Annotated in this window: 219 protein-coding genes, 1 tRNA gene and 2 pseudogenes (2 of these 222 only partly in view); 86 read left to right on the top strand and 136 right to left on the bottom strand. The window is 62.8% G+C overall.

Annotation, left to right across the window (positions count from 1 at the left end; genetic code table 11):
* A protein-coding gene (locus AB4Y81_RS03930; protein ID WP_055971265.1) for a S9 family peptidase crosses the window boundary here: on the bottom strand, positions 1-342 show its beginning. 1,878 nt of this gene lie to the left of the window's left edge; only the first 342 of its 2,220 coding nucleotides appear in the window; its start codon is at positions 340-342; the stop codon falls past the left edge of the window.
* Between the two features lie 268 nt (positions 343-610).
* On the opposite strand from AB4Y81_RS03930, the gene AB4Y81_RS03925 reads away from it, so the two are divergent.
* The 6 genes from AB4Y81_RS03925 (at position 611) to AB4Y81_RS03900 (ending at position 9,155) form a co-directional block, all read left to right on the top strand.
* Positions 611-1,333 carry a glycosyltransferase gene (locus AB4Y81_RS03925; protein WP_018776935.1) on the top strand — a complete coding sequence of 241 codons (723 nt, stop codon included), beginning with the start codon at positions 611-613 and terminating at the stop codon, positions 1,331-1,333.
* Positions 1,330-2,772 carry a glycosyltransferase family 4 protein gene (locus AB4Y81_RS03920; RefSeq protein ID WP_441995367.1) on the top strand — a complete coding sequence of 481 codons (1,443 nt, stop codon included), beginning with the start codon at positions 1,330-1,332 and terminating at the stop codon, positions 2,770-2,772. Before AB4Y81_RS03925 ends, AB4Y81_RS03920 begins: the two co-directional genes overlap by 4 nt.
* 4 nt (positions 2,773-2,776) lie before the next feature.
* Positions 2,777-5,839, top strand: a complete 3,063-nt coding sequence (locus tag AB4Y81_RS03915; RefSeq protein ID WP_441995365.1) for a hypothetical protein — start codon at positions 2,777-2,779, stop codon at positions 5,837-5,839.
* Entirely contained in the window at positions 5,840-6,964 is a 1,125-nt protein-coding gene (locus tag AB4Y81_RS03910) for a glycosyltransferase family 4 protein (protein WP_079580918.1), read from the top strand.
* Between the two features lies 1 nt (position 6,965).
* Positions 6,966-7,772 (top strand): PIG-L deacetylase family protein, encoded by an 807-nt coding sequence (locus AB4Y81_RS03905; RefSeq protein WP_441995363.1) that lies wholly within the window; start codon positions 6,966-6,968, stop codon positions 7,770-7,772.
* Positions 7,773-7,886: 114 nt separating this feature from the next.
* The gene (locus tag AB4Y81_RS03900) at positions 7,887-9,155 is read left to right on the top strand and encodes a glycosyl hydrolase family 28-related protein (protein WP_064721456.1); all 1,269 of its coding nucleotides are present in this window, start codon (positions 7,887-7,889) and stop codon (positions 9,153-9,155) included.
* Between the two features lie 61 nt (positions 9,156-9,216).
* Here the strand turns inward: AB4Y81_RS03900 and AB4Y81_RS03895 are convergent, their stop codons facing one another.
* Together AB4Y81_RS03895 and AB4Y81_RS03890 are read right to left on the bottom strand one after the other, a co-directional pair.
* Positions 9,217-10,128: a GGDEF domain-containing protein gene (locus tag AB4Y81_RS03895; RefSeq protein WP_441995361.1), complete on the bottom strand. Its 912-nt coding sequence runs from the start codon at positions 10,126-10,128 to the stop codon at positions 9,217-9,219.
* Entirely contained in the window at positions 10,125-13,637 is a 3,513-nt protein-coding gene (locus AB4Y81_RS03890; RefSeq protein WP_441995360.1) for a response regulator, read from the bottom strand. The genes AB4Y81_RS03895 and AB4Y81_RS03890 overlap by 4 nt, the downstream gene beginning before the upstream one ends.
* 361 nt (positions 13,638-13,998) lie before the next feature.
* Between AB4Y81_RS03890 and AB4Y81_RS03885 the strand changes: the two genes are divergently transcribed.
* Entirely contained in the window at positions 13,999-15,030 is a 1,032-nt protein-coding gene (locus AB4Y81_RS03885) for a LysM peptidoglycan-binding domain-containing protein (protein ID WP_441995358.1), read from the top strand.
* 10 nt (positions 15,031-15,040) lie between these two features.
* Here the strand turns inward: AB4Y81_RS03885 and AB4Y81_RS03880 are convergent, their stop codons facing one another.
* Entirely contained in the window at positions 15,041-15,637 is a 597-nt protein-coding gene (locus AB4Y81_RS03880) for an arsenate reductase/protein-tyrosine-phosphatase family protein (protein WP_018776926.1), read from the bottom strand.
* A gap of 201 nt (positions 15,638-15,838) precedes the next feature.
* On the opposite strand from AB4Y81_RS03880, the gene paaA reads away from it, so the two are divergent.
* Genes paaA through AB4Y81_RS03850 form a run of 6 tightly spaced genes read left to right on the top strand, consistent with a single transcriptional unit; the run spans position 15,839 to position 20,773 of the window.
* The gene (paaA, locus tag AB4Y81_RS03875) at positions 15,839-16,834 is read left to right on the top strand and encodes a 1,2-phenylacetyl-CoA epoxidase subunit PaaA (RefSeq protein WP_018776925.1); all 996 of its coding nucleotides are present in this window, start codon (positions 15,839-15,841) and stop codon (positions 16,832-16,834) included.
* The gene (gene paaB / locus AB4Y81_RS03870) at positions 16,834-17,262 is read left to right on the top strand and encodes a 1,2-phenylacetyl-CoA epoxidase subunit PaaB (RefSeq protein WP_441995356.1); all 429 of its coding nucleotides are present in this window, start codon (positions 16,834-16,836) and stop codon (positions 17,260-17,262) included. Before paaA ends, paaB begins: the two co-directional genes overlap by 1 nt.
* Positions 17,259-18,176: a 1,2-phenylacetyl-CoA epoxidase subunit PaaC gene (paaC, locus tag AB4Y81_RS03865; protein WP_018776923.1), complete on the top strand. Its 918-nt coding sequence runs from the start codon at positions 17,259-17,261 to the stop codon at positions 18,174-18,176. The genes paaB and paaC overlap by 4 nt, the downstream gene beginning before the upstream one ends.
* On the top strand, positions 18,173-18,769 hold the full coding sequence (gene paaD / locus AB4Y81_RS03860; protein ID WP_441995353.1) for a 1,2-phenylacetyl-CoA epoxidase subunit PaaD: 597 nt from the start codon (positions 18,173-18,175) through the stop codon (positions 18,767-18,769). Before paaC ends, paaD begins: the two co-directional genes overlap by 4 nt.
* 10 nt (positions 18,770-18,779) lie before the next feature.
* Positions 18,780-19,985, top strand: coding sequence for a 1,2-phenylacetyl-CoA epoxidase subunit PaaE (gene paaE / locus AB4Y81_RS03855; protein ID WP_018776921.1), 1,206 nt, complete (start codon positions 18,780-18,782; stop codon positions 19,983-19,985).
* A gap of 8 nt (positions 19,986-19,993) precedes the next feature.
* Complete coding sequence (locus AB4Y81_RS03850) at positions 19,994-20,773, top strand: enoyl-CoA hydratase/isomerase family protein (RefSeq protein ID WP_422757357.1); 780 nt, start codon at positions 19,994-19,996, stop codon at positions 20,771-20,773.
* Here the strand turns inward: AB4Y81_RS03850 and AB4Y81_RS03845 are convergent.
* The 4 genes from AB4Y81_RS03845 to AB4Y81_RS03830 form a co-directional block, all read right to left on the bottom strand.
* Positions 20,770-22,329 (bottom strand): hypothetical protein, encoded by a 1,560-nt coding sequence (locus tag AB4Y81_RS03845; protein ID WP_441995351.1) that lies wholly within the window; start codon positions 22,327-22,329, stop codon positions 20,770-20,772. The two genes, AB4Y81_RS03850 and AB4Y81_RS03845, sit on opposite strands and share 4 nt — an antisense overlap.
* 270 nt (positions 22,330-22,599) lie before the next feature.
* Positions 22,600-22,911: a hypothetical protein gene (locus AB4Y81_RS03840; protein ID WP_039242699.1), complete on the bottom strand. Its 312-nt coding sequence runs from the start codon at positions 22,909-22,911 to the stop codon at positions 22,600-22,602.
* A 137-nt stretch (positions 22,912-23,048) separates the two neighbouring features.
* Positions 23,049-26,612, bottom strand: a complete 3,564-nt coding sequence (locus AB4Y81_RS03835) for a DUF7507 domain-containing protein (protein ID WP_441995349.1) — start codon at positions 26,610-26,612, stop codon at positions 23,049-23,051.
* A 422-nt stretch (positions 26,613-27,034) separates the two neighbouring features.
* The gene (locus AB4Y81_RS03830; RefSeq protein ID WP_441995347.1) at positions 27,035-28,546 is read right to left on the bottom strand and encodes a sigma-70 family RNA polymerase sigma factor; all 1,512 of its coding nucleotides are present in this window, start codon (positions 28,544-28,546) and stop codon (positions 27,035-27,037) included.
* A 443-nt stretch (positions 28,547-28,989) separates the two neighbouring features.
* Between AB4Y81_RS03830 and AB4Y81_RS03825 the strand changes: the two genes are divergently transcribed.
* On the top strand, positions 28,990-30,294 hold the full coding sequence (locus tag AB4Y81_RS03825) for a GAF domain-containing protein (protein WP_441995345.1): 1,305 nt from the start codon (positions 28,990-28,992) through the stop codon (positions 30,292-30,294).
* Between the two features lie 72 nt (positions 30,295-30,366).
* Here AB4Y81_RS03825 and AB4Y81_RS03820 read toward each other — a convergent pair whose 3' ends face one another.
* Complete coding sequence (locus tag AB4Y81_RS03820) at positions 30,367-31,389, bottom strand: aldo/keto reductase (protein WP_413303600.1); 1,023 nt, start codon at positions 31,387-31,389, stop codon at positions 30,367-30,369.
* A gap of 20 nt (positions 31,390-31,409) precedes the next feature.
* A complete protein-coding gene (locus AB4Y81_RS03815; RefSeq protein WP_055971308.1) occupies positions 31,410-32,306 on the bottom strand; it encodes an aldo/keto reductase in 897 nt (298 codons plus the stop codon).
* Positions 32,307-32,398: 92 nt separating this feature from the next.
* Here AB4Y81_RS03815 and AB4Y81_RS03810 point away from each other — a divergent pair, with 92 nt between their 5' ends.
* Positions 32,399-33,280 (top strand): helix-turn-helix transcriptional regulator, encoded by an 882-nt coding sequence (locus AB4Y81_RS03810; RefSeq protein ID WP_018776912.1) that lies wholly within the window; start codon positions 32,399-32,401, stop codon positions 33,278-33,280.
* Between the two features lie 80 nt (positions 33,281-33,360).
* Here AB4Y81_RS03810 and AB4Y81_RS03805 read toward each other — a convergent pair whose 3' ends face one another.
* Both AB4Y81_RS03805 and AB4Y81_RS03800 read right to left on the bottom strand, forming a co-directional pair.
* Complete coding sequence (locus AB4Y81_RS03805) at positions 33,361-34,416, bottom strand: 2,3-butanediol dehydrogenase (RefSeq protein WP_441995343.1); 1,056 nt, start codon at positions 34,414-34,416, stop codon at positions 33,361-33,363.
* 11 nt (positions 34,417-34,427) lie between these two features.
* Positions 34,428-36,218 carry an NAD(P)-binding domain-containing protein gene (locus AB4Y81_RS03800; protein WP_441995341.1) on the bottom strand — a complete coding sequence of 597 codons (1,791 nt, stop codon included), beginning with the start codon at positions 36,216-36,218 and terminating at the stop codon, positions 34,428-34,430.
* 298 nt (positions 36,219-36,516) lie between these two features.
* Here AB4Y81_RS03800 and AB4Y81_RS03795 point away from each other — a divergent pair, with 298 nt between their 5' ends.
* The gene (locus AB4Y81_RS03795) at positions 36,517-36,939 is read left to right on the top strand and encodes a hypothetical protein (RefSeq protein WP_275775960.1); all 423 of its coding nucleotides are present in this window, start codon (positions 36,517-36,519) and stop codon (positions 36,937-36,939) included.
* A gap of 79 nt (positions 36,940-37,018) precedes the next feature.
* Here the strand turns inward: AB4Y81_RS03795 and AB4Y81_RS03790 are convergent, their stop codons facing one another.
* Positions 37,019-37,270 (bottom strand): hypothetical protein, encoded by a 252-nt coding sequence (locus AB4Y81_RS03790; RefSeq protein WP_055971322.1) that lies wholly within the window; start codon positions 37,268-37,270, stop codon positions 37,019-37,021.
* 94 nt (positions 37,271-37,364) lie between these two features.
* Here AB4Y81_RS03790 and AB4Y81_RS03785 point away from each other — a divergent pair, with 94 nt between their 5' ends.
* Positions 37,365-38,828, top strand: coding sequence for a protein adenylyltransferase SelO (locus AB4Y81_RS03785; protein WP_416428562.1), 1,464 nt, complete (start codon positions 37,365-37,367; stop codon positions 38,826-38,828).
* A gap of 61 nt (positions 38,829-38,889) precedes the next feature.
* Here the strand turns inward: AB4Y81_RS03785 and AB4Y81_RS03780 are convergent, their stop codons facing one another.
* From AB4Y81_RS03780 to AB4Y81_RS03760, 5 genes are all read right to left on the bottom strand, one after another.
* A complete protein-coding gene (locus AB4Y81_RS03780; RefSeq protein WP_306876618.1) occupies positions 38,890-39,183 on the bottom strand; it encodes a hypothetical protein in 294 nt (97 codons plus the stop codon).
* Positions 39,184-39,214: 31 nt separating this feature from the next.
* Complete coding sequence (locus tag AB4Y81_RS03775) at positions 39,215-39,631, bottom strand: MarR family winged helix-turn-helix transcriptional regulator (RefSeq protein ID WP_026267045.1); 417 nt, start codon at positions 39,629-39,631, stop codon at positions 39,215-39,217.
* A 76-nt stretch (positions 39,632-39,707) separates the two neighbouring features.
* Positions 39,708-40,115, bottom strand: a complete 408-nt coding sequence (locus AB4Y81_RS03770; RefSeq protein WP_416428560.1) for an ASCH domain-containing protein — start codon at positions 40,113-40,115, stop codon at positions 39,708-39,710.
* A 20-nt stretch (positions 40,116-40,135) separates the two neighbouring features.
* A complete protein-coding gene (locus tag AB4Y81_RS03765) occupies positions 40,136-40,597 on the bottom strand; it encodes a hypothetical protein (protein WP_018776905.1) in 462 nt (153 codons plus the stop codon).
* Positions 40,598-40,778: 181 nt separating this feature from the next.
* Positions 40,779-41,306, bottom strand: coding sequence for a DUF1349 domain-containing protein (locus AB4Y81_RS03760; RefSeq protein WP_416428559.1), 528 nt, complete (start codon positions 41,304-41,306; stop codon positions 40,779-40,781).
* Positions 41,307-41,511: 205 nt separating this feature from the next.
* Here AB4Y81_RS03760 and AB4Y81_RS03755 point away from each other — a divergent pair, with 205 nt between their 5' ends.
* Complete coding sequence (locus tag AB4Y81_RS03755; RefSeq protein WP_039242673.1) at positions 41,512-41,925, top strand: DUF7793 family protein; 414 nt, start codon at positions 41,512-41,514, stop codon at positions 41,923-41,925.
* Here AB4Y81_RS03755 and AB4Y81_RS03750 read toward each other — a convergent pair.
* The 4 genes from AB4Y81_RS03750 to AB4Y81_RS03735 all read right to left on the bottom strand — a co-directional run bounded on the left by AB4Y81_RS03750 (position 41,909) and on the right by AB4Y81_RS03735 (position 45,103).
* Positions 41,909-42,667, bottom strand: coding sequence for a cation diffusion facilitator family transporter (locus AB4Y81_RS03750; protein ID WP_281444981.1), 759 nt, complete (start codon positions 42,665-42,667; stop codon positions 41,909-41,911). The two genes, AB4Y81_RS03755 and AB4Y81_RS03750, sit on opposite strands and share 17 nt — an antisense overlap.
* A complete protein-coding gene (locus AB4Y81_RS03745) occupies positions 42,664-42,990 on the bottom strand; it encodes an ArsR/SmtB family transcription factor (RefSeq protein ID WP_110503748.1) in 327 nt (108 codons plus the stop codon). Before AB4Y81_RS03745 ends, AB4Y81_RS03750 begins: the two co-directional genes overlap by 4 nt.
* 79 nt (positions 42,991-43,069) lie before the next feature.
* Entirely contained in the window at positions 43,070-43,807 is a 738-nt protein-coding gene (locus tag AB4Y81_RS03740; RefSeq protein ID WP_018776902.1) for a GAF and ANTAR domain-containing protein, read from the bottom strand.
* A gap of 96 nt (positions 43,808-43,903) precedes the next feature.
* On the bottom strand, positions 43,904-45,103 hold the full coding sequence (locus AB4Y81_RS03735; protein WP_441995336.1) for a glycoside hydrolase family 26 protein: 1,200 nt from the start codon (positions 45,101-45,103) through the stop codon (positions 43,904-43,906).
* A gap of 72 nt (positions 45,104-45,175) precedes the next feature.
* Here AB4Y81_RS03735 and AB4Y81_RS03730 point away from each other — a divergent pair, with 72 nt between their 5' ends.
* Complete coding sequence (locus AB4Y81_RS03730) at positions 45,176-45,628, top strand: SRPBCC domain-containing protein (protein ID WP_110503749.1); 453 nt, start codon at positions 45,176-45,178, stop codon at positions 45,626-45,628.
* Positions 45,629-45,661: 33 nt separating this feature from the next.
* Here AB4Y81_RS03730 and AB4Y81_RS03725 read toward each other — a convergent pair whose 3' ends face one another.
* Genes AB4Y81_RS03725 through AB4Y81_RS03700 form a run of 6 tightly spaced genes read right to left on the bottom strand, consistent with a single transcriptional unit; the run spans position 45,662 to position 53,504 of the window.
* Positions 45,662-46,336, bottom strand: coding sequence for a response regulator (locus AB4Y81_RS03725; RefSeq protein ID WP_079580903.1), 675 nt, complete (start codon positions 46,334-46,336; stop codon positions 45,662-45,664).
* On the bottom strand, positions 46,336-48,945 hold the full coding sequence (locus AB4Y81_RS03720; protein WP_064721483.1) for an ATP-binding protein: 2,610 nt from the start codon (positions 48,943-48,945) through the stop codon (positions 46,336-46,338). The genes AB4Y81_RS03725 and AB4Y81_RS03720 overlap by 1 nt, the downstream gene beginning before the upstream one ends.
* A gap of 33 nt (positions 48,946-48,978) precedes the next feature.
* Positions 48,979-49,590, bottom strand: a complete 612-nt coding sequence (locus tag AB4Y81_RS03715; protein ID WP_441995333.1) for a potassium-transporting ATPase subunit C — start codon at positions 49,588-49,590, stop codon at positions 48,979-48,981.
* Positions 49,591-49,599: 9 nt separating this feature from the next.
* The gene (kdpB, locus tag AB4Y81_RS03710; protein WP_441995331.1) at positions 49,600-51,735 is read right to left on the bottom strand and encodes a potassium-transporting ATPase subunit KdpB; all 2,136 of its coding nucleotides are present in this window, start codon (positions 51,733-51,735) and stop codon (positions 49,600-49,602) included.
* On the bottom strand, positions 51,732-53,399 hold the full coding sequence (kdpA, locus tag AB4Y81_RS03705) for a potassium-transporting ATPase subunit KdpA (RefSeq protein ID WP_434327197.1): 1,668 nt from the start codon (positions 53,397-53,399) through the stop codon (positions 51,732-51,734). Before kdpA ends, kdpB begins: the two co-directional genes overlap by 4 nt.
* A 6-nt stretch (positions 53,400-53,405) precedes the next feature.
* On the bottom strand, positions 53,406-53,504 hold the full coding sequence (locus tag AB4Y81_RS03700) for a potassium-transporting ATPase subunit F (protein WP_441995328.1): 99 nt from the start codon (positions 53,502-53,504) through the stop codon (positions 53,406-53,408).
* A 338-nt stretch (positions 53,505-53,842) separates the two neighbouring features.
* Between AB4Y81_RS03700 and AB4Y81_RS03695 the strand changes: the two genes are divergently transcribed.
* The 3 genes from AB4Y81_RS03695 (at position 53,843) to AB4Y81_RS03685 (ending at position 57,229) form a co-directional block, all read left to right on the top strand.
* Positions 53,843-55,240, top strand: a complete 1,398-nt coding sequence (locus AB4Y81_RS03695; RefSeq protein ID WP_441995327.1) for a TrkH family potassium uptake protein — start codon at positions 53,843-53,845, stop codon at positions 55,238-55,240.
* 214 nt (positions 55,241-55,454) lie between these two features.
* Positions 55,455-56,363 (top strand): alpha/beta hydrolase, encoded by a 909-nt coding sequence (locus AB4Y81_RS03690; RefSeq protein WP_144401320.1) that lies wholly within the window; start codon positions 55,455-55,457, stop codon positions 56,361-56,363.
* Positions 56,364-56,407: 44 nt separating this feature from the next.
* Positions 56,408-57,229: an alpha/beta fold hydrolase gene (locus AB4Y81_RS03685; protein ID WP_441995324.1), complete on the top strand. Its 822-nt coding sequence runs from the start codon at positions 56,408-56,410 to the stop codon at positions 57,227-57,229.
* Between the two features lie 482 nt (positions 57,230-57,711).
* Here the strand turns inward: AB4Y81_RS03685 and AB4Y81_RS03680 are convergent, their stop codons facing one another.
* The 6 genes from AB4Y81_RS03680 to AB4Y81_RS03655 all read right to left on the bottom strand — a co-directional run bounded on the left by AB4Y81_RS03680 (position 57,712) and on the right by AB4Y81_RS03655 (position 65,071).
* The gene (locus tag AB4Y81_RS03680) at positions 57,712-58,470 is read right to left on the bottom strand and encodes an SGNH/GDSL hydrolase family protein (protein ID WP_441995322.1); all 759 of its coding nucleotides are present in this window, start codon (positions 58,468-58,470) and stop codon (positions 57,712-57,714) included.
* Positions 58,471-58,683: 213 nt separating this feature from the next.
* The gene (locus AB4Y81_RS03675; RefSeq protein WP_441995420.1) at positions 58,684-59,403 is read right to left on the bottom strand and encodes a sialate O-acetylesterase; all 720 of its coding nucleotides are present in this window, start codon (positions 59,401-59,403) and stop codon (positions 58,684-58,686) included.
* 832 nt (positions 59,404-60,235) lie between these two features.
* On the bottom strand, positions 60,236-60,814 hold the full coding sequence (locus AB4Y81_RS03670; RefSeq protein WP_441995321.1) for a VanZ family protein: 579 nt from the start codon (positions 60,812-60,814) through the stop codon (positions 60,236-60,238).
* A 136-nt stretch (positions 60,815-60,950) separates the two neighbouring features.
* A complete protein-coding gene (locus AB4Y81_RS03665) occupies positions 60,951-61,577 on the bottom strand; it encodes an LPXTG cell wall anchor domain-containing protein (RefSeq protein WP_441995320.1) in 627 nt (208 codons plus the stop codon).
* Positions 61,578-61,751: 174 nt separating this feature from the next.
* The gene (locus AB4Y81_RS03660; protein ID WP_441995419.1) at positions 61,752-62,933 is read right to left on the bottom strand and encodes a DUF4012 domain-containing protein; all 1,182 of its coding nucleotides are present in this window, start codon (positions 62,931-62,933) and stop codon (positions 61,752-61,754) included.
* Positions 62,934-63,634: 701 nt separating this feature from the next.
* Positions 63,635-65,071: a sugar transferase gene (locus AB4Y81_RS03655; protein ID WP_441995319.1), complete on the bottom strand. Its 1,437-nt coding sequence runs from the start codon at positions 65,069-65,071 to the stop codon at positions 63,635-63,637.
* Positions 65,072-65,526: 455 nt separating this feature from the next.
* On the opposite strand from AB4Y81_RS03655, the gene AB4Y81_RS03650 reads away from it, so the two are divergent.
* The 7 genes from AB4Y81_RS03650 (at position 65,527) to AB4Y81_RS03620 (ending at position 73,570) form a co-directional block, all read left to right on the top strand.
* Positions 65,527-66,636: a glycosyltransferase gene (locus tag AB4Y81_RS03650; protein WP_441995317.1), complete on the top strand. Its 1,110-nt coding sequence runs from the start codon at positions 65,527-65,529 to the stop codon at positions 66,634-66,636.
* Positions 66,637-67,200: 564 nt separating this feature from the next.
* Positions 67,201-68,334: a glycosyltransferase gene (locus tag AB4Y81_RS03645; protein WP_441995315.1), complete on the top strand. Its 1,134-nt coding sequence runs from the start codon at positions 67,201-67,203 to the stop codon at positions 68,332-68,334.
* A gap of 1 nt (position 68,335) precedes the next feature.
* On the top strand, positions 68,336-69,388 hold the full coding sequence (locus AB4Y81_RS03640; protein ID WP_441995313.1) for a glycosyltransferase family 4 protein: 1,053 nt from the start codon (positions 68,336-68,338) through the stop codon (positions 69,386-69,388).
* Positions 69,389-69,408: 20 nt separating this feature from the next.
* Positions 69,409-69,939, top strand: a complete 531-nt coding sequence (locus AB4Y81_RS03635) for an acyltransferase (RefSeq protein ID WP_441995311.1) — start codon at positions 69,409-69,411, stop codon at positions 69,937-69,939.
* A 38-nt stretch (positions 69,940-69,977) separates the two neighbouring features.
* Positions 69,978-71,072, top strand: a complete 1,095-nt coding sequence (locus tag AB4Y81_RS03630; protein ID WP_441995309.1) for a polysaccharide pyruvyl transferase family protein — start codon at positions 69,978-69,980, stop codon at positions 71,070-71,072.
* A gap of 2 nt (positions 71,073-71,074) precedes the next feature.
* Positions 71,075-72,319: a Coenzyme F420 hydrogenase/dehydrogenase, beta subunit C-terminal domain gene (locus AB4Y81_RS03625; protein WP_441995307.1), complete on the top strand. Its 1,245-nt coding sequence runs from the start codon at positions 71,075-71,077 to the stop codon at positions 72,317-72,319.
* A 198-nt stretch (positions 72,320-72,517) separates the two neighbouring features.
* On the top strand, positions 72,518-73,570 hold the full coding sequence (locus AB4Y81_RS03620) for a hypothetical protein (RefSeq protein WP_441995305.1): 1,053 nt from the start codon (positions 72,518-72,520) through the stop codon (positions 73,568-73,570).
* 421 nt (positions 73,571-73,991) lie between these two features.
* Here the strand turns inward: AB4Y81_RS03620 and AB4Y81_RS03615 are convergent, their stop codons facing one another.
* The 5 genes from AB4Y81_RS03615 to rfbB all read right to left on the bottom strand — a co-directional run bounded on the left by AB4Y81_RS03615 (position 73,992) and on the right by rfbB (position 80,628).
* Positions 73,992-75,272, bottom strand: a complete 1,281-nt coding sequence (locus AB4Y81_RS03615) for an O-antigen ligase family protein (protein WP_441995303.1) — start codon at positions 75,270-75,272, stop codon at positions 73,992-73,994.
* Between the two features lie 126 nt (positions 75,273-75,398).
* Complete coding sequence (locus AB4Y81_RS03610; RefSeq protein ID WP_441995301.1) at positions 75,399-76,292, bottom strand: glycosyltransferase family 2 protein; 894 nt, start codon at positions 76,290-76,292, stop codon at positions 75,399-75,401.
* A 192-nt stretch (positions 76,293-76,484) separates the two neighbouring features.
* Complete coding sequence (locus AB4Y81_RS03605) at positions 76,485-77,987, bottom strand: polysaccharide biosynthesis tyrosine autokinase (RefSeq protein WP_441995299.1); 1,503 nt, start codon at positions 77,985-77,987, stop codon at positions 76,485-76,487.
* 225 nt (positions 77,988-78,212) lie between these two features.
* Positions 78,213-79,628: a sugar nucleotide-binding protein gene (locus AB4Y81_RS03600; protein WP_441995297.1), complete on the bottom strand. Its 1,416-nt coding sequence runs from the start codon at positions 79,626-79,628 to the stop codon at positions 78,213-78,215.
* Position 79,629: 1 nt separating this feature from the next.
* Positions 79,630-80,628: a dTDP-glucose 4,6-dehydratase gene (gene rfbB, locus AB4Y81_RS03595; RefSeq protein ID WP_039242636.1), complete on the bottom strand. Its 999-nt coding sequence runs from the start codon at positions 80,626-80,628 to the stop codon at positions 79,630-79,632.
* 55 nt (positions 80,629-80,683) lie between these two features.
* Here rfbB and rfbA point away from each other — a divergent pair, with 55 nt between their 5' ends.
* Positions 80,684-81,580: a glucose-1-phosphate thymidylyltransferase RfbA gene (gene rfbA / locus AB4Y81_RS03590; RefSeq protein WP_441995295.1), complete on the top strand. Its 897-nt coding sequence runs from the start codon at positions 80,684-80,686 to the stop codon at positions 81,578-81,580.
* Between the two features lie 406 nt (positions 81,581-81,986).
* On the opposite strand, the gene wecB is transcribed toward rfbA, so the two are convergent.
* The 3 genes from wecB to AB4Y81_RS03575 form a co-directional block, all read right to left on the bottom strand.
* Positions 81,987-83,129: a non-hydrolyzing UDP-N-acetylglucosamine 2-epimerase gene (wecB, locus tag AB4Y81_RS03585; protein WP_064721791.1), complete on the bottom strand. Its 1,143-nt coding sequence runs from the start codon at positions 83,127-83,129 to the stop codon at positions 81,987-81,989.
* Between the two features lie 98 nt (positions 83,130-83,227).
* A complete protein-coding gene (locus tag AB4Y81_RS03580; protein WP_441995293.1) occupies positions 83,228-83,776 on the bottom strand; it encodes a YdcF family protein in 549 nt (182 codons plus the stop codon).
* Positions 83,773-84,237, bottom strand: coding sequence for an Lrp/AsnC family transcriptional regulator (locus tag AB4Y81_RS03575; RefSeq protein ID WP_441995291.1), 465 nt, complete (start codon positions 84,235-84,237; stop codon positions 83,773-83,775). The genes AB4Y81_RS03580 and AB4Y81_RS03575 overlap by 4 nt, the downstream gene beginning before the upstream one ends.
* Positions 84,238-84,408: 171 nt before the next feature.
* Between AB4Y81_RS03575 and pdhA the strand changes: the two genes are divergently transcribed.
* The 3 genes from pdhA to AB4Y81_RS03560 are packed head-to-tail and all read left to right on the top strand — an operon-like array spanning position 84,409 to position 88,126.
* Complete coding sequence (gene pdhA, locus AB4Y81_RS03570) at positions 84,409-85,602, top strand: pyruvate dehydrogenase (acetyl-transferring) E1 component subunit alpha (RefSeq protein WP_441995290.1); 1,194 nt, start codon at positions 84,409-84,411, stop codon at positions 85,600-85,602.
* Positions 85,599-86,684 (top strand): alpha-ketoacid dehydrogenase subunit beta, encoded by a 1,086-nt coding sequence (locus AB4Y81_RS03565; RefSeq protein WP_441995288.1) that lies wholly within the window; start codon positions 85,599-85,601, stop codon positions 86,682-86,684. The genes pdhA and AB4Y81_RS03565 overlap by 4 nt, the downstream gene beginning before the upstream one ends.
* 2 nt (positions 86,685-86,686) lie before the next feature.
* Entirely contained in the window at positions 86,687-88,126 is a 1,440-nt protein-coding gene (locus tag AB4Y81_RS03560) for a dihydrolipoamide acetyltransferase family protein (RefSeq protein WP_441995286.1), read from the top strand.
* Between the two features lie 384 nt (positions 88,127-88,510).
* Here the strand turns inward: AB4Y81_RS03560 and AB4Y81_RS03555 are convergent, their stop codons facing one another.
* From AB4Y81_RS03555 to AB4Y81_RS03545, 3 genes are all read right to left on the bottom strand, one after another.
* Positions 88,511-89,194, bottom strand: a complete 684-nt coding sequence (locus tag AB4Y81_RS03555; protein ID WP_416428503.1) for a hypothetical protein — start codon at positions 89,192-89,194, stop codon at positions 88,511-88,513.
* A 93-nt stretch (positions 89,195-89,287) separates the two neighbouring features.
* Positions 89,288-89,773 carry a hypothetical protein gene (locus AB4Y81_RS03550; protein WP_441995285.1) on the bottom strand — a complete coding sequence of 162 codons (486 nt, stop codon included), beginning with the start codon at positions 89,771-89,773 and terminating at the stop codon, positions 89,288-89,290.
* Positions 89,760-90,227 (bottom strand): MarR family winged helix-turn-helix transcriptional regulator, encoded by a 468-nt coding sequence (locus tag AB4Y81_RS03545; RefSeq protein ID WP_110503767.1) that lies wholly within the window; start codon positions 90,225-90,227, stop codon positions 89,760-89,762. The genes AB4Y81_RS03550 and AB4Y81_RS03545 overlap by 14 nt, the downstream gene beginning before the upstream one ends.
* A gap of 63 nt (positions 90,228-90,290) precedes the next feature.
* Between AB4Y81_RS03545 and AB4Y81_RS03540 the strand changes: the two genes are divergently transcribed.
* The 7 genes from AB4Y81_RS03540 (at position 90,291) to AB4Y81_RS03510 (ending at position 100,115) form a co-directional block, all read left to right on the top strand.
* Entirely contained in the window at positions 90,291-90,659 is a 369-nt protein-coding gene (locus AB4Y81_RS03540; RefSeq protein WP_110503768.1) for a VOC family protein, read from the top strand.
* A gap of 339 nt (positions 90,660-90,998) precedes the next feature.
* Positions 90,999-92,453 (top strand): hypothetical protein, encoded by a 1,455-nt coding sequence (locus AB4Y81_RS03535; protein WP_441995284.1) that lies wholly within the window; start codon positions 90,999-91,001, stop codon positions 92,451-92,453.
* A 258-nt stretch (positions 92,454-92,711) separates the two neighbouring features.
* A complete protein-coding gene (locus tag AB4Y81_RS03530) occupies positions 92,712-94,883 on the top strand; it encodes a S8 family serine peptidase (RefSeq protein WP_441995283.1) in 2,172 nt (723 codons plus the stop codon).
* Between the two features lie 101 nt (positions 94,884-94,984).
* Positions 94,985-95,857, top strand: coding sequence for an MBL fold metallo-hydrolase (locus AB4Y81_RS03525; RefSeq protein ID WP_227453550.1), 873 nt, complete (start codon positions 94,985-94,987; stop codon positions 95,855-95,857).
* A gap of 112 nt (positions 95,858-95,969) precedes the next feature.
* Complete coding sequence (locus AB4Y81_RS03520; RefSeq protein ID WP_441995282.1) at positions 95,970-97,034, top strand: hypothetical protein; 1,065 nt, start codon at positions 95,970-95,972, stop codon at positions 97,032-97,034.
* A gap of 98 nt (positions 97,035-97,132) precedes the next feature.
* Positions 97,133-98,767: a beta strand repeat-containing protein gene (locus AB4Y81_RS03515; RefSeq protein ID WP_441995280.1), complete on the top strand. Its 1,635-nt coding sequence runs from the start codon at positions 97,133-97,135 to the stop codon at positions 98,765-98,767.
* A 130-nt stretch (positions 98,768-98,897) separates the two neighbouring features.
* Positions 98,898-100,115, top strand: coding sequence for an MFS transporter (locus tag AB4Y81_RS03510; RefSeq protein WP_018776857.1), 1,218 nt, complete (start codon positions 98,898-98,900; stop codon positions 100,113-100,115).
* A 91-nt stretch (positions 100,116-100,206) separates the two neighbouring features.
* Here AB4Y81_RS03510 and AB4Y81_RS03505 read toward each other — a convergent pair whose 3' ends face one another.
* A complete protein-coding gene (locus tag AB4Y81_RS03505; RefSeq protein WP_441995278.1) occupies positions 100,207-101,544 on the bottom strand; it encodes an acyltransferase family protein in 1,338 nt (445 codons plus the stop codon).
* A gap of 208 nt (positions 101,545-101,752) precedes the next feature.
* Between AB4Y81_RS03505 and AB4Y81_RS03500 the strand changes: the two genes are divergently transcribed.
* Positions 101,753-101,998, top strand: coding sequence for a hypothetical protein (locus tag AB4Y81_RS03500; protein ID WP_082924569.1), 246 nt, complete (start codon positions 101,753-101,755; stop codon positions 101,996-101,998).
* A 67-nt stretch (positions 101,999-102,065) separates the two neighbouring features.
* Here AB4Y81_RS03500 and AB4Y81_RS03495 read toward each other — a convergent pair whose 3' ends face one another.
* Complete coding sequence (locus tag AB4Y81_RS03495) at positions 102,066-102,977, bottom strand: phosphatase PAP2 family protein (protein ID WP_064721517.1); 912 nt, start codon at positions 102,975-102,977, stop codon at positions 102,066-102,068.
* Between the two features lie 154 nt (positions 102,978-103,131).
* On the opposite strand from AB4Y81_RS03495, the gene AB4Y81_RS03490 reads away from it, so the two are divergent.
* Genes AB4Y81_RS03490 through AB4Y81_RS03475 form a run of 4 tightly spaced genes read left to right on the top strand, consistent with a single transcriptional unit; the run spans position 103,132 to position 107,834 of the window.
* Entirely contained in the window at positions 103,132-104,550 is a 1,419-nt protein-coding gene (locus tag AB4Y81_RS03490; protein WP_441995276.1) for an ABC transporter substrate-binding protein, read from the top strand.
* Positions 104,547-105,512, top strand: coding sequence for a carbohydrate ABC transporter permease (locus tag AB4Y81_RS03485; RefSeq protein WP_082010223.1), 966 nt, complete (start codon positions 104,547-104,549; stop codon positions 105,510-105,512). The genes AB4Y81_RS03490 and AB4Y81_RS03485 overlap by 4 nt, the downstream gene beginning before the upstream one ends.
* 8 nt (positions 105,513-105,520) lie before the next feature.
* On the top strand, positions 105,521-106,393 hold the full coding sequence (locus AB4Y81_RS03480; RefSeq protein ID WP_441995275.1) for a carbohydrate ABC transporter permease: 873 nt from the start codon (positions 105,521-105,523) through the stop codon (positions 106,391-106,393).
* A gap of 28 nt (positions 106,394-106,421) precedes the next feature.
* Positions 106,422-107,834, top strand: coding sequence for a glycoside hydrolase family 32 protein (locus tag AB4Y81_RS03475; protein ID WP_441995273.1), 1,413 nt, complete (start codon positions 106,422-106,424; stop codon positions 107,832-107,834).
* Positions 107,835-107,939: 105 nt separating this feature from the next.
* Here AB4Y81_RS03475 and AB4Y81_RS03470 read toward each other — a convergent pair whose 3' ends face one another.
* Genes AB4Y81_RS03470 through AB4Y81_RS03460 form a run of 3 tightly spaced genes read right to left on the bottom strand, consistent with a single transcriptional unit; the run spans position 107,940 to position 110,269 of the window.
* Entirely contained in the window at positions 107,940-108,989 is a 1,050-nt protein-coding gene (locus AB4Y81_RS03470) for a LacI family DNA-binding transcriptional regulator (RefSeq protein ID WP_055971451.1), read from the bottom strand.
* Positions 108,990-109,049: 60 nt separating this feature from the next.
* The gene (locus AB4Y81_RS03465; protein WP_441995272.1) at positions 109,050-109,643 is read right to left on the bottom strand and encodes a DUF2510 domain-containing protein; all 594 of its coding nucleotides are present in this window, start codon (positions 109,641-109,643) and stop codon (positions 109,050-109,052) included.
* Positions 109,640-110,269, bottom strand: coding sequence for a DUF2510 domain-containing protein (locus AB4Y81_RS03460; RefSeq protein ID WP_441995271.1), 630 nt, complete (start codon positions 110,267-110,269; stop codon positions 109,640-109,642). Before AB4Y81_RS03460 ends, AB4Y81_RS03465 begins: the two co-directional genes overlap by 4 nt.
* A 104-nt stretch (positions 110,270-110,373) precedes the next feature.
* On the opposite strand from AB4Y81_RS03460, the gene AB4Y81_RS03455 reads away from it, so the two are divergent.
* The 5 genes from AB4Y81_RS03455 to AB4Y81_RS03435 all read left to right on the top strand — a co-directional run bounded on the left by AB4Y81_RS03455 (position 110,374) and on the right by AB4Y81_RS03435 (position 117,829).
* Positions 110,374-110,967 (top strand): hypothetical protein, encoded by a 594-nt coding sequence (locus AB4Y81_RS03455; protein WP_055971462.1) that lies wholly within the window; start codon positions 110,374-110,376, stop codon positions 110,965-110,967.
* Positions 110,968-111,027: 60 nt separating this feature from the next.
* Complete coding sequence (locus AB4Y81_RS03450) at positions 111,028-112,047, top strand: o-succinylbenzoate synthase (RefSeq protein WP_441995269.1); 1,020 nt, start codon at positions 111,028-111,030, stop codon at positions 112,045-112,047.
* Between the two features lie 75 nt (positions 112,048-112,122).
* Positions 112,123-114,213, top strand: a complete 2,091-nt coding sequence (locus tag AB4Y81_RS03445; RefSeq protein WP_441995267.1) for a PhoX family protein — start codon at positions 112,123-112,125, stop codon at positions 114,211-114,213.
* Positions 114,214-115,022: 809 nt separating this feature from the next.
* Positions 115,023-116,723, top strand: a complete 1,701-nt coding sequence (gene menD / locus AB4Y81_RS03440) for a 2-succinyl-5-enolpyruvyl-6-hydroxy-3-cyclohexene-1-carboxylic-acid synthase (protein WP_441995265.1) — start codon at positions 115,023-115,025, stop codon at positions 116,721-116,723.
* A 152-nt stretch (positions 116,724-116,875) separates the two neighbouring features.
* Positions 116,876-117,829 carry a hypothetical protein gene (locus AB4Y81_RS03435; protein WP_018776843.1) on the top strand — a complete coding sequence of 318 codons (954 nt, stop codon included), beginning with the start codon at positions 116,876-116,878 and terminating at the stop codon, positions 117,827-117,829.
* Positions 117,830-117,929: 100 nt separating this feature from the next.
* Here the strand turns inward: AB4Y81_RS03435 and AB4Y81_RS03430 are convergent, their stop codons facing one another.
* The 4 genes from AB4Y81_RS03430 to AB4Y81_RS03415 all read right to left on the bottom strand — a co-directional run bounded on the left by AB4Y81_RS03430 (position 117,930) and on the right by AB4Y81_RS03415 (position 121,927).
* Positions 117,930-118,724, bottom strand: a complete 795-nt coding sequence (locus AB4Y81_RS03430) for an amino acid ABC transporter ATP-binding protein (protein ID WP_018776842.1) — start codon at positions 118,722-118,724, stop codon at positions 117,930-117,932.
* A gap of 11 nt (positions 118,725-118,735) precedes the next feature.
* The gene (locus AB4Y81_RS03425) at positions 118,736-119,527 is read right to left on the bottom strand and encodes an amino acid ABC transporter permease (protein ID WP_018776841.1); all 792 of its coding nucleotides are present in this window, start codon (positions 119,525-119,527) and stop codon (positions 118,736-118,738) included.
* Positions 119,528-119,621: 94 nt separating this feature from the next.
* On the bottom strand, positions 119,622-120,419 hold the full coding sequence (locus AB4Y81_RS03420; protein WP_018776840.1) for an ABC transporter substrate-binding protein: 798 nt from the start codon (positions 120,417-120,419) through the stop codon (positions 119,622-119,624).
* 158 nt (positions 120,420-120,577) lie between these two features.
* Positions 120,578-121,927: an isochorismate synthase gene (locus AB4Y81_RS03415; protein WP_039242602.1), complete on the bottom strand. Its 1,350-nt coding sequence runs from the start codon at positions 121,925-121,927 to the stop codon at positions 120,578-120,580.
* A gap of 91 nt (positions 121,928-122,018) precedes the next feature.
* On the opposite strand from AB4Y81_RS03415, the gene AB4Y81_RS03410 reads away from it, so the two are divergent.
* From AB4Y81_RS03410 to AB4Y81_RS03400, 3 genes are read left to right on the top strand one after another with little or no spacing between them, the layout of a single operon-like run.
* Complete coding sequence (locus AB4Y81_RS03410) at positions 122,019-122,780, top strand: demethylmenaquinone methyltransferase (RefSeq protein ID WP_026267031.1); 762 nt, start codon at positions 122,019-122,021, stop codon at positions 122,778-122,780.
* Positions 122,781-122,809: 29 nt separating this feature from the next.
* Positions 122,810-124,153 carry a geranylgeranyl reductase family protein gene (locus tag AB4Y81_RS03405; protein ID WP_441995260.1) on the top strand — a complete coding sequence of 448 codons (1,344 nt, stop codon included), beginning with the start codon at positions 122,810-122,812 and terminating at the stop codon, positions 124,151-124,153.
* A gap of 9 nt (positions 124,154-124,162) precedes the next feature.
* On the top strand, positions 124,163-125,266 hold the full coding sequence (locus AB4Y81_RS03400) for a polyprenyl synthetase family protein (protein ID WP_018776836.1): 1,104 nt from the start codon (positions 124,163-124,165) through the stop codon (positions 125,264-125,266).
* 124 nt (positions 125,267-125,390) lie between these two features.
* On the opposite strand, the gene AB4Y81_RS03395 is transcribed toward AB4Y81_RS03400, so the two are convergent.
* From AB4Y81_RS03395 to AB4Y81_RS03385, 3 genes are all read right to left on the bottom strand, one after another.
* Positions 125,391-126,260 (bottom strand): type IV toxin-antitoxin system AbiEi family antitoxin domain-containing protein, encoded by an 870-nt coding sequence (locus AB4Y81_RS03395; RefSeq protein WP_441995258.1) that lies wholly within the window; start codon positions 126,258-126,260, stop codon positions 125,391-125,393.
* Between the two features lie 391 nt (positions 126,261-126,651).
* Complete coding sequence (locus tag AB4Y81_RS03390) at positions 126,652-127,077, bottom strand: hypothetical protein (RefSeq protein WP_018776834.1); 426 nt, start codon at positions 127,075-127,077, stop codon at positions 126,652-126,654.
* A 13-nt stretch (positions 127,078-127,090) separates the two neighbouring features.
* Positions 127,091-127,762 carry a trimeric intracellular cation channel family protein gene (locus tag AB4Y81_RS03385; protein ID WP_189075310.1) on the bottom strand — a complete coding sequence of 224 codons (672 nt, stop codon included), beginning with the start codon at positions 127,760-127,762 and terminating at the stop codon, positions 127,091-127,093.
* Between AB4Y81_RS03385 and AB4Y81_RS03380 the strand changes: the two genes are divergently transcribed.
* From AB4Y81_RS03380 to AB4Y81_RS03335, 10 genes are all read left to right on the top strand, one after another.
* Positions 127,763-128,536, top strand: a complete 774-nt coding sequence (locus AB4Y81_RS03380; protein WP_018776832.1) for a sirohydrochlorin chelatase — start codon at positions 127,763-127,765, stop codon at positions 128,534-128,536.
* 153 nt (positions 128,537-128,689) lie between these two features.
* Positions 128,690-130,432, top strand: coding sequence for a nitrite/sulfite reductase (locus tag AB4Y81_RS03375; RefSeq protein WP_441995255.1), 1,743 nt, complete (start codon positions 128,690-128,692; stop codon positions 130,430-130,432).
* The gene (locus AB4Y81_RS03370) at positions 130,429-131,163 is read left to right on the top strand and encodes a phosphoadenylyl-sulfate reductase (protein ID WP_052247260.1); all 735 of its coding nucleotides are present in this window, start codon (positions 130,429-130,431) and stop codon (positions 131,161-131,163) included. Before AB4Y81_RS03375 ends, AB4Y81_RS03370 begins: the two co-directional genes overlap by 4 nt.
* The gene (gene cysD / locus AB4Y81_RS03365) at positions 131,160-132,167 is read left to right on the top strand and encodes a sulfate adenylyltransferase subunit CysD (RefSeq protein WP_189075308.1); all 1,008 of its coding nucleotides are present in this window, start codon (positions 131,160-131,162) and stop codon (positions 132,165-132,167) included. The genes AB4Y81_RS03370 and cysD overlap by 4 nt, the downstream gene beginning before the upstream one ends.
* Complete coding sequence (locus AB4Y81_RS03360; protein WP_018776828.1) at positions 132,168-133,586, top strand: sulfate adenylyltransferase subunit 1; 1,419 nt, start codon at positions 132,168-132,170, stop codon at positions 133,584-133,586. It begins immediately after the preceding gene.
* Between the two features lie 99 nt (positions 133,587-133,685).
* Positions 133,686-134,639 carry a homocysteine S-methyltransferase gene (gene mmuM, locus AB4Y81_RS03355; RefSeq protein ID WP_441995252.1) on the top strand — a complete coding sequence of 318 codons (954 nt, stop codon included), beginning with the start codon at positions 133,686-133,688 and terminating at the stop codon, positions 134,637-134,639.
* A 152-nt stretch (positions 134,640-134,791) separates the two neighbouring features.
* Positions 134,792-135,943, top strand: a complete 1,152-nt coding sequence (locus AB4Y81_RS03350) for an ABC transporter substrate-binding protein (protein ID WP_018776826.1) — start codon at positions 134,792-134,794, stop codon at positions 135,941-135,943.
* Positions 135,944-136,042: 99 nt separating this feature from the next.
* Positions 136,043-136,774, top strand: a complete 732-nt coding sequence (locus AB4Y81_RS03345; protein ID WP_018776825.1) for an ABC transporter ATP-binding protein — start codon at positions 136,043-136,045, stop codon at positions 136,772-136,774.
* Positions 136,764-137,708 carry an ABC transporter permease gene (locus AB4Y81_RS03340; RefSeq protein ID WP_422757296.1) on the top strand — a complete coding sequence of 315 codons (945 nt, stop codon included), beginning with the start codon at positions 136,764-136,766 and terminating at the stop codon, positions 137,706-137,708. The genes AB4Y81_RS03345 and AB4Y81_RS03340 overlap by 11 nt, the downstream gene beginning before the upstream one ends.
* Positions 137,709-137,862: 154 nt before the next feature.
* On the top strand, positions 137,863-138,393 hold the full coding sequence (locus AB4Y81_RS03335; RefSeq protein ID WP_155845892.1) for a hypothetical protein: 531 nt from the start codon (positions 137,863-137,865) through the stop codon (positions 138,391-138,393).
* A 67-nt stretch (positions 138,394-138,460) separates the two neighbouring features.
* Here the strand turns inward: AB4Y81_RS03335 and AB4Y81_RS03330 are convergent, their stop codons facing one another.
* Together AB4Y81_RS03330 and AB4Y81_RS03325 are read right to left on the bottom strand one after the other, a co-directional pair.
* On the bottom strand, positions 138,461-139,093 hold the full coding sequence (locus AB4Y81_RS03330) for a DUF305 domain-containing protein (protein ID WP_441995248.1): 633 nt from the start codon (positions 139,091-139,093) through the stop codon (positions 138,461-138,463).
* 132 nt (positions 139,094-139,225) lie between these two features.
* Positions 139,226-139,657 (bottom strand): hypothetical protein, encoded by a 432-nt coding sequence (locus AB4Y81_RS03325; protein WP_144401314.1) that lies wholly within the window; start codon positions 139,655-139,657, stop codon positions 139,226-139,228.
* A 147-nt stretch (positions 139,658-139,804) separates the two neighbouring features.
* Here AB4Y81_RS03325 and AB4Y81_RS03320 point away from each other — a divergent pair, with 147 nt between their 5' ends.
* Both AB4Y81_RS03320 and AB4Y81_RS03315 read left to right on the top strand, forming a co-directional pair.
* Positions 139,805-140,362, top strand: coding sequence for a dihydrofolate reductase family protein (locus AB4Y81_RS03320; protein WP_018776821.1), 558 nt, complete (start codon positions 139,805-139,807; stop codon positions 140,360-140,362).
* 35 nt (positions 140,363-140,397) lie between these two features.
* A pseudogene (locus tag AB4Y81_RS03315) lies at positions 140,398-140,664 on the top strand (LLM class flavin-dependent oxidoreductase); the annotation flags it as partial.
* A 59-nt stretch (positions 140,665-140,723) separates the two neighbouring features.
* Here the strand turns inward: AB4Y81_RS03315 and AB4Y81_RS03310 are convergent.
* The 31 genes from AB4Y81_RS03310 to AB4Y81_RS03160 form a co-directional block, all read right to left on the bottom strand.
* The gene (locus AB4Y81_RS03310) at positions 140,724-141,068 is read right to left on the bottom strand and encodes a hypothetical protein (protein ID WP_441995246.1); all 345 of its coding nucleotides are present in this window, start codon (positions 141,066-141,068) and stop codon (positions 140,724-140,726) included.
* A gap of 58 nt (positions 141,069-141,126) precedes the next feature.
* Positions 141,127-141,285 carry a hypothetical protein gene (locus tag AB4Y81_RS03305; RefSeq protein ID WP_441995244.1) on the bottom strand — a complete coding sequence of 53 codons (159 nt, stop codon included), beginning with the start codon at positions 141,283-141,285 and terminating at the stop codon, positions 141,127-141,129.
* Positions 141,286-141,411: 126 nt separating this feature from the next.
* Positions 141,412-141,963: a hypothetical protein gene (locus AB4Y81_RS03300; RefSeq protein ID WP_441995242.1), complete on the bottom strand. Its 552-nt coding sequence runs from the start codon at positions 141,961-141,963 to the stop codon at positions 141,412-141,414.
* Between the two features lie 142 nt (positions 141,964-142,105).
* On the bottom strand, positions 142,106-142,699 hold the full coding sequence (locus AB4Y81_RS03295) for a hypothetical protein (protein WP_441995240.1): 594 nt from the start codon (positions 142,697-142,699) through the stop codon (positions 142,106-142,108).
* A gap of 119 nt (positions 142,700-142,818) precedes the next feature.
* A complete protein-coding gene (locus AB4Y81_RS03290; protein WP_441995239.1) occupies positions 142,819-143,100 on the bottom strand; it encodes a hypothetical protein in 282 nt (93 codons plus the stop codon).
* Positions 143,101-143,277: 177 nt separating this feature from the next.
* Complete coding sequence (locus AB4Y81_RS03285; RefSeq protein ID WP_441995238.1) at positions 143,278-144,087, bottom strand: hypothetical protein; 810 nt, start codon at positions 144,085-144,087, stop codon at positions 143,278-143,280.
* A 139-nt stretch (positions 144,088-144,226) separates the two neighbouring features.
* Positions 144,227-144,538: a DUF7169 domain-containing protein gene (locus AB4Y81_RS03280; RefSeq protein WP_441995237.1), complete on the bottom strand. Its 312-nt coding sequence runs from the start codon at positions 144,536-144,538 to the stop codon at positions 144,227-144,229.
* Entirely contained in the window at positions 144,535-144,846 is a 312-nt protein-coding gene (locus AB4Y81_RS03275; protein ID WP_441995235.1) for a DNA ligase LigA-related protein, read from the bottom strand. Before AB4Y81_RS03275 ends, AB4Y81_RS03280 begins: the two co-directional genes overlap by 4 nt.
* Entirely contained in the window at positions 144,843-146,705 is a 1,863-nt protein-coding gene (locus tag AB4Y81_RS03270) for a DNA polymerase (protein ID WP_441995233.1), read from the bottom strand. Before AB4Y81_RS03270 ends, AB4Y81_RS03275 begins: the two co-directional genes overlap by 4 nt.
* Positions 146,706-147,044: 339 nt before the next feature.
* On the bottom strand, positions 147,045-149,567 hold the full coding sequence (locus AB4Y81_RS03265) for a phage/plasmid primase, P4 family (RefSeq protein WP_441995232.1): 2,523 nt from the start codon (positions 149,565-149,567) through the stop codon (positions 147,045-147,047).
* Positions 149,568-149,941: 374 nt separating this feature from the next.
* A complete protein-coding gene (locus tag AB4Y81_RS03260) occupies positions 149,942-150,385 on the bottom strand; it encodes a hypothetical protein (RefSeq protein ID WP_441995231.1) in 444 nt (147 codons plus the stop codon).
* On the bottom strand, positions 150,382-151,014 hold the full coding sequence (locus AB4Y81_RS03255) for a metallophosphoesterase family protein (protein ID WP_441995229.1): 633 nt from the start codon (positions 151,012-151,014) through the stop codon (positions 150,382-150,384). Before AB4Y81_RS03255 ends, AB4Y81_RS03260 begins: the two co-directional genes overlap by 4 nt.
* Positions 151,011-151,178 (bottom strand): hypothetical protein, encoded by a 168-nt coding sequence (locus tag AB4Y81_RS03250; protein ID WP_441995227.1) that lies wholly within the window; start codon positions 151,176-151,178, stop codon positions 151,011-151,013. Before AB4Y81_RS03250 ends, AB4Y81_RS03255 begins: the two co-directional genes overlap by 4 nt.
* On the bottom strand, positions 151,175-151,387 hold the full coding sequence (locus AB4Y81_RS03245) for a hypothetical protein (protein ID WP_441995225.1): 213 nt from the start codon (positions 151,385-151,387) through the stop codon (positions 151,175-151,177). Before AB4Y81_RS03245 ends, AB4Y81_RS03250 begins: the two co-directional genes overlap by 4 nt.
* Positions 151,384-151,629 (bottom strand): glutaredoxin domain-containing protein, encoded by a 246-nt coding sequence (locus tag AB4Y81_RS03240; RefSeq protein WP_441995223.1) that lies wholly within the window; start codon positions 151,627-151,629, stop codon positions 151,384-151,386. The genes AB4Y81_RS03245 and AB4Y81_RS03240 overlap by 4 nt, the downstream gene beginning before the upstream one ends.
* A 66-nt stretch (positions 151,630-151,695) precedes the next feature.
* Entirely contained in the window at positions 151,696-151,860 is a 165-nt protein-coding gene (locus AB4Y81_RS03235; RefSeq protein WP_441995221.1) for a hypothetical protein, read from the bottom strand.
* 17 nt (positions 151,861-151,877) lie between these two features.
* Positions 151,878-152,024 carry a hypothetical protein gene (locus tag AB4Y81_RS03230; protein WP_441995219.1) on the bottom strand — a complete coding sequence of 49 codons (147 nt, stop codon included), beginning with the start codon at positions 152,022-152,024 and terminating at the stop codon, positions 151,878-151,880.
* Positions 152,025-152,741 carry a recombination directionality factor gene (locus AB4Y81_RS03225; RefSeq protein ID WP_441995218.1) on the bottom strand — a complete coding sequence of 239 codons (717 nt, stop codon included), beginning with the start codon at positions 152,739-152,741 and terminating at the stop codon, positions 152,025-152,027. It abuts the gene before it with no gap.
* 143 nt (positions 152,742-152,884) lie between these two features.
* On the bottom strand, positions 152,885-153,289 hold the full coding sequence (locus AB4Y81_RS03220; RefSeq protein WP_441995216.1) for a hypothetical protein: 405 nt from the start codon (positions 153,287-153,289) through the stop codon (positions 152,885-152,887).
* Positions 153,286-153,654, bottom strand: a complete 369-nt coding sequence (locus AB4Y81_RS03215; protein ID WP_441995214.1) for a DUF4406 domain-containing protein — start codon at positions 153,652-153,654, stop codon at positions 153,286-153,288. The genes AB4Y81_RS03220 and AB4Y81_RS03215 overlap by 4 nt, the downstream gene beginning before the upstream one ends.
* Positions 153,651-153,998 (bottom strand): hypothetical protein, encoded by a 348-nt coding sequence (locus tag AB4Y81_RS03210; protein ID WP_441995212.1) that lies wholly within the window; start codon positions 153,996-153,998, stop codon positions 153,651-153,653. Before AB4Y81_RS03210 ends, AB4Y81_RS03215 begins: the two co-directional genes overlap by 4 nt.
* Positions 153,995-154,834: a hypothetical protein gene (locus AB4Y81_RS03205; protein ID WP_441995210.1), complete on the bottom strand. Its 840-nt coding sequence runs from the start codon at positions 154,832-154,834 to the stop codon at positions 153,995-153,997. The genes AB4Y81_RS03210 and AB4Y81_RS03205 overlap by 4 nt, the downstream gene beginning before the upstream one ends.
* Positions 154,835-155,055: 221 nt before the next feature.
* Complete coding sequence (locus tag AB4Y81_RS03200; RefSeq protein WP_441995208.1) at positions 155,056-155,640, bottom strand: hypothetical protein; 585 nt, start codon at positions 155,638-155,640, stop codon at positions 155,056-155,058.
* Positions 155,641-155,744: 104 nt separating this feature from the next.
* A complete protein-coding gene (locus AB4Y81_RS03195; RefSeq protein WP_441995206.1) occupies positions 155,745-156,365 on the bottom strand; it encodes a hypothetical protein in 621 nt (206 codons plus the stop codon).
* A gap of 116 nt (positions 156,366-156,481) precedes the next feature.
* Positions 156,482-156,748 (bottom strand): hypothetical protein, encoded by a 267-nt coding sequence (locus AB4Y81_RS03190; protein WP_441995204.1) that lies wholly within the window; start codon positions 156,746-156,748, stop codon positions 156,482-156,484.
* A gap of 10 nt (positions 156,749-156,758) precedes the next feature.
* Positions 156,759-157,046: a hypothetical protein gene (locus tag AB4Y81_RS03185; protein WP_441995202.1), complete on the bottom strand. Its 288-nt coding sequence runs from the start codon at positions 157,044-157,046 to the stop codon at positions 156,759-156,761.
* A gap of 15 nt (positions 157,047-157,061) precedes the next feature.
* Positions 157,062-160,955, bottom strand: coding sequence for a hypothetical protein (locus tag AB4Y81_RS03180; RefSeq protein ID WP_441995200.1), 3,894 nt, complete (start codon positions 160,953-160,955; stop codon positions 157,062-157,064).
* Between the two features lie 3 nt (positions 160,956-160,958).
* Complete coding sequence (locus tag AB4Y81_RS03175; protein WP_441995198.1) at positions 160,959-162,080, bottom strand: hypothetical protein; 1,122 nt, start codon at positions 162,078-162,080, stop codon at positions 160,959-160,961.
* Entirely contained in the window at positions 162,077-163,057 is a 981-nt protein-coding gene (locus AB4Y81_RS03170) for a hypothetical protein (protein ID WP_441995196.1), read from the bottom strand. The genes AB4Y81_RS03175 and AB4Y81_RS03170 overlap by 4 nt, the downstream gene beginning before the upstream one ends.
* A gap of 13 nt (positions 163,058-163,070) precedes the next feature.
* A complete protein-coding gene (locus AB4Y81_RS03165) occupies positions 163,071-163,937 on the bottom strand; it encodes a hypothetical protein (RefSeq protein WP_441995194.1) in 867 nt (288 codons plus the stop codon).
* The gene (locus AB4Y81_RS03160; RefSeq protein WP_441995193.1) at positions 163,930-166,392 is read right to left on the bottom strand and encodes a phage tail protein; all 2,463 of its coding nucleotides are present in this window, start codon (positions 166,390-166,392) and stop codon (positions 163,930-163,932) included. The genes AB4Y81_RS03165 and AB4Y81_RS03160 overlap by 8 nt, the downstream gene beginning before the upstream one ends.
* Positions 166,393-166,543: 151 nt before the next feature.
* On the opposite strand from AB4Y81_RS03160, the gene AB4Y81_RS03155 reads away from it, so the two are divergent.
* A complete protein-coding gene (locus AB4Y81_RS03155; protein ID WP_441995191.1) occupies positions 166,544-166,744 on the top strand; it encodes a hypothetical protein in 201 nt (66 codons plus the stop codon).
* Here the strand turns inward: AB4Y81_RS03155 and AB4Y81_RS03150 are convergent.
* The 34 genes from AB4Y81_RS03150 to AB4Y81_RS02985 form a co-directional block, all read right to left on the bottom strand.
* Positions 166,741-167,004 (bottom strand): hypothetical protein, encoded by a 264-nt coding sequence (locus AB4Y81_RS03150; RefSeq protein WP_441995189.1) that lies wholly within the window; start codon positions 167,002-167,004, stop codon positions 166,741-166,743. The two genes, AB4Y81_RS03155 and AB4Y81_RS03150, sit on opposite strands and share 4 nt — an antisense overlap.
* A 103-nt stretch (positions 167,005-167,107) precedes the next feature.
* Positions 167,108-167,662, bottom strand: coding sequence for a phage tail tube protein (locus tag AB4Y81_RS03145; RefSeq protein ID WP_441995187.1), 555 nt, complete (start codon positions 167,660-167,662; stop codon positions 167,108-167,110).
* Positions 167,663-167,682: 20 nt separating this feature from the next.
* A complete protein-coding gene (locus AB4Y81_RS03140; protein ID WP_441995185.1) occupies positions 167,683-168,099 on the bottom strand; it encodes a hypothetical protein in 417 nt (138 codons plus the stop codon).
* On the bottom strand, positions 168,096-168,401 hold the full coding sequence (locus AB4Y81_RS03135; RefSeq protein ID WP_441995183.1) for a hypothetical protein: 306 nt from the start codon (positions 168,399-168,401) through the stop codon (positions 168,096-168,098). The genes AB4Y81_RS03140 and AB4Y81_RS03135 overlap by 4 nt, the downstream gene beginning before the upstream one ends.
* A gap of 10 nt (positions 168,402-168,411) precedes the next feature.
* On the bottom strand, positions 168,412-168,705 hold the full coding sequence (locus AB4Y81_RS03130) for a hypothetical protein (protein WP_441995181.1): 294 nt from the start codon (positions 168,703-168,705) through the stop codon (positions 168,412-168,414).
* Positions 168,706-168,844: 139 nt separating this feature from the next.
* Positions 168,845-169,246: a hypothetical protein gene (locus tag AB4Y81_RS03125; protein WP_441995179.1), complete on the bottom strand. Its 402-nt coding sequence runs from the start codon at positions 169,244-169,246 to the stop codon at positions 168,845-168,847.
* 73 nt (positions 169,247-169,319) lie between these two features.
* Complete coding sequence (locus AB4Y81_RS03120) at positions 169,320-170,297, bottom strand: P22 phage major capsid protein family protein (RefSeq protein WP_441995178.1); 978 nt, start codon at positions 170,295-170,297, stop codon at positions 169,320-169,322.
* A 51-nt stretch (positions 170,298-170,348) separates the two neighbouring features.
* Entirely contained in the window at positions 170,349-170,906 is a 558-nt protein-coding gene (locus tag AB4Y81_RS03115; RefSeq protein WP_441995176.1) for a hypothetical protein, read from the bottom strand.
* Positions 170,907-171,021: 115 nt separating this feature from the next.
* Positions 171,022-171,381: a hypothetical protein gene (locus AB4Y81_RS03110; protein WP_441995174.1), complete on the bottom strand. Its 360-nt coding sequence runs from the start codon at positions 171,379-171,381 to the stop codon at positions 171,022-171,024.
* A gap of 52 nt (positions 171,382-171,433) precedes the next feature.
* Positions 171,434-173,455 (bottom strand): VG15 protein, encoded by a 2,022-nt coding sequence (locus AB4Y81_RS03105; protein ID WP_441995172.1) that lies wholly within the window; start codon positions 173,453-173,455, stop codon positions 171,434-171,436.
* 55 nt (positions 173,456-173,510) lie between these two features.
* Positions 173,511-174,878 (bottom strand): phage portal protein, encoded by a 1,368-nt coding sequence (locus tag AB4Y81_RS03100; RefSeq protein WP_441995171.1) that lies wholly within the window; start codon positions 174,876-174,878, stop codon positions 173,511-173,513.
* A gap of 27 nt (positions 174,879-174,905) precedes the next feature.
* Entirely contained in the window at positions 174,906-176,615 is a 1,710-nt protein-coding gene (locus AB4Y81_RS03095; RefSeq protein ID WP_441995170.1) for a hypothetical protein, read from the bottom strand.
* Entirely contained in the window at positions 176,612-177,064 is a 453-nt protein-coding gene (locus AB4Y81_RS03090) for a phage terminase small subunit (protein WP_441995169.1), read from the bottom strand. The genes AB4Y81_RS03095 and AB4Y81_RS03090 overlap by 4 nt, the downstream gene beginning before the upstream one ends.
* Positions 177,065-177,731: 667 nt before the next feature.
* Positions 177,732-177,806: transfer RNA gene (locus AB4Y81_RS03085), tRNA-Trp, on the bottom strand.
* 416 nt (positions 177,807-178,222) lie between these two features.
* Complete coding sequence (locus AB4Y81_RS03080; protein ID WP_441995168.1) at positions 178,223-178,561, bottom strand: DUF7239 family protein; 339 nt, start codon at positions 178,559-178,561, stop codon at positions 178,223-178,225.
* Between the two features lie 3 nt (positions 178,562-178,564).
* The gene (locus AB4Y81_RS03075) at positions 178,565-178,741 is read right to left on the bottom strand and encodes a hypothetical protein (RefSeq protein ID WP_441995167.1); all 177 of its coding nucleotides are present in this window, start codon (positions 178,739-178,741) and stop codon (positions 178,565-178,567) included.
* 3 nt (positions 178,742-178,744) lie between these two features.
* On the bottom strand, positions 178,745-178,870 hold the full coding sequence (locus AB4Y81_RS03070; protein WP_441995165.1) for a hypothetical protein: 126 nt from the start codon (positions 178,868-178,870) through the stop codon (positions 178,745-178,747).
* Positions 178,860-179,177: a DUF7246 family protein gene (locus AB4Y81_RS03065; protein ID WP_441995163.1), complete on the bottom strand. Its 318-nt coding sequence runs from the start codon at positions 179,175-179,177 to the stop codon at positions 178,860-178,862. Before AB4Y81_RS03065 ends, AB4Y81_RS03070 begins: the two co-directional genes overlap by 11 nt.
* A 68-nt stretch (positions 179,178-179,245) precedes the next feature.
* A complete protein-coding gene (locus AB4Y81_RS03060; protein WP_441995161.1) occupies positions 179,246-179,584 on the bottom strand; it encodes a hypothetical protein in 339 nt (112 codons plus the stop codon).
* Positions 179,585-179,718: 134 nt separating this feature from the next.
* Positions 179,719-179,919 (bottom strand): hypothetical protein, encoded by a 201-nt coding sequence (locus AB4Y81_RS03055; RefSeq protein WP_441995159.1) that lies wholly within the window; start codon positions 179,917-179,919, stop codon positions 179,719-179,721.
* Positions 179,920-180,010: 91 nt separating this feature from the next.
* A complete protein-coding gene (locus AB4Y81_RS03050; RefSeq protein ID WP_441995158.1) occupies positions 180,011-180,202 on the bottom strand; it encodes a hypothetical protein in 192 nt (63 codons plus the stop codon).
* A gap of 14 nt (positions 180,203-180,216) precedes the next feature.
* The gene (locus AB4Y81_RS03045; protein WP_441995156.1) at positions 180,217-180,423 is read right to left on the bottom strand and encodes a hypothetical protein; all 207 of its coding nucleotides are present in this window, start codon (positions 180,421-180,423) and stop codon (positions 180,217-180,219) included.
* Positions 180,424-180,533: 110 nt separating this feature from the next.
* Positions 180,534-180,923 carry a hypothetical protein gene (locus tag AB4Y81_RS03040; protein ID WP_441995155.1) on the bottom strand — a complete coding sequence of 130 codons (390 nt, stop codon included), beginning with the start codon at positions 180,921-180,923 and terminating at the stop codon, positions 180,534-180,536.
* A gap of 10 nt (positions 180,924-180,933) precedes the next feature.
* Positions 180,934-181,482 carry a M23 family metallopeptidase gene (locus tag AB4Y81_RS03035; protein WP_441995154.1) on the bottom strand — a complete coding sequence of 183 codons (549 nt, stop codon included), beginning with the start codon at positions 181,480-181,482 and terminating at the stop codon, positions 180,934-180,936.
* A 158-nt stretch (positions 181,483-181,640) separates the two neighbouring features.
* Positions 181,641-181,847 (bottom strand): hypothetical protein, encoded by a 207-nt coding sequence (locus tag AB4Y81_RS03030; RefSeq protein WP_441995153.1) that lies wholly within the window; start codon positions 181,845-181,847, stop codon positions 181,641-181,643.
* Positions 181,844-182,032 carry a hypothetical protein gene (locus AB4Y81_RS03025; protein ID WP_441995152.1) on the bottom strand — a complete coding sequence of 63 codons (189 nt, stop codon included), beginning with the start codon at positions 182,030-182,032 and terminating at the stop codon, positions 181,844-181,846. Before AB4Y81_RS03025 ends, AB4Y81_RS03030 begins: the two co-directional genes overlap by 4 nt.
* Positions 182,033-182,215, bottom strand: coding sequence for a hypothetical protein (locus AB4Y81_RS03020; RefSeq protein WP_441995151.1), 183 nt, complete (start codon positions 182,213-182,215; stop codon positions 182,033-182,035).
* A gap of 27 nt (positions 182,216-182,242) precedes the next feature.
* Complete coding sequence (locus tag AB4Y81_RS03015; protein ID WP_441995149.1) at positions 182,243-182,884, bottom strand: hypothetical protein; 642 nt, start codon at positions 182,882-182,884, stop codon at positions 182,243-182,245.
* Positions 182,881-183,057 (bottom strand): hypothetical protein, encoded by a 177-nt coding sequence (locus AB4Y81_RS03010; protein WP_441995148.1) that lies wholly within the window; start codon positions 183,055-183,057, stop codon positions 182,881-182,883. The genes AB4Y81_RS03015 and AB4Y81_RS03010 overlap by 4 nt, the downstream gene beginning before the upstream one ends.
* 69 nt (positions 183,058-183,126) lie before the next feature.
* On the bottom strand, positions 183,127-183,342 hold the full coding sequence (locus tag AB4Y81_RS03005; protein ID WP_441995146.1) for a hypothetical protein: 216 nt from the start codon (positions 183,340-183,342) through the stop codon (positions 183,127-183,129).
* Positions 183,343-183,421: 79 nt separating this feature from the next.
* Positions 183,422-183,667, bottom strand: coding sequence for a hypothetical protein (locus AB4Y81_RS03000; RefSeq protein ID WP_441995144.1), 246 nt, complete (start codon positions 183,665-183,667; stop codon positions 183,422-183,424).
* Positions 183,664-183,867 carry a hypothetical protein gene (locus AB4Y81_RS02995; RefSeq protein WP_441995142.1) on the bottom strand — a complete coding sequence of 68 codons (204 nt, stop codon included), beginning with the start codon at positions 183,865-183,867 and terminating at the stop codon, positions 183,664-183,666. The genes AB4Y81_RS03000 and AB4Y81_RS02995 overlap by 4 nt, the downstream gene beginning before the upstream one ends.
* The gene (locus tag AB4Y81_RS02990) at positions 183,864-184,247 is read right to left on the bottom strand and encodes a hypothetical protein (RefSeq protein ID WP_441995140.1); all 384 of its coding nucleotides are present in this window, start codon (positions 184,245-184,247) and stop codon (positions 183,864-183,866) included. Before AB4Y81_RS02990 ends, AB4Y81_RS02995 begins: the two co-directional genes overlap by 4 nt.
* Before the next feature lie 284 nt (positions 184,248-184,531).
* Positions 184,532-186,031, bottom strand: a complete 1,500-nt coding sequence (locus tag AB4Y81_RS02985) for a recombinase family protein (protein ID WP_441995138.1) — start codon at positions 186,029-186,031, stop codon at positions 184,532-184,534.
* Between the two features lie 32 nt (positions 186,032-186,063).
* On the opposite strand from AB4Y81_RS02985, the pseudogene AB4Y81_RS02980 reads away from it, so the two are divergent.
* From AB4Y81_RS02980 to AB4Y81_RS02960, 5 genes and pseudogenes are all read left to right on the top strand, one after another.
* Positions 186,064-186,846, top strand: a pseudogene (locus AB4Y81_RS02980) (LLM class flavin-dependent oxidoreductase); the annotation flags it as partial.
* 119 nt (positions 186,847-186,965) lie between these two features.
* Positions 186,966-187,877 (top strand): glutaminase, encoded by a 912-nt coding sequence (locus AB4Y81_RS02975; RefSeq protein ID WP_055971492.1) that lies wholly within the window; start codon positions 186,966-186,968, stop codon positions 187,875-187,877.
* Between the two features lie 112 nt (positions 187,878-187,989).
* Positions 187,990-189,252 carry a uroporphyrinogen-III C-methyltransferase gene (gene cobA / locus AB4Y81_RS02970; RefSeq protein ID WP_039242585.1) on the top strand — a complete coding sequence of 421 codons (1,263 nt, stop codon included), beginning with the start codon at positions 187,990-187,992 and terminating at the stop codon, positions 189,250-189,252.
* 20 nt (positions 189,253-189,272) lie between these two features.
* The gene (locus tag AB4Y81_RS02965) at positions 189,273-190,739 is read left to right on the top strand and encodes an FAD-dependent oxidoreductase (protein WP_413307141.1); all 1,467 of its coding nucleotides are present in this window, start codon (positions 189,273-189,275) and stop codon (positions 190,737-190,739) included.
* 81 nt (positions 190,740-190,820) lie between these two features.
* On the top strand, positions 190,821-192,200 hold the full coding sequence (locus AB4Y81_RS02960) for an MBL fold metallo-hydrolase (RefSeq protein ID WP_441995136.1): 1,380 nt from the start codon (positions 190,821-190,823) through the stop codon (positions 192,198-192,200).
* Between the two features lie 8 nt (positions 192,201-192,208).
* On the opposite strand, the gene AB4Y81_RS02955 is transcribed toward AB4Y81_RS02960, so the two are convergent.
* The 3 genes from AB4Y81_RS02955 to AB4Y81_RS02945 form a co-directional block, all read right to left on the bottom strand.
* Positions 192,209-192,889: a FadR/GntR family transcriptional regulator gene (locus AB4Y81_RS02955; RefSeq protein ID WP_079580847.1), complete on the bottom strand. Its 681-nt coding sequence runs from the start codon at positions 192,887-192,889 to the stop codon at positions 192,209-192,211.
* A complete protein-coding gene (locus tag AB4Y81_RS02950; RefSeq protein ID WP_018776811.1) occupies positions 192,886-194,166 on the bottom strand; it encodes an MFS transporter in 1,281 nt (426 codons plus the stop codon). Before AB4Y81_RS02950 ends, AB4Y81_RS02955 begins: the two co-directional genes overlap by 4 nt.
* 64 nt (positions 194,167-194,230) lie before the next feature.
* Positions 194,231-195,673: a PucR family transcriptional regulator gene (locus AB4Y81_RS02945; RefSeq protein WP_441995133.1), complete on the bottom strand. Its 1,443-nt coding sequence runs from the start codon at positions 195,671-195,673 to the stop codon at positions 194,231-194,233.
* 143 nt (positions 195,674-195,816) lie between these two features.
* Here AB4Y81_RS02945 and AB4Y81_RS02940 point away from each other — a divergent pair, with 143 nt between their 5' ends.
* On the top strand, positions 195,817-197,247 hold the full coding sequence (locus AB4Y81_RS02940; RefSeq protein ID WP_018776809.1) for a gamma-aminobutyraldehyde dehydrogenase: 1,431 nt from the start codon (positions 195,817-195,819) through the stop codon (positions 197,245-197,247).
* 72 nt (positions 197,248-197,319) lie between these two features.
* Entirely contained in the window at positions 197,320-198,675 is a 1,356-nt protein-coding gene (gene gabT / locus AB4Y81_RS02935; RefSeq protein WP_441995131.1) for a 4-aminobutyrate--2-oxoglutarate transaminase, read from the top strand.
* Positions 198,676-199,946: 1,271 nt separating this feature from the next.
* Here the strand turns inward: gabT and AB4Y81_RS02930 are convergent.
* The 3 genes from AB4Y81_RS02930 to AB4Y81_RS02920 all read right to left on the bottom strand — a co-directional run bounded on the left by AB4Y81_RS02930 (position 199,947) and on the right by AB4Y81_RS02920 (position 204,618).
* The gene (locus AB4Y81_RS02930) at positions 199,947-202,367 is read right to left on the bottom strand and encodes a polysaccharide lyase 8 family protein (protein WP_441995129.1); all 2,421 of its coding nucleotides are present in this window, start codon (positions 202,365-202,367) and stop codon (positions 199,947-199,949) included.
* 131 nt (positions 202,368-202,498) lie between these two features.
* Positions 202,499-203,593 (bottom strand): LacI family DNA-binding transcriptional regulator, encoded by a 1,095-nt coding sequence (locus AB4Y81_RS02925; protein WP_189075298.1) that lies wholly within the window; start codon positions 203,591-203,593, stop codon positions 202,499-202,501.
* Positions 203,593-204,618: a hydroxyacid dehydrogenase gene (locus tag AB4Y81_RS02920; protein WP_275775816.1), complete on the bottom strand. Its 1,026-nt coding sequence runs from the start codon at positions 204,616-204,618 to the stop codon at positions 203,593-203,595. Before AB4Y81_RS02920 ends, AB4Y81_RS02925 begins: the two co-directional genes overlap by 1 nt.
* A 256-nt stretch (positions 204,619-204,874) precedes the next feature.
* Between AB4Y81_RS02920 and AB4Y81_RS02915 the strand changes: the two genes are divergently transcribed.
* The 5 genes from AB4Y81_RS02915 (at position 204,875) to AB4Y81_RS02895 (ending at position 211,904) form a co-directional block, all read left to right on the top strand.
* Entirely contained in the window at positions 204,875-205,918 is a 1,044-nt protein-coding gene (locus AB4Y81_RS02915; protein WP_018776804.1) for an ABC transporter permease, read from the top strand.
* Positions 205,902-206,831 (top strand): carbohydrate ABC transporter permease, encoded by a 930-nt coding sequence (locus AB4Y81_RS02910; RefSeq protein WP_441995126.1) that lies wholly within the window; start codon positions 205,902-205,904, stop codon positions 206,829-206,831. The genes AB4Y81_RS02915 and AB4Y81_RS02910 overlap by 17 nt, the downstream gene beginning before the upstream one ends.
* 31 nt (positions 206,832-206,862) lie before the next feature.
* Positions 206,863-208,512: an extracellular solute-binding protein gene (locus tag AB4Y81_RS02905; protein WP_441995124.1), complete on the top strand. Its 1,650-nt coding sequence runs from the start codon at positions 206,863-206,865 to the stop codon at positions 208,510-208,512.
* A gap of 81 nt (positions 208,513-208,593) precedes the next feature.
* Entirely contained in the window at positions 208,594-210,543 is a 1,950-nt protein-coding gene (locus AB4Y81_RS02900; protein ID WP_441995122.1) for a DUF2264 domain-containing protein, read from the top strand.
* The gene (locus AB4Y81_RS02895) at positions 210,543-211,904 is read left to right on the top strand and encodes an alpha-L-fucosidase (protein ID WP_441995120.1); all 1,362 of its coding nucleotides are present in this window, start codon (positions 210,543-210,545) and stop codon (positions 211,902-211,904) included. The genes AB4Y81_RS02900 and AB4Y81_RS02895 overlap by 1 nt, the downstream gene beginning before the upstream one ends.
* Here the strand turns inward: AB4Y81_RS02895 and rarD are convergent, their stop codons facing one another.
* Positions 211,905-212,975, bottom strand: coding sequence for an EamA family transporter RarD (gene rarD, locus AB4Y81_RS02890; RefSeq protein WP_441995118.1), 1,071 nt, complete (start codon positions 212,973-212,975; stop codon positions 211,905-211,907).
* A gap of 118 nt (positions 212,976-213,093) precedes the next feature.
* On the opposite strand from rarD, the gene AB4Y81_RS02885 reads away from it, so the two are divergent.
* The 6 genes from AB4Y81_RS02885 to AB4Y81_RS02860 all read left to right on the top strand — a co-directional run bounded on the left by AB4Y81_RS02885 (position 213,094) and on the right by AB4Y81_RS02860 (position 220,902).
* A complete protein-coding gene (locus AB4Y81_RS02885) occupies positions 213,094-214,533 on the top strand; it encodes an FAD-dependent oxidoreductase (RefSeq protein ID WP_064721539.1) in 1,440 nt (479 codons plus the stop codon).
* Positions 214,534-214,678: 145 nt separating this feature from the next.
* Positions 214,679-216,022, top strand: coding sequence for a GAF domain-containing protein (locus tag AB4Y81_RS02880; RefSeq protein WP_018776797.1), 1,344 nt, complete (start codon positions 214,679-214,681; stop codon positions 216,020-216,022).
* Between the two features lie 96 nt (positions 216,023-216,118).
* The gene (gene exaC / locus AB4Y81_RS02875; protein WP_441995115.1) at positions 216,119-217,642 is read left to right on the top strand and encodes an acetaldehyde dehydrogenase ExaC; all 1,524 of its coding nucleotides are present in this window, start codon (positions 216,119-216,121) and stop codon (positions 217,640-217,642) included.
* 95 nt (positions 217,643-217,737) lie between these two features.
* Positions 217,738-218,760 (top strand): alcohol dehydrogenase AdhP, encoded by a 1,023-nt coding sequence (gene adhP, locus AB4Y81_RS02870; RefSeq protein WP_179128300.1) that lies wholly within the window; start codon positions 217,738-217,740, stop codon positions 218,758-218,760.
* A gap of 11 nt (positions 218,761-218,771) precedes the next feature.
* Complete coding sequence (locus AB4Y81_RS02865; RefSeq protein ID WP_026267023.1) at positions 218,772-219,188, top strand: DUF779 domain-containing protein; 417 nt, start codon at positions 218,772-218,774, stop codon at positions 219,186-219,188.
* A gap of 166 nt (positions 219,189-219,354) precedes the next feature.
* The gene (locus AB4Y81_RS02860) at positions 219,355-220,902 is read left to right on the top strand and encodes an amino acid permease (protein WP_441995113.1); all 1,548 of its coding nucleotides are present in this window, start codon (positions 219,355-219,357) and stop codon (positions 220,900-220,902) included.
* Between the two features lie 146 nt (positions 220,903-221,048).
* Here the strand turns inward: AB4Y81_RS02860 and AB4Y81_RS02855 are convergent, their stop codons facing one another.
* The 4 genes from AB4Y81_RS02855 to AB4Y81_RS02840 all read right to left on the bottom strand — a co-directional run bounded on the left by AB4Y81_RS02855 (position 221,049) and on the right by AB4Y81_RS02840 (position 224,609).
* Positions 221,049-221,684, bottom strand: a complete 636-nt coding sequence (locus AB4Y81_RS02855; RefSeq protein ID WP_441995111.1) for a DUF2461 domain-containing protein — start codon at positions 221,682-221,684, stop codon at positions 221,049-221,051.
* 148 nt (positions 221,685-221,832) lie between these two features.
* Positions 221,833-223,314: a catalase gene (locus AB4Y81_RS02850; protein ID WP_018776791.1), complete on the bottom strand. Its 1,482-nt coding sequence runs from the start codon at positions 223,312-223,314 to the stop codon at positions 221,833-221,835.
* 14 nt (positions 223,315-223,328) lie between these two features.
* Positions 223,329-223,808 (bottom strand): Fur family transcriptional regulator, encoded by a 480-nt coding sequence (locus AB4Y81_RS02845; protein WP_018776790.1) that lies wholly within the window; start codon positions 223,806-223,808, stop codon positions 223,329-223,331.
* A gap of 30 nt (positions 223,809-223,838) precedes the next feature.
* Positions 223,839-224,609 (bottom strand): hypothetical protein, encoded by a 771-nt coding sequence (locus AB4Y81_RS02840; RefSeq protein WP_231949039.1) that lies wholly within the window; start codon positions 224,607-224,609, stop codon positions 223,839-223,841.
* A 63-nt stretch (positions 224,610-224,672) separates the two neighbouring features.
* On the opposite strand from AB4Y81_RS02840, the gene AB4Y81_RS02835 reads away from it, so the two are divergent.
* Positions 224,673-225,944, top strand: a complete 1,272-nt coding sequence (locus AB4Y81_RS02835) for an MFS transporter (RefSeq protein ID WP_275775797.1) — start codon at positions 224,673-224,675, stop codon at positions 225,942-225,944.
* A 113-nt stretch (positions 225,945-226,057) separates the two neighbouring features.
* Positions 226,058-226,927 carry a zinc metalloprotease HtpX gene (htpX, locus tag AB4Y81_RS02830; RefSeq protein ID WP_039242510.1) on the top strand — a complete coding sequence of 290 codons (870 nt, stop codon included), beginning with the start codon at positions 226,058-226,060 and terminating at the stop codon, positions 226,925-226,927.
* 17 nt (positions 226,928-226,944) lie between these two features.
* Here htpX and efeB read toward each other — a convergent pair whose 3' ends face one another.
* Positions 226,945-228,057 carry the 3' portion of an iron uptake transporter deferrochelatase/peroxidase subunit gene (gene efeB / locus AB4Y81_RS02825; protein ID WP_441995108.1) on the bottom strand. The gene runs 297 nt beyond the window's last position, so only the last 1,113 of its 1,410 coding nucleotides appear in the window; the start codon falls outside the window, past its right edge; its stop codon occupies positions 226,945-226,947.

Raw genomic sequence — 228,057 nt, 5'->3', positions numbered from 1 at the left:
GCGGCACTGGATGCTGTACTCCTTGCCCTCCACCGAGCGGCTGTAGTACCACCAGCCATCCTTGCGGCTGGGGACCGAAAGATCCGTTTCCTGGGTGCGGCCCTTGATCTCCTGGAACATCGCTTCGCGCAATGGCTCCTGGTGCGCAGTCACGGCCTCCTGGTAGGCGTTCTCCGCTTTCAGGTGCTCCACGACTTCCGGTGATTCCTTGTCCCGGAGCCACTCGTACTGGTCCACGAAAACATCGCCGTGATGTTCCCGCCGGGTGGGAACCCGCTTGGCAACGGGCGGCTCCGGAACAGTTTCGCGGGTTACCGGGGATGCAGAAGAAATGTGGCTCATGGGGCCACTCTATAGACGCGCTCCGACACTGAACCAGCAATTTCGCTCAGAGCGCCGGGCACGTCCCGGGGAAGCCGGGAGCGACCCCATCTCCCGGGAGATCCTCGCGGATCTGCGTCATGACTCGCGCAGCACCCCCACTGCTTATAGGCGAGCACGATTTCGTACGGTGCCCGGAAAGTTGGAGGTTCGGATGTTCACGCTTTACCCGCAAAGTTTTCACCCCGGCAAGAGAGGGAATCCTCATCCCCGGTGGCCCTCCGAATCCATGCGCCGGTCCGTCGTGGACCTTGAGGTCATCATTCCTGCCTACAACGAGGCCGCCAGGATTCCCCACACCCTGCACCAAACCATCGACTTCCTGGCCGGCCAGGCATGGTCGTCGCGCATCGTGGTGGTGGACAACGGAAGTGTGGATGAGACAGCAGCCGTGGTGCGCCGGATCTCCCGTGAACAGCGCGGCATCGTGCCGGTGTCCGTGGTGGGCTGCGCCCGCCGGGGCAAGGGGGCGGCAGTCCGCCGTGGCCTGCTGAGCGGAACATCGAAATTCACCGGCTTCTTCGATGCCGATCTCGCCACTCCGCTGGAAACACTCAGCAAGACCATGGCCCATCTCTCGCGCGGCGCAGCCGCCGTCATTGCCTCGCGCCATTCGCCCGGTTCCACCTTTGTGCGGCCCCAGCATTTGGGACGCCGGATGGGAGGCACAGCCTTCCGGGTATTGACGCGCTCCAAGGTCAAGGGGATCCAGGACACCCAGTGCGGTTTCAAGTTCTTCGAACGCGACGCGCTCACCGCGGCCATGGTGCAGTGCCGGAGCACGGGCTTCGCCTTCGATGTCGAACTCCTCCTGCGGTTACAGAACAACGGCGCGAGGATCATCGAACTCCCCGTGGCCTGGACGGATGGTGCTGAGTCCACTTTCCGTCCCTTCCACGATGGCGTTGCCAGCTTCGCATCAGTGATCCAACTTCAGAAAGCAACATCATGACCTTTGCCCTGCCCGACATGAACTCTCCCGCGAGGCTTGCTGGACAGCGGGTGCTGGTGCTCAACTGGCGCGATATCCGGCACTCCCTTGCCGGCGGTGCCGAGCAATACATGCACCAGATATCCAAGAGGTGGGTGGACAGCGGCGTAAAGGTCACCTGGTTCACAGCGCGCGACGCCGGCCAGTTGCCGGAGGATGCAATCGACGGCATCCGGATACTCCGTGCCGGCGGACCGCTGTCCATCTACGGAAAGACCGCAGCCAGACTCCTGCGCAGCGCCGGACAGTTCGACGCCGTGGTGGATTGCCAGAACGGGATTCCGTTCTTTTCCCCGCTGTTCCTGCCCAAGGATGTTCCGATCATCCAGCTGGTGCACCACGTCCATCAGGAGCAGTTCCGCAGCAGGTTCTCTCCACCGTTGGCTGCCGTGGGCAGGTTCCTGGAGAGTGCAGGAGCCAAGAGGGTCTACGGGCGGCGCTCGATGGTTGCGGTGTCACCGTCAACGCGGCTGGAATTGCGGAAACTTGGCTTTGGAAGCCCCATCCACGTGGTTCCGAACGGCACCATCGACATCCCCAAGGCAGTGGCCACACGGGCAACTGAGCCAACCGTCGCCGTCGTCAGCCGTTTGGTGCCGCATAAGCGGCTGGATCTGCTGCTGGGCCAGTTCGCCGTTGCCGCACGAAGCGTTCCGAACCTGAGGATGGACATCGTTGGGGACGGGCCGGAACGGGCACGTTTGCAGCAGATCGCGATGGATCTTGGCCTGGATCATGCAGTGACATTCCATGGTTATCAGCCCGACGGCGTCCGCGACGAACTGCTGGGCAGGGCCTGGCTGACAGCTTCCACCTCGGCCTCCGAAGGCTGGGGTTGTTCGGTGGTTGAGGCCGCGGCCTGGGGAGTTCCCTGCCTGGCGCTTCGCGTGCCCGGAATACGGGACTCGGTGGTTGATGGCAGGACAGGCTGGCTGGTGGACAACCCTGCAGATATTGGCCGCACCATGGTTCAAGTCATGGCCACGTTGTCCCAGCCGGGCAGTTTCACGGACATTGCGGATGAGTGCCGTGAGTGGGCCCGTTGTTTCACTTGGGAGCGCAGCACCAGGTTGCTCACGGGGGTGCTGCTGGAAGAGGAGAAGTTGCGGCGGGACGGTGGAGATCCCCGGGCCTGTCACTCGGATCTCTCCACCCTGGTTCGTTTCGAACTGCCGCACGGAGCATCCCTCAAGTCGATTCTGCGGCCTACCGATGAAGTAGCCCTGAGCAGTGACGGGCGCGTGGCGATCCTGATGAAGGGACGCGACGAATTCGAGGCTTTCGCTGCAGCACAGAGCATTGGCGTTGCCAACCCGGAACTTCGCCAGGCGGGCCGCTACACGCTTCTTGCCGGACCCGAAAGCCTGTTTGCTCCGGCTGACGTAATCGATGGCCAATAGCTCCGTGGAAGCGGACACCGCACCTTTCCCTTCCCGGGAGGCGGACACAGGCGGCCGCGCCAACCGAACGCCGGACCAAGGCACAAATGTATCGCAGAACAGTGGCCTTCTTGCGGTCTCGGCCGGTGTAGTCGGGGTGGTCAGCTACGCCTGCACGTTGCTGATGGCGGCCCTGCTTCCAACCACTGATTACAGCCTGTTCGCAGCGGCCGCGATGCTGGTAGGCATTGTGGGCATCGTCGCCGCTGCGTTGGTTCCCCTTCCTCTTTCCCACACCGTGGCTGTTCACGCGGAGGGCTCGGAGGGTCGGCGGGATGGTTTGTCGTTCTCGGTCTTTGTGTCGTGTCTGGCAGGGCTGGTGGCAGCCATCGTGACAGGCTGCCTCACTCTCGTCATTGGTACTCCCTCCATGGCTCTTGCTGTCGGCTTGGCCTCCTTCACGATTTTTGTGGTGGCGGTGCCTGCCGGATGGCTCCAGGGCGAATTGCGCTTTACGTGGTACGCCGTGGGAACCGTGGCCGAGGTTGTGGTCAGGCTGCTTGTCAGCCTGGTGGTGGCCGTGCTGGCTTGGGGTGCCGGGGGCGCGGTGACGGGCTTCGCGGTGGGGGCCTTGGCGGGTTTGGTGGTACCGCCGGCTTTCTACCGTGACCTGCGCTGGCGTCCCAGGGTGCTGCGTGAGAAATGGCGTTGGGCGGAAACCAGCGACATCGCCTCAGTTCTCTGCGTCGTGTCTGTGCTGGTGGGCATGGACGTGGTGGTGGTTGGTTTCCTGGACCAAGGATCGGTGGCAGCGGCTGGGTTCCAGGCCCTCTCCACCTTGGCCAAGGGGCCCGTCTATGTGGCGGCCGGAACCGCGTTGGTGGCATTCCCCTTGCTGCGGAGTCCTGGCGCTGATGTTGGCCGGATTCTGGCCGGAGCCTTTTCCTCGTTCGGGCAGTTGGCCGTGGTGGCGTTTGCCATCATTGCCACGGCACCGCCTCAGCTGGCCGGCCTGGTGATTCCCCGGAAGTACCACGGTTCCATTGACCTCCTCCCGTGGCTGGCCGCATCAGGTCTCGGTTATGCCGTCCTGATGGTGCTTTCCACGATCCTTCTGGCTGTGCGCGCCTATCGCCGATGCCAACTGGGCCTCGCATGTGCATGCCTCTTGGTGGTTGGCGGGCTTTGGGTTGGATGGGAGTTGAACAGGGTACCGGGCATGGCGGCAGGTGCCGCGGCCGGGGCAGTGTCGGCGGCCTTGGTCATGGCTGTTCTGGCCCGCCCTGTGCTGGCCAACGCCAACCCCGGAAAGGGAGCAGGCCGTTTTGCCATCCTGGCGGTCGCCCTGATCGTGGTCCTCGGCGTGGCCGCCCACCTGCAGCCGCTGCTCTGGCTTCTGCCCGCCATGATCAGCGGGGTCGCTGTCTTGGCGCATCAGCGTGGGTTGCTGCCACACAGGAATGACTTCAAGTTTTTCCGCCGCCGCACTCATGGTGCCCGTAGAAGGAGTTCCGGCCGTCGGTCCAACCACACGGGATCCCGGCGCGCGGGGCGCCTGCCGGCCTGGATCAGAAGAAGAGCGTCCAATAAATCACTGGCAGTCGGCTCGGTTGTTGTCGCAGCGTTCGGTGTCCGGGCGCTGGGGCTGGAGCGCGGCTTCGAGTTGTGGGTGGATGAAATGTTGTATGTGCGGCTGGGGGAGTCGGTCAGCAACGGCATGTTTCCCACGCTGCCGGACGGGCCGTTCTTCCTGCATCCGCCCGGATATTTCCTGCTTGAAGCAGGAGTCATCAAGGTGTTCGGCATTTTCGGGGACATCATCGATGTGACGCTGCAGCTACGGTGGCTCAACGGCGTTCTGGGGGCTGTCACCGTGGGGCTCGGATTCTTGTTGGTCGGCCATCTGGCCACGAAGACCGCTGCATGGCTTACCGCCGTGCTCCTGGCCTTTGAACCGTTCATCCTGCGCAACAACAGCCACGCCTTCCTTGAGACATCTGCCATGGTTCCCGCGCTGGCCGGGATGTTGTTGCTTGTGGGCGCCCGCGAGCCTGGGAGCAGGGCGCGATGGTTCCTCAGATTGATGGCTGCCGGATTGTTGTTCGGGTGCTCCATCCTGTGCAAGGACTTCTTCTTCATTTGCACGCTGGCTCCCGTTCTGGCCGCCGTTGTGTGGAAGAAGACCCTTCCGTGGCGGGAAGCGCTGGTGCTGACAGTCTTCGGCGTACTGCCTTATGCAAGCTACTTGCTGGTGGTTGCCGCCGGCGGTCATTTTTCCGATTGGGTGTGGGCAAAGACCCACGGGCTGGTGCGCATGTCCGGTGTGGAGAAGACCACCGGCTTCACTTCTGAGGGATCACCGAGCTTGGTGTCGCGCCTTATTGAGCAAAGCGGGCATTTCGGCACGAGCTATCTTCTCCTGGGCCTGTGCCCGCTGGTGGGACTCATCCTGTGCTTCAGCCATCATGCCGGGAGGCGACTGGTCGGGCTGGGCGGCTTGGCCCTGGGAGCCGCCGGCGTCTACAGCGCAGCGTTTGGCACCTTTGAGGAACAGTACGGGTACGGCGTCATGGTGGCCGGCGCGCTGTGTTCGGTCATTGTGGTGGTGGAGCTCAAAGAGAGACACCACCGCGCACGCAGAACCCTTGGCGTCGTCAGCGTCTGTTTCGTGGCGTTGACCGTGGTGCTGGGTCTTCGGACTGAATTGACGGTGGACAACGGCTTCGTCCGGTCCAACGACTGGGTGCAGGCGAACCTGCCAGCGGACGCACGGATCAGCGTCACCAACAGCACAGGCCACTTCGCCTATCTGGATGACCCGCGGTTTGGTATCTGGCCTTCGGCGCCCCTGATGAAGCAGAACGGGGCCAGCTACATCCTGACCCAATCCAAACCCACCAGCCAAGGCTACGGCTATGCCAATCCCACCATGCTCGCCTGGTTGAAGGAGCATGCAAGGCCCTTGGTCTCGACGCCGGGCCCGACCAACGGCGAAACGACCATCTGGTTTGTCGAACCGGCTGATCTCGAACAGGCGGCGATGACCAACATCGGTGAGCCCTCCAAAAGCTACGGAACGGAAAAATAGATGAGAGTACTGCATCTGGGCTTCGAAGATCCACGCATGCCAGGAGCCGGCGGAGGATCCGTGAGGACCCACGAGATAAACCAACGGCTGGCGGCGAGGGGTTTCGACGTAACGGTCCTCACCACCCGGTATCCAGGATGGGAAGAGCGTGTCCAGGACGGGGTCCACTACGTCCCCATTGGCCTCGGGGAAGGCCGCAACCGGCTGTCCAGGCTCCTGGCGTATGTTCTGTGTTTGCCGTTTGAAACCCTCAGGAGGCACGGGAAGACAGACCTGGTGGTGGAGGACTTTTTTGCCCCCTTCTCAACGATGGCCGCACCGCTCTGGACCCGGCGCCCCACCATCGGGGTTGTCCAGTGGCTCCATGCCAGGGAGAAGGCGCGGCAGTACAAACTCCCCTTGCACTGGCTCGAGCGGCTGGGGGTGCGCTCGCACCGGAGGCTCATCTCTGTTTCGCAGGGAATCGCGGAGCGGTTGACGCAGCTGAATCCGCGCCTCCACGTGGACGTGATCGGAAATGGCGTGGACCCGGCCGCGTGGAAACCCATTCCACATCGGGGGAAGGACGTCATGTTCATTGGCCGCCTGGAGTACGGCCACAAAGGCCTGGACCTCCTCCTGGAAGCCTGGGCGCAATGCTGTGACCGGGTGGATGGCGACCTGCTGGTGGCCGGCACGGGTCCGGATGAAGCCAGGTTCCGCGAAGGCATCCGGGAGACGGGGCTGTGTGGACGCGTGCGGATGCTCGGATGGTTGTCAGGTGACGAAAAGTTCCAGGCGCTGAGCGATGCGCGGCTCGTGGTGGTGCCGTCCCGGCACGAAACCTTCGGATTGGTTGCCATCGACGCCTTGGCGGTGGGGACCCCCGTGATTGCCTTCGACATCCCCTGCCTCCGTGAGATCGTCCCGACGGGTGTCGGCTGGCTGGTCGAAGCGCTGAACGTCGCCAAGCTGGCTGATGAGATCGCCCTCCGATACACGGAGCCGGCGCTTGACGGGGTGGCAGCAGAGGGACGCCGGTTCGCCGCTGCGTATGACTGGGACGTGTTGGCCGAGCGCCAGGCTGCAGCGTACAAGGACGCGGTGGCAACCCTGAAACCGACCGCATCCGGGGAAGGGGCTTGACGTGCAACTCCTTAACAGGATCGAACGGTCCATGGCCGGGGATGCGCCCTGGCTGGTCCTTTCCCCTCACCTCGACGATGCCGTGTTGTCCTGCGGAGCGCTGATGGAAGCCCAGGCCCGTGGCCGCCAAATAGTGGTGGCCACGCTGTTCTCCGACGCAGATCCCGGCCCGCACACCAGGGCTGCGGGGTCGTTCCTGCGCCAATGCGTGGTGGGGGACGCCGGTGGCCTTTACAGGGCCCGGCAAAGTGAGGACCGGGAGGTCCTGACGGACATGGGCGTTCAGTCCCTTCACCTCGGGGCCGTGGATGCCCTCTTCCGGCGTCGACGGCGGCCGGCGCGGTGGTCGAGCAGCGCATGGGACCGGCTCCTTCCGGAGTTCACCCACCGTTACCCCACCTACCGCTTCGACATCGCCCAGGGCAGGGTTTCGCGTGGGGACAAGGGGCTCATCCGCTCGCTCGGAGCCACCGTCGCCACGCTGCTGGCGGAGACTCAGGCGGAGCTGCTCTTCTGCCCGGCTGGCGTGGGGAAACACGTGGACCATCTGATTACCCGCCAACTGGGGACGGACCATCGGGACAGGCTGGTGATGTACTCGGATTTCCCCTACGACCTCCAGGCCGGACACGATTCACGGTTCATGAACCAGCTGGGATACGAGCCCTGGTCCTGGGACGACGGGCTTGCCGGGAAACAGCGTCGGATCAGGCAGTACGCCTCCCAGGTAGAGGCGCTCTTTCCCGACGGCGGGATTCCACGGAAACCGGAAAGCTACTTTGTTCCCGGGGCCGATGCCGGATGGTGACTTCACTGACGTTATCCACGGGACGAGGTTCATCGTTTTGCCCGGCGAGTGTGTCCATACGCAGAGTCCGGCGAACGGCGCCGACGGAGCGTCTTGACACTTTGGGGGATCGCAGTGGGAACTGCTGACATTGAATTGGGACTGCCGATGCGCCGTACCGGGGCGCAACCACGACGGCGGTGGACCGCTTTGGCGGTAGCGGCCACAGTTGCCTCACTCGCCATGGCCGGGGCGCCTGTTGCTACGGCGACGGCGACGGCGACAGCAACAGCCGGTCGGGCATTTTCGCTGTCAGCAGCTCCCACGGCCACAACTGCGGATGCGGCATGCACCAAGAGCGGTGCGACAGGCAGCACCGCCACCAGGGCCTACACAGTCACTACTACCGTCAACGATGCCGGGGACGACACAAGCGCCATCCAAAACCGCATCAACGCCGCAGGAGCAGCCGGGGGCGGCGTCGTCAAACTTGTAGCAGGCACCTACATCATCAACGGCAAGCTCAGAATGGCGAACAATGTGAAACTGGAGGGCGCAGGCCCGGCCACGATCCTCAAAGCAGGCCCGGATTTCCTGTCGACAAAAGGACCGTACGGTGGTTACCCCATTGTCACCACCAACTACGCCACGAATACCACGATCACGAACCTCACGGCGGACCATTCAGGCAACACCCTCCCAGCCAGTAACAGTTTGGACGGGCGCTTGAGCGAGTACGTCGTGGACATCCGGGGCGGCTCCAACAACCTCGTGGATGGGGTGCATGTAAAGAACCCGTTCACATACTCCATCGCCGCCGCCGGGACCACGAAGTTCTGTGTTACGAACAGCAGCACCGTTGTGGTCACGAGCGGCAAATATGACCAGCTTGACGGCATTCACGTCCTGGACTCATCCTTCGGCGATGTCATCAGCAATGCCATCGACCAGCGCGTTGGAACCGACGGTGACGACGGCCTTGTAGCCCACACCATCGATGGAACCACTCACGACATCAACTACATCGGGAACACGGTCCGGGGCGGACACCGGGGCAGCAGCATGCAACTAGCGGTCGGCAACCACTCGATCTATAACCTGAAAGTCGCCGACAACGAGTTCTATGGGGCGCCGTACGGTATCCGTACCGGCTATTATGACAACCGCACCGGGGCAGTCACTGGGGTGATCCTGAGCGGCAACTACATCCACGATTTGGAATTCGGTCACGTGCTCCCCGAAGGCAGCTACGACGCCATCCACATAGGCGACTTCGGCGCTCAAGGCCCGATCACCAACGTGGTCGCCACCGACAACAGGGCGTGTGCAGCAGGGGATATCCACTTGGCACCCGGCACCAGCAACATCAAACGAAACAACACCATACAAACAGGAACATGCTGACCCTGCGCCAGGACCGGATCCTGGCCGGCGGATTTAGCCGGCAGCTACAGCCACGCACAGATCATTCCGCATAGAAGTTATGGGCAAGGGCCACCCTGTTCCTGCCTGCAGCTTTGGCTGCGTACAGGGCGAGGTCGGCCTCCCGCAGGAGCTGTTCGGTTCCGGCGGGGTGGCCCCCCGATGAAGCGGCGATTCCCGCGCTGATGGTCAGGACGCCGTCGGGGTCGCCGGAGTGCTCGATCCGCAGATCGTGCACGGCTGAGCGCACGCGTTCCATGACCTTTTCCGCAGAAGCCGCCGACTGTTCCCGGAGCAGTAACAGGAACTCTTCCCCACCGAACCGATACACGGCGTCCGTGGCCCGGATTTCGCCGGAAAGGGTGGCGGCGATGGCCACCAGCGCGGCGTCGCCTGCTTGATGGCCGTAGATGTCGTTGTAGCTTTTGAAGTTGTCAACATCCACCATGGCCAGGCAGTAGCCGTGGCTTCCGTCGTGCAGGTCTCCCAGATCCTCGGAAAGTTTGAGCCGGTTGTGCACCTTGGTGAGGGGGTCCGTGCGTGCCTGCTCGGTCAGGGCCGAACGGTACCGGGCGAGGTCCGCGTGCAGCGACGTAATACGCTGGGCGGCCAGGAGCCGGATGTGCAGGCTGAACGGGTCCAGGGGTTTGGTGACGTAGTCGTCGGCTCCTGCTTCCATTCCCGCAAGGACGTCCTTCCGCGAGCCATGGGAGGTCACCAGGATGATGTAGGTGTACCGGTCGTTCTCCGCTGCCCGGATGGCACGGCAGAGGTCCAGCCCGTTGAGCCCGGGCATCATCAGGTCCGTCACTACGGCTTCCGGTCTGTGCTCCTGGAAGAGTTGCCAGGCCGAGTCGCCGTCCACGGCCACGATGCAGTCATGCCCGGATTGTTCCACGGCCGCTTTAGTGATCATGCGGGAGATCTGGTCGTCGTCCGCTATAAGGATCTTCATAGGGCTCCCAGTAAGATGCGCTCAAGGGCATGGTCAACCCTTGCCAGTTCTGCGGTCAGCCGCTCCAGCAGCCGCGTTCCATCAGCGACCAGCTCCGGCCTGCTCTCCCGGCCAAGGGTTTCCAGTTCCCGGCACAAGGCTGCGGCGCCCACGGCTCCGATGTTGGCTGCTGCGCCTGCAAGTTTGTGTGCGGCCGCTTCGACGGCGGACGGTTGCCCGGCGTCGATGGCTGACCGCAGTGCCTCTACGGTTCCGCCGGCATCTTGCCGGAAGGCCTCGATGGCCGCCGGGAGCAGGCCCACGCCGTCGTCGGGTCCCAGTTCGCGGAGGATCTGGAGCCTCCCGGTGTCGAGAACAACCGCGTCCGACGGCGGTGCTTCCGCCGGCTGCGGCACCCCGGCGGCGGGCGGTGTGGGAGCAGCGGCGGCTCCCGCCGTCGTCGGTTCTTCCAACTGCGGCACCCAACGCGCCAGTACGGTTCCCAGAGTAGCGAGGTCGACGGGTTTGCTGATGTAGTCGTCCATGCCGGCAGCGAAGCAGCGCTCGCGGTCCTCGTTGAGGGCTCCGGCCGTCATGGCGATGATGGGGATCCGGGCCGAATGCCCGTTGCGGGCGCGTATGGCGCGGGTGGCGTCGAAGCCGTCCATGACCGGCATGTGGCAGTCCATGAGTACCGCCGCGTAGTTCCCGGTGAGGGCCGCCGTCACGGCTTGTGCGCCGTCTTCGACTATGTCCACGCCGTAACCGAGGCGGTTCGCCATGCCGCGTGCCACCAGCTGGTTGACCTCGTTGTCCTCTGCCACGAGCAGTTTTCCCAGCCGTGCTACCGGCTCGGCGGACGGAGCGGCCGCTGAGGGTGCCGGTGCTGCGGGGGCACGCATGGTTCTGGTGGCCATGAGGCGAAGGAGCCGGTTGTAGAACTCGGAACTGCGGACGGGTTTGGTGAGGTACTCGCGGATCCCGGCTGCTGCAAGATCGACTTTGTCCACCAACATGGTGGAGGTCAGCAGGATGATCCCGGGTGTTCCGGGGTTGGTGCTTTCATGGTTGATGAGGCGTGCCAGCTCCAGGCCGTCGGTGTCCGGCATGCACATGTCCACCACGGCGATGTCGTAGGGGTGGCCTTCCAGGACGGCGTTGCGGTATTCGGTCATCGCGGAGGACGCATCGGCCACAGCCACCGGCGTCATGCCCCAGCTGTCCAGCTGGGTCTCCAGCACGAGGCGGTTGGTGGCGTTGTCGTCCACCACCAGCACCCTCTTGCCCGCCAGGGAAGCAGGCAGGGTGAGAGTTTCCGAGGCCGGCGGTCCGATGGGCAGTTCCAGTTCGAACCAGAATTTGCTGCCGTTGCCCAGCTCACTGTCCACACCGATGCGGCCGCCCATGGCCTCCGTGAGCCGCCGGGATATGGCCAGCCCCAACCCGGTTCCACCGTAGCGGCGCGTAGTTGAAGCATCTGCCTGGGCGAAGGAATCGAACAGGCGGTGGTGGTCGGTGGCACTGATGCCGATTCCCGTGTCACGGACTTCAAAGCGCAGCGAGGCGTTACCGGCATCTGTCCCCAGCACGGAGACTTTGATTTCGACTTCTCCGGACGGGGTGAATTTCACGGCGTTGGAGGAGAGGTTCACCAGGATCTGCCTGATGCGGCCGGAGTCGCCCATGAGCCGTCCCGGAACATCGGGATGGCAGTAGGAGATGAGTTCCAGATTTTTGCCTTGTGCGGCCTCAGCCACGAGTCCGGCGACTTCTTCCACGAGTGCCCGGGGGTCGAAGGCGGTGACTTCCAGATCCACTTTCCCGGCTTCGAGTTTGGAGAAATCCAGGATGTCGTTGATCAGCGTGAGGAGGACTTCGCCGGCTCCCTTCACACCTTGGGCGTACTGCCGTTGGCCTTCGCTGAGCGGCGTGTCCATCATCAATGAGGTCAGCCCGATCACGGCGTTCAGTGGTGTCCGGATCTCGTGGCTCATGGTGGCCAGGAATTCGGATTTGAGTCTGCTTGCTTCCAACGCGGCTTCCCGCGCGGCCATAAGTTCGGATTCGGCGGCTTTGCGTTCAGTGATATCACGCGAAATGAAGGCCACTCCGCGTATCCCGGACGCGTTCCGGACAGGGGAGAGAGTGACGGAAACAGGGATGGTGGCCCCATCACCGCGAACGCGTTGCGTTTCGTAGTTCTGCACGTCCCCGGTCCGGGCTGTGACGTCCATTGCCCGGCGCTCTTCCTCCTGCGCAGCTGCCGGGATGAAGAAGTCGCCCTTCCTGCCGATCACCTCCGAGGCCGGGTACCCGAAGATTTTTTCGGCCCCGGGGTTCCAACTGGTGATGACACCGTCCAGGCTTTCGCCGACAATGGCGTCGCCGGAGGAATTGACGATCGCCCCCAGCCCCTCAAGTTCGGCCGTGCGTTCGGCTACTTTCGACTCGAGGTCGCGTGTGAGCGTCACATTTTCGACGACGATCAGCACCTGGCGCACGATGACGAACCCCAGGACCACCAGGCCGATGACCAGCAGGACGGGGTCGGCGCCGATGGGGCCGGTCCGGGAGAAGAACACGGCACTGAAAACGGGGAGGTAGGGGAGCAGCTCAAGGGCGGCGGCATAACCGCGGCCGTCCTTGCGATTGCTGCCGGTTTCCGGCACCAGCGGGCTTATGCCCACCAGCAGGAAGGCTACTACCCACCCCAGCGCCAAGGGCGATCCTGTGACACCTGAAATGCCTTCCAGGGTGAGCCGCATGTAGGCGAGGTCCGTGAGGGCAAGGATCCAGAAACCGATGCCAAGACTTAGCCACGGCAGTCTGCGCCCCCGGGCCGCACGCATGGTGAGGACGATGACCACGGAGACCATAAGGACGTCTGCGATGGGGTAGGCCATCTGTGTTATCCGGGCAAAGGCGTCACTGTCCTTGGCACTGGCCAGCGGACCCAGGACCGAACTCCATGCGATGAAGAACGTGGAGCTTGCCACTACCCCCGTGTCGAGGATGGCCCGGCGCAAAGGCAGCCGCAAACCCTGTCCGCGCAAAAGCAGGACCAAGCCAATGGAGGCCGGTACCGCGTACCAAACAAAACCGACGTCGGCGAACGACGGAAAAGGGTAGTCGTGGTCGAGGGTGATGCCGTTGAACGTCCAGRTGCCTTGGCCGACAGACCAGAGCGCCAGTCCCGCCACAACGAACCAGCGGCCCGTAGCGTTGACCGGCTGTTTGATGGCTGCGCGCGTATGGGTCGTCAGTGCCGTCAGGACGGCTGTGAGGATCGCCAGGTCACCTGCGAGCTGGGCTGTATTGGTGCCGGTTCCGCTTGCCAGGCCAACGGCCAGCAGTACTGCGCAGAAGGCGACCGCAATCAGGAAGAACGGCATTCCGCGTCCCGACCACGAGCGCTTCGAAAGAACCTCGTGCTTCACTCCCGCCACTGAACCCCTGCCTTCAAAAGTGGCCCCACCAAAAGCGAACGACGCCGTCTTAGCTGCGCTGAGGAGAGCATACGCTGAAAACACCCGTTCAGGGCACAATAAATGTCCTGTGAAGCGCGCAAGGCTGCAGCTCTTCCCGCCAACGTCCCATCAACCGGGACCTAAGTACTGCCAAGTAGTCCGTTCCCGGAAACTGCGTAATACCTGACAGCGCCGCGCTTCCCTTGCAGGGAAAGTCGAGTATCTCCTACTCGTGCAGCCGGCAGTGGCCAATTCCTATATTTGAATTCGCAGGGGTTTATTGCAATTCCGTTCCTCCGGCTCAGCGGTGGACCGCACCCCGCCGTAGTGCGGCGGTGCTCCTCCCTATACATAGCTGCGCTTTCTGCACCTGGGCCACAACGGCTCCCACGCGCGGTCCAAGCCATGGAGTCCCGGAGTTCCCATGAACATGAATGATGTAGATCTTCAAACTTCCCTTAGTAAGAACAATGGCGTTGTCTGGCATACGCCGTTCAGTAAATCCAAGCTCATGATTGCCGGCGCCGTTCTTGCATTACTGGCATTGATTCCGCTGCTTTTCGGGGTGGTCAATTGGGCCACGCAACCGGCCAGTGTCGAACAATCAGTGTCGAATGAACAAGCGGCGGCGCCGGAGGCGTCGCCGTCGTCCGACGCAACTTCGACACCATCCGCGGACGCCGCACCGGCCGCCCAGGCAGCTCCCGCAGCGGCGGCACCAGCGGCCGCACCGGCCGCAGAGGTACCGGCTGCGGCACCTCCCGCAGAGGCCGCACCGGCCGCCGTCCCCGCGGTAGTTGCCGAGCCCGCGCCGGCCGCCGAAGCTGCACCTGCCCCTCCGGCCGGTGACCCCAACCTCTACACGGTGGCATCCGGTGACACGGTGGGCTCCATTGCCTCAAGGTTCGGTGTGGACGTCAACGCCATGCTGGCTGCGAACGGCCTGGGTGCTTATTCGGTAATCGTGCCGGGCCAGGTCCTGAAGCTCACTGGACCGCCTGTTGCGCCCGCCGCCCCGCCGGCGGCAGTGCAGGCCCCGGTTGCGCAGGCCCCGGTTGCGCAGGCCCAGGCCGCAGCCGCCCCTGCCGTCGTGGCAGCGCCGGCGCCGGCACCTGCTCCTGCCCCCGCTGTGCGTACCATCTACGTGGCCGGTGCCGGTGGACAATCACTGGTGGATGCGTGCATCGGCCCGATCAACTACACGCCAACCAACGCCTACGCCGTGTTCATCACCGAGCACGACTTCTGCGGAGGATGGGCCCGGTTCTCGGGGATCGGTGTTGGTGAGACGGTTTCCATTCCGGGGTACGGGACCTTCACGGCCACGGGCAGGGGCCAAGTGCCCAACCCCGGCACCACCAATGATGTGGCAGCAGTGTTCGGCGGATTCCCAGCGGTGGTCCTGCAGACCTGCATCCCCGGAACCAACCAGATGCTGGTGATCGCCCTGAACTAGCAGCTGATAACTAGGCCGGCGCCGTAAGGCGCGCGAACCGGAGGATACCCAGGATGGCCGGGGCCAACTGATCCTCCATCTGGTGGTAGACCTCTTCCGCTCGTCGGTAGGGGTCTACCACGTCGTTGTCGGCAGGATCGGATGGGAGCGCGAGGTGCCGGACAGATGCTGCGCGGGCGGGGAGGTCGCGCCAGAAGTCCACGATATTCCCGGTGGCGGGAGCGCCGTCGCGGGTCTCCAGGACGGACAACATGCGCGCAAATTCGCGGACCGTAAACGTGCGTTTCAGCAGCGATGCGTCCAATTGGAGTACTTCGCCGCGGTGTTTGGACGTCATGGCCAGCACCAGATCCGTTTCCCGGAGGATCTTCTGGGTGAGCTGCCGGGCCGCAAAATCGTCCGGAGTTCCGCGGAAGGTGCTGATGATCTGTGCCGAAAGGGGCTGGATGGGTTCGCCCACCATGGCCCGCGTGCCGGCGCTGCGGACCTCGAATGATCCCGGACTTACCTGGTTGAGCCCAGCCTGGAGCAACCTCTCGGCCACGGGGGAGCGGCAGATGTTTCCGGTGCAGACGGTGAGGATTCGGAAGGGCTGGGGCGATTGCACGTAGGGCTCTTTTCTTGCGTTGGCGTGGGGCGGTTGAGGCCCCACCCCAAGTTAACACGGCGAATCTCAGGAGCCTTGTCAACAACGCCAGGCCACGGGAACAGTCATAAACCGCTGACGCGGCCTTCCGGTGAACGCTTGACTGACATCATCCGCTCCGCATATTCTGAACGAACGGTCGGTAATTTATTAGGAGCAACCATGGCATCGCAGAATCTGCAGTCAGTGCCCGCTGAGCTGTCCCCGGAAGAGCAGGAGCGGGAGGCAGCCGGACAGGCGTATTTTGAGCGCATCATTTCGGAGGACTCGCGCATCGAACCGCGCGACTGGATGCCGGCGGCTTACCGCAAGACTTTGCTGCGCCAGATCTCGCAGCACGCACACTCGGAAATCATCGGCATGCAGCCGGAAGCCAACTGGATCACGCGCGCGCCCAGCCTGAAGCGCAAGTCCATCCTCATGGCCAAGGTCCAGGATGAGGCAGGCCACGGCCTGTACCTGTACTCCGCAGCAGAGACGCTGGGGCAGAGCAGGGACCAGATGATGGAAGACCTGATTGCCGGCAAGGCCCGGTACTCCTCCATCTTCAACTACCCCACGGTTTCCTGGGCGGACATGGGCGCCATCGGATGGCTCGTCGATGGCGCCGCCATCTGCAACCAGGTGCCCCTGTGCCGGGCTTCGTACGGTCCTTACGGACGCGCAATGGTGCGCATCTGCAAGGAAGAGTCATTCCACCAGCGCCAGGGTTTTGAGATCCTGCTTGAGCTCTCCAACGGCACGCCTGCGCAGAAGCAGATGGCCCAGGACGCCGTGAACCGCTGGTACGCGCCGTCGCTGATGATGTTCGGCCCGCCGGATGACGATTCACCGAACTCCAAGCAGTCCATGGCATGGAACATCAAGCGCTTCAGCAACGACGAGCTTCGCAGCCGCTTCGTCGGCATGATGGTGGAGCAGGTCAAGGTCCTGGGCCTGACCCTCCCGGACAAAGACATCCGTTTCAACGAAGAAACCAAGAAGTGGGAGCACGGACCCCTGGACTGGAACGAGTTCAAGGAAGTCCTGGCCGGCCGCGGTCCCTGCAACTCGCAGCGCATCGAGCGCCGCCGCGAGGCACACGAAAATGGTGCCTGGGTTCGGGAAGCAGCAGTGGCGTACGCCCGCAAGCAAGCAGAGAAAGTGAACGCAGCATAATGGCTCCCCACGGTAACCCGGAAGAACCGGCAAGCGCCGCCGGCGAGATCAAGCGCGAAGCCCCCAAGGTGGCGGCTACGAACGCAGAAAGCACGACGACGGCCCACGCCGCGCGCCCGGCCGGCACCCCCGGCGGCGCCAAGGAAGAGCACCCGTGGTCCTTGTGGGAGGTCTTCGTGCGTTCAAGCCGCGGCCTGTCCCACGTGCACGCAGGTTCCTTGCACGCTCCGGATGCGGCGATGGCCCTCCGGAACGCCCGCGACCTCTACACCCGCCGGAACGAGGGCGTCTCCATTTGGGTTGTCCCGGCCGAGGCGATTTCCTCCAGTGATCCCGATGCCAAGGGTGCCTTCTTCGAGTCCCCGCAGGGCAAGGATTACCGCCACGCCACCTACTACACCAAGAGCGAAGGCGTGAAGCACCTGTGACCACCAAAGACACTGACTTCGCAATCGAAGGCCACGGCGATATCTCCGTCGGCGTTCACGGAGCCGGAGCTTCCGGTGACGGTTCGGCCAGCGCAACGCGTATCACGCCGGGCAACGCCCTGCGTCCTGAGGACATCGCGCTGGAAATCAGCCGCGGCCAGGTCAAGCCCGACGAGGATGTGGCTGAGTTTGCCCTTCGCCTGGGCGACGACGGCCTGATCCTCGCCCAGCGACTGGGCCATTGGATTTCCCGTGCCCCGGAGCTCGAGGAAGACATCGCCCTGGGCAACATCGCCTTGGACCAGTTGGGCCACGCACGCTCTTTCCTGACCTACGCCGGAGCCGCATGGGGCAAGTCGGAGGACGACCTCGCCTACTTCCGCCGCGAGCACGAGTTCCGTTCGGCGCACCTGTTTGAGCAGCCCAACGGTGACTTCGCTGTCACCATCGCCCGTCAGTTCATCGTGAGCTTCTACCAGTACGGGCTGTACAGCCGGCTGATGGAGTCCACGGACGCCACGATCGCCGCCATCTCTGCCAAGGCTGTCAAGGAAGTGGATTACCACCGCGACCACAGTGCCCAGTGGGTGCTGCGTCTTGCCGGCGGCACGGATGAGTCCCGCGCCCGCATCATCCAGGGCTTCAAGCTCGTGTGGCCGTACGTTGACGAACTCTTCGAGGACGATGAACTCACCACCCGCCTGTCCGAAGCCGGTGTGACAGTCCAGCCTTCCTCCCTCCGTGCCGAATTCGATCGCCTCACGGGGCAGATCATGACGGAGGCTGAACTGGACATTCCAGGTGTCCCGCAGGCACCCGGCGGAGGACGGCGCGGAAAGCACTCCGAGTTCATGGGCTATATCCTTGCCGAAATGCAGGTCCTGGCCCGCGAGCACCCCGGCGCGAGCTGGTGACCAGCGTGGCAACCCCCTCGCAAACGCAGCCGCAAACGCAGCCGCAAACGCAGCCGCTCAGCAAGGCTGAGCAGCAGGCCTGGAACATCGCGTCCACGGTCTGCGATCCGGAGATCCCGGTCCTCACCATCGAGGACCTGGGGATCCTGCGCGGCGTCCGCGTTACGGAGGCACCCCACCATGAGGGCGCTCCCGACGGCGGCCCGGCAAGTACCGCCGTCGAGGTCACCATCACGCCCACGTACTCGGGTTGCCCGGCCATGGACGCCATTGGCGACGATCTCCGCAAGGCTTTTGAGAAGGAAGGCTATGCGGGCGTCCACATCAACCTGGTGTTGTCGCCGGCGTGGACCACTGACTGGATGACCGAATCCGGCAAGGCCAAGCTGGAGGAGTACGGGATTGCTCCGCCCAGCGGCAGGGCTGCCGCCGGCGGCCATTCCGGTCCCGTCCGCCTGAGCCTGGCCGTGAAATGCCCCCAGTGTTCCTCGCTCAACACCAAGGAACTCACCCGCTTTGGTTCCACCTCCTGCAAGGCGCTGTTTGTCTGCCAGGACTGCAAGGAACCGTTCGACTACTTCAAAGTCCTCTAAGGAAGCAGCCATGACCACCGAAACACAGACGGCCAGCCGCCGTCGTGCGTCTTTCCACAACCTGACCGTCGCGGAAGTCCGGCGCCTCACGGACGATGCCATTGAGGTCACGTTCGGTGTCCCGGCGGAACTTGCCGGCCAGTATGACTACCTCCCGGGCCAGTACGTCGCCCTGCGCACGACGCTTCCGGACGAGAACGGTGAGCCCCATGAAGTCCGCCGCAGTTACTCGATTTGCGCAGAGCCGCGCAGCTTCGAGGACGGCAGCAGCGAGATCCGGGTGGCCATCAAGAAGGACCTGGGCGGGCTGTTCTCCACGTGGGCGAATGCCGAACTGAAGGCCGGGGACGTACTGGATGTGATGAGCCCGCAGGGTGCGTTCATTTCGCGGCACGGCAAGGACGGTTCACCGGTCCAGCACAACGTCATGAACTCCATGAACCACCCGGAGGAACTGGCGGGGGAGCCGGGCAACTTCGTGGCGATCGCCGCGGGTTCGGGCATCACGCCGGTCATCGCGATTGCACGCACGCTGCTGGCGGCCAACCCGGAAACCACCTTCGACCTCGTGTACGCCAACAAGGCCGCCATGGATGTCATGTTCCTGGAGGAACTGGCGGACCTGAAAGACAAGTACCCCACCCGCCTGGCCCTGCACCATGTGCTGTCCCGGGAGCAGCGGATCGCGCCGCTGATGACCGGCCGCATCGACTCGGAGAAGCTGCAGGCCCTGTTGTCTTCGGCGATTCACGCCGAGGACGTTGATGAATGGTTCCTGTGCGGGCCGTTCGAGCTGGTCCAGTTGTGCCGGGACACCCTCGCCGCCCGCGGCGTGGAGCCGGAACACGTCCGTTTTGAGCTGTTCACCACCGGCCGACCGGACCGCCCTGAAGGCAACGCCGGCCGTCCTGTTGTGGAGGACGAGTCGCAGGACACCTACAAGATCACGTTCACCCTTGATGGTCTGACCGGCGATGTCGCCAGCCCGACGCATGCCCGCGAATCCATCCTCAACGCAGCGCTGCGCGTCCGTCCTGACGTTCCGTTCGCGTGTGCCGGCGGCGTGTGCGGCACCTGCCGCGCCAAGCTGATCACCGGTACCGTGACCATGGATGAGAACTACGCCCTTGAACAGGACGAGCTGGACAAGGGCTACGTCCTCACTTGCCAGTCCCACCCCACCAGCGAAGAAGTTACCGTCGACTTCGACGTCTAAGGAGTCCCATGATCGAGCTCTCCATTGCCAACGGCATTGCCGAAATTGTCCTCAATGCCCCCGAAAAGCTGAACTCCCTCAACGAGGACGCCCTGGCGGAACTGGATAAGGCGTACGACGACGCTGCTGCCGCCGCCTCGCGCGGCGAAGTGCGGGCGCTGCTGCTTCGCGGCGAGGGCCGTGCCTTCTGCGCCGGCCGCGACATCGCGGCCGTGACTCCTGAAACCGATGATGCACAGGCGTATCTCGGCGGACTCGTGGAGCCGCTGTTGAAGAAGATGGCTGCGTTCCCGGCGCCCACGTTTGCCGCCGCGCATGGTGCTTGCCTGGGAGTCGGGCTGGGGCTGCTCCTGGCCACCGACGTGGTGTACGTGGCGGAGAACGCCAAGTTCGGATCGCCCTTTGCCAAGCTCGGGGCGACCCTGGACTCCGGTGGGCACTGGTACTTCGCCGAACGCCTGGGCATGCACCGCACCCTGGACCTGATCTACACCGCTGATCTGATCTCCGGGGCCGAAGCCGTGGCCCAAGGGATGTTCAGCCGGGCAATGCCTGCTGATGTCCTGCTCGATGAGACCCGGGCGATTGTTGCGCGGGTCGCCGCGGGCGCGACCCAGGCGTTTGTTGCGTCCAAGGAACTCGTGGCACACATCCGCGACCAGCGCCTGGGCCTGTGGGATTCCATGGTGGAGGAGAACGCAGAGCAGGCACGCCTGTGCAAGACCGACGACTACGCCGAGGGTTTCCGGGCTTTCCAGGAGAAGCGGGCGCCCGTTTTCAAGGGCTAGACGAACTCCTTGAGGAGCTTGTAGCCGGCCACTTTCCCTTCCAGGGAGATGACGGCCATGTCCTGATCCGTGGTGGTCACATCTGTCAGGGCGCCGTAGGTAAAGGCCAGGGTGGCCGAGCCACCCTTCAGGCACGGGAACGCCGTTTGAGTGCCGGCACCTATGTCGCCTCCCGGCCGGTCCTTGTAGGGACCGTTCGGTGGAGCGGTATATGTTGCCTGCTTCCAACAGATGAAGCCGTCGTCGAAACTTGCCCCGCGGGGCTTTCCGGTGTGGGTGTCTACCAGGTTTGAGTCCCAGAACGTGCCTGCAATCAGGAACTCACCGTGGCTTGCTGAAGGGATGAGGCCGTACTCGTCCCAGCTGTACACATAGACAGGTTCGCTCTCCCAGGATGCTTCGCCGGTCAGGGGATCGTAGCCCACTACTTTGGATCGGGCGCCCCGGTATTTGCCCGCGGGAAACTCGATGTAGCCGTCCACGTATTCGCACCGTATGGGCAATGCGGTTCCAGTGCCCATCTTGGTGTCACCGGCACTCATTGTCTTTGAGCATTCGAGTGTGGAGGCGTCCGCCGTCCATAAGACCCGTCCGCTCGAGGCTCGGAAACCGACGGTCTTAGTGCTTTCGCGAAGATTCAGCGATAAGGATTTTTCCGGGAATTTCTCGGGGTCGACACCCGTCGGATTGATTCCGACCGAGCCCACATAGAGGTCAAGCTTCTCAGAGTAAGTGAAATGCCACCCCAAATCGGTGGAAGCACCTTTTCCAAAAACCTTCTCTACTTCGATCTGCCACTTAACCTCGCCGTAGGAGACGTGAGCCAGTTTTTCGACACCGTCTTTTTCCACCGCATACAGTTCTTTGCCCACCGGCTGGAAGAATCCGGTGAGCTCGTTGATGTCGGCGCCTCCGGACTCATTGCCGGTTTCCAAGTCCACCCAGTGTTCAACTGACTGCGCTGAGTCGTCAAAGGCGATAAAGCACATGTCGAAGAGTTCGTCACAGGCGAAGGGGCGCGTACTGACCAGTTCAGGCCTTCCCCGGTAGAGCTCTTTGCCTGTGCCCAGATCAAAGGCGACAGGCGAAGTCCACCAGACGACGTCGCTGTCGATGCCCGCCGGAGCGGCAGCGGCCTGCAGGAAGATTGCGGCGCTTTTCCCCGAAGCAGTCCTTGTCAGCGCAGGCTTCAACGGGTTCCCCGGAGCGTCGTATCCCGGATGAACCGGCTGCTTCCACAACTCCTTGCCCGTAGCCACGGAAAGCGCGTGGGCTTCCACACCGGCACTGCCCCGGGTGTAGACCAGTGCCACCCCGTCGGCGACCACCGGCTGACCTATGGGATCGAGCGCAACTTCCCAAGCCGCCGTCGCGGTTTCCTTGTTGCGCGGGGGTGCCACCGCTGACGCGGGAGATTTGCTTGGCGAGGGTTCGGCCGAACGTGGCAGCGGGAGCATGGTGCACGCCGAAAGCAGGACGGCGGTCCCGAGTGCCAGCGCACCGAGCCCCCAGGACGTGAGGTGGGCGCGCAGCATCGCGGGTCGAGAATGAGTCAAAATTCCCCCAGAAAAAAGGCCATCCAGACGTGGCTCAAATAGAGAATACAGCCACCGGAGTCAAGTCAACATCCCATGGCAAAGGTTGTGTGGCCGGACCTGAGGGCGTTAATAGTCAGGCCGGCCACACTGGCTGCTGCCGGGGAAGGGGGGAAAGCAGCCAAAGGCGCCGCCGGCTTCGTCGTCCAAAGGCCAGTCGGTGCTCGGTGATTGGTCAGCAAGGGCGTTGCCCTCCGACTACGGCTGTCTCTCGTCCCCCATTGGACAGCCTCACATCAATTGAGTGGGAAGAACTGCCGGAACGTGTCGTGATTCCGGGGTCCTATTCGTAACGGATTGGGCAGCTTCGAGGATGCCTGCAATCCAGTGCTCTATTCCGCCGTTGGCCGGGCGGCTGATATAGGTGCCGGTGCCGGGCAGATCCAGGATGGCCACAGGGCTGCGGCCGGTGTGATGGGGGCCTGCGTAAAGGGTCAGCTTTCCCCGGTGGATCCCCGCCACGGAGAGGCAAAGCTCGGTCCGGGCAGCCAATGCGGACTCCCACGCGGCAAGCGAGGCGGGTGTATGGGTGGTGATGGCCATCTTTTCCTCGTTCGAAGTTGATGCACAAAAGCGACGGCCGGGAGTCGGGGGGACGTGATCCGGCCGTCGCTTCGTGTTCCCGGCGGGCACCCGGGAAGTGTTCGGCTTCAGCTCATTGAGCGAGCATCAGCTTTCTGTCATGCACGACGCCGGCGGGTCATCAAAGCCAGCCCGACGCCTGCGGCCAGGAGTACTGCGCCGATGCCGGCCACCAGGAACGGAACTCCTCCGGTGACGGCCAGCGGTGCCGGCTGGGCCTTGGGACCAACCGGGGTTTCAGCCGAGTCCGTGGGTGAGGAAACGTCGCCATGGGGGCTGACTGCTTTGGCCCCGGCCACGTTCCGGATCGGCTGACCGGACTCCACATCCTTGGTCTGCACCTTGTAGGCAGCGGTGCAGGTTACCGTTTCTCCCGGGGCGAGGCTCGTCGTCGGGCATTCGATGGTGACGCCGGCGTTGCCAAGCATCGGATCATCAACCACGACGTCGTTCAGCGTCACGGTCCCGGTGTTGGTCACCGCGAACGTGTAGTTGACCGTTTCCCCGGCGTCGGCGAGGTTGTCGCCGTCGGCATCAACCAGTGCAGCAGACTTGTCGATCACCAGTGCAGCAGCGTGCGGCACGTTGGTGGTGGTCGAGTCTTCATTCGAGGTGGTGGGCTGGTTGTCGGGGTCGGTTCCAGTGGCCGTGGCCACGTTGTGGACCTTGCCCGCATCCACATCAGCCTGGGTGAGCACATAGGGTGCAGTTGCCCTGCAGTGAGTGGATGCACCCACAGCGAGATCGGCGGCTTCGCAGGTCACCGCACCGGCCAGGGGATCGTTGACCGTGATCCGGCGAACCGGCACATTGCCATCGTTGGTGACCACGAAGGTGTAGTCGATGGTGTCTCCGGCGTCGATGATGCCCGAGGCGTTGGCGTCCTTGATGGCCCCTGCTGATTTCTCAAGGGTCAGGGCCGGGGCCTGCTCGGTGACTGGAGTGTTGGTGGTATCCGGGTCGGAGACAACCTTGTCAGTGTCGGGGTCCATGCCCTCGGCGTGGGCGGTGTTACGCACTACGTGTGCTGCTTCATCGGCTGACGTCACAACGTACGGTGCATCGGCGGCACAGTTGGTTGTTGCGCCGGGAGCAAGCTCCGTGACTTTGCACGTGACGGCGCCCGCAAGCGGATCCACCACTTCAACGGCGGTTACCGGGACGTTGCCGGTGTTGGTGACCGTGAACGTGTACGCGATGGTGTCTCCGGCGTCAGTGATCCCGGAATTGTTCACATCCACCGGAGCGGCGGCGAACTTCTCCAAGGACAGGGACGGGGCGGGAACCGTGACCTTGGTGGTGGTGGTGTCCGGAGGGGATGTGACGGGGTCGCCGTCGGGATCCGTGCCGGTAGACGTGGCGGTGTTGTCCACCGAACCGTGAAGCTCATCCATGTCGGTTACAACGTACGGGGCATCGCCCGTGCAGCTGATGCTCTCGCCAGGTGAAAGAGCGTTCTTTTCGCAGGTGACGGAACCGATTTTTGCATCGTTGACCTTCACGTCATGCAACGGGATATTGCCGGTGTTGGTGACCACGAAGGTGTAGGCAATGGTGTCGCCGGCGTCCGTGATACCCGAGTTGTTCTTGTCCACCGGTGTGCCGGCAGTCTTCTCGATGGACAGCGACGGCGCGGGAGCGCTGACCGGGGTTTCGGTGCTGTCTTCGTTGGAAACTACAGGCTGGTTGCGGGGATCGGTGCCCTGGGCCGTGGCAGTATTGAGCACCTTGCCGGCTGTCTCGTCTGCTTCGGTGATGGTGTAGGGCTGATCAGCTTTGCAGTTCGTGGAGGCGCCAGGGGCAAGTGATGTGGCCTCGCAGCTTACTGCGATTGCCGGGTTCTGGCCGCTCAGCAGCTTGTCATTGATGACGACGCCGGAGACCGGCAAGTTGCCGCTGTTGGTCACCAGGAACGTGTAAGCGATGGTGTCCCCGGCGTCGGTCAGACCCGAATTGTTGACATCAACCGGCGTTCCGGCGCTCTTCTTCAGAGTCAGCGCCGGTGAGGACGCAATCGGCGTCGTGGTGGAATCGTCGTCCGTAGCGTCAGGCAATCCGGCTACTGTCCCGGTGGCTGTGGCCTTGTTGATCACTTGGCCCGCAGTGACATCGTCCTGGGTGAGTTTGTAGGGCGGAGCCGTGCAGGTGACGGTCGCTCCGACGGCCAGGGGGCCGGGAGGGCATGTGACTGCTCCCACCAGGGGATCGTTTACGCTGACTGTTTCCAGCGGGACGGTTCCGGTGTTGGTGACGTCAAAGGTGTAAGGGACAGTTGAGCCGGCTGTGTTCCCGCTGGGGGCACCGGCCTTTTTGTCGAGGACCAGATCCGTGATTCGTGCGGCGTTCGTGAACGTGCAGAGCACAGCAATTCCATCGGATCCAGCTGCCGGCATGGTGAAGCTGCCGCTGGTTCCTGTGCCGTTGGAGATCGGAGCACCGTTGTTTTCATTGATGCACGACCAGCTCGAGGCGTATCCCACGCCCGTGCTGCCGGACTCGGAAATGGCATACGTGGTGCCTGTGCGGCCGAAGACCGGGCCTACTACCTCGCCGGGCTGGTCCTGGAGTCCGTTCTCTGTGCCGGCGGTGGTGGCTTGAACGCCGGTTACCGGAAGACCGTCACCCTTCAGGGTGAGCGTGGCCTGGTCGGCAGGGGTGACGCGGCCGTGCGGGAAGTCCTTCTTGACCGTGATGGTGTTGGGGGTTGCACAGGAGCCCAGGTCCACGGAACCGGCCTGGGAGAAGGGCTTGGAACTTAGGACTTCGCCGGAGATGGGGTCCACTTGGCGGAGCGTGTCCGAGCTGCCCAGGTAGACCAGGCCGTCACCACCAAACGCGATGCCGTTGATGGGCTGCGGGGTGGCGATTGAGACCAGCTGGTTGGCCGTCACGGTAACGGGTGCGCCGGCTGCCGTGGGTATCTCCTGCTGGATGACAGAGAGGATGCTGTGGGTTGACCCACCGCCCATCACGTACAAGCGGCCCTGTTTGTCGAAAGCCCAGTCGCCGTTGGCTCCGGCGTTGGGGATGTCACCGCTGGCCACCAGGCCGATTGAGACGTTGTTGACGGTGTCGAACCCGTAAACGCGGATCGTATTTCCGGTGAATCCGCCGTAGTAGTAGAAGCCGTTTTCAGGATTGATGGCGCCGTGGGTGACGGGAGTTCCTGCTTCGCCCGCGCCCAGTACCGAGGTGGTGTTGGACGCCCGGTCGTGGCGGTAGATGGTCCGGCCTGTGTCGTTGCTGTTGGGCAGGACGCCGATGGCAGCACTGCCATCGGCTGCGATGCCCAGACCATTGAGGTTTTGGTTGGACCCGGCAATGGTGAAGTTCCCGACGCTGGTCTGCGTCCCTGTCGCGGTGTTGACGAGCCACAAGTTGCGGTTGCCGCTGCCCTGGACCGAGTACACGGCCCCACAGCTCAAAGCATCTGCCGCTGTGGCCGGGCCTGCCGACAATGTCAGCGCACCTCCGGTAAACAAGCCGGCGACGACGGCGCTGCTCGCCAGGAGTGCCAAAGCCTGCCTGCCGCCGCGCCTGCCTTTACCGGTCCGTGGCCGGCGACGGGCGGGAAGCCCGGCTGGCCTGTGTATATGTCGTTGATCTGCACCGACGGCGGGACCTGTCGTCCCGCCGCTGAGTCGGTTAGTGCCGTCAGCCAATTACTGCACCCCTTTTAAGGTGTCCGGTGGGAGCAGAGCCTTCCGCTCCCAGAGATTCGGGCGCTCCGTAGCCGTTAGATCCTGCACGCAAGAGCCACCCCCCATGACCCGGCGATGGGCATCACCGGGCCGTAAACTTTTACTTCCGTAGCCCGCGTCTGGGCGCGCGCCATCAACAATTCGGTCTGGTTTGCCTCCCAAAGCCTCTTTGATGCCGTTTCGGCACAACTGTGATGCGTCCGGCTAACCGGCAGGCACACAGGAGTCAGCGCCGTTACGATGAACGGTTCGCCGATGAAACGGAGTCAGGGCACAAGCCCTTCAAGATGTATACGGCTGTCACTTAAAAACGTGACGCGGGAATTCGAAAGTTTTTTTATTCGGTCCTTGTCCGGGGACCACGGGCAGTTTCGGAGTGGAAGCTACGGAGTGCAGAACCACCACCACCAGGGGCAGGGTTCCCCTGGTGTGACGGTAGGAGTGGGCGTGGGTGTTGGCACACTTGTGCTGGTCGGCGTGGGGGTTGGTGCCACAGTGGGTGTTTGCGTTGGCGTTGCCGTGGGGCTTGGCTGGTGCGTTTCGCTGGGGCTCGGCGCAGGAGTGGCGTTTGTAGGCAGGGGTGTGCTCGTCGGCAGGGATGTCGGGGAGAAGCCCGGCGTGGGACCGGCGATGGTCGGCGCTGCCGTGGTGCCTTGTTGTGGGAACCTGGGTTCCTCCCTGGGGGTGGTCTCCGGCGTCGAACCGGCGGGGGAGTCCGTTGGAATCGGGCGGATGGATACAGGCAGCGGGACTTGGAGTGCTTCGGCGCGTGGCTGGTCCAGTGAGATCACGGCGTAATCCGGACTGACACCTGCCGGCGGCACCCCGGCGCTGCCCGGACCCGGGCCGCCGTCCGCTGGGGTGCCTCCTGCCGGAGGTGCGCCAAGGGGTCCCGCTTCGGCTGGAGAATTCGCCGCATCCGTAGCTGACGGGGTTGAACCCAAGCCTGTCGCGACGGCGATAGCGCCGGTTGCCACGCAGGCAACCACGGCGATGGCGGCGGCCCACGCCCCGATTCCCATTCCAGCGGAGTGCGCTGCGGAACCGGTGGTGGCTTGGGATCCGGGAAGTTGTGTGCCTGTCGGGGCGGGCAAGGCTACGGCTCCGTAACCAATCATCACGGGCACGGCAGCCGGTCCCACCAGCCAGGGCGCGACAGCCCGCCTCATCGTGGACCGAACATCCATCAGGGCCGTGGCAGCTGAGGTGCAGGCGAGGCATTTTGCGAGGTGCTTCTGCAGCCGCACGTCTTCAAACGGAGACAATCCGTCGACTACCGACTTGGCCAGCAGCGGCACATAGGGCTTGCACGTCTCATCGAGGGAGGAATCCACGTAGGCCTCCAGATAAGCCAACCGGAGTCCCTTGCGGGCCCGGGCTGCAATGGCTGAAACGGCGTTGGGTTCGAGGCCCAGCAGCGGCCCTACCTGGCGGGGCCGTTCGCCTTCGACGTCCACATGCCACAACACGGTCTGCCAACGGGCCGGCAAGGACGCGAAAGCAGCGCCGGCCAGTTCCCGGTCCTTCTCGTGCAGGATGTGCTCGTAGCCGTCCTCGTCGTGGGGCAACTCCATCGGCTCCTCCACGAGTTCGTGGCGTGAGCGTGCTGTCCAATGATCCGCAGCTGAGGTCTTGATGGCCCGCAGGAGATAGGGACGGAAGGGGCCATCCGGTCCGTTTCCCCGCTGGATGGCATGAATGACCTTGAGGAAGGCCTCGGAGCTGACGTCATCGGCGTCGAAGCCGTTGCCCAATAGCTTCTTGGCGTAGGAAAGCCCGGCAGCGGCATGGCGTCGGTAAAGCTCTTCGATGGCTGCGGCGTCCTGGCCCTGGACGGAAGAGATCAGTTCTTCGTCCGATGGGTTCTCCGGAGTTTTCCCGGTATGCCCGGTCATGGCTTTTTACCGGTGAAAGCGTGGCTGGGCCTGCCCGAAGGCATTAACAGGTGCTTGCGTGTGTTCTTCATCGTTCTGTATCGCCCCCATAGCGTTTTCAAAACCGGCCTTAGCGGAAACGGCAATTTCGCCTGTTTCCGGACACGACAGCGCGTTTCCCATCAATGGGATTCCTGGCATGGATATTGGCGAGCCGTTTGGACCCCTCCAGGCTCTTCTGCCCGCTGACGCGTAGCCGTTCTTCCTGCATCCTATACGAGAAGCATGAATGCGAAATTGGGCCGAATTACGCAACGGACCGGACTCCGGAGACATGGTGGTGTCCGGGCGGTCGGCTTGGTGACCCGCACCACATCCGGGGCTTGCCCGGTCTACACTGGGAAGGCGGCGCACGCTCCTGGAACGTGGTCCGGGCGATTCGATGGTGAATTGGAGGAAACTGCATGCCAAGTGTCACTGCCTCTGCAGCGCGCATGGATGGTCTGAGGCTTTCCGCGCCGTCGGAGTACGCCCGCATCCTTCGCAAAGCCCACGAAGCCACGATTTCCGGGCGTCCTGATCCCCGCATCCCGCAGTCCCTCCTGGAGTCCTGGCAGCGCTCCTTGGCGTTGGGGATCAATCCTGAGCGGCACAGTCCGCTCCGTCGCCACGAGGTGGAGGATGCGCGCAAGCTCGGTGCCGGCCATCCCTTGGCCCCTGTCATGCCGGCGCTCACGCAACTTCTTGCGGACGAATCCGCAGACGGCCGGCACCTCCTGATCGTCACGGACCAGCTGGGTGAGGTGCTGTGGCGGGTGGGCAGCAGCCATGCGCTTCGACAGGCCGATTCATTGGAGTTCGTTGAAGGGGCGGACTGGTCAGAGTCCGGGATCGGCACCAATGCCATCAGTGAGGCCCTGATTACGGGGGCACCGGCCCAGCTCCTTTCAGCCGAGCACCTCGTGCGTTCCCATCACGAGTGGGCTTGCACCGCATCTCCCATCCGTGACCCGCACAGCAACCGGATCCTGGGAATCCTGGATGTATCCGGGCCCATCGACTCGGTAACTCCGGACAGCCTGCGCATGGTGCGTTGCGCCGTCCGGCTGGCCGAGGAGCTTTTGCGTACCGCCGGTCCGCGCACACCTCATGCGGCTCCCACCCGTGCAGACAAAAGAACACCCGCAACGCTGAAACTGAACTTGTTGGGGGACTCCCCGACAGCAGAGGTCGACGGCGGTGTGCGGCTGCCGCTGACGCTCCGGCGTGCTGAAATCCTGGCTTTGCTTGCCTCACGTTCGGGTGGTTGGAGCGCTGACGAGTTGGCCTACCAGGTGCATGGCGAGGATGGTGCCGCAGCTTCCGTCCGCACCGAGATGCACCGGATCCGCGCCGTCCTCGGGAAGGTCCTGGAGGCCAACCCCTATCGCTTTGCGGCCGGACTGACGGTGATCACCGACGTCTCCACCGTGACCGAACACCTGCGGAAGGCCCGCATCGCCGAAGCTCTCCAGGCTTACAACGCTCCGCTCCTCGCCCGCTCAGGAAACCTCGCCATCGAGCTCCTCCGCGACGAACTCAACGCAGCGATCAGCGCATCGGTGCGCGCCACCGGCGACCAGGACCTCATCCTGCAATGGGGCTCCAGCGACATGGGGGCCGACGATTTCGAAGCATTGGCTGCCGCGCAGGCAGCGGCCGGCAATGATCCCCGCCTTGGAATGCTGCAGGCGAGGATGGCCAGGCGCGACCGCGAATTCCGGGCGTAGCGGGACCCTGAAAATGCACGACGACGCCGCCCGCCGCGTGAGGCGGGCAGCGCCGTCGTCGACGTGTTCCTGTCAGCGGCGCCTGCGCGCCCGGGGTGTGAGTTCGTGCGCGCCGTAGCTGTTGTCGTCCGGGTTGACCGTGACGCCGGGTTCCACGATCTCATCGATGCGGTCCAGGACGTCTGTGCTGAGAGCGACTGAGGCCGCCGGAAGATAGGACTCCAGCTGTGCCATGGTCCGCGGGCCAACAATCGCGGAGGTGATGCCGGGATGGTTGATGACAAAGGCAATGGCGAGCTCTATGAGGCTAAGCCCGGACTCTTCGGCCAGTTGCGCCAGGTCTTCAACGAGATCGAGTTTGCGCTGGTTCGCGAACCTCGTCATGTCGAACCTGGCGCTCGGACGCGCACTTGATGTGGGCGAAGATGCTGAATCTTTCCGCCATCGACCCGAAAGCCAACCGCCGGCAAGGGGACTGTAGCTGAGGGTGCCCATCCCATGGCGCTGGACGGTGGGAAGGACGTCTTCTTCTATCCCGCGCGCAAGAATCGAGTAAGGCGGTTGCTCGGTGACGAAGCGCTCCAGGTTCCGTTCCCGCGCCGCCCATTGTGCCTCCACGATTTGGGATCCTGAGTAGGACGAGGAGCCGATGTATCGGACCTTGCCCTGGCGGACCAGGTCCGTGAGGGCACCCAGCGTTTCCTCCACATCGGTGTCGGGACTGGGGCGATGGACCTGGTACAGGTCGATGTATTCGGTGTTGAGGCGGCGCAGGGAGTTCTCCACCTCGCGGATGATCCACCGGCGGGAACCGCCGCTCTGGTTGGGATCGTCAGGGTTCATGGGCATGAAGAACTTGGTGGCGAGAAAAACGTCGTCCCGCCTGCCCTCGATTGCCTTCCCCACGATTTCTTCAGAGGTGCCACCGGAATAGACGTCAGCGGTGTCGATGAAGTTGATGCCGGCGTCCAAGGCCCGGTGAATGATGCGGATGGCGTCGGCGTGGTCATTGTTGCCCCAGGAGCCGAACATCATGGCACCCAGGCACAGGGGGCTGACCTTCACGCCAGTGCGTCCGAGAAGACGGTATTCCATAGCGGTTCCTTTGCTCGGTTCTAGGCTTCGGGGATGACCATCGCGAAGCGCTCTTCGCGGGCTACGTCAGGGTCCGGTCCATTGCGGACGCCCGTGTCCAGGGCATCGATGGCGGCAAGTTCTTCCGGGCTGAGTTCGAAGTCGAAGACGTCGAAGTTCTCGGCGATGCGTGCAGGGTTGGTCGATTTCGGAATGGCTGACCGGCCCTGCTGCAGGTGCCAGCGAAGCATGACCTGGGCAGGACTCTTGCCATGCTTGCGGGCAACATCGGCAATGGTGGGGTCTTCCATGACGTTCCGGCGGGCTTCGCCCCAGCCGGGGTAGAACGTGATGCCACCGATCGGTGACCAGGCCTGGGTGAGTATGCCGTGCTCCGCGTCCGCTTCCTGGACGTCCCTTTGGATGAAGTACGGGTGCAGCTCCACCTGGTTGAGTGCGGGGACGATGTCCGTTGCGGCCAGGAGCTGCTTCAGGTGGTGGGGCATGAAGTTGCTGACGCCGATGGCACGCACCTTTCCTTCGGCGAGCAGGCTCTCCAGCGCTTTGTAGGCGGCGATGACCTTGTCGAAGCGGTCCGGAGCGGGCTGGTGCAGGATCAGCAGGTCGAGGTAATCAACGCCCAGTTTGGCCGTGGCCTTCTCCCAGGCGTGCCGTGTCTGCTCGTAGCCGTAGTCGCTGACCCAGACCTTGGTTTCGATGAACACCTCGGACCGGTCCAGGCCGCTGTTGCGGATGCCTTCGCCGACTTCCCGCTCGTTGCCGTAGGCAGCGGCCGTGTCGATGTGCCGGTAGCCGGTGGCCAGTGCAGCTTCCACCGCCGCTGTTGTCTGCTCAGGGGGACTTTGGAAGACACCCAGGCCCAGGGCGGGCATCGTGACGCCGTTGTTGAGAGTAAGTTCGGTATTCATGTTTCCCATGGAACAGCACTTCCAAGCACTCCGGGAGTAACTCTTGTTCAGGGTAATGTCAGTGCCTCCCACCCCGCCGTGGCCCCGCGTAGCGTAGAGCCATGACACTCAGCGACGACGTTCGCAAATTCCTGACCTCCCGCCGTGCACGGATCACGCCGGAGGAGGCCGGCCTGCCCGCATATGGAGGCAAGCGCCGGGTGACCGGACTGCGCCGCGAAGAGGTGGCGATGCTCGCCGGCATGAGCGTTGACTACTACATCAGGCTTGAGCGCGGTAATCTCTCGGGCGCCTCGGACAACGTCCTGGAGGCGCTCGCCCGGGCCTTGAAGCTTGACGACGCCGAGACGGCCCACCTTTTTGACCTGGCCCGCTCCACCGCGGCGTCGCCGCGGGTTCGCCGCAAGAGCAGTCCCCGGACGGTGCGTCCCAGCGTGCAGCGCGTCATTGATGCCATCAGTTCGGCACCGGCTTGGGTCCGCAATGATCGCGGTGATGTCCTTGCGTCCAACGAACTGGGCCGCGCTCTCTACATGGACATGATGGCTGAGCGTCCCGGTCCGCCGAACAGTGCCCGGTTTACGTTCCTCAATCCGAAGGCCCGTGAGTTCTTCATCGATTGGGAGCGCAGTGCTGACGACATCGTCGCGGCACTGCGCTCGGCCGCGGGCAGGAACCCCTACGACAAAGACCTCAGCGATCTCGTCGGAGAGCTTTCGACCCGCAGTGAGGAGTTCGGCACGCGGTGGGCCCGGCACGATGTGAAGTACCACCGGACCGGACGCAAGCGTCTCCACCATCCCATCGTGGGCGATCTGGACCTCAGCTACGAGGCCCTGGAACTGGCGGCAGATCCAGGGCTGCGGATCAATGTCTACACCGCCGAGGAAGACACGCCCTCCGCCGATGCCCTGAAAGTACTTGCCAGCTGGGTCGCCACCCAGCGTGAAACGACCAAGGCGGCTGTCAACGAGGAGCAGTAATCCGCCGGCGCTCCTGGCGCCGGCGGATATGCCCAGGGATGGAGGTTCCTGGGGGTGGACCTAACTGGGGGTGGACCTACCTAGGGATGGACGAGGATCTTCACCGCGGTGTCATTGTGGTGGATGAGCGTATTGAAGCCTTTCTCCACCAGGTCTTCCAACGCAATCCTCGCCGTGATGAAGGGCTCCAGATTTACCTTTCCCTCCTGGACCAGCTTGATGGCCTCGGCATGGTCCCGGACGTAGGCTATGGTGCCGCGCAAGTCGATCTCCTTCAGCACGATCTTCTGCATGTCCACTGTGGCCGGCCGGCCCCAAATGGAAACGTTCACCACCACACCTGCGGGTTTCACCGCCGTCAGGAGCGTATCCAGCACCGCGTTGACTCCGGCGCACTCGAAAGCCACGTCCGCGCCCACGCCGTCTGTCAGCTCCAACAGCCGTGCCTGCAGATCCTCCTGGCCGGGGTCGATGACATGGTCAGCCACCCCGCTGGAGATGGCTTTGTCTTTCCGGGCCGCACTGAGTTCGCTGATCACCGTGGTGACCCCCTGGCTTTTCAATACAGCGGCCGTCAGCAGCCCGATGGGTCCTGAGCCACCCACCAAGGCAACGTCTCCGGGCTTGGCACCGCTGCGGGCGACCGCATGGTGGGCCACGGACAGGGGCTCGATCAAGGCGGCTTGATCCAGCGGGATGTTGCCGACTTTGTGGACCCACCTGGTGTCCACAACCACCATGCCGCCCAGGCCTCCACCTCCGCCAGAGAGCCCAATGAAGCCCATTTTGGTGCAGAGGTGATAGTTCCCCGCCTTGCAGGGCGGACACTCGTCGCACACGAAATAGGGTTCCACGACTACGTTGTCGCCTACCGAGAGCGCCTGGACACCCTCGCCAACGTCAACGATTGTTCCGGAGAATTCGTGGCCCATGGTCACCGGGGCTTCTTCCCCCGAGAGGGGATGAGGGTGTCCAGGGGCCGGGACGAAGATGGGCCCTTCCAAGTACTCGTGGAGATCGGTTCCGCAGATGCCGCACCACGCTACTTGGATCTTGACGGTGCCGGGCCGTACCTCCGGCTCCGGGACGTCGTCGATCCTGATGTCGTTGCGTCCGTGGAATCTTGCTGCTTTCACAATCGGCTCCTTCAGCGGGTGTGGTGGGATGGCTGCAGGCTGTACACGGGGGTGGGGAGCCCTTCCATCCGGGCCTTGAGCTGCAGGGCGAGGTACTTGGAGTAGTGCCGGCTTTGGTGCAGGTTTCCGCCGTGGATCCAAAGGTTCTCCACGTTGGTGGGTTTCCACATATTGCGTAGTTCCCCTTCCCAGGGGCCAGGGTCTTTGGGGGTGTCGGAGCCGTACCCCCAGCACTTGCCCACCTGGTCTGCCACTTCGGGTGAGACGAGGTCGGCGAGCCAGCCGTTCATGGAGCCATAACCGGTTGCGTAAATGATCACGTCGGCTTCGAGTTCGTCGCCGTTGTCCATGATCACGGCGTTGCCGGTAATTTTGCTGACCTGGCCGTTGGCGAGCTTCACGCGGCCGTCGATGATCAGCTGCGATGCGCCGACGTCGATGTAGTAGCCGGAGCCGCGCCTCAGGTACTTGAGGAACAGGCCGGAACCGTCCACTCCGAAGTCCAGCTCAAATCCGGCGGCTTCGAGCTGGGAGTAGAACCCGGCGTCGCGCTTTGCCATCTCCTGGTACACCGGCACCTGGGCCTCCGGAAGGATGCGGTAGGGCAGGGAAGCGAAGAGGAGGTCGGCCTTTTCGGTGGTCACTCCGTTGGCCAGTGCCTTTTCGGAATAGAGATCGCCGAGGGCCAGGTCCATCAGGGATTCGCTCCGGGCGATGTGGGTGGATGAACGTTGGACCATGGTCACGTCCGCTCCGTGCTCCCAGAGGTCCGCGCAGATATCGTGGGCGGAATTGTTGGAGCCGATCACTACTGCTTTCTTGCCGGTCCAGTCCCCACCGCCGGGGTGCTTGGAGGAGTGGTATTGCTCCCCAAGGAAGGAGTCGGCGCCGTCGAAGACCGGGATGTTGGGGTAGCCGGAAACGCCCAAGGCGAAGACAAGCTGCCGGGGACGCAAGGTGACCCGTTCGCCGTCGCGGATGACGGTGACCTCCCACGTACCGCTTTCCTCATCCCACCGAGCTTTGGTGCATTCGGTATTGGACCAATAGTTGAGCTCCATGATGCTGGTGTAGTGCTCAAGCCAGTCGCCGATCTTGTCCTTGGCTGCGAAGACAGGCCAGTCGTCGGGGAAGTTCAGATACGGCAGGTGGTCGTACCAGACGGGGTCGTGCAGGTGGAGGGACTTGTACCGGTTGCGCCAGGCGTCACCGGGACGGGCGTTCTTGTCCACAATGATGGTGGGCACGCCCAGTCTCCGGAGCCGTGCACCGAGGCCGATGCCGCCCTGCCCGCCGCCAATGACCAGGGCGTAGGGCTGGTCCTCATAGCCGAGCCTGGCAGCTTCTTCCTCTTTGCGTTCCAGCCAGGACTTCCTGCCTTTTTCGATACTGTGGGCCACTCCTTGTTCGCGGTGGGGACCCTTCCTTTCTTCGTATCCTTTGAGCTCCTGCATGGTTGTCAGCAGTGTCCAGCACTTTCCGTTGCGGAGCCGCAGGTGTGCGTAGCCCTTTCCTTGCAGGGTCTCGAAATTGACCCAGGCTTCGGGGTTCATGGCGTCGCCCGCGGCGTCCTCGGCCAAGGCCCAGTTGGATGGCTGGACATCGCCGAGCACGGCCTCCAGCATGTCCTTGATCCCGGCCTTGCCCTCAAGGGTCTTGAGGTTCCAGGTGAAGGAGACGAAGTCGCGCCAATACGATTCGTCATCAAACAGCGCCAGCGCTGCTTCGATGTCCCGGCTGCGCAGGGCTGCGTCGAACTGCGCCAACCAGGTTTCCACAGCACCGTTGGGTGTGTCAGGCATGATTCCTCTTTCCGTTGCTTGCGAGTGGACACCATCCGGCACATCATTCGCTGGAAAGTGGCCCACGTCACAAGTAAAGGGCGGAGGGGGTTACAAGAGGGTTACACGGGACGTTGGGGGTAAAAGCTACCCTCCAACAAGGGAGTATTCGCTCTTCAGCTTCGTGGTCAGGCGCTCGACGTTCCAGGGGACTCGCGGGGGAGCGATCGATGGTGGCGATATACGACGGCGGACGCGTCACCGTCCGCTGGTGCCCGCCCAGGGTTAGGCTGGGGTTTCATAAGTTTTGGGGGAATGAATGAGACGTGGCTGGACGCTTTGCTGCGCAATGGTCATCCTGGTGGCCTTGTCCTCATGTGCCCGGCCCGGCATCGAGGAACTGGGACGAAGCGCCATCCGGGACCGCGCTGCAGAGGGTATGGACTGGTTCATCGGGTTTACCGCGGCCACGGATACGTCCGACAGGGACGCCGTGCGCTCCAAGTTACAGGGAAACAGCGTCACTTACTCGTTCGGTTGGGAGGCCGACGGCAACTTCCATGCCGACCGGTACTTCCGCGAACACCTAACCACCAGTGGGGGTTGGTGGGCTGAACAGCGAACCGTCAGCGCGTGTGTGCGATACACAGCAAAACCCGGAGGGCCGGTGATGGCATCCGTGGCCTGTCCGGACAGGCTCCCGTTCACGGAGCGGGTCGACGAGCAAGTCACCATTCCTTGAGCCGGAGCTGTCGGGTGTTAATCCCTGTTGGCCAGCTCTTTCAGCCGTAGAGGACGGAAGGGAGGGGAATGCGCCCCGCCTAAATGTTGAACGGCTTGAGCACTACCATGACCACGATCGCCAGGACGATATCAAGGACAGCCAGCACGATCCCAGCAGTGGCCTTGACGCCTTGGGTCTCGGCTTTGCGGGCAAAGATAAAGGCCGCGATGCCCAAGGGAATTCCCAGGATGAACATGCCGATGACGCCCAGGATGATTGAGGTCTTCTTATACGACTGGCCGAGCCTTCGTTGAATCTCGGTCTCGGTGGTGTCGGTTGTAGTAGTCACGGTTTGAAGGATAACCTGCGGACACCCTGAGTCTTGCAGTCCGCGTCGCTCAGCATCCTTACCACCCCGCCCGAAACCGCCCTATCCTTAATTGATGAGCCACTCCGCCGAATCCACCATTGCCTTCGAGGGCCACTTCGCCCGCGACTTCCCCGAGCTGGCTGTTCCGTGGCGGGCGGAGGAGGCCCCGGATCCGCAGCTCCTGCTGGTCAATGAACCACTCGCCGTCGAACTTGGCTTTGACCCTGGTTTCCTGCGGAGCCCGGAGGGCGTGCGGCTGCTGATCGGCAACGCCCTGCCGGAGGATGCAACCCCGGTGGCACAGGGGTATTCCGGGCACCAGTTCGGTTTTTATTCGCCCAGGTTGGGGGACGGGCGCGCACTGCTTTTGGGTGAGGTCGCCGACGCTGACGGGAAGCTACGCGACATCCATTTGAAGGGTTCCGGCCGGACGCCATTCGCGCGGAACGGCGATGGCCGGGCCGTCGTCGGACCCATGCTGCGCGAGTACATCGTCAGTGAAGCGATGCACGCCCTGAATATTCCGACCACCAGGTCCTTGGCTGTCGTCGCCACGGGCCTATCGGTCCAGCGCGAGACGGTCCTCCCGGGCGCGGTCCTCACCCGCGTGGCGAGCAGCCACATCCGGGTGGGCAGCTTCCAGTACGCGAGGGCCGGCAACGACATCGAACTGTTGCGCCGCCTGGCCGACCATGCAATCGAACGCCACCACCCGTCGTCGAGCACTGAAGACAATCCGTATCTCGCCCTGCTCAAGAGCGTCATAGCCGTCCAGGCGCGGCTTGTAGCCCAGTGGATGCTGGTGGGCTTCGTCCACGGCGTCATGAACACGGACAACATGACGGTGTCCGGCGAAACCATCGACTACGGTCCATGCGCCTTCATGGACGGGTTCGATCCCGGTGCGGTGTACAGCTCCATCGATGAGCAGGGCCGGTACGCCTACCGCAACCAGCCGGTGGTGGCCGAGTGGAACCTGGCCCGGTTCGCGGAATCGCTGGTGCCTTTGATCCATGATGACGAGGAGCAGGCGGTGGCGCTCGCCGTCGAAGCGCTCGGCGGTTTCCGGCAGCAGTACAGCGCTGCCTGGTTCAGTGGCATGCAAGCCAAGCTGGGGCTTCCGGAGGGAATTGACGACGCCGTTGCGTCGCCTCTGGTGGATGACCTCCTGAAGCTGGTCCAGGAGGCGCGCGCCGATTACACCTCGTTCTTCCGCAACCTCGGCAAGGCGGCCCGCGGGGATGCCGAGCCCGTCCGCGGCGCGCTTCTCGATCTCCCGGCGTTTGACGACTGGCTGGGACGGTGGCGGGCCCAGAAGCCCGACGCTGATGCCATGGACAAGGTCAACCCGATCTATATCCCGCGGAACCATCTTGTGGAAGAGGCTCTCGCGGCTGCGACGAACGGGGACACCGGCCCGACGGCGGAACTGCTGGAGGCGCTCGGTTCGCCTTATTCGGAACGCCCCGGGCTGGAGAAGTTCGCGGTTCCGGCGCCTGAGAGTTTCGGCCCGTACCGGACTTTCTGCGGCACGTAGGTTAAATGCCAAGGGGAAGCGACCCGGCTGGGTCGCTTCCCCTTGGCATTGTCCTTTGCCTTTAGCTCCAGACGGCCCTGACTACCATGTCTGCACCGGCAGCCAGGTGGTTGCCGGTGTGCCCTGCGTCCAGAACACAGACATCCTCTGATTCAGGCGCGCCTGTTGATACAAGGCATTCTGCTGCCCTGAAGCTAAGAAGGTCTACGGGGAGGCTGTCGCCTATTCGAAGTTCACTCATGATGCCCTTTTGCTTGGTCCGGGCATCGCAGTACGTCACGCTGGCCCGGGGTGTGGAGATACGACTTTTGGAGCGCCGGACTTCATCAGCGGTACCTCCATACTGCCTTGCCATGGAGGGTTCCGTCTACGCAGGCCACTGAGAGCTAGTGGAAGGGGGTGTCCCGCACGATGGCCATGAGTTCGTCGCGGAGTCCCTCGGAGTCCAGATTGATGGTGGAGAGCACCGAGTTTTCCTGGCCGTGGGACTGTTCCAACAGGTCAAGGCCCAATGGGGTGATCGACACCAGTTGGCTGCGTCGGTCAAAGCGGTTGGGTTCTTTGAGGATGTATCCGCGGGCTTCGAGTCTGTTGAGGAGCGGGCCCATGGTCTGCGCCTGCACGCGGACGTTCTGGGCAAGTTTTCCAGGGGTGATGGGCCCACCCGTTGCCACGGCGTCGAGGGTGAGCACTGCCGGATAGGTGAGGCCAAGTGGGCGCAGTTTTTCGTTCCATGCCAGCTCCACCAGTCTCGCTGCCGTAGACAGCAACCGGCTGGTTGGCCAACGGTCCATATCAGGCATTCAGGCACCCCCGGCCTATCGCAAATAGTCAGCTTGCTTACTATGCTACATCAGCCGTTGGACGTAAGGGCGGTGGTCAACCGGCGACCCTGAATTGTTCAAGTACAACAAGCGATGAGTCGGTGATGGTGAAATCCTCGCCAAGCTCCGCTTTCATTGGCTCTGATGACCAGAATCCGGTGTGGCCGACCAGCCAGTCTGTGACCGTAACGTACCCCTCTCCTTCGGCCAGCACGTGATCCAACGGAACATCGCGGAGTGGGACGATCCGGACCGCTGTAGTGTGAATCACCGCCACCCTCTGTCCATCCGAATCGATGACCGCACCCCTGTGCCCGACAACGGGCAGCGGTTCGTTGCCGACCTCGTATTCGTGGAGAAGGGAAGTTGTAGCAGTCTTGCGGCCAGCCAGGATCGCTCTGACCAAGCGATCGCGAAGTGGCCCGGGGAAGGCGAATTCAACGATGGGGAGCTGTTCATGCATACGAACAGCTAATCACTAAGTCAGGAGAGCTCGAACGCCGGACGTCCGCCGCTTCGCTCGTCGCTGTGCACCTGCAAGGCCCGGCGCATGGCCTGGCGGTTTTCTTCCACCGCTTCGAGGTTGCCGGCCACCCGGTAGAGGTCCGCGGCCCACTGGAACTCGTCTGCAGCGGCACGGAAACGGGCTTCGTCGAACAGGCGGCGGCCAATGTGGTGGCGGACGTAGGCTTCCTCGTCGGGTGTCCGAACGGTCCGGAGCGCCTTTTCGTGAAGAACTGCGGCATCGTGCCAGCGGTATTGCCGTTGGTAGACCTGGGCGAGAATCAGCAGCAACTCGCGGCGGTCGGGGGAGTCGGGCAGAAGCTTGAAGCCTTCGTCCAGGGCTTCAGTGTCCCGGCGGAGCAAGCCCAGGTACCTTACGCGCTCCATGGGCGGACAATCGCCGGCCAGTGCAGCTTCCAGTGCGGCGCGGTCGATCACCACGTCGCGGAATGTCGAAGGGTCAGTACGCCAAAGACTTGCAGTATCTTCCACCGTGATGTGCCCCCCATAGGACTGTTACGGAGCCGACTGTGTTGCAGCCGCCGTCGATGGCAAGCTGCGGAAGTCTCCATAATCTCATGAAGTGACCACCCCGCAAGCCAATCGTCAGTGGAGCTGGCTGTCAGGGGGAGAAACCCGCCAGGAGTGGAAATGGGCCGGCGAAGGCGGCCAGCTCCGGGGCGAAAGGAACCACGCGCACCAGCTGCAGCGGGCCGGTCCCCGCCGCGGCCCGGATGGTCAGTGCGTCGCCCGAGCGGCTGATGCGCACACGGACCCGGCCGCCGTTCCATTCCGGGACCGGCGCCAAAGACCAGTCCGAGAAACGGTCGGTGACCACTGCGCCCAGTTGAGCGGCGCCGTCGGCGAATTCGACGCCCGCCTTGACCCAATGCCCGGCGCTGACTCGGACGAAAATCCCCGCCTGGTCGAACTGCTGCGAGAACGCTGCGGTGAACTCAACCTCCATGGCGCTGTCCAGCGGAAACGGGGCAAGCAGCGCGTGTTCGGTGTCGTGCACGAAACCGTAGGAGGTGACGCGCCAGGCGTCGCTGCCTTCGGCTGCGGTGACCAGCAGGTCAGTTCCATGCTCGACGACGGCGGCCGGCTGGTTGGTCCACTCGCCGCGGCTCCACGCTAGTTCCGTACTCACAGTGCTCCTTGTTTCCCGCGATCAGTGACTCCACTCTGACACATGGCACGACAGTGCCAATTGCGCGCGTACGGGTAGGTAGTTCCTAATGCCGACGGAGGCAAAAGGCAAGTACCGATTACTCGGGCGCAGGGCAGATAATTGTTCTTTACTAAGTCCAGCGGATCACCGCAGGGGCAGGAGACGGTTACGTAGGAGGTGCAGGATGGAACAGATTGAGTTGGACGACAGCGTCCTCCGTCTGGAAAAGGGTGTCCTGCATCTGGTGTGGAACCACGGCGTGCGCATCGAAGCGGGGAATGCCCGTGCGGCCGTGGATGCCGTCAATAGACTTGCGGACGGTCGGAAACTCCCGCTGCTGGTGGACATGGCTGCCACTGGGTTCCTGAGCCGTCGGGCGCGGGAGGTCTTCGAGGAACCGTGCGCCGCGTCCAGGATCGCGTTACTGGGAGAGAGCCCGGTGGACCGCACCGTGGTCCAGTACCAGCTTCACACCAGCAAGGTTCCGTGCCCCACCATGTTTTTCACGTCGCGACTGGAGGCGTTGGGATGGCTGGCTGAAGCTTCCACTGCTGAGGGTGCGTCTGTTTCTGCCGGGCGGCCTACCGGCTTTCGATAGAGATCCCCGGGAGCGGGATTGCCGAAGATGCACACCCGGCACAGCAGGAATCTGTTGCGTCCGGTTCCGTGGTGCCGATAGTGGCCGATTCACCCGTGCCTTTCGGGCGCTGCACCACAGGTGCGCAACAGCTGTCCCCCTGCCAGGCGTTGATGCCTTCCCTGACGGCGATACCGGCTATGACCAGTGCGGCGCCGGCGTCCGCCCACCACCACCCCAGGGTGCTGTTGAGCACCAGTCCGATCAGCAGGACGGCAGAAAGGTACGTGCACAGGAGCGTCTGTTTCGAATCGGCGACGGCGGTCCTTGAGCCGAGCTCCCGGCCCGCGGTGCGCTGTGCCCAGGACAGTACCGGCATGATGGCCAGGCTAAGGGCGGCAATGATGATGCCTGCGGTGGAGTGCCGGGCTTCTCCGGCCCCTGTCAGCGAGCGGACGGCGTCGAGGGCCACGAACGCGGCCAAGGCAAAGAAGGAAAGCGCGATCACCCGGAGGGTGAGATGTTCACGCCGTTCCGGATCCTTGCTGGAGAACTGCCAGGACAATGCCAAGGCGGACGTGACTTCGATGATTGAGTCGAGACCGAAGCCGACCAGGGCCGAGGAATCCGCTACACCGCCGGCCCACAGTGCCACCGCGGCCTCGATGACGTTGTAGCTGATGGTGGCTGCAGCGAAAATCCGAATGCGGCGCATCAAGGTGAGCCGGCGCGCGGGGTGCATTGTTCCTTGGAATGTGCTCATGCGATGCAGCTCCCGTCGGGTGCGCAGCAGGCGGGATCGACGGAGAGGACGACGCTCATCAGGTCCTTGATGGCATGGCCCAGCCGGGGATCGGCGAGTTCATAGCGGGTACGGCGGCCGTCGGGGATCGCGACCACCAGTCCGCACCCTCTCAAGCACGTCAGGTGATTGGACATGCTTTGCCGTGATACGCCAATCGCGTCTGCCAAGTCGGACGGGAAGGACGGAGCCTCGGCAAGGGCCAACAGAACCTTGGCTCGGGTGGCGTCCGAGATCGCGTAGCCAAATCTGGCGAGGACCGGTGCGTTGGAGAGAACCTGCATAATTTTAGAGTACATCGATGAGTGTATTCATCCAATGATGTACATAAGGCCGTTACGCGGCTCTTTCGGGTTACTGCAACTAGTCCTCGAAGTTGAGCTTTCCGTCGCTGCTCCCGGTTACCCTTTCAACAATCTCTTCGGCTACGACGCGGAGTTTCTGGTTTCGGTGGCTGGAGGCGGTGGTCAACAGCTGGAACGCCTCGTCGTGTCCACAGCGGTTCTGGGCCATGATCACGCCGCAGGCAAGGTCAATCACTGTTCTGCTGGCCATGGCAGCCTTCAGGTCCGTGTTCAGCTGCTCTGTGGCTTCGATCCGGATAGCAAGGCGCAACGTGCTTCCGGCAACGTCCGCGAAATCGGTTGCCTCCCTGATGACGTCCTCGGTGAACAGTCCCGGCGCCGGCGCGAAGAAGTTCAGAACTGCCTCCGAGGTTTCGCCCAGCATCATAGGCACCCCGAGGGCGCTGTGGACGCCTTCTGCTGCAAGGAGCCGGCTGTACTCGGGCCAGTCGATGTCAGTTTCGACGTCGGCCAGCAGCACCGGGCGCCCCTTGTCCAGGGCTTCCAGGCAGGGACCCTCCTTGAGGGTTTGTTCAATATGGTCCAGGTGCACAGCCTTCTCACTGCTGCCCGCAACGGTGGCTGTGCGTTTGCGCCGGCGAAGTGTCACAGCACAATCGATACGGGCTCCGCTGGCTTGGCTGATGGCAGTTGATGCGAACCGGGTCAGGCCATCGAGGATTGCCTTGATGTCCGCGGAGCCAGCCACCAGCTCGTGGAGCCCGCGGATGTGCTCGGTAGGGTCAAAGGTCTCCATGCGCCTAATGGTAGGCCACTCCAGCCGCGCCTGCTCCCTGCCGCAGCCCCCTATCTCCCTGCTCTGGCCCCCTAATGCTGGTGTGCGCGCAGGGGCTCAGGATGGTGCGTCTCCGGCGGGCGAACATGCTGCGGGAGCGTCGGCGAAGGTGAACCAGTCCGGGAGGGCCGCCGTGTACGCCTCGCGCACCTGGGGATTTTTGGTTGCCGTCCAGTCCACGGTGGCCTTCACCTCAACCTCGTTCTTGTCCCATTCGAACCAGTTGATCATTTTCAGGGCGGGGTAGTCCGTGGGGATGGCCGGATCGAAGAGCTGACGCCACCAGGCCTCTTTAATGGCCAAAGCGTCGGCACCCTCGCCTGATGCGACCGTGAGGGCTGCAGTTTCAGGGATGGCCACGGGTTTGTTCCGGGCGGTCCCGTACTCGGTATAGAAGTCCGGGACGGCGAGATCGTCGCCGCCGGCACCGTTGTAGTTGCCGGTCAGTTGCTGAAGGAATTTGCCCTGTTCGGGAATGACGTTGGCACCCCAAGGGTAGGTATTGCCCCAGTGGTAGAGGGACATGCCCACCCAATCCACTGCATCATCCCCGGGGTAGTAGGGGGCGTAGGGATCGTCAACGCCGGTGACTTCGCCATCTTTGTTGGTGTCCAACGCAGCGAACTCCGGTGTTCCGGCTACGGCTTGATACTTACCGCCGCTAAAGGGGTATCCGCCGCCATAGTTCGGCGCCCACATCATGGCGCTTCCTGCCGTTTTTGCATGAACTGCTGTGGCCACGCGCTGATAGGCGGCCACATAGGCCGTGGGTTGCTGGCCCCAGGCATACCAGGACCCATTCATCTCGTGGGCGAACCGGACGATCACGGGAACGCCTGCGTTGTTGAAGCGGGCCAGCATGGTTGACAACTCGACGGCAACCTCCGGTGTGACGGAAGCCAACCCTTGCTTGGGCTCGAGGGTGAGCAGCATCGTCCCGCCGTTGGCACGGATCTGCTCGAACGCGGCTTCAACGTTGCCTCTATCTGTCCCCGACATGGGAAAGTCGGTGAACGTCACCGTGACAGCGGGCCGTTGCCCAAGGTTCGCCGCGTATTGCTCAAGGGTTTCGTGCTCCCAGTCCAGATTCACGCCCGCCAGGATGCCTTCAGGTGGTGCCGAAGGAAAGGCGGCCCGGCACGTGGGGAGCGGCGAAGTGGTGGAGCCTGGCTGTGGTCCAACGCAAGCGCTCAGGGAACTCCCCAGCAGGGCCGCGCCAGTGACAGCAGCAAAGAATTTACGGGCTCCCCAAATCATGGCTTTCAATGTAGCAGCGCACCTGTAGCATCATCATCATCACCGCATTCCCGCGTAGAGGAGCCGGAAGCCATGTCTGAGATATCCGATGGAACTGCCACCACTACCAGCAAGACATTCAGTCGTGAGACGCGGGTAGCCACTCTCATCGACGCGCCTCCCTCCAAGGTGTGGGGGCTGTTGACCGACGCCGGGAATTACCCCACGTGGAATTCCACGGTGGTGTCAGTGGACGGTGAGATTGCCCCGGGATCGAAGATCACCTTGGTGTCCACGTTGGACCCCAGCCGCACGTTCAAACTCAAAGTCAAGGAATTCCAAGCGCCTGCCAAGCTCGCCTGGGGTGATGCTCTGGGAACCCGGACTTACACCATCACCGAGACCAACGACGGCCGGTCCCGCTTCGAGATGGCGGAGAAGATAGGCGGGCCCGTCTTCCCGCTCTTCGCCAATAAGATTCCGTCCTTCGACGCCAGTTTCACCCAGTTCGCCGCAGACCTGAAAGCCGCTGCCGAAAAAGCTTGAGAATGACGACGGCGGTGCGGGCACCTGCCGGACTCAGGGGACAAACCTGTAGCCCATCCCTGGCTCGGTGATCAGGTGCCGGGGGCTGCCCGGTTCTTTTTCGAGTTTTCGGCGGAGCTGGGCCATGTAGACGCGGAGGTAGTTGGCTTCCTTGGCATAGGCCGGTCCCCAGACTTCCGTGAGGAGTTGCTGCTGGGTGATGAGCTTGTCCGGGTTCCTGACCAGGATGTCCAGGATGTTCCATTCCGTGGGTGTCATACGGACGTCCTGGCCGGCCTTGGTGATTTGCCTCTTGCCCAGGTCCACTGTGAAGGAGCTGGTCTCAACCCTGGTGATCTCTTCGCTGGGTTCGGTGCTTCGGCGCAACAACGCCCGCAGCCTTGCCAGGAGTTCCTCCAACCCGAAGGGCTTGGTGATGTAATCGTCAGCCCCTGCGTCCAGGGCTTCCACCTTGTCGTTGGAGCCGTGCCGGGCGGAGAGCACCAGAATCGGTACAGCACTCCATTCACGCACTGCAGCGATGACGGCGTTCCCGTCCATGTCGGGCAGGCCGAGGTCCAGGATCATCACCGCGATGGGCCGTTGGGCGGCGGCGCGAAGAGCGGACTCTCCATCGGTGGCGGTCACCACCGTGTATCCCTGGCCTTTCAAGGTGATGGCGAGCGCCCTGACAATGTGGGGGTCGTCGTCCACGACCAGAATGTTCACTAGGGGCCTTTCGGGGCAGGCAGTGCGGTAACAGGGGGAGCCGCGGGGCGTTGCGGCAGGTCCGGGGCGGGACCTGTGGAGAGGGGGAGCCTGATGAGCATGGTGAGTCCGCCTCCGGGTGTTTCTTCGGCGGTGAGTGTGCCACCCATGGCCTCGGTGAATCCTTGGGCTACGGCAAGGCCCAGGCCCACTCCCGTGGTCGCGGGAACATCGTCCAGCCGTTGGAAGGGCTGGAACATTTTCAGGACGTTGCTGGCCGGGACGCCTTGGCCGTGGTCAATGATGCGCAGTTCGCCCGCGGGCCTGCCGTCCAGGGTTGTGGTGCTGAACCCTCCCGCGGCGCCGGCGATGACCACCTCGGAGTCAGGGGCGTATTTCACGGCATTTTCCACGATGTTCGCGATGACCCGTTCCAGCATGCCGGCGTCGGCGTCCACTTCGGGCATGTTGGGTGGCAGGTCCACCCTGACCCGTCCAGGCGCGATGCCGTGCAGGGCTGCGGGGATCACGTCGTACCAGCGCAGGGGCTTGATGAGGGCGTTGACGGAGTCTGAAGTGATGCGGGACATGTCCAGCAGATTGCCGACCAACCCGTCCAAGCGGTCCGAGCATTCGTCGATGGTTGCCAGCAGTTCCTGCTCTTCGTCCTCGGTGTACTGCACGCCAGGCTGGCGCAGCCCTCCAACAGCGAGCTTGATGCCCGCCAGAGGTGTGCGGAGGTCATGCGAGACGGCCCTGAGGATGGAGGTCCGCATGGTGTTGCTTTCGGCCAGCCGCGTCACTTCCCGGCGGGTGGCGGCGAGCTGGCCGCGTTCGAGCAAAGCGGACAGATGCGCGCCGAAGGCTCCGAGGAGCCGACGGTCGCTGGCGGGCAGTATCCGGCCGCTGAGGACCAGCCTGGTGGTGCTGTCCACCTGTTCAATGTTGTCGACGTCGTCCTGGTCACCTTGGGTGCTGCCCGCGGCAGCGACGCGGCGCCATTCCGGCTCTGCTGGGGACGGCCGGAGCTGCCGGTTGTCCGCGGCGGAGGAAACGTACAGTGCCGCGCCGTGGACCTGGAAGACTTCCAGTGCTTGTTCCAGGAGATCCTGCACGGGGTCTTCTGCGGTGGTTGCCCCGCGGGTGAGGTCTGCCAGGGTGGCTGCTTCAGAGCGTGCGCGTGCTGCCTCCTTGGAGCGCCGAGCGGAGAGGTCCACCACCACCGCCACCGCGGAAGAAACTCCGGCGAACACCAGGAGGGCCAGGAGGTTCTGTGGGTCACTGATGGTCAGTGTCCCCATCGGCGGGATGGAGAAGTAGTTCACCAGGACGCTGCTCCAGAGCGCACCCAGAAGGGCGGGCCACAAGCCACCCACCAGGGCAACGGCTACCGAGCCGCTGAGCTGGATCAGCACTGCCGTGGCAATGTTGTGGGTTGGGGCCGCCGCAAGCACCAGCTGCAGCAGCACCGGAACGATCACGGCCATGGCAAAACCGACGGCTACACGCACACGCCCGAGGTCGCGTTTGCGGGTGCGCTCCAGGCCGCGGCCTCCCAGGGGGTGGGAGACCATGTGGACGTCGATGTCGCCGGATCCTCTGACGACGCGGCTTCCCACGCCACCGCTGAGCAGGTTCGCGGGGAATTTGCGGCGTGATACTCCCACCACGATCTGGGTGGCGTTCACACTCCGGGCGAAGTCCAGCAGTGCCTTGGCAGGGTCTTCTCCGGAGACGGTGTGGTAGCTGCCGCCGAGGTCCTTGATCAGCGTGCGTTGGGCTTCCAGGTCCTGGGGGGACTCGGCGGCCACACCGTCAGCGGCCCGGACGTGGACGGCCAGGAGGTCACCGCCGTTTACCCTCTTGAGGATCCGCGCGGCACGCCGGATCAGTACTTCGCCTTCGGCGCCCCCGGTCAGTCCAATGACGATGCGCTCGCGGGCAGGCCAACTTTCCTCGATCTGGTTCTCTGCCCGGTAGCGCGCCAATCCTTCGTCCACGCGGTCAGCGAGCCAGAGCAGCGCCAATTCCCGCAGTGCTGTCAGGTTGCCCACCCGGAAGTAGTTGGACAGGGCGGCGTCGATCTTGTCGGCATCGTAGATCTTGCCATCGCCCAGGCGTTGCCGGAGCAGCTCAGGCGAAATGTCCACCAGATGGATCTGGTCAGCGCGGCGCACGACGTCGTCCGGGACGGTTTCGGCCTGCTTGACGTCGGTGATGGCGCTGACAACATCCCCCAGGGAGGCCAGGTGTTGCACGTTCACCGTGGACAGGACATTGATGCCCGCGTCCAGCAATTCCTCAATGTCCTGCCAGCGCTTCTGGTTCCGGCTCCCGGGAATGTTGGTGTGGGCATACTCGTCGACGACCGCGGTGTGTGGGCGCCGGGCCAGGACCGCGTCCAGGTCCATCTCTTCGAAGGTGCTTCCCCGGTACTCGATGGACCGGGTCGGCACGATCTCAAGCCCCTGGGTGAGCGCTTGGGTATCGGCGCGTCCGTGGTGCATGGCGAATGCCACCACCACGTCTTCGCCGCGGCCCAGCAGTCTGTGGGCTTCTTCGAGCATTGCGTAAGTTTTGCCGACGCCCGGTGCTGCCCCCAGAAAAATCCTCAGTGTTGCCCGCGCCATGTCCTCATTCTTCCACTCGGGAACCGAAGCTACTCACGGGTTCGCGGCCAGCCGGGCGACATCCAGATTCAGCAAGGTCACGTTGACCGACGGCTGGCTGAGGAAGGCCTCGAGCCCGCTGCTGGTCTGCTGGTCCACCAAGGTCTGAACGTCGCCGGCTTCGAGTCCGTGGGCTTTGGCAACCCGCTGGACCTGGAGATCCGCGTAGGCCTTTGAAATGTGCGGGTCCAGCCCTGATCCGCTGGCCGTGAGGGCATCCGCCGGAATGTCGGCTGGGTTGGCGCCCTCCGCTGCCGCGATAGCTGCACGGTTGCTGTTCACGGCGTCCAGGAGTTTGGGATCGTTGGGTCCAAGGTTGCTTGCTGAGGACGACGCCGGGTCCCACATGACGGCGGACGGCCGGGCGTGGAACCACTGGGGGCTCTGCGTTCCTGACTCGTCCGCCATGCTCTGGGCTATGAGCGCTGATGCTGCCGGCCGCCCGGCGGAGTCTTTCACGATGGATCCGTTGGCCTGGAACGGCGCAACCAGCTGCCCTGCGCCGAAGACCACCAGGGGGTAGAGCAAACCCAGCACGATGGTTGCCAGCAGCAGGAACCTGGCTGCGGTGCCTGCTTGGCGAAGGTATCCGGAAATGGTATTCATGGGTGGCTCCTAGCCGATGCCTGGGATGAGGGACAAGACCAGGTCAATGAGTTTGATTCCGAGGAACGGGGCAACCAGACCGCCCAATCCGTAGAGCAGCAGATTCCGGCCCAGGGCCTGGTTGGCTGACACTGCCCTGTACTTCACGCCCCGCAATGCCAGGGGGACCAGGACAATGATGATGAGGGCGTTGAAGATCACGGCTGACAGAATCGCCGACGCCGGACTGGCCAGCCCCATGATGTTCAGCAGTCCGAGCCCGGGGAAGGCTGCTGTGAACAGCGCCGGGACAATGGCGAAGTACTTGGCAACATCATTGGCCACGGAGAACGTTGTCAAAGCTCCCCGGGTAATGAGCAGCTGCTTGCCGATGCCCACAATGTTGATCAGTTTGGTGGGGTCCGAGTCGAGGTCCACCATGTTGGCTGCTTCTTTGGCCGCCGGTGTACCGGAATTCATGGCGACCCCCACATCCGCTGCCGCCAGCGCCGGAGCATCGTTGGTGCCGTCTCCGGTCATGGCCACCAGGCGTCCTTCACTTTGCTCCCGGCGGATGACGTCGAGTTTGTCCTCGGGCGTGGCTTCGGCAACGAAGTCGTCGACGCCGGCCTCCGCCGCGATCGCTTTGGCCGTCACCGGGTTGTCGCCGGTGATCATGACCGTTCGGATTCCCATGGCGCGCAGCTCGGCGAAGCGGGCTTTCATGCCCGGCTTGACCACATCGGCAAGGTGAACTGTTCCCAGAACCCGTGCGCCGCCGTCGTGCGTGCTTTCGGCTACCAGCAGCGGGGTGCCGCCTTGGGCGGAAATCTCCTGCACGCGGCGCTGGACTTCCGCCGGGAGGCGACCGCCGGCGTCGGTGACAAAATGCCCGACGGCGGACGCGGCGCCTTTGCGGATGAGGCGACCGTCCAGGTCCAGCCCGCTCATCCGGGTGCTGGCGGTGAACTCCACAACCGTGATGTCCGAGTAGGCGGTGCGCAGTCCGGCGAGGTCGGGACCGCCGATACCGCGGGCATCGGCAAGCTCCACGATGGACCGGCCTTCCGGTGTTTCGTCGGCCAGGCTGGAGAGCCGGGCGGCGGCGGTGAGTTCATCGAGTCCGACGTCGTTGGCCGGGAAGAAGTTCACGGCACGCCGGTTCCCGTAGGTGATGGTGCCGGTCTTGTCGAGCAGCAGTGTGGTGATGTCGCCGGCGGTTTCCACTGCCCGGCCGGATGTTGCCAGCACGTTGTGCTGCACCAGCCGGTCCATTCCCGCGATGCCGATGGCCGGAACCAGGGCACCAATGGTGGTGGGGATGAGGCAGACCAGCAGCGCAACCAGCACGATGGGAGACGGAGTGGCGTTCGCCAGTGACGCGAAGGGCGCCAGGGCCATGGTCACTACCAGGAACACGATGGTCAGTGAGACGAGCAGGACGTGAAGGGCGATCTCGTTGGGGGTCTTTTGCCGGACGGCGCCCTCCACCAGCTTGATCATCCTGTCGATGAACGTCTCTCCGGGCTCGGCGGTGATGCGCACGACGATCCTGTCGGAGAGGACCTTGGTCCCACCGGTCACCGAAGACCTGTCGCCGCCGGACTCCCTGATGACCGGTGCTGATTCGCCGGTGATGGTGGACTCGTCCACGCTGGCCAGGCCTTCGATGATTTCGCCGTCGGAGGGGATGACGTCCCCGGCTTCGCAGATGACGACGTCGTTGAGCTTCAGGTCAGTGCCGGCCACCACTTTGGTGCTTCCATCGTCCTGGCGCAGCCGTGCCGTGACACCCTGGCGGCTTGCCCGGAGGCTGTCCGCCTGGGCCTTTCCGCGGCCTTCGGCGATGGCTTCGGAGAGTGTTCCGAACAGCACCGTCAGCCACAGCCATGCGGTGACTGCGATGCCGAAAATGTCCGGCTTCACGGCGCTGATCACGGTGCAGGCCGCTGCTCCCACCAGCACGACGAACATGACGGGGGAGTGGACCATTTGCCGGGGATCGAGCTTCTTGAACGCGACCGGGAGGGCAGCCCGAAGCGCGGCGGCATTGAGCTTGGCCGGCGCCTTGGTGTGGTGCTTGTGTTCCAGTGGAACTGGCGGAGCATCAACGGGGTGGCCGGGTTTTTCGGACTCCGCGGCCGGAGCCGTGCTGGAGTTGGTCATTTGATAAGTCCTTCTGCGAGGGGGCCCAGAGCCAGGGCGGGGAAGTAGCTGAGCGCGGTGAGGATCACGGTCACGGCCAGCAGGAGTGAGCCGAACAGCGGGCCGTGGGTTGGTACCGTGCCGGAGGAGACCGGGATCTTCCTTTGCCGTGCCAGGGAACCTGCGAGCGCAAGGACCAAGGCGATGGGAAGGAACCGGCCCAACAGCATGGCGAGCCCCAACAGGGTGGAGAGGTAGGGGCCGGAGCTGGTGATGCCGCCGAAGGCTGAACCGTTGTTGTTGGCACCGGAGGTGAAGGCGTAGAGCAGTTCGCTGAACTGGTGCGGTCCTGATGCCGGGGCATTGGCCATCACCTCCGGCAGGAGTGCCGAAACAGCGGCGAGTACCAGCACCAGGGTGGGGGTTACCAGGATGTAGAGGGCCGCGATTTTCATTTCGCGGGGGCTGATCTTCTTGCCCAGGAATTCCGGGGTCCGCCCCACCATCAACCCTGCGATGAAGACCGCGATGATGGCCAGGACCAGCATCCCGTAGAGTCCGGATCCTGTTCCGCCGGGTGCCACTTCGCCGAGCATCATGTTCAGCATTGCGACGCCGCCGGCCAAGGGAGGCAGTGAGTCGTGGGCGACGTTCACCGCTCCGGTGGAGGTCAGGGTTGTGGACGCGGCGAAGATGGAACTGGCCGCCGGACCCAGGCGCTGTTCGAAGCCTTCACCCAGGCCGCCGGCTGCCGCCGTTGCCGTTCCTTGTGCGGAGGAGACGGCCCAAGCCATCAGGCACGTCGAGGTCAACCAGAGTGCGCCCATCACAGCGGCGACGGTGTAGCCCTGGCGCTGGTCTCCCACCATCCGCCCGTACATGTACGGCAGTGCGGAAGGGATGAGGAGGATGAGGAAAACCTGGAACAGGCTGGTGAAGACGCTCGGGTTTTCGAAGGGGTGGGCTGAGTTGGCGTTGAAGTAGCCGCCTCCGTTGGTGCCCAGGACTTTGATGGCTTCCTGTGAGGCCACGGGACCGCCGGGAATGGTCTGCGCGGCGCCGGTGGCGGCGTTCGTGACGTCGGTGGACCAGAAGTTCTGCACGACGCCGCCAATCACCAAGGCGATGGCCGCTACGGTCGCGATGGGCAACAGGATGCGGAAGGAAGCGCGGGCGAGGTCCACCCAGAAGTTGCCCAACCGGTCTGTTGTGGTCCTCACGATGCCGCGGATCAGGGCCACGACCACCACGATTCCCACTGCGGCAGAGAGGAAGTTCTGCACGGCGAGCAGGCACATCTGGACGAAGATGCCCACGGTGGCCTCGGGAACGTATGTTTGCCAGTTGGTGTTGGTGACGAACGAGATCGCCGTGTTCATGGCGACCCACGGGTCCACGCCCGGCAGGGAGTTGCTGCCCGGGAGCACGCCTTGGAGACGCTGCAACGCGAAGATCACAAGAATGGAGATCAGCGAGAAGAGCAGAACGCTGCGCAGATATACAGACCAGCTCTGTTCAGTCCCGGCGTCCACTCCGGCCAGGCGGTAGAGGACCTTTTCAGGCTTTGAGTGTTTGGTACCGGAGAAGACCCGGGCCATGTACACGCCCAAAGGCTTGTGCAGGAGAGCGAGGACCAGAAGCAGTACGGCTATCTGGGTGATGAAGGATGCAGTGCTGAAGACCACCCGGGGTCACCACTTTTCCGGGTTGAGGAGCACTGCCAGCAGGTACCCTGCAACGGCCAGGCCAAGGATGAACAGACTGACCCACATGATCGCGTCCGCGGTCATCGCCCACTCACCGGGCCTTCGCCGTCCACCATCTTGCCCAACAGGTGGGCCACCCACATCACGATTCCCATGCTCACCACAAGAATCACCACAACAGCCACGTCGGCCACTGGAACGTCCTTTCATCAGTGCCCCGATTGCGGGGCTGATGACAGTCAACTCCCGCAAAAGTGGCGAAAAGACGTTCCTTACGGTTCCTTAATGCGGACGTGGGAAATCTTGATGCGCTCTTAACGCGGGGGCGTTAAGGATTCGTCAAGATCTGCCCGCTTCCCGCCGATCCATAGCTGATCGGTGCTAGCTTCGGCACGGAAGCCTACCCACTAGGAAGATCGGGCATGACTGAACGCTCCCTCATCCGCCGCAGCCCGCTGCAGTTGGCTGTTGCTGACCAAGGGCAGCGCTTGGTATCGGGGCTGCTGCATCCGGTCCGTCTGGTGCCTCTGGCTTTCCTGGCGGTGATCATCGTCGGCGCGGGCATGCTGATGCTGCCGATATCGAGGACAGGCGACAGCGGCGATATCGTCACCACAGCGTTCTTCACCGCGGTGTCGTCTGTGTGCGTCACCGGTCTGATCACCGTTGACACTGCTACGTACTGGACGCCTTTCGGGCATGGGGTGATCCTGGCACTGATTCAGGTGGGCGGCTTCGGGATCATGTCCCTGGCAACTCTGTTGGCATTATTTGTGCGAAAGACCATTGGACTGCGTGGCCAGCTGGTGGCCCAGTCCGAGACCCACACCCTGAACTTCGGCGACGTGAAGTCCGTCCTTTTCAAGGTCCTCAAGATCATGGCTGTTTTCGAGGCGTGCACGGCGCTCGTCCTGACAGCACGTTTCTGGATCGCTTATGACGACAACCCCGGCACGGCCCTCTGGCATGGGGTCTTCCACGCGATTTCCGCCTTTAACAACGCAGGCTTTGCCCTGTACAGCGACAACCTCATCGGATTCGCTGAAGACCCCTGGATCATCGTCCCTATCTGTGCCGCCATCGTTGCTGGAGGACTGGGTTTCCCGGTGATCATACAGCTGTTCAGGACCGGTTTCAAGTTCAAGAACTGGACCGTTCATCTGCGGCTGACCGTCTACGGTTCTTTGCTGCTGCTGGGCGCGGGCATAGTGCTGTTCGCGGCCTTCGAATGGAACCGCCCGGAGACGCTGGGGCCGCTGAGTTTCACCGGCAAATTGTTGGGTTCCCTGGCAGGTGGCGTGTTTCCCAGGACGGCCGGTTTCAACAGCATTGACTACGGCGTAGCCACCCCGGAAACGCTGATGGTCACCAACATTCTGATGTTCATCGGCGGCGGGAGCGCAGGAACGGCCGGCGGCATCAAGATCACCACGTTCCTGGTCCTGGGCTTCGCCATCTGGAACGAGGTTCGCGGACGCGAGCAGGTCACCATCGCGCACCGCTCCATCAGCTCATCCACCCAACGGCAGGCGCTCACCGTGGCCTTGCTGGGTGTAGGAGCCGTTGTCCTGGGGACACTGCTGCTCCTCATGGTTACCGACTACAGCCTGGAGAAGGTGCTCTTCGAAACCATCTCCGCGTTCGGCACGGTAGGCCTAAGTACAGGAATCACCTACCACCTGCCGCCCGCCGCAGAATGGGTGCTGATGGCCTTGATGTTCACCGGCCGCATCGGCTCCGTCACGGTTGCCTCAGCCATCGCGCTGGCATCCCGGCCGAGGTTGTTCATGCTCCCCGAGGAACGGCCGATCATCGGTTAGGCGCCGGGGATCACGACGGCGTTGCTGCCGCCGGCTTTTGCGTGGGGTCTTCGGCGGGTGTYATCCCAAGGAGGAAGTCCTCGTACCCCGAACGGACTACCCAAGTGAGCACCCTGGGGTGACGCGCTCGCCGCCGGGACAAGCGAGGCTGGATACAGGGCGCACGGCGCGCACTGGGAAGGCATGTTTGAAGAGGGCAGTAAAGAAATTACTCGTGACAGTCTCTGCGATTGGGGCCGTGGTGGCGCTGGGGTTGGCGACCACCAGCGTGGTGAACGTGGTGGCGAGCAATTCCGAGAGCAGCAGGATTGAATCCTATGGTCAGCGGGTGGAGGTGGACGGCAGGAAGATCAACGTCCTGGTGACCGGCAGCGGCATCAAGGACGTCGTCCTGTTACCGGGCTTTGGAACGTCGTCGCCTGTGCTGGACTTCGCACCTCTGGTCCGCGACCTTTCCAAGGACCATCGGGTGATTGTGGTGGAGCCCTTGGGTTACGGCTTGAGTGATGGCACTGACCGGGACCGGACTACCGAAAACATTGTGCAGGAAGTTCATGGGGCCCTTCAGGCTCTCAACGTCAATCGCTACATCCTGATGGGACACTCCATCGCCGGTCTCTATGGCATCGACTACGCCAACCGTTACCCGGAGGAAGTCAGCGCCTTTGTCGGCATTGACACTTCCGTCCCGGGGCAACCAGGCATGGATACAGAGTTCCCTACAGGCCTGATGTCTGTCGCGAAAAACCTTGGCCTGCTCCGGCTCATCACAGCTGTGACCAGCTCCGACGACAACCCCGTCTATACCGAATACGCGCGTGAGCAGATGCAGATGCTCACCAACCGGAATTCGATGTCTCCCACGTACCTGAACGAGATGGCCCACATTTCCTCGAACTTCAAGAACGCCCTGGGCACGGCATTCCCGAAAGATTTGCCGCTGCTGCTGTTTGTTGTTGCGGAGAACAAACAGACCCCGGAGTGGCTTGACCTGCATCGGGGCCAGGCTGCCAGCGTCACTGACGGGACGGTGGTGCCCCTGCCGGGCGAACACTACCTCCACCACACGCATGCGGGGGAGATCGCGGATGGGGTTAGGAAATGGGAGGTGGGGCGGCGGTAGCGTATGCCTTCCTGCCAGCAGCGGGGCGAGCGTACGCTGAGGCCATGGAGTCCGAAGTCAGGACCGTATCTCTGAACACCGGGATCAGTGTGCCTTGTTTCGTGCGAGGGAACCTGGAACAAGCAGCCGACGACGGCGGCGCCCCACTTCTGCTTCTGCACGCTTGGGGCGAGTCCTGGCGGAGTTTTGATCGCCTCATTGCTTCGCTTCCTGAATTTGTGATTCTCGCGCCTGATCTGCGAGGTCATGGTGCGGCCGACAAACCGGCAGACGGCTACTCGCTTTGTGAAGTTGTTGAGGACGTCGTTGCCGTGTTTAAGGCATTCGGAGCCAAACAGGCACATGTCCTAGGTTCATCCAGTGGTGGTTACGTCGCCCAGCAACTCGCTGTCTCTCATCCGGAGCTTGTTGCATCCTTGACGTTGGTAGGCGCGCCGCTGACTCTCCACGGAAGGCCGCCCTTTGCGGCCGAGGTGGAGCAACTGACGGATCCGATCCCAGAGAACTGGGTTCGTGAGTCTTTGGCCTGGTACAGAATGTTGCACACTGTGCCGGCCGCATACATCGAGGACCGGGTACAGGACGGTCTGGCCATGCCAGCCTCGGTTTGGAAGACTTCACTGCGGGGATTCTGCGAGGCCGTTCCTCCGACGGAGACCGGCAACATTACTGTCCCGACGCTGATGCTTTGGGGCGCCCACGATCACCTGGTGCCGCGACAGCATCAGGAAACCCTGGTTGGCCGTATCGAGGGCGCACGAGTGCAGATCTACGAGGGGACCGGTCATCTGGTGCTCTGGGAATGTCCTGAGAGAGTGGCGGAGGATTTGAGGAGCTTCCTCGGAGGGCTGTCCAAACGCCCGTGACTTCGCCGTAGACCTCGGTTGCCTTGCCGTCACGATACTTCGGGCACCGCCCACACTCTGTGATTGACGAGGCTCAACCTGGACTACCGGAGTGGCTCGAGCTGAACCGGCGTCATCGACGGCACGGTGGTGTCAGTGCCCGGCGAGCAGCAATTTCACCACACGCATGCAGGAGATTGCGGATGGAGTGGGGGCGTGGGAGGTTGGACGGGGTTAGGTCAGTCGCGGAAGCGATCGAAACGCACGACCGACAATGCCCTGCGCTTACACAGATAGAACTCTTACCGCGGAGGCTGTGACCGTTAAATAGCATGCAAATGCTGCCTCGCTCCGCCGATGAGAATTGCGGCATCCTAAAAATCGGCGGTGTTGCGATTATCTCGACAATGTGGCTGCCGGGAGCAGAACGCTAGACCGCGTACCGGGTTGGCTTCCCGAACCGTTCACCCCACAAGGCTGAGCAGCTCTTCTCGCCAAGTCCGCTAGGACATCTTGATCCGATCAAGGATCAAGTCAGCTATGGCCTTATGGCCCTTGTCGTTTGGGTGGAACATATCGGACTTTCCGCCCCAGGTATCCGCGCCCGCCGGTCCTCGATTGGCTTCCCGGAGGAACGTACCAGTCAAGTCAACATACCTGCCGCCAGCTTCACTGCAGTTCTTATTGATGATGTTGTTATACGCGGGCGCTGTGGTGGCTGGTGACTGCCACGTTGAAAGGCAGATCATCGCAACCGACGGAGACTGCTTCTTAATCTTGAAAAGCAAAGCCCCGTACTGGGTGTCAAAGGATGCGGTGTCAGTCTTAGCGCCGACGTCGTTGGTGCCAAGTTCAACAATGGCTAGGTCAAGGTTCGGTGGTACCTCAAGAATCGAATTGACCTTGGAAAGAGTGGCATGCGCCTGAGACGCGCCCACGACCTCCACAGGGCCAACCTTCTCGATGCCACGCTCGACAATCTTCGTGAAACCCGCGTCCTTCGTGCTGGCGAAGAAGCCGTCGGCGAGCGAGTCGCCTGTAACGAGTAGCCGCAGTGGACGGTCAGCGGGGAACGTCATGCGTACGTGCTTTCCTTCGGCCTCGGCAGCGATCTCAGCCCCGATTTCATCTTTGACCTTTTGCTCGTAAGCCTGAGCCTTGGCCATGATGTCAGGGTCCACGGCCGAAGGCTCTGCTGCGCACGATGTTAGGGTCAAGGCAACTACGGCGAGCAATGCAGAGAGTTTCCCCCAAGAAGTCATTCAACGATTTTAGTGCACTCAACCTGAACAATATTCATTTAGACGCTTTATCGCACTGTTGCCCGTAGTCCTACGGGTGCCTGCGCTCGTTCCTTGCCGAGACAAACGCGGAGGTCCAAACCGGTGGCAAACAGAAGCCTGACGCCCTATAGCATAAAACGCTCAGAAACGCACTTCGACGGTACGACGGACAAGAGGCGTTGCTCACCTTCATTAAGCAGGTGCGAGCTTACGGTACTCATCGTAATAGCGGCGGCCCAGTTCCTTCTGGCCCTCGGCGTTATAGTGCAGCTTGTCCGAGGGTGAGTTGTACATTCCGCGGGGACCAGCAACGAAGCGCGTCACCGGAACTCGAGACGGCGTGTTGCGATGGGCTGCGTCAATCGCGGGGAATCCAGGTAGTGTCTCAGCGGCTTYGGTCATTCGGTCCGGGTTCATTTGTCCCACGAGGAAAGGCGCGAGCCCGAACTCGAGCCGGAACCCTTGGATCAGCGTGTCAAGTTTGTCGGCGTATTCAGATTGGCCAAGGTGGCGAACGTCAGATTCGCCTTGGTGCCACAGAATGCCCCGGAGTTGGCTTCCTGGGTGGGCGTGCAAAGCGGCCCTGAGTTGCCGACAAGCGAACGCGAAGAGGTTGATCGTGCCATCATGATCATCGACGTCCCATGAGTATCCGGACTGCGGGAAGAACCCTGACTCGCCCCGCGCCACGGGCACCACCAGAACGTGTTTTCCGGTTGCTGCCGCATGGAGGCTAGCGAAGGTGAGCCCGAAGCCGATCCCAGGTGCTCGAGTGTGATGCCAAAGTGGGTCCAGCCCCGCAATTATGCGCCCAGTGTTCCTGCCACTACCTGCGAACTGATGCACCTTTGGGCTGAAGGCTGTTTGCTGGCCTAAGCCGGCACCCAAAGCATTTGACTGGCCGGCGATCATGAACACGTCATAGTCACATGCGGGCGTGACACGTCGACCACCGACCAAATTCCTAAGCTTCCCCATAACGCAAATTGTACGGCAGCATAACTCCCCAGTAGACATGCGTCGATTCACGGTTGGCGGGGAATTTCCCTACTAAGGGAGAATAGCCGGCACCCTATTTGCGCAGGGTGTTCGGAAGCTATGCTGGTAGGCGATCATCCCCCTTTCACCGCGTTTCCGAACTGGCCGGATGCTCACCTCAGTCTTGCCTCTGCCGACCTCAGGTCGCAGCACTAGACCCTTAGAGGAAAATCGAACCAATGAGGATTCAGGGCGAGGCAAAAGGTGGGAACCTGAGAACCATCTCCCTTTAGTCCTCGTATGGTGGTCGCTGGACGGCTCTCAATTCAGTGACGGCGCGGGTTTAGCGGACTGTTAGCGAGATGGTGACGATTGCGATCGTTGCAACCAACAGGATTGACAAGGCAACATAGCTGCGCCACTTGGGTCCACTTTTGTGGGGGTTGATGTCGATGTACGGCAAGTACTGTGGTGTCCCTTCAAAGTGACTATGGCTGATTTTGGTTGATGAGTTGGTCTCCGGGATGTATCCCTTCGCCCTTGAGGCAGCGGCACGCCCCTGTTTGGGCAACATTTGATCGAGGCGTGCCGCTCGCATCATCATAAGGCTACTTTCCAAAATCGCCGCATGCTTCATGAATGACCGCCACGCGGAGGGTTTAGTCGCCTGAACGAAATCTGGGCTCTCCCTTAATAGCGAGGGCATGGCGTCCTGGAAGAATAAGTTACGCGAAGCTGACCCCAGCCAGACATGCGAAGAAGTGAATCAGTGGCGCTCTTCTGTGGGCTTGACGGTTTTTCCGCGCAGCAACAGACGCACTAGTCCGACGCCTATGACTGTCCCGACCGTATTTGTGACAACATCCAATAGGCTTGAAAATCGGGCGGGAATAAAAAGCATCTGGCCTATTTCCATGCACATTGAGGTAGTGAAGCCGATGGCCGTCTGCTGCCACGAGGCCCTCCTCGGCAGAGCCAAAGCGGCCAAAATTCCGAATGGAATGAACAGAACAACGTTGGCCGACGCCTCAATGAAGTGGTAGTCAAACCAGCTCGGCCAACCGTTGACGTGCAGATACCTTATCACCCTAGCGAGCATCCCCTGGACGGGTCTGTCAACGGGTGATGGCCAAAATCCAACCGTCGCCAAGCCTAGAAGATAAGCGGTTAGGGCTATTCGCCAAATTAGTGGTTTTTTCAATCGCGCCTTCAAAGAGTTCGCATGAGAGCCCAAGAACCGAGGCAAAGCGCTGCTACAGCAAGTAACACGAGTAGTGCGTGCTGAAAAAACTCCGGCGGTATGGGGGGCTTTCGGAACTTCGGCAGCCTCAGCGAAAACTGCCATCTGCGCCTTCTCAGGTGTCTCCCCATACCTCCCATGCATACCACAGTCGACACTTACGGTGGGGCGAAGAAACCAAAAAGGGTGGATTGCCAACGTGAAACCCTGTTGGCAATCCACCCTTCACAGCAATTGCCTCTTAGGCAGAGAGCTCGGTGCTCTTTGCGCGACGGCGTGCTACCACGACAGACGCGGTGCCGGCGGCAAGTGCTCCTGCGCCCACAAGGGACCACAGAATAAGGCTTGAGTCAGCGCCAGTGTTGGCCAGCGGGACGCCGCCTGTGTTGGCAAGGCCAGTGCCCGTGCCAGTGCCGGCATTGCCGCCAGTGTTGGAAAGCGCTGCACCGCCGACGACGACAGTGACGGGGCCGACCGTTACTCCTGATGAGTTACCGGTAGCCGTGACGGCGTAAGCACCCGGTTCGTTGATGGCGATGGGAGCCGAGAAGGCGCCGTTCCCATCAGCGACAGCCGAAAGAGTTGACGGTGCCAGCGGTATGCGGCCAGCAATGGACAGGCTTCCGGCCGAAACGCTGCTCCCACTGGCTGCAGGTGCGCCCGTCGGTGTTACCGTGATGGTAATGCCCTCACCGGGGGTGAATCCGGTGCCGCTGAAGACAAATGCTTCACCAGGTGCCACAGAGGCATCAGAGACGGCGACGCTGGTGTTAGGTGCTGGGTAGTTGGCGTTGTTTGCTACGGCCGGTACTGCGCCGAGAAGCGCGATAGAGCCTGCAAGCGTAAGTGCTGCAAGAGATTTCCTCATGTGTGTCCCCCCTGAGACCTTTGGTGGTGCTACGTGGTGTTGGAGATTTCTGAGACCCTACGAGACCGTAAGCGAAATCTCATTATGCTGCCCACGTAGAACGTACCATTCAATGCCCGCTGGCAGCAAAGAAAATCCATACCCGTTACAAAGGATTAACCTAGGCGTCTTATCTCATTCACAAGCAGCTGACTGCTGGGTTTGGACCACATCAATAACAGGCTGGGTCGTCGGTGTAACAACCAAATTGGGTTCCGAATGCTGAACGATGTGCCCAAAGTTGAAGTCCAGAGTTGTGGTTTCCCCAGGGGCAAGCCGGATGGTGGATGTCCCCACAGCGCGCTGGCTATGGTGTTGGGCCGCAAAGGGAATCTGATTGCCGTCCTTGACAACAGTGTCAATATTCGACTGGACCGGACCATAGGCTACAACGTTCGTTTGCACGCTACCGGCTGGCACCCCAAAAGCACCGTTGCCTGTTACATAGGCCGGAAGCGACTCTGCGGCATCGGACGGTGCCGTGTTTGTGCTGGTAACTCTTACCGTGACTTCACGGTATCCGTCGCGCGTGCAGTCTCTGACTAATTGAACACTGCGCTTCATCCAGAAATCCATTTTGGCGCCGGTGCCGTCGTTGAAATAGATGCCGAACTGGGCTGGCGACACGGTGACTCCCGAGATCGAACCTGCTATGGGATATCGACTTAGTACGTCCTGTTCAGCCGCAGCGTAAGACCACGCTGAAATGCGGCGTTCTGCAACTGCCTTCGTTAGCGCCTCAACAAGCTTCTTAGGGTCCGCTCTTCCCGAGGACACGCCACCGAATATTTGGTTTGCTGCCCCAGCAAAGTAGACATCCTGAAGGGCGGGTTCTTTGATAGCGGCGTAGGCATCTGAGAGTAGGGTACGAACCACGTTTTCGCTTGTAAGTTTGTTGGGTAGCGTACCGCCGATGGCCAGTATCTTGGGATCCGTGATTTCCACAGGCCCGGTGGCCTCAAGAATGAAGCTAAGGGCCACGGGGTCGACTGAAAGAACGCCGTCCAGACGTTCGCCCATATTTTTCTCCCACATGGCTTGAGCCGTCCTTGCCGCCGTTGGGAAGTCAGGGGTGAGATTTACGTCTTGCATGAACTTTCCAACGCGCTTGGAGAAAATCGCCTGCTGCTCTGGGTCAATTGGGAAAGGAGGGTCGAAGGTACCCATAGCGCCGGCACTTGTTTGGGACTCCAGACTGAGTTTGCCCTTGTCTAGGTTTAGAACGGCCAGTGCTCCAGGGATTCCGCCCGTTGCCCGAGACTCGGCGTTGTTCTGCATCATGAGGAGATACCGGCGGGGTTCGTCGGCGCCTAACATGGCTGGAGCCAACTTGGTGGCATCAGCAGCCGACAGAAGATCTTGGCTAAGTCCTGCAAGCTCCGTTCGTGCTTCGATTAGTGGGCGGGAGATTTGGGGCACGAGAGCGTCAGTGTCTATCGAGTCCAGCCTTTGAGAAGACTCATGCACGGCGTGCGCCGCTGTCTGTATCTGTGGTGCTGYGGCTCTCAGGGGCGAGAGGTCAACGCCGGTCGGAGAAGGCGTAAGCTGCCCCCAATTTAGTGTTTTGAGAACCTTGACGAGTGGCAGTGCCCCGAGCCGCGCTACGTCATCGGCGGAAGTGGACACCTCACTTGCTGCCGTTAGATTCGGACCAATCCATGGCAGCGCCGCCGCCGCCTTCCAAAGCGGGTCCTGAGACGCGTCACGGGCTGATCCGGTGTGCTGGACGAGAGTTTCAACAGTTGCCCTGGCGGCGTCCGCATCGTTTGCTGCCACCTGTGACTTAAGCATCGGAACAAGATTGGTGGCGGCTTCCAGCTCGGACTTAACCGTGGCGACCTTGCCGCCTAACCATAGGGCGGCGCCCAGGAGAACGACAGCGACCGCCGCTGACCACACGGCGGCAGTTATGAGACGCCGTCGGCCCCCATGACCTGAGCGTTTGGTTTTGGTGCGGGATTTAGGGGACCACATTTTGCCGCCACAACCTTTTTCACTATTAGGGTCAAATCTGTCGATCAGTATGCGCCTGTGCTCCGGAACACGGCTCTGACTGTTCGCAAGATGATTACAAGATCGCCAGCAAGCGACCAATTTTCGACGTAGTAAAGATCCAGCCGGACGGAGTCCTGCCACGAGAGATTAGAACGTCCGCTTACTTGCCACAACCCAGTCAGCCCGGGCTTGACAAGTAGACGCCGTCGAACGTCGTGCTCGTAAGCTTCGACTTCGCTAGGTAGTGGCGGACGTGGACCCACGAGGCTCATGGAGCCTCTGAGAATATTAAAGAGCTGAGGAAGCTCGTCTAGGCTGAACTTCCTCAGAACGCCTCCGACACGAGTGATTCTAGGGTCATTCTTGATTTTGAAAAGGAGCCCCTCGCCTTCATTCCGATCCTGGAGTTCAGCTAGCCGAGCTTCTGCATCAATGACCATTGAACGGAATTTGAGCATCTGGAATGGCCTGCCCTCCATGCCGACGCGATCCTGCTTGAAGAGCACAGGGCCCTTACTATCAACCTTGACCAATATAGCCAGTGCCAACATCAGCGGCATCGCCAAGAGGATCGCGAGAGCAGCCACGAAGATGTCAAACAGCCGCTTTGCTACGCGCTGACCTCCTTCTAACGTGGGAGTCGTAACATGAATCAAAGGTAAGCCGGCGACTTGTTGAGTGTGAATCCTAGGGCCAGCAATATCTGTTAGGGCCGGGGCCATGATCAGACCCACGTTGCGAGCGGCGAGTTCCCAGCCCAGATGGCGGATCGTCTGTGGATGGAGCTGCACTCCTGCCGAGACCGCAACCGCGTCAGCACCGCACTCGTCTATGGCGGCCAGCACGGAGATCGTGTCTGGGGCGCAGCCAAGAATGGGGAGACCGGATTCAGGTTCTACACGTGGGCTGTCTAGCGCTCCTGGTGTATATGCCGCTACTGGAAGATACCCGGCGTGCTTTGCACTGTGAAGGGATGCAGCAAGATGAGAGATGGCACTGGGGCCACCCAGAAGTAGAAGTCTCGACATACTCTTTCCCTTCTGCCGAGCAACATTGAGATGCTGACGCAGCAGCCACCTAGCAAGCAACAGACCCGCCAGCCCAACAGGGAGCGCGATTCCTACATATCCCCGGGCTGTTTCAATCCGAAGAACATAGGAGAAGATGGCGACAAGACCAAACAGCCATAAAGAGGCGGCGGCCACGCGCTTGTACTCGTCCGGGCCGGCGCCCAGTATGCGGCTTTGGCGACTGTTCCACGCGCCGAGCATGAGCCACCACGCGACCGCAAGAGCGATTGACAGCCACAGGTAGTTTGGCTCCTGCAACGACACGAATAGGTCCGGCTCAAGTCCGAAGCGGATTACGTACGCTCCGGAAACAGCCCAAATTATCACGAATGCGTCGACAAACCGGAGTAGCCGCGATGTTCGCGGTCGCCAATCAGTTCCGGTCCCCAATTACCATCCCCACGATATCTAAGTAGTCAACCCTTGGGCGATCCCCGTGCATAGGATACAGGCGCTTGGCTGCACGAGAGCAATGTTTCGTTGTTTGCTCATACTTACACCTCACGCGCGGCCGGCCGAAGCAGACGCGTATCCATCATGCCCCGTTGTGGAGGGACTGCGGAGCTCGATTATGCCAGAAACATCCAGTGGACTGTTGTGGGATGCTTGTCACGAACGCGTCGTTCGGCATGCACGAATCGTATGCTTATCTTGCTGACCCAGTGGGAGCTGCAACTTGGCGCCCTGGAGTCTCGGCTCGAGCGGGTCAAAACGTCTGAAACAACGAATGGCGAGAGGTGCAGCGTGTGTCCGCAGGTTCGGCGGCAGACATTTGGAGACTCAACTGCACTCGGAAATAATGGGGAAAAGTGGAAAAACAGCCTACGCCATGGCAGGGCCCGTCTGTGGCCATTATTGGGACTCGTGGCTATCCCAGCTACTACGGTGGTTTCGAAACAGCCGTCCGCAAAATCGCTCCCTTCTTGGCAGAGAACGGATGGGATGTCACCGTCTACGGACGGAAAAATGTGAATGATGACGATGCTTCCCGGGACAGTCGTGTCCACAGCATTAGGACATTTGGAATTGAAAATAAGTCCCTAAGCACGCTCAGCTTCGGCTTGACCTCGTGCTTACACGCCATGTGGCGGCGTCCGGACGTGGCGCTGGTCATGAACGTAGCCAACGGCTTCTGGCTTCCCCTTTTGGCGATGCGCGGAATCCCCACCGTGGTCAACGTGGACGGTATTGAGTGGGAGCGCGCCAAATGGGGCCGCCTTGCTAAAAGCATGTTCTTGCTGGGTGCTAAAATGACCGCCAGGTTCGGAACAGCCCTTGTCGCTGACTCCAAGGAGATCTCGCGGCGTTGGCAACAAGACTTTGCACGTTCGAGCGTTTTCATACCCTATGGTGGGGAACCGGCGACATCAGAATCTTTGGTCGGCGAATTTCCTGTCCGGCGGTATGTACTTGCTGTCGCAAGATTCGTCCCAGAAAACACCATTCCAGAGTTTCTCGAAGCTGCACGTGAGCTCGCTGCAGATTACGACGTAGTAATTGTCGGCTCCTCTGGCTATGGCGGACCCATGGAGGAGGCCGTGCAGCGTCTGGTGGATGAACATCCGAAAGTTCATTGGCTGGGACATATTTCTGACGATCAGAGGCTCTTAGCACTATGGAAAGAATGTGGGGCATACTTCCACGGACACAGTGTCGGAGGAACCAATCCCGCTTTGGTTCAGGCTATGGCCAATGGGGCCCCGACAGTTGCCCGCGATACCGTTTATAACCGCGAGGTTTTGGGAACGGCAGGGATCTTTTGTTCACCAACCCCGGAATCTATTGCCGCCGCCGTGCGTCGTGTGATGGATTCCCATGATCTACAGCAAAATCTGTCGGATGCTGCACTACGCCGGGTCCAGGAAGGCTACAACTGGGCGGCCGTCTGCCGAAGCTATGAGGAAACTCTCCGCTCTAGGATCAAGGCCAAGGTCAAGGCGACGGTGCGTCGTTGAGTGCGTTCAGCTTCACGGGACTTGAGTGGACGGCTAGTATCCGGGCCTCTGCTCAAATGTATCTCCGATTAGTCCAAAAGCTCCTCCGGGGCATCCCTCGGAGTCCATGGTTAAGGCAGCCAGACGGACATTTGTTCGATGGCAGAGGTGCCCGCCTAGAAAACCCTCAATTCATATCGAATGCCAGCCGTCTTGTCGTCGAAGACCTTGCTGCGCTTCAAAACCTGGCAAGCCGCAGCCTGAACTTCGGGATCGGTAGTTCCATTGGACGTGGTCCGCAAATTCGACGGTTCAGGTACAACGGTGGGGTGGTAGGCCTTGGTTTAAGGGTGAGCGATCGCTCAAACTTTGATAGAGGCTGCTTCATCGGACGTGCGGGTGAAATTCGCCTTGGAAATGATGTAAAGCTCGGGCCGGATGTTCGCCTCTTATCCGAAAGCCATGAGATCCATGATCGTTTTCACACGGCAGTGGCTCCGTGATGGCTGCGGGTAGTGTGGTCGTGCGAGAGGTTCCCGCCAACTCTGTCGTAGCTGGCGTTCCTTCAAGGATTCTGAGGTCGCGATGAAGTCTTATGTGGGCACAAATGAACCGTCCGTCGTCTTTTTGCACTCATCAAATGAAATGTATGGAGCGGACAAGATCCTTCTGGACGTTCTGCAGTCGTTGCCAGCCAGCGCAAGAAAGCGTACCGAGGTCTGGTTGCCCGATGACATACCATCATCAGATAGGCAACTGAGTGGTCGCCTGCAAGAACTCGGCGTTTCAAACCGGGTTGCCGCTCTTCCAGTACTTCGACGCCGATACCTGACCGTACGTGGTGCATTCCCTCTCATTTCAAGAGTCTGGAGGACGTACCGGGATTTGAAGAGAGCTAAGCCGGACGTTGCGTATTGCACAACATCGGCAATGGTTTTCTGCTTGCCCATAGCAAAACTAGCCAGAGTAAAACGCGTCGTCCTTCATCTGCAGGAGATATGGGCTCCCCGGGAGGCAACTGTTCTAGGGTTAGCAGCCGAATTTGCGGATAAGATTGTCTGCATATCTCGTGCGGCTCGAGAGTCGCTCCCTAAGCGACTACACCAGCGGTCTAGACTTCTCCTTAACGCGCACCGTCCTTCGGCGTCACCACTAGTCCCCTTGGAGACACTGCGTGGACCGCTCAGGTTTCTGATTGCAAGTCGGTGGAACGGCTGGAAGGGTCATTTCTCCCTTCTCAGCGCCTGGAACCAAGATACGTGCCCCGGCGAACTTATCATCTTGGGAGGGCCACCATCCATGGGGACCGGCGTGGACGTTGAGGCGCTTGTACGTAACCTAAGGCACTCTTCATCAGTATCTGTCATCGGTGAAGTCAATGACATAGCGGGATACATCGACCAAGCCGACTTTCTGGTCCTCCCATCCGACCGGCCAGAGCCTTTCGGCCTAGTGCTTGTGGAAGCTTTCGCTCGAGGCAGACCTGTGATCGCAAGCCGTGCGGGAGGTGTCGTTGACATCGTTAGAGATGGCCATAACGGCCTGCTGTTTGAAATGGGCGACGAGCTCGAACTGCGGCGGTTGCTGAATAACGTCGACCGAGCCTCCGCCGCGGCCCTTGGTAATCAGGCCAAGTTGGACTTTGAGGACAAATTCTCCATAGAGTCTTTTGAGCTGCGACTTCGAGAGCTTTGGCCCGAGATTGTTGAGGAAAGATAAGTTGGTCAAGGTCCCTCAAGCTAATATTGTTTACTGGTACGGCATTGATGAGATGCCCCTGGATGGTGGCGGACTGCGGGCCATCGCGTGGTATAAGGCCCTTACGGCACTTGGGTTTGAAACAACAATCCATCCTCTGAGATCCGTTGGATCGGGAGTGGAAAATATAGGGACATTAAGGCGCCTCAAGAAACGTCTAATTCCGATGCCCATTGAGCAGCGACTGAATGTGCTGCCTGCCGCCGATTTGAACGTGGTAACTGTTCCTTCAGTTTTTGGGGCAGCAAAAAACTCTCTACCACCGGAAACATTGATATTTGACTGGATGGACCTATGGAGCGTCAACGCGCTGACCATGGGAAAGTCCACTCTCTTATCAACGCCAGGTGGCCTCCTGCAAAGCCTTTACTGGTCCTTCAGACAACGTACTTTAGCCACGTACCCCCTAACAAATACCTTTGCAGGCTTCAGTGATAAATCAGCGGTGGGTTTGCAGGACGAGAGTCAGGGCTTTTGGTTGCCGACCCCAATAACTGCGACCCCAATCAGGCGGAGATCTTCTCACGGTGAGAAGCTGCGAGTAGGCTTTATAGGAAACTTCCAATACGCGCCGAATGTTGTTTCTTTGCGCAAATTCTTTTCGGAGTTTGAGTCGCAGATTGCTTCTCGCCCGGTTGAGATAGTGGTAGCCGGATTCGGATCAGAGATAGTCCGAGATTGGAATGTTCCAGCAAGCGTAATGGGGCGTGTAGATTCATTGCCAGAATTCTATGGAAGTATTGATGCTGCCATCGTGCCAATCGATCACGGCGGAGGAATCAAGGCGAAGGCTGTGGAAGCGATGGCTCATGGCATTCCGTTGTTCGGCACTCCGCACGTAGTGTCAGGATTCGACCCGGAATGGGCGGACTATATCGCGCCGGTCGACCGGCTTTTTGATATGCCAGCAAAGCTTCCTCCGAGCCCAGCACGAACCCGATTTGATCGTCAGTTCAGCCAAGATGCCTTCACCAATGTAATAAAACGGATGCTTATAGATTCTGGCAAGCTTTAGAATTAGCAAGGGGACAGACAATGCGTTTGTATCTTCAGGGATTTAAGTTATGGATAGGTTTTCTTGTGGGACGCGTTCCCATTCACGTCTTTAGACTTGCCATGTACCGGATTATTTTTGGTATGGAGATCGGACCCCACACATCGGTTCACTGGCGACTTGCTTTTTTTGCCCCTCGGGGGATCGCGATTGGAGCCAACTCCATTGTGGGCAATGACTGTTTTTTGGATGGCCGTCTGCAATTGAAAATCGGGGACAACGTCAACATCGGTGGGCATGTCCAAATATTCACAGTAGGCCATGATCCTCAGAGCCGAACATTCGGGACAAAGGGGGGCCCTGTCTATATCGGCGATAGGGCTTACGTAGCGACCAGGGCCACGATTCTACCGTCGGTGACAGTGGGGGAAGGGGCGGTGGTTGCAGCCGGTGCAGTGGTAACCAAGGATGTAGCCCCATATACCATTGTTGCTGGAGTTCCTGCGGTCGTAATTGGAGAAAGAACACGCGAATTAGGCTACGAACTTGATTTCCACATGCCGTTTCAGTAGCACGTGGTCCATGACACGAGACAAGTAGAAAGCGGAAAATGGGCGCAAGGGTATTAGTTTTATGGGCAGACGGTGCTTCCAGCAATCTCGGCGTCCGGGTCTTGGGTGACGGTGCGGCTGCCTTGGCTCGACAGGCCTGGGGCGAGGATGCAATCGTAGACTTCCAGAGCTTTGAGTTCGGTCCGCTTGGAACGCAACTTTCGGGAAAAATTGTCCTTCGGGGTCTCCTGACGGGCAGCGCGACTTTACGAAGCCGCATGAACGCATACGACGTTGTAATCGACACGGGAGCTGGAGACAGTTTTACCGATATCTACGGTATAAAACGCTTGGCCATTATGGTTTACACGCGGCGGGTGGCTAAGAAGGCAGGCATACCAGTAGTACTCGCGCCCCAAACCATAGGGCCGTTTAGGTCTTTCTTTGGACAAGTGGCCGCGAAGCGCACCTTAAGGGATGCACAGACCGTCATGGCACGGGACAGCACGAGTGCAAATTTTGCTGCAGGGCTTGGTCGGAAAGTCGATTGCCTAGCCACGGATGTGGTATTTTCCTTGCCGGATGTCGCCACGTCGAGCGTGCCCGCCAGTGACGTAGTGCTGAATGTATCGGGCCTTTTGTGGGGTACGGATGCGCACGGCTCTCGTGCGGCATACCAGGAGCTAACTCGCGAACTAATTCGACGATGTTTAGCTGCCAACCGTCGCGTGACTCTTCTGGCCCACGTACTAGACAATGCCTCGGCAGACAACGACATGCGCGCCATACAACCACTGATGGATGAATTTGGCGAGGAACTGGAGGCCTTCATTCCAACAGGCTTAGATGAGGCCCGCGCATTTATCGCAAAGTCAAACATCGTGATTGGTGCCCGCATGCATGCCTGTTTGAATGCCCTCTCGCTCGGAAAGCCGGCGATTCCGTTGGCCTACTCTAGGAAGTTCGCGCCGCTGCTGGCAGACATTGGTTGGCCTTACACCATCGATCTCAACGCTGATGAGGGGATAGCTAACAGCGTTATGGCGTTGCTTGAAACCGAAGGGCTTGCGGCCGAAGCTCTCAACGTGCGAACACGAGCCGAGTCTCTGCTCGCCGTGGCGGCGACCCACCTAGCAGACCAGGTCAAGGTTTGAAGATGACTGCCAGTCAAAAAGAATTCGACGAGATTGTCAAAGCAGTCGTCAGGAACGGGAACTGTTCCGGCTGTGGCGCCTGTGCGTTGATCGACAAAGGAACTGTCATGAAGCTCGATGAGGCGGGTTTTAATCGTCCACGCAGACAGTTGCCCATTCGACCGTCAGGTAAGTGTGCGGTTTCAGAGCTGAAGCAATCATGTCCCGGGCTGATTGTGGAGCGCCCTGGTCTTGAGGGGTCTGAACCTAGCAGGCAGTTTGAACCCACTTTGGGGCATGCAGTGTCCAGCTGGCAGGCGTGGGCTGCCGATGATGAGACTCGCTTTAGGGGCAGCAGTGGTGGGGTGTTGACTGCCTTGGCCGCATGGATGATTGAAACAGGGAAAGCGTCACAGCTCATTGGTGCATCTGTCGATAGAGCAACCCCGGAACGGAGCGCGGATGTTCAACTCCACGCCGGAGACAATTTCTTGCAACTTTCAGGGTCTCGGTATGCGCCCGTTTCCATTGCCAGCAGACAGGAAGCGCTGTCATCAGCATCTGTTGTAGTGGGAAAGCCGTGCGAAGCGGCCGCGCTGCGCAAGGTGATGGACGTTCGTGGGCAGGAAGAACGACCCCTCCTGCTGTCGTTCTTTTGCGCTGGGGTGCCCAGCCAGCTCGCCACCGAGCGACTGCTTCGTGAATTGGGCATCCCAGGTGGTGCGAGCATTCGGACGCTGAGGTATCGAGGTCACGGGTGGCCAGGCGAGTTCTTCGTTGAGACGAACGAAGGACAGACTTTCGCTACTTCGTATGACGAGTCATGGGGAAAGACTCTGGGGCCTTCGATGCAGTGGCGGTGCAAGATCTGTCCTGACGGTGTCGGCGAGAGCGCCGATATCGTGGCAGGCGATTTCTGGAAGACAGACGCAAAGGGCTACCCGGAGTTTACTGACAGTAGTGGGGTAAGCGCGCTCATCGCCAGGACCAGAAGAGGCCATGAAGTCATTATGTCCGCAATCGCGGCCGGCGTTATTGTTGCCGAGCCGTTGGTGCTAAGTCAGATTAGTGCCGTCCAGCCTCTTCAGGTCGACAGGCGTGCCACATTGTGGGGCAGGGTGACAGGACGCAGGATTGCTGGCTGGTCAGTTCCGGAATTTCGGGGCTTCAGACTTCGACGCCTAGCTATGCAGGACCTTGTTAAGACGGTGCGCTACCTCTATGGCTCCTTCCGCAGATCCTGGATGGAAAAGCGCCGTGAGCAATAGTTTGTCAGTCATCTCATCCCTTGGACGTCGCGGGTGAGGGCCTTCGTTCATTTAGCCGGGAATGTGGCGCCCGTTCTTGCCGGTCTGATTACGGCCCCGCTAACGGCCCGTAGCTTGGGCCCGGGGGCGCGAGGCGAACTGGCGATTATCCTTCTGGTTTCCGTCTTTATAAGTCTAGTGGGGGCTCTAGGTCTTGGCTTGCTTGCGCGACAAGAGGTTGCAGAAAACCCGGGGACGATGCATGAATGGAGCCGGCGCGGCCGAAAAATCTCGGGCATCTCCATTGCGATATCACTGACGCTCGGTCTCACACTGGGGTTTGGCCTTGGATTGCAATCAGAAGAACTCCTTGCTACTGCCGCTCTATTCACTGTCTCGGGGATGAGCGCAAGTAGGAGCATTGATGCAAACATTCTCATTGTCGCGGGCTGCACGCGGCAATACGGGATGGCTAATCTTGCTGCCTCGGCTACGGTCTGTTTGGGAATAGTTGCGGCATTTGCCGCTGGGATTCTTAGCTTATGGTTGGTAATTGCCTTGAATGCAGCCTCTTTGATTTCACAAATGATCTTGATTGTTCGATCTCGAAGGCGTCTCCTTAAATCGACACTGGCTCAACCGTCGCAATACGTGCGGTTTGTTTCATTGATCGGGCGAGCGTGGCGGGCATGGCGTTCCCAGGTTGTGGAAGCGTTGGCGATCAAGGCGGATAGCATTCTTATAATCAGCCAAGCAAGTGTCCATATCGTAGGTTTGTACGCTGTAATGGCCCTAGTTCCGCAAATTTCGTATCAGATCTTTCAAACCGTCATACAACACTCCTACGCGTCAGCACCATTGATGCGTTTGCGCGAACGTACCAGACTCCTATGGCAGGTCTGCGTCCTGATGAGCATACCTTTGGCCGGGGTGGCGGCTGTGGGCGCGATATTGCTAGTACCTATGCTCTTTGGCCCAGCCTTTAGCGAATCCTTGAACTGGTTGGTTCCCGCATGTTTGGTTGCCATAGCGCTTGCGAGCCTGGCTCCCGCCCTCCAGCATTTTGCCCTTTCGAACAGAGATTCTTGGTTTCCTTTTGTATTGCTGGGTTGTGTATTGGTTGCAGTCGCGTGTGGGTTGTTCTTCAATAGCGCTGTCTCTTTGACCATAATGGCATCACTATTTTTCGGAACTGGTAGCCTATACGTTTTTCTTGCGGCCGGTCCAAAGATGTTTGCTTTTTCCTGGACTGCAATTCGTCGAATTCTCTAGGCTGTGGCTCATTCTGCAGTTCCCCAAGTGAGCTCAAGGTGACCAGCTCCTTTATGGGAATGATACCGAGTCCTTCTTGCGATTCTCGCTGGGGGATTCAACTGTGCACTAATCCCTGTTATGCGGAATACTTGGCATAGTAACGCTCCCTTTGTGACTACAGTGGGCGGCGACGACGGCGGGCGACCAAGCTTGACGTTCGCTAGTCTGGCTCTTTATAGGAGCGCAGTCCCATCGAGGCATCAGGAGGAGCATGCCTGCGGAAATGCTAAGAAATAGGTCTGGAAGAAGGTTGCTTCGCGCTGTGGAGGGCCTTGGTCAATGGGGCCAATGAGCTACATGTACACGACCCAGACTTCAGCTACCGAGGAAGCAGCGGCCAGGGTCTCTATTCGTCAAAGCAAGAAGGCTCGGATCGGAGCTATCTCCTTTGATCTTGGAGTCGTTGCTCGGCGTCTGAAGCTGGAGGATTTTTCACGTCCTTCAGCCCGAAGGCTAGCCCGATGAGCAGCCACCACAAGGAACCCAGTCCCGTCCAGGAGTGCAGAGCTAGATATAATCCGGACGCCGTTGCGAGAAATGCTGCCTGTCCAAAACTTGACGCTATCCGCCGCGGACGTAGCAACGCGAAGGTAGTGGTTACGAAAGCTGCCAGTCCTAGCCACCCGAAATCGAACATAGCCAATGCCAGCTCGGAGTCAACAGTCTTTGACACATCCAGCGACCCAAAGAGGCTTGTCGCAAAGTACGTTCCTTCTGGCAGGCCGGAAATCCCCCATCCGAGTGGTCGTTCGATCAGAGATCTGGCCGCAAAAGTGTAAAGGGCTGTACGGTATTCAGCGCTGGCATCGACTGCGGAGGAGCTGTCTAGCTGTTCCGAGCCGCTCCCCAACAAGAGTCCAAGGAACGCCAACGCCGCGATAACCGCGGCCAAAATTTTCAAGATCTTTGTTAGACCGGACTTGAGCAAGCCCATTCTATCGGCGATGGCTACCACAACCCATATCCCCAATAGGACCAGAGCGCCCCGGCTGTTTGTGCAGATGATCCCCGCAACGATGCTTATGTACGCCATGAAGCAGAGCCAGCGTGGATGGATGGCCTTAGATACGAAGGGCAGGGCACAGATGAGTAGCACTGAGAGAACCAGAGGATGCTCTGCGAAGACAATACTTCTGACGGTCCCATCCCGGACCAAGCGACCAGCATTCTCGTATGTGCCTGCGACGATGAAACTACCGCTGAGCCGCTCAACTACTGCGAGCAGACTCATGAAGAGCGTCACGATTACGTAGATTCGAGCAACCAGAGGGCCCTTGCCAGACCGGGAGAAAATGAAGCCGGATAGACCTGCCAAGGGAAACAAAAGAGTGTAACGGAAGAGCGACTCACTCGAGGACTCATCGGTAATCGAGAGACCCAGAAGATTTAGAGAAACGCTTGCAACGATAAGTAAAGCGGATAAGAACTTGGCGCGTCGACTCAGGTCAACGCGCCCCTCAAAGATCAGTGCGAGGAGCCCTATCGTCAGGAAAGCAAGCAGTGCGACCCGCACAGGAACGATTGTCTGAGTGTATCTGGCGGAGTAGATCAAAGCGAAAGAAACAAGGACGCAGGTGGTAAACAACCAACCGCGAATCCACATGCAGAGCACACCGACAGCAGCAACACCTGCCAATACGTAGTTCAATGACTCACCCATAGAGTGACTCTCTCGTCATCATGGCTAACTGCCTTTTAGCCGACTCCGACGTAGGATGGCAGATTTTTATCTGGCCAGCACTTCGACGTATTGACTTTGTGGGGTCAGTAGCTAGGAGCTGCATTTCTAAGTCCCAGATCTCGAATGCGATCTGGACAGCTTCCCCTTCTTAAGGCTCGCAACGAGGGTCAGAGCTTCCTCCAGGGCGTCCCTGCTCTCCAGGGATTTGGCTCTAATGCTCATCTTGGGATGAAGAGCCATGAGAATGCTACGGAAACGAATTTCTGTCAAAACAATGGAACGTCGCAAGCTCCCCATATAGCGCATGGCCAGGATGGCTCTATTGCGGATTGCCAGCTTGCGGCTGGGCCCATTGGCTGTTTGCTCAACTACAGCATCGAGATTTACGAGTACAGGTATCCTGAGTTTCCGACACTTTAGGCCAAGGGCGACGTCCTCCATGTACATGAAGAACTCCTCCGGGATGCCGCCCACCTGGCGCCAGGTTGCTGTACTGACCACGAATGCAGCACCGTCTACCCATTCGACGCGGTGAACGCCCGACTTGGACTGTGAAGTGTTGTGTCGGGGGTAGAAGAGTGGAAAGGTGAACGCTCCGCCGTTGGACCAGATTGACTCTTGTCCGTCAGTAGCCATAGTCACCAACTGAGGAGCTACGATGTGACCAGCTGGATAGGCTGAGGCCGTCTCTAGAAGAAGTTCAACCGCATTCCTGCGGAAGAGGGTTTCATGAGTGCATACTAAGACTTCTCGAATCGAGGAGTCCGCGGAGATTTGCCGCAACCCACGGTTCACGCCGCCAGCGTATCCGTGGTTTATACCATCGTCAATTATCGTTGCTTTAAGGTCTAGTGAACTTCGCGCAAGGGACGATGAATTGTCGACGACGAAGAGGTTGTGAGGGTCAAAGAACTGGCTCAAGTTGTTGATTGTAAGGTTCAGGGTGTCATGACTGTTGTAGTGCACCACTAAGGCGGCGACATCTGACCGCTTGTTCACTTTGATCCAATCCCTCGTTCGGCTCGGTAATTAGGCCATGGTTGTATCGAGTCTATGCTCTATCTGGCGCACGTTCGGCAGCGTTGAACTACCTTGACTTGTAAGTGACGTGCTTTACTCAAAGGCTTTTGCGCCGATAATCCGTGAGGGGTTTGTGTCGGCTCAGACAATGAAGGATGTCACTGTATTCGTCTAGGGCTGATTTAGGCGATCGAGTGAGACCATTCGAGATCGCGGCCTCATCGAGGTCTCGTCGCTAAGAGTGAGCCCGCGCGCCGACTCCGACTTGGTTTTCTCGTGCGAAGCCGGCTGCCAGTCGGCTTGTGCCGAGCCTTTTGTATGCAAGTCGTCATGACTGTAGTAGGCGTATGAATAGGAGTCGGCGCCCTTCGATGGCAGTCGGTTGAGGACTATTCCTAAGAGATTTGATCCGACAAGGGACAACGCCCCTAGCGACTTTTCCAAGTCTTGAGTCCGTAGTTTTTGTGCTCCCACCACTACAACCACCCCGCCCACGTGCTGCGACAGGACCGCCGCATCAGTCACGGGGAGAAGGGGCGGAGCATCAATGACAACGGAGTCAAAGGTGTCCTCCAGGCGGCTTATAAGGTGTTTCATTTCCGCTGAGCCCAGCAGTTCGCTTGGGTTTGGGGGAATCTGACCAGATGCAAGCACGAAGAGGCTCTCGGTGCCCCATGGCTGGAGAAGGTCGTCGACGCTAGCGGCTCCGACTAAGGCTGTCGTGAGTCCCGCGTTGCGGTCCAGTCCCAAATATTCGTTCACCATTGGACGACGAAGGTCCGCGTCGACGAGGCACACTGTTTGGCCCGCCTGGGATAGTGCGATGGCTAGATTTGTCGCCGTGGTGCTTTTGCCCTCGCCGGCAAGGGAGGAAGTGACAAGAACGGTTTTCCCATGCCCGGCCACATTAGCGAACTGCAGGTTGGTGCGGAGTTGCCTGAAGGACTCTGCTCTCGGGCTTTGTGGGGCTGACTGCGTCAGCAGCGGTTTCTTTGAAGCATCTTGGTCGAACGCGATGCCTCCAAGCAGGGGCGCGTCGGTGACACGGCGTAAATCAGCCTCGCCCCGGATGCGATTGTCGAGGGTTGCACGAAGGACTGCGAGGCCGATGCCCAAGGCAAGTCCAGCGATTAATCCAATGAGCAGATTCATTCGAGTGTTTGGGGCAGAAGGAGCAGATGGCGCTGTGGCGGGTTTAATTATGGAAAGTCCGACGGGGGAAGTGCCCCCAGTTTTAGGCTTTTCCAATGAATCGACTGCTGAGATGAGGCTATTAGCTACAGCTTGTGCTATGGCTGCGGCCTGGACGGGAGATGTGTCGACTACAGAAATGTTAATAAGGACAGTATTGACCTCGGTACTGGCCTTGACCTTTAGGGCCAAATCCTCAGGCGTGATATCCAGACCGAGAGCATCTATCGCTGGCTGCAAAACAACGGGGGAGCCTACTGTCTTCACGTATGACTGCACGCGTGCTTGACTGAACGTGTTGCCTTGTTGGAGCTCCATCACTGATCCAGAGCTCTGTATTGCGACAAATAGCTGAGTATCCGAGGTATAGGTGGGTTTTGACAGAACCGATACTCCGGCACCACCTATGAGACCGACAAGTGCCGCTGCGACGATCAGTATCCAGTTGCGGCGCAGAAGGCGCAGGTACTCGCGTAGGTCCAAACCGGTTTTCCCCCGTATTATTTGTTCCAGTATGGCAACGTAGCTCGCCTAACGGCGGCTTAGGATGCGTGGTCGATGTTTATTGTACCTGCCGCTCGTTTCGACCTAGATTCGTCTCGTAACACCGAGGCCCGTGGCGTCGGAGCTAAGACCAACTCCACTCCGTACCACCTGTGCCTTGCGTGTGTGGTGTCTAAGCGACGACAGCACCTCTGCTGCGCCCGGTTAGGGCAACGGGGCGATGGCGGCCGCCAAGCGATCAGAAGCAAGTGGTGGTGCGAAGCCGGTGGCATTGATCTTTTGTAGATTCAGTGTGCTGTTAAGCGGTCTGGGTGCAGCGGGCTTGTCACAGAAGTATTCTTCCGTGCTCACCCCGCTGACATCGTCTCGCGAACCCCCGGCTAGCTCAAACACCTCGGCTGCGATGTCGGCCCACGACTGGCTCGGTCCCGAGCTGCTCAGATTGTAGGTCCCGTACTCGGCCCGCGAACTCAGTAGGTGCTGGATGGATCTGGCTATGTCCTCCGCGAATGTGAGCCGACCGACTTGGTCGTTGACGACGGCGGGCTTGACTCCCGCAGCAGCGAGCTTGGACATCGTGCGAACAAAGTTACTTCCCTCGCCAATAATCCAACTGGCGCGAACAATGTAGTGCTTGGGCACCACGCTCACGACGGCGTCGCCTGCGGCCTTTGTCTGCCCATAGACGCCCAGTGGTGAAAACTCCTCATCCTCGGTGTGCACATCTTTTGTGCCGTCGAAGACGTAGTCCGAAGACACATGCACCAGCGTCAGGTTGTGTTCCACTGCGAAGCGGGCCAGTTTGGCTACGCCTGAAACGTTGGTTTGCCAGGCTGCCCTGCGACCGTCAGGGGACTCAGCAGCATCCACTGCCGTGTAAGCGGCCGCATTTATGATGGTGTCGTACTGCTTCCAATTCCGGGAACGGAAGGCTTCGTCAGAGGTGAGGTCAAACTCTGACCTACCAGCAAACTCGACCTGTGCTTCGTCTTTGTAGACTTCGCGAAGAGCATTCCCAAGTTGTCCGTTTGCGCCGAGCACCAGAGTCCTGAGCGGTGTCATGGGAACAACCTCGGAGAGGCGAGGGTGTGCTTTGTCCTTATCCGAGAGCTCGGCCTGAGACAAAGGAACTGGCCATTCGATGGCTGCGGACTCATCCGCCAGATTCAGGAACGTATATTGCGCCTGTGCGTCGGCGCTCCAGTGGTCATTGACCAAATACGTGTAGGCCGTGTTGTCCTCGAGAGTCTGAAACGAGTTGCCAACTCCACGCGGTATATAGATGGCTTGGCTTGCGTCCAAAGTGGCCGTGAACACCGTTCCGAATGATGCGCCTTCGCGCAGATCGACCCAGGCGCCGAAAATTCTACCGCTAGCCACAGAAATGAACTTGTCCCACGGTTCGGCATGGATACCGCGGGTCGTTCCAGCCTTCTCATTGAAGGAGACATTGTTCTGAACGGGCTTGAAGTCAGGAAGGCCCAAGGCCAACATCTTTTCTCGCTGCCAGTTTTCCTTGAACCACCCCCGGTTGTCGCCGTGGACGGGGAGATCCAAGAGCAGAACGCCGGGAATGGGCGTTTCTGTCACCACCAGGTGTTTTGAGAACTCGATCGACATCTTATTGACCCTGTTCCTGGTACTTGGCTTCGGTCGCTGATTTCTGGGGACGCCACCAAGCTTCGTTCTCGCGGTACCACTCGATGGTGCTCTTGATGCCCGACTCGAAATCGGAGTACTGGGGCACCCAGCCGAGTTCGCGGCGTAGTTTGGAGGAATCGATGGCGTATCGAAGATCGTGGCCAGGGCGGTCGACCACATGGTCATAAGCGTGACGGCTTTGACCCATGTTCTCAAGGATTAGCTCTACGACATCCTTGTTGTTTTTTTCGCCGTCCGCGCCAATGAGGTAGGTCTCGCCGATGCGGCCCTTTTCGATAATGGCCAACACCGCAGAGGAATGGTCATTGGCATGGATCCAGTCCCGGACGTTCTCGCCCTTGCCGTAGAGCTTAGGTCGCACGCCATCGATGATGTTCGTTATCTGCCGCGGTATGAATTTTTCGACATGCTGATACGGGCCGTAGTTATTTGAGCAGTTACTGATCGTGGCCTGAAGGCCAAATGATCGCACCCATGCTCGGACAAGGAGGTCTGACCCGGCCTTCGTGGATGAGTAAGGGCTCGAAGGGTTGTAGGGCGTGTTTTCCGTAAACTTTGCGGGATCGTCGAGTTCCAGATCTCCGTAGACTTCATCTGTGGAGATGTGATGGAAGCGCTTGTCGTACTTACGCGCAGCTTCTATCAACGTGTAGGTGCCGATGATGTTGGTGTCCAGGAACGGGCGTGGATCGTGGAGAGAATTGTCATTGTGCGACTCCGCTGCGTAGTGAACCACCACATCATGTCTGCGGACAAGATCCTCCACAACTGATGCGTCAGCAATGTCACCCTGGACCAGATTGACGCGACTTTCTGGGAGGCCCTCAAGCGATGCCCTGTTCCCCGCGTATGTCAGTTTGTCAAGAACCGTGACGAAATGCTCCGTGTTCTCAACAAGAAAGTGAACAAAGTTTGAACCTATGAAGCCGGCGCCGCCGGTTACGAGTATCTGACCCATGACGCATAACCTTACGGGTTTGCGGATGCCCATAGGAACACGGAATGATCTGTTCATGCGAGGAATCATCTTGGCTGGGGGAACTGGATCGCGACTACACCCGATCACCCTCGGCATCAGTAAACAGCTTGTGCCGGTGTACGACAAGCCGATGATTTATTACCCCCTGTCGACGCTTATTCTGGCCGGGATCCGCGACATTCTGATTATCACCACCCCTCATGATGCCGAGCAGTTCCAACGGCTCCTCGGGGATGGTTCTCGCTTCGGTGTGAACCTGAGTTTCGTGCAGCAGCCCTCTCCGGATGGCCTGGCGCAGGCGTTCACACTGGGTGCGGACCACATCGGCGGTGAGACGGTCGCGCTGGTTCTTGGAGACAACATCTTTTACGGACAGGGTATGGGCACCCAACTGCGCCGATACGCAGAGGTGGACGGAGGTGCTGTCTTTGGATACTGGGTCAAGGATCCGAAGGCATATGGTGTGGTCGAGTTTGATCAGAACGGCAGGGCGGTGTCGTTGGAGGAAAAGCCCGAAAACCCAAAGAGTAACTACGCCGTTCCTGGTCTCTATTTCTACGACAACGACGTTGTGGAAATCGCCCGGAACCTCAAGCCATCGGATCGTGGCGAGCTCGAAATTACTGACGTCAACAGAACCTATCTCGAACGAGGCAAGCTTCAGGTAGAAGTGCTGCGACGGGGAACCGCATGGCTCGACACAGGGACCTTTGAGGATTTGAGTGATGCTTCCAACTTCATCCGCACTGTGGAGAATCGCCAAGGTCTGAAGGTCGGATCGCCAGAGGAAATCGCTTGGCGCTCAGGATTCCTCACTGACGATGAATTGCGTGAGCGGGCTGAACCGCTGGTGAAGAGCGGATACGGTACCTACTTGCTGGGCCTTCTTGACGCAAAGCAGCTTGACACGAGTTCTGTGCCCGTCCACTAGGCCCGCGAACCGGGGCAGACGCGGCACTTAATGTTGGGAGTGCTGACGCGGCGACCAAGTAGTTAGACCGGAAAAGACAAGTACTAACTACTCGGGTGCTTTGTCTCAAAAGTTTCTAGGGTCAGAGCATGATCACGCTAATAGATCCTGGTTCGGAACCACCGCAGCATGCGAATCGAAAGGGCGTCGAGCTACTCAAGGACGCAGGGTGGACGACGCTGTCCATCTCGACGGCATTCGTGCTGATCCCCATCATTGCGGTTGACGAGCTACTTCGTGCGCTAATGCCATCCAATAAGCGCAACCGGCACGTTTACTGACCCGGCCCCAGCCAGGCCGAAGCCGGCTGGCTACAAAGAACTCTTTCGAGGGCTCTACGCTTGGACTTTCACACGAACTTCCCCGCCTAAACCACCCGCTCCATCCCGAACTCTTCCACGCGGCTGCCCACACCCAACAGCTCAGCAATCGCAGCGATTGTCCGCTCCGAAGCCAACCCATCCCCATACGGATTAACAGCATTCGCCATCGCCTCGAAGTGCGACTCATCATTCAGCAGTCGGCTCACCTCGGCCACAATCCGCTCCTCGTCCGTGCCGATCAACGCAACGGTGCCGGCTTCCACGGCTTCGGGGCGTTCGGTGTTGTCGCGCATCACCAGCACAGGCTTGCCCAGGCTCGGTGCTTCTTCCTGGACTCCGCCCGAGTCGGTCAGGACAACGTGGGCCAGGGAGAGCATGCGGGTGAACTCGCCGTAGGCCAAAGGCTCCGTAACCAGAACGTTCGGCTTCCCTTCCAACGCAGGTAACACGGCTTCACGGACCACGGGGTTCTTGTGCGCAGGCAGAACGATCGTCAGTTCGGGCTCGGCGTCGGCGATCCGGGCAAGGGCCCGGCCCACTCCGCGCATGGCATCACCTTGGTTCTCGCGGCGGTGCGTGGTGACCAGAAGGATGCGGCGGCCACTCACAGCAAGCGACTCCAACGCAGGGTCAGAGAACGGCACTTGCTTGTCCACGGTGGTCAGCAATGCGTCGATCACTGAATTTCCGGTGACCACGATGTCTGCAGCCGCAACACCCTCGGCCAGCAGGTTGGCCCGACTGGTAGTGGTCGGAGCCAGGTGCAGGGAAGCGATCTGGCTGGTGATCTTCCGGTTGGCTTCTTCCGGGAAAGGGGAGAGCAGGTTCCCGCTGCGGAGGCCGGCCTCCACGTGGACCACGGGAATGCCGTGATAGAAAGCGGCGATGGCGCCGGCAGTTGAGGTAGTGGTGTCACCCTGGACGATCACCGCATCCGGCTTTCCAGCAGCAAACAGGGAGTCGAGCCCACTCATGGTGCGGGTCATGATGTCCGTCAGGGACTGGCCCGGCTGAAGAATGTTGAGGTCGTGGTCCGGGGTGATCCCAAAAAGCTCGTTGACCTGATCCAGCATTTCCCGGTGCTGGCCCGTGACCGTCACTACGCACTCGAAGAGCTCCGACTCCATCAGTGCACGGACAATCGGCGCCATCTTGATGGCTTCCGGTCGGGTCCCAAAGATAGGCATGATGGTGTGCACGTTTTCCCCCAAAAAGACCGGCCCGAAGGCGCCCGAAACTAGTGCAATCCTAGCCGTTCACAAGCAAGCAGAATTCACCAGAACCCTTAGCATTCAGGGCGTAGCCAGACATCGAACAGCCCACCTGTTTCCACCACGAACCGCCACAGCCAACCGGCGGGGGAGAGCTGCGGTTTGGTGCCCACCATGTGCACGTCAGCGGCTATGCATTGCTTCATCAAGGTGCCTGCCCGGAGCAGGTGATAGTCGGACGTCACCACAGTCACCGACTTCCAGCCGCGCTCCGCGGCAAGGTCCCGCAGATGGGCGGCTTCACCCCTGGTGTTCAGCGGATCCGGGCGGAAGCAGTAAAGGTGAGCATCGCCGTCGTGCGCTTCACAAAACTGATCCGAACCGGCGTTGGCGGGCAATCCCGTGGTGACCACCACCAGGTCCGGAATGTCCAACTGCTCCCGCAAAGCCAAGCCCTCCGGGAGGCGTTCGCTGCTCATGCCGCCCAACACCACAATCGCGTCGGTCCGCTGGGGAGTGGCGTGGGGCGGGTTGTGGAACAGCTGGTAGGCGGCCATCAGCCACAACAGCCCTGCGAGCATGGCAGCGACAACCGTCCAGGTGACTTTCCGTCGGAACGTCACCGGGTATCAACGTCTTCGAACACCAGGAAAGTCTGGGTATCCAGGATGCCCTCCATGGACTGCAGCTGATCGAAGATCACACGGCGGAGGTGGATGTTGTCGGTGGCGCGGACTAGCAGGATGACGTCGAAGTCGCCGCCCACCAAGGCAATGTGGTGGATCTCCGGGATGGCCCGCAGCTGTTCCTTCAACTCCCGCCAGGAATGCTGCTGCACCTTCAACGTCACATACGCGGACGATCGCAGGCCGGCTTTGATCGGATCCACCAGGGCCGTGAACTTGGTCAGCACGCCCTCGCCAGTGAGCCGCGCAATGCGGGAATACGCGTGGGCCCGGCTGATGTGCACGTTCTCGGCCACCTGCGTGATGGACATGCGCCCGTCCGTGGTGAGCTCGCGGATGATGTCGCGGTCCACACTGTCCAGCGGTATGGCGGTCTGCTCCGCCTCGGCCTCGCTCATGGGCTCTCCAATTCGTCTACAGCACAGGCGCGTAACCCAGCTCACAATTGCAATTCGTCTTTCAGAATACCCAGTTTAGGCAAGGTCTTCCATGATTCAGCGGAAAGCTGGATACGAAACTTCAGCGGGGAACATACTGGAAGCACATAGTGGCTAGAGAAGGACGGACCAATGACGATCCACGCAGACCACTCTGCGCCGGAAACGGTTGTAGAGGACCAGGCTGCTGACGTTCGGACAAAATTCGGCATCAGCGTTGAGGACTACATGCTTCCCGCCCGGCACCAGATCCAAATGGTGAACCCGGACGGCACCCTCCGCCCCCATGACGAACAAGGCACCGAACCCGGCCACGAGTACCCCACGCCCGGCGACTCTGAACTGATGGCCGCCTACGAGCAGCTCGTCGTCGGACGCCGCGTCAACGACCAGAACTCGGCGCTCGTCCGGCAGGGCCGCATGGCCGTCTACCCCTCGAGCCACGGCCAGGAAGCCTGCCAGGTGGCAGCTGCCATGTGCCTCAGCGAAGGTGACTGGCTGTTCCCCACCTACCGCGACGCCGTCGCCGTCATGACCCGCGGGGTAGACCCCGTAGAGGTGATGACCATCTTCCGCGGCGACTGGCACGGTGGATACGACCCCAAAGAGCACAACGTCGGCATCCAGTGCACCCCGCTGACCACCCAGTTGCTGCACGCCGTGGGCGTTGCCCATGCCGCCAAGCTGCGCGGTGAAAACACGGTAGTGATGGCCATGTGCGGCGACGGCGCCACCAGCGAAGGCGACTTCCACGAGGCACTGAACTTCGCCGCCGTCTTCCACCTGCCCGTCATCTTCTTCGTGCAGAACAACAAGTACGCCATCTCCGTACCGCTCAGCCACCAGTCCGTGGCGCCCTCGCTGGCCCACAAGGCTGTCGGCTACGGCATGGCAGGTGAGCGCGTTGACGGCAACGACCTCGTCGCGCTGCTCGCCGTGATGGACCGGGCGGTGAAGCTGGCCCGCGAAGGTTCCGGCCCGCTGCTGATCGAGGCCCACACGTACCGCATGCAGGCCCACACCAACGCCGACGACGCCACCCGCTACCGTCCCGACAGCGAAGTGGCCGAATGGCAGGCAAAGGATCCGCTGACCCGCATGAAGTCCTACCTGACGGACAAGGGCCTGTTGGACGACGACGCCAGCAACCGCATCGCTTCGCATGCAGAGGCCGTCGCCACCCAGCTCCGCGAAGGCCTGGGCGAGGACGTCCCGGTGCAGCCGCTGGACCTCTTCAAGTACGTCTTCGCCAAGCCCACGCCGCAGTTGAAGGAGCAGTCAGACATGCTCGCCAGTGAACTTGCCCGCGAGGAGGGCGCAAAATGACCGTCACCACCGCCACCGCCAACGTCAGCGCGGCTACCGCCAGCGCCGCCGCTTCCGCTGCGGCCACCGCCGAGGCAACCGGCCCGCAGAGCCTCACCATGGCCAAGGCTCTCAACACCGCCATGGCCGACGCCATGCGTGCGGACTCCTCCGTGCTGGTCTTCGGTGAGGACGTCGGCATGCTCGGTGGCGTCTTCCGCATCACCGACGGCCTCATGGCCGAATTCGGCGAGCAGCGCTGCTTCGACACCCCGCTCGCAGAATCAGGCATCGTCGGCATGGCTGTGGGCATGGCCATCAACGGCATGCGCCCGGTCATCGAGATGCAGTTCGACGCCTTCGCCTACCCGGCCTTCGAACAGATCGTCAGCCACGTCGCCAAGATGCACAACCGCACCAAAGGCAAGCTCAAAATGCCCATGGTCATCCGTGTTCCCTACGCCGGCGGTATCGGGGGAGTGGAGCACCACTGCGACTCCTCCGAGTCCTACTACGCCCACACCGCAGGCCTGAAGGTCTACACCCCGGCCACCGTCGCCGACGGCTACCGCATGCTCCGCGAAGCCATCGACTCCGATGACCCCGTCATGTTCATGGAACCCAAAAAGCTCTACTGGTCCAAGGACCAGGTGGACCTGGGTGCCCTACGCGCAGAGCACGACGCCGGAACCTCCACCGAGGGCCGCGCGGCTGTCGCCCGTCCCGGCACGGACGCCACGCTCATCGCTTATGGACCGTCCGTTCCCACCGCACTCGCCGCCGCGGCCGCTGCAGCCGAAGAGGGACGTTCGCTCGAAGTCATCGACGTCCGCACCCTCGTCCCCTTCGACGACCAGACCGTCTGTGCGTCCGTACGCAAGACGGGACGCGCCGTCGTCATCGCCGAAGCGCACGGCTTCGCCTCCGTGTCCTCCGAGATCGTGGCCCGCGTCCAGGAACGCGCGTTCCATTACCTGGCCGCGCCCATCCTCCGCGTGACCGGCTTCGACGTCCCGTTCCCGTCTCCCAAGCTGGAGCACTACTACCTGCCAAGCGTCGACCGCATCCTCGACGCCGTCGACGACCTTCAGTGGGAGGACTAACCATGAGTTCAGATATGCAGGTCTTCAAACTGCCCGACCTCGGCGAAGGACTCACCGAAGCCGAACTGGTGAACTGGCTCGTCGCCGTCGGTGACGAGATCGTGGTCGACCAGCCCATCGCCGAGGTTGAAACCGCCAAGTCCATGGTTGAGGTGCCCTCGCCTTACGCCGGTACCGTCGCCGAGCTGCACGGGGAAGCCGGCCAAACGCTCGACGTCGGCAAGCCGCTGATCTCGATCGCCCGCGCTGGTGCGGCCTCGGGTTCGCCCGCTGCCGCGGCTCCGGCTGCCCTGTCCTCCGGGATTGAGGCGTCGCCCGCCGTGGATGCCGCAGCTGAGACGTACCGGACCGAGGAAAAGGCCGGCTCCGGGAATGTACTGATCGGCTACGGCACGCCCGGGGGAGCGACCGGCGGCCGTACCCGCCCGCGCAAGGCGAGTGTCGCCGTCGTCGACCGGCCCGCTGAACCTGTCTTAGAACCGGCTGTGGCCGGGACGCGCATCCCGGGCAAACTCAGTGCCGTCATCTCGCCGCTGGTACGGAAGATGGCGCGGGATCACGGTGTTTCCCTTGACTCGATTGAGGGTTCGGGCGCGAGCGGGCTGATTATGCGCAGGGACGTTGAAGCTGCGATTTCCGCGCCGGAGGCTCCTGTTGCTGCTGCGCCTATTGCTGAGGCTCCTGCTCCTGCTGTTGCTTCTGCTGCTGCGGGGGCCGTTGATGGCCGCACCGGTTTGGCTGTGTCTGCCCGGACGCCTGTCCGTGGAGTCCGCAAGGCAGTGGCTGCGAACATGACGAAGAGCCGCTCGGAGATCCCCGAAGCCACGGTATGGGTGGATGTGGACGCAACCGCGCTCCTGGAGATGCGGGCCGAGCTCAAGAAGCGCGCTCCGCACGACACCCCCGGCCTGCTGGCCTTCATCGCTCGTTTTGTCACGGCTGGGTTAAAAAAGTACCCGGCCCTGAACACGCGCTTTGAAACCGCAGCCGACGGCTCCCAGGAAATCGTGGGCTTCGATGGAATCAACCTCGGTTTCGCCGCCCAGACTGACCGCGGACTCGTGGTCCCGTCGGTGCGCAACGCCCACGGAATGAGCGCACGCGAGCTGGACGCAGAGATCCGGCGACTCACCGCCGTCGCACGCGACGGAAAGGCGACCCCTACGGAACTGGGCTCCGGCACCTTCACGCTGAACAACTACGGTGTGTTCGGCGTGGACGGCTCGGCCGCGATCATCAACTATCCGGAAGTTGCGATGCTCGGCGTCGGCCGCATCATCGACAAGCCCTGGGTGGTCAACGGAGAGCTGGCTGTCCGCAAGGTCACCGAACTGACCCTGGCTTTCGACCACCGGGTGTGCGACGGCGAAACCGCCGCAGGCTTCCTGCGCTACGTGGCCGACGCGATCGAGAACCCGGGCGGCGCGTTGGCAGACATGTAACCCCTCGACGCTCGCTCACGTCCCTAGGGCTTGGGCGGGACGCTTGCTCACGTCCCGCGCCCTTGGGTCGGACGCTTGCTCACGTCCCGCGCCCTTGGGTCGGACGCTTGCTCACGTCCCGCGCCCTTGGGYCGGACGCTTGCTCACGTCCCGCGCCCTTGGGCCGGACGCTTGCTCACGTCCCGCGCCCTTGGGTGGGACGCTTGCTCGCTATCCAAGGGCTATGGGACGTCGGAGAATCTCTTGATTTACCGTAGGGGCCGCACCCGGCCTCTCGCCGTATCGGGCCGCGAGATCGGCCCCCATCGCCGGGCACTGTGCATCCGGCGAGCGACGCTGCGCAGAGCAACATGACGGCCATGCCCGCTCCTGGGTGTTGACCCCTCATTTGCCGGGCGGATCAATGTCGGCGCGCTCGGCGATCACGATGTCCTTAACATCGGTGACGTCTGAGGGCTCCGGCGCTGGGGCGAACAATGACACGGGAAGCATGGCATCGGCGCAGTCCAAAGCCGGGACGCTCGCTGAGGATTCCACCCGCATGGTGCCGTCAGCCAGCCGTTCCATCCGGTACTCGACGCCGTGGCCCTTCAGCTGGGAAGGCACTTCTCCCTTTTCCGAAGACCACGCAGTTGCTCTGCACCCCCTGACAGCTGCCCGGTTCGGGTCGCCCCGGAAGTTGGGGGTCACAGAGAGGGGCAAGAACGGCGTTGGCCCGGGAAGGATGTCCGGGCGCCGTCTCTGTTTCACGTCGTCGAATGCCGGTCTCGCTGCACGGCTCCGCATATCCCTGCCCGCCGTTTTGACGAGTTCAGGTATCGAGAAATCGTTGATGTTGCGGGCCACGGCTTCTGCTTCGAGGAAGTCCCTTGTGGCCTGTACCCACGGGTCGGACTCCAGCGGTCCTGTGGGTGCAGCCCCCTGCCATTCGACGGTCGGGTACGGCGGCGCCGGCCGCTTTTCAACCCTGCATCCTGCCAGCCCGCCGGCCGTAACTGCGGTGAGCACAACGATTGCCGTAGCCGAAAGCAGACGGCGATGCCGCCGTCGTGAATTTGTATTGCGCATGTCTTCCCCCAAAGTGCCCAAGGTTCCCGGGCACCTTCCACCCTAGGCGGACCGGGCCGATGCTGCGATGGGCACCCCAGCCCATGCGTGTCGTCAGCCCGCTGAGCGGAGCGACGGCGGAAGCGACGGCGGGGGCGCGGGCCAGGTGCCGTATCGTTCGTCAAGGTCCTGGTTGGCGAGCTCCAGCGAAGATCCGCCACCGTATTGCTCCGAATTGATCCTCAAGGACACCAGTAGTGTCTTTGTTTTCTCCGGCGTCTGCCCCGGCCCATCAAACTTCAGGCGCACAAACTGTCCCCGATCCACCTCGTCCTGGGAGGCCAGTTGTGCCAGCGAGTAGTCAAGAAGCGCGGCCGGATCGCCGGCGAAGGCTTCCGTTACGGACAGCGTCGCGTTGACGTAGGCCGTCGTACCGTTCCGCGCGCGGTCCGCTTGGAACGTCGCGCCAGGGATTTCCGACACGGCTGCTTCAGCTGCCGCCATTGGGCGCGACGGTACGGCGGGTGTGGTGCAACCGCTCAGCAGAACACCAACGACGGCGGCTGCGGCACCTTTCCGGAGGGTGCTAATGATCCGCATCGTTTGCATCCTGGTTGTCGTCGCGCAGGGAGTGGACCATGCTTCGCAGGATCCTGAGCGCTGTTGATTGGTCCTCTTGTGTCATGCCGGCCAGCATCCTGAGCTCAACCTCCCTGACCGCAGTGGTCGCCTTCTCCAGCTTTCGCCGGCCAAGGGGGGTGAGCTGCGTAGGCAGGACTTTTCCAACCCGGGCTTCTGCCGGTCGCGTCACGTAACCGTCCCGCTCCAGTGCTTGGAGCAGGACATTCATGGATTGCCGTGTCACGAACGCTCCACGGGCCAGTTCGGAGTTCGACAAACCGGGGCGCTGCGCAAGAAGCTCCAGGCACGAGTAGTGGGTCACGGTCATCCCGAGCGGCCGAAGTGCCGCCTCCATGGCGACGCGGAGGGCGCTCGAGGCTTCCTTCAGCAGATAGCCCAGTGACGTGGTGAGGTCGATCCCGCGTTGACTCATGTCAGTATTCTGACATACATTGATGCGTGTCAGATAACTGACATAGAACTAAGGAGTTCCACCATGCCTGTCACCGGCCCCGATTTCATCTCCCTCCAAGTCCGTGATCTCGACGCATCGCGGGCGTTCTACGAGAACTACCTCGGCCTTATCCGCTCGCAGGCCGGCCCGCCCCACGCCGTCGTCTTCGAAACCAGGCCCATAGCCTTCGCGCTGAGGAGCATCGTCCCGGGTACTGATTTGGAATCCGTCGACCAACCCGGCATCGGCGCCGCTATCTGGTTGCACGCCACCGATGTCCAGGAAATCCACGACGCCCTGGCACGTGACGGCCACTCAATCGTCACGGCTCCGATCGACGGGCCGTTCGGTCGCACCGTCACCTTTGCCGACCCCGACGGATACCACGTCACGCTTCACGACCGGACCTAGGCAAAGAATGCGGGTGAGCTGTGGTGGTTCGCTCACCCGCAAATAAGAGACGTTGATCACTCTTCCGCATCTCGACATCACAAAACGCGGCCTGAAAACACGAACTTGCTGAGGGACCCCCTGCGCTGGATGCGCGGGCCGCCGTCCTTTGTTCTCGTTTAGTTCAAGTTGAAGGAAATAATGCTGAAACGTCTCGCCGCGGGTTTGGCCGCGTCAACTCTGTTGGTTGCGGGGGTATTTGCTGCGCAGTTAGGCATGCCGACTCCCGCAACCGCAGTGGCACCCCCAACTGCAAGCACCTCCTTTGAGGCTCCACCTTGCCCGGGTACCACCGCACATGTGACCGACCCGTCCACCACCGTCGAGGGAGTCAGCCTCGCCAACTACAACCGCGGGCTCGTCGTTCCCCTGTACACCGCCAACGGTGTCGCTCCTAACGGCGGCGATGCCACTGTTCCTCTGTGCGGCGTGCGGTACGCAACCGAAGCTGAAGGAGGACCCGCAAACGGCGGTCCAGTGAGCGCCTGGATGTACTGCACGGACCCGGAACTGCAGTCGTGCATCGATGGCCGCCCGCTTCATGACGACGTTGACAAGAACTCTGGCATGACCGACTTCCAACGTCGCGCCTTCGCCTACATCGTTCAGAACGGGTTCCAGTACACCAGCGGAACCGAAAGCGTATTCGTCACCTCTGATACGGACTCCGAGTCGCGCTACCGGGTTCAGCAGCTGGCCTGGTGCGTCGCGGATTACAACAACTTGCGGGAATACGCCCAGCTCATCTGTGATGAAAGCAAGCTGGGCCCGAACGATATCGAGGAGACACTCGACTTCCTGGCCGTGCCGTACGTTCCCGAGCTGGGCATTTCGCCGGCAACCCAGGGCCCCCTTTCTGTCGGCGACGAAGCGCGGGTAACGCTGAAAACCAACGTTGCAGGTACTCCCATCAACCTCTCGGCCTCCACGGGAAACGTAACCCTGTGCCCGGATGAAACAGACGCCACGCTGCGAGGCAACCTCCTGACTGTGGACACACAGCCCGTCGTTGGCGATTCCGTTGACGTCGATCTCTGTGTCACGGTTGACCAGCCCGGCACCCTGAAGCTGTCCGCCTCCGTGGTTCCGGCTACCGATGACAGCCTCAACTGGTTCCACAACGGCGACACTGACTGCCAGGTTTTCGCGGTCTTCAACCACGTTGACTCCAAGGTCATCAACGCATCGGCCACCATCACTGTGGACGAGATCCCGGTAACGCCGACGCCGACTCCGACTCCGACGCCTTCGGAGACGAAGCCGGTTGAGACGCCGACTCCGACTCCGACGCCTTCGGAGACGAAGCCGGTTGAGACGCCGACGCCGACTCCGACGCCTTCGGAGACGAAGCCGGTTGAGACGCCGACTCCGACTCCGACGCCTTCGGAGACGAAGCCGGTTGAGACGCCTCCGGCGACTCCGACGCCTTCGGAGACGAAGCCGGTTGAGACGCCGACGCCTCCGGCGACGTCGACCCCCTCGGAGACGACCCCGCCGACGTCAACTCCCTCGGAGACGACTCCGGCCGTGGCACCGAGTGAGGACAGCTGCGAGGAAATCCCGGGCGTCGCAGGTAATGGAACCTCGAATTCGGGTGTTTGCGCGGACAGGTCCGTGAACGAGGGCTCGGATGAGAACCTGGCCTCCACTGGTGCCCAGGCGACTCCCTACGTAGCGATCGCTGCGGTTCTTGTCCTCTTCGGGCTGGTCCTGATGTTGGTCACCCGCAGGAAGGCAGCTTCCCGTCACAACTAATCGTCACTAGCGGTAGGCACCAGCCCATTACGGCATCCCGTCGGATGCTGTAGTGGGCTGGTCCTGCTTTATCCGGCACCGCTCCCGTCACAAATGTGACGGTGTGCACGGAGAGTCGAGAGTCAGCTTACAATTTCCTGGGGGTCAGCTGGTGGTCTCCAGTTGCCCGCGATCAGCCGTTCAAGGCTGCCGCGATTTTCCCTAGGATGCCCAGTGAATAATCCCCGACTCCGTTCTCTAAGAACCATTGGCTTAGCCATGACCACGCTTCTGATCACCGGAGGACTGGCCGTCCAGCCAGCCGCTGCTGACCAGATCAACATCATCCCGAGCACCCCCAAGGTCCTCAAGGCCGCGGCAGAGACCCCCACTGACCAGTTCATCGTGGGTATTCGCGACAGCGCAGCCCAGGCCGCTGCGGTGAAGGCCGAGAACGCGGCGGACAAAGCAGCCACCAAGCTGGGTGTGCAGGCCAAGAGCTCCCGCGAAAATGCCACCGGGGGTCACGTCATCAAGCTCGATGAGGCACTTTCGGCAACGGAAGCCCAGGCTTTCGTGGAAACCCTTCGCGCGGATCCCAACGTGGCCTACGCAGAGGCTGACGACATCATGCGTCCCACCTCGCACTCACAGGACTACGGCTACTTGGAGCAGTGGAACCTGTGGGACAACCTGTCCGGCGTCCGCACCCCGGGTGCCTGGGACTACAACCACGGCGAAGGCGTAGTTGTGGCCGTGGTGGACACTGGCATCACCAACCACCCTGAACTCAACGCCAACGTGTTGCCCGGCTACGACATGATTTCCAGCGCTGCCGATGCGCGGGATGGCAACGGCCGCGATCCCGACCCCACGGACCAGGGCGACTGGGTGCCGGCGGAAGAGTGTGAATCCGGCAGCCCCGCCGAGAACTCCTCATGGCACGGAACCCATGTGGCCGGAATCGTGGCGGCCCTTGGAAACAACAGCATCGGTATCTCCGGCGTTGCGCCGGGTGCCAGGATTCTCCCCGTCCGGGCGCTTGGCGTCTGTGGCGGCTACAGCTCCGATATCGCCGATTCGATCATCTGGGCTGCAGGTGGCGTAGTGGCTGATGCTCCCGTGAACCCCAACCCGGCCAAGGTCATTAACCTCAGCCTGGGCGGCATCAAAGAGTGCTCCACCACGTACCAGAACGCCATCAACTTTGCGTACAACGCCGGCGCCGTGGTTGTTGCCTCGGCAGGTAACTCCAACCGCCCTGCGGCTGATGCCAGCCCTGCCAACTGCCAGAACGTCGTCGCCGTAGCTGCCAGCGACAAAGCCGGAGCCCGGGCCGTGTACTCCAACTACGGTCCCACCGTGGACGTCACGGCACCCGGTGGCGACATGTCGGTTGACGTGAGCCGCGGGATTTTGTCCACCCTGAACTACGGAACCACCACGCCCGGCGAGCCCGCTTTCGCCTGGATGGAGGGAACGTCCATGGCCGCTCCCCACGTGGCGGGCGTTGCAGCTCTTCTTATGTCCGCCGAGGGCAGCACCGTCACTCCTGCACAGGTGGAGCAGCAGCTCAAAGAGTCGGCCAGGCCGCTGCCGGGTGGCTGCTCGGCCGGATGCGGCGCGGGCCTGGTGGATGCCACCGCGGCATTGAAGAAGTTCGGTGGCACCGCCCCCGCTGCAGCACTGAACAAGAAGCTCACCGACTTCAACGGAGACGGCACCAGCGACGTCATTGCCCGCGACGGCAGCGGTGCCCTGTGGCTTTACCGGGGCAACGGCTACGGGGGCTGGAAGGGCGGCCGCACCCAGATCGGTGTGGGCTGGAACGGCATGACCTCCATCGAGGCACCGGGCGACTTCAACGGCGACGGCTACGCAGATGTCATTGCCCGCGACGGCAACGGCGTGCTTTGGCTTTACCCGGGCAACGGTTGGGGCGGCCTGCTGGGCGCCCGTCAGATCGGTGCCGGCTGGAACGTGATGACCTCCATCAAGGCATCAGGTGACTTCAACGGCGACGCAACTGCTGACATCATTGCCCGCGACGGCAACGGCGTGCTCTGGCTTTACCCGGGCAACGGCACCGGCGGCTGGCTGCAGCCTCGCCAGATCGGCGCCGGCTGGAACATCATGACGGCCATCGACGGCGTAGGTGACTTCAACGGCGACGGCAAAGCAGACATCATTGCCCGCAACGGGTCCGGAGCACTCCTGCTCTACCCGGGGAACGGCACGGGAGGGTGGCTGGCCACCAGCCAAATCGRCTCCGGCTGGAACATCTTCAACGCCATTGAGGCTCCAGGTGATTTCGACGGCGACGGCAAGGTGGACGTCCTTGGGCGCAACACAGCCGGAGATCTGCTGCTGTACACCGGCGATGGCTCCGGATGGTGGCTGCGCTTCGGCCAGGTCGGCGCCGGCTGGAACGTCATGACCGCCATTCTCTAAATCCCCGCACCGGCGGCCGGTTCATTCCGCTCCCTCCCAGCTTTCCGTGGGTAGAGTAGAGGCCTGAACATCGCCGGATTGCAGTGGATACGGAGAACGCATTGTCAGCTTGGCTGGAACTTGGACCGGACAACTACGTCTTGGAAACCGAGGGATCGTTACTCAACACCGGGCTGGTGGTGGGCTCTGAGCTCGCCATGGTCATCGACACCGGCTGCGGCCCGCGCCAAGGCCGTGAGATCCTTGCTGCGGTTCGTGAAAAGACCCAGCTTCCGCTGGTGGTGGTGAACACCCATGCGCACTACGACCACTTCTTCGGTAACGCCGTTTTCGCTGACGACGGCGTTACCGAGTTTTGGGCGCACGCCAACTGTGCGGCCACCATCGAACGCGACGCCGACAACCAGCGACGCTTCGTGGCCACCAACGAACCCGAGATGGCAGCGGGGGAGGGCGACGCCGTCGAAATTGTTGTCCCGAACGCGCTGGTCCACGACCAGCCTGTGCTGGTGGACCTCGGCGGGATCACCGCCACGCTGTTCTACCTGGGCCGCGCCCACACGGACGGCGACCTGCTGGTAGGAACCAGCTCCACCCTGTACGTGGGTGACCTGGTGGAACAGGGTGCGCACCCGTCGTTCGAGGACTCCTATCCCGAAGAGTGGGCCGATGCGCTGCGGCACATCTCGGCGCTGAGGCACCGTTACGAATTCCTGGTCCCGGGCCACGGAAAACATGTCAGTGACGAGTTCGTCAAGACAATGGCAGACACCATGGGCACGGCGGTGCGCCAGGCAACCCAGTCCATCCGCGACATGCCCTCAGACGCCACCAAGGCCATTCCAGTGCTGCCTTACGGCCCGGAACAATCGCGCTGGTTCATCAAGCGGCTGCAGGAAACCAACGCCCAAGGACGCACCTCGCTGGGCACGGCAGACTTTGGTCCGGGGAAAACAGGCTCCTACCCGTCATAAACAAGGTTCCTTACAAATTTCTCATCTTCTTTACTCCTGACTATGGACTATTCCAATAGTCCTTCCTAGGATGAAGGCGACCAATGGTTCGCGACTACCTGGGGGTGTCGAGATGAGGGGTTCGCGCGTTTTTCCGCGTGCTGCCAGCATTCTCCGCTCCGTCATGGTCGCGGGTGCCGGTACCGCAATCTGGATGGCGCTCTCAGCCACCGCTGCAAATGCGGACGCGGGTCCTGCCGAAAAGAACCTCTTGGAGAGCACGACGTCATCGAGCTCCATCAGCATTCCGCTTCCCGACGTAGCCCTGCCGGCCGCCGTCAAGGGCTTGCTGCCGGCCGATCACCTCAACGTCCCCGTGCCTGCCGTCACGCCCGTGGTGCAGCACGCGGGCGGCACAGTGGACCAGGCAATAGGCGCCGTGCCGGTGGTCAACCAGGTCCTCCAAGGGGACACTGCAGGAACAGTCGTGAACACCGTGCTCGTTCCGGCTACAGATACCGTGGACCGCACGGTTGACGTCGTTGTCCCGCCGGTGAACTCAGCCCTGGAAACCGTGCGCCTGGAACCTGTGACCGATGTGCTCAACCCCGTGGTGGAGCCGGTCGTGGGCGTGGTCGATGCTGTTCTGCCACCCCTCGATTCCGTGGTTCCACCGGTGACCCTTCCACCCGTGGTGGTGCCTCCGGTTGCCGTCCCTGCGGAGGAGGTCCCGGCTGCACCCGTTACCAGTGGGTCAATACCTCCGGCCGGACTGGACGCCGGCACCTCGCCGGGGACCGACGTCGTAATTCCAGCTGACCCGGCCACAAGTGCCCCGGCTGAACAAAGCCAACCTTCGGAACCGTCCGCGGCTGCGGGGACCGCGCTCGATGCTTCTCCATGGGTGATGTCCACCCGTAGCTTCGGCCCCACGGGAATCACCGCGGTGCTTGGCGCCTCGTCGTCGTCCGCTGATCCGGCAACGCAACCCGGTCTGCCGGGTGACCGCGACACGGTCCCATCAGGCCTCGCAGGCGGCGGTTCCGCCGGGTCTTCCAACGGTCCGCCAAACCCGGCGGCAGCGTTCCTTGCCGCCGCCCTGATCATCCCTGCCGACACACTTCCTGGCCTCGCAACGGCCAGCGACGAACAACATCCCAAGCCGGTTTCATTCGATCCCGGCTCCTCTCCTGACTAGGTCCCCAGCCTTGCTGCACCGACTTTCGCGGCAGACGGCACTACAGACGATCCGTCATCGGACGTCTCCGGGAACAAGACCTTCAGGAGAAAAAGACCATGAACACGACCATCCGCAAGTGCCTGATCGGCACCTGCTTTGCCGGGGGCATGATTGTCCTCAGCGCCACCGCAGCCAACGCCGCGGATACCACCAGCGGCAAAGACGGACTTCTGTCCGGCACGCAAGTGGTGGCGCCAGTAACCGCGCCCATCAACCTCGGCGCAACCTCTTTGGGCCTGGTGGGGGACTCGGCAGCAACCAGTTCTGCCACACCTGCTGCAACTTCGGGTTCAGCACCCGCAGCCACCACCAACGGTTCCAACGGCATCGGATCCGGGACGCAAGTCCTAGCCCCGGTAACGGTGCCCGTAAACCTGGGCTCGTCGTCAGTGGGTCTGCTGGGGGGCTCCACTGCGGCGAGCTCAGCCACACCTGCCGCCCCGGCCGGGGCAACAAGTTCGACGCCGGCAGCAACCACCGGCGGCGCCGACGGTATCGCCTCGGGAACCCAGGTTGTCGCACCGGTGACGGTCCCCATCACGGTGGGGTCGACGTCGGCCGGCGTACTCGGTGACTCGGCAGCAACTTCAGGATCAGCAGCTCCTGCACAGGCCCAAGCGCCCGCGCAGGCAACAACGTCGGGGGGAGAGGGTATCGCGTCCGGCGCTCAGGTAGTGGCTCCGATTTCGGTCCCTGTTAACATCGGAGCCACTGCCGTGGGTGTGGCTGGGGATTCTGCAGCTACGTCCAGCGGTGGAGGTTCAGCTGCTTCTCCGGCCGGCACCGGTTCGGGTGCTTCGACGTCCGGGTCCGAGGGCATTGGTTCGGGGACCCAGGTTGTTGCTCCGATTACCGCTCCCGTGAGCGTTGGTTCAACCTCTGCTGGCGTGCTGGGTGATTCCTCGGCCACGTCCGGTTCCAACGGCTCCACGGGTGGTTCGGCTCCTGCCGCTTCGGGTGCCTCGACGTCGGGATCTGATGGCATTGGTTCGGGGACGCAGGTTGTTGCTCCGATTACTGCTCCGATCAGCCTCGGTGCTACCTCGGCCGGGCTGTTGGGTGATTCGTCAGCCTCGTCCGGTTCCAACGGCTCCACCGGCGGCACGACCGGCACCACGCCGGGTGCCTCCACGTCAGGATCCGACGGACTCCTTGCAGGCACCCAGGTGATCGTTCCGATCGCCGCCCCCGTAAGCATTGGCTCGACTTCGGTAGGCATCGGTGGCGGTTCTGCCGGTAACGTAACACCTCCCGTTGTTACCCCTCCGGTTGTTACCCCTCCGGTTGTTACCCCGCCGGTTGTCACCCCTCCGGTCGTCACTCCTCCGGTAGTCACCCCGCCGGTTGTTACTCCTCCGGTTGTTACCCCGCCGGTAGTCACCCCTCCGGCCGAGTCCCCGATCACCGGAAGCCCCTCGACGGGCGGAGAACCTGGCGTTGACGAGCCCGTTGCCGGCGCCGTGACCGGAAGCGTCACTGGCGGAAGTATCGTGACCGCAGGCAGCGTCCACTCGGCTGTTGGCACCAAAGGTTCGGTGACCGCGGCAGCTTCCACCGCCGTCGGAAATGCCAAAACCCTGGCCGCTACGGGACTGGACGGCAGCTTCGCACTCTGGGCAGGAGCGTTGCTCGTGATGGGCCTGGTCCTGACCGCCCTTGGTCGTCGGAAGGCAGCAGCCATCCGCAGCTAGGGCCGAGTGGTAATTCCGCTTCGCATGTAGTTGTTGCGGCTCCGGTCTTCGGAGCCGCAACAACWGCGCGCCGCACCCAAGGCAGGGTGCGCGGTCAGTGAGGCTCTTGACGAGTTCTAGGATGAAAGGGATGACCACCACCCAAGCAGACAAGAACTTCAGCCTTCGCAGCATTGCGCTTCCGGCCTTCGGGCCCGCTCTGCTGTTCTGTATAGGCGAGGGGGCGGTCCTGCCGGTCATTGCGCTCTCGGCCCGGGAGCTGGGCGCTTCGGTGGCTGTGTCGGCGTTGATCGTGACGCTCATTGGGCTCGGCTCGTGGATCTTCAACATTCCGGCGTCGATCATCACCGAGAAGTTTGGCGAACGGTGGTCAATCGTTGGCGCCGGTGCCTTGGGAGCCATGGCCTTGGGCGCTGCGGCTTTTGCCCCGCAGGTGGAGCACGGACTCTGGTTGCTCGCGGCGTCCATGACGTTGGTGGGCATGTCCGCAAGTGTCTTCAACCTTGCCCGGCAGAAGTACCTCACCGAGGCCGTGCCAGTCATCTTCCGCGCCCGGGCGCTGTCCACTCTGGGCGGTGTCACCAGGATCGGCATCTTCATTGGACCGTTCATTGGTGCCGGCGTGATGCAGTTCGCGGGCATCAGTGGTGCGTACTGGGTGGGGTTCGCGGGAATGATGGCGGCGGCTGCCTTGTCGCTCACCATCCCGGATTTGGTCGCCCCCGACACGTCCGACGGCGGTCCGCGCCCTCCGGCGTCGACGCTGCGGAGCGTAGCGGTGTCGCACGCGGGGGTGTTCCTGAGCGTCGGTTTCGGCATCCTGCTGCTGAGCGCACTGCGGGCTTCGCGCCAGGTAGTCATCCCACTGTGGGCCGATCATCTGGGCCTCGACGCCACCCATGCTTCACTGCTGTTCGGCTTGTCCGGAGCGATCGACATGCTGGTCTTCTACCCGGCGGGGAAGCTCATGGACAGGAAGGGCCGGCAATGGGTAGCGATACCGTCCACGGTGATCATGGGGTCGGCACTGATCCTGATCCCGTTCACGGCTGGTTTTGTCCCGTTGCTCCTGGTTGCACTGCTGATCGGCTTCGGCAATGGCATCAGTTCCGGATTGATCATGACGCTGGGCGCAGACTTCTCGCCGGACAACGGGCGGAGCCATTTCCTGGGAATCTGGCGTTTCATCGCGGACTCTGGCGCCACCGGGGGACCCGTGCTGTTATCGGGGCTGACTGCTGCGGTCTCGCTCTCGGCAGGCATCTGGGCCACAGGAATACTGGGTTTCGCAGCGGCAGCGGTGTTCGCCGTCGCAATTCCGCGGCTGAAGCACCGCCGCAACTACTGAAGCGCGAGCCTTCGCTACCAACTTTTATCGTGTCCTCGCCTCAAATCAACCCCATTAGGTTGTTTCGGCGCCGATCCCGCCCCAAAGTAGGTCAGGAAGCCACGCGTCCCGCAAGCGGACGCTTCCACGCCCGGTCCGGCACCTTGCCCGTCACCAATGCCACAGCGATCACCAGCAGCACCAGCCCCCACGTCGCGTTCGCTGTGTCGAGGGCCGTCCGCATCACCGCAAAGGGCGGAATGACAGCCAGAACAGTGGCAGTGATGATCCGCCACATCGCCGGCCCCGACGCACCCGGGGCCAGGGCAGTGCTTGCAAGTTCCAGCCGGACCAGCGGCATGGAGGCCAGCAGCACCAGGGCCCACGCTGCCACATAGAAGAGGGGACGGCTGAGCCACCAATCCAAGCCCGCAGGCTCAGGGAACGGAAGCCGCAGCAGCAATGCGATCCCGAACATGGCAATGATCAACGGCAGGTGCCACAGGTAGATGGTCATGGCCCGGCTGCCCACAACGAACATCACTTTCTGCACCCAGCCACGATGCACGCAGCGTTGCAGGGCCGGGTACGCAGCCTTGACCAGCAGCACATGCGCCAGGCCCACAAGGATCAGCGGAAACATCGGCGGGTTCTGGTTGGTCAGCATATCCACCGGGTACGGGCCTGCGTGGGTGAGCAGAGCCATCGCCGCCCAGCATCCAAGCGCAGCCAAAACCAACTGCCAGCGGGCAAAGCGTTCGAAAAACCCGTCGGCGTAGAAGAATCCAAGCTGCTGCAGCAGTCCCCAAACGAACACCATGTTCAGCAGCCCGATCGGGTTGGAGTCGAAACCCCAGGGATTGCGCTCCAGGCCCAGGCGAAGGACATCGACGACGACGGCGCCCGCGGCCAACGCGGCGATGGTCCGGTAGGGCGCGGCTTCGTGGAGCTTGGCCATGGTGGGGACCATGGCCTGGCAGATCAGGTAGGCGGCAAGGAACCACAGCTGTACTCCTGCTCCTGCCGCGATCACGGTGAGCAGATCGCCCGGGACGCCGGCCGCCGTCGCAATCCAGAGCGCAATGGCGAGGAACGCGTACAACGCAACCGTAGGACGAACCAGGCGCAGCACACGGTTCCTTAGGTAGTCGCCGGCATCGCCTCCCTTGCGGCGCAGGCTCCGCCACGAGGTCAAGGAGGCGAAACCGCCGACGATGAAGAAGAGCGGCATGACCTGACCGAACCATGTGCCTTGAGCAAACCAGCTCAGGGAAGTCAGCGGATTGCCGACGCCGATGCCGGATTCGTCCACGCTGATGCCCATCATGAGCAGGTGCACGGCCACCACGGCGAACATGCAGGCAACCCGGATGAAGTCGACCACCAGGTCGCGTGAGGCAGGGGCGGCCGGGTTGAGACCGCGAGGGCCGTGCTTAAGAGTGGAAGACATGGGAGCTCCTGGAGTTAACCGCTGTTTGTCCATCGAATGGAGTAACTCTAGCGCATGCGATCACATCCGTCGACGTCATTCGCGGAAACGTTGCGTCTTACCGGGTCAGGATTGCCGCTGCCGGGCGTAGCCTTGATGGGAGGGCCCGGCCAATTTCCCGAGTTTGAGGCAGTGCATTGAGGGTCCCGCCACATCCCACCAATCAAGAATGGCAGCGCTGATCACTATGCACATCAGGGAATTTTGGAATCAGCTTTCTTCCGAAACGCAGCAATGGCTCATCAACAATCCCGGCAGTGTCATCGTGCCGCGGACAGTCACGGCAATCATCAAGGGGCAGACGGGTGAGGACGGTGCCGTAGACGGACACGGGGGCACGGTGCTTACGGATGAGGACCGCGCCTTCATCCGGGAACAGGCCCGCCGGACCCGCAGCGAAGCTGTCGAGGGCTGAGCCGTTCGGTGGGCGGGCGCCGTCGTCGGGTTTTAGGCCTTACGGGGGGCTTTAGGCCTTAAGGGGGTTAGGCCTTGCGGGCCGCCAAGCCGAACAGCCATGTACCGCCGAGCGCTGAAAGATATCCGGCGATCACGATGAAGGCCGTGCCCGCCCAGAAGTAGTCGATGGTGCTGTCCGCGCTGAGTCCGGGCATCACCTGGAGCAATGAATAGGCGGCCACCATCAAGGCGGCCAGCAATGCGGCGACGGTGAGCCAGACCCAGATCCGGGAGGCGGCCCAATGCTCGCCGTAGCCCTTCCACACGTTCCATGTGCTGCCTGTCCGCAGGACCAGCCATCCCGCCGGCAGCATTACTGCGCCCACCACCAGGAACGCGGCGATGACGTCGGCGGGGCGGTGCCATTGGTTGATGAGGGTGGAGACTCCGGTAGCCACCGCGAAGGTGCTTCCGAGGAAACCAGCCAGTGGACGCCAGCGTGGGGACACCATGAGGAAGACGGCTGCCGCGGCGGAGGCGGCCAGGGTGGTGTGCCCTGACGGGAGCGAGTTCAGTTCCAGTGTCTGCACGCCGCGGTCGGGCCGGTCGGGGATGAAGAATTTGAGGATTTGGGTGGCCAGGTTGGCGGCGACGCATGCAGCCACGGCGATCCCCGCGGCCTTCCAGCGGCGGCGCGCCACCGTTACGAAGAGCACCATGATGGTGGCTATTGCCAGCGAGAGCATGGGGAGCATGTCCAGGAATTCCGTGGAGGCACGGCCGGCGGTTCCGCTGAGGGCTGTCGCTTCGACCAGTGCCGACTCGTCGATGAACTGTCCAGGCGTAGTGCGCACAAAGAAGTAGTACGTCGCGACGAGGCCCACGATGCTTGCGGCCGTGGCCAGGCAGAAGAGGAAGCCTGTGCCTGCGCCTGCGTCGCGTGCTGGAAGCGGCCGTTTGCTCGACCTCCCGCTGGTGCGGAATTGCTGGGAACTCATTCTGACTAGACTGCCACAATTCGCTGGACGCCTCATGTGAGCTCCTCCCGCGCGTTGCGGGGTTAGTGAGCCACAAGCAACATTCCTGTGACACTTGACACGTGTTAGGCGCTCGTCATACGCTTCCTAACACGTGTTAGGGAAGGAAATCTACATGTCGGGAACCAATGGGGCTTTGCGCGAATTCACACGTAGAAGTGCCCTCACAGCCCTCGGCGCCGGGATCGTTGGAGTCACTGCGGCATCGTGGCCGCGCCTGACCGGGGCCGATATCCCAGGCCGGGGCGACAACAGCCTCAGCATCGCCATCATGGGCACCGCCGCAGACGCCGCAGCCCGCCAGAAGGTCATCGACGCCTTCGCGAAGGTCCACCCGGAAATCAAGGTCAAGGTCCAGGCCATCCAGGCAGTGGACTGGAAGGACTTCTTCACCAAGATCCTCACCATGGTGGCAGCAGGCACTCCGCCGGACGTCGTCTACGTCGCAACCGAAGGCGCCCAGCTGTTCGCCGAGAAGTTGGYACACCCGCTTGACGAGTACCTTCGCCGGGATGCCGACCACATGAAGGAGTACTTCGCGGACGTCCACCCCAGCCTGGTGGAAGCGTTCATGTACAAAGGCAGCCTGTTCCAGCTTCCCATCGACTGGAACGCCGCCAACATGTACTACAATACCACCGCACTCGGGCAGGCTGGCCTGGACAGGCCGGCCGACGACTGGACCCACACCGACTTCCGGGCCACCCTCGCGGCCATGAAGAAGGCCAACCCCAAGGACTTCACGCCGTACTACTGGACCAACCGCCTGTTCGGCGGCGTGGTCCCGTGGCTCTACGCCAACGACACCAGCTTCCTCAAGGAAACCAAATCCGCGGGCGGCGAATGGCTGTGGGACGGCTTCTACGCCAACGACCCCTCGCGCGGCCTCCGCTCCGGCGGCTACCAATGGCTGGAACCCAACGCCGACGATCCCCGGGTCTTCGAATCCTTCGACTACCTCCGTGGACTGGTCAAGGACGGCCTTGGCGTCCGGCCCGAGGAAGGCGGCGGAAGCGCACTGATCGGCCTCTTCGCCTCCAACAGGATAGGTACGACGCCGGCAGGCGGCTATTGGGTCCAAGGCCTCCATGAAGCGGGGATGACAGAGGACGAATTCGATGTCCAGTTCTTCCCGAAATGGCGGACACAGCGGCACCAGTTCGGCACGGCAGGCTACGCGATCATGAAGACCGCCAAGGACAAGGACGCAGCCTGGGAATGGGTGAAGTTCAGCTCCAGCCTGGAGGCCATGCGGATCGTGTTCCCCACACCAAACACCACCCCCGCCCGCCGCTCCATGGTCAATGATCAGCTCTATGCAGGAACCGGTCCACGGAACTGGAAGGTCTTCTACGACACCTTGGACAAGTTCCCCACCACAGGTCCCATTCCGGCGCCACCCCAGCAGGCCGCCGTCGAGACCGCCCTGATGAAAAACGTAAGCCTGGCTGTCAGCGGCGACGAGCGCCAACTCAAGGACGCTCTCAACTCCATGCAGCGCGACCTTGAACTGGCCCTGAGGAGGCAGCCATGAGTACCGCAACCAGTACCTCCACGGGGACGGGAAGTGAGCCGGGCCGCCGGCAAGCGGCCCGTAAGAACGCACAGGGGACCAAGCGCGGCCGTGTGCAGCAGCGCTGGCTGCCGTGGGCCTTCCTGGCCCCGACCATCGCGGGCATGGGCATCTTCACCCTGCTCCCGATCGTCGCTTCGATCGCGCTGGCCTTCTTCCGCTGGGACATCATCTCCGCGCCGACGTTCGTTGGCTTCGACAACTTTGCCGAGGTAGTCCAGGACCCCACCGTCCGGGTCTCGTTCCTGAACACCATCGTGTTCGTGGTGGTGGCGGTGGCGCTCCAGCTGGGACTGGCGCTCGGCCTGGCGATCATGGTGCAGGAGAAGCTCCCGGCCTGGCTGCGGGTGTTCTTCCGCTCTGCATTCTTCTTCCCGCTGATCCTGTCCGCGGCCTCGGTGTCGATCTTCATGCGCTACCTCTTCAACGAGCAGTTCGGCGTCGTGAACTGGTTGCTGTCCATCGTCGGCATCCCCGCGGTGCCTTGGCTGACGACGCCAGGCGGGTCGGCCGCCGTCGTGATCCTTGTGTACGTGTGGCAGAACTTCGGGTTCTCGTTCCTGCTGTTCATCGGCGGGCTGGCTTCCATTCCCGTGGAGACGTACGAGGCCGCCTCCATCGACGGCGCGACGGGCTGGCGCAAGCACTGGTTCGTCACCCTGCCCCTGCTGAGCCCCACCACCCTGGTGGCCTCGGTCATGGCCATCATCAACGCACTCCAAGTGTTCGACCAGCCCTACGTCCTCACCCGCGGCGGGCCCGGCGACTCAACGCGCACAGCAGTGATGGTGATCTTCGAGTCCGCGTTCCAACGCCTCGAGTTCGGCCAGGCTTCGGCGATCGGCGTGATCCTCACGCTCATCATCATGGCCATCACCGCCGCGCAGTTCCGGCTCAGCAAACGATTCGTCTTCTACCAGTAAGGCCCGCCATGACAACCATTCAAGAACGTGTCACCACCACGGAGCCTGTCGTCACGCGGAAGAAGCGCGATTGGTCAGTGGCCGTACGCGTCGTCGTCTTGCTGATCGCGTCCGTCTTTGTCCTGGGCCCCGTGCTGTGGACGCTGTCCACCTCGCTGCGGCCGCCGTCGGAATCCTTCAAGCTGCCGCCCGCATTCCTGCCGCTGAACCCGGACCTGACCTCCTACGAGCAAGTGTTCAAACAGCTCAACATCGCGGCCCTGGTAGTGAACAGTGCCCTGGTGACCGGGCTGATCGCCGTCGGGCAGATGATCACAGCCGCCCTGGCAGGCTACGCGTTCGCACACCTGAAATTCCGGGGACGCGGCGCGCTCTTCTCCATCGTGCTGGCCACCATGATGGTGCCCGCGCAGGTGACGATCGTGCCGGTCTTCATGCTCATCCGTGGAGTAGGTCTCTCCGACACCTTGCTGGCGCTGATTATTCCGGCCATCCCGACGGCGTTCGGCACCTTCCTGATGCGCCAATACTTCATGGGGTTGCCGGGTGAGCTCGCTGAAGCGGCAGCCATCGACGGAGCCTCGCCATGGCGGACCTTCCGCTCCGTCTACGCGCCGCTGGCCATGCCCGGCCTGGCGATCGTGGGCATCCTGGCGTTCAACTTCCACTGGAACGAGTTCTTCAGGCCCCTCATCATGACCATCTCCGAGCAGAACTTCACCCTGCCGCTGGGACTGGTGTCGCTCCAAGGCAACCTCGGCACCGGAAGCATTTCAGTGGTCCTTGCCGGTGTTGTCCTCTCCATGATTCCCGCGCTGGTGGTGTTCATGTTCGGCCAGCGCGCGCTGCAGGACGGGCTCACCGCAGGCACGGGCAAGTAGTTTCCCACTCACTCTGAAAGGTGTTCCGTTGACGGACCTTGCCCTTGACTCTCTCTCCTCAGCTACGACACATCCGGATGCGGCGTTCCCGCGCTTCCACCCGCGGCCGGCGCAGGGCTGGATCAACGACCCCAACGGCGTCAGCTACATCAACGGCCGCTACCACGTGTTCTTCCAGTACAACCCGGACTCCGCCCGGCACCAGCAGATCCAGTGGGGACATGTCAGCTCTCCGGACTTGGTCCGCTGGGAAGAGCACCCGGTTGCACTCGTTCCCCAGGCCGGTGGACCGGACTCCGCCGGGTGCTGGACCGGCGTGGTGACTTCCGACGACGGAGTGCCCACCGCAGCCTACTCGGGTGTTCAGGACCACGGAGGGCATTCGCAGGTTGTGATCGCGCGCGGCTCCTCGGATCTGGTCACGTGGAAGCAGGACGGGCACGTTGCCGTGTCCATGCCTTCCGACCCGCTGGTTACCGCCGTCCGCGACCCGTTTATCTTTCACTTCAACGGTGCCCGCTACGCCATGCAGGGAGCCGGACTGGCAGACGGTCGCGCCGCCTTGCTGCTCTACACGGTGGAGTCCCTGGACGACTGGAAGTACCAGGGGATTTGGCTGACCACGGCTGACCCCGTAGCGGCTGTCCACACACCGGCTGAGATCTGGGAATGCCCGCAGCTGGTGCAGGTTCCCGCATCTTCGGGTGGCTCCGCATGGGTCATGATGTTCTCGCTGTGGCTCTCCGGGGACGACCACGAGCACGCGAACGGCGTGGGCCACCTGATCGGTTCCATGACCTCGGATCCCGACACCGGTTTGCCCGTTTTCGTACCCGTGTCCGGCGGCAAGTCCGATCTCGGCCGGGACTTCTACGCTCCGCAGATCATGCAGCTCCAGTACGGTTCCGCTGATTCTGCGCCTGCGGCTCTCTTGTGGGGATGGGCCAACGAAGGCCCCGGACGCGACGGCCGGCGCGGCCGCACCCAGGAAGAAATCGACGACGCCGGGTGGTCGGGTGTCCTGACGCATCCTCGCGTTGTGTCGGTGGTTGACGGCGCGCTGGCAATCACTCCTGCGCCCGAGGTTGAGGCTTACCGGGGCACTGCCGTGGCTTCCGGTGCTGGCGGATCCGTGGCGCTTCCGGGGTTCGCCGAGGTGCTGGTTCGGGGTGCCGGGGCCGGGTCTTTGGGGGCCGGGGCGGGGTCTTTGGAGGCCGTGCAGTTGGTCCTTGGTTCAGGGGACCACGCACAGGTGGTCTACTCAGGTCCCTTGGTCAGGGAGTTGCGGATCTTCATTGATGCATCCCTGGTGGAGGTGTACCAGTCCGGGACCGTTGCCACCACCCTCCGGGCCTACCCGGCTCCAGGGGAAGGCTGGACCCTCAACCTCCCCGACGGCGCGACTGCCGAGGTCTGGGAGCTGGCGCTGCCCGCCGAGTAATCCTTCACATTGCGGGGCCCGGTCTGCGGTCTATCCCTGTCTTTTGGGGCGCAGATCGGGCCCCGCATTGTTGGGCCCAGCAATGCACGGGCCTCATTGTTCAGCTCAGTGTGGTGCCGGACCGGTCGACTCACGCACCACCAAGCGGCAGGGGACCATCGTCTCCATGGTGCGTGCCGCCGTCGTGCCTTCACCGCCCTCGATGGTGTCCAGCAGGGTGGTCATGGCCGCGCGGCCGATTTCACGCAACGGCAGGGCCATGGTGGTGAGGGCCGGGACCATGGTGTCCGCGATGCGGGCTTCGTCGTCGTAGCCCATGATGGACAAGTCCCGGGGGACACTTAGGCCCAAACGGGCTGCAGCCAGGGCAACGCCGACAGCCAAGCGGTCATTTGCGCACATGATGGCCGTCGGGCGATCAGCCGGGGACACGCCGTCGAGCAGTTTCATGGCGCCGTGGTAACCGGCATCGATGTCCCATCCCGCCATGAAGACCCGCTCGTCGCGGAACGGAACTCCGGCCAAGGCGTGGGCATCCCGGTATCCCTGGACGCGGAGCGGCGCTGCGGGAGAATCCTCGGAGCCGGCGAGCAGCGCGATGTCCCGGTGCCCCCATTGCAGCAGATGCTCCGTGGCCTCCCTGCCGCCGGTGATCTCGTCGGGAATGACGTGGTGGAGCTGCGGTTGCGGATGTTCGTCATAGCAATTGGCCAGCACGGACGGTATGCGGAGCATCCCCTGCGGGATCTCGATCGGTTTCAGGCCGACAGTGACGTACATGAGGCCGTCCACCTGCCGGTCCAGAAGCGTCTCGATTGCGCTCGCATCCCGGGCAGTGTCGCGCTCGGTGTCCATGACGAGAGTTACGAATCCACGGCTGCGGGCGATGTCGTCCGCCCCGCCGATGATGTTGCCGTCGAACGGGCTCACCACTACTTCGTCGGACAGGATGCCGATAACCCTGGACCGCTGGTTCCGGAGGCTCAGCGCGATGGCGTTGGGGGAGTAGTTCAGCTCCTTGGCGGCCTGTCGAATGCGGTCCTGGCTCTCCTTGGCCACGTTCCCGTCACCGCGCCCGTTGAGCACCAGCGAGACCGCGCTCCTGGAAACCCCCGCCCTCTTGGCGACGTCCAGTGCGGTGGCCTTGCGGTTCATGGGCTTCCTCTCCTGCCGGTTACTCAGCAGTCTACCTAACGCGTGTGAGGGTGCGGTCTGTCAGGTTGGGTAGCCCAGTTCTGAGAACACAGCCTGCATGAAAGAGAGCGATTTGACGGCCCCGGCAACCAGGTAAATGCCCCACGCGGCAATGATGACTGCGATTGGCCAGCGTCCACGGCGTGGGCCCACCTTGTGGAGGATCACCGCCCTGCCGATGACATAGGGCACTCCGCCAAGAAACGACCACGCCCAAGGGAAAGGGCGCACGACGCCGCGGCGGGCAAGCCATCTGTAGTCAAAGGCAGCGAGCAGCACGGTTGCACAGTAGGTAACGGCCAGCCCGATCAGGATCAGGAAGTAGGTCGTTGAGAAGGCGTAGCCGGGATCGATGGAGGCATAGCCGCTGCTGTTAATGTACGGACGGACGTCCACACTCCACGTCAGCATCATGGCGCCCACGCCAAAAGGCAGGCAGGCGATGAGCCAGATGAAAGGGTTCTCAACGCCCTGGTCCTTGCCAAGCAACGGGCGTTGGGCGGGCGTCGGTTGGAATGCGGGCGGTCCCACGCGGTCCGTCCAACCGGTGCCGTTCCACCAGCGCAAACAGCGGGGATCAGCCGGGTCGGGATACCATCCCGGCGCTGCCGTCACGTGGTGACCGAGTATCCGAACTGGTTGTACATCGACTGCATGAAGTTGGACATCCAGATGCCCGATACCACCAAGCTGATCACAAACACGGCAATGGTTGCCCAGATCGGCCACAAGCCTCTCTTGGGGGCGACCTTATTGACGATGACCGAACGTCCAATCACGTAAACAACGGAATTGAGGAACGCCCAAGCCCAATGGAAAGGACGCTCGACGCCGGACTTCAGCAGGCGCTGACGGTCCAGGTACGCGAAGAACACCGACAGTCCGTAGGAGACGAAGCCCGACCCCAGGAGCAGGAAGTACGCCGGGGTGTAAATGGAGAAGGGATCAACGGTAGTGACGCCCTGCCGGGTGGTGATCATCCTGAATTCCGGCTGCCAGGTCAGCATGAAAATGACCGAGACAAGCGGCAGGAACGTGATGACCCAAATGAAAGGGTTGTACACAGGAGTTTGCGCACTTATCTGCGGACGTGGCTGAGGAACCGGCGCCTGGTACTGCATGGTGCGCGGAGCCTGCTGGGCAGTCCACGCAGTGCCGTCCCACCAGCGCACGAACCTCGGGTCCGAAGGGTCGGGGTACCAGCCGGCAGGAGTTGTGGAACCGGGCATTGATTGAGTCATGTTTCCCCCCACGTTGTGTTGTGACTTCGAGAATATCGCGGTTGCCGTCTCTCGGTTATCAGGCGACCTTCCCCAGAGGTTATGTGGCGGTGTAAGCATGAATAATGAGCTTCTTTGACGACCTCCCCGAGCCCCCTGTCCGGCAACCCCTGACACAGCCGGCTCAGCCGGAATGGTCGGGGCCGCCGTCGGGCGAACTGCCCGGTGTAGTGTCCCCCGGCGGCTTTGTACTCCGCGGTGCCAACGCGGTGGTGGCGCTGAAAATGGTGGAAGTCTTCTCTACGGGATGCCTCTTGGACCTCGTATGGTGTGTTCGGCGCTCAAACGAATCCGACCAGGAGTGGCGGGACGTCATGGAACGGAGCTTCCAGCGACCCGGGCTGCCGGGAATCATGATCGGGGCAGGGCTCCCGGACGGGCGCAAGGCGTTTGCCGGGGCAACAAGGCCATCCATGTTCGAAGGTTCCGAAGAGGTTACGGGGCCGGTTCTCGTGGAATGGGGAGGTGCCGGGGGCAGTGCCGGGGATCAGCAGGCAGAAGGCTCTGCACGGTATTGGCTGTGGCCGTTGCCTGCAGAGGGGGAGCTGAAAATCGTTGCAAAGTGGGATAACCAAGGGTTGGCCGAAAGCACCTTGACAGTGCCCGGTGAACGTTTGGCAACGGCACGGGAAGAAGTGCGCGGGTACTGGTCGGAGTAGTTGTCCACATAGCCCGTTCCGCTTGTCCTGGGCCGAAAAGGCCGCCGGTACAGTGGCACTATGCCTGTTCGCCTTCCTGATCTCCAAGAACTTCTCGATTCCGCCTACGTCGTCTCGTTGCCCATGCGCGTGAAGTTCCGCGGCATCATGGAGCGCGAGACCCTCCTGTTGCGCGGACCGCTCGGCTGGGGAGAGTTCTGCCCTTTCCCGGAATACGACGACGACGAATCCTCCCGCTGGTTGGCGGCCGCCTTGGAAGCGGGCTGGCTTGGGTTCCCGGAAGCGTTGCGGGACGTAATACCGGTGAACGCGACGGTCCCCGCGGTTTCGGCTGACCGCGTCCCGGAGGTACTCGCCCGGTTCGGTCGCGTAGATGCAGTCAAGATCAAAGTCGCTGAAAAAGGACAGCAACTCGCCGATGACCTGGCGCGGGTAGTTGCCGTGCGCGAGGCCCTTCCCGATGCCGCCATCCGGGTGGACGCCAACGGGGGCTGGGACGTGGACCAGGCAGTGGACGTGCTGGGGAAGCTATCAGCTGTCGGCTTGGAGTATGCAGAACAACCCGTGCCGACCATTGACGGCCTGGCGGAAGTCCGCCGCAGGCTCTCTTCGGCGGGAACACCGGTCCTCATCGCCGCGGACGAGAGTGTTCGCAAGGAAGATGATCCCCTGCGCGTGGCACGGGCCGGCGCCGCCGACCTCATCGTGGTCAAGGTTGCCCCACTCGGAGGAGTACGCCGCGCCTTGGACATTGTCCAGCAAGCCGGGCTGCCCGCCGTCGTCAGTTCCGCACTCGACACGTCCGTAGGTATCCGGGCGGGCCTTGCCCTCGCGGCTGCCCTTCCGTCGCTGCCGTACGCCTGTGGTTTGGGCACCGTTTCGCTGTTCGCGTCGGACATCACCGTGGATCCCCTGGTGGCCGACGACGGCGCCATCCGCTTGCGGGACACGGCCGCGGATACCGGGCTGCTTGAGCAGTACGCAGCTTCGGCGGAGCGCCGGGACTGGTGGCTGGACCGCCTGCGACGCGTCCACTCCGTCCTTGCCGGGAACCAGCACCGTTTGTTCACCGGGTCTTAACCGGAGGGACCTCTCAGCTTTGGATTCCGCTGAAAGGCTCAGCGGGAACCTCGTACACACTCTGGAAGGTCCCCCATGTCTGAAACCACCGGACGCACGTTTCCGCTGCTCCCCATGCTCGGCCACACCAAAGGCAAGCGCAGCGCCGTAACCTGCGCACTCAAGTGTGACAACGCCTGTGCCGGCGATGTCTGCAACACCAGCGCCAACGGCTACTTCCGCGACATCGCCTCCACGGCCATGTCCCGCCGCGCCGCCCTGGGCCTCGGCGCGGCAGGTGCGCTCGCCGTCGTTCTTGGTGGTGCCGTAACCTGTGCTGACTCTGCAGTCGCCGATTCGGGCAACGGACTGTCCAACGCCGCCAAGAAGGGCTTCGAGAAGTCCAAGCTTCAGTTCACGGCCATCAAGCCGGTCGACGCCGCCGTCGACGCTTTCACCGTTCCCGAGGGCTTCGGCTGGAACCCCATCATCCGATGGGGAGACCCGCTGTTCGCCGACTCACCGGCTTTCGATATCACCAAACAGACAGCTGCCGCCCAGGCCCGTCAGTTTGGTTACAACAACGACTACACGGACATCCTGCCGATCCCGGGCTCCAAGGACCGCCGTGCCGTTCTCTTCACCAACCACGAGTACACGAACGAGAACATCATGCTGCCGGTCGGCTTCGACGCAGCAGAAGCCCGTGCCATCGGCCGGGCCGCCCACGGCCTGGCCGTCGTGGAGCTCGAGCGCAAGAACAAGAACAAGCCGTGGAGCTACGTCCAGGGTGCTGCCCTGAACCGGCGCTTCCTCACCGACACTGTGTACGAACTGACCGGTCCCGCCGCCGGTACCAACCTCGTCAAGACCATCGATGATCCCGCGGGCCGCTGGATCAAGGGCACCCTGGGCAACTGCTCCGGTGGCACCACGCCGTGGGGCACCATCCTCTCCGGCGAGGAAAACTTCAACGGCTACTTTGCGACACCTGGAACCAGCGACGCGGACAAGCGCTACGGCCTGTCCTCGAAGCCAACCACCCGCCAGTGGGAGCTCGACGAGCCGCGCTTCGACACCCGCAACTCCGGCTACGCCAACGAAAGCAACCGCTTCGGCTGGATCGTGGAAGTTGATCCGTTCGACCCCACCTCCACGCCGAGGAAGCACTCCGCCATGGGCCGCTTCAAGCACGAGGGCGCCAACGTCATTCTTGCTCCGGACGGCCGCGTTGTTGCCTACATGGGCGACGACGAGCGCTTCGACTACCTCTACAAGTTTGTCTCCAAGGGCAAGTACCAAGCGGGTGACTCCAAGGCAGCACGCAAGAACAACATGAGCCTGCTCTCCGAAGGCGACCTGTATGTCGCCCGCTTCACGGGCGACTCGCCTGCGGCCGAGATTGATGGCACCGGCAAGGTCCCCGCCGACGGAGCCTTCGATGGTTCGGGCGAATGGTTGCCCTTGGTTGTCGGCGGCGCCTCAGCAGTTCCCGGCATGTCCGTGGCAGAAGTTTTGGTGTACACGCGACTGGCGGCTGACAAAGTCGGCCCCACCAAAATGGACCGTTGCGAAGACGTTCAGCCCAACCTGCGCACCGGCAAGGTCTACGTGGCCTGCACCAACAACTCGGACCGCGGCAAGGCAGGCAAGGAAGGGGCGACGGAGGTCAACCCGCGCACCCTCAACCGGGACGGCCACATCGTCGAGATCACCGAAGGCAAGGAGCAGACCGGCACCAAGTTCAACTGGACCCTGCTGCTGGTGGCCGGTGATCCCGCCAAGAACAACTCCACGTACTTCTCCGGATTCCCGGCCAACAAGGTGTCGCCGATTTCCTGCCCGGATAACGTAGCGTTCGACTCCGTCGGCAACCTTTGGATTTCCACCGACGGCGCCCCGTCCACCATCGGCTACAACGATGGTTTGTTCAAGGTCACTTTGGAAGGCCCGGAGCGCGGCAAGGTAGAGCAGTTCCTGGCCGTTCCCCGCGACGCCGAAACGTGTGGCCCGATCGTCCACGACGAAGAGCGCACCGTGTTTGTCGCGGTCCAGCACCCGGGTGAGGAAGGCACGTTCGACGCGCCCCACTCATACTTCCCGGACTACGTTCCGGCCGGAGCCACCCCGGCTGCCGGCGCGGTTCGGGCACCCCGCCCTTCGATCGTGCAGGTGTTCCGCAAGTAACTGAAACCCCGAAACGCTCCCTTACCTCCTGGAGGTAGGGGAGCGTTTCTGCACCCCCCAACGCTTGCTCACGTCCCGGGTGTTTGGTCCCGACGCTTGCTCACATCCCTCGGGTTTGGTTCGGACGCTTGCTCACATCCCTTGGGTTTGGTTGGGACGCTTGCTCACATCCCTTGGGTTTGGTTCGGACGCTTGCTCACATCCCTTGGGTTTGATCCCGACGCTCGGTCATGTTCCTCGGGTTTGGTTCGGACGCTTGTTCACATCCCTTGGGTTTGGTTCGGACGCTTGCTCATGGTTCCCGATAACCACGGATCCACCGCTATTCCGACAGCCCCATTGGGACGTCAACGAAGGTCCCGCCAAACACCCGGGGCGTGAGCAAGCGTTTGGTGGGAAGGGCACGGGGAGTGAGCAAGCGTTTGGGGGAAACGCACGGGTTGTGAGTGAGGGAGAGGGGGAAGCGCACGGGTTGTGAGTGAGGGTTGGTGGGAAGGGCGCGGGGCGTGAGCAAGCGTTTGGTGGGAAGCGTCTGGAATGYGAGTGAGGGYTGGTGGGAAGGGCGCGGGGCGTGAGCAAGCGTTTGGTAGGAAGGGCGCGGGGAGTGAGCAAGCGTTTGGTGGGAAGCACCTGGAATGCGAGTGAGGGCTGGTGGGAAGGGCGCGKGGCGTGAGTGAGGGTGTGGGTGAAGGGGCCGGGTTGTGAGTGAGGGTGTGGGGGAAGGGGCCGGGTTGTGAGTGAGGGTGTGGGTGAAGCGCCCGGGATGTGAGCGAGCGATGGGGGACTGCAGCCCCCAATAGACTGGAACGGTGACTTCACAGGACTCTCTGACTTCCATCGCCGCCGCCCGGATCGCCGTTACTGCATTGCTCGACGGCGGCGTGCGGCACGCGGTGGTGGCCCCCGGTTCGCGGTCGGCGCCCATGGCCTACGCCCTCGCCGAGGCAGAAGCCGCGGGGCGGGTCCGCCTTCATGTCAGGATCGACGAGCGGGACGCCGGCTTCACCGCCCTGGGCCTGGCGCTCTCCACGGACGCCCCGGTCGCGGTCCTGACTACCTCGGGCACAGCCGTGGGGAACCTCCTGCCCGCTGTGATGGAGGCCAACCACTCGGCCGTTCCTGTGGTGGTCATCTCCGCCGACCGTCCCGAGGAACTGCACGGTACCGGGGCGAACCAAACCACCATCCAACTGGACCTTTTCGGCGATCACGTGCGCTTCGCCGTCGACGTCGCCGCGGGGGACAACCCGCAGAAGGCAGTTGCCACTGCGCTGTATGCAGCCACCGGTGCGCTGGAGGACACGCCGCCAGGTCCGGTCCAGGTGAACATCGCCTTCCGCGATCCGCTGACGCCCGAGACCGGGGATGCCCTGCCGGATGCGCAGGGACACGGCGTGTTCCATTACGACGCCGGACCGCAGGCTTTGGAGCTTCCGGCAGCATCCAGCGAACTTGCCGAGCGACGGACCGTGGTCCTCGCTGGCCATGACGCCGGACCGGTGGCGGAGGCCTTCGCCCGCGCGCACGGCCTTCCCTTGCTGGCAGAGCCGTCCTCGAACGCCCGCTTCGGCCCCAATGCCGTTGGTCCGTATCGTGTGCTGCTGGAGCACTTTGGTCCCGGTTCACCCGCTCCCATCGAGCGTGTTGTCCTCTTCGGCCGCGCCACCCTGTCCCGCCCCGTTGCGGCACTCCTGGCCCGCGAATCGGTGGCATCAGCGATCTACCAGCCCGTCCCGGTCGCTTGGTATGACGCCGGCCGACGCCGCGAAACGCCCATCGAAACCCTCCCGGAACTGGCCGCTTTCGCCGGCCGCGGCCCGACTGAATGGCTCGATACCTGGCTTCTCGCCGGCGCCGCGGCCCAACATGCGCTGGATGGCGTGCTCGCGGGGGAGAGCCTTGCCAACGGTCCGTCCGTAGGAGCCGCCGTTTGGGAACACTCCCGCGGCCAACTCGTCCTCGGCTCCTCCAACGGCATCCGCGACGTGGACCTCGCCGGCCATCCGCATCAGGGCCCGATCGCCACCGTGTACGCCAACCGTGGCCTCGCCGGCATCGACGGCACCATCGCCACAGCTACCGGAATCGCACTTGGCAGCGGACGCGAAACCACCGTCCTCCTGGGCGATGTCACCTTCCTGCACGACGCCGGGGGCCTGCTCCTGGGCCACGGTGAGCCGGTGCCCGACCTCCGCATCGTGGTGCTCAACGACTCCGGTGGCGCCATCTTCGCACTCCTCGAACACGGCGCCGTGGAAGACTCAGGCGCCTACGGCACCGCCGTCGAACGCCTCTTCGGTACCCCGCACTCAGTGGACATCGCGGCACTCGCGGCGGCGTACGGCGTCGGGCACCAAGCAGTAAGTACGACGGCGGAACTCGCCGATGCACTCAAGTCGCCCTTGAAAGGTCGCACCATAGTGGAGGTACGCGTGGACCGGGCGGGTCTGCGCGGACTCCATGCCCGGATCAAGGAAGCCATCAACGCCGCCGTGGGCCACGGAAACTGAGGCAGGCCACAGACACTGACGGGGGCCACCCAAATTTGGGTGTCGTCAGTCCGTTTTCCGGGCACTCAGCAGTTTGCGTGGCGAGCGGTGGGTTGTCCACATAGGCCAACTCTGCCCTCGTACCGCAGAAGCGTCCCACGAAGACTGTTGGAATGCGAAGGCTCCCCAAACTCATTCTCGCCAAGGACCTGTCCATCCTCGGAGGCAATTCCAGGCCATTGTCCATGGATGCAAAGGCCGGAAAGCTCGTCCGCATCAGGCACGGTGTCTACGTCGATGCCCCTCAATGGCAGAAGCTGGAGAGCTGGGAGCGGTACGCCCTGAACGTGGAAGCAGCAGCCGAGTGCTTAGCGGCTCCGACCATCTTCTCGCACCACTCGGCGGCGTCGATTCACGGAATCCCCACTATCCTGCGCCACCAGCCTGTTCATGCCCTGACGACTTACACCGGAGGAGGCCGTTCGCGTGCGGGGGTGAGACGCCACTTTGTAGCCGCAGGAAGCGAGCGGGCCCAGGAAGTCAACGGCTTCCTGGTCACAGACAGGATTCGGACCGTACTGGACATCGGTGCGTCGGTTCCGTTTGCCGAGGCCGTTGTCCCGGTGGATTTCCTGCTGAACAGAAAGCGAAACTCCCAGCCTGTAACCAAGGAGCAACTCTTGGACGGCATCAGCGGGACTTACTCCAAAGCAGCGGTCAGGCGAATCACAGCGGCAGTAAAGTTTGGTGCCGGGAACTCCGGTTCACCCGGCGAATCCTATGCCCGAGGCTTGATGCACGTCCTAGGATTCGAGACTCCTTTGCTGCAGTATGCGGTGAACACCTCAAGGGGAACGGTGTACACGGACTACTACTGGGAGGGGCTTGGGTTGGTTGGAGAATTCGACGGCCGCGAAAAGTACATGAAGCCGGAGTACTTGCAGGGACGTACGCCTTCCCAGGTCGTGATCGAAGAAAAGGCCCGCGAAGACGCCATACGCGCCACCGGCCGAAGAGTGTTCCGGCTCGTGTGGAGCGACCTGACGGTGAGCAAGCTGGAACGCGTGCTTGAGTCAGCCGGGGTTCCCCGCCGTCGTCGTGCTTCTGCAGGCCACCCAAATTCGTAGGCGAACCGGAAGCGGGWGGGCGACACCCAAATGTGGGTGTCGCCCTCCCGTTTCTGTGGCGCCATTCGATATGCGCGGCGCCAGCGGCGCCAGCGAAAAGCTACGCTTCCTCGACGCCGATGTGCGTCGGGTCAAGGACGCGGCGCAGGAATTCCTTGGTACGCGGCTGGGTGGGGGCGCTGATGACGTGCTCCGCCGGCCCTTCCTCCACGACAACGCCGGCGTCCATGAAGACCACGCGGTCGGCCACTTCGCGGGCAAAGCCCATCTCGTGGGTGACCACCAGCATGGTCATGCCTTCCTGGGCCAGCTTCCGCATGACCGCAAGGACGTCGCCCACGGTTTCAGGATCCAGTGCAGAGGTGGGCTCATCAAAGAGCATGAGCTTCGGGTCCATGGACAAAGCGCGTGCGATGGCCACGCGCTGCTGCTGGCCACCGGAGAGCTGGTCCGGGAAACGGTCGGCCAAGTGTCCCAGGCCAACGCGCTCAAGGTTGTGCCGCGCAACGTCGGCGGCTTCGGACTTGGAGCGCTTGAGCACTTTCATCTGCGAGATTGTGCAGTTCTCCAGCACGCTGAGGTGCGGGAACAGGTTGAAGTGCTGGAAGACCATGCCCACGCTTTGGCGCATCTTGTTGAGGTCCACGTCGGGGTCGGTCGCTTCGAACTCGCCCACGTTGATGGTGCCGGCGTTGGGGTGTTCCAGCAGGTTGACGCAGCGAAGAAGGGTGGACTTGCCCGAACCCGACGGTCCGATCAGGCACACAACCTGGCCGGGTTCCACGGTCAGTGAGATGCCCTTGAGGACCTCGTTGCTGCCGTAGGACTTGCGCAGGTCTTTGATGTTGACGCCGGCGGCGCGAACGGTGGCCGTGCTCCCAGTGGAGTTATTCATGACTGTCCTGCCTATCGCTTGGTCCGCGCGGAGCGGCTTTCGAACTTCCTGGCAAGGAGGCTCAAGGGGATGGTGATGACCAAGTAGAAAGCACCTGCCACGAGCAGGGGGGTGAGGCCCGCGCCGAGGCTGGAGATGCCGTCGCGGCCGAACTTGGTGAGCTCGTACTGGGACGCTGTGAGGCCCAGGACGTAGATCAGCGAGGAGTCCTTGGTGAGCAGGATGATCTCGTTGGTCAGCGGGGGGAGGACGATCTTGAAGGCCTGGGGAATGACGATCGAGACCATCGCACGCCAGTGCGGCATACCCAGTGAACGCGCTGCTTCCATCTGGCCCTTGGGCACGGCCTGCAGACCGGCGCGCAGGGTTTCAGCGATGTACGCAGACGCCACCATGCCCAGGGAAACCATGACCACGATGTTGACGTCCCACTGCACACCGAAAGCCAGGGGAACACCGTAGCCGAAAGCGATGAAGACCAGCAGGGCAGGGACGCCGCGGAAGAACTCGATGTACCCGGTGGCGATCCAGCGGTACAGGGGGAAGGAAGAGAGCTTCATGAGGGCCAGCAGGAGGCCGCCCGACAAGCCCACCACGAAGGCCAGCGCCGTGTAGATAAGGGTGTTCTTGAGGCCAACCAGGAAGATATCCGGGAACATCGGCCCGATTTTGGCGAAGTTGAAGACGCTGGTGCCGATCGTCTTCCAGTCCACAGCAAGGATTACTGCGGCCAGGACCACAACGAATATCCCGGCCTGGACGTACAAACTGACTTTGGCTCGTTGACGTGCAGTCATTGCCATGGTGTTCTCACATTCATGTTGCGCAGCCGGGCCCCGAAACAACGTATCGTTTCGGGGCCCGCCTGCGTGGATCTCGGGAGAGCCGGGGCTCGGACTACTTGGTGGCTTCGCCAAACCAGGTGGTCTGGAACTTCTTCAGGGAGCCGTCATCAGTGATGCGCTTCAGGGTGCCGTTCACGGCGTCAGCCATGGCGGTGTTGCCCTTCTTGATGGCGATGCCCAGCTTCTCGCCCGTCGCGTAGTCCTCGACGCGCTTGAGGTTGGAATCGTCCTTGATGGCGTAGCCCAGCACGGACTGGTTGCCGATGGCTGCGTCGATGGTGCCGGCCTTGAGGGCCTGGACCAGGAGGCCGGAGTCCTCGAACTGCTGCGCGTCGATGCCCTTGTCCTTGGCGTACTGGGCGCCGGTGGTTGCCTGCTGGACACCCACCTTCTTGCCCTTGGCGCCGTCAATGTTGTTAATGCCCGAGGACGAGGTGGCCACCAGGGTCAGGTCGTCATCGAGGTAGGGGTTGGAGAAGTCCATGACGTTCTTGCGGACGTCAGTGATGGAGATCGAGGAGATGGAGACGTCGCACCCAGTCAGTGCAGTGCCGGTCTCGATGGCTTCGAAGGAGCTGTCCACCACGTTGAGTTCTGCCTTGATGTCCTTTGCGATCTCGGCAGCGATGTCCATGTCGAAGCCGACAATCTTGCCGTCCTTCTGGAATTCGAAGGGCTCGTAGGGCACATCCGAGCAGACAGTCAGCTTGCCGGCATTGATGAGTTTCAAGCCCGAGCCATCCGAGGCTGCGGGAGTGGAGGAACCACCGCAGGCGGTGAGGGCCAGTGCGCCGGCTGCGAGCACGGCGGCAATCTTGGTGCCGGACAGAACCGAACGGGAGATCTGCATGTTGTTTACCTTTTGTTGCGGTGGATGCTGAACTGAGTCGGTTTTAGTGTAGCGCCGAACATGAGATGTGCATCACAGGAAACGAAGTTTCACTATTGGATAACTACTTTACTCATTAATCAAGCACTCAAAAGGAGTATCAGTCTGGAATCCCAGATTCAGCGCTTGATTCCCAATGCCTCAAGCATCGGCCGGAACTTTGCCCACGTCTCGGCCAGTTCAGCCTCCGGCTGCGAACCCTCCACGATGCCGCACCCGGCATAAAGCCGCACGGTGTTGGCGTCCTCGATCACGGCTCCGCGCAACGCAATTCCCCACTCGCCGTTGCCTGCAGCGTCCAGCCATCCGACCGGTCCGGCATAGGGGCCGCGGTCCAGATGTTCGAGTTTCCGGATCAACGCACCGGCCACCAGGGTGGGGGTTCCGCACACCGCAGCGGTTGGGTGCAACGCGTTGATCAAGGCCAGGCACGTCGGCACGTGACCTTCGATATCGGCCAGTTCCGCCTTCACATCCGACGCCAGGTGCCACACGTTGGGCAGCTCAAGGATGAAAGGCTCGCTATGGGAGTTCATCGCCTCGGAGAACGGTGCCAGCTGCCGGGTCAGCGAATCAATGGCGATCTCGTGTTCGTGGCGCTGCTTTTCCGAACCGGCCAGGACCCGCTCCGCATATTCCATGGGGGAGCCGTCCATGCCGTCCGCATCCCGGCGATCCAGCGTCCCGGCCAGGACCCGCGCTTGCGCAGTGCGGCCCTCCACCTGGATGAGCATCTCGGGGGTCGCGCCCACCAGGCCATCAACACCGTACGTCCAGCATTCGCGGTACCTTGCGGCAAGTTGGCGAAGTACCTCCGCAGCGTTGACGCCCGCGGGAAGGGTGGCAACGACGTCGCGCGCCAAAACCAGCTTCTCCAGCTTGCCGGCGCGGATCTCCTCGACGCCGTCGGCAACCGCCTTCATCCAGTTCGCCTCGCTGAGGGAACCATGGCTGAGGTATCCAGCCGAACCGTTGGCGGCAACAACCTCAGGTGGGAGTTCGACGTCGGACCCTCCTGTCGCTGAGCCGTCGCCATTGGGTTCGGTCAGCCAGCGTTCCACGGCGGCGAGGACACCGGCCTCGGTGAGGGGGCCGTCGTCGAACGTCAATTGAGTGGCCCAGCCGCGGCCGTCGCGGATACCGACCACCAATTCCGGGAGGATCAGGCGGGACACGTGCGGGGATGTTTTGGAGAAGGCGAACGAGCCGAAAGCCACGGGACCCGTGCCCGGAAGCTCCACGTGGTCCGTGATCTCTGCCTCAAGAATGAGGTGCCGCCACCAGATATCAGCCTCAAGGAAGCGCTCCGGGCCGGTGGCGTTGAAACGGGTCAGCTCGCCGTAGCCCACCAGGCCGGCCTCGCGCCGGGACCAGCAAAGGACGTCGTCCCGCACCAGAAACGACGGCAGCCCCCCTGGGGATGATTCAACATCGAGGGGGACTGTCAAGGTGCGGAGCGTGCTCGTCATGATGGAACAACAGTACTCCCGCGCGCAACCAGAACCTGAGCCGACTTCTACAGCGAAGCAAAGTCTGCTGAATGTCTGAGACAATTACTGGGTGAACCGAGCATCCTTGGAAAAGCGTCCGGACGAAGTTGCGACGATGTTTGATGATGTCGCCCCAAAATACGACGTCGTCAATGACGTCCTGTCCATGGGACAGACCCGGCGCTGGCGCCGGATCGTGGTGGACGCCATGGATGTGAAAGCGGGCCAGAAGGTCCTTGACCTCGCCGCCGGAACGGGCACTTCCAGCGAACCCTACGCCGACGCCGGCGTGGACGTGGTGGCCTGTGACTTCTCCTTGGGCATGCTCAAAGTGGGCAAGCGCCGCCGCCCGGACATCGACTTCATCGCCGGTGACGCCACCAACCTGCCCTTCGCGGACAACAGCTTTGACGCGTCCACCATTTCCTTTGGCCTGCGCAATGTCGTAGAACCCCGCAAGGCCCTGGAGGAAATGTTGCGCGTCACCAAGCCCGGCGGCCGCCTGGTCATTGCCGAGTTCTCGCACCCCGTGGTTCCCCTGTGGCGCAACCTCTACACCGAATACCTGATGCGCGCCCTGCCGGCCATCGCCACCAAGGTGTCGTCAAACCCGGATGCCTACGTGTACCTCGCTGAGTCCATCCGCGCCTGGCCGGACCAGGACCACCTGGCCCAGTGGCTCGCCGATGCCGGCTGGACCGACATCACCTACCGCAACCTCAGCGGTGGCATTGTTGCCGTGCACCGTGCGCAGAAGCCCGCAGAGCACCGCGAGAGTGTTCCCGTTGCCAAGCTGCGACGCCAAATCAAGCCGCGCCACCAGGCCGGCTAGCTCCGTACTGCCTGCTGACTTAGGACGACGTGAAAGTACTGATTGTTGGCGCGGGCCCGGCCGGGTCCACAGCCGCGTATTACCTCGCCCAAGCGGGCATCGACGTCACGGTGCTGGAAAAGACGTCGTTCCCCCGCGAGAAGGTCTGCGGAGATGGCCTCACCCCGCGGGCTGTTCGCGAGATCCAGAAGCTCGGCCTGCCCCACGCTGTTGAGGAAGGGTGGCGCCGCAACAAGGGCCTGCGCCTCATTGCCGGCGGTCGCACCATCGAGTTGCCCTGGCCTGAAGTTGCGGATTTCCCCACCTACGGACTGATCCGCACCCGCCTTGGCTTCGACGAGGACCTTGCCCGCCACGCAGAGTCGGCCGGGGCGGTGGTGCTGGAACGCCACAGCGTCACGTCCGCACTGACCGCCGATGACGGACGTGTCATCGGAGTCCGCGCTTCAATCCTGGACGAGTCCGGACGCAAGACGGGCGAAACGCGCGACTTCCACGCCGACGTCGTTCTCGCCGCCGACGGAAACTCGACGCGAACCGCCGTGTCGCTGGGTATGCACAAGCGTGACGACCGCCCGCTGGGCGTCGCCGTGCGTACTTACTTCACGTCCCCCCGCCATGAAGACGACTGGATGGAAGGCTGGCTGGAACTCCCCGGCAAGTCCGGCAAGCCACTGCCCGGCTACGGTTGGGTGTTCGGCGTCGGCGACGGCACGTCCAACGTCGGCCTGGGCATCCTGAATTCGTCCAAGGAATTCGGCAAGCTCGACTACAAGCAGGTCCTGCGCGAATGGACCGCCGGTATGCCATCGGAGTGGGGTTTCACCCCTGAAAACCAGGTGGGCGAAATCCGCGGCGCGGCGCTGCCGATGGGCTTCAACCGCACGCCGCACTACTCGCCCGGGCTGCTTCTGCTGGGCGACGCCGGCGGCATGGTGTCCCCGTTCAACGGCGAAGGCATTTCCTACGCAATGGAGTCGGCCCGGTTCGCCGCTGAGTTCATCATCGACGCCTCCTCCCGTTCGGCTTCAGCCGGGTGGACCGTCGACGACGCCGACGCGCACCTTGCCCGGTACGCGGACTATGTGCGGGACAAGTGGGGATCGCACTTCACGCTGGGAAGGCTCTTTGCTTCCTTGATTGGCAAGCCCGCGGTGATGAAGCTCGCACTGCGCACCGGTATGCCGATTCCCGTGCTGATGCGTTTTGTAGTGCGCATGCTCGCGAACCTGACCGACCCGTCCGCGAAGGGCTTCGAAGACCGCGTGATCCGGGTCCTCGAGATGCTGGTTCCGGCAACGTCCAACAGTTCCTCTGCCCGCGCTGTGACGCCGGCAGGCTCCGACACCGCGGTTTCCGCAACAACTAGTTAGGGTTAACCCGTGACGAACTCTGCCGAACACAGCTGGACGCATGCCGGGCACGGCTTGCCGGACTCCACCGAGCCTTCCTTGAACACCACGGCAATTGCGACGGGCCTCCAGCTGCCCGCAGGTTTTGCTGCCATTGCAGGCGACGCCGAGCTTGGCCCTGCCATCACCAACAACCTTGCCCGGGTGGAGAAGAAGCTTCGCGAAGCCATCTCCAACTCGGACCCCCTGGCTGACGCGACGTCACGTCACCTGGTGGAAGCCGGTGGCAAGCGCATCCGTCCGCTGCTCACCCTGCTGTGCGCACACCTGGGCGATGCTTCCCGGCCCGAGGTTGTCCAGGCAGCCGTGGTTGTTGAGCTCACGCACCTCGCGACGCTCTACCACGATGACGTGATGGACTCCGCCCCGTTCCGCCGTGGAGCTCCCACCGCCCACGAGGTCTGGGGCAACTCCGTGGCCATCCTCACCGGTGACCTCATCTTCGCCCGCGCCTCCATCCTGGTCTCCGAGCTCGGCTCCCGTGCACTCGGCATCCAGGCGCGCACCTTCGAACGCCTCTGCCTTGGCCAGCTGCACGAAACCGTGGGGCCCCGCGAGGACGAAGATCCCGTAGAGCACTACTTGTCCGTCATCGCCGACAAGACCGGTTCACTCGTAGCGGCGTCCGGCCAGCTGGGTGCGATCTTCGCCGGCGCTGATGAGGCATTTGAAGACCTGTTGGTGGAGTACGGCGAAAAGGTGGGCGTTGCCTTCCAGCTGGCTGACGACGTCATCGATGTCACCGGGGTGAAGGTCAAGTCCGGAAAGTCCCCGGGCACCGACCTCCGCGAAGGCGTACCCACTCTGCCCGTCCTGTTGCTGCGACGCGATGCTGCCGCAGGGGATACCTCCGCTGCCGAACTCCTTGAACTGATCGACGGCGACCTCTCCTCCGATTCGGCACTGGCTGAGGCCGTGGCCGGCCTGCGCGAGCACCCCGTGACCAACGAGTCCTGGAAGATCGCCCGCCAGTGGTCCGCCGAGGCCGTTGCTGCCCTGGCTCCGCTGCCGGAAGGTGTGGTGAAGGATTCACTGACCAACTTCGCCCACGCAGTGGTGGACCGCAGCAGCTAAGTCTTCCTGGGCGTGGCTTCCTGACCCGCTTTAGGCGCTTGACGGCCGCTTTGCACCCTTTTCGGGTTGCAAAGCGGCCGTTTTCGTTCCAAAGTAGCTCGGGTCGCCACGGCGGACGGTCTAATCACGACGCCGGCACCCACTTTGGTGTCCACCGCGACGGTCCGAAGTGCCCGGCTTCCCTGTTACCCAGCACGATGAGCACTTCAGCCACCATCTTCCCCGGATGGTGGACGACGTCGGAGTAGTAATAGCGGAGAACCAGCAGCCCGCCACGCATGCTGGCGTTGTTCCGGTACTGGTCCTTCTTAACCTGCCTGCCTTCCAAGTGGGTACCGCCGTCCAGCTCGATCACCAGGCAATCGTTGACCAGGCAGTCGACTTCACCAACTCCGGGTAGCTGCACGTGCATCTTCACCCTGAGTCCTGCCCTGGTGAAGTGGACATGAGCCAGGACTTCCAGCAAAGAATCCGCCCTGGGAAGGACCAACCCCACAACAGCCCGCGCCCGGCCATTGCGGGGACCCGCCAATTTGGACCTTAGATAATCCGGGCTGAGCAGCGCCTGGCTCACAGCACTCTGGACCATGACCAGGGACTCCAGCTCCGGCCGGCAACGAAGGGCGTGAATGAGAACGTCAGCCACGCCTGCAACAGGTAGATAGGGATGCGGGGGATGGGTCATGCAGGCGTGGTCAACAACCTGCGGGTTGGGCAGGCCGTTGCCGCAGCTTAAGTGCGAAGTTTCTGGTTCGCGAAGTACCCAAAGGCCGTAGAACCTCGCTGCCGAGATACAGGTCAGGCGGCCATTCGCGCGAAAGGCGGCTACGACGTCGGCGTCTGCTCCTTTGGTGACGTAGACGCCTCGCTGCAATCTGGTGATCACCCCGTTGCTCAACGCCGATGCCAGTGTTCGTTCAGGGAACCCGGCCCGCTTCAAGTCTGCGGTTCTGGCCGCGCCGAGTCTGGATCGGAGGAATTGGGTGAGGTCCATCAGGCTATGGTTGCGGCGTTGGAGACTCCCCAGAGCCTGCTTTTCGGCCTATGTGGATAACTACACCGGGCCGTAAAAACGCAACGGCATCTTTGAATTTACATTGACGCTAAGAGTTGCGCTTGTGACAGGATTGTCATAAGCTATTCACGGATCCACTAAATGCCTCCGGTGGGTCTGATGCGAACGGAGATTGTGGTCCCGGTTCGGTGCAGCGTATGACTCGTAACGTTGCAGCGAGCCGGGGCCATTCCGTTTAAGCCCGGAAACCCGTGGCTTTGTGACCTTCTTTCAACGCAAAACAGCCCCTATGCAATCAATCAAGGTTGCATAGGGGCTGCGCGTCGTTCAAACAAGGTCAGGAAGCCACGGGGGCGCCCTGAAAAAGGACCTAGTCCTCGTCGTCGTTGAAGGCCCACTCGAACATGTCGAAGACGAACTCGGAGAACGTGCCTTCCTCGCTCTTCCACTGGCCGCGGGCGTTGTTGCGGCGCCAGACGATGGGGTCCGGGATGCTGAGGTCCGCGGTGCGGAAGCCCCAGGTGAACTGTTCGTCCTCGTCCTCAAGGAACATGAGGAAGCCTTCGTCATCGACTTCCAGTTCCTCGGGGTCCCAGAAGTAGTGGTAGGCCTCCATGAGGTCCTCGCAACCGCCGATGGCAAGGTAGAACTCGCGAAGGACCAGTGGGATGGTGAAGGAGTGTTCAGCGAGGGCGTCGTCCAGTTCGTCGGGCGTGAGGCCGTCTTCTTCCTGCCATTCATCCTCGAGATACTTTGGGACCAGCGCGCGGAACTTCTCGAGGAACATGTCAGTCATGCTCTTATCCTAGCTAATCCCGGGGACCCGAAATTGCGCCCCCACCAGTACCGGCACGGTGCCATCCCCGGACAGCCAACGGCACGTACCAGCTGCGTCGCCAGGCCGTCACCCGGAACGCGAAAACAACACCGGCAATGACACAAGCAGTGAGCCCGCTGAAGAGCCCCAGATGCCACATCAACGTGGTCAAGCCAGCACCTACGAAGGCAGGCAGTGCATAGATGTCGCGGTTGTTGAACAGGGTGGGGATCTCGTTGGCGGTGATGTCGCGAAGCAAACCACCGCCAACGCCCGTGGCCACACCCAGCAAGATCGCAGCCACGGGGTTCATGCCGGCACTGATGGCTTTGAGCGTTCCGGTAATGCAGAACAAGGCGAGTCCGCCGGCGTCGAACAACGTCAAAAGCGAGGTGAATCGCTGGACGGAGGAGAACAGGTAGTAGACCAGCATGGCTGCGAGCAGCGGCGGCGCCAGATAGGCGGGATTCGTGAAGGCGATGGGAGGCCCGGCATTGATGACGATGTCGCGGATCACGCCGCCGCCCAAGGCAGCGATGGAGGCAAGCAGTATGGAGCCAACAAAGTCGAACTGCTTCCGGGCGGCCAACAGCGACCCGGAAACCGCGAAAAAGAACACGCCGATGAGGTCAAGCCAGAGAAGAACAATGTCAATGGAAATCAAGTGGACTGGTTCTTTCTTAACGTGCTTCACAACAGGTGCTGGCTCAACGTTACGCTAGCTCCCATGAACAGCCCCGTTTTGATCGCTTGCGCCCACGGAACCCGCAACGCTGAGGGCCAGGCGGCCATTCGCCGGGTGATGGCCGAGATCGAGGAACTCCGTCCCGGACTCCAGGTCCTGGAGGCCTACGTCGACGTCCAGGAACCCGAGTTGTCCGGCGTGGTGGAGGGCCTGCCCGAGGGGACTGCCGCCGTCGTCGTGCCGCTCCTGCTGTCCACCGGCTTCCACATCAAGGTCGACGTGCCCAAGGCGATCAAGAGCCGGCCCGAAGTCGTGGCCGCCAGGCCGCTGGGCCCGGATCCGCGGCTTGCCGAACTGCTGGCCACTCATCTGCGCGCCTCGGGACTGGAAGAGAACGACGGCGTCCTGCTGGCTGCCGCGGGCTCGTCGCTGCCGGACGGATCGGTGGACTCGGAGGAGCAGGCTCGCCTGCTGGGGGAGCTGCTGCCGAACAAGGTGCGGGTCGCCTATGGTGCCAGCGCCCAGCCCAACGTGCCCGACGGCGTCGCCTCCTTGCGTGCCGAACTCGCCAATGATCCGAGCGGCTCCCACGGCAGGGTCTTCATAGCCTCCTACCTGCTGGCCACCGGCTACTTCCATGACCAATTGGCGAAGGCCGGTGCCGACGTTGTTGCGGCTCCGCTGCTGCCGTCGAAGGTTCTGGCCGAGATTGCCCTGGAACGCTACGACGCGGTGTTGGAAAGCCTCTCCTAACCTTTGTTTGCAAGGAAAACCGCCCTTCGGGGACCTGCATATCAGGCTGTCCGGAACAAGGCCGCTGGCGTGTTCGTGACGAAATGTTTCCCTAGGTGACTCAACATTTCCGGACCTTTGCTGGCGAAATCTGGCCAGACCTACAGTCGATGTATGACAGATACAGCTGTAGCCGGTGYGTCCGCTGACGCCGCAGTCCCTTCGCGCCCAGCACGCACCCGCCCGGCGGCCAAGCCCCATGGCCAGTGGAAGGTTGACGGCACCGCGCCGCTCAACGCCAACGAGACCTGGAAGCAGGAAGACAACGGCCTGAACGTCCGCGAGCGGATTGAGTCTGTCTACTCCAAGGAAGGCTTCGATTCGATCGACGGAACCGACCTGCATGGCCGTTTCCGCTGGTGGGGCCTCTACACACAGCGCAAGCCCGGGATCGACGGCGGCAAGACCGCCACCCTGGAGCCGCACGAGCTCGAAGACAAGTACTTCATGCTGCGCGTCCGCATCGATGGCGGTGCGCTCACCACCGAGCAGTTGCGCGTTATCGGCCAGATCTCCGTGGACTTCGCCCGAGGCTCCGCCGACCTCACGGACCGCCAGAACATCCAGCTGCACTGGATCCGCGTGGAGGATGTGCCGGAAATCTGGCGCCGCCTGGAGGGCATCGGCCTGTCCACTACGGAAGCCTGCGGCGACGTCCCGCGTGTCATCCTCGGCTCCCCGGTTGCGGGTATCGCCAAGGACGAGATCATCGATCCCACGCCGCTCATCCACGAACTCGCGGAGCGCTTCATCGGCGACCCCGAGCTCGCCAACCTGCCGCGTAAATACAAGACCGCCATCACGGGCCACCCGTCCCAGGACGTCGTGCACGAGATCAACGACTTCGCCCTGGTGGGCGTCGTCCACCCTGAGCTTGGCGCCGGCTACGACCTCTGGGTTGGCGGCGGCCTGTCCACCAACCCCCGCCTGGCCGAACGCCTGGGTGTGTTCGTTTCCGCCGACGTCGCCGCTGAAGTGTGGCTGGGCGTCACCAGTATCTTCCGTGACTACGGCTACCGCCGGATGCGCACCAAGGCCCGCCTGAAGTTCCTCATGAACGACTGGGGCCCGGCCAAGTTCCGCCAGATCCTCGAAGACGAATACCTTGGCTTCAAGCTTCCGGACGGCCCTGCCGCGCCCAAGCCCAGCGCCCCGGGTGACCACATCGGCGTGCACGAGCAGAAGGACGGCAAGTTCTTCATCGGCGTGACCCCCACCGTGGGACGCACGTCCGGCGAGGCACTGGTGACGCTGGCCGACACCCTGGAAAAGCACGGTTCCTACCGCCTGCGCACAACTCCCCACCAGAAGCTCGTCATCCTGGACGTGGCCAAGGAGCAGGTGGAGCCGCTCATCGCTGAACTGGACACCTTGGGCCTGTCGGCCCGCCCGTCCGTGTTCCGTCGCGGCACCATTGCCTGCACGGGCATTGAGTTCTGCAAGCTGGCCATCGTCGAAACCAAGGTCACGGCAGCTACCGCTATCGCCGAGCTGGAACGCCGCTTGGCCGACCTCGTGGAGACCAAGCAGCTGCCCTCGGCACTGTCCCTCCACATCAACGGCTGCCCGAACTCCTGCGCACGTATCCAGACGGCCGACATCGGCCTGAAGGGCATGATGCTGCCAACGCCCGACGGCGACCCCACCCCGGGTTTCCAGGTCCACCTCGGTGGCGGGCTGGCGAACAACGAGCGCGAGGAAGCCGGTTTGGGACGCACCGTCCGCGGCCTCAAGGTCACGGTGGAAGACCTGCCCGATTACGTGGAGCGCGTGGTCCGCAAGTTCGTCGCCGTCGGCGCCGAGGGGCAGACCTTCGCCGAGTGGGCACACTCCGCAGATGAAGGAGACCTCCAATGACAGATCCACAAACGCTTCCGGCCGTGCGTACCCTGCGGTCTCCGGAAGAGCTCAAGGCACTGGCCGAAGCCGGTGCCGCGGAGCTTGGCTGGAACGCCACGGCCCAGGAGGCAATCGCCTGGGTGGCACGGAACTTCGAACTGCCGGCCATCACCGTGGCGTGCTCCATGGCCGACGCCGTCCTGCCGGCCATGGTCGCGGACCAGCTTCCCGGCGTCGACGTTTTGTTCCTCGAAACCGGCTACCACTTCAAGGAAACCTACGAGACCCGCGACGAAGTAGCTGCCAACCTGCGCGTCAACGTCGTGGACGTCCTGCCGGAGAACACCGTGGAACAGCAGGACCGCCTGCTGGGCAAGGATCTGTTCGCCCGGGACGCCGCACAGTGCTGCGCGCTGCGCAAGGTCCAGCCGCTGCGCCGCTCGCTGTCCGGCTATGAGGTGTGGTTCACCGGCGTCCGTCGCGATGAAGCCCCCACCCGCACCAACACACCGGTGGTCACCTGGGACGAAGGTTTCGGCCTGGTCAAGGTGAACCCGATGGTGGACTGGTCCTTCGATCAGTTGCTGGAGTACTCCGAGGACAACATCCTCCCCGTCAACCCCCTCCTGAGCCAGGGCTACCCGTCCATCGGCTGCCAGCCCTGCACCCGCAAAGTGGCCCCGGGCGAAGACCCCCGAGCCGGCCGCTGGGCAGGTTCCGACAAGACAGAATGCGGACTACACACATGAGCACTCAAACAACCAGCGAGGACCTCGAGTTGAACCAGTTGCAGAGCGAAGCTGAAGGGGCCGCCGCGGCGTGGCGGGCATCGCGAAGCGGGCACGGCGGCCCTTTAGCTGAGCGCCTGAGCTCACTGGACACCCTCGAGTCCGAAGCAATTCACATCATCCGTGAGGTAGTTGCCGAATTCGAGAAGCCTGCGCTGCTGTTCTCCGGCGGCAAGGACTCCGTGGTTATGCTGCACCTGGCCACCAAGGCATTCTGGCCCGGCAAGGTCCCTTTCCCGGTGCTGCACGTCGATACCGGCCACAACTTTCCGGAGGTCATCGACTTCCGCGACCGCACCGTTGAGCGCCTCGGTTTGAAGCTGGTTGTCGGTTCGGTGCAGGAGTTCATCGACCGCGGCGAACTGGCTGAGCGTGCCGATGGCACCCGCAACCCGCTGCAGACCGTCCCGCTGCTGGACGCGATCCAGCGCAACAAGTTCGACGCCGTTTTCGGTGGTGGCCGTCGCGACGAGGACAAGGCCCGCGCCAAGGAGCGCATCCTGAGCCTCCGTGACGAATTCGGCCAGTGGGATCCGCGCAACCAGCGTCCCGAACTCTGGAACCTGTACAACGGCCGCCACACGGTGGGCCAGCACGTCCGTGCGTTCCCCATCAGCAACTGGACCGAGCTGGACATCTGGCGCTACATCGAGCGCGAGAACATCGAGCTTCCCAGCCTGTACTACGCCCACGAGCGTGAAGTCTTCGCCCGCGACGGCATGTGGCGTGCAGTGGGCGAAGTTTCCCAGCCGCTGCCCCACGAGGACGTCATCACCAAACTGGTCCGCTACCGGACCGTGGGCGACATGTCCTGCACAGGTGCGGTCGAGTCCGAAGCACGCACCGTGGCCGACGTCGTAGTTGAAGTCGCTGCCTCCACCCTGACAGAACGTGGCGCCACCCGGGCAGATGACCGCATCTCCGAGGCCGCCATGGAAGACCGCAAGAAGGACGGCTACTTCTAAATGAGCACCGAAACATTGGCTGCCGGGCTGGAAACGGCCCTGCCCACAACCCTGTTCCGTTTCGCCACTGCCGGATCGGTCGACGACGGCAAGTCCACTCTGGTGGGACGCCTCCTTCACGATTCCAAGGCGATCCTTGCCGACACGCTCGACGCCGTCGCCCGCACCTCTGCCGACCGCGGCTTCGGTGGGGAGAAGGGCGGAATCGACCTCGCCCTCCTGACAGACGGCCTGCGCGCCGAGCGTGAGCAGGGCATCACCATCGATGTGGCCTACCGGTACTTCGCAACGGACCGCCGCAGCTTTATCCTTGCCGACTGCCCCGGCCACGTTCAGTACACCAAGAACACGGTGACCGGCGCGTCCACTGCGGATGCCGTCGTCGTACTCATTGACGCCCGCAAGGGTGTGCTGGAGCAGACCCGCCGGCACCTGTCCGTGCTGCAGTTGCTGCGCGTTGCCCACGTCATCGTGGCGGTCAACAAGATCGACCTGGTGGACTTCAGCGAGCAGGTGTTCCGCGACATCGAGGCTGATGTGCAGAAGGTCGGCCGTGAGCTTGGCCTTGGTCGTGACGATTCGAATGCGGGCGGGGTGACCGATCTTTTCGTGGTTCCGGTGTCCGCCCTGGATGGCGACAACGTAGTGGACCGCTCGGACCGTACCCCCTGGTACACCGGCCCTGCGCTGCTGGAGGTCCTCGAAACCCTTCCCGCCGCCGACGAGCTCGAAGCCGAACTGGAGAGCTTCCGCTTCCCGGTACAACTGGTCATCCGTCCGCAGGGGGCCTTGGCTCCTGATGCTGTGGCTGGCGGGCTCGACGTAGAGGCCTACCGCGATTACCGGGCCTACGCAGGCCAGATCACGGAAGGCTCCGTGAAGGTAGGCGACGAAGTGTCCGTCATCAGCCCCGGCCACGAACCGCGCATCACCACGGTGGTCGGCATCGACTTCGCCGGCCAGTCGCTGGAGGAAGCTGCGGCACCACAGTCTGTGGCCGTCCGTTTGGCTGACGAGATCGACATTGCCCGTGGTGACACCATCGCCGCTGCCGGGACTGTCCGCGAAAGCTCCGCCGACCTCTACGCATCGTTGGCCTGGCTGTCACCGAAGCCGCTGCGCGAAGGCCAGAAGGTCCTGGTGAAGCACGGTACGCGCACGGTCCAGGCCCTGGTCCGCAACGTCACCGGCAAGCTGGACCTGGCTACCTTCACCGTAGAGCCCACCAGCACCTTGGAACTGAACGACATCGGGCATGCCCAGCTCCGGCTCGCCGCTGCTTTGCCGTTGGAAAATTACCTGCACCACCGCCGCACCGGCGCATTCCTGGTGATCGACCCCATCGACGGCAACACGCTGGCCGCCGGCCTGGTCAAGGACCACCCGGGCGACCACGAAGACGAACGTTACGTCATTTAGGGTCATACGTAGTCACAAACCGCAGCTTGTTCGCGACCCTCACGTTGTAAGGCGTGACCGACGAACAAGCTGCGGTTTTCTTTTACCGGGGAAGGACCCATGCCACAGAACACCACGCTCAGCACCCTCCTTGAGGCAGGCACAGACCTGGTCCTGGACGGAGCGCTGGCCACCGAACTGGAAGCCCACGGCTGCGATCTGGAAGATGCCCTGTGGTCTGCCAAGGTCCTGCTGGAACAGCCGCACCTGATCAAACAGGTCCACCGCGACTACTTCGACGCCGGTGCCTCCGTAGCCATCACAGCCAGCTACCAGGCGACCCCACAGGGCTTCGCGCGGCGCGGGCTTTCCGTTCCGGAGTCCTTGGAACTGGTGGCATTGAGCGTCCGCTTGGCCGATGAGGCGCGACAGGAAGCCTTGGCGGAGGGTTCTGCGAATGGGCCATTGCTGGTAGCCGGATCCGTTGGACCGTACGGCGCCTACCTTGCCGACGGCTCCGAGTACCGGGGCGATTACACGCTTTCCGCCGCGGAATTCCAGGATTTCCACCGGCCACGGATCGCGGCGCTGGTAGAGGCCGGCGCGGATTTCCTGGCCTGTGAGACGCTGCCGTCGTACGCCGAAGCAGAGGCGCTGTTGGCGCTCGTGGCGGAGTTCGACGTCGAAGCCTGGTTTACGTTTACGCTGCGGGACAGCGGCCACATCAGTGACGGAACGCCGCTGGAGCAGGTGGCTGCGCTGCTCAGCGCGGAACCGCGCGTGGCCGCCGTCGGTATTAACTGCGTGCCGCTGGAACTGGTGTCGGAGGCGCTGGGCAACCTTCAGCAGGCCTCCGGCAAACCACTTGTGGCCTACCCGAATTCGGGGGAGAGCTACGATGCCGTGACGAAAACGTGGGGACCGTCCCAGGGTGTCCAAGGCGGCGGCACGCTGGCCGGCAACGCTGCGGACTGGCGGGATCGTGGAGCCCATCTCATAGGTGGCTGCTGCCGCACAACTCCGCGCGACATTGAAGAGCTTGCGGCGAATATGACGCCACGTGAACCTTCGTGAACCTTGGTTTCTGCGGGATTGAAGCGGAAATATGACAGTCCCTACTGTGAAGGCATGACCTCTCCGGAATGGTCCTTCCTTGCCCAACACGGGCGATGTCACGGGGCCTGATCTTCGCCCCTTTCGCATCCCACTTCTCATAAGGACCCCCCATGGCAAACACACCCGAGTCACAGAAACCCGATTCCGGTACCACCCGCATCGTCGCCGGTGAGACCGCACCCAAGCCCAAGCGCCGCCGCACCATCGAGATCGCCCTGGCCGTCGGCCTCGTGCTGCTGATCGGTGCAGGCGCGGCAGTGGCCTCCGCAGTTTCCAACAGCAACCAGGCTGCGCCGGCCCCCGCCACCACACCGGCGGCGGAGCTCAAGCTCGGCTACTTCAGCAACGTCACGCACGGTCCGGCCCTGGTCGGTACCAGCAAGGGCATCTTCGCCAAGAACCTCGGCGACACCAAGCTCACCACCCAGATCTTCAACGCCGGTCCCGCCGCCATCGAAGCCCTGAACGCCGGAGCCATAGACGCCACCTACATCGGCCCGAACCCGGCCATCAACTCCTTCGTCAAGAGCAACGGCGAGTCCATCAGCATCATCGCCGGCGCAGCATCCGGCGGTGCCCAGCTCGTGGTCAAGCCGGAGATCAACTCCGCAGCCGACCTCAAGGGCAAGGTCCTCAGCACGCCCCAGCTGGGCGGTACCCAGGACGTTGCACTGCGCGCCTGGTTGGGTCACCAGGGATTCAAGACCAACACGGACGGCAGCGGCGACGTCAACATCAACCCGACCGAAAACGCCCAGTCGCTGAAGCTCTTCCAGGACGGAAAGCTCGACGGCGCGTGGTTGCCTGAGCCGTGGGCCTCCCGTTTGGTCCTCGAAGCAGGAGCGAAGGTCCTGGTTGACGAGAAGGACCTCTGGGAGAACGGTGACTTCACCACCACCATCCTGATCGTGAACAAGAAGTTCGCCGCCGAACACCCGGAAACCGTCAAGGCACTCCTCAAGGGCCACGTGGAATCCGTGAACTGGCTCAACTCGGCCTCGGCTGAAGAGAAGGCCACCACCATCAACGCAGTCCTCAAGGACACGGCAGGCAAGCCACTTCCGGCGAATGTCATTGAGCGTGCTTTGCAGAACATCAAGTTCACCACTGACCCGCTCGCCGGGACGTACAAGAAGCTGCTCCAGGACGGCGTGGACGCGGGTACCACCAAGACCGCCGATATCAACGGCATCTTCGACCTCCGCACCTTGAACGAGGTTGAAGGCAAGAAGACCTCCGCCGCGGGTCTTGGCCAGGACTAAGCAGTAACGGGCTGGTCCGCTTCCCCTTGCGATTCTCATGGGGGAGCGGACCGGCCCTTAGGCACATCAGCTCTACCAATCAACACGAAGGACGGGACCATGCCAGTCGTACTCGAGAACCTGGGCAAACGCTTCGGCGACGGCGCCCCGGTGCTGGACGACGTCAACGCCACCATCGCGCAGGGAGAGTTTGTCGCCCTCCTCGGCGCGTCCGGCTGCGGCAAGTCCACCCTGCTGAACATCATGGCGGGACTGGAGAAGCCGACGTCGGGCGCTCTTGAAGTACCCAGCGACGGTGCCGCCTTCATGTTCCAGGACGCGTCCTTGTTCCCGTGGTTGACCGCGCGGGGAAACATCGAGCTTGCGCTGCAGTTGGCCGACAAGTCCAGCACCAAGGCGGGACGTCGGGAACGTGCCAACGAACTGCTGGAACTCGTGCACTTGGGCGGCGCGGGGGACAAGCGTCCCCACGAGCTCTCCGGCGGCATGCGGCAGCGCGTGGCCTTGGCGCGTTCACTGGCACAGGACCGGCAACTGCTGCTGATGGACGAGCCTTTTGCCGCCTTGGACGCCATTACCCGGGACCTCCTCCACGATGAGCTTGAGCGCATCTGGAAGGAAACCGGCCGGACCATCGTGTTCGTGACCCACAACGTCCGTGAAGCCGTTCGCCTGGGCCAGCGCGTGCTGTTGCTTTCGTCGCGTCCGGGTCGTGTGGTGGCCGAATGGGAAGTCACCGAGGAACACCGGACCGACGCCGGCCGTGCCGGGGAGTTGACCGGTGTCATTACCCGACGCCTTCGCGAGGAGATCCGCCGCCATGCCAAGTAACCCCATCACCACCGAAGAGCGGACCCTTCCCGTGACCGAATCCAAAGAACACATCACGTCGCCGTCGCTGAAGGGCAATGCCTCGGATCTCCGCGACCTCGAAGCAGGTTTGGACAACCTCCAGTCAGACGTCGGGAGCAAGCGAGGCATCGACTGGAAGCGTGTCCTCCTTCCCGTCGTGGCGCTGGTGGTCCTCATCCTCGCCTGGCAGTTCTACGTGTCGCTGGGCCTCAAGCGCCGTGACCAGGTTCCCGGTCCTCTCGATGTGCTCAACCAGCTTGTGGTCCTGTGGAGTGAGGGCAAAGTCCAGGAATCCGTGTGGACTTCGTTGCAGCGCGGCTTGGTTGGCTTCCTGATCTCGGTCGTCGTCGCCACGCCCGTGGGCTTGCTGCTTGCCCAGGTTGCGCCTTTGCGGCGTGCCTTCGGTCCGCTGATTTCCGGTCTTCAGGTGTTGCCGTCAGTTGCCTGGGTTCCCGCCGCCATCATCTGGTTCGGTTTGACGGACGCAACCGTGTACTTTGTGGTCCTCATGGGTGCCATCCCGTCCATCATCAACGGGCTCATCTCCGGCGTCGACCAGATCCCGCCGCAGTACCGCAGCGTTGGAACCGTCCTTGGTGCGAACCGGCTCCAGATGGCGCTGCAGATCGTCCTTCCCGCGGCCCTTCCCGGGTACATCGGTGGCTTGAAGCAAGGGTGGGCCTTCTCCTGGCGCTCACTGATGGCCGCCGAAATCATTGCTGTGGGTGGCACCATCGGCTTTGGCCTGGGCTCGCTCCTTGACCAGGGCCGCGCGTTGTCCGATATGGCTATCGTCATGGCCGCGATCCTGTTGATCCTGTTCGTGGGCATCCTCATCGAGCTCCTGGTGTTCGGGCCGATTGAGAAGCGCCTCCTGCAGCGCAGGGGTCTGCTGGCAGGCAGCAGCCGCTAACCCCCTTAAGAGCAACGCGGGGTCACTTTTGGCCCATGTTTGCCGTAAACATGGGCCAAAAGTGACCCCGCGTTCTTGTTCTCTGGTTCCCGCGCGTCCCGGCTGCTATGTTTGAGCCGCCTCCACTTGGAGACGCGACGGGGGATTGCTGCTCATGAAACGTGGAGTGCTCGCTGCGACGGTTGTCGTTGCCGCCTTCACCGTGTCAGGGTGCGTTCCAGACATCAATGCGAACCCGGAATCATCTTCGGCAATACAACAGGTCATTGAGCGTGCGATTGATCGCCGTAACCAGCAGCTCATGGCCGGTGTCGAATCATCGGTCGATGAGATCAGCCAGGATTTCGTCCAGGACTCCGTTGCAGGCATCGCTCAGGACTACGAGCTCCTCCATCAGCGCAGGGAACGCCTGGCTTCGCACGCGTTTGGGTATACGGGAATACGTTCCGGGATAACCATGAAGGAGCTCACCGTCTCACAGGACCGTGCAGAGGCGCTCGTTTCGGAAAAGACCCAGATCTCCTATCCGCCTGTCGGCGGCGTTCAGGGCCCGGAAGAAGGTTACGTCTACGAGCAGAAAGTCACTCTTGAAAAAGTGGGGACCCAGTGGAAAATCATCACCCAGGGCCCAGCGAGTCCGGAAGGACTCCTCCCATCGACGGTGATTGACCACCGCTCAGGTTAGTGCCGCGTTGTTGTTCGGAACGCCCGACGGCGGCCTCCCGCCGTCAGGCGTTTAGGGAACCGTGACGCTAGAGCCCGGCCAGGAGGGCCTTCATGTCCTGAATCTCCTTCTCTTGAGCGGCAACAATGTCCTTGCCCAGTTGGACGGCCTCGGGGTTCTTGCCCTCGCTGATCTCGGTTTTGGCCATGGCCACTGCACCTTCGTGATGCGCGATCATTTGGGCGAGGTAGAGCCTGGCTGCTTCCGCGCCCTGGGCGTCGCTGAGTTTCTGCAGTTCGGCATCGCTCAACATGCCGTCCATGCTGTGGCCGCTGTGCGGGGAGGATCCCATGGTGGGCTCATTCCAGCCTTTCAGCCACCGCGTCATCTTCTCGATTTCGGGTGCCTGGGCCGCTTTGATCTGAACCGCCAACGCAGCCACCGCAGGCGGAATATCCTTCTTGGCCAGGATTGCATCCGACATTTCGACGGCCTGGGCATGGTGCGGAATCATCATTTGGGCGAACATCGTGTCCGCGTCGTTGTGGGCTGACGCAGCGCTGTCCGAGGAAGCGCTTCCCGCAGAAGGGCTGGCCGAGGCCGTCGGCTGGCCGTGATCCATGCCCGGCATTGAATCGGAGCCGGAATTCGAAGCGCAGCCGGCCAGTGCGATCAGGCCTGCCAAAGCGGTTCCGGTGACAATAATGCGTGCTTTGTTCATCAGTGATTGGTCCTTTGCCTATTCGGGCGGCGCTGTGGTCGGCCGCCAAGGGTAAGCAGATGCGCGCCCCGCTGCCATTGGGCCAGGGGCGTGGCGAAGTCGGGCCGCGAGATGTCGGCCCGGGCACGGTGCTTACGTCCTGCTGATGCTGAGTTGCCCGGGGGTGGGCGCTGCTGGTCGGTAAGACCAGGAAGGAGGGGCCTCGTCGGTTCCCCAAGCGACGGGAATGGTGGCGATGCCGATACCCGGAGGCGGCGCCGCCAGGGAACCGGTCTTCAGCGAAGGGGTGCAGTTGGCGCTAGAAGATTGAGCGCAGGAGCAACTTCCCGACGCGCACTGCTCCGCCTCGGAAGGAGAGGTCGCCAGGAGGTGCTTTGAGGAGCCATGCTCGTGGTGGGAAGCGGTAGTCACCGTGAGCGTAGCGGGGTTGGCCGCGTGTGCGCCGTGAGATCCGCTGACCACGTGCATTCCGAAGATGCCCGCAATGACAGCCGCTACCAGGAGCAAGAGGGACGCGCGACGAAGGATGACGGCGGCAGCGTGCAAGGACGTGGTCCTGTTCATTGTTCGTCACCACCTCCCCTGGATATACGGTCACCAGCAGCATACCCCTGGAGGGTATCCACCTTCGCGCTTTGAGGCATTTTGCCCCTCAATCGGACGCCCCGATCTTCCGCTGCGCATTTCCTTTCGAACGCCTAGAATCACCAAATGGGCCTACTAACGTTCAGCATCAACGTCACTTTGGACGGTTGCGTCGACCATCGGGAGGGCATCGCCGACGACGAGACGCACGCCTACTTCACCCGGCTTCTGGAAGAGGGCGGGGCAATGCTTTGGGGCCGTACCACCTACGAAATGATGGAGAGCTACTGGCCGTCGGTTGCCAGTGGCGAGATCGAGGCGCCGCCAGCCCTAAAGGACTGGGCGGTGAAACTGGAGGAGATGCCCAAGTACGTGGTGTCGGCGACGCGAAGCGACTTTCCGTGGACCAAAAGCCACCACCTGACTGGCGAGCTGCGCACGGCCGTGCAGGAACTCAAGGACAGGACTCCCGATGGGGTGCTTGTGGGCAGCGGCAAACTTGCCACGGAGTTGGACCGCCTTGACTTGGTTGACGAGTACAAGTTCCTCGTCCACCCCATGATTACCGGTCACGGACCCACCCTGTACCAGGACGGATTGCCCAGCACGCGGCGCCTGGAGCTGGTCTCGGCGGAGCCTTTGAGTAACGGCACGGTCGCCATGCATTACCGCCGTGCTGATTGAGGAATGAGCACGCGTCGGCCAGCGTTGTTCCGGACATGCACAACAAACGGATCGGTTTCCTGTCCTTTGGCCATTGGGCCCGCGTCCCCGGCTCCTTGGTTCCCACTGCCGGCGAGGCCCTGAAGCAAGCGATCGAACTGGCCGTCGCCGCGGAGGAATCGGGCATCGACGGTGCGTTCTTCCGTGTGCACCACTTTGCGCGCCAGCAGGCCTCGCCGTTCCCCCTTCTTGCAGCCATCGCAGCTCGGACCAGCCGTATCGAGATGGGCACCGGCGTGATCGACATGCGCTACGAAAACCCCTAGCGTCTCAGTGAGCTAAAGAGGACACAGAAAAACCCCCGGTTTCCCAGGGGTTTTCGTTAGTTAATGGCCTCCCACTTGCCCTCGCGGTTCTTCTCCTCTTGGGTGACCGCTCCAGCGTTCGGAGTGCCGAAGCAATCCAGGGGAGCGAGCTCAGGCTCGCCGTAGTAGTCCTCGTCAGCGTCGGACTCCTCCAGGCGGCGCCCGTAGTAGTTCACGTTCCCGTCGTCGTCCAGGAGGCGGAAGGCGACGCCCTCACCGGCCAGGAGGCGGGCCTCGTCGCGGTCACTCGCCGAGCCAGGGCCGACGAGGTTCTTCGCGTGAAGGTTGCTCTTGCCGTCCGGCCGCTCGGCCTTGTCCTCGGCGCTGGCGACGTTGTCCTTCGTGATGATAAAAGCGGTCATTCTGAGATCCTTCCAGGGAGAGGGCCCCCGGTCCATTGCCGGGAGCCCGTCGGGGTATTTAGAGAGCGGCGATCAGGAGAGCGGGGTCCGCGAGGGAGGCCATGCGAACGGCCATACCGGCAACGGCCTTGCGGGCTTCCTGGTCGGTAGCTTCGATCAGGCCGGACTCGATAGCGCGGGCTACGGCCTTCTGAGCGATTTCGCTGAGCTTGTCCATGGTTCCTCCTCGTAGTGTTCCTTGCTTGTGTAAACAGTCTAAGTCACGAAAGGCGCCTTACGCAAGTTGAGAAACAAGTAGGCCCCTGACGTGTCGCCGGGGGCCTACTCGTCAGGCGCAGGTCGATTAACCGACGGCGCCCTTGAAAATGGCGGGCTTGTCCATCATGTTCGGAGCGGTGATTTCAACGCGGACGTCGCCGTAGCTAGCCGAAGGGATACCGTAGCCAACTTTCACGGTCGACGTCTCGCCGGGAAGGATCTCGGAGAAGGAAGCGGCGCCGATACCGGCCTGGATATCCGTGGCCGTCTGGGCCTTGGTGCCCTGGGCGCCGTAGCTGACCTTCGGGAAGCTCATAAGGGCGCCGTTTACCGACTCTTTGCTGCCGTTCGTTACTGAGATATCAAACGTAACGATGTTGCCCTCGACGGCACCGGCCGCATACTGGGCGGCGGTCACGACGGCGGGCTTTACCGTCACGGCTACGCCGCTCGGGAAAGTGATCGTATCGGCGAAGGTTCCGGAGAGCTTCGAGGCGGCGGGCGTCTCGGCGGCAGCCGGGGCCGCTTCGGAGGCGGCCGGAGCGGCGGGGGTGACGGTGTTAGCGCCGCCGCAAGCGGTCAGTGAGAGAGCCAGGACGGCGGAAGCCGCCAGGGCGGGCCATGCGAACTTAGACAAAGGAGATCCCCATTCATAAAAAGAGTGCAGTAACTACCGGAATAGACTAAGCGGCGACAGGCGCCACACGCAAGAAAACCCCCAGTGTCTCCACTGAGGGTTTCATTGTTACGAGGAGCGTAGCCGCCTCCCGCGTGGCGCCTTACGCTTCTATCATTTGCTCGTTGTGGCAGGGGCAGAACGGGGCGCCGTACTCTTCGAGCCACTGGCGGGTCATACGTGCTTTGTAGCCGGAGCCTTCGGAGCATTCGACCTTCATCATGCGCGTGGTCTGCTTCTTCGGGCCGTCGGCGCCTTGGCCGGGGTTCACGATCGCCGCGTGAGGGTAGTCGCCGAGGTTGGCCGCGATCTTTTCGAGTTCGGCTTTGAGGTCGTCTCCGGCGACGGTGGCCGTCATTTTGCCAGTGAGGCCGACAGCCTTCGCGATCTTGGCGAAGCGCCCCTTGTGGCCGCTCACGCAATCGTCGATCGCGTGGATCAGTTCGTGCGCCAGGACGTCCAGGACGCGGACGGCGTCCTCCAGGACCGGGCTGATGAACAACTGAGAGACGGAGTCAGAGGCGACCTTCGTGCTCCAGCACTGACCGATAACAGAGTTCTTCCGGCCGTTGCCACCGGGCCAGCCGACGGAGACGCGGACCTCGGGGAGGGTTTCCTCGACGGCGGCGAAGATCGGGGCGAGGGCGGCAACGGCGGCGACGAGCCACTCTTCGCGAGTCTGGAATTTTGCGGTCATGGTGAGCTCCTTCGGTGGGGGTCGATCAGGTCGTGTAAACAGCATATGACGCGAGAGGCGACTTACGCAAGTCGGCATACGCAAAAAGCCCCCGGCGCGTTGCCAGGGGCTTTTGGTTATTAGGCCGGGTGATCGCCGACGATCGTCTCGACCATTTCCTTTAGGCGGACCTCGCCGACGGCTTGCTTGCACGCGGCGACTACTTCGGAGATCACGGCCTCGTCCGTCTCGACGTAGACGGTCTTACGGATCAGGAGATCGGAGCCGTTATAAGAGCGGCGCTTCCGGACCTCGACGAGGAGGGCGTTATCGCTGTAGCCGTCGCGCTTGATCCGGTAAAACTCCGGCTCGACGATCGCGGGAGCGCCAGCGGCGACGAGGGCCTCGTAAGTGGTTGCCATGGTGATTTCCTTCCAGGTGGTTTCGCTTGTAGGTAGAGAGAGCCAGGAGGGGCGAGTCTGCTCACTGGCGAGTTGTCAAGTTTTGGGATGGGGAGTGCATGGGTAGTTCTCCCCATGGCGGGAGGGAGGCGGCCGTCATAACTTAGAGCCATGACAAACCGCCTCCCGCAAAGCGCCCTACGCGACGCCGAGAGCCTGACGCATCTTGCCGAGGGCGCCGGAGCGCACGCGCTGGACTTTCGGACGCGAAAGGCCGAGGCGGTGGCCGATCTCGGCGTCAGCTACAGGGTCGTAGTCGGTGAAGCCGTAAGCCAGCTTGCAGACGTCAGTCTCCAGATCGTCGACAGCCTCGAAGGCGGCCTCTACGGTCAGCCGGTCCTCATTGGAGAGGTCGACGCCGTAGATCGACTGGGCAGAGTCCAGGCGGTCGAGCTTGTCGCTGGCTTCGTCCTCGGAGCTATCCGCGTCGTAGGACTCAACGCCGCGAAGAGCGGACAGGACGGCGAGGAAGGTCTGAGTCGCCATGCTGTAGGACGGCGCCAGGGCGGCGGCCTCGTACACGTTCCCGTCGGCGTGACGGAGGATCGAGAAGAAACGGATCAGGGTCCGGCGCGGGACGGTGAACGCGGAAGCGCTCACGGCCGTCTCGGAGATCTGCTCGGTCAGGTTCGGCTTGATGATCGCCGCGAGCCGCTTGTGCTCGGAGTCGTCGAACTTGCGGACGGCCTCGATCAGGCCGGTAACAAGGTTCAGCCGGACCTCTTCAAGGGCTGACTTATCGGCACCTGGAAGGGCCCGCGTGAACCACTTGACGGCGTTGTTCAGCGCGTAGCTGTAGGCGTACATGAGCGCGATCACGGCCTCGTTGTCGCCGTTCTTTGCCAGGGCGATCGCCTCGCGCTCGGCTTCGGCAGACTCGAAACGGCGCTCGATGTTGCGGTCGAAAATGTCAGAGAGAACCTTGTCGAAGGACACGGAAGTAGACATAGCTGTATTGCTCCTTTTGCGTGAGGCGCCTCGCGTGGCAAGGCATGAGAATGCCCGAGGAAATGTTTCCGGGGGGATGCCGTCAACAGTAAACCGCGAAAGACGCCTCACGCAAATTGACGTAAGGCGTCTTTCGTAACTATTCGGTAACGCCGTTCCAGGCGTCGACCGCGTCGTTCAGGGTTGCCGTCATTTTGGAGAGGCGAACCGTCAGGTCGCGGACCTCGCTCGCGGCCTCGCTGAGGGCCTCACGGACGGCCAAACGGCGGGGGTCCAGGACAATGTCGCCGGTCGGGTCGCCGTGGCCGCCAGTGGCTCGCTGAGTCGTGTCCTCGCGGGGCTTCGGAACCGGGGAGGCTTCCCACTGGATCTCTTCGGCGGCGTCGATAGCGCGGGTGAGGTTCATAGCGCCGACGACGAGGTTACGGGACTGGACAGAGAGAAGAGTCATTCTGAGTAGGGCCTTTCGTTGTGAAGTTTGAGGAGCTCCTGGGCGACGACGTTCTCGCCAGGAGAATCAAGCGGGAGGTCGAAGCCAGTCGAGCTCGTGAAGTCTTGGAAGGCGTCCAGCTTGTAGCTGACGCTCTCGGAGATCTCGGGGTGCTTCCGCTGAAGCTGAATAAGCTCCTGGGCGAAGGCGTCATAGGTGAAGTCCGGAATCAAAGGCGAGTCCAGGCGGTAGTACAGGATCGAGTGAACGAGTACCTGATGCCGCCGCCAGCGGATAAGGCGGGCGACGGCTTCAGGGGCGAGGCTCACCAGATACCCGCCATGGGATCGGCGCCATACGCGGCGCCCCAGTTCTTCCCGGTGACCTCGCCAGTCGAGGACAGAGGCACGCCGTAGAAGTTGCCGGACATAATCCGGCCGATCTCCTGGGCGACTTCCTCGGCTTCCTTCTCCGGCGCACTGGCGAGAATTTCGTCGTGGATCGGGAGGAGGAGGTATTGACCGAGGCCAGCGTCGAAGAGGTCGACGATCGCCTGAGCCAGGACGTCGCGAGCGGTGGACTGAATCACGTAGTTAGTCGCCGAGTAGAGCCGGTCACGGTCGAGCGGAAGGTGACGGCCGGAGACGGTGATAACTTCCTTTTTGCCGTACTCGGCCCGCTTCTGAAGTCTCGCGCTGTAGCGCTTGATTTCCGGGTAGACGCGGTCGTATTCGGCGATCGCGTGCTTCACGCCTTCGATCGGGGCGCCGGTCTGACGGGCCAGGGTGTCAGCCCCGCCGCCGTAGACCTTTCCGAAGCCGGTACCCTTCATAAGCTTCCGGTGGAACTTCGTGTAGTCCGGCCCATAGACGAGCTCGGCGGTGTAGCCGTGAAGGTCGACGCCCGTCTCGATCGCGTGTTTCATGGCCTTTACGTCGGCCAGGGCGGCCAGGACGCGAAGCTCGATCTGATCGTAGTCAGACGAGATCATGACCTCGCCGACGTCGCCGACAATGGCCCGCCTGATCTTGTGATCGCCGGAGGGCAATTGCTGAAGCGGTGGCCGGGAGATCGACATTCGGGCCGTCCGTGCCTGGAGGCCGCCGATCGAGGCGTGAATGCGGTCGTTCGTATCTCGGAGATCCAGGAAGGCGTCGACGTAGCTCGTTTGCCACTTGCTCGCCCGCTTCGCCCTCATGACAGCGTCAGCGAGCGGGTTCGGCTCTCGTGCTTCGATCCGCTCCCATTCACGGTCGAGGTCGGCCAGCAGCGAGAGCACGGCCTTATCGACCTTGTAGGCGCCGGAGTCCGTCCGCTCGGTCAGCTCCTCGCCCATGCCCAGGAGGGCCTCGGAGACTTGCGTCGTCGAGTTGATGTTGTCCACGCCGTAGCGCTTGGCGACGAGGGAGAACTCCTCGTGCTCCCTGATCAGGTCTTGCCGGAGCTCGTTGATGTAAGCGACGTCGAGCTTCAGGCCCTTCCGCTGCATGATCGCGAGGAGTCCCTGGAGGTGGTGCTCGAACTTAGAAAGCGGGTTGAGGCCGAGATCCTTGATCAGCGGCGCGAGCTCACGGAAGAGCCGCGTCACGAGGATTACGTCCAGACCGGCATAGCGGACGTAGAGCTCGTGGTCGATCGGGATCGTCGCGAAGCCGAACGGGATATGCGGACGCTTGCCCGCCTTCCGGATGAATGCCTCGATCTCTTCGAGGCTGACGGTCTTTTTCCAGGCCGAGAAGAGCTTCGAGAAGATCGCCGAGAGGCCCTCTTGTGTGTCCGGCGCCTGATCGTCGACGTAGATCTCGCAAAGCTCTTTCAAGTGGAGCCCCGCGCCGCCTTCCGATTTCATGCGGGGGTCGAGCAAGTGGGCGAAGATCCGCGTATCGAAAACGCGATCCGCGAGCTCCTCGATCTTCACGCCGAGGGTCTGGTCGATCACCTGGAGGTCATAGGCCGCATTGTGGGCCACGAAGTAGCGGTTTTGCCGGAGGGCCCGAACGATCGCGTCGTGGAAGAGATCCGCCCGCAAAACCCAGGCTTCCGTCTCGTTGCCGATCTGGACGAGGCGCGTCTTGAAAGTCGCCTCATAGATCCCGAGGCCGGTCGTTTCCGTATCGAGTCCCAGGACTTTGTCGCCCTGGGCCAGGAAGGCGTCGAAGCCCGCGAGCTCTGCCCGCCTCTCTGGCATGTAGATAACGCAAGCGTCGCCCGCGATCGTGTGATTGAGGGTTATCAAGGGTTCCTCCTTTGAGGTCGTGTAAACAGTGGGGGAGTGGCCGGAGGCGGAGTCGAACCGCCCGCCCTCGCTCGTGCGTCGAGGACTTCCAAAGCGTCATGAGCGCGTCCGGCCTTGGATGCCTCCCCGTCCGGAGTCGAGTCACGGACGGGGAGGGCTTGGGGGTGTTACTTATGCGCGGTCGCAGGGGTTAGGCGCCCCGCGCCAGTGAACGAGGCGACAGTCTGGGCAGACATATTCCCGCTCGTCGAGATCGAGATCCGGCTCGTATTCGAGATCCATAAAGGCTCCTTAGAGGTTGTCGAGATCCGCGCCAGTGATCGGCGGGAGCGCTATTTTCGGTTCACTTGGAGAGAGAGCCACCGGGGCCTCTTCTGCTCGCTCTGGCTCGGCGTGATCCGGAACCGCGTCCGTCTGCCGTGCTCGCCGGACGCCGTCGAAGGCGACGCCGGTCGAGGTCTTCCGCTTCGTCAGCCCGCGCTCTTCCAAGGCGCCGAAGAATGTTCGGCGCGTCCAGATTTCGCGCTGCGGGAGGTTTTCCTCGTCGGCCCAGTTCAGGTAGGCGTCGAAGAGCACCTTTCCCTCGACTCGGCCCGCCTGGGGGTCGTGGATGAAGACGCCAGGAAGGAAGCCCGCCAAAGCATCCGATGTTTCGCGGTATTCCTTCGTTGAGCTCTTGATGATCGAGGGATCTTGAAGGCCGTTCTGGTACCACTCGATCGCCCCTCGGACAGCCCACGCGAGGATGCCCTGAGATTCCGCCAGGAGTTTGTCGCCGAGGCGGTGGTCGCGCTCTTCAGGGGCGAAGTAGCGCTCCCAGGGGATCAGCTTCACGCGGCGCCAGAGGCCCTCGTCCTGACCCTTGAAGCTCGGCTTGAAGTTCGTAGCCAAGTTCAGGAGGAACGTCGGCCGGAACTCGAAGAACTCCTTACGCATGAATCGAGCGGCGATCAGGTCGCGGCCGGTGACGCGCTTCAGGACAGACTCAGCCATGGGGCGGCCTTGCTCGCCTTCGGCGGCCATGACCATGCGGGCGCCTTTCAGCGCCGCGAGGTCGTTCGGAATGCCGCCCGACGCCCGATCCTCGAAGGTCGAGAACGGAGTCGTCGTCGTGAGCTCGCGGAACACTTCCGTCAGAGTGTCCGTGTAAACACTCTTGCCGTTAGCGCCGGTCCCCCAGAGGACCGCGAAGCATTGCTCGGTCGTGTGGCCGGTGATGCCGTAGCCGACGAGGCGCCGCATGTAGGCCGGAAGTTCCGGATACTTCGGGAAGACCTCTTCGAGGAAGCCCTCCCAGCGCGGGCACTTCGCGTTAGGGTCGTAATCGAACTCGACCCGGCGAGTGAGCAAGAGCGACGGATCGTGAGGACTGAGCTCGCCGGTCTTCAGATTGACGACGCCGTTCCGGCACGCGAGGAGATCCGGATGCTGATCGAAGTCGCCGACGGAGGCCGGGACGCCCTGGACAGCTTGGAGCTCGCGAAGCATGAAGTTCAGGCCGTTGGAGGTCTGGACGTGAGCGGCGTACTTGTTCAAGCGCCCCGCTCGCTTCTTCTCGGACTCTGACGCTCCATCCCGCGTAGCCTCGATCGAGGCGGTACGGGCCAGATCCCGAACGAGGTCGGCGACGCTCTGGGCATGGGTACGGATACCCTGACGCTCGTCCTTCCGCCATACGCCCTCGTCCAGGAGGAAGAAACCAACCTCCTCGGAGTAGCGGACGCCGGAGCCGATGCTCTCGATGTAGTCGCGGAGGTACCGGGCGCCGCCGAGGTCGGTCAGGCTGTAACGGTCCTCGTCCCATGCCAGGAGTGCGGCCGTTCGGGACTTGACCGGCTCAGCCTTTGCGATCGCCCGAACCGCTTCGGCGTAGAAGCGGTGAGGATCGCTTGCCCTCCAGTCGGTCAGATCTTGACCGTCCGGCACGTCCAGCACCTTGACGCGGATATCGTGAGCGGCCAGCGCTTCGGCCAAAGTGGCTGAAAAACGGCGTCCTGCCGGATCGCCGTCGCCCGCAATGACCGCCTCGCGGCCGTCCAGCATGGCGACGAGGTCGGTAATCACGGTGGAGTTGGCAGACAGGCCAGCGCCACGGATGCCGATCGTGTCGAAGCCCAGGGCACAAGCCGCCGTCAGGGCGTCGCCGGGGCCCTCAGTAATCAGAACCTCGTCGAAGCCAGCGGAGCCAGGGAACCAACCGATCTTTGCCCAGGAGGCGCCGTCAGGGCTCTTGGGGCCTAGCCAGCGAACGGCGGCGTCCTTTGCCAGGGCGCGAGCCTGGAAGCCACGCGGAACGCCGTCGCGATCACGGAACGGGACGACGAGGCGAGGGCCACCAGGAAGGCCAGAGAGGAGGTTGTGATCTTCGTCGTATTTGGCAGGGCCAGCGAAGCCGAGGCCGAGGCGCTCGATATCCTCGGAAGCCATGCCGAAGCGGGTCGCCGCGTAGTCCAGAGCCTCCAGGGCGGACTCGCTGACGACGTCGGAGAGATCCTTTGCGAAGCGGTCCAGCTGGACGGCCAGGGCCGCCACGTCGGACGGCGAAGCCGGGACGTCCTGAGACGTTGCCAGCTTGTCGAGCTCGACGTCTCCCGCCGTCATGCTGGCGAGATCTTTCATGGTGATGCCCAGGGCCTTGACGACGTCGGCGGTCTTGCAGCCAGCACGGCAACGCATAAGCACCTTGCCGGAGTCGCTGACCGTCATGCGGAGGCTCTGCTTGCTGTCGGCGTGGGCGGGGCAGTGGACGAGGTAGCCGTCGGTCGTCGTTTCGACGTCGTCGAGGGTCGCGATCAGTTCGGCGAGGGTACGCAAGGGCGCCTCCTTTTTCGGAGTGGATGGGTTCAGGGGAAGAGAGAGCCAGCGAGAGCGGGTTTGCTCAATCGGTGGAGGAAAACTGGGGAGTAGCTGAAAAAGTGGTGAAAGGCGGCATTCAGGATGCGCTATTGTTGAGGGCGTCATACAGGAGACGCTCTACGCGGGCTGGGGCGGCCGCGTTGGGGGAAGAGAGGAAAGAGTAGTGCCAGCTTTGGAGGCATATCCGGCGACGGGGCCGATCGACTGGGTCCAGCCCCTCGTCGAGGCGGAAGAGTCAACTTACGTTCTCTTACCGATCCTCGACGAGGGGGAGCGGGAGCATATGGCCGTCTTCAGGGACGGGTCATATACGCGCTGGGTGCCCTCGGGGGCTAACCTCTAGGGAACTCCGTTTCGTTGGCTAGGGAGGCTCTGGCAGAGTGGGCCTCCCAGGCCGTCGGATCAGCCGCTTTCAGGGCCTCCTCGGCGGAGCGCAGCCGGAACAGCAACCGGGCCCAGGTAGCAACATTCATAACTGCATAGGCGTCGCCGATCGAGCGACGCGCACGCTTCACGAAGACCACGCCGAACGGTTCCCCGGCGTGGATTTTTTGTTTCTCGGCGCCGTCCAGCCCCAGGCGGATCGCGTCCTCCCAGGACTTGTAAGCCTTCGCCTGGATGATGAACGGGCTTACGCCGTGGATATCGCCGGAGTCCTTGAAACCCTCCTGAGCAACACGGCGGGGCACAAGGCCGAAGCCCCCTCCCCAGAAGGAGGAGAGGGCCTTGACGATCAGGGTTTCAAAGGCCGTGCCTTTGGCTTTTGCAGCGCTCACAGAGCCTCCCTTCGGTAGGCCAGCGTGGCGGCTTGCAAGCTCGGGGCGTCGAGCTTGCCCTTGCCCACGGCTTCGAGGCCGCCGATCATGGCCTCCATAACGCCCGCCTCGATCGGGTAGGGCCACTTGTCGACGCCGACGTTCACCTGACGGCCTCTCACAGTCCATTGGTCGTGAACGTGGCCGTGGATCAGCCAGGAGCCCTCGTCGCGAAGCCTCCATTGCCGGTGACGTTCCTTCTCGTGGTGGTCGCCCTCATACGGGAAGTGGGACAGGAGCACCTTCCGGCCGCCAGGGAGGCGGATCTCGTCGTGCAGGGTGACGGAATCGAAGACCTCCAGGAAACGGCGAAGGTTCGCGTTGCTCTTGCGGTGCAGGGGGTGGGCGGCGTCGTGGTTGCCCAGGATCAAATGCTTCACGCCGTTTACACGCGCTACCTGAGCGAGGCCGGCTCGGATGCTGCCCATGAAAACGTCGCCCAGGACGTAGACGTGATCCCGCTTCGTCACGCGGGAGTTGATCCGCTCGATCAGGGCCTCGTCGTGCTCCTCGGCGGAGTCGTAGCCGCGAGTTTGCGCGACAAAGTCGTGGTTGAAATGCCAGTCAGAGTGAAAGTAGACGCGGCTCATTTGTGTTTGTCCTCCCAGTGGGGTTCTTCGCGGGTAAAGCCGATCTGAGGGCCTCGCGTGTAGTCGGCCCGCTCCAGGTCGGCGTAGGTGTCACCCTTCGGGCCGTCAGGCTCGGGAGGGGTGGAGCGGTTGATATCGAGGCTGAGCGAGAGGCGGATCTTCACGGCCGCCTCCCGATCAGGAGGTAATTCAGGTCGAGTAACCGCTCGAAAGCGTCGGCGGCCTCCCAGCCGTGCTCGCGGCCGACGGCGGTATAGGCGCAGCCGTGACAACAGAACGCCGAGGGGTCGAGAGCCTTCAGGGCCGGATAGGTGGCCTCGATCTCGTCGAGCTCGGCCTGGAGCTCCTCGCGGGTCGGGGTCTGGACGATCACAGGAGCCCCTCCTCGCGGGCGATCGCCTCGATCAGGTCCGGACGGAAGCCGGTCCACTCGCGGCCGTCGGACGTGATCACGACGGGCGCCTCGGTATAGCCCGCGTCGCGGAGGAACTGGGCGGCGCTCTCGTTCTCCTCGACGTTGAGCTCGGTATAGGCGAGGCCGTGCTTTTCGAGCTTGCGCTTCGTGGCCTTGCAGGGTTGGCAGACGGTACGGGAGTAAAGGGTGATTTCAGGCATGGGAAAGCTTTCGGGTAAAGGGAAGCCCCCGCCCCAGCCGGTAGGCCAGGACGGGGGCGAGAGGAGCTAGACGCGGACGGCGACGCCGTCGAACTTGTCGGCGGCCTTCTGGGCGTCGGCGTAGCCCTTGAAGGTGTTCAAGGGCTTGCCGTCTTTGCCTCGGAGGGTCTTACCCTGCCGAGTTGCAGCCCTCCAGGGCCGGACGTCGGTCTTTGTGAACTTGCGAGCCATGGAGGGGCCCCTTTCAGTTAGTTGTCGCGGAAGATTGCGCAGAGAGCCAGGGAACCGGCGAGACCAACCCAGAACTGAGTCCAGAGGTCCAGGGTGGGAAGTCCGAAGACGTCCCAGCCCCAAATCTGGAAGGCGATCCAGGCGAGGAGAGCGAGAATCAGCATTTACGCGGCTCCCTTGATGGTCAGGACCGGCTTGACGTAGGAGACAAGCTGACCGGCACGCGGGCCGTTCTTCGCCGTGAACTCGACGCGCTCCAGCTTCAGGGTCGCCTTGACCTTGCCCGTCTCGGAGTCGGCCGCGTAGTCCGCGAGCTCGCCCTCGACGTCGTTGTAAGCCAGGTCGGAGGCCATGCTCCAGGAGCCCGTCTGGAACTTGAAGATTCCCAGGTCCGGCTCTTCCGCAAGTCGGAAGTAGAGCTCGATCTGAGGCTCGGCGCCGATGCCGTCGCGAGCCTTCGCCTTGCGTTCCTGGAAGCTCAGAGCGGCGTCCGGATCAGGTTCGCCCTTGCGGTCTTCCGGGTAGTCGATCGTCTGACCGTCGCCGGACTGAATCAGCTTGCCGGAGCGGCTCCAGAGAACCATCTTCTGACGGAGGGCCTTCTCGCCGTCCAGGATGATCGGAACCTCAGCCGAGGCGCTGAAGACCTCCAGGTTGTCCTCGCCCTTGGCTTCCCATTCCTGGGGAGCTTCGCCGCCGAGGATCTCGTGGATCGCGTCGGCAACTTCGGGGTCGCCGGTGGTCACGCGCCACTCGTTCAGCGAGGCGGGGCGGCCGTTCAACTGATGCCCAGAACGGAAGCGGCCGACAATGTCGTCAGCGAAGCGCTGGCGCGGCTTCTGAGCGGTAGCCGGATCGTTGCCGAAGATATTCAAACCCATTTGCGTTAGACGCCTTTCGTGATGATTGCATGTAAGTGTCAGGGGCCGTAGCGGCCCGTCGTGGTGACAAGTAAAGAGAGAGCCAGGAGGCCCTCAGTTGCTCACTGGATCAGCAAGTTTCTGAGGGCCTCACGGAGGGCGCCTTACCCGGCTGTCAGCGGCTTAGCGACGCCAGCGGGGCGCTGGATACGAGGGCCAGGGGTCGAGCCCGTTCCAGCCTCGATTACGGCCTTCTGGCGGAAGTGAGCGATCCCGAGGACGTCGGCGATCTTGCCCGAACGCCGAGAGCCCATGAAGGGGAGGATCTCCCGCATGATGCCTTCGGCGCGGGCGCCGGAGATCTCCGTATGCCAAGTGGACTTAGCCGGGGCAGGGTGGAGCGAAAGGCGGATCTTTGCATCCATGAGGGACGCAGCACGGCCGACAACGTCGCGGTCGGTCATGGCGAGGCGGATACGCGGGTACTTGCCTCGGTGGGCGTCAAAGCTGCCTTCTCCTTCGAGGAGTCCGGCCAGCCACAGGAGGTCGTCGCGGTTACCGTGGATCAATTCTGAGTTTCCTTCCGGGAGTAACGGGCCATGGTTACGAACGCCTCGACGGGCGCAACCATGAGATCAAGGGCAGAGCCCAGGTGGGCCTCGACTTTCGCGCCTTCGGACGCTTCCCAGCCGTCCAGGAGCGCGACGCCGTCGACGCCGAGAATCGCCTGGACGTCGCGACGGAGAGCAGCGACGCGGTCGGCGGGGGTGAAGTCGGAGACAGGGGCAGAAGGGTCGAAGCCCGTCTCCAGGTCGATCTCGGCGGGCGAGACAACCTCATAGCCGAACTCGCGAAGCGTCTTCGCGGCGGCGTGGAACGCGGGGAAGTTCCACTCGGGGTAGCCGGTCATAGGTCCGGCGAGATAGACCTTCACTTGACCCTCTTTCGCTTCAGTTGTGCAAGGGCGGTTTCGAGCTCCTCGTCGCGGTATTTCTCGTGGTCGCGGAAGCGCATTGATTCAGCGAGGCGCTGGATCTTGTCAGCGTCCAGATTGAAACGAGGGCCTTCGCCGAAGAGGCGGAAGCCGCCGACGGTGCCGAAGATCTCGCCGAGTGACGGGTCGAGCTTCTCCAGGTCGCGGAGGGTCTTCTCGGCCCAGTCCCGCTCGTTCTTCGTGTCCCAGTAGGCCGCGAAGACGCAGAAGATCAGGAAGACCGCCCCGAGGGCGATCATGACGATCGCCCCCAGGGACATAGTTACGACAGTGTCCGGACTCATTCGGCCGCCTTACGAGGGGCGCGAGGAGTGCGGCGCTTCGGTCCTGAGCTCTCGTCGGCGTCAGCGGGGCCGGAGGCAACCTCTCGGCCGACGACGGTCGACTTGATCTCCTTCTCATAGCGGAAGACCTCGCGAAGGTGGAGGAAGATCTCGAACATTTCTTCGTCAGCGCGGACAGGGACGAGCTTCCAACCTTCAGGGCGGATATGGAGCACGGCGCCGCCGTCAGCTTCAGGCATAGGCACACGGCCGCCGTCAGCGCGAATGATCGAGTCGGCGAAGCGGTACGCCGAAAGCTGGATACCGACCTCTTCGTGAATGCCTGAGCGGGTCGTCTTGTTATCCATCCAGAGACGCTCGCCGTCGATCTCGGCGTAAGCGTCGAAGCTACCGGCGTAGCCGTGCTTATCGCTCCAAACCGTCTCTTCCATGAAGTGATAAGTCGGCTTGACTACGCGGAGGTACTCGTCGAAGTGACGGACGAAAGGCTCCAGGTCAGGATGCACTCGACCGACGTTCTGACCCTTCGCCATTTTCTCGAAGAGATCATGCGCGGCGGTTCCGATATCGGCGGCTTTTCGCGTGTTGCGATCCGGCGACTTTTTGAGGAAGTCCACGGCGGCGTCGGCCTGATCGTTGAGGATCATTTGCAGGACGGTCGGGAGGGAGTCGACGGCGGTCTGGGCGACTTCTTTAGCGGCCCAGTAGCGGAGGAACTCCTTCGGGAGCATTCCGAGGATGGAGGTTACGCCAGGAACCTTGATAGCGCCGTCGTCGGGATTGACGTAGAAGCGGGCGCCGCCTCGCTTGATGGTATTTACCTTGGGTGTCGTCACGGTGGACGATCTCCTCTCAGTGTCAGGATCGGGGACACTAAGAGAGAGAGCCAGGAGGGGCGGATCTGCTCGCCCGTTGGGGAAGTTCTAGGGGCCTAGAGGCCAGAATGACGATATGACGGAACGAACGTCATTTTCTATTAGTGCTTAAGAGAGAGAGAACTTAAAGCACTAATGGAGAATGACGTAAGAACCGTCATATCGTCACTGTTTCGTCAGGATCAAGCCGCTCCGGCGATCTCGTTCGCTCGATCGGCGACTGACTGAAGCGCCGCCCGCGCCGCTCGGCGTTCCTTGGCGGGAAGGGCTGACACAGTCGAAGCGTTTACACGCTTTAGAGCTGCCTCGATCAGAGCGCACGCCTGACGGATCTCGTCGGCGGTCTGGAGCTCGGCGCCCCCGTTGAAGAGATTCAAAGTGTTGGAGGCTCGCTCGCGCTTCTCGACGGAGCGCTCACGCGGGCTCGACTTGCGAAGACCGAGATCGTTTAGAGTCTCGTCGTCGAGTCGATCGCGGAGGATATTTCCGGAGTGGTATCTAACGGCGGCCTGGAGTGTATGAAGTTGTTCGCTTGGCACGTTGGCGCGACTCATTGCCTCACGTACCCACGTACGGTAGGCGTATGTGCGGCCGAGCCAGTCGGGCTCGCCCTCCTTTGTGTAGAAGTGGTTTCTAGCGTCTACAAACGCAGTCGCCACTTCTCTTAGTAGCTCCGTCTTACGAGTATCTGACGCCGATAGAGACTCGTGCAGAGCACTAGAGGCCACTTTGAGTAACCCATCTATCGTGTCTATTTTGTTATTCATGTTCCACAATGTACTAGCCGAGGGTCGCCTTACGCTAGTTCGCCACGCAAAAACAAAAAGGCCCCAGCCCTCCACCCTTGGGAGAACTGGGGCCTTGCTTGTGACTACAAGTAATAGCGTCCGTATGTGTCGAACATTCGAGTCACGTCTCGACCGATCGAGTCGGCGAGATATTCGAGATCTTCGACCTCGTTGTTGTTGTGCAAAACGACGTTTGCCGCGTAGTCGTCGAGAGCCGTTTCGGAAGCGTGAGAATCGCCGTCGCTAGGCAAGTCACGCAAGATCCGGACCAGGAAGCCGTTCGCGTAACGAATCGCGTTAGCTTCGTTCGGGAACCGGACGTCAGTCACGACAACCGGCGTTCCAGCTTCGCGAAGAGCGTTGATCCTCGCGAAGGCCGCCCTGATCCAGAACTGATCGTCGATCTCGCGGATCGCGTCAGAGCCGAAGCGCTGAAGCTGGGCGCGGACTTCGGGAACGTAGTCCTTCGCCTTTTCCCATCCGAGCTCGTCGATCACTTCCTGGAGTCGCCACTCGCGGACGCGGACAATGCCCTCGTGCTGAAGTGGGAAGGTGCCGACGATCGGGTTCAGACGATAGACGGCCTCGCGAAGCGGGTCAGCCAGGGCGACTCGTTCAAAGCCGAACTTCTCGACCAGGACGGCCGCGAAGGTGTCCTTTCCGACTCGCTTCTTTCCGATCAGGCCGATAAGTGGTGCGTTCACTGTGAATCTCCTCTAAGTGATTGGGTAGGGGACACTCACAGAGAGAGCCAGGAGCCCTCGCTTTGCTCAGAAACGACGAAAAGCCCCGCCCTCGAAGTGAGAGCGGGGCAATTCGACTAGGCGCGGTGGTCGCCGTCGCCGTCAGGCACTACAGGGACAGAGGGCGCCGACGGAACCGGGATATTCGGAGCGTCGACCGGCGTTACCTTGCCGCGAGTCCATACGACGAGAACGGCGGTACCGATCAAGTCGACGGCGCCAGCAATGGCCGTTTCAGCGTCAGGGGCGACGTGAAGGACGCCGGTCACAATCAAGACGTGAATGAGAGCGGTGATCGCCGCGACGATCGCGCCTCGAATGACTAGAGGTTCACGAGTGAGCAAAGGGACTCCTTTAGTTGAAGAGGTTTTGAATGAGGGAGATCGCGGAGATCACCAGACCGGCGCCACCAGCGACGACAGTCCAGAGAGTGCGGGGCGAGACAGTCGAGCGACTTTCGAGAACGCGGATACGCGCCTCGTGATCCTCGACCGTCTGCCCTTGCGTCTTGATTTCCGCGCCGTGCTGGGCGAGGGCAATATCGACCTTCGCCTCCATACGAGTCAGGGCGACGAGTACGGCCGCGTCTCCGGCGTTAGCCGGGTCGAGAGAGTTGGTCGTTTGGGGCAATTTTGAGGTCACTTTCCGAGGACGTTCCTAGCCCTTGCGGAACCAGGAAACGCCCTCTAGTCCGACGTAGAAGTTCGTCTTAGAGAGGGTGAGAGAGGCGGGCGAGTAGAGCTCGATCGAGCCGCTCGCTCGGACGTACAGGAACGAGCGTTGATCCATCTGGGGGCCGACGACGACGTTAAAGATCACGTCCATAGCGGGAGCGTGGCTCGACGGAATCGAAGCGACCGGGTACACGGCGCCAGGGGCGAGCGTGATCGTCGAGTACGTCGTTCCGAGAAGGCCCATGAGCCAAACGCGCTGAGCGTCTCGGTAGTAGGCCGGAGGCTGGAACCCCGCGTAGTTGCCGTAGCCGGTAACGAACGTGACGCCCGTCGGAGTGATATCCGAGTAGGTGATCGGCTCGCCGTTCAGCGTCGACGCCTGGACGTTCCCGGTGATCGCGGCGGAGGCACCCTGGAGAGCTCCAGTTGCCTTGACTGTCGCGCCCTGGACGGTGCCAGTTGCGGTGATCGAGGTCGCCGTTGCGGCGGACTCCAGGGCGATTCCACCAGTACCGGAAAGCCGAAGCTTGCCGTCGCCGGTTGCGTACATTCGAGCGGTCGCGGCGCCCTTTGTCGCCTTGACGTCCAGGATGCCGCCCCGGTCGATCCGAACGAGAGCGTCGGAAGGAGCGGGGTCGCCGTAGCCGGTTTCGACCTTCAGCTGTACGCCTTCAGGAGTCGGCACAACGGCGCCGGTACCGTCGGTACCCTTACCGCCGATCGAGAGGGAATATTGAGCGAAGTAATCCGAGAGGCCCGTTTCGACGTAAGCCACGAGAGCGTCCTCGTTGGTGAGAATGCCAGTGTGGGCCAGGATGCCGCTAAGGCCGTTCCCGCCGTCTGAGTTGACCGTCTTGTCGTATTTCTTCGATCCCATGCTCGAATAACCAGGGCCAGCAGCCACACCTCCCGCGCTGATAATGTTCGGCTTAGTCGAGTCGAGGGCTACCTGGGCGCTACTCATTTCGACGTCAGAGACGCGAGGCGACACAACGCGGGGCATTTCGAGGAGATCCTGGGCGGCGCCAGAGCTTCGCTCGAAGTAGACCCCCGGCTGAAGGTAGTCGTAGCCAACCCAAGTGTTACGGGCCCACTTGTTACCCAAGGTCGCCTTGATCGTCGACCGGGCGCCAGTGAAAAAGTCCTTGCCTTCGCCGTAGGAGCTCAGAGCACCCGTCGCCGAGAGAGTCCCGTCAGTAGCCGAGATCCTCACGGTTTCGATACCGCTCACGTCGAAGGCCCGGAGGCCGACGTCGTCGAGCTGGACGCGGGCGCCGGTTGCGGAAGTGCGAACCGTCGAGCCGGTAATAACCTTGCCGTCGATCGCGCCGTCTACCACTAGGGCCGCGTCGATACCGCGCATGAGCGACATGCCCGCGATCTTGACGGTAGCCGTCCGCTCGACTCCTGCCGTGTGGTTGAAGTAAGCGGCCGCAACACGGACGACGGTCGTCGTCGAGTTGGTCCGGAAACGTCCCTTGTAGCGTGTCCAGGTCGTCGGAACGGTGAAGTTGCCGACGGGATAGACGCCACTACCGGCGAACGCTTCGCCAGGGATAGCGGCATTGCTGCCCGCGTGATTCCCGGCCTGATCGCGGAACTCCAGGTAGAACTTCGAGTCGGGTTTATCCGCCTTCAGGTAGATCTCGAAGGTGTAATAAGTCGACGGCTCGACCGGGACGCTATTCGTCCCGCTCTGGATCGTCTTCGTCGAGTTGGGCCCGACGAAAGAGCCAGGGAGGCCCGTCGGAGCGTCGACGGCGTCCCAGGTCAGGTTAGAGGCCCAGCCCGAGTTATCGCCCATTTCGCCTCGGCCGTTGGCGATCATGTTGAAGCCCGCGCCGATCAGGACTTGCTCGGCGGTGATCTTGCCCGCCAGGAGCTTCGCCGTGAAGATCTTGTTTGCTACGGACGAGTCCATAGTCGCGGAACTCGCGTAAAGGTTCGCGATATCCGCGGTCTGGAAAGTCGCCGTGCTTGCCGCGATCTTCTGGGCTACGGCCGAAATGATGTTTGCCGTTCCGGCCGTGAGCTTTCCAACGTCCAGGTTCGCGATCACTTCGGAGCGGATCGGGCGCTCGGTCCAGGTGGACGCGATACCCGTCGCCGTTTGCTGCCACTGACCGATAACCTCGCCCGTTGCGTTTACACGGAACCAGGTCGAGCCGAAGGGCGCGACGCCGGAAGGTGCAGCGGTCGAAAAGAGGTTCTTTGAGGCGTTGTCAGCAGCGGCCTGAGCAGCAGCGGCGGCCGTCTTTGCGGCGTCGGCGGTGGACTGAGCCGTAGCAGCGGCACTAGCCGCGTCCGTGGCTGCCTTGTCCGTGACGACAACCCAGGCAGAGCCGTTCCAGCGCTTGGGAGCGTTGAGGTTGCCCGTCGTGTCGATCCAAAGAGTCGTAGCCTTTCGCATGGCAACGGCCGGAGCGGTGGACTGGATCAAGACGTCAGCCTTGCTCGTGGCGATACCGGCCGCGCTTGCGGCGTCGCTCTTCGCCGTGTCAGCGGTCGACTGAGCGGCACTTGCAGCGGAGTTAGCGCCAGCGGCCGAGGAGATCGCGGCCTGAGCGTTGCTCTCGGCGGTACCGGCCAGGGAGTGAGCGGCGTCAGCCTTGGACTGAGCAGCGGAAGCAGCAGCGGCCGCAGCGTCAGCAGCAGACTTAGCCGAGGCGGCGTCAGACTTGGCAGTGTTCGCCGTCGACTGAGCCGTAGCGGCTGCCGAGGCGGCGTCAGTAGCGGCCTTGTCAGTTACGACGGTCCAGGTCGAAGTCGTCGCGTTCCAACGCTTCGGAGCGTTGAGGTTGTTCGTTGTGTCGATCCAGAGCGTCGTCGCCTTCCGCATGGCGGTTACCGGCGTCGTCGACTGGATCAGGACGTCAGCCTTACCGCTGGCAATGCCAGCAGCGCTAGCCGCGTCGCTCTTCGCCGTGTCAGCGGTCGACTGAGCGGCCGAGGCTGCCTGGGCGGCGTTGCTCGCATTGGTTGCAGCGTTAGCCGCGTCTGTCTTCGCCGAGTCGGCGGTCGTCTGAGCCGTAGCGGCGGCGGTCTTGGCCTCCTCGGCCTTACCGCTCGCGGCGTTTGCAATGCTCTGGGCGTTGCTTGCGGCGGCTGCCGCGTTGTCCGCTGCCGTCTGGGCCGTAGCTGCCGCTGTCTTTGCAGCGTCAGCCGTGCTCTTCGCCGTAGCCGCAGCAGCGGCGGCGTCAGTGGCCGCCTTGTCAGTGACGACAACCCAGGCGGAACCGTTCCAGCGTTTGGGAGCGTTGAGGTTGCCCGTCGTGTCGATCCAAAGAGTCGTGCTCTTCTGCATCCCGGCGCTCGGGGTCGTGCTCTGGATCAGAACGTCGCCCTTGCTTGCGGCGACGCCCGCAGCACTCGCGGCGGCTGAAGCGGCGGCGTCTGCCGCGCCCTGGGCGGTCTGGGCCTTCGTTTGCGCCGTGTCGGCGGTCGTCTGGGCCGTGGATGCTGCCGAAGCTGCCGAAGAGGCGGCGGTCTTTGCAGCGTCCGCCGTGGTCTGGGCGGCTGCCGCTGCCGTGGCTGCCGCACCTGCCGTGCCGAAGACCTCTTCGAGGTCGGCCTCAGCCTGGGCGAGACGTTCAGCCGAGGCGGCGAGGTCAGTCTCGGCTTGCTCCAGACGCTCGTCGCGCTCGGCGTGAGCGGCGGCGAGCTCTTCCTGGGCGATCTCCAGGGCGGTGAGGCCCTCCTTTACGACGGGGATCTCCTTACCGGCCTGGACGCCGGACTCGACGGCGGCCGGGAGTCGGAGCGTCTCCCCGTTGATCGAGATAGTCGAGTTTGAGAATTGGCCGTTTCGTTCCAGTCCGCCGAGGCGACGCTGGAGATCTGAAAGTTCGCGAGCGAGTTTCTCAGCGGACTGGGACAAAATTTAGCCTCCGTAGGTGAATGAGTCAGATCGGGCGAGGTTCAGGACCGCCGTCGTTTCTGAAGTGAGAGCCCAGCCAGTGACGCGACACCACAGATCGACGTCGCCGAGCCAGGGGATAGTCGCCTGGATAAGGACGTCGTCGCCGAGGTTCCAGGAACCAATCGGGGCGTTTGGGTGATCGCGTACTGTGACTTGGGAAATGTCGAGTGTCTTTTGTCGTCGCTGGAGCTCGGCGCGGATTAGTGAGTCCATGCGGGCGACAGAAGAGACGTCTTTGGCCGTGTAAACAGCCGGTCGGCGAAGACGTCCGTCGCGTATTGCGGTAGTTCGGCGAAGAGCTCCCACGCCCTCGCCAGCGCCCAGGCCGACTACCTCGTTAGAGAAGTCCTCGCCGTCGAGCGTCGGGGAGACGACGTCGGCGATATTGTCGCCTTGGATGAATGCGAGATCGTCCCGGCGACGGCCGAGACGCGGGTAACCGATCCGGAGCTCGTGCTTGACCTCGTCGCCTTCCCAAAAGTGCCGCTCTTCGTAATCGAAGGGCGTCTCTTTGGCGAGGGAGTCGATCTCGGAGCCACAGTCGGGCGTCTCCCACCAGTTGAGCTCGTAGGGCCCGCTCTGGAAGGCCACGGACTCGCCGGAGCCGGTCGTAAACTCGACGTCCTTCGGCTCAGTGCCGAGACGGACGGGAGTCTTCGAGCCAGTCACGGCGACGTCCAGGTTGCCGTCGGCGTATCCCTGGACGTGCTGCCAGATATGCGCGACGACGTCGGCCGGGTCGACGCCGATCTTTGAATAGGTGCCGGTGTAGGGGATGCCGTGGGGGTATGTCGCGAAACCTGCCGCCTCGATCGTCCAGGTCGGCCCCTGGAAGCCGGAACGGACCACGATCCCGCCCCAGCGAATTTGACCGTCGGCCTCGGCGTAGATGATCGTTCCCCACTCCTCCAGGAGGAGGCGGCCGTCAGGAGCTCGGAGCCCGCCGACGTCCGGGGTAACCGTTCCACGGAGCGAGCCCGCGCCGGAGAGATCCCAGCGGAGTTCCTCTCGATTGAGAGGGAGCTCCATATCCAGGAACTCGCCGGTTATGGCTCGCTGGGCAATGTAGCGCCAGCGACTCATACGGCCGCCTCGTAGAACTGAGCTTCGAGGACATATTGCGTCTGGGGCCGGGTCCGGAGGAGGCCGGTATAGCCGGTACGCCGGAGCCCTTCCAAAGCGATCGGAACGTCAAGACCCTGGAAGGCCGTAACGTCGACCTCGAACCAAACGGACTGATTGACGTGCTCGGCGCCCGTCGGGAGATCCAAGTCGACAGGGACGGAAGGACCGGCCAACGTGTCGAGCTTGATCCGGAGATCGCCGATGAAGCCGGGGGCGACGTGAGCAACACTATTGACGTCCATCCGGATAAACGCCTTCGTTGCCCAGGGGGGAACGGGGAGCTTGATCGAGGAGTTGACGCCGTTGCCGGACGGCGGCCAGAACGTGAACGTCGAAGACGTCAGATCCTTGTCCTTCGCCCCAGCCGGGATGATCTTCACGTAACGGCTTTCGCGAGGGAGAGCCAGCTTGCGAAGGTCCGTAATCATGGCCGACGTGATCGTTCCCGTCGACGCTGGAATGTCGACGCGGGCGAGAGTGATCGCGGAGCGGCCGGAGTAGGCCGGAATGTCCTGGAGTCGCTTCGTACCGGCCGGGACGTTGGAGATTACCCGCGTGTAAACGTAGGGGCCCACTCGCGGGTCGGTCGGATTCTGCCAGGGCTCACCGGCCATAAACGGGTCTTCGATCTGGGCCACGATCAAGTCGACTCGACCGGCGCCGGAGCCAGTCGGCGCAATAGCGACGACGTCCTCGATCGGATTACGGGCGACGTAGGTCTGAGAAGTACCGCCCGCTGCCCGGTTCCTCACCAGGGCCGCGCCAGCAGCAACGCGGACAGAGCCGCCAGGAACAGCCAGGGGCCGAACCTTCAAGTCGCCAGGGGTCACAATGCCCTCGGCGCCAGAGGTCGCGGCGTAGGCCATGAGGCGGGCAACTTCGGGGGAGTGCTGAGCGCCGCCACCGACAAACCACGGAACAGAGTCCCAAGCCATAAATTTTCTCCTTCTAGGGGGTTGTGTAGGCGTCGCGCCAGCGGGTCGTTACGCTGGCGGTGCCGGAGTCGGAAGTGCCTCGGAGGACGAGCTCGTAGGAGCCGGGAGGAATAGCGGCCTTTGAAAGCCGCGTAGAGGTACGGGTGAGAGAGCCAGCCACGCTCGCGCCGTTCCGGAGGATCGAACGGACCCAGGGCCGCGTATCGACGACGAGCTTCTGATCGAAGGCGAGGGACGTCCGAAACTCCATCTTCAGGAGGCCGACGATCTCGACAATGGGGTTCACGATCGGGCCCTGGATCTCGAAGACCGGCCACGTCGAAACCTCGCCGCCGACACGGATCACGGTCGAGCGGTCAGAGGTCGCGGTCGTTGCCAGGGGAGAAGCCAGGGGAGCAATGAGGCCGCCCCCAGGCGGAGGCTGAAGGGCGACGTTCACGGATTGCTCGCCGCTGTACCAAACGTCTTCAGCGCACGCGAAGTCAGCCACGACGTGAGCGAGTCCCTGGGGGAGGTACTCGTCATTCGAGGCGAAACGCCGGGGACGGCCGAAAGTGACTCGACCGCCTCCCGACGTCAGCATTGCTACAGCGCCGGGAGACTGACGGATCTTGTCAGCCCTCCAGGCTTTGCCCAGGCGCCCCAGGAGCGTTCGCCCGTCGTCCTCGTCCTTCCCGTCCACGGCGAGCTCGAACGTGATCGTCCGGCCGCCGTGGAAGTCAGCCCCGAAGATAACGCCGTCCGCCCGAGGGCGAGCGGCGTCTTCAGAGTGGATCTCGGTCGGGCCGAGATCCGGGGCTTCAGTGAACACAAAGCGGGAGGCGATAGTGCCGAAGGTCAGCGCCTCGCCTGGATAGGACAGGAGCCAGTCGTTAGGCATATACGCCTCCTCGTTTGATACGTCGGGTATGGAAGAGAACCTCGTCCATGTCCTCGCGGACGCTGCCGGAAGACTGGAGGGTGAGAGAGCCGATCAACGGCGAGCCGCTCGGCGTCGTGCCGTCGCCAGGAGCGCCGGTAACGGAGCCCGCCTCGACGTCCGGAGACGAGAAGGACGGGGCAGGGGGAACGAGGGACTTAGCCGCCTTTTTGACGTGCTTCGAGCCCTTCGTGATACCGACGGCCATGCCCTGAGCGGTGAAGTCGCCGATCTCCATAAAGACGCGAGAGGGCGAGTGGATGCCGAGGAGGTTCTTCGCGAAGTCGATCGCGCCGCCGATAGCGTCGCCGATAGCCTTCCGAACCGCGTCGACCGCGCCGCCGATGCCGTTGGCTAGGCCCTGCATGAGGTCTTTACCAACCTGGAGCATCTTCGAGCCCATATCGCCCATGGCGCCGGAGATCTTTCCCCAGAGGCCAGAGAAGAAATTGACCACGGAAGAAATGCCGTTTTGGACGCCGGTCGTGATGTTGTTCCAGACGCCCGCCAGGAACGAGGAGATCCCGCTCCACACGTTGTTCCAGACTCCCGAAATGAACGAGAGCCCCGCGCCGATCAGCGAGCCGACCAGGTTGATCGCGCCGGACACGGCCGCGACGATCAGGTTCCAGACGCCGGAGAGGATATTTCCGATGCCGGTCCATACCTGATCCCAGTTGCCGGAAATGATCCCGGTTACTACCTGGATAATTCCCTGGATGATCTGCATTGCCGCCGTGATCACGTTGGCGATTACGCCGAAGACCGTCACGACGACGGGCATAAGAGCGTTGATCGCCGGGATCAGGAGGCCCATTAGGAGATCAATCAGAGGACCGATCGCCGTAATGATGTTGCTGAAGATCGAGATAACGGGCGGGAGGATCGCCGTTACGAGGTTCGTAATGATGGGCGTCAGTTGCGTTATCAAGGTCGTCACGAGCGGAAGCACGGCCGCGAGGACGTCCATAATGATCGGCGCAAGCTGTGTAAACGCATTGCCGAGGAGCGTCACGATCTGGACGACGGCGGGCATGAGAGCGACGAAAGTTCCGGTCAGTGCCGACACGATCGCCGATATCGTCGGCTGGAGTTGCTGCATGGCGACCAGCAAGACGCCGGAGACTGCGATCCCAAGTTGCTTGAAGGCGTCCAGGAGGACCGGGAGCACCGGCTCAATCGCTCGGAAGATCACACTCAGCGGCGAGAATGCGGACACGAGGCCGAAGATCTGAGGGATCAGCGGGAGGATCGCGTCGAAGACCGGCCGGACAGCGTTCGCCACTTGCTCGAAGAAGCCAGGAAGGCCGGAACTCGTCACGTCGCCGTCGTTCGCTTTCCAGGCGGCGCCGAAGGCCCTCACGGCGCCCTGGAGCTCAGTCCAGGTGACCTTGAACTGATTGAACAACGGGAAAAGCGGCTGAAGCTGGGTTCGGACGTCCAGGAGGACGCCGACGAGCGGGGAGTCTTCCTCGACGTTGAATGCCTCGCGGAAAGCCGTCGTGAAGTCGCCCGTCTTCATGAGGCCCACGAGAGCGTCCCAGGACTTCCCGACGCCGCCCTGACCGAGCCAGTCGGCCCAGCCCTGGAGGATCGGGATCGCGTTGTTATTGATCCAGCCGAACGTCGACGTCAGGACGGGGAGGAAAGCACTACCGATAGCGGCGGTGATGTTTCCCCAACCGGCTTTCATCCGTTCCAGTTGGCCGGAGTAGGTCGAGGCTTCCTTTGCGAAGTTGCCGTGAGCGTCGGCGGTCTGCTTTGTGATCAGCGAGAGGATCGCGGCCTTTTTGGCCGTGTCGTCGTACTCGCCGCCGACCTTCTGAGCGCCCATAGCGGCGGCCTCAGCTTCGACAGCCGCAGCATTCAGAGTTACGCCGTACCGCTCGATCGGGTCCATTTCACCCTTCAGGGCGGAGGAAAGGGCCTCGACGGCTTCGGTCGTCGTACCGCCGAACATGGAAGCCATATCGGCGCCCTGAGTGATCAGCTCGTTCGTCTTGCCCGCGAGCTGATCCATGGGGATACCCGCGTTTTTCAACTGGGAACCGATCAGCGTTCCCAGGGTGTTGTACTCGTTCTTTGTCAGACCGACGGACATAGCCGCCTGATTCGACCAGTTGAGCATCTGGGCCGAGGAGCCCTTGAAGACCGTCTCGATCGCGCCGATGCTCTGCTCTAGCTCACCGGCCGCAGCAATTGACTTCGTCACGAAGCCACCGATCGCGGCGGTACTTACGATTGCCAGGGCCGGGGCGACGAGGCCCTTGAAGGCGCCAGCGAAGGCGCCCCCGGACTTCTCGCCGCCCGACTTACCGGCCTTCGCCATAGGGCCGTCGACCTCGCCGCTAAGAGCGGACGCGAACCCTTTCGCGGACGGAATGACCGTCAGGGTCGCATAGCCGACATTGGACACATAGCCTCCTTTAGGAAGTAGGCGCGGACCTCGCCTTTTGGCGCTCTAGGGCGCGACGAAGTTCCGCGTAACGGGATGCCCGCTTAGGCTGAGGCCGCTCGGGGTGCGGCTTGCCAGTCCAGGCTTGGTAGAGGTCGGCCAGGAGGAAGGCGTGAACGTCCCAGCCGGTGGGAACTTCGCTCGCGGCTCGGGCCGTGGCGGAATCGACCGGGAGGCAGTTGATCAGGACGGAAAGGCGCCGGAGCGAGAGCTCGCCTCGCCAGAAGTCCCCGAGGTCGACGTGGTAGAAGCGCTGAAGATCGGCTTCTACCGTGTCCGTGTCCTCGAAGAGCAGCGAGACGAGCGCCGCTAGTTTCCCGCGATACCGAGGGCCTTCTGGATCTCCTTGACGAAGTCATTCACGACGCCGACCTTCGGCTTCGTCGCCTTGAATGCGTTGTGCTGATCTTCGCCGAGGACCAAACGGAGGAAGGTCGCGATCTTGCCGGACTCGTAGGCTTCCAGGGCCTCGTAATCCCATTCGGTCGTCGGGTCCAGGAGGTAGTCGATGCCGTGGAAAGTGAAAGGGATCTGCTCGTTCAGGGCTTCAGCGGCGGTGGCGTTCTTAGTCATGGGGTGCTCCTTAGCGCGGGTCAGGAAGTAGAGGAGTGCGCGGGTTAGGAAAAGCAAGAGGAGAGCCCCCCGCGCGGGAGCTCTCCTCTTAGGTGGCCGCTGACTACGGAGCAGCAGCCGGGTCTTTCTCGACGGTCGTGTAGAGCGTGCCGTCAGATTCGGGGTAGACGACGACGGTGATCTCGTAGATCGTCGGCTCGGTTTCCGATTCCTTGATTTCGCCGACCTCGATCACTTCGGCGCTCTTGGCGAAGCGGCGCTTTTTCTTGCCGCCGTCGGTGACCTCGAAGCCAACCGCGAAGCGGGCGCCAGCCTGGGGCGCCTTGATCTTGCCGGTACGGACGCCGGTCGCGACGGTACGGGTCGAGCCAGGGTTGACCAGCTGGAAAACAACGTCGTTGTCTTCGAGGGCCACGAACTTGAAGGTTCGCTTGTGCTTGGACGCGGTACGGCGGAAAAGCATCCCGCCCCAGGCGTAGTGTTCCGAAGAGTCGCCTTCGCGGCCTTCGGTAATGCCGTCCTCGCCGTCCAGGAGGCCGACAGCCTTCCAGGCAACGGCCCAGGCCGCCGTTACGTCAGCCGGGCCAGCGGTGCTTTCCGGGGCAATGAAAACGTCGGCGCCGGTCCAAAGTGCAGTGTTCTTAGCGTCACCCGCCATGGGTGCTCACGCTCCAATCTTTAGGTCAGTTGAACCGGCTGGAGCCGGGTCGTGATGGTGAAAAACGAGAGGGGGAGGCCCGTCTCGTCGTCGGTCGTGGGGAGAGGCCCGGTGACGGACGTAGAGCCTCGGATCTCGGCGCTACTGGCGGTCAGGAGGAGGGCCTCGCAGATCGCCGCGAGCTTCTCGGCGAGTCCGACGTCGCGGTGGTAGACGAGGACGCGGATCGTTGCTCGGCCGTCCAGGCGGGCGTCTCGGAACTTGCCGTCAGAGCGAACCTGGACGTAAGGCAACGGGCGGTTTTCGTCGGCGCCAGGGAGATCCTTCGTCGAAACCGTGGCGCCGAGGACGGCGGGCTCGGAACGGCGGACCAGAAGAGCGCGGAGGAGGTCGCGGACGGCTAGCTGAGCGTCCGGAAAGATGATCGGCTCTCTCACTTACGCCGTCGCTTCACTTCCAGGCCCGCAGCCGAGGCGGCCTTGACGAGATAGCCTCGCTTGGCCTCGATCGCGAGCCCTGCCGGATGCGCGAGCGTGATATCCACGGCGGGACGAGCCGACAGACGGCCACCGGCCGCCGTTCGGGAGCGCGTCACGACGTCTACTGGCTTGCCGGAGGCTGTAGGAGCCCCGACATTGCCCTTGACGGACTGACCGAGGCTCTCGACCGCGTCGGCGACCTCAGCACGCCGGAGAACCTCGGCGATACCTCGGCTATCGAGCTTCAGTTTGCGGGCCATGGAGCTCCTTTCAGGAGGTCACGAGGCGCGTCAGAGTGGCCGTCGTGAAGGTTTCAGTAGCGAGGCCGGCTCGGACCTCGGGAGTCCCGTCGATCCGCCATAATTCGGCCTTGATTTCGATCCGGTCGTTCTCCTGGAGGCCAGGATCGCCAGGAACAAAAAGCCTCTTTTCGTTCTCGCTGACGTGAACCGTCGCGCCGTCCGCGTCAGTGGACGAGACAGCCTGGATATGCGCCCCGATCAGCGGGACGGGCTGGGCAACCGTCCAGTCTTCGACCGGGTCGCCGTAAGAATCAGTGGTCATATTCGGCCTCAGTCGGTAAATGACAGGGGAGAGGCCGGGGACATTCAGAAGCATTCGAGATCCTCTTCAGAGAGCAACGGGAACCCCTCGCCGCCCTCCTCTTGGCCCTCCTGGAGGACGTAATAGGTGCCGTCTACTTTCACGAGTACGGCTCGTAGGCGCTCGGGGTACGGATGGAGCCCACAAAGCCACCGGAGCGGCCAGAAGCGGCTCGGCGGATCTGGGCAACCTCTCGGGCCGTCAGGTAGACGCCGGAGGTATCGGTCAGGCCGATGGAACGCTCGCCCAGGGACTCGTTTTCGATCCCTCGGGGGTTTTCAAACTCGCGACGAGCGGCCTTCAGGACGACGAGGCGGACCACCTTCGGGCAGTCGGTTTCCCACTTGGCGGCCTTCGCTTCGGAAGCTTCAGCCAGGGCCAGGATCGCGGCGTCTTCCAGCGCCTTCTCGGCGCGGCTCTTGTCGACTCCCTCCAGCGAGCCCGGAACAAGGCCCAGGCGTTGCTCTAGCTCGCTAAGAGGAGGTTCTATGGGTAAAGGCACGTTTCGACTCCTTTCAGGAGCTCAGAGAGCCGTAGAGCGCCCCGCGAAGGGCGCCCTACGGATCTCAGCCGGACTAAACGGCGACGGTGCTCGTCTTCACGCGGACAATGCCGCCGTTCGGGATCTCGGTAACGGTGGCCGTGCCGCCCTTGCTCTGACCGTTCACCGGTGCGCCGTCGTTGTAGGTGCGCTCGATCTTGTAGGTAGGCAGGAGAGCCACGCCGGAGAAGGTCGAGACGAACGAACGGTCGACGGTCTTCTCAGCCAGGTAATCGCGCATGTAGCGGAGGCTGAAGCCCTTCTCGTTCACGGTCGCGCCGAAGCTCGCGCCCTGGGGCACTACAGGGGCGCGGGTAACGAGGGTGACGGCGTCGCGGTGGAACGCGATAATTTCGTCCTCGTCCAGGCGGGTGTTCTCCACGATCGTGAAGCCTCGCACCTGACCGACGTTTGCCTCGCGCAGAGCGGCGGTGGAGCCGGACTGAGAGGCGTCGGTCAGAACCTTGGAGTCGAGCAACTGGGCGTAAACCTCAGTGCCGACGGCGACGTTCAGGCCGGAGGCAGAAACGCCGTTGTCGCGGAGGATCTTGCGGATCGCGGTGAAGGTGCGAACCGGGTCGTTCTCGTCGTAGGCGACGGAAGTCGTCTCTTCGACGCCCTGGAGAGCGGTCGCTACGCGGTGTTCCAGGAGGTCGACCACGGCGGCGGCCTGGGGCGCCAAAACCTGCTTGGAGAAGTCTGTCAGGTTGAGGGTCAGATCCTTCTCGGACAGCGGAACGGCGCTGTAGTCGTGAGCGCGGTTCAGGTTGATCGTGTGGAACGTCTCGGCGATCTCGTCCATGAGGATGGAGTTAGTAACGTCGTCGATCGCACGAGAGCGGGCGACGAGGGTCGTCGGGATCGCCAGGGCGACAGGAGCGCCGCCCTTGCCACCGGCCATGAGGTCGTTCTCGAAGTTGCGAGACACGAGGCCGGACAGGAGGGCGTCCTCGTTCACGAGGGAGGCCAGAACGCGAGCGGCTTCGCCGGGAGTGTAGAAGTCGTTTGCCATGAGGGAATGTGTCCTTTACAGGTAGAGGGGAGGGGGAGGAGTGAGCAAGCTCTAACGCTCGCGAGCGGCCTTAGCGATTGCGTCGGGGTCGAAGGGGGCCGGGGCGTCGCCGCCGTGGCCTGGGACGAGGTTCGGCTTCGGCGTACCGGGAAGCTCAGCGGGCTTTTCGCCGTCTTTGTCGGCGGGATTGTCGCCGTCAGCGGGCTTGCCGATCTTCGCGAGGCGCTCGGCCTTGCTCATAAGCTCGTCTTCCGTTTCGCCGGTCAGGAGATCGGAGAACTCTTCGAGCTCGGGGTGCTTCCGAAGCACCTTCTGGAGAGCCACGTCGCGGTCCTTTTCCTTCGCGGTCTTTTCAAGTTCCGCGAGGCGATCCGTGAGCTTCTGGATCTCGGTCTTACCTTCGGAATCGGAGGCGTCCTTCTCGACCTTCAGGTTGTCCCGTTCGGTCTTCAGGTCGTCGCGTTCCGTCTTCAGGCCAGTCACTTCGGCGCGGAGGTTCTGGACTAGACGCCAAGCCTTCTCGGCGTCAAAGTCGTCGCCCCAGGGATTCTCGCCTTCAGGCTTCGAGTCCTTGGTCGCGTCGGTGTTCTGTGCTTCGGTGTTTGCCATGTGTAAACGTCCTCCTGGGACGGGTAGGCGCCTCGTACCTGACGGAGCGCGGTGATTTTGGGCATGAAAAAACCCGCCAGGGCCGAAGCCGAAGCGGGTTATTCAGTGGGAGAAGTTACTCTCCCCATTCCTTCCTTACGTCCGCGATTATCGCGGGGAGGAATTGATCGTTTGGAGTTGTGTGGAGTGTCCGCGAGAGGATCTCGTCCCACAACTCGCGGGCCGGGACGCCTCTCTCGGCGCCGTCATTCATGAGTCCTCGGACGAGCTCGCGGATCACATAGCCGAGCTTCTCGGCGTCGATCTCGGAGAGGAACGCGAGCCGGTCTGGATCTTGATAGATCAACCAGCCCACAGTCTCGTCGTCAGGAACCCAGATTCTCGCGACCGTTCCAATCGCTTCCCAATCAGGCGCCGGGTAGCGCTTCGGGGAGTAACTGAGAATGAACGGCTCGGAGGCTCTGTCTTCGAGCATCCATATCTCCTTTCGATAGTCACGTCAAGCTTAGCACGCGAGTCGCCTCACGCTACTGGAACGGCTTCGAGGCCGGGGTCGGGGTTGCCGTCCGGCCAAATTCGATCGGGTCGACGTCCTTCGGGATCGCCTCAGCTTCGACAACCCAGTGGTGACCATTCGGGGACTTGTAGACGTTGTGAATGTAGATGCTCGTCGAGCGAGCCAGGAGCATTTCCCGCTCGCCGTGGTACTGGCTGAAGGGATCGACCCAGGAAACGGGATATCCCTCGGGAATGCGGATCTTCATCTGTACGGAGCCGCCGAATGAGGAGTTATCGGCCGCGCCGGACATAGCCGTAGACGTGTAGCCGTGGTTCGTCTGGACGGAGCCGATCAGATCCTCGGGAGGCGGCGGCGGTAGGCTCCTGGAGCGGTTACCGTCGGCCAGGGCGAACTCGTCCCAGCCGGTGCCTCGCGTCACGATAAAGTCCTCGGTCGCCGTGTGGAACGCGCCGTCAGCGTCGCGGGTCACTGGGCCCCAGGAGTCCGAAGGGACTTTATCGGGGTCGGCCAGCTTGCGAAGCGACTCGTTCCAGGGCCGGTAAGACCCGCCAGTGTACTTATACAGCGCGTCTTTGCCTGGGCCCTCGGCGGGGATCTTGTAGCTCTTGTTTGCCCACTCGACCGCCTCGCGGTTCGTCTGGAAGATCCGAGCGCCGTCCATGCCTTTCGCGACGGACGTCACGCCGTTTACCTCGCGCCACTCCTCGATATAACGCTTGTAGCGCGTCATTCGGTTGCGGTAGGCGGTCAGCTCTTTCTTGTACGCCGCAGCGGCGCCAGGAATAGGCTCGTCGGCCTTTTTGATCGCCTTCAGCGCGTCCTCGTAGAGGGCGTCGTCGAGGTAATGCATGGTCTTTAGCTGAGCCAGCGCGGCCGTGTCGTGATTGTCGATCACGCGGCGGACGAGGCCATAGTTGAGCGACTTCGTCAGGTCGTTCTTCGGGTTGCCGGTCTTCGCGGCGAAGTCCGAAAAGCGCTTTTTCATAGCCTCGTGCCACTCGTCAAAAGCAGCGGGGCCGAGGGTCGTCGCGGGCTTCGGCTCGATCGGCTTTACCGGGGCGGGCTTGCCCTGCCATTTCTTGATCTTCGCGGCTTCAGCGGCGGCCTTCTTCGCCTCTTCCTCGGCGGCCTTCTGGGCGGCCAGGGTTTCGGCTTCGCGTGCTGCCTTCTCGGCTTCAGCCTGGGCGACTCGTTGCGTCTCGTAGGCCGCCTGGGCGGACTTGCGAGCCTCGACGATCACCGGGGAGGCAATGTGCTTAGCGACCTTCTCCGTGAACGTCTGGAAGACCGGAGAGCCTGGATCATTCACGGCGGCGCCGTAGAACGAGCGCCACTCGTTGATATTGAGCGTCGTACCCTTCGAGCGGCCGGGGAGCGGGTTACCGTCCTCGTCGACGCCGTCCCAGAGGCGGCGCAGGGCCAGGGCGTCAGGGCTCCAGCCGTCGTGAGGGTCGCCCTTGAAGAACGGCCGGACAGAGCAGCCGCAGCCGTTATGAGCGCGGAAGCGGGCCGTTTCCTTGCTCTTGTAATCCGGTCCACGGCTTAGGAGCATGGCGCAGAAGTGGCAAGGTTGGCCGTCGGAGACGCGGCTCCAGCCGAGGGCGTCTTTGTCGTTCTGGACGAGCTTGATCAGCCCTTGCCTGGGCGCTTCCAGGGTAAGGCGCTTGCCGACGGCGAGGGTCTGCTTCTTCGCAGAGTTGAGGGCCTCCTGGAGGCCGACGCCGGTCGAGAGTTGTTTCTTGATCGAGACAGGGCCGGTCATGAGGAGGGCCTGAGTCGAGCGGAAGATATCGAGCTTCGGGACGTCGATCGCAGGGATCGCAGAATCGAAGCCAGCGCCCCTCTTCGCCGCGCCGTAGTAATCGGTGGCGGTCTTCAGGGCTAGCCCGCGTCCGGCCGAAACGAGGGCCAGAGCGGAGCGGAGGTAGGTCGGGAACGTCGCGTCGAGGTTCGCCGGGTCGAGGCCCTTATCGAACGCTACAGCGAGGCCAGCCTGGACGGCGGCGGCGTCGCGTACTTGCTTCGCCATGTGATCCTGGGAGAGGCCCACTAGGTTCGCCATTGTGGGCCTCCCTTCAGGATTACTAGGCCGCGCTCGTTCCGTTGAGCGCGTCGGGGTTGGGTGTTGCGGTCTGACGTTGCATTTCCGCGACGAGGCCGCCGAGGAGATCCGTCTCGTCCTTGATCGACTTCCAGTAAGCGACGTCGGTATCCGTGATGCCGGGGATCTTTTCCCACAGAGCCTCGACGGGGACGCTGAGCATCTGGGCCATTTTTCCGAGGGCGTCCACGGTCTGAGCCAGGGAGCGGGCCTCGGTATCGCGCCAGCGCACTTGTGAGGAAGTGTCGATAGCGCCCTGGGCGTCGCCAGCGGCGAGAGACGCAAGGCGGAAGGTCGACTCCCAGGACTCGCCGAAGAGAGTCTCGTATTCGGAGATCTTCCGCTGAGTGCTTGCCTCCATCTGGGCCAGCGCGTCAGCCGAGAGGTTGACGAGGTCGCCGGTGAGGATATTCGGCGAGATCTGGGCAACGGCCGCCAGGGTCCGAACCGTGTTGTCGTAAGCGGACATATGGCCGGTGAGCTCGGTCTGAGCGAAGTCGCCAAACTTGGCGCCCTCGGAGTCCGCGATCCATAGGCGGTCGATCGCCGCCTGGAAGGGCTCGACGGCGTTACCGTCTTCGTCCTCGGGGATCGCAAGGCCGGAAGCCCAGCGCTGGCGGAAGCTCGCATACTGGAGCGCGATCAGCGTCGAGAAGACCACTTCGTTTACACGGTCTTGGAGGGTCTTCAGCGGGAGGATAATCCCTCGCGCTTCGCCGTCCAGGCGGTCGCGGAAGCGGACCAGGGGCGTGTAGCCGAGATTGTGATCGTCGACGCGGGACAGCCGCCACTTGTCGGAGTCCTTCGGCTTGGCGAACGTGTAAACGCTCTCCTTGTCGTAGAGCTCGATCAAGCGCGTTCCGTCGATCGTCGTTCCCTTGCGGTTTATGCCAACCTCGGGAAATTCGTCGTCCTCGTCCTGATACCACGCCGCAGAGCGGAGCGGGGAGAGGGGCTTGATCAGCGGCACGCGGCGCGTCTGGAGCGTCCCAGGAAGGACGAGATTGTAAGACGTGCCGTAATCCAGGGCGCCTCGGTGAGTGATGCTCTGGCGGGCGTCCAGGCGGTTCGCTTGCCACCATTGCCAGCCGGTCACGTTCTCGCCGGAGTTCGCCGGACGGTAGCCGTCCACGAAGAGCCCCTTTGCGAACGTGTCGGACAGGAGCGGCGTCCAGTTCGTGATCGAGCGCTTCGCTAGGTGCTCGTACTCCTTTTTCGCGCCTCGGGGCATGTAAGGCATATCGTGATCGCCTTCGAGGTAGCGCTTCACGAGGCCGAGACGGCCCTCTCGCCGGAGGTCGTTCTCTAGCTGATCGTCGAGGCGTCCAGCTAGTGCGGCGTCTATAGCCAAGTTGCCTCCTTTCGAGAGGGGTCGGGGTTAGAAGCCAATGAGTCGGCCAGGGGCGCGGCGCTTCTTCCTCAGGCCGCCGTCGGACAGGACGCGGGTCCGTGCCATACGGGCGAGCACCATGGAAGCGACGGCGTCGATTTTCTTCGGGGACTCTTTCGTTTCCTTGCCGAAGTAGACGCCCCAGCGGTTCACGCGGCGGCGGGCGTTGTGGACGTGTCGGGTCAGGACTTCCTCGGCCTTGATCTCGGCGAGCGGGACGGTCGAGGAGCCAGCGATAAGGCGGTGATCGTTCCAGGGGAGCTCGCCGTCGGTGATCGCCCGGTGAAGGGCCTCGACGGCGCGGGTAGTGTCCATCTGGTGACCGCGCATATCCCAGCCGATCGCGTGGCGGGTTGTGGCCTTGACGAGCAACCGCTCGCCGTAGGCGTCCCTCCAGGCGTCGACGTCCGTCTCCCAGTAGGCAACGTCACTGAAGAACGCGACGACGTCCAGGGTCGAGAATGCGTGATCTACCGCGTCGCGGACCTGATCCTTTGGAACTTCCCAGCCGTTACCGGCCGGACCTTCCGGCTTCTCCCAGATCGCCAGGAGAAACACGGCGCCGTCGTCGACGCGGCACGCGACGAGCGCGGTCGAGTCGTCAGTCAGCGAGCCGTCAAAGCCGAGAGTGACCATGTCGCCCTTTTTGCGGGCGTCAGGGATGCCGAAGTGCAGCGGCCGGAGCTCGGGGTTTCGGTTCTTCGCCCATTCAGCCGGAGCAACCCAGGAGTCAGCGGCCGCCACGATCTGATTCAGATAGAAGCGGCGGGCTTCCTCGGGAGGAGTGTCCGGGTCGTAGATCTCGGCGAGGATGCGCTCCAGGTCGACCCATATCGCGTCGCCATACGCGGCGCGGAGGCCCGCCAGGACCGCCTTCTCGTCGGCGAGGTCGATATCGCCAGGAGCTTCGCGGGTGTCGTAGAGCAGACCCTTCGAGCGGGTCCGTCCTTCGACCATTGCTCTCCAGGCGAGGTAGGACTTTTCGGCGACGGAGTCGTGACCGGGCTCGTGAGCGTTGGTTGTCTCGACCACTCGGGCGGCGCCGTCTCGCGACTTGGCGAGGTTACGCCGGACAACGCGGGCGAGCTTGTGGCCGCCGTTCGTCGCTGACCAGTGGTGAGTTTCGTCCATGATCGCGAAGGACGGGCGGGCGCCTTCCTGGGAGGAGGAGCTCGCCGTGATCGGGACGATCTTCCCCGTCGCGGTCAAGATGCGGGTCATACCGACGTCCAGGCCGAAGTCGTCGACCAGGGCCGAGTCTTCGCACATGGCCCGGATCGCGTCGAAGGTGTTTTGCGTCTGAGTCTCAGACACGCCCGCGATCACGATCCAGGGCTTAGGGTGCCGGATAGCGATCGGCTCGCCGAAAGCGTTCCAGCCGCCGAAGCGGACGGGCCCGCAGAGCTCAGCGAGTGCCAGGGCGCCCAGGAAGGGCGACTTTCCCCAGCCTTTCGCTCGCCGGAGCACGCCTCGGCGGTACTCGAAGGAGCCGCCAGCGTCCACGGCGTAGAACCAGAGGATGAAGTTGCATTGCTCGCGTGTAAACGTGAAGGGCTGACCGGCGTCGTCGCCGTCGGGCTGGAGGAGATAGCTCTCGGCCCAGGCGATAATCTCCCAGCCGAGCGTCTTTACGGAGCCGTCCAGGGGAAAGTCGGGGAGTGAGGCGATCGCGGTCACTGCCGGGGCGAGTGTGCTCATGCCTTCTGCCCTCGCATTCGAGCCATGACGTCCTCGCGGGAGGTCACGGAGCGGAGCTCGACCACTTCGGCGTCTTCGCCGTCCTTCTCGATCGTCATTTTCGCCCGCTGGCGGTCGACGACGGTCGCGCCGAGGCGCTCTTCGATCAGTCGGAGCTCAGAAACGGCCTGGGCGGAGACTTTGACGGCGGTCATGACGCCGTCCTGGAGCCGAGCGGCTCGTTTGAGGGTCTGCCAGTCCGTGTCTTCGAAGATCTGGGCCTGGGGAGCGCGTCGCCAAGTGTCCCACCAGGACAGAGTCGCCGGGTGAGGCTCGGGGACGACGTCGTAAGGGAAGTCGGGGCCACGGAGGACGCCGTCGCGGGTGAGCATGACGGCATCAGACTGGCGGCGGCGGGTATCGCGCTCGCGCTGATGCTGAAGTTGAGGGGCGGGTCCACGTCCGGCCATTTGCGGCGGCCTCCTTTCGAGGCTCAGGAAGGGCCATGACAAACCACGAGGGAATTGTTGAGGGCCGATCGGGAGGCCGGGGTCGTCCAGGCCGGTCTATTTTCAAAAACCCCCAGACCCGCGCGCAGAGGGAGAAGCTATGCCTCTTCGGGAGAGCGGCAGGGGGGCGGGGGGAGGTGATCCCCCAGGGGTGGAGGCTCAGTAGCCGGAGATCATTCCGGGGTGGGGCTCAGGGTCACGTCTCTGTCGAGGTCGAGGACGTCGAGCGGCGGCACCTTCGGCCGAGCTCTTCCTCGCGTGATGCCAACGACACAAGCTCTGAAGGTTGTCGAGCTCGTGGTTGTCGCCGTGCTCGACGTGGTCGACCTGATTAGCCGGAGCTCCACACATGACCCCGAGCGAGTCGCGAGCCTGACACTTGTAGCCGTCGCGGCGAAGGACTCGGACGCGGCGCGTGCTCCAGTCAGCAGGAAGGCGGGAGGCTCGGGGGCTCTGGCTTGCTGTACTCCATGCCATGCGGGCGGGCCTCCTCTCTCGGCGTACTGCCTGGGCTGTAGGGGTGGGGGTATGGGTAGGGGGCCCTCGTGGCTCGACCTGGAAGGAAGGAAGAGGGAACCACGAGGGCAAACCGGGGAGCGCTCACGAGGGCACTCATACCCGGCATACGCAGGGAGGGCAGGACTCGAACCTGCAACTGTCACGGTTTTGGAGACCGTCGCTCTGCCAATTGAGCTACCTCCCCCGAACCCCTCGCTTGGGCGAGGACGAGGGGCCGATGTAAGAGGGCACGACAAAAGCCCCCCTCTTCACGTCTGTCTCCAGTCAGTAGGAGCTCACAGAGCGGAAGAGGAGGGCTTAGGAATATCTCCCTCTATATATAGAGAGAGCCAGTAGGGGGCCACGTTTACACAGAGCGAGAGCGTCGCTCGCGTGCCTGGGCGGCCTTACAACTCTTGCATCGACGATCCAGGCCGTCGGGCTTGCGGGAATCGGTAGTGAAGTCGGACAGGGGTCGGGACTCGCCGCACTTGGCGCACTCCTTCCCAGAGTGGCGGCGCCGGTACTCCAGGCGCTCCAGGGTGGAGGCGGTCAGCGAGGCGGCCTCGCCGTTGCCGTTCTCATATCGAGAGGCGACGCGGGCGAGGAGCGCCTCGGTGCTCACTCGGCGATCTCGACCATGACGACGTTGGACGCGGTCGGGTAGATCTTGATCCCGACGAGGCCGCGGATCTCCAGGCGGTCAGGGTTGCGGTGGTCGACGTGAACCTGGACGCGATCCTCGGAACCATAGCCGAGGCGGTACTCGACGAGGCCGTTGTTCGGCAGGAGCACCGGCTGATCGTCGTAGGGCTGAAGGTAGGTGTTAGAGCCCTCGTCGCCGAAGGTGTTCGCCCTCAGTTGCTCGTTCTCAAACTCGGCCTCCTCGGCTCGGCGGATAAGGGCCCGTACTTCTGCCTGGGCCCACTTGGCGAGCTTCGCTATCTTGGCTTCATCCATGGGTTAGTCCTTCTGTTCGTAGGTCGGCTCGAAGTCGGTCGAGCCTTTGGCTTTGTGGCTGGGGATCTGGCAATACGGGTCTATGACCGTGATCAGCTTCACGAGGTAGGCCCTGCCGGTGAGGCCGTTCAGGGACGGGACGACGCGAGAAATGCAAGTGCATACGGGCTTATCTGCCATGGCTTAGTCCTTCTCGAAGAGGCTGATAATGAGGGTGATCACGAAGAGGACGCCGAAGGCGCCAGCGGTGAAGAGGACGGCCGCCGTGAGCGAGCCGAGGAAGATCAAGAGGGCAGGATCAAGCACCACGGAGGGCCTCCTTTTTGGCTTTGTGAGCGGCCGCCAGGGCTTGCTCGGTCGTATTGATGCGGTGGACGCGGCGGATCTGGTCAGGGGCGAACGAGCGCCACTGAGCGCAGCCTTTAGGCCCGCCCCAGAAGTCGAGCCACTCAGCGCCGGAGTCGCGCCGGACGTGCTTGATGAACCGGAACCGGCCGCGCTCGCCGCGTATCGACACTTCGGTTCCAGGGCCTATGTGGCGGCCGTTGGCGGTGAACTCGTAGGACTCGTGCCAGTCGGCCGGAAGGTTTTCTTTGAGCTTCTTTCGGCGGCCCATGCGCCCTCCTTTCGGATATGCCAAAGGCGGCGAAGCCGGTCAGACCTCGCCGCCTTCAAGGGCGGGAACTACAGGGCGCCGTCGTCCTCGCCAGTCTCAGCGGCGATAGCTTCCATTTCCTCGGGCGTGATGCCGAAGAGCGCCGCGATCATGGCGAAGGGGTTCGGTTCCTTCGTGGCGGGGAATGTGTGGACGAAGTCCTCCAGCATCCGGCGAACGTCCGTGTAGCCGACGATCGGCTCGGCCGTGTTCACGAAGGCGACGGCCGCGTGGGCGAGCTCGGCAAACGCGGCGTTCACTGTTGCCGCCTGGGCTTCGCCGAGGCCCTCAGCCAGGAACGGGCCGTTATTCGGGGAGGTTTCGGAGAGTACGTCGAGGTACTGGGCGAGGGAGTGAGTCTGAGTCATTTTGGCTTCCTTCCAAAGTGGTTCGTCGTGGTGACATAGGAAGAGAGAGCCAGGGGTTGCCGGTCTGCTCAGGGCAAAGAAAAAACCTCCAGGAATTTCTTCCTAGAGGTTTCTCGGGGGAGGCCGGCTCGGGCTTAGCCGAAGTTTGCCACCGTGGCCGGAGCGAGCTCGTGAGCCGGGACGATCTGGATAATCTCGGCCTTCGCGCCGATGTTCGTCTCGACGATCGCCGGGATATCGGCCTCGGTCGTGTAGCCCTCGATCAGGGCGATCTTCATCTTGTGAATGCGGTCGGTCTTGATGTTACGGGCTACAACAATGTGGGTGATTTCCATGATCGGCTCCTTCGGTAGGTGGTGCTCTTGGCTTGTGTAAACAGTCTAAGTCACGAAAGGCGCCTTACGCAACTCGTCCGGGAAAGAATCTTTAGAAGGCCACGAGGCGGCCAGTGCGGCCGACCGTGACGTGGTCGCCGTCGTGGTCTGCCTTGCGGTGGCAGGTAGCGAGGCCGACATACTTCGCGGAGCAGAAGCCGGGGCCGCCAGGGCCAGCGGCGAAGACCTCGCGGATCTCCGTTTCGAGCTCGTCGGCGGTCATGGTTGCGGTCGCGTGTTCCACGGTGGTTCCTTTCATTAGGCCGTGAGGCCGAGCTTGCGGGCGGTGGCGCGGGAGACGCGCATGAGGGAGTGAGCCCCGAAGTTGTCGGTCACGTAGCGGATATCGACGAGGTTCGGAGTGGGAGTCTCGAAGACCTCTCCGGTGAGGCGGGCGAAGCCGTCCTCCAAGGCCTCGCGTAGGTCCTTGATGTTGGAGACGGGGCGGAAGATCTTGGCGGTCATTTCGGGTTCCTTTCCTCGGGGCGTGTAAACAGCATAGAACACATAGACCGACTCGCGCAAGTCGACTTACGCAAAAAGCCCCTCCCGGAAAGGGAGAGGCTTTTTGTGGGCTACTTGCGTTCGTCGGCCGCCTGGATCGTCGCCGTGACGGTCAGGTGATCGAGGCTATCGTCGACCGCTTCCTTGATCGCGGCCTTGATCGCTTCCGGCGTCATGCCGGAGCCGGTGGACAGGGCAGCCACGGCGGCAACGAGTCCGGCCAGGGTCGCCTCGATCCGGAGGCTGATCGACTTGTTATCGGCGATCTCCTGATCAAGGTCGATCAGATCCTTACCGCGCCGGACCTTGGACTTGACGACGCGCCGGGGAATGTCGTCGATCAAGTCCTGGAGGGAGGCGCCGTAAAGGGTCGAGGGTCCGCCGTTGCTGTGCAGGTCCACCAGGAAGTCGAGCTTTGCCTGATTGGACATTTCGCGGGTAGGGACTTTGGGAGCGGGCATAGATGGTTCCTTACGGTAGGGAGAGCTGGAGGTCGACGAGGAACTTCTCGTCGGGGGTGTACTGTGGCCGGTTGGCTTGTCCGTACCACTTCGCCGGATCAGTCCGGCCGTAGATCAGCCCGCCGCTGGAGCGGTAGGACATATCGACCAGGGCCTCGACGTGAAGGTGAGCGCCGACGTAGGTCGTCCGGCTCATGGTGTTGCCGCTGTAGCCGATCAGATCGCCCTCGCGGACGACGGTCCCGGCCGGAGCAACGTCGTTGCTCGACAGGTGGCCGTAGAGCGTATAGAGCAAGCCGTCAGACCGGCCCTCGTGCTTGATCACGGTCAGGATGCCGGGGAAATGCTTGTAGACGTAGAAGCGCTGGCGATAGCCCCAGTCGCTCTCGTCTCCGGCCATTTCGTCGGCCCAGCCCGCCCAAACCACGACGCCGTCGGCCATGGCCTTTACCGGCGTACCGATCGGACAGGCGATATCCTCGCCAGCGTGGCCGAACGGCTGATAGTTACCGTATAAGGCGACGAGTTGCTGGACTTCGGAGCCGTAGGGGTTCCCCACGACGCCAGCGGTCGCATACGAGCCGAAGGCTTGACTCCTGGGGAACTCAGTAGAGACAGGCCGCATAGGCTCGCCTCCAGGTGCTTTCGATCATGTGATCCTTTCGGGAAATGCCCGTAGGGGACGGCCGGGAGTGGCCGCCCCCGTCGGGACTCTTGCTATTCGTCGGACAGGTCGCGCCACTGAGGGACGGCGACTTGTGTCCGGACGTTCTCCAGGCCGTTGAGGGCCCCTTTCGCTCGCTTGGCGGGGCCTACGGTCGCGTAGGGCCCGATCACGCGAGAGCGGCCGTCGGGATAGTCGCCGATAGCCCGGTAGAGCGGCGCGTCAGGCTCGGAGCTCATGTAGTTTCGGGAGCGGTTCATTCGGCCTCCTGGGCGGCGTCGGTCATGGCTTGGAAGAGGGTCGGGAGGTCGCCGACGAGGATCTCGATCTTGTGCTCGTCGTTCATAAGCACGTCGATCTGACCTCCGTAAGCGCGGATCTCGAAGACGTCGCCCGCCGCGTCAGTCAGGCGCCGGACGGCCGTCTGAGGGATCTCGATCAGCAATTAACGGGCCGCCCGTCGTGCCACTCGGGCCGCCTTGTTGGCCTTGCGGCGCTTGGCGATCGTGGCGGCCGGTACGGTACCGGCGTAAATGTGGCCGTAGCTCACGCGGCCAGGGCCTACCGGGGCGGCGTAACGGGCAATGTTGAGGGCCGCCAGGATGCGGCGCTGAAAGAGGTTATCCATGGGTGTTTTCCTTCCGGGAAGCGGGGCTTAGTTGAAGTGGTTGAAGAGGGGCTCGAAGAAGAACTTGACGCCCGCCTCCATAGCGGCGAGGCCGTTCTCGGCGTTGTACTTGCCGCCGAACGCGGCGCCCTTACCGGGCTTCTCGGCGTCGAGGATCAGCCACATGCCGGGACGCTTCTCTGACTGGACGATCGAGAAGCGGGAGGGCGGCTCAGGGGCGGCTTCCGGCTCGGGCTGAGCGTGAAGCTCGCGGGCCTTGCGGGCAATGGTGCGCCAACCCTCGCGGCTCGTCTCGTTGTTGATCTCGTCGAGGCTCGTCCGTGCTTCGCGGCCGTTGGATAGGCGGTAGGCGTTGAGGAGCGTCAGGGCTTCGGCTTCGAGCTTTGCCGCGTCCTCAGCTTCGGCGGCCTTGCGGGCCTCTTCCTCGGCCTTCTGCTTGACGTGCTTCGCGAGGTTCGTCAGCGCGTGGGCCATGGTGCCGCCGTTGTGGTCGGCGGTCCATCCGGTCGCTTCCAGGAGTGCCAGGGCGAAGGCCGGGGCCTCGTCCTTCGTCACGGTCGCGGGGCTCGTGCCACCGGAGAGGACATAGGCGCCGTCAGCGACAGCGGTCGCTTCGTGGATTGCTACTGTGTCGCCGTCGGAGTCGGTGATGGTGAGGATCTCGGTCATTTTCGGGGTTTCCTTCCGTTGTGGATCAGGGGGCGCTTGTAGCGCGGTTGCTCCAGGGCGGAGCCGAGGCCAGCGAACGCGGCGGCTACCGCGTCATAGGCGGGCTGGATCGCGTCGCGGATCGTGCGCCACATGGCCTCGATCACGTCCGCGAGAGGATTACTTTCGGGCAAGCCGGACCCCCTGGGCGCCGAGCCAAACGACGAGGGCGGTCAGCGCTCGCAGCCAGAGAGGGGCTCGTTTCATGCGTCGGCCTTCTGCTGGGCTTCGACGGCGAGCTCGCCGAACGCGATAGCCGCGTCCTTGTACTCCTCGGAGGTTCTGTCGCCGAGGTAGGCGGCGGCATAGGCGCCGTCAGGGAAGACGGCCACCAGGGCGACCGGCTGGGCGTCGTTGAAGACTTGCGAGGCGGCCGTCGCGAGGCTCTCGGCGGCTGTAGCGAGCGGGGAGGCGGTCATTTCTTGCGGTCCTTTCGGCGGGGCCAGTACAAGGCCAGGGAGTCGAGAATTTCGAGGGCGATTTCGAGGACGTAGAGCGTCATACGAAGGCTTCGCAGAGGTCTTCGAGCTCGACCACGTCGGCACGGTCGAAGACGCCCAGAGGGGCGCCGGTTCGGCGGTCGAGAATCTGGTAATCGTCGAGGACTTCCGGCCGAAGGTGGCCGGTGAGCTTCCGGCCGTCCTTCAGGGTTACGGTCACGAAGTAGCCGATATGATCCGCGAGAACCTCGTTCATGAAGTCCTCGGAGGCGTTGAAAACGAAGGGGCTCTTGCGTTTGGTCACTCGCTGATCACGTCCCGGACGTCGTCCGGATGGATCACCGGGGGACGGCCTCGGCGGCCGGTCTTGACGACGTAGGCGGCCGGGTCGGTCGGGTGCAGGGCGATCGAGCCGGTATAGGTCCGGCCGTCGTCGAGCACGATCGTCATAGTCGCTTCGTCGGTAACGGCCTCGTCGAGGATCTGGATTACTGACTGACTCACGCGCTCGCCTCCTCGGTGGTAGCCGGGGCGGCTTCAGGAGCGGGCTCGGCCTTCGGCTTGCGCGTCCGGCGCTTCGGGGCGGCCTTGACAGGCGGGGGAGTCGCTCCAGCTTCCATGAGGGCGTTAGCGGCTTCGAGATCTCCAGGGGCCGGGATCGGCGTCTCAGGGAGGACGATCAAGCGGCCTTGGCTCAGCTTCTCGACTTCCTCAGCGGGGAGCTCGGGAACGATCAGGCGAGGCGTGGCGCTCAGGGCGAGCGTTGCGTGAACCTGGGCCTCAGCGACCATGATCGAGCGGGCAGGGCTCGCGAAGTTGTAATTGCGAGAGATATCGAGAAGCTCCAGGGCCTCGGCCCGGTGCTCTTCGGGAGTGGTTGCCATGGGAGGCGCTCCTTACTGTCTAAGTGACGGGGACAGTAAGAGAGAGAGCCAGGAGGCGGGCGCTGCTCAGCCTGGAGGAAATTTCTTGGGAATGACGGTCGAGTGACGGAATGACGGAACTTACGTCATGTTGTATTAGGGCTTTAAGAGAGAGAGCTCTTAAGGGGAGAAGGAGAATGACGTTAGATCCGTCATTTCGTCATGTTTTGGGCATGAAAAAGCCGAGGAGAGGCGTTTACACGCTCCCTCCTCGGCGGGTAAGACAGGGCGAGCCGCCTTCGGCGTTACGAAACCCAGTTGAAGGCGACGCGATCCGGGTCGATCGGCGCTCGCCGGTTCGTCGTCGGCGCCACAGTGACGGAGTCCAGGGCGGTCAAGAGGAGCGCTCGCTTGACGGCGTCCTCTCCCGCGTCGAGCCACGCTTCCGCCAGCGTCCGGCCGGTCTTGACGGTCCTGGAGCTTGTAGAGGCGGGAATTGCTCGTAGCTCCTCCCGTCGAGCCTTCAACGTGCCGATACGCGCCGCCAGGGCCGCTACGTCGGAGCCGTCTTCGAGCATGGCGGCCGTAGCTTCGCGGAGAGCGGCCTCGACCTCTTTCAGGGATGCCTCGGTAGCGGACGAGTCGGAGCTCTCGATCGTCTCGACCTCCTCCCAATGACCGGCGAACTGTAGGAAGCGCTCGCCGACGTGATCCTCCAGGCCGATCGCGTTGATCTTCGGGCTCGGACACGGCTCGTTGTTCCAGGAGGCGCGACAGGCGTAGATCGGCTTACCGCTGGAGCTCGTGACGTACATTTTCGATTCACAGACGGCGCAATAGGCAATGCCGGACAGGAGGCGGGCAGCCCTTCCCTTCCTGGGGTTGCCGCTGGGCGGTCCCTGGAGCGGGTAGCCTATGCGGGCGCGGAGGGCCTCCAGGGTCGCCAGATCCAGGAGGGGCGGCCAGATGGAGGCCGGGAGGCCGTCGGCGTCCCTGATCAGGTCGCCAGCGTGCTTGACGCGGCCGAGGAGGAGATCCGACGTGAAGAGGGAACGGATCGTCGAGGTCCGCCAGGAGCCACGGTCGAGGCCGTCGGCAGGTTCGCCAGCGCGGAGGGCGCGACGAGCGGGGCTCTTTGACGTCGGGATCTCGCGGGCCTGGAGATCCGAGGCGATCGCGCCGAGCGTCTCGACGCCGTCCAGGAGGCGGCCGGTGACCTCGCGGACGATAGCGGCCTCCTCGTCGTCATGGATCAGCACGCGGCCTACGCCGTCCGGCGCCGGTACGGAGCGATAGCCGAACGGGATAGCGGCGCCCCCGGCATATTTGTTCGTGACCGTCTTACGGTAGGCGATCGAGTTCTTCAGACGAGCGGCGGCGTTGTCAGCCTCGGAACGGGCCACTTCGGACAGGACGCCAGCGATCAGTCGGAAGGCCGATTGATCGGAGGTCAGGCCGTCTTGGAGAGCGACGAAAAGCGCCGGGTTACCCAGGGCCTTTCGTGCGTCCAGGGCGCGGGAGAGCTCGCCGAGGCCGTCCCAGCCTTGGCGCGTGAAGCGGTCGAGCTTCCACACGGCCAGGACGTCGGCCTCGTTGTCGGCGATCAGCCGGACGGCTTCCGTCGCTTTGGCGCGGGCCTTGCGGCCGGAGATACCCTCGTCCACGAGGAGGCCGGAGACGGTCCAGCCTTGCCGCTCGGCGTGGGCGCGGAGGTCGCGCTCCTGCCGGTCGATGGAAGTCGAGTCGTCGACCACGGCCGACAGCCTAAGATAGAGAACGGCGCGTTTTACGTGAGTCGGTTTCATGTGACTACCTTAGCTCAAACTGACGGTAGGGGAACCCGCTCTACATGGCCGAAGAAGCTGCCGCCACGGACCTCATCAGCGACGGCAGGCTGCAGCTCGGCGTGAGCCGTGGTTCACCCGAGCCTGCCCGGAACGGTGCCGCGAACTTCGGCTATGTCCCCGCCGATGGTGAAGACGGCGGCGACATGGCCCGGCGTCACACAGCATTGTTCCGCAAAGCAATCGCCGGTCACGGCGTGGCCGAAGCCGATCCGCACTACTCCGGAGGTGCGACGGGTTTGCTTCCCATCCAGCCCCAGTCGCCGGGCCTTCCGCAGCGGATCTGGTGGGGAGCCGGCACCCGAAAAACAGCTGTGTGGGCTGCCGAGCAGGGCATGAACCTGATGAGCTCGACACTCCTCACTGAAGACACCGGCGTGCCCTTCGATGAATTGCAGGCAGAACAGATCCGGATGTTCCGCGAAGCCTGGGCCGCTGCAGGTCATGATTTTGAGCCCAGGGTCTCGGTGAGCCGCAGTGTTATCCCGATCGTCGATGCTGAGGACAACCGCTACTTCGGCCTCCGCGCCCAGGCGGACAGCCAGGACCAGGTAGGGATCCTCGATGGAGCCTTGTCCAGGTTCGGCAAGAGCTACATCGGAGAGCCGGACGCCCTTGCGGACGAACTGGCCAATGACGCAGCTGTCCAGGCTGCGGACACCGTCCTGCTGACGGTACCCAACCAGCTGGGAGTGGAATACAACGCCAAGCTGCTGGGGAATGTGGCCAAACACATAGCGCCAGCGTTCGGATGGCAGGCCAACCACGTAGTGTGAACCGGACGGCCCCTAAAGGCCGGTAGTGTTGCTCGCTGTGCGCGGTTGCCGTGCACCCCAGGAGCACTTGTGCGCCACGTCAACGACGACGGGACGCACCCAGGCATTAGAGGTTTCCCATGGACATTCAGAATCTCCTCGAAGACATCGTCGGCGCAGTCCAACCGCACGTTGGCCAAGGGAAGGTGGCCGACTACATTCCACAGCTGGGATCCGTAGACCCGGACCAGTTCGGGATCTCGGTGGTTACCCGGGAAGGCGAGGTGTTCTCGGCCGGGGATGCCCATGTGGAGTTCTCCATTCAAAGCATCTCCAAAGTCTTCGCCCTCGCCTTGGTTCTGGCTTCCGACGGCGACCGTATCTGGAAGCGCGTCTTCCGCGAACCCTCGGGCAACCCCTTCAACTCGCTGGTCCAGTTGGAAAGCGAGGAAGGCATTCCCCGGAATCCGTTCATCAATGCCGGTGCGATCGTCGTGACGGACCGGCTCCTGAGCCTGACAGGCGACGCTGCGCACGCTGTCCGGGAATTGATGCGCCAGGAAACCGGAAATACGGGCCTCGATACGGATCAGGTCGTGGCGTCGTCCGAACTGGGCAAAGGGCACCGCAATGCCTCCTTGGCCCACTTCCTGGCCAGCTGCGGCAACTTGGAGAACCCGGTGGATGATGTCCTGGACTCCTACGCCAAGCAGTGCGCCTTGGCCATGACCTGCGAAGACCTTGCCCTGGCAACCCGGTTCCTCGCTTCCAACGGTTTGGGAGCGGACGGAACCCTGGTGCTGTCACCGGCGCAAACCAAGAGAATCAACGCCGTGATGCTCACCTGCGGGACGTACGACGCCGCCGGGGAGTTCGCGTACCGGGTGGGCCTGCCGGGGAAGAGCGGGGTTGGTGGCGGAATCGTGGCCGTGGTTCCGAACAAGTGCGCCATCAGCGTGTGGAGCCCTGGGCTGGGGCGTTCCGGCAATTCCGTGGCAGGTGTGGCCGCGTTGGACGAGTTCACCACGCGCACCGGGTGGTCCGTCTTCTAGCCCGCCGGATCCCGGGGCCCTTTGCAGACTTTTTGTGACGTTGGATTACCCAGCGTTACCGGTTGTTTCCGAGCCTTTGAAGCATATTACGGCGCCGCCCTACAGTTTTTTCATGGCAATACAGGACATTTACCCCACCGCGCTGAGGCTGCTCGGCCGCCCGGTGCTGGTCGTGGGCGGCGGCCCCGTCGCGGAACGCCGCGCCAAGGGGCTGCTCGACGCCGGTGCGAAAGTCACCGTGGTCGCTCCCATTGCCACTGAAACACTTCAAGGCCTCGACGCTTCGGGGCTCCTCTCCTGGGAAGCGCGCGAATACCGCACGTCAGACCTCGACGGCGTCTGGTTCGTCCAGACGGCGACCGGCACTTCCGCCGTGGACACCCAGGTGGCAGCCGACGCCGAGGCGCAGCGCATCTGGTGCGTCAACGCCTCCGACCACGAAGCTTCAGCCGCGTGGACGCCTGCCGTGGCCGTGGTGGACGACGTCAAGATTGCCATCAACGCCGGAGGAGACCCACGCCGCGCCATGGCACTGCGCAACGCCGTGGCCACAGCGCTTGAAACAGGTGACCTCCCGCTTCGCAGGCACCGCAAGCCGGGAGCAGGCGGCTCTGTGGCTCTGGTCGGTGGCGGTCCGGGCGACTCGGGACTCATCACCGTCCGCGGCAGGCGCCTGCTGGGCCAGGCCGACGTCGTTGTTGCCGACCGTCTTGGTCCCCGCGAGCTGCTCAAAGAGCTTGCGCCGGACGTCCGCGTGATCGAGGTCGGCAAGACGCCAGGCCACCATCCCGTGCCGCAGCTCGAGATCAACCGCATCCTCGTGGACGAAGCCCTGAAGGGCAATCGTGTGGTCCGCCTGAAAGGCGGCGACCCCTACGTCCTGGGGCGCGGTGGCGAGGAAGCAGAATTTTGCCGGCAGAACGGCGTCGAGGTTGAAGTGGTGTCCGGCGTGACGTCCGCGATTTCGGTTCCGGCAGCCGCCGGCATCCCGGTGACCCACCGCGGTCTGGCGAAGGGCTTCAGCGTGGTCACCGGCCACGAGGAGCTGTCCGAAGTTCCCGCACGGCCCGATCACACTGTGGTGTTGCTCATGGGAGTGGCGCAATTGCGCGATTCCGCGGCTGCCCTGGCAGGCTCGGGTCTGCCTTTGGACACTCCAGTGGGTATCGTAGAGAACGGGTATTTGCCGGACCAGCGCGTCACCATCGGCACTTTGGGAAGCATTGCGGACCAGGCGGAAGCCGTGGGTGTGGCCAATCCAGCGGTCATCGTGATCGGCGACGTCGTCCGGGTCAGCCCCTTTGCGCCCCAGCATTTCAAGACCGCCGACTACAGCACCATCACCCCCAACCGTCCCCGCGTCCGCAGTAACTGAGAAGAAGAAGGAACACAGCCGTGTCAATTAGCACCCCCGTAGGTTCTGCGGACCGTCCGCTCCGCGTCGCCGTCATCGGCTCCGGCCCCGCCGGCGTGTACGCAGCTGACATCCTGACCAAGAGCGAGGCCGTCAAGAGCGGCGAACTCAACGTCAGCATCGACCTCTTCGACCGCTACCCGGCCCCCTACGGCCTGATCCGTTACGGCGTTGCTCCGGACCACCCCCGCATCAAGGGCATCGTCAACGCCCTGCACAAAGTGCTGGACCGCGGCGACATCCGTTTCTTCGGCAACGTCGATTACGGCACGGACATCTCCATCGAGGACCTCCGCAAGCACTACGACGCCATCATCTTCGCCACCGGTGCCATCAAGGATGCCGACCTGAACATCCCGGGCATCGAGCTTGAGGGTTCCTTCGGCGGCGCGGACTTCGTGTCCTGGTACGACGGTCACCCGGACGTTTCCCGCGAATGGCCCCTGGACGCCAAGGAAATCGCCGTCCTGGGCAACGGCAACGTGGCCCTGGACGTGGCACGTGTCCTGTCCAAGCACGCTGATGACCTCCTGGTCACCGAGATCCCGGACAACGTCTACGCTGGCCTGAAGAATTCCCCGGTCACGGACGTCCACGTCTTCGGCCGCCGTGGCCCGGCCCAGGTCAAGTTCACCCCGCTGGAACTCCGCGAGCTTTCGCACTCCAAGGACGTCGACATCATCCTTTACGCCGAGGACTTCGAGTTCGATGAAGAGTCCGACCGCCAGATCCAGACGAACAACCAGACCAAGACCATGGTCGGCACTCTCACCAACTGGATCGCCGAGCAGCCCGAGGACCTGTCCGAGCTGAAGGCTTCCCGCCGCCTGCACCTGCACTTCCTGCACAGCCCGGTGGAGATCGTTGACTCCGCGGAGACTCCGGGCAAGGTTGCCGGCATCAAGTTCGAGCGCACCGAGCTGGACGGCACGGGCAACGCCCGCGGCACCGGCGAGTTCATCGACTACCCGGTCCAGGCCGTGTACCGCGCCATCGGCTACTTCGGTTCGGCGCTGCCGGACGTCGAGTTCGACCACAAGAAGGGCGTCGTGACCAACGACGGCGGCCGCGTCCTGGACGCCGACGGCGAGCACGTTCCGGGCCTCTACGCGACCGGCTGGATCAAGCGTGGTCCCGTCGGCCTCATCGGCCACACCAAGGGCGATGCCCTGGAAACCGTCACCTACCTGCTGGAGGACCGCGAAAACCTGCCGCTGGCTGAGGTCCCCGCGGCAGACGCCGTCGTGGATCTGCTGGATGCCCGCGGCGTGAAGTTCACCAGCTGGGAAGGCTGGCTGGCACTGGATGCCCACGAGCTCGCCCTCGGCGCAGCAGCCACCGAAGCCGGCGGCTCCCACGGCGTCGAAGTCCAGCGTGAGCGCATCAAGGTTGTGCCGCGTGAGGACATGGTCGACATCTCCCGCGATGGAGTCTCGGCACAGGTCTAAGACCAACGCGGGGTCACTTAGGGCCCATTTGGAGCTTCCGGATGGGCCCTAAGTGACCCCGCGTTGTTTTAAGGTGGGGGTATGGACGTCGTCGTCATTGAAACGCCCCAGTTGGGGGACCGGAGCTACCTTGTCCACGACGGTGCCGTCGCGCTGGTGATCGACCCGCAACGGGACATCGACCGGGTGGAAGCCGCAGCCGCCGACGCCGGGGTCCGGATCACCCATGTGGCCGAGACCCACCTTCACAACGACTACGTCACCGGCGGCCTCGTCCTGGCTGAAGCGCACGGAGCCGAGTACTGGGTGAACGCTGCGGACGTGGTGTTATTTGCGCGCGTCCCCGTTTCCGACGGCCAGGTTCTCCGCGTCGGCCGGCTGTTGGTGAAAGTGGTTGCCACTCCCGGGCACACCCACACTCACCTCTCATACGTGGTCCGCGATGACGCGCCCGACGGCGGTCCGGAGGCTGTGTTTTCAGGCGGCAGCTTGCTCTACGGTTCCGTTGGGCGGACGGACCTGGTGTCACCCCACGACACCGCCAAGCTGGCCCACAAACAGTATTCTTCGGTCCGTCGGCTGGTGGACGCGGCACCCCCGGACGCGGCACTCTACCCAACCCACGGATTCGGCTCGTTTTGTTCCAGCGGACCCGCGAGCTACCAGGATTCATCGACGATCGGCGAGCAAGTCCGGTCCAACCACGCCTTGACGGATCCCCATGAAGACCACTTCGTCTCAGAGTTACTGGCGAACATTACGGCCTACCCTGCGTACTACGCCCACATGAGTCCCCTCAACGCGGCCGGTGTTGGTCCGGCGGAGCTGGGGGTGCCGGACTCTGTGGATGCCACGGAACTGGACAGGCGTCTCAAGGCGGGGGAGTGGGTAGTGGATCTGCGCAACCGCGTGGCTTTCGCGGACAGCCATCTGCACGGCAGCGTGAGCTTCGAGTACGGGAAGGGGGACAACTTCACCAGCTACCTCGGCTGGGTGATCCCGTGGAACCAACCGCTCACGTTGTTGGGACCGCGCGACGAGGTGGAGAAAGCGATCCGGGACCTGGCGAGGATCGGCATCGAAAGGCCGGATGCCGCCGTCGGGCCTGACGGCGGAGCCGTGGACATAGGTGCCTTGGCGCCGGAGTCTCCACAGGCGAGCTACCCGCACGGTGACTGGGCTGCACTCCTCAAGGGCAGGGAACCGGAGGACATGGTGTTGGATGTGCGCCGCCCGGAGGAATTCGAGGCGTCCCACATCAAAGGCGCCCTGAACGTTCCTGTCTACGAGCTCCTCGGCAGGATCACCGAGCTGCCGGACGCCAGGATCTGGGTGCACTGTGCCACGGGATATCGCGCCAGTGTTGCTGCCAGCCTGCTGGACCGGGCCGGCCGTGACGTGGTGCTGATCAACGCCAGGTTCAGGAACGCGGCCGGGGCAGGGATCGAGACCACGCCGTAATTGATGGGCTAGCGCGGGTTTTGGTCCGAGCAATAGTCGAGATTCCGGTAGACGCTGCGTACAGCGGCGTCGGGATCCCGCGCTTCCAGGGCGTCTACCAGTTCGTCGTGGCCCTCACGGGGAATKCCGTTGAAGCCGCCCTTGCGTTGCTGCCGCAAGAGGTCGTTGTGGAACACGCCGCCAAAGGACACATAGAGCTGGTGCAACAGCGGATTGCCTGATGCCAGGGCGACGCGTTCGTGGAACTCCCAATCGGCGCTGGCCCACGCAGGGTAATCCTCCGCAAGCCATGCATCGTGGCGGGCGGCAAGGAGCCGGCGCATCTCTGCCAGATCCTCCGTGGTGGCGTGCTTGGTGGCCAGACGGGCAGCCTGGGTGTCCAGGCCAAGCCGGACTTCCACGATGTGTTCCTGCGTGTGCTCGAGGTACATGCGCTGGGCTGCCCCGGACATCTCGCTGTTTGCACGCACATACGTGCCGTCACCGCGGCGGACTTCCAGCATGCCTGAGTGCGCCAGTGCTTTGATCGCCTCGCGGAGGGTGCCTCGGGAAACCCCCAACGTGGACATGAGCTCGGGTTCAGCCGGGATGCGTTCCTGCAATGGCCACTCGCCGGACTTGATCATGTCCCGCAGCTTCGCGGTGATTTCCTCGGCCAGGGCCGGGCGGTGGGAAGGCGTCAGGGTCATACGGTCCTCGGTGCGGTCTTGGTGGCAGTGCGCTTGCTGGTGAGCAGGTGGCAAGTGACCATGAGCGCCACAGCCACGATGGACAGCAGGCTCATGGGCAACACCCAGCCGCCGGTGGCGCTGTGGAGCAGCCCCATCCCGAAGGGGCCGATTGCCGCAATCAAGTATCCCAGCGATTGGGCGATGGTGGAGAGTGCGGTGGTTTCCGCCGTCGAACCTCCGCTTCGGCTGATGATCACCAAAACCAGCGGGAAGATGCCCAAGCCGAAGCCGAACAGCACAGCCGGCACCACGGCCATCGACGTCGGCAGCCACAGCATGGCGGCGATGGCCACCAGCGTGGAGCTGCTTGCGAGGTAGAGCGCGGGGCGGAGCATGCCGGGCCGTGAGCCGAAAGCGAGGAGGATCATTCCGGCGGCCACCGAAACCAACTGCATGACGCCGAACTGGAGGCCGCTTTCGGAGGCACTCAGCCCTTGGGAGGTGAGGATATAGGCGAACCAGCTCATCACGGCATATGCGAGGAAGGCCTGGAAGGTGAAGATGGCGGTGATCAGGATGCCGAGGCGCGTGCGGAGCAGTGGCCACATGGAGACGCGCGGGCGGTCGGTCTTGGTGGTGTTCCGGTGCGTGTGCAGGACTACGGGCAGGAAGCCGAGGAGCGCCGCGACACCCAGCAGGCCCCAGGCCGCCAGCCCCATGGACGGCGACCCGAGCTGCTGTGCCAAGGGAACGCTGACCGCTGCGGCGAAGGTTGCGCCGCCGGACATGGTGAACGTGTAGAGGCCGGTCATCATGGACGTGCGGTCCGCATAGTGCTCGCGGATGAACGACGGCATGGCCACGTTGCACACTGCCAGTCCTGACATGGCCAGGACCGTGCCGCCCAGCAGGGCGCCAGTCACCGGCACGCCACGGACCAGCAAGCCCGCAGCCAGGAGGGCCAAGGCGATGGCAATGGCTTTTTCGACACCTACGCGGCGGGTCAACCACGAGGTTCCCATGCCCGCCACCGCGAAGCACAGTAGTGGGATGGATGGCAGGACCGATGCCACCAGGGCCCCGTAGCCCAGGACCTGCTGCAGCTCGTGGAACAGGGCCGCGGCACTGGTAATCCCGGCACGCAGGTTCAGGCCGATGAGCACTACGGCAATAATGCCGACGACGGCGACGACGCGCGTCCTGGGGACTGCTTGGCTGGCCGAAGCGGAAGAAGCCTGGGTAGCAGCAATCGTCGGGATGTTTCCTGTCGTGGGTGTCAGAGGGGTCGTCGCCATATTTAAAGGTTAGACGTTTGACGTCTAATGTCTACAGTTTTGTGGCGAAGCTCTCCGGGAGCGGCTACCTGGGGTTGCGGGAGCCGAGCCGTTGGACCGCCAAGGCGAGCCATAGCTGCACCCGGTCCTGGGTTTGCGAGGGGTCGTAGCCGGTCAGTTCCGTGATCTGGGCCAGACGGTACCGCACGGTGTTCCTGTGGAGGGTAAGCGCCTCGGCAACCGCGGCCACGGAGCCGTTGTGGTTCAGGTAGCTCTCCAGGGTGGCCACCAACTCTGCGCCATGGGCGGCATCAAACTTGCGCAGCGGGGTGAGGGACTCGCTGGCCATGTCCGCCAACGGAACATCCTCGCTGGCCAGCAGTAGTGACGTCAGGCTCAGGCGTTCGGGCTCGTTCACCGGCAAGCCGTGCGCCGCGGCGTCGCGCGCTTCGAAGTAGCTCCACCGCAGGCCGTTCGGCTTGGTGTATGCCCCGCCGATGCCGATCACGGCGTGGATGCCGGCCTCTTGCAGGTGATCGCTAAGGCTCTTGGCCAGGGCGGTAGCGGAACTGCCGTCGTCGCTGACTACCGTCACCAAATCCTTGCCGACGACGGCGCTGACGCCGCCTTCCAGCGCCTGGGGCAGGGAAATGCTGACCAACTGTTTGTGGTGTGCCGTGGACTCGGCAACCAGCACTACGTTTTTCCTTGTGCTGTTGATCCCGACACCTGCCAAGCGGCGGGCTGCCTCGATGGTTTCCAGGGTGCCGTGGATGACGTCGTCCAGCACCTGCCCGGCCATGGCACGCTGGGACTGCCGCTGCTTGACCATGTTGTTGAGCTCCACGCTGATGAGGTTCTGCGCGTAGCTGACGATTCCCGAGTCGATGAAAGGCTGCCGCAACCAGAGCGTGCAGGCGTCCCTGCGGCCGGTGGGAATCGGATAAGAAGCCCAACCGTCCGCCGTCGGGGCCGGTTTCCCCACCACGCTGTTGTAGAGCTGCGCGCTGAACTGGGTGAGCACGACGTCAGTTCGCAGCATGCTGCCAAGTTGCTTGAGGAGTTCATTGAGGCCGCCGCCGGTCAGCAGCGAGCGGGCAAGGATCTGGTGCCCGGCCAGGAGGCGTTCGAGGTTGGAATAATGGTCGGCGGAGTGGGACTCTGCCACGAGTTTGCCGATGGCGATGAACGGGATTTCGTAGGGCACCTCCACCAAGGGCAATCCCCAGCGGTTGGCCTCTGCGATCAGGGCTTCGGGAACCGATTCATGGGTGAGGCCTATACCGAAACCGATCCCCACAGCACCCGCGCGTTGGACCTGGCGGACGAAGCGCCGCTGATCAGCCGCGCTTTTGAGGCGAAGGCCCGTGGTGAGGACCAGCTCGCCGCCACTCAGGAAGCGTTGCGGGTCTTCCAATTCGGTCACCGCGACCCAGCTGATGTCCTGGTTCCACGTGGTCTCGGCGAGGCCGGACTGACGGAGTTTCAGGGAGGGGACAGCGACGAGCAAAGCGAGGGACAGAGCCATGTTTAAAGCGTAACCCGGCGCTGGGCAAGCGCACTAAGCGGGGTGTGCTTGTGTGTGCAGCTGACTATTCCTTGCACCCCCTCCCTGGCATAGGCTCTGATCAGCTAAATCCATGCCCAGACACCGAAAGAGGGTTGCACGCCGTGGTTCAAACCTTGCAGAACTTCATCAATGGCGAATTCGTCACGCCGGCAGGTACGGGTCTCCTGGACATCGTTAACCCTGCCACCGGGGAAATCGTTGCCAAGTCGCCCATTTCGGTGCAAGCCGACGTGGACGCAGCCATGACCGCCGCCAACGAGGCCTTCAAGACCTGGAAGAAGGCCACCCCCGGCCAGCGCCAGCTCATGCTGCTCAAGCTCGCCGATGCCGTGGAAGCCAACAGCGACGAATTGGTAGAAGCCCAGCACCGCAACACCGGCCAGGTCCGCTCCCTGATCGCCTCCGAGGAAGTTGCGGCCGGCGCCGACCAGCTCCGCTTCTTCGCCGGTGCCGCCCGCATCATGGAAGGCAAGTCCGCAGGCGAGTACTTCGAGGGCCACACCTCCTACGTGCGCCGCGAACCGATCGGCGTCGTAGCCCAGGTTGCGCCGTGGAACTACCCGTTCCTCATGGCCATCTGGAAGATCGGCCCCGCCTTGGCCGCGGGCAACACCGTGGTCCTGAAGCCCTCGGACACCACCCCGGAGTCCACCCTGGTACTGGCACGCCTTGCCGGCGAGATCTTCCCGGCCGGCGTCCTCAACGTTGTCCTGGGCACCGGCGAAACCGGCGCCATGATGGTTGACCACAAGGTTCCCGGACTGGTGTCCATCACGGGCTCCGTCCGTGCAGGCATCGCAGTTGCGAGCGGCGCAGCCAAGGGCCTCAAGCGTGCCCACCTGGAACTTGGCGGCAAGGCTCCGGCCATCGTCTTCAAGGATGCCGACATCAAGAAGAGCGCAGCGGCCATCGCCGAGTTCGCTTTCTTCAACGCCGGCCAGGACTGCACGGCCATCACCCGCGTGCTCATTGAGGACTCCGTCCACGATGACGTCGTGGCAGCCATGGTGGAGCACACCAAGACCCTGCACACCGGTTCGCAGAACGACGAAGACAACTACTTCGGCCCGCTCAACAACGTGAACCACTTCAACGCCGTGACCTCCGTCGTGGAGCACCTCCCGGCGAACTGCAAGATCGAAACCGGTGGCCACCGCGCAGGCGAGAAGGGCTTCTTCTTCGAGCCCACCATCATCACCGGCGCCAAGCAGAGCGACGACATCGTGCAGAAGGAAACCTTCGGTCCGGTCATCACCGTGCAGAAGTTCAGCACGGAAGAAGAAGCACTCGAGCTGGCCAACGACGTCGAATACGCCCTGGCGTCCAGCGTCTGGACCACCGACCACGGGACGGCCATGCGCATGAGCCGCGACCTGGACTTCGGTGCGGTCTGGATCAACACCCACATCCTCCTGACGGCAGAGATGCCGCACGGCGGCTTCAAGCAGTCCGGCTACGGCAAGGACCTCTCCATGTACGGCGTCGAGGACTACACGCGGATCAAGCACGTGATGAGTGCATTGGATGCATAACGCAATTGCATAGCGCAGTTGCGTAACGCGTCCGCGTAACCCGTACGAATTTCCCAGAAAGGCAACCACCCCATGACCACCACCGCGAACGAACTGTCGTACCGCATCGAGCAGAAGCGCAACATCAACGGCGCTTTCCCCGGCCCCAAGTCGCAGGCACTGGCCGAGCGTCGCTCCGCCGTCGTTGCTGCCGGCGTCGCCTCGGGCGTCCCCGTCTACGTCGAAGACGCCGACGGCGGCATCATCCGCGACGTCGACGGCAACTCCTTCATCGACCTCGGCTCCGGCATCGCCGTGACCAGCGTCGGCGCGTCCGATCCCGCCGTCGTCGCCGCTGTCCAGGAAGCTGCAGCGCACTTCACGCACACCTGCTTCATGGTTACCCCCTACGAGGGCTACGTTGCAGTTGCCGAGCAGCTCAACCGCCTCACCCCGGGCGACCACGCCAAGCGCACCGTGCTGTTCAACTCCGGCGCTGAAGCCGTGGAGAACGCCGTCAAGGTTGCACGCCTGGCCACCGGCCGCGACGCCGTGGTTGCTTTCGACCACGCCTACCACGGCCGCACCAACCTGACCATGGCACTGACCGCCAAGGCCATGCCGTACAAGACCAACTTCGGCCCGTTCGCGCCCGAGGTCTACCGCATGCCCATGAGCTACCCGTTCCGTGAAGAGAACCCGGAGATCACGGGTGCCGAGGCAGCCAAGCGCGCCATCACCATGATCGAGAAGCAGATCGGTGGCGACCAGGTTGCCGCGATCATCATTGAGYCCATCCAGGGCGAGGGCGGCTTCATCGTTCCGGCCGAAGGCTTCCTGCCGGCACTGTCCGCATGGGCCAAGGAAAAGGGCATCGTCTTCATCGCCGACGAAGTCCAGTCCGGCTTCTGCCGCACGGGCGAATGGTTCGCCGTTGACCACGAAGGTGTTGTCCCGGACATCATCACCATGGCCAAGGGCATCGCCGGCGGCCTTCCGCTGTCCGCGATCACCGGCCGCGCCGACCTGCTCGACGCCGTTCACCCGGGCGGCCTCGGCGGCACCTACGGTGGCAACCCGGTTGCCTGCGCAGCAGCACTCGCCGCGATCGACACCATGGAACAGCATGACCTCAACGGCCGCGCCCGCCACATCGAAGAGCTCGCCCTGGGCAAGCTGCGCGAACTGGCTGAAGAAGTTTCCGTGGTCGGCGATATCCGTGGCCGTGGCGCCATGCTGGCCATCGAGCTCGTCCAGCCCGGATCCAAGGAACCCAACGCCGAGCTCACCAAGGCCGTTGCCGCTGCTTGCCTCAAGGAAGGTGTCATTATCCTCACCTGTGGCACCTACGGCAACGTGATCCGTCTGCTCCCGCCGCTGGTCATCAGCGACGAACTGCTCCTCGACGGCCTCGAAGTCCTCGCCGCAGCCATCAAGGCCAACGCGTAACTTTCACCGCTGTACACAGAAGGAGGGCCGGGGTTTCCCGGCCCTCCTTCTGCGTGTGCGCCGGGATCGCCGGGTTCGCCGGAGTGGGCCGGAGTGCGCCGGGTTCGCCGGAGCGCGCCGAGATCGCCGTTCCTCGTCGAGATCGCCGGAGCGCGCCGAGATCGCCGTTCCTCGTCGAGATCGCCGGAGCGCGCCGAGATCGCCGTTCCTCGTCGAGATCGCCGGAGCGCGCCGAGATCGCCGTTCCTCGTCGAGATCGCCGTTCCTCGTCGAGATCGCCGTAGCTATCCAGCGATCTTGCATGGCTCCCGCGATTTCGACGCCGGAACGCCCTAGGCGCCCAGCGTCAGCTTCTTCTGGTGGCCGTGTCCGTCCAGCTGGACCTCGATGACCACGGGCCCGACACTGACCAAGGCCACGCCGGGATCGCTGGAGTGCGCCGAGATCGCCGGAGCGCGCCGGGATCGCCGGAGCGTGCCGAGTTCGCCGTAGCTATCCAGCGATCGGGCATGGCTGCCGCGATTTCGACGCCGGAGCGCCCTAGGTGCCCAGCGTCAGCTTCTTCTGGTGACCATGTCCGTCCAGCTGGACCTCGATGACCACGGGCCCGGCACTGACCAGGGCCACGCCGGGATCGCCGTTGCTATCCAGCGGTCCTGCATGGCTCCCGCGATTTCCACGCCGGAATGCACGAGGTGCCCAGCGTCAGGTCCTTCTGGTGGCCGTGTCCGTCCAGCTGGACCTCGATGACCACTGGCCCGACACTGACCAGGGCCACGCCGAGTTCGCCGGAGCGCGCCGGGATCGTCGGACCGCGCCGAGAACGCTGTAGCTATCCAGCGATCCTGCATGGCTCCCGCGATTTCGACGCCGGAATGCACGAGGTGCCCAGCGTCAGGCTCTTCTGGTGGCCGTGTTCGTCCAGCTGGACCTCGATGACCACTGGCCCGACACTGACCAGGCGCACGCCGTCGCCGCAGTGGCCCGAGTTCGCCGGAGCGTGCCGAGTTCGCCGTTGCTATCCAGCGATCCCGCATGGCTCCCGCGATTTCGACGCCGGAGCGCCCTAGGTGCCCAGCGTCAGGTTCTTCTGGTGGCCGTGTCCGTCCAGCTGGACCTCGATGACCACGGGCCCGGCACTGACCAGGGCCACGCCGTCGCCGCAGTGGCCCGAGTTCGCCGGAGTGGGCCGAGATCGCCGGACTGCGCCGAGATCGCTGTAGCTAGACAGCGATCCCGCATGGCTCCCGCGATTTCGACGCCGGAGCGCCCTAGGTGCCCAGCGTCAGGTTCTTCTGGTGGCCGTGTCCGTCCAGCTGGACCTCGATGACCACGGGCCCGGCACTGACCAAGGCCACGCCGTCGTCGGCCTGTACAACGGTGCGCCACTGAGAACCAGGCAGCGTGATCCGGACGCTGGCTTGGGTACGGGATGGGTCGGCCACGGACAGTGTGAGCTGGTTCCCGGCCTGGTGGGCTGCCAGGGTGCAGGAGCCGGAGACGGCATAGCCGCCTGCAGTGCCTGCTGCGAAGAAGTTGGCCAGGACGAGTTGGTCCTTGACCAGCTCAACCATCTGGACCTCCGACGAATTGGCCAGGACGTTGACATCGGGGTTTGCCGACTGGGAGAACGTAGTGGAATGGCTTGCCGCGGGCAACACCATGTAGGCATAGCCCGACCCGGATGGATCCACACCGTGGCGGTGCGTGACGGTCACATAGTCCCGGGTAACAGGATCGGTTGACCCGCCGGTGTCTGCTCCGGAGTTCACGTCGAACCAGCTCCCCGTTCGGCGGACCACGGCCACTTCAGGCACCCCGGACACTCCCGGCGCATCGAGGAACACGTAGCCGCCGTGCCCCTCGATGTGCACGGACTTCTGGAGCTGTACTGCTGCATCGCCGGGTGCCATGCGACGGTTCCGAGAATCTGTCCGCAATGCAGGCACGGTTCCTGACGCGAACGCCCTGTTCTCCACCGTGGTCTGGACGGCAGCCCCACCCGTTCCGGTGATGCCCGCCCCCAGGCAGACCACCGCGTCATCAAGGAAGAACCAGGACTTCCTGCCGGACAAGGTCTTGTTGTGGTTGAGATGGTCCATGCCGATGACACCCCACCGGCCGTCCACGGTGAGCCCACCGGCAAAAGCCTGGAAAGCGCGCGGAATTCCGGTCCCGGCGCCTCCCGCGCCGCTGGCCCGTGCTTGGTCATTGACCGTGGTGCCGGGAAGGGCGTAGGGATCCACCGTCGGCCAGAAATCGGAGCTGAACTGCGAGGGGTCCTGGCGGGTGTAAACGAACGTCATGCCGTCGCCCTGGTACCAGCCAAGGTTGTTCTCGCTGTTGCCCCACTCGTACCTGCCGATGCGCTTGGAGGACAGGTTCACCGTGCAACCCCACTGGGGGCGGTGGTGGACCAGTCGGTCCTGGTCGGCGAACATGCGGCTGTACACCGGTGCCGGCGCGGAGACCACGGCGGTATTGGAGAGGACGTCCAGGGACAACAGGGACTTTGCCAGGCTCTGCGTCGGGTGCCCTACGAGTTTCTGGTCTGCGCAGCGTTCCAGCCAGCCCTTGGCCAAGGCCAGGAACCGGGAACGGTACGGCTCCTCGCAGCCCGGCGCCAACAGCAGCACCGCGGAGATCAGGCCGAAGCCGCTGACGTAGTCGGGTTCCCGTTGCCGCGACACGGCACGGCCGCGGACGGTGTCCATGATCCGGCCGTCCCACACGAACGGGGCATAGGTCTGTTCCACTGCCTCGAGGAGTACGGTTCTTTTCGGGTCGCTGACGGCCCACAAGCTCCCGCCCAGCATGGCAATGATCTCTGCGATACCGGCTAACGCCACCACGCCGTAGGTCCCGGCATAAGGCAGGTACGTGTGCTGCACGAAGGAGCCGTCGGTATAGAAGCCGTCGCCGCTGGTCACGTAGGTGAACACGCTGTTGACTCCACCGCGGACGGTGTCGCTCAGGGCATCACGTCCCAACGCGATATCATCCGGATTGTTGTCCAGGATGCCGCGCATGCAGCAGGCCAGCGCCTTGTCCACGCGGTTGGCGCCTGTCTCGGCGAAAGATGTAGCACGGCCGCGCCAATTCGGGTTCGGTGCGAACCAGCGGACAGCTGCCAGCAGGGACGTCCGCAGGGCTTCGGGGACCTCGGTATGAAGCAGGGTCAGGATATCCACTGACTTGCGGGGAACACCGATTTCCCAGAACCACCAGTTTCCGGCAGCGCGCATCCCGGGCTTGTACGCGGTGTCATTGAGGAGCTTCAGTCCGGCAACAATGTCAGCGGCCAGTTCCGGGTTCCCGGCGTAGGGATTGCCGGGGACCGCGTAGCCCAACGCCATGTCGTAGAGGCGGTTGAAGTGCAGGCCCATGTTGCTGGTAGCCGCGGTGGACTGTCCTATGCCCGTCAAGGGGATGTCGCTCCACAGAGAGGTACGGACCGGCGCCTTGTCCATGGAGGTCCACCACGTACCGGCGGTGCTGCCCATCCCTTCGAGCTGCCCTGCGAGTTCGGGGACATCCGCGGCGCTCCGGCTCCCGGTAAGGACCAGGCGTCGACGATCTATGAGTTCCTGCAAGCCGGCGTCGCCGGCTGCCATGGACGGCGCTGTCTGGGACAGCAGTGCCCCGGCGAGGGCGGCAGCCCCCGTGGTGCGGAAGAGATTTCGGCGGCTCATGGTGGGTCCAGTGAAGTTCAAAACTGCTCCGTTCAAAACTGTTTCGGGGGTGATGGGAATGCGGCTGCGGTGAAGCTCTCCGCAGCTTTATGTCCGGTTCCCGGGCCCCTCAACAGCAGTGAACGGAGAGTTCACGACTGTTTGGGAGGTGACACCGAGTCCCGGATGACTATGTGAGTGCCGACGGTGAGGGTGTTGTCGGAGGAGGCGCCGGCGTCGTGCGGTGACTGGGCCAGTGCCAGCCGCACGGCTTCGCGTCCCAGTTCCTCAAGCGGCACCCGCACAGTTGTCAGGCGGGGACGCAGCTCGCTGGCCACGGGAACGTCGTCGTAGCCAACAACCGAAATGTCCTCCGGGACCCTGATTCCGCGTTCTTCGAGAGCCTCCAGGATTCCGGCGGCGACGAGGTCGTTGGCACCAAAGACGGCGGTGAACCCGAGGTCCTGCTCCAGCAATTCGCGCATCCGGCTGTAGCCGAAGCCGCGGCCAAAGGCCCCTTCGTGGACCAGGGCAGGATCGCGTTCAATACCGCGGGCATCCAGGGCGCGGTAGAAACCGGCCAGCCGGGACGCCGTCGTCGAAAAATCACGGGGGCCACCGACGTAAAGGATCCTCCGGTGTCCCTGCGAGATCAGGTAGTCGGTAATGGCGAAGGCGCCTCCTTCGTTGTCGTAGGTGACCATCTTGGTGGGAACACCAGGGCCCAGGGACGGCCTGCCACAGAGGACCAACGCGGACCCTGCCGCAGCAAGCGCCCGGGCACGGTCGGCCATCTGCTTCCGGTAACGGGGGTCGTCCGACGCTCCGCCCACCACGATCACCGCATCAGTCCGCTGCTCGCGCATGAGGTCCACCAGCGCGAGCTCCCGTTCCTTGTCGCCATGGGTGGCGGTGATCAGGCACAGGCGGCCCTCGGCGCTCGCCTGCCGCTCCACGCCCCGGGCAATGTAAGCGAAGAAAGGGTCGGCGACGTCGTTGATGATGATTCCGACCGTGCGGGTAGTGGCACCGGCCAGGGCACGGGCATGCGCGTTGGCCACGTAGCCGAGGTCCGACACGGAGCGGAAGATCCGCTCACGCGTGGCTTTGGCCACCGGGTAGTTGCCACTCAGGGCCCTGGAAACGGTGGCCACGGACACGCCTGCCGCCTGTGCGACGTCGGCAATGGTGGCGCCGCTGCCGCCGCGGGCATGGATCGGATCTGTGGGGGAGCTTTTGTCAGTCACTAGGCGATTCTCGCAAGATCCGCCGCCAATACCGGATAAGCCAAGGGCAAGCCCTCGCTCAATCGCCGGACTTCCGTGACGGCGTGGCTGCCCAGACGGTGGATCTCGTTGCCCATTGCCCCCGCGATATGAGGCGTCAGCACCACATTGGGCAGGGTGTGCAGGACCGAGTCGGCAGGAAGCGGTTCCGGATCCGTGACATCCAGATACGCGTCCAGCCGGCCCGACGCGAGTTCCGCCGTCAGGGCTGCTGCATCGATCAGCGCGCCGCGTGCGGTGTTGATGACCAGTGTCCCGTCCTTCATGAGGGCAAGTTGCTGCGCACCGATGATGCCGCGCGTTTCAGCGATGTCTGGAGCGTGGATGCTCACCACATCGGAGAGGGCGCAGAGCTGGTCCAGGCCAACAGTTTCAACACCCAGTTCGGCGGCCTCGACGGCGGTGAGGTAGGGGTCGTAGACCAGTACCCGCGCGTCGAGGTTCTTGAGCAGTCCGATCACTTGGCGCCCGACGCGGGAGGCGCCCACCAAGCCGATCGTGACGCCGTTGGTTCCGATGGTGGGAAACCCTGCGGCGTTGCGGGAGGCGCCTGTCATGCGCAGTTGCTCACTGAACCTCCGGGCCCTCTTCAGGCCCATGACGATAGCGGCGAACGTGAACTCGGCCACCGGCACGGCATTGGCCGCGGCCGACGACGACACCTGGATTCCCCGGGTGTACACCTCAGGGGACAGAAAGGTTTTCACGGTGCCTGCCGCGTGGACGATGCAGCGCAACCGGGGCAAGTGGTCCAGCACGAAGGCATCAATGAGAGGAGCGCCCCACCCGGTGATGAGCAGTTCGGCGTCTCCGAGGCGCTCAAGGGTGCCCGGGAGGGTGAAATCGGAGACGGGCTCGGGATCCAGCAGTGTGACGATTCCACGAAGCCGGGCAAGGTCCTCGGTGCTGAACAGGGTGGGCAGATTACTGCGGCCCATCACGAACGCAGCCTTGATGGTGCCGGCGTGCTGGAGGTTGGTGGTCACTGCAGGTTTCCGTCCGGTCGTGGTGATGAAAGCATAGAAAGCGCTTGCTATTTGCATGTCAGCGTAGGTGCGTCGAAGAATGGCTGTCAATCCCAGATTCCAATCAATATATGGATTCTTCTGTGTTATTGACATCACACAATTCTTCTGGGTAGCTTGTTCCCCATAGTAAACGCTTACTATTTCTAGCCGTCGAGCGCTTCCGGGCGCCGGGCCACTCCACATCCGCCGGCTTCGGCGCAGACAGAGGAAATACATGAGCAGCAACAGCCAGACACTCACGCCCCAGGCGACGCCCGACGTCGGCGGGCCGGCGCCGGTGGCGGAAGGCCGCCGTCGGGGTCGCCCACCCGGGGGACCCGCCGCAGGCCGCGGCCGCAAGAAGAGCCTCATGGCCCGGATCCGCCGCGACAAAGTGATGTTGCTGCTGATCGCGCCGGGCTTCCTGTACTTCGTGGTGTTCCACTACGTCCCGCTGGCCGGCAACATCATCGCCTTCCTGGACTACAAGCCCTACCTCGGATTCGTGGACAGTGTCTGGGTTGGCCTGGACAACTTCGCGGCCATGTTCCAGGACGGCGCCTTCTGGGAAGCCCTGCGCAACACCTTGGTGATCACGGGGCTCCAATTGGCCCTGTTCTTCCCGGTTCCCATCTGCCTGGCACTGCTGCTGAACAGCATCGTGTCCGACAGGATCAGGAAGTTCGTCCAGAGTGTGGTCTACCTGCCGCACTTCATTGGCTGGGTGATCATCGTGGCAGTCTTCTCCGAAGTCCTCGGTGCCACCGGCGCTGTCCCGCACCTGCTGGAGAGCCTGGGCCTTCCGCGCTTCGACGCCATGACCACTCCCGAGTTCTTCCCGTTCCTGGTCACCATCCAATCCATCTGGAAGGACGCCGGATGGGGCACCATCATCTTCCTGGCAGCCCTCATGAACGTGGATCAGGAACTGTACGAGGCCGCCGCAGTGGATGGAGCGAACGCACGGCACCGGCTGTGGCACATCACCCTCCCCGGAATCATGCCGGTGATCATCCTGCTCCTCATCCTCAACCTGGGCAGCATCCTGTCCGTCGGTTTCGAACAGATCGTTCTCCAGCGCGACAACGTGGGTCCCGGTGCCGGAGAAGTCCTGGATACCTATGTGTACTTCCACGGCATCCAGGACGGGCAGTGGGGTCCGGCGGCAGCCGTGGGCCTGGTGAAGGGCATTGTGGGCCTGATCCTGGTGCTCGGTGCCAACAAACTCGCCCATCTCTTTGGACAGGAAGGTGTCTATTCCAATGGCAAATCCAAGTAGCACCCTGGTGGCCGGTCTGGGCCGGCTGAAGCCCAAGGACACACGCCCGGTCTGGATGGAGAAACCCAAGCCCGCCGTCCAGGTTGCCAAGACCATCGCATTGGTCATCATCTGTTTCCTGGCCCTGTACCCGCTGCTGGCCGTCTTGGCTACGAGCCTCTCCAGCCAAAGCGAGATCGCCAACAACAACGGCTTGGTCCTCTTCCCCAAAGAGCCCACGTTCGCTGCCTACCAGACCATCTTTGCCGGGGGAGTGGTGACTGATGCGTTGATCCGTTCACTAGTGATCACCACCGTGGGCACGGCCCTCTCCCTGGTGGTTACGGTGGCCATGGCCTACGGCCTCACGCGGCGTGACCTGGTCGGCGGGCGCTTCTTCCTCATGACAGCCCTCTTCACCATGCTTTTCAGCCCCGGCATCATCCCCAGCTTCCTCATGGTCAAGGAACTCGGACTGCTGGACAGCTACGCGGCGCTGGTCCTGCCCACCTTGATGAGTGCCTTCAACCTGGTGGTGGTCCGGTCCTTCTTCATGAACCTCCCGCAGGAACTGTTCGAGGCCGCGAAGATCGACGGCGCGGGAGACTTCCGCATCCTGGTCCAGATGGTGCTGCCGCTCTCGCGAGGCGTGCTGGCCGTCGTCGGGCTTTTCTACGCGGTGGGCTACTGGAACGCGTTCTTCAACGCCATGCTCTACCTGAACGACGACAAGTGGCCGCTATCCATGATCCTGCGGCAATACGTGTTGCTCGGCCAGCCCATGGGCGACTCCGCAGTAGCCGAGATCGCGGTGCCGTCGCAAGCGATCCAGATGGCCGTCGTCGTGATTTCCCTCATCCCGATAGTGATCGTGTTCCCGTTCCTCCAGCGCTACTTCACCAAGGGCGTCCTGACCGGCGCCATCAAAGGCTAGTCCAACTCTCCATTCTTGAAAGGGAAGACCCATGAACGCAGTACCCTCTGCCGGCCCCAGCCGCCGGAACTTCCTCTCCGTAGCAGGCATCGGTGCGCTGGCTCTCTTCAGCGGCGGGGCCCTGGCCGGTTGCGGGCAGCGCACCACCAGTGTTGCCTCGAACGCCAGCGAAGCATTGTTGCCCACGCACATGCCCCTCCAGGCAGCCGCTGCCGACATCCCCGGTACTGCGCAGGGTGTGCCGTCGGCGTTCTACAAGTACCCCGCGCCGTTCCGCAGCGTGCAGACAGCACCGCTGAAGGGAGGCAGGATCACAGCTATCACCAACTTGTTCGGCACGGCCCCGAACGCGCGGGCGGACAACCCTGCGTGGCAGGCCATCGAAGCCCGTCTGGGCGGGCAGGTGGACATCACCTCGGTCTCCTCGGACGACTACGCCACCAAGTTCAACACCATCATCGCGGGCGGCGAGTTGCCGGACCTCATGCTCAACGACGGCGCCGCCGTGCCCAACATCGTGGAGTTCCTGCAGGCCAAATGTGCGGACCTGACTCCGTTGCTGGGTGGCGACAAGATCAAGGACTATCCCAACCTGGCCGCCATTCCGGAGGTGTTCTGGAAGCAGACCGTCCAGGCAGGCAAGCTCTATTCGCTGCCCATTCCGCGCAACCTCACCGGTGGGTCCGGCTTCGTGAACCAGACGCTGTTGGAGAACGTCGGCATCAAGTCCACCGAGGACATCAAGGACAAGGACGACTTCTACAGGGTGGCCAAGGAACTCACCAACCCCTCCAAGAACCAGTGGGCGTTGGGCAGCACCAAGTTTGGGCTCACAATGCTGCACCACATGTTCCGCACACCGAACGTCTGGAAGAACGACGGCGGCAAACTCACCAGGGCGTTCGAGACGGACGAATACATGGCCGCGATCGAGTTCGCAGCCAAGCTCTACAAAGATGGCTTGTACGTTCCCGGCTCCGAAGGTTGGACGAAGTCGCAGATGGTCAACTCCTTCATCTCCGGCAAGGTGGCCATGATCTACGACGGACTCCCGGCCTACATCGGACCCACCGGTTACGGCCGCAGCGTTCCCGCAGCCAACAAGGCCAACAAAGCCGTCCCGTTCATCCCTGTGGGCCACGACGGCGGCAAGGCGCAGACCTGGCTGGACAACATCACGTTCGGCACCGTGATGCTGAAGAAAGCCGACGAAACCAAGCTCAAGGAAGTCCTGGCCGTGGCCAACTTCCTGGCCGCTCCGTTCGGCAGCGAGGAGTACCTGCTGCTCAACTACGGCGCAGAAGGGGCCGACTACACCTTGGACGCCAGCGGTAATCCCGTCGTGACCGATCGCGCCCTCCTGGACAACGCCGTGCCGTGGAAGTACCTGGCCGCACCGCAGCAAGTGGTGTACGACCCCAGCAATAAGGACATTGTGGACGTCATGCATAATGCTTACTCGAAGCTCATCCCGTTGGGTGTCGAAGATCCCTGTGGCACGCTGTTCAGCCCCACCAATGCCAGCAAGGGCGCCAAGCTGGGCCAGCCCGTCTCCGACGCCGCCACAGCAGTCATTGCCGGACGTGGCACCATGGACGCACTCAAGACTGCCGTGGCGGACTGGAAGAAGAATGGTGGCGACACCATCCGCGGCGAATACGAATCGGCGCTGGCCAAGTAGCCGATCCGCCCACCACGGTCCGCTGGACCGGCCTGCACACCCCGGCCAGCACAACCCGGCCTGCACAACCCAAGGAACCCTGTGACACAGCTCCCGCCAGTAACCCAGCCCTGGCTTCCCCATCCTGATCCCGTCCTGTCCCCGCTCACGGGCTGGACCCGCGGCCATTGGGAAGCCACGGCCGACCATTGGCTCGGACACATCCGTGCCTACTCCAGCCCGCTCAAGGCCAGCCCACGCCTTCCGGGCCCGGTGACGCGTGACGGCGAGCGCCGGGAAGGCATGGAGACCATCGGACGGAGCATGCTGATGGCCGCGCCGCGGATCGCCGGTGCCCGCGGCCGGGACCGCTTGGAGTTGGCGGCTTGGTACCGGGAGGCGCTGCTGGCCGGTACCGATCCTGAGGGTGCAGAACGTTGGCCGTTGGGTGTCACGTGCAAGTCACCCTTGCTGGGGGTGACCAACTCGATCGTGGAAGCGGCAAACATCGCTTTCTCGCTCCACATCGCCAGGGAGTGGCTGTGGGAACCGTTGGATGCGGGGGAGAAGAAGCAGGTTGCCGGCTGGTTGCGGCACCATGCTCGGCTCGAGGTGTGGGGTAACAACTGGCAGCTCTTTCCGGCAATGGCGGAGGGTTTCCTGCGTTCGGTGGGGGAGGACGTGTCGGGCTGCACGGGTGCGCGGAATGTGGCCCGGGTGGAGTCCTGGTATCTGGGCGATGGGTGGTACACCGACGGGCCGGAGCACGCCATCGACTACTACAACGCGTGGGCCATCCACCCTTATTTGTGGGCTTGGTACAAGATGACCGGCCGTGAGGATACCCCCGAGGGTCGCCGTCATCTGGAGCGTCTGCGCGAATTCGTGGCTACGCAGAGCCTGATGTTCGCCAGTGATGGGGCAGTGCTGCACGTCGGGCGATCCTTGGCGTACCGCACGGCCGTTCTGGCCGCCTTGTGGTGTGCCGAGATCTCTGGCGTGAACCCGTTGACGCCGGGTGCCACGCGTCGCCTGGCGTCCGGGGTCCTGGCGAACTTCACGGCGAAGGGCGTTGGCGTTGATGGGCCGCCGAACCTGGGCTGGTATGAAGAACACCGGGGCTCCTGCCAGGCGTACAGCGGGTTCGGTTCACCGTATCTGGCAGGCATCGGCTTCCTGGGGTTGGCGCTGCCGCCGGAGCACAGGGTGTGGCAGGACGTGGAAGAGCCGCAGCCCACCGATGGCCCGGCCGCTGTTCGGGCGTTGCCTGATGCTGGTTGGACTGTGATCAGCGATGGCGGCTTGGTTCGTCTCACCAACCACGGCAGCGACCATTGCGGCCTGCCCGTGGGCGGCGGCTCGGACCCCGATGATCCGCACTACGCCAAGTTCTCCTATTCCACCCATACAGCGCCGGGTACAGGAGTTGCGTGGGAGGACAACGTGGATGGTCACCTTGCGTTGTTGGGGTCCGACGGCGTGGCGAGCCGGCGCTGTGCCCTGCGCGCCACCCGCACGGACGGCCTCGTCAGCGGATCCGTCCACATCCCTCAGCTGCACGGAAAGACCCTGCCCGGCACGGCCGTCAATACAGTTTCGGTGGTGCACGGCATCCACGAGCTTCGCTGCCATTTGGTCCGTGGCCCGATGGAGTATTCCGTCCGGGAGGGTGGCCACGCTGTAGCCGGCGCCACGCCGGTGGACGTTGGAACGACGGACGACACCGCGTGGGCCGGCAACGGTGATGTCTACGTCGCTGTGACTGCGGTGCACGGCTGGGACGAGCCGCGGACCACGCGGTATATGGATGCCAACGCCATGGGCAGGCACTCAGCAGTCCCCAGCCTTGGCGCGGAGCGCAACAGTGAGGAAACGGTCCACGTTGCCCTCCACACGCTGACCCGGGGACCGGCTCCTTCGCCGGAAGCGCTCCAGGCGGCTGCCGCCGTCGTGGTTTCCGGTACGGAAGTGTCCGTGTCGTGGGCCGGCGGTGCTTCGCAAACTTTCGATCTGCGGACGTTTGTCCCTTGGGATGGGCAGGTGGGTAAGTGATGGACCTCAAGTACGGCGCGTCGCGGGAAAATCCCCGCGAGGATGGTGCGATGCAGCGGTTCCGCGGCCATCGCGTGGGGCAGTTCATTCACTGGGGTCTTTACGCCCTGCCGGCTGGTCGCTGGGAAGGCAAGGATGTGGAATTCGCCGCTGAGTTCCTGCCCCGCGTGGCGAAGATTCCGCAACAACGCTGGGAGGCGCTCGCGAACGATTTCACCTTGGCGGATTTCGACGCCGACCGGTGGGCGGACACGGCAGTGGCGATGGGTGCCCGCTACATGACCATCACCACCAAACACCATGATGGTTTCTGCCTCTGGCCGAGCGCGCACACGGACTTCCACATGGGGAACACGCCCTCCGGCCGCGATGTCCTGGGTGAGCTGGTGGCCGCCTATGAAGCCCGGGGGATTGACGTCAACTTCTACTACTCGGTGCTGGATTGGCGGCACCCGGACTGGCGCTTCACGCTGGAGAACGACGCCGACAACCTGGCTTTCGCCCGTTACCTCGACTTTGCGATGAAACAGTTGGAAGAACTGGCCGAACGCTATCCGAGCGTGAAGGGTTTCTGGTTCGACGGCACGTGGGACGAATCCGTGAAGGCCAACGGGTGGTGGACCTGGGAGGTCGAACGGATGTTGAAAGAACGTCTTCCCGGCGTGGTGGTCAACAGCCGTTTGCGGGCCGACGATTTCGGAGCCAGGCACGTGGATACCAACGGCCACCTCATGGGCGACTACGAAAGCGGCTACGAGCGCCGGCTTCCCGAGCCCTGGGACACCAGCGTTGCCACCCGTGACTGGGAAGCCTGCATGACCATTCCGCAGGCGAGCTGGGGATACCACCAAGGCCCGTGGGCGCAGTCGACGCTCAAGCATCCCTGGGATGTGGTGGACATGATCGCCCACTGCACATCCCTGGGTGGTAACTTCCTGCTGAACTTCGGCCCCCGTGGCGACGGTTCCATGGCCCCTGCCGAGGTGGAGATCGCCCGCAGGGTGGGGGAGTGGCTCGCGGTCAACGGTGAAGCGATCTACGGGTGCGGGTACGCCGAGGGCTGGGACTATCCGGGGTGGGGGTACTTCACCCGGGACAGCAGCAGCGGACAAGTGTTTGCTGTGGTCACGCGCCTGCCGGCGTCGGGGCGGGTGCGTCTGCAGCTCCCTGCGGGCCTGGAGCTCACGGGGCTCCGGACACCCGGGACCGGTGCGCACCCGTACAACAGGCTGGCAGATTCCGTATTCGAGGTGGAACTGCGGGCTGGCTCAGAGGCTGGTCCGGCCGTTCTTGCCCTGGAAACTGGACTCCTTGCCGGGCCTGCTTCCGAAAAGGAGCCCAATCCGGACGTGCTCGACTAGCTAAGCTCCGGCCGCTGCCACCCGGGCCTTCTTCCTCAGCACGGAATTCTTCCTGGTGGTCCGCAGCATGTCGATGGTCAGCAGGACCAAAGCAAGCCAGACAACGCAGAAGCCGATCCAGCGGGCCGTCGTCATGGTTTCGTGGAACACCAGCAGCGCCACAACAAACTGGAGGATCGGCGCGAAGTACTGGAGAAGGCCGATAGTGGTCATCGGTAGGCGACGGGCAGAGGCGCCGAAGAAGAGCAGCGGAACAGCGGTGATCACGCCTGAAGCCACCAGCAACCAGAAATGTCCGGCGCCCATCGTCGTGAGGGTTTCAGCCCCCGTGACGCCCAGGACCACCATCGTGATGGCAGCAAAGGGAGCCAGCACCACGGTCTCAACGCTCAGGCTCGTCAAGGCATCCACCTTGGGACCAACGCGCTTCTTCACGAAACCGTACAAGCCAAAGCTGAACGCCAGAATCAGGGCGATCCAGGGGAGTTGCCCGTACGAGAAAGTCAGGACTCCCACCGCGACGAATCCAATGCCCACGGCCGTCCACTGCAAGGGGCGCAGCTTCTCCTTGAGGACGAAAACACCCAGGAGGACCGAGACCAGCGGGTTGATGAAGTAGCCCAGGGAGGTCTCAACAGCATGTCCGGTAGTGACGCCGAACGTGTAGGTGAGCCAGTTGATGGCGATCAGGCCGGCGGCGAGCGCGAGCGGCCCGAAGACGCTGCGGTCCTTCAACGCTGCACCGAAAACCCGCCAGGCCCGCGTGATCGTGATCAGGAGGGCGCAGAAGATGAGGGACCAGACAATCCGGTTGGCCACGATTTCGATCGCCCCGGCAGGCATGAGGATAAAGAAGTAGAGGGGAAGCAGGCCCCACAGGCCGTAAGCGCCGATGCCGAACAGGATTCCCGCCGTCGACTCGCTCCTCACAGGCTTGGCTGAACCGCCGGTTCCTGCTCCACCGCCCTTGGCCGCCGCCGTCGCGGGCTGGTTTGAAGGGGAGCCTGAGATGATCTGTTCCGGAGTCGACACATTGTCGCCAACACCGGGTACTGCTGCAATATTCCGCAATTTTTATGAATCTCTGTGACTCCTGCCATATAAGCGGCCGGGTGTAGGGTCGACACCTAGAATTGAAGTCTGCGCGCCCCCAACAGCGGCGTGGCTCACTGCTTCGGAAGGGCTAACGGTGTCCAACTCAGCCGCAACCATCCCCAATCGTCCCCTTCGCGTTGCCATTGTCGGCGCAGGCCCCGCAGGGGTTTACGCCGCGGATATCCTGACCAAGTCCAACGAGGTCAAGGACGGGCACGTTGAAGTGAGCATCGACCTCTTCGAGGCGTATCCCGCGCCCTACGGACTGATCCGCTACGGTGTGGCGCCGGACCATCCCCGCATCAAAGGAATCGTCAACGCCCTCCACAAAGTGCTGGACCGTGGCGACATCCGCTTCCTGGGCAACGTCACGTACGGCCGAGACCTTACTTTGCACGATTTCCGCTCCTTCTACGACGCCGTGATCTTCTCCACCGGCGCCATCAAGGACGCGGACCTGAACATTCCCGGCATCGACCTGGAAGGGTCCTTCGGCGGCGCCGACTTCGTCTCCTGGTACGACGGCCACCCGGACGTGCCCCGGGAATGGCCGCTGGATGCCAAGGAAATTGCCGTGATCGGCAACGGCAACGTTGCACTGGATGTAGCACGGATGTTGGTCAAGCACCCTGAAGAACTGTTGGTCACCGAGATCGCGGACAACGTGTTCGCAGGCCTCAAGAATTCGCCTGTCACCGATGTCCACGTGTTCGGGCGCCGCGGCCCCGCCCAGGTGAAGTTCACGCCGCTGGAGTTGCGCGAGCTCTCGCACTGCAAGGACGTGGACATCGTGCTGTACCCGGAGGACTTCGAGTTCGACGAAGCCTCGGATGAGGCGATCCGCAGCAACAACCAAATCAAGATCATGGTTAACACCATGACCAACTGGCTAGTGGAGGAGCACGCCGAATCCGAGCAGCCGTCCTCCCGCCGCCTGCACCTGCACTTCCTGCACAGCCCCGTGGAGATCCTTGACTCGCCGGAGACGCCCGGCAGGGTGGCCGGCATCAAGTTCGAACGGATGGAGCTGGACGGCACAGGGAACGTCAAGGGCACCGGGGAATTCGTGGAGTACCCCGTCCAGGCCGTGTACCGCGCCATCGGCTACCACGGCTCGCCGCTGGATGAACTTGAGTACGACGCCCGCCGCGGCGTCATCCCGAACGACGGCGGCCGCGTCCTGGACGCCGACGGCAAGCCCGTGCCGGGAATCTACGCCACCGGCTGGATCAAGCGCGGACCCGTGGGGTTGATCGGGCACACCAAGGGCGACGCCCTGGAAACCATCGGCTTCCTCCTGGAAGACCGGCTCAACCTGCCGCCGGCCGAAAACCCGGACCCGCAAGCCATCATCGACCTCCTGGAAGAGCGCGGGGTGGAGTACACCACTTGGGAGGGCTGGAACCGGCTTGACGCCCACGAGGCCGCACTTGGTGCTGCCTGGTCAGCGTCCGACGAGAATCCGGACGGTGTGGTTCGTGAGCGCATCAAGGTTGTGCCGCGTGAGGAAATGATCCGGATCTCCCGCGGCTGACCCTTGGAGTTTTTGTACACCTAATGCCCCTATTCGGACGCTTTAGGGTCATCACCTGTACAAAAACTCCATCTGGCGAATTAGACTCTCTCGTACTGTGCTGCCCACCGCGCGCGGCCCAACGCACAGAATGTCAGGGAGTTCGATGAGGAATCCAGTCCACCCGCCGGTTCCAGGCAGCGATGCCGCGGAGCTGCTGCAGAAGCGTGCCCTGGCCGGCCATGAACGCCTCGAATCCCTGCGCATTGGCGTGCCGGAAGATATCGTCGGGCTGCGCCGGCTGGTCCGGGAATCCTGGCAGCGTTCGGCGAGTCTCCAGGCCAACCCCGACGTCGCCGAGGCCCCCTTGGCGATGGACCGCGATGAGCTGGAGGAGTACCGCCGGCAGCACCCTTTGGCCACCATCATGCCCGTGATCAGGAAACTGCTGGTTCAGCCCAGCCATGACAGCGGTCTTCTCGTGGCTGTGGGTGACGACGTCGGGCGGCTCTTGTGGGTGGACGGCGATCCGGTGATGCAGCGGCGGGCAGAAGGCATGATGTTCGTGGCCGGCGCCGACTGGTCCGAAGCCTCCGTAGGCACCAGCGCACCCGGTACCGCCTTGGCCCTTGACCGGAGCATCCAGATCTCCGGAGCCGAACATTTCAAGCGCTCCGTCCATCCCTGGAGCTGTACCGCGGTTCCCTTCCACGATCCCGATTCCGGCGCCGTGCTGGGCGTTGTGGACATCACCGGGACAGAAACGGCCGTGGCGCCGCACACCCTGTCCCTGGTGGAGGCGACGGTCGCAGCAGCCCAGGCGCAGCTGCGGATTGAGCGGCTGCAGCTCGCGGCCGCCGTTCGAGACAAACCACGACGCCGGAGCGCGGCCGCCGCTTCAACCCCCGCTTTGTACCGCAACAGCCTGCAGTTGCTGGGGCGTGACAGTGCCCTGCTCAGCATCGCCGGCCGGACGGTCTCCTTGTCCGCACGGCACAGCGAAATCCTTGCCATCCTGGGCAACCATCCGGATGGACTGAGCGCCGATGACCTCTGCGCCCTGCTTTACCCGGGCGACGGTTCTTCCGTGACGCTCCGGGCGGAGATGGTGCGGCTCCGGAAAGTCATCCAGGAGATCAGCCCGGACGCGGTTCCCGAATCCCGCCCCTACAGGCTGCCGGTCGAGTTGCTTCCGGACTCCGGGCAGGTCCTCAATTGCCTGCAGCGCGGCGCCCACCGCATTGCCCTGGAAATCTACAAAGGTGCGCTTTTGCCACGTTCGGAGGCACCCGGCGTCGTGCAGTTGCGGGAACGGGTGTCCCACCTGCTGCGGGAAGCGCTGCTCAGCGACGGCAGCGTCGATTCGCTCCTCAAGTATGCGGAACTGCCCGAGGCGAAGTACGACGTCGACCTCCGCCTCGCCGTGCTGAAGCTGCTGCCGCCGCGCTCACCGAAGCGGGCGGCCGTAGTCGCCGATCTTGAGCGGATCGACGTCGAGTTGAAAGCGTGAGCTGACTCACACTGTTGCAACGTAGCTGCAACCCCCTGGCTCCTAGGCTCGGATCAATGGCGACAGCCACCGTGATTCGCAGCAAAGGAGCTAGCAATGACTGTTTATGCACAGCCGGGTGCCGAGGGTTCGAAGGTCACCTTCAAGGACCGCTACGAGAACTGGATCGGCGGCGAATGGGTTGCCCCGGTCAAGGGCGCCTACTTTGAGAACATCACCCCCGTGACGGGCAAGGCCTTCTGCGAAGTTGCCCGGGGGACGTCGGAGGACATTGAACTGGCGCTGGACGCAGCGCACAAGGTTGCACCGTCTTGGGGGAAGACCTCCGCCACCGAACGCGCAGCCATCCTGAACAAGATCGCCGACCGCATTGACGAGAACGTGGAGCTCCTGGCTGTTGCCGAGACCTGGGACAACGGCAAGCCCGTCCGCGAGACCTTGAACGCGGACATCCCGCTGGCAGCTGACCACTTCCGCTACTTCGCCTCCGCCGTCCGCGCCCAGGAAGGCCACCTCTCCCAGCTCGACGAGGACACTACGGCGTACCACTTCAAGGAGCCGTTGGGCGTTGTCGGCCAGATCATCCCGTGGAACTTCCCCATCCTCATGGCCGTGTGGAAGTTGGCGCCGGCGCTCGCAGCCGGCAACGCCGTGGTCCTGAAGCCGGCTGAGCAGACGCCGACGTCGATCCTGGTTTTGATGGAGCTCATCGGTGACCTGCTTCCGGCCGGCGTAGTAAACGTGGTCAATGGATTCGGTGTGGAAGCAGGCAAACCGCTGGCGTCCAGCCCCCGCATCCGCAAGATCGCCTTCACCGGCGAGACCACCACCGGCCGGCTGATCAGCCAGTATGCGTCCAACAACCTCATTCCGGTCACCCTGGAACTTGGCGGCAAGAGCCCGAACATCTTCTTCGACGACGTCGCCGCCCAGAATGATGCTTTCTACGACAAAGCGCAGGAAGGGTTCACGCTCTTCGCCTTCAACCAGGGCGAAGTCTGCACCTGCCCGTCCCGCGCACTCGTTCAGGAAGGTATCTACGACTCCTTCATGACCGACGTCGTGGCCCGGACCAACAAGATCATCCAGGGCAACCCCTTGGACACCGACACCCAGATCGGCGCCCAGGCCTCCAACGACCAGTTGGAGAAGATCCTCTCCTACATCGACATCGGAAAGCAGGAGGGCGCCAAGGTCCTCACCGGCGGGGCCCGGGCTGAGCTGACAGGCGATCTGGCCGGCGGCTACTACGTCCAGCCCACCATCTTCGAAGGCCACAACCGGATGCGGATCTTCCAGGAGGAAATCTTCGGCCCGGTGGTGTCCGTGACCAAGTTCAGCGACTACAACGACGCCATCGGCATCGCCAACGACACCCTCTACGGTCTTGGTGCCGGCGTCTGGTCGCGCAACGGAAATGTCGCCTACCGCGCGGGCCGGGAAATCCAGGCCGGCCGTGTGTGGGTCAACAACTACCACGCCTACCCGGCAGGTGCCGCTTTCGGTGGCTACAAGTCCTCAGGTATTGGCCGTGAAAACCACGCCATGATGCTGGACCACTACCAGCAGACCAAGAACCTCCTGGTCAGCTACAACGAGAACAAGCTCGGCTTCTTCTAAGAGTTTTTGTACAGCGGATGCCCTTATGGAGCGGACTTAGGGGCATCAGCTGTACAAAAACTCCCATCATTCGTACAGATCAAAGGAGATCGTCAATGACCACCACTATGCAAGCAGCAGTAGTCACTGAATTCGGAACCGACCTGAAGGTCATGGAGGTCGAACGCCCGACGCCGGGTCCCGGCCAGGCGCTGGTCCGCCTCATTACGTCGGGGGTATGTCATACCGACCTGCACGCCGCCGAAGGCGACTGGCCCGTCAAGCCGACACCACCGTTTATTCCCGGGCACGAGGGTGTCGGCGAAGTGGTAGCCCTCGGCGAAGGGGTCACGGACGTGGCGGTCGGCGACCTCGTGGGCAATGCCTGGCTGTGGTCGGCCTGCGGAGACTGCCAGTACTGCCGGACGGGGTGGGAAACCCTGTGCGAGTCGCAACAGAACGGCGGCTACAGTGTGGATGGCTCGTTCGGTGAATACATGCTGGTGGACACCCGCTTCGCTGCCCGCATCCCGGCAGGCTCGGATCCGGTGGAGGTTGCACCCGTGCTCTGCGCCGGCGTCACGGTGTACAAGGGCTTGAAGATGACCGAGGCCAGGCCGGGGCAGTGGGTCACCATCTCCGGCATTGGCGGCCTGGGGCACATCGCCGTCCAGTACGCAGTGGCAATGGGTCTGCGGGTGGCAGCGGTGGACATTGCCGACGACAAACTGGCGCTCGCCAAGGAGCATGGTGCCGAGTTGACGGTCAATGCACTGCATGAGGACCCGGCGGAGGTCATCCAGCGTGAAACGGGCGGCTGCCATGGCGTGCTGGTCACAGCCGTGCACCCTTCGGCGTTCGGACAAGCCATTGGCATGGCCCGGCGCGGTGGAACGATCGTCTTCAACGGCCTTCCGCCCGGAGATTTCCCGGCGCCGATCTTCGAGATTGTCCTCAAGGGCCTCACGGTCAGGGGATCGATCGTGGGCACCAGGCAGGACCTCGAGGAAGCGCTGGAGTTCTATGCCCAGGGGAAGATCAAGCCAACGGTGTCCACCCGGGAGCTCTCGGAAGTCAACGCAGTCTTCGACGAGATGAAGCACGCCAAGATCGACGGCCGAGTGGTTCTGAAGTTCTGATGAACGCCAACATGTCCCAGGACATCCTGGAAGCTTCGGTGACGCTGCCCGGGGAGGACTTCTCCCGGGTGGCGCTCACCGGAGCATCCGTGGAGCTGCTCCTCAAACTCTGGGAGCAGCACGGCCCTTTGATGTTCCACCAATCGGGCGGCTGCTGCGACGGCTCAGCTCCCATGTGCTACCCGGCGGGGGAGTTCTTGACAGGTGACTCCGACGTTCTCCTTGGGCGGTTCGACCTCGGGCCCGATGGAAATGCCAAACCACTGGAGTTCTGGATGTCCAAGGAGCAATTCAATTACTGGTCCCACACCCACCTCACCGTGGATGTGGTTCCGGGCCGAGGCAGTGGGTTCTCCGTTGAGTCTCCCGAGGGGAAGCGATTCCTGATCCGATCAACGCTCATGGACTGGGACGTGCCAAGCATTTAGGGTGGGTGGCTGGTGTGATGAGGGTTACGGGCCTTCATCACACCAGTCACACCTGTCACGCGAATTCGGCAGGCGTCTCACTATCTGGGATAAATATGGCCGTCCATTGGTCGGACACTATTCTTGATGAGTCCTATACCACCCCCATCCAGAATGTGGCATTTTTATGAACATTTTCAGGACCAAGTCGATTGAGCAGTCGATCGCCGATTCCGACGAGCCTGGTCGCAAGCTCAAGCGCAGCCTGAGCACGTGGGACCTCATGATCATGGGCGTCGCCGTCGCTGTCGGCGCCGGTATCTTCTCGGTGGGCGCGAAGGCTGCCGCCAACTTTGCCGGCCCCGCCGTCACCATTTCCTTTGCCATCGCAGCAGTCACCTGCGCGTTGGCCATCATGTGCTACGCGGAGTTCGCGACCGCAATTCCCGTTGCCGGTTCCGCCTACGTCTTCACGTACGCCACCATGGGCGAAGTCCTTGCCTGGATCATCGGCTGGAACCTCATCCTCGAACTTTTCACCGCCGCGGCAGTGATCGCCAAGTACTGGGGCATCTACCTCAGTACGGTGTTTGGCTTGATGGGCGTGGAGATGCCGCCCTCGATCAGTGTGTTTGGCGTTGACCTTTACTGGGGCGCCTTCCTCATCGTCGCGATCTTCACCGTGCTGCTGGTGCTGGGGACAAAGTTGTCCGCCCGCGTTGGCAAYGTCTTCACGATGATCAAGATCGCTGTAGTGCTGTTCGTGATCGTAGTGGGCTTCAGCTACGTGAAGTTCTCCAACTACACACCCTTTGTTCCGGCCTCCGAACCGACTGCCGGAACGGGCGCGGCCGATGTCATGAAGCAGTCCTTCTTTGGCTTCCTGACCGGTGCTGCTCCGGCCCAGTACGGAACGCTTGGCATCTTCGCAGGCGCTGCCTTGGTCTTCTTCGCCTTCATCGGCTTCGACGTGGTGGCCACCTCCGCCGAGGAGGTCAAGAACCCGCAGAAGACCCTGCCCCGGGGCATCTTCGGCGGCCTGGCGCTGGTGACATTGCTCTACATCCTGGTCTCCCTCGCCCYCACGGGAATGGTTTCCTACACGCAGCTGGCCGAAGTCAAGAACCCCACCCTGACCACGGCTTTCGAAGCTGTGGGCAACACTGACGCCGCCAAGGTCATCGCTTTCGGTTCTCTGGTAGGCCTCACCACCGTCATCATGGTGCTCCTCATGGGCTTGTCCCGCGTGGTGCTTGCCATGAGCCGAGACGGTCTGCTGCCCCGCTCCCTTTCCAAGACCAGCGAGAAGCGCTCCACCCCGGCCCGCCTGCAGATCATCTGCGGTGCCGCCGTGGCGATCGTGGCAGGTGTGACCAAGGTGGACCTCCTGGAGGAAATGATCAACATCGGAACGCTGTCCGCGTTCGTGATGGTCTCCCTGGGCATCCTTGTGCTCCGCAAGAAGCGCCCCGACCTCAAGCCGGCGTTCCGCGTTCCGTTCGGCAAGGTCCTGCCCTGGGTCTCCGCCGTACTGTGCGTCTACCTCATGACCAACCTGGCCGTGGAAACCTGGATCTTCTTCGCGATCTGGCTGGTGATCGGCATGGTGATCTACTTCTCCTACGGCCAGCGTCACTCGCGGCTCAACGAGAAGTTCGCAGCCGCCAAAGCCGCTGTCGCAGGCGGCGGCAAGACCACCGGCGACGAGGACGAAGACACCTTCACCAAGGTCTGACCCATCGCTGCTGCTTGTCAGACAGCTGCTATGTCATAGCTCAAGGGGAACGCCCGGGAACCGCTGGTTTCCGGGCGTTTTCTGTTTCCGGGAACGCACCCGTCCAGAGGGCCCTTCACTGGGCGCCAGCCTTGGGACCCTAGCCCTCACGGCGCCGCGTACTCACTGACCCACTCCACCAGGGGCCTCAGCGTCTCCCAGCGGGAGGCAATCTCATCCTTGGCCGCTGCGGTGGACAACCATGCCGGCTGCCCGACTTCCACGCCGGCCGACAGGGACTTGTGCTTTAGCAGCTCCGCCCGGGGATGGTCCTTGTCAAAGCCGCGGGGAACGGTTTTGAGTTTTTCCCCTTCAATCGCAAAACCAGCAGCGGAGACGGCGTCGGTGATCTGTTGCAGCGCCAGTCCACTCTCCGGCGCGTCGACTGCGGCCCGGTAGCGTGCCAACTGGGCGGGCGTGTGGGAGTGGTAGCCCCCACCGATCAGGAGACCGTCGGCGCTGATCTGCACGTAGTAGCCAACGCCCTCCCGTGTGGCTGCGAAGGCTCCCTGGGCCGTTTTATAGGGTGACTTGTCCTGGGAGAACCTGATGTCCCGGTTGGGGCGGAAGATCTTTGCGGGCCCGAACCTCGGCTCCAATTCCGCGAGGAGAGCCGTCAGCGGTTCCCTGACCTCGGCGTCGTATATCGCTTTATGCTCCAGCCACCACTCGCGGTTGTTGTTCTCTTCAAGGTCCTCGTAGAAGCGGAAAGCGGCTGCCTGAATGCCTTCAAATGTGTTCATACAGGGATCCTATGGAGCGGCATGAGGGCGCAGCCATAGCTGGAGGCTGCTATGTGGAAACAAGTGCTATGTGGAAAACAAAAAGAACACCCCGCCGCGGAGTGGATCCGCGGCGGGGTGTTCCTGGAAGTGCTTGGAGCAAAGACGCTTAGAGCTTGTTGGCTGCTTCGGCGTCGGACTCGGTCTGGCCTGCGCCCAGGTTGGCACGGAGCTTGGCGCCGAGGTCGGCGTCAACGTTCGTCCAGTACTGGATGGCGCGTTCCTTGATGTCGGCGTTCTTCACGCCGCCAACAGCACCGGTGATGGTGTCCAGGAGGCGGGCCTTGGCGGCGTCATCGTAGACCTCGCGGTACAGGGTACCGGCCTGGCCGAAGTCGTCATCCTCAGCGTGCAGGGTGTGGGCGGAGAGGGTGAGCTCGCCGTCGTTCTCCCAGCCACCGGCGGGGGAGGTCGGCTCGACAGCAGCCGGGCCACCAACGGAGTTCGGTGCGTAAACCGGGGTGGACGGAGCGTTGAACAGGTAACGTCCCTGGCCATCCTGGCTGTAGTTGTTGACCTGGTTCTTGGGCTGGTTCACCGGGATCTGCGCGTGGTTGGTGCCAACGCGGTAGCGGTGTGCATCGGCGTAGGAGAAGATGCGGGCCTGCAGCATCTTGTCCGGGGAAGCAGCGATGCCCGGCACGAAGTTCGACGGCGCGAAGGTGGCCTGCTCGATCTGCGCGAAGTAGTTCTCCGGGTTCTTGTTCAGCTCCATGGTGCCCACGTGGATCAGCGGGTAGTCGGAGTGCGGCCACACCTTTGTGAGGTCGAACGGGTTGAAGCGGTACGTCTTGGCATCCTCGTACGGCATGACCTGAACGTGGAGTTCCCACGACGGGAAGTTGCCGGCCTCGATGTTCTCGGAGAGGTCGCGGATGTAGAAGTCTGCATCCGAACCGGCCAGCTCTTCAGCCTGGTCACCAGTGATGGTCTTGACGCCCTGGTTGGACTTGAAGTGGTACTTGACCCAGAAACGCTCGCCGGCGGCGTTGATCCACTGGTAGGTGTGCGAACCGTAGCCCTGCATTTCACGCCAGGAAGCCGGCAGGCCACGGTCGCCCATGAGCCAGGTGACCTGGTGTGCGGACTCGGGGGAGAGGGTCCAGAAGTCCCACTGCATGTCAGCGTCACGCAGGTGGGTACCCGGGAGGCGCTTCTGGGAGTGGATGAAGTCCGGGAACTTGATGCCGTCGCGGATGAAGAAGACGGGGGTGTTGTTGCCCACGAGGTCGTAGTTGCCCTCGGAGGTGTAGAACTTCACGGCGAAACCGCGGGGATCGCGCCACGTGTCGGGAGAACCGTTCTCGCCTGCAACGGAGGAGAAACGGATCAGCATGTCCGTCTCGACACCCGGCTGCAGGAAAGCAGCCTTGGTGTAGGCAGAAACGTCAGAGGTGGTCTTGAAGGTACCGAAAGCTCCGCCGCCCTTGGCGTGCACTACGCGCTCCGGGACCCGCTCGCGGTTGAACTGGGCGAGCTTTTCCACCAGGTAGTGGTCGGTCAGGATGATGGCACCGTCAGCGCCGACGGACTTCGAGTGCGCGTCGGACGTAACGGGGGCACCTGACTGGGTCGTTGAAATGGCAGTCATTGTTCTCCTTTTTCCTATTTCTGAGTTACTGAAGTATTTACGGGAAGCTGTTGTTTGGCCTGGCAATCCTGGCAGATGCCTTGGTAAAGGACGTCTGCGATCTGGATTGTCATGGGCTTGGAATTTTCGTTCCAGTGCGGTGTGAGGCACGGTGCGTGGCCCACTGCGCAGTCCACGTCCTCCACCTTGCCGCAGCTGATGCAGACGGCGTGGTGGTGGTTGTCGCCTACCCGGGTTTCGTAGAGCGCCGGGGAGTGCGGGGGTTCAAAGCGGCGCAGCATCTGCAAATCCGTAAGGTCGCTGAGCACTACATAAACGGACTGCGCCGTCAGTTCAGGCAGTTCCTGGCGGGCAGCGGCAAGGATGCCTTCTGCCGGGGAGTGCGGATGGTGCTGGACTGCGGCCAGCACTGCCAGCCGCTGTTTGGTTACACGCCTGCCGTGGGCATGCAGGGCCGCGGCCCATGCTTGCTGCTCAGCAGTGTGATCTGTCATGCATTCATTCAAACACTTATTTTGATAAGTTCACAATAAGGCAAGGCTAACTTCCGGTGAACGAAACAATTCCACTACCGGGTTGAGTTCTTCCGCGGCCGAGCGGCCGAGCGCATGCACCCGCAATGGCGTTCCCGGGGTCAGCGACTCCACGGCCAGGCAACTGAACCCGCTGACGCCACCGGACAGCGGCAGCGCGCCCAGCGATGCACCGATCGCCAAAAGGTCAGCAGGCAGGAAGTCCCGAACTGAGGCTACGCGGCTCACGGGCTCCATGACGGTATGGCGCTCACCCGCAGGAATCGTCCGTACCAGCACTGCGGGGTCCGGAACAGGTTCGACGGCGGCCCTGGCCGCGTCTGCGGACGCCAGGATCGCGTCGGGCAGCTCGCGGCGCAGTGACTCACGGATCGCCTCGTCGGTCGCCTCCAGTTCGGACTCGGGGAGGGCCACCCGACGGTGCGCCGGCAGCGAGAGCTGAAGTCCCGGCGTCGTGGTTTCGCCAGCCCAGCGTCCAAAAAGATGGAACGTCGGAGTTGACGATTCAGCCACAGGTTCACCCAGCCCGGCTCCCAGCGGATGCCACTGATGGGCGAACATGACGGCGCAGTGCTCCACGCCCAGGACCTTCGCCAAGGCGGCGCGTGCCAGATGGTGGCAAAAAAGCCAGTCAGTTGCGGACGGGAGCGCGAAATCCGTGGACGGATCAGACAACCTGACCACTACGTGCGCGGCTGTGAGGGGATGACGTGGCCGGGCGATCTCCCAAAAGCCCGAACGGTACAACAGTCGTCGTGACATGACCATGTCAACTCCTTCCCCGGGGTGAGCCTACCAAGCCGTGGCGCTGGTTAGGGTTGGACGGTGGCAAAACTACTGGCAGACATCACTCCGATCAAGGAGAGTCCTGCTTTTCGTCGTCTCTGGCTGGGGGCGTCCGTTGCCGCCATCGGCACCCAACTGACCCTCGTGGCTGTCAGCCTGGAGGTGTACCGGCTCACCCAGGAAAGTTTCTACGTGGGGCTCCTGGGTATCTTCGCGTTGGTTCCCCTGGTCATTGCCGGCCTCTACGGTGGATCCATCTCCGATGCCTACGACCGACGCAAAGTGGCCTTGATTGCGTCCCTCGTCTTATGGGCTTCCACGGCCGGCCTGGCACTGCAGGCGTGGCTGGGTCTGGGCAACATTTGGGTTCTTTATGCGTTGGTAGCCATCCAAAGCGGAGCGCAAGGCATCAACGGCCCGGCCCGGAGCGCCATCATTCCACTCCTGGTCCGCAAGGACCTGCTGCCCGCGGCCAACGCCTTGAGCATGCTGACCTTTGGCCTCTCGATGACCGCCGGACCACTCCTGGCCGGGGTACTCGTGGCAACCATCGGCTTCGGGTGGACCTACACGATTGACGTCATCAGCTTCACCTTCGCGCTGTGGGGACTTTTCAGGCTTCCGCCGCTGCCGCCCTCCAAGGATGCCGTCCGGCCCGGGTTCCGCTCCGTGGTGGAGGGCTTCCGGTTCCTGGGCGGGCGGCCCAACGTCCGCATGACCTTCATCATCGACCTCATCGCCATGATCTGCGCGCAACCCCGGGCCCTGATGCCCGCCATTGGCGCCGTGATGATCGGTGGAGGCGAAACCACCGTGGGTGTGCTGCTCGCTTCCACGGCTGTGGGAGCGTTCCTTGCGGGCCTCTTCTCTGGTCCGTTGGGAAGGGTACGCCGCCAGGGCAGCGCCGTGGTGTGGTCCGTGATGGGGTGGGGCGCCTCAATTGCCGGCTTTGGGCTGGTGGTGCTCCTTGCAGGTGACGCCGGACGCAATGGAACCACGCCGTGGCTGATACCGGCTGCGCTCTGCTGTGCGCTCGCAGGTATTTCGGATTCCGTAAGTGCCGTTTTCAGGACCACGATTCTCCAAGCTGCTACCCCGGACCATCTCCGCGGGCGGTTGCAAGGGGTGTTCATCGTGGTGGTAGCTGGCGGACCCCGGGTGGGAGACATGCTTGCCGGTGGAGTGACACAGTTCCTCAGCGAGGGCGGGGTGCTGTTGCTGGGTGGAGTCCTGTGCATTGCCCTGGCATGGCTCGCTTCCCGACTCCAACCCGGCTTCGTCGCCTACGATTCAAAGCATCCGGTGCCCTGAGCAGGCGGGGGCCAAGCCAGGAACCGGCGCCTGGGCCCGGAACAGGCGGACCGGCGTCGGCGTTAAACGAAGCAAAGCCCCTGCAAGAGCTGAAGAAAGAGAACGAGAGCAACGTGCATAAACACAACAATGGACTCAAGACCGCGGCACTCTTCGGTGTGCTGTGGGCGGTGTTGTTGGGTTTGGGCGCCATCATTGCCTCAGGAACCCGGAGCACCGCCCCCATCTGGATCATGGCCCTGATCGGCGTGGGCACCACAGCGTACGGCTATTGGAACAGCGACAAGATCGCCATTCGATCCATGGCTGCCTACCCGGTCACTGAGGCCCAGGCTCCCCAGCTGTACCAGATCGTCAGGGAGCTGTCCGTGCGGGCGAACAAGCCCATGCCACGGATCTACCTTTCACCCACCATGACACCCAACGCCTTCGCCACCGGCCGGAACCCCAAGAACGCCGCTGTCTGCTGCACCGAAGGCATCCTGCACCTGCTGGACGCCCGGGAACTCAGGGGCGTGCTGGGCCATGAGCTGATGCACGTGTACAACCGCGACATCCTGACGTCGTCCGTGGCCGCGGCTGTGGCCGGCGTCATCACATCCGTGGGCCAGATGCTGCTGATCTTCGGAGGCGGCGACCGGCGCAATGCGAACCCCCTGGCGACCATTGCCATGGCGCTGCTGGCACCATTTGCGGCCTCGCTCATCCAGATGGCGATCTCCCGCACCCGTGAATTCGACGCGGACGAGGATGGCGCCCAGCTCACCGGGGACCCGCTGGCACTGGCCTCGGCGCTGCGCAAGATCGAGTCCGGGGTGAGCCAGTTGCCGCTTCCGCAGGACCAGAGGCTGGTCAACGCCTCGCACCTCATGATCGCCAACCCGTTCCGTGGCGGCGGCATGCGGCGCATGTTCTCCACCCACCCGCCCATGAAGGAACGCATCAGCCGACTGGAGGGAATGGCAGGGCGCCCGCTCGCATGACGTGCTCGCAGGGACTGCTACGCAAACAGTCCTTCGCCGATGAACCCGCCGGCCTGCACCCCGGGAGGAACCGCAAACAAACCCGATCCGGTGTGCTTCAGGTACTCCACGGACAACGTGTCGCCCTTGGCCATTGCCAGTTGCATGGGCACGTAGTGCGTCCGCGGATCCTTCACGAAAGCGATGAAGAAGAGACCGGCATCCAGATGCCCCAGCCCATCCGAACCGTCCGTGAAGTTGTAACCTCGGCGGAGCATCCGCACGCCGTTGTTCTGGTCCGGGTGGGCCAGCCGCATGTGCGAGTCCATGGGAATCAGCGGCTCGCCATTGCGGCCCGCCATGGCAAAGTCCGGTGTGCTGAACTCATCGCCGCCTGACAAAGGAGCACCGACGCCCTTGGTGCGCCCAATCAGCCCCTCCTGTTCACGCAGTGAGGTGCGGTCCCAGATCTCAATGTGCATCTGGATCCGGCGGGCCACCAGATAGCTGCCGCCTGCCATCCACTGCTCGGATGCAGGGCCGCCAGGGGCCACCCACACGTGCTCGTCCAGCAGCGCGTTGTCCTCGACCTTGAGGTTGTTGGTGCCGTCCTTGAAACCGAAGAGGTTGCGGGGAGTCACCTGTGCCCGGGACGTTGAGGAGGTGCGCCCGAATCCGAGCTGGGACCAACGGACGCGGACCTTTCCGAATCCGATTCTCGCCAGGTTGCGGATGGCGTGCACCGCAACCTGCGGATCATCGGCGCAGGCCTGGACTACTATGTCTCCGCCTGTGCGCCCGGGCTGGAGGTCGTCGCCCGGGAAGTGGGGGAGGTCGATCAGAGCTTCGGGTCGCCGCCCGTCCAGGCCGAACCGAACCTTGCCGTCCTTTTCGAACAGTCCGGCACCAAAACCAAACGTCAGGGTCAGTTTCGACGCCGCCAGGTCCAAGGCCTCGCCGGTGTCCTCCGGCGGGGCGTCATAAGGTCCATCGACGGCGCCGGTCTTGCCGGTGGGGTCCCCGGCCGCCATCGCCTGCGCCGCGGCAGTCCAGTCCTTCAGGAGCTTGATGAGTTCCTTGCGGTCCTCGGTGGTGACATCGAACGCGGCCATGTGGAGACGGTCCTGGGCAGGGGTCGTGATGCCTGCCTG

The sequence above is a fragment of the Paenarthrobacter sp. TAF1 genome, from assembly GCF_052113825.1.
Lineage (GTDB): Bacteria > Actinomycetota > Actinomycetes > Actinomycetales > Micrococcaceae > Arthrobacter > Arthrobacter nicotinovorans.
Note: the sequence above shows the minus strand (reverse complement) of the source record. Positions and strands in the feature narration are given on the sequence as shown.

Bases quoted from the DNA above. Each gene is read 5' to 3' on its own strand.
- AB4Y81_RS03925 (WP_018776935.1), top strand. From the start codon at position 611: ATGCGCCGGTCCGTCGTGGACCTTGAGGTCATCATTCCTGCCTACAAC.
- AB4Y81_RS03920 (WP_441995367.1), top strand. From the start codon at position 1,330: ATGACCTTTGCCCTGCCCGACATGAACTCTCCCGCGAGGCTTGCTGGA.
- AB4Y81_RS03910 (WP_079580918.1), top strand. From the start codon at position 5,840: ATGAGAGTACTGCATCTGGGCTTCGAAGATCCACGCATGCCAGGAGCC.
- AB4Y81_RS03895 (WP_441995361.1), bottom strand. From the start codon at position 10,128: ATGAAGATCCTTATAGCGGACGACGACCAGATCTCCCGCATGATCACT.
- AB4Y81_RS03885 (WP_441995358.1), top strand. From the start codon at position 13,999: ATGAACATGAATGATGTAGATCTTCAAACTTCCCTTAGTAAGAACAAT.
- paaA (WP_018776925.1), top strand. From the start codon at position 15,839: ATGGCATCGCAGAATCTGCAGTCAGTGCCCGCTGAGCTGTCCCCGGAA.
- paaB (WP_441995356.1), top strand. From the start codon at position 16,834: ATGGCTCCCCACGGTAACCCGGAAGAACCGGCAAGCGCCGCCGGCGAG.
- paaE (WP_018776921.1), top strand. From the start codon at position 18,780: ATGACCACCGAAACACAGACGGCCAGCCGCCGTCGTGCGTCTTTCCAC.
- AB4Y81_RS03850 (WP_422757357.1), top strand. From the start codon at position 19,994: ATGATCGAGCTCTCCATTGCCAACGGCATTGCCGAAATTGTCCTCAAT.
- AB4Y81_RS03840 (WP_039242699.1), bottom strand. From the start codon at position 22,911: ATGGCCATCACCACCCATACACCCGCCTCGCTTGCCGCGTGGGAGTCC.
- AB4Y81_RS03830 (WP_441995347.1), bottom strand. From the start codon at position 28,546: ATGACCGGGCATACCGGGAAAACTCCGGAGAACCCATCGGACGAAGAA.
- AB4Y81_RS03825 (WP_441995345.1), top strand. From the start codon at position 28,990: ATGCCAAGTGTCACTGCCTCTGCAGCGCGCATGGATGGTCTGAGGCTT.
- AB4Y81_RS03820 (WP_413303600.1), bottom strand. From the start codon at position 31,389: ATGGAATACCGTCTTCTCGGACGCACTGGCGTGAAGGTCAGCCCCCTG.
- AB4Y81_RS03815 (WP_055971308.1), bottom strand. From the start codon at position 32,306: ATGGGAAACATGAATACCGAACTTACTCTCAACAACGGCGTCACGATG.
- AB4Y81_RS03810 (WP_018776912.1), top strand. From the start codon at position 32,399: ATGACACTCAGCGACGACGTTCGCAAATTCCTGACCTCCCGCCGTGCA.
- AB4Y81_RS03800 (WP_441995341.1), bottom strand. From the start codon at position 36,218: ATGCCTGACACACCCAACGGTGCTGTGGAAACCTGGTTGGCGCAGTTC.
- AB4Y81_RS03795 (WP_275775960.1), top strand. From the start codon at position 36,517: ATGAGACGTGGCTGGACGCTTTGCTGCGCAATGGTCATCCTGGTGGCC.
- AB4Y81_RS03785 (WP_416428562.1), top strand. From the start codon at position 37,365: ATGAGCCACTCCGCCGAATCCACCATTGCCTTCGAGGGCCACTTCGCC.
- AB4Y81_RS03780 (WP_306876618.1), bottom strand. From the start codon at position 39,183: ATGGCAAGGCAGTATGGAGGTACCGCTGATGAAGTCCGGCGCTCCAAA.
- AB4Y81_RS03775 (WP_026267045.1), bottom strand. From the start codon at position 39,631: ATGCCTGATATGGACCGTTGGCCAACCAGCCGGTTGCTGTCTACGGCA.
- AB4Y81_RS03770 (WP_416428560.1), bottom strand. From the start codon at position 40,115: ATGCATGAACAGCTCCCCATCGTTGAATTCGCCTTCCCCGGGCCACTT.
- AB4Y81_RS03755 (WP_039242673.1), top strand. From the start codon at position 41,512: ATGGAACAGATTGAGTTGGACGACAGCGTCCTCCGTCTGGAAAAGGGT.
- AB4Y81_RS03750 (WP_281444981.1), bottom strand. From the start codon at position 42,667: ATGAGCACATTCCAAGGAACAATGCACCCCGCGCGCCGGCTCACCTTG.
- AB4Y81_RS03745 (WP_110503748.1), bottom strand. From the start codon at position 42,990: ATGCAGGTTCTCTCCAACGCACCGGTCCTCGCCAGATTTGGCTACGCG.
- AB4Y81_RS03740 (WP_018776902.1), bottom strand. From the start codon at position 43,807: ATGGAGACCTTTGACCCTACCGAGCACATCCGCGGGCTCCACGAGCTG.
- AB4Y81_RS03735 (WP_441995336.1), bottom strand. From the start codon at position 45,103: ATGATTTGGGGAGCCCGTAAATTCTTTGCTGCTGTCACTGGCGCGGCC.
- AB4Y81_RS03730 (WP_110503749.1), top strand. From the start codon at position 45,176: ATGTCTGAGATATCCGATGGAACTGCCACCACTACCAGCAAGACATTC.
- AB4Y81_RS03720 (WP_064721483.1), bottom strand. From the start codon at position 48,945: ATGGCGCGGGCAACACTGAGGATTTTTCTGGGGGCAGCACCGGGCGTC.
- AB4Y81_RS03715 (WP_441995333.1), bottom strand. From the start codon at position 49,590: ATGAATACCATTTCCGGATACCTTCGCCAAGCAGGCACCGCAGCCAGG.
- kdpB (WP_441995331.1), bottom strand. From the start codon at position 51,735: ATGACCAACTCCAGCACGGCTCCGGCCGCGGAGTCCGAAAAACCCGGC.
- AB4Y81_RS03700 (WP_441995328.1), bottom strand. From the start codon at position 53,504: ATGACCGCGGACGCGATCATGTGGGTCAGTCTGTTCATCCTTGGCCTG.
- AB4Y81_RS03695 (WP_441995327.1), top strand. From the start codon at position 53,843: ATGACTGAACGCTCCCTCATCCGCCGCAGCCCGCTGCAGTTGGCTGTT.
- AB4Y81_RS03685 (WP_441995324.1), top strand. From the start codon at position 56,408: ATGGAGTCCGAAGTCAGGACCGTATCTCTGAACACCGGGATCAGTGTG.
- AB4Y81_RS03680 (WP_441995322.1), bottom strand. From the start codon at position 58,470: ATGACTTCTTGGGGGAAACTCTCTGCATTGCTCGCCGTAGTTGCCTTG.
- AB4Y81_RS03670 (WP_441995321.1), bottom strand. From the start codon at position 60,814: ATGGCAGTTTTCGCTGAGGCTGCCGAAGTTCCGAAAGCCCCCCATACC.
- AB4Y81_RS03665 (WP_441995320.1), bottom strand. From the start codon at position 61,577: ATGAGGAAATCTCTTGCAGCACTTACGCTTGCAGGCTCTATCGCGCTT.
- AB4Y81_RS03660 (WP_441995419.1), bottom strand. From the start codon at position 62,933: ATGTTAGGCGCCGACGAACCCCGCCGGTATCTCCTCATGATGCAGAAC.
- AB4Y81_RS03645 (WP_441995315.1), top strand. From the start codon at position 67,201: ATGAAGTCTTATGTGGGCACAAATGAACCGTCCGTCGTCTTTTTGCAC.
- AB4Y81_RS03635 (WP_441995311.1), top strand. From the start codon at position 69,409: ATGCGTTTGTATCTTCAGGGATTTAAGTTATGGATAGGTTTTCTTGTG.
- AB4Y81_RS03630 (WP_441995309.1), top strand. From the start codon at position 69,978: ATGGGCGCAAGGGTATTAGTTTTATGGGCAGACGGTGCTTCCAGCAAT.
- AB4Y81_RS03625 (WP_441995307.1), top strand. From the start codon at position 71,075: ATGACTGCCAGTCAAAAAGAATTCGACGAGATTGTCAAAGCAGTCGTC.
- AB4Y81_RS03615 (WP_441995303.1), bottom strand. From the start codon at position 75,272: ATGGGTGAGTCATTGAACTACGTATTGGCAGGTGTTGCTGCTGTCGGT.
- AB4Y81_RS03600 (WP_441995297.1), bottom strand. From the start codon at position 79,628: ATGTCGATCGAGTTCTCAAAACACCTGGTGGTGACAGAAACGCCCATT.
- rfbB (WP_039242636.1), bottom strand. From the start codon at position 80,628: ATGGGTCAGATACTCGTAACCGGCGGCGCCGGCTTCATAGGTTCAAAC.
- rfbA (WP_441995295.1), top strand. From the start codon at position 80,684: ATGCGAGGAATCATCTTGGCTGGGGGAACTGGATCGCGACTACACCCG.
- wecB (WP_064721791.1), bottom strand. From the start codon at position 83,129: ATGCCTATCTTTGGGACCCGACCGGAAGCCATCAAGATGGCGCCGATT.
- AB4Y81_RS03575 (WP_441995291.1), bottom strand. From the start codon at position 84,237: ATGAGCGAGGCCGAGGCGGAGCAGACCGCCATACCGCTGGACAGTGTG.
- pdhA (WP_441995290.1), top strand. From the start codon at position 84,409: ATGACGATCCACGCAGACCACTCTGCGCCGGAAACGGTTGTAGAGGAC.
- AB4Y81_RS03565 (WP_441995288.1), top strand. From the start codon at position 85,599: ATGACCGTCACCACCGCCACCGCCAACGTCAGCGCGGCTACCGCCAGC.
- AB4Y81_RS03560 (WP_441995286.1), top strand. From the start codon at position 86,687: ATGAGTTCAGATATGCAGGTCTTCAAACTGCCCGACCTCGGCGAAGGA.
- AB4Y81_RS03555 (WP_416428503.1), bottom strand. From the start codon at position 89,194: ATGCGCAATACAAATTCACGACGGCGGCATCGCCGTCTGCTTTCGGCT.
- AB4Y81_RS03550 (WP_441995285.1), bottom strand. From the start codon at position 89,773: ATGCGGATCATTAGCACCCTCCGGAAAGGTGCCGCAGCCGCCGTCGTT.
- AB4Y81_RS03545 (WP_110503767.1), bottom strand. From the start codon at position 90,227: ATGAGTCAACGCGGGATCGACCTCACCACGTCACTGGGCTATCTGCTG.
- AB4Y81_RS03540 (WP_110503768.1), top strand. From the start codon at position 90,291: ATGCCTGTCACCGGCCCCGATTTCATCTCCCTCCAAGTCCGTGATCTC.
- AB4Y81_RS03520 (WP_441995282.1), top strand. From the start codon at position 95,970: ATGAGGGGTTCGCGCGTTTTTCCGCGTGCTGCCAGCATTCTCCGCTCC.
- AB4Y81_RS03515 (WP_441995280.1), top strand. From the start codon at position 97,133: ATGAACACGACCATCCGCAAGTGCCTGATCGGCACCTGCTTTGCCGGG.
- AB4Y81_RS03510 (WP_018776857.1), top strand. From the start codon at position 98,898: ATGACCACCACCCAAGCAGACAAGAACTTCAGCCTTCGCAGCATTGCG.
- AB4Y81_RS03505 (WP_441995278.1), bottom strand. From the start codon at position 101,544: ATGTCTTCCACTCTTAAGCACGGCCCTCGCGGTCTCAACCCGGCCGCC.
- AB4Y81_RS03500 (WP_082924569.1), top strand. From the start codon at position 101,753: ATGGCAGCGCTGATCACTATGCACATCAGGGAATTTTGGAATCAGCTT.
- AB4Y81_RS03495 (WP_064721517.1), bottom strand. From the start codon at position 102,977: ATGAGTTCCCAGCAATTCCGCACCAGCGGGAGGTCGAGCAAACGGCCG.
- AB4Y81_RS03485 (WP_082010223.1), top strand. From the start codon at position 104,547: ATGAGTACCGCAACCAGTACCTCCACGGGGACGGGAAGTGAGCCGGGC.
- AB4Y81_RS03480 (WP_441995275.1), top strand. From the start codon at position 105,521: ATGACAACCATTCAAGAACGTGTCACCACCACGGAGCCTGTCGTCACG.
- AB4Y81_RS03470 (WP_055971451.1), bottom strand. From the start codon at position 108,989: ATGAACCGCAAGGCCACCGCACTGGACGTCGCCAAGAGGGCGGGGGTT.
- AB4Y81_RS03460 (WP_441995271.1), bottom strand. From the start codon at position 110,269: ATGACTCAATCAATGCCCGGTTCCACAACTCCTGCCGGCTGGTACCCC.
- AB4Y81_RS03455 (WP_055971462.1), top strand. From the start codon at position 110,374: ATGAGCTTCTTTGACGACCTCCCCGAGCCCCCTGTCCGGCAACCCCTG.
- AB4Y81_RS03450 (WP_441995269.1), top strand. From the start codon at position 111,028: ATGCCTGTTCGCCTTCCTGATCTCCAAGAACTTCTCGATTCCGCCTAC.
- AB4Y81_RS03445 (WP_441995267.1), top strand. From the start codon at position 112,123: ATGTCTGAAACCACCGGACGCACGTTTCCGCTGCTCCCCATGCTCGGC.
- AB4Y81_RS03435 (WP_018776843.1), top strand. From the start codon at position 116,876: ATGCGAAGGCTCCCCAAACTCATTCTCGCCAAGGACCTGTCCATCCTC.
- AB4Y81_RS03430 (WP_018776842.1), bottom strand. From the start codon at position 118,724: ATGAATAACTCCACTGGGAGCACGGCCACCGTTCGCGCCGCCGGCGTC.
- AB4Y81_RS03425 (WP_018776841.1), bottom strand. From the start codon at position 119,527: ATGGCAATGACTGCACGTCAACGAGCCAAAGTCAGTTTGTACGTCCAG.
- AB4Y81_RS03420 (WP_018776840.1), bottom strand. From the start codon at position 120,419: ATGCAGATCTCCCGTTCGGTTCTGTCCGGCACCAAGATTGCCGCCGTG.
- AB4Y81_RS03415 (WP_039242602.1), bottom strand. From the start codon at position 121,927: ATGACGAGCACGCTCCGCACCTTGACAGTCCCCCTCGATGTTGAATCA.
- AB4Y81_RS03395 (WP_441995258.1), bottom strand. From the start codon at position 126,260: ATGGACCTCACCCAATTCCTCCGATCCAGACTCGGCGCGGCCAGAACC.
- AB4Y81_RS03390 (WP_018776834.1), bottom strand. From the start codon at position 127,077: ATGACTGACATGTTCCTCGAGAAGTTCCGCGCGCTGGTCCCAAAGTAT.
- AB4Y81_RS03370 (WP_052247260.1), top strand. From the start codon at position 130,429: ATGACAGATCCACAAACGCTTCCGGCCGTGCGTACCCTGCGGTCTCCG.
- cysD (WP_189075308.1), top strand. From the start codon at position 131,160: ATGAGCACTCAAACAACCAGCGAGGACCTCGAGTTGAACCAGTTGCAG.
- AB4Y81_RS03360 (WP_018776828.1), top strand. From the start codon at position 132,168: ATGAGCACCGAAACATTGGCTGCCGGGCTGGAAACGGCCCTGCCCACA.
- mmuM (WP_441995252.1), top strand. From the start codon at position 133,686: ATGCCACAGAACACCACGCTCAGCACCCTCCTTGAGGCAGGCACAGAC.
- AB4Y81_RS03350 (WP_018776826.1), top strand. From the start codon at position 134,792: ATGGCAAACACACCCGAGTCACAGAAACCCGATTCCGGTACCACCCGC.
- AB4Y81_RS03345 (WP_018776825.1), top strand. From the start codon at position 136,043: ATGCCAGTCGTACTCGAGAACCTGGGCAAACGCTTCGGCGACGGCGCC.
- AB4Y81_RS03340 (WP_422757296.1), top strand. From the start codon at position 136,764: ATGCCAAGTAACCCCATCACCACCGAAGAGCGGACCCTTCCCGTGACC.
- AB4Y81_RS03335 (WP_155845892.1), top strand. From the start codon at position 137,863: ATGAAACGTGGAGTGCTCGCTGCGACGGTTGTCGTTGCCGCCTTCACC.
- AB4Y81_RS03330 (WP_441995248.1), bottom strand. From the start codon at position 139,093: ATGAACAAAGCACGCATTATTGTCACCGGAACCGCTTTGGCAGGCCTG.
- AB4Y81_RS03325 (WP_144401314.1), bottom strand. From the start codon at position 139,657: ATGAACAGGACCACGTCCTTGCACGCTGCCGCCGTCATCCTTCGTCGC.
- AB4Y81_RS03320 (WP_018776821.1), top strand. From the start codon at position 139,805: ATGGGCCTACTAACGTTCAGCATCAACGTCACTTTGGACGGTTGCGTC.
- AB4Y81_RS03310 (WP_441995246.1), bottom strand. From the start codon at position 141,068: ATGACCGCTTTTATCATCACGAAGGACAACGTCGCCAGCGCCGAGGAC.
- AB4Y81_RS03305 (WP_441995244.1), bottom strand. From the start codon at position 141,285: ATGGACAAGCTCAGCGAAATCGCTCAGAAGGCCGTAGCCCGCGCTATC.
- AB4Y81_RS03295 (WP_441995240.1), bottom strand. From the start codon at position 142,699: ATGACCGCAAAATTCCAGACTCGCGAAGAGTGGCTCGTCGCCGCCGTT.
- AB4Y81_RS03290 (WP_441995239.1), bottom strand. From the start codon at position 143,100: ATGGCAACCACTTACGAGGCCCTCGTCGCCGCTGGCGCTCCCGCGATC.
- AB4Y81_RS03285 (WP_441995238.1), bottom strand. From the start codon at position 144,087: ATGTCTACTTCCGTGTCCTTCGACAAGGTTCTCTCTGACATTTTCGAC.
- AB4Y81_RS03280 (WP_441995237.1), bottom strand. From the start codon at position 144,538: ATGACTCTTCTCTCTGTCCAGTCCCGTAACCTCGTCGTCGGCGCTATG.
- AB4Y81_RS03270 (WP_441995233.1), bottom strand. From the start codon at position 146,705: ATGCCAGAGAGGCGGGCAGAGCTCGCGGGCTTCGACGCCTTCCTGGCC.
- AB4Y81_RS03255 (WP_441995229.1), bottom strand. From the start codon at position 151,014: ATGAGCCGCGTCTACTTTCACTCTGACTGGCATTTCAACCACGACTTT.
- AB4Y81_RS03240 (WP_441995223.1), bottom strand. From the start codon at position 151,629: ATGCCTGAAATCACCCTTTACTCCCGTACCGTCTGCCAACCCTGCAAG.
- AB4Y81_RS03235 (WP_441995221.1), bottom strand. From the start codon at position 151,860: ATGGCTCGCAAGTTCACAAAGACCGACGTCCGGCCCTGGAGGGCTGCA.
- AB4Y81_RS03230 (WP_441995219.1), bottom strand. From the start codon at position 152,024: ATGCTGATTCTCGCTCTCCTCGCCTGGATCGCCTTCCAGATTTGGGGC.
- AB4Y81_RS03225 (WP_441995218.1), bottom strand. From the start codon at position 152,741: ATGGGTTTGAATATCTTCGGCAACGATCCGGCTACCGCTCAGAAGCCG.
- AB4Y81_RS03210 (WP_441995212.1), bottom strand. From the start codon at position 153,998: ATGAGTCCGGACACTGTCGTAACTATGTCCCTGGGGGCGATCGTCATG.
- AB4Y81_RS03200 (WP_441995208.1), bottom strand. From the start codon at position 155,640: ATGAATAACAAAATAGACACGATAGATGGGTTACTCAAAGTGGCCTCT.
- AB4Y81_RS03175 (WP_441995198.1), bottom strand. From the start codon at position 162,080: ATGAGTCGCTGGCGCTACATTGCCCAGCGAGCCATAACCGGCGAGTTC.
- AB4Y81_RS03170 (WP_441995196.1), bottom strand. From the start codon at position 163,057: ATGGCTTGGGACTCTGTTCCGTGGTTTGTCGGTGGCGGCGCTCAGCAC.
- AB4Y81_RS03165 (WP_441995194.1), bottom strand. From the start codon at position 163,937: ATGCCTAACGACTGGCTCCTGTCCTATCCAGGCGAGGCGCTGACCTTC.
- AB4Y81_RS03150 (WP_441995189.1), bottom strand. From the start codon at position 167,004: ATGACTAAGAACGCCACCGCCGCTGAAGCCCTGAACGAGCAGATCCCT.
- AB4Y81_RS03145 (WP_441995187.1), bottom strand. From the start codon at position 167,662: ATGGCGGGTGACGCTAAGAACACTGCACTTTGGACCGGCGCCGACGTT.
- AB4Y81_RS03135 (WP_441995183.1), bottom strand. From the start codon at position 168,401: ATGGCCCGCAAACTGAAGCTCGATAGCCGAGGTATCGCCGAGGTTCTC.
- AB4Y81_RS03130 (WP_441995181.1), bottom strand. From the start codon at position 168,705: ATGACCACTGATTCTTACGGCGACCCGGTCGAAGACTGGACGGTTGCC.
- AB4Y81_RS03120 (WP_441995178.1), bottom strand. From the start codon at position 170,297: ATGGCAAACGACTTCTACACTCCCGGCGAAGCCGCTCGCGTTCTGGCC.
- AB4Y81_RS03115 (WP_441995176.1), bottom strand. From the start codon at position 170,906: ATGGCAAACACCGAAGCACAGAACACCGACGCGACCAAGGACTCGAAG.
- AB4Y81_RS03110 (WP_441995174.1), bottom strand. From the start codon at position 171,381: ATGCTCGAAGACAGAGCCTCCGAGCCGTTCATTCTCAGTTACTCCCCG.
- AB4Y81_RS03105 (WP_441995172.1), bottom strand. From the start codon at position 173,455: ATGGCGAAGCAAGTACGCGACGCCGCCGCCGTCCAGGCTGGCCTCGCT.
- AB4Y81_RS03095 (WP_441995170.1), bottom strand. From the start codon at position 176,615: ATGAGCACACTCGCCCCGGCAGTGACCGCGATCGCCTCACTCCCCGAC.
- AB4Y81_RS03090 (WP_441995169.1), bottom strand. From the start codon at position 177,064: ATGGCCGGACGTGGACCCGCCCCTCAACTTCAGCATCAGCGCGAGCGC.
- AB4Y81_RS03080 (WP_441995168.1), bottom strand. From the start codon at position 178,561: ATGGATGAAGCCAAGATAGCGAAGCTCGCCAAGTGGGCCCAGGCAGAA.
- AB4Y81_RS03075 (WP_441995167.1), bottom strand. From the start codon at position 178,741: ATGGCAGATAAGCCCGTATGCACTTGCATTTCTCGCGTCGTCCCGTCC.
- AB4Y81_RS03065 (WP_441995163.1), bottom strand. From the start codon at position 179,177: ATGGGCCGCCGAAAGAAGCTCAAAGAAAACCTTCCGGCCGACTGGCAC.
- AB4Y81_RS03060 (WP_441995161.1), bottom strand. From the start codon at position 179,584: ATGACTCAGACTCACTCCCTCGCCCAGTACCTCGACGTACTCTCCGAA.
- AB4Y81_RS03055 (WP_441995159.1), bottom strand. From the start codon at position 179,919: ATGGAAATCACCCACATTGTTGTAGCCCGTAACATCAAGACCGACCGC.
- AB4Y81_RS03045 (WP_441995156.1), bottom strand. From the start codon at position 180,423: ATGACCGCCAAGATCTTCCGCCCCGTCTCCAACATCAAGGACCTACGC.
- AB4Y81_RS03040 (WP_441995155.1), bottom strand. From the start codon at position 180,923: ATGCCCGCTCCCAAAGTCCCTACCCGCGAAATGTCCAATCAGGCAAAG.
- AB4Y81_RS03030 (WP_441995153.1), bottom strand. From the start codon at position 181,847: ATGAACCGCTCCCGAAACTACATGAGCTCCGAGCCTGACGCGCCGCTC.
- AB4Y81_RS03020 (WP_441995151.1), bottom strand. From the start codon at position 182,215: ATGGATAACCTCTTTCAGCGCCGCATCCTGGCGGCCCTCAACATTGCC.
- AB4Y81_RS03015 (WP_441995149.1), bottom strand. From the start codon at position 182,884: ATGACCGAGATCCTCACCATCACCGACTCCGACGGCGACACAGTAGCA.
- AB4Y81_RS03005 (WP_441995146.1), bottom strand. From the start codon at position 183,342: ATGACCGCCTCCCCGCTCGCTACAGCCGCCGAGAGCCTCGCGACGGCC.
- AB4Y81_RS02990 (WP_441995140.1), bottom strand. From the start codon at position 184,247: ATGGCAACCACTCCCGAAGAGCACCGGGCCGAGGCCCTGGAGCTTCTC.
- AB4Y81_RS02985 (WP_441995138.1), bottom strand. From the start codon at position 186,031: ATGAAACCGACTCACGTAAAACGCGCCGTTCTCTATCTTAGGCTGTCG.
- AB4Y81_RS02975 (WP_055971492.1), top strand. From the start codon at position 186,966: ATGGACATTCAGAATCTCCTCGAAGACATCGTCGGCGCAGTCCAACCG.
- cobA (WP_039242585.1), top strand. From the start codon at position 187,990: ATGGCAATACAGGACATTTACCCCACCGCGCTGAGGCTGCTCGGCCGC.
- AB4Y81_RS02960 (WP_441995136.1), top strand. From the start codon at position 190,821: ATGGACGTCGTCGTCATTGAAACGCCCCAGTTGGGGGACCGGAGCTAC.
- AB4Y81_RS02950 (WP_018776811.1), bottom strand. From the start codon at position 194,166: ATGGCGACGACCCCTCTGACACCCACGACAGGAAACATCCCGACGATT.
- AB4Y81_RS02945 (WP_441995133.1), bottom strand. From the start codon at position 195,673: ATGGCTCTGTCCCTCGCTTTGCTCGTCGCTGTCCCCTCCCTGAAACTC.
- AB4Y81_RS02930 (WP_441995129.1), bottom strand. From the start codon at position 202,367: ATGAGCCGCCGAAATCTCTTCCGCACCACGGGGGCTGCCGCCCTCGCC.
- AB4Y81_RS02915 (WP_018776804.1), top strand. From the start codon at position 204,875: ATGAGCAGCAACAGCCAGACACTCACGCCCCAGGCGACGCCCGACGTC.
- AB4Y81_RS02910 (WP_441995126.1), top strand. From the start codon at position 205,902: ATGGCAAATCCAAGTAGCACCCTGGTGGCCGGTCTGGGCCGGCTGAAG.
- AB4Y81_RS02905 (WP_441995124.1), top strand. From the start codon at position 206,863: ATGAACGCAGTACCCTCTGCCGGCCCCAGCCGCCGGAACTTCCTCTCC.
- AB4Y81_RS02895 (WP_441995120.1), top strand. From the start codon at position 210,543: ATGGACCTCAAGTACGGCGCGTCGCGGGAAAATCCCCGCGAGGATGGT.
- AB4Y81_RS02880 (WP_018776797.1), top strand. From the start codon at position 214,679: ATGAGGAATCCAGTCCACCCGCCGGTTCCAGGCAGCGATGCCGCGGAG.
- exaC (WP_441995115.1), top strand. From the start codon at position 216,119: ATGACTGTTTATGCACAGCCGGGTGCCGAGGGTTCGAAGGTCACCTTC.
- adhP (WP_179128300.1), top strand. From the start codon at position 217,738: ATGACCACCACTATGCAAGCAGCAGTAGTCACTGAATTCGGAACCGAC.
- AB4Y81_RS02865 (WP_026267023.1), top strand. From the start codon at position 218,772: ATGTCCCAGGACATCCTGGAAGCTTCGGTGACGCTGCCCGGGGAGGAC.
- AB4Y81_RS02855 (WP_441995111.1), bottom strand. From the start codon at position 221,684: ATGAACACATTTGAAGGCATTCAGGCAGCCGCTTTCCGCTTCTACGAG.
- AB4Y81_RS02850 (WP_018776791.1), bottom strand. From the start codon at position 223,314: ATGACTGCCATTTCAACGACCCAGTCAGGTGCCCCCGTTACGTCCGAC.
- AB4Y81_RS02845 (WP_018776790.1), bottom strand. From the start codon at position 223,808: ATGACAGATCACACTGCTGAGCAGCAAGCATGGGCCGCGGCCCTGCAT.
- AB4Y81_RS02840 (WP_231949039.1), bottom strand. From the start codon at position 224,609: ATGTCACGACGACTGTTGTACCGTTCGGGCTTTTGGGAGATCGCCCGG.